This window comes from Akkermansia muciniphila (assembly GCF_002884975.1).
Classification (GTDB): domain Bacteria; phylum Verrucomicrobiota; class Verrucomicrobiia; order Verrucomicrobiales; family Akkermansiaceae; genus Akkermansia; species Akkermansia muciniphila_C.
The window spans coordinates 286,643-517,328 of the sequence record NZ_PJKB01000001.1 but is presented as its reverse complement, the minus strand read 5'-3'; the positions used below and the strand labels follow the sequence as shown (position 1 = coordinate 517,328).

The 230,686-nt window shown below is 58.7% G+C and carries 180 protein-coding genes, 2 tRNA genes, 1 CRISPR repeat array and 1 riboswitch (2 of these 184 cut by a window edge); of the genes, 109 read left to right on the top strand and 73 right to left on the bottom strand.

Going from position 1 to position 230,686, the window contains the following annotated elements; all coding sequences use genetic code 11:
* From CXU21_RS02150 to CXU21_RS02120, 6 genes are all read left to right on the top strand, one after another.
* Positions 1 to 1,377: the 3' portion of an L-fucose isomerase gene (locus CXU21_RS02150; RefSeq protein WP_102711439.1), read on the top strand. Its footprint begins 402 nt before the window's first position; 1,377 of the gene's 1,779 nt are visible here — the last part of the coding sequence; its start codon lies off the left edge, out of view; it ends in the stop codon at positions 1,375 to 1,377.
* A 50-nt stretch (positions 1,378 to 1,427) separates the two neighbouring features.
* Complete coding sequence (locus CXU21_RS02145; RefSeq protein WP_102724882.1) at positions 1,428 to 1,793, top strand: four helix bundle protein; 366 nt, start codon at positions 1,428 to 1,430, stop codon at positions 1,791 to 1,793.
* A 24-nt stretch (positions 1,794 to 1,817) separates the two neighbouring features.
* Positions 1,818 to 3,242 carry an L-fuculokinase gene (gene fucK / locus CXU21_RS02140; RefSeq protein ID WP_102724881.1) on the top strand — a complete coding sequence of 475 codons (1,425 nt, stop codon included), beginning with the start codon at positions 1,818 to 1,820 and terminating at the stop codon, positions 3,240 to 3,242.
* 13 nt (positions 3,243 to 3,255) lie between these two features.
* Positions 3,256 to 4,071: a class II aldolase/adducin family protein gene (locus tag CXU21_RS02135; RefSeq protein WP_102724880.1), complete on the top strand. Its 816-nt coding sequence runs from the start codon at positions 3,256 to 3,258 to the stop codon at positions 4,069 to 4,071.
* A 344-nt stretch (positions 4,072 to 4,415) separates the two neighbouring features.
* Positions 4,416 to 4,673, top strand: coding sequence for a hypothetical protein (locus tag CXU21_RS12285; protein ID WP_102724879.1), 258 nt, complete (start codon positions 4,416 to 4,418; stop codon positions 4,671 to 4,673).
* 878 nt (positions 4,674 to 5,551) lie between these two features.
* Positions 5,552 to 12,145: an autotransporter outer membrane beta-barrel domain-containing protein gene (locus CXU21_RS02120; RefSeq protein ID WP_102724877.1), complete on the top strand. Its 6,594-nt coding sequence runs from the start codon at positions 5,552 to 5,554 to the stop codon at positions 12,143 to 12,145.
* A gap of 230 nt (positions 12,146 to 12,375) precedes the next feature.
* On the opposite strand, the gene CXU21_RS02115 is transcribed toward CXU21_RS02120, so the two are convergent.
* Entirely contained in the window at positions 12,376 to 15,555 is a 3,180-nt protein-coding gene (locus CXU21_RS02115) for an AsmA-like C-terminal region-containing protein (protein ID WP_102724876.1), read from the bottom strand.
* A gap of 192 nt (positions 15,556 to 15,747) precedes the next feature.
* Here CXU21_RS02115 and CXU21_RS02110 point away from each other — a divergent pair, with 192 nt between their 5' ends.
* Entirely contained in the window at positions 15,748 to 16,446 is a 699-nt protein-coding gene (locus tag CXU21_RS02110; protein ID WP_102711425.1) for a pirin family protein, read from the top strand.
* A gap of 75 nt (positions 16,447 to 16,521) precedes the next feature.
* Here CXU21_RS02110 and CXU21_RS02105 read toward each other — a convergent pair whose 3' ends face one another.
* Entirely contained in the window at positions 16,522 to 17,085 is a 564-nt protein-coding gene (locus tag CXU21_RS02105) for a DUF2062 domain-containing protein (RefSeq protein ID WP_102711423.1), read from the bottom strand.
* Between the two features lie 160 nt (positions 17,086 to 17,245).
* Between CXU21_RS02105 and CXU21_RS02100 the strand changes: the two genes are divergently transcribed.
* Complete coding sequence (locus CXU21_RS02100) at positions 17,246 to 17,974, top strand: TlyA family RNA methyltransferase (RefSeq protein ID WP_102711421.1); 729 nt, start codon at positions 17,246 to 17,248, stop codon at positions 17,972 to 17,974.
* Between the two features lie 68 nt (positions 17,975 to 18,042).
* Here CXU21_RS02100 and CXU21_RS02095 read toward each other — a convergent pair whose 3' ends face one another.
* On the bottom strand, positions 18,043 to 18,735 hold the full coding sequence (locus CXU21_RS02095; RefSeq protein WP_102724875.1) for a type 1 glutamine amidotransferase domain-containing protein: 693 nt from the start codon (positions 18,733 to 18,735) through the stop codon (positions 18,043 to 18,045).
* A 604-nt stretch (positions 18,736 to 19,339) separates the two neighbouring features.
* On the bottom strand, positions 19,340 to 20,083 hold the full coding sequence (gene nagB / locus CXU21_RS02090; RefSeq protein ID WP_257996449.1) for a glucosamine-6-phosphate deaminase: 744 nt from the start codon (positions 20,081 to 20,083) through the stop codon (positions 19,340 to 19,342).
* Between the two features lie 189 nt (positions 20,084 to 20,272).
* Between nagB and CXU21_RS02085 the strand changes: the two genes are divergently transcribed.
* Both CXU21_RS02085 and CXU21_RS02080 read left to right on the top strand, forming a co-directional pair.
* Complete coding sequence (locus tag CXU21_RS02085; protein ID WP_102724874.1) at positions 20,273 to 21,457, top strand: class I SAM-dependent rRNA methyltransferase; 1,185 nt, start codon at positions 20,273 to 20,275, stop codon at positions 21,455 to 21,457.
* Between the two features lie 320 nt (positions 21,458 to 21,777).
* Positions 21,778 to 22,059, top strand: coding sequence for a KH domain-containing protein (locus CXU21_RS02080; protein ID WP_102711411.1), 282 nt, complete (start codon positions 21,778 to 21,780; stop codon positions 22,057 to 22,059).
* A gap of 12 nt (positions 22,060 to 22,071) precedes the next feature.
* Here CXU21_RS02080 and CXU21_RS02075 read toward each other — a convergent pair whose 3' ends face one another.
* From CXU21_RS02075 to CXU21_RS02065, 3 genes are all read right to left on the bottom strand, one after another.
* Positions 22,072 to 24,540, bottom strand: a complete 2,469-nt coding sequence (locus CXU21_RS02075) for a hypothetical protein (RefSeq protein WP_102724873.1) — start codon at positions 24,538 to 24,540, stop codon at positions 22,072 to 22,074.
* A 93-nt stretch (positions 24,541 to 24,633) separates the two neighbouring features.
* Positions 24,634 to 25,944: a class I SAM-dependent rRNA methyltransferase gene (locus tag CXU21_RS02070; protein WP_102724872.1), complete on the bottom strand. Its 1,311-nt coding sequence runs from the start codon at positions 25,942 to 25,944 to the stop codon at positions 24,634 to 24,636.
* Positions 25,941 to 26,846 carry an SDR family oxidoreductase gene (locus CXU21_RS02065; protein WP_180972585.1) on the bottom strand — a complete coding sequence of 302 codons (906 nt, stop codon included), beginning with the start codon at positions 26,844 to 26,846 and terminating at the stop codon, positions 25,941 to 25,943. The genes CXU21_RS02070 and CXU21_RS02065 overlap by 4 nt, the downstream gene beginning before the upstream one ends.
* 90 nt (positions 26,847 to 26,936) lie before the next feature.
* Between CXU21_RS02065 and CXU21_RS02060 the strand changes: the two genes are divergently transcribed.
* A complete protein-coding gene (locus CXU21_RS02060) occupies positions 26,937 to 27,887 on the top strand; it encodes an enolase C-terminal domain-like protein (protein WP_146016912.1) in 951 nt (316 codons plus the stop codon).
* Positions 27,888 to 27,994: 107 nt separating this feature from the next.
* Here the strand turns inward: CXU21_RS02060 and CXU21_RS02055 are convergent, their stop codons facing one another.
* Entirely contained in the window at positions 27,995 to 30,172 is a 2,178-nt protein-coding gene (locus tag CXU21_RS02055; protein ID WP_102724869.1) for a family 20 glycosylhydrolase, read from the bottom strand.
* Positions 30,173 to 30,282: 110 nt separating this feature from the next.
* Complete coding sequence (locus CXU21_RS02050; protein WP_146016516.1) at positions 30,283 to 30,726, bottom strand: hypothetical protein; 444 nt, start codon at positions 30,724 to 30,726, stop codon at positions 30,283 to 30,285.
* A gap of 179 nt (positions 30,727 to 30,905) precedes the next feature.
* Here CXU21_RS02050 and CXU21_RS02045 point away from each other — a divergent pair, with 179 nt between their 5' ends.
* Together CXU21_RS02045 and CXU21_RS02040 are read left to right on the top strand one after the other, a co-directional pair.
* Positions 30,906 to 32,291: an MATE family efflux transporter gene (locus CXU21_RS02045; protein ID WP_102724868.1), complete on the top strand. Its 1,386-nt coding sequence runs from the start codon at positions 30,906 to 30,908 to the stop codon at positions 32,289 to 32,291.
* A 270-nt stretch (positions 32,292 to 32,561) separates the two neighbouring features.
* Positions 32,562 to 34,052, top strand: coding sequence for an alpha-amylase (locus CXU21_RS02040; protein WP_102724867.1), 1,491 nt, complete (start codon positions 32,562 to 32,564; stop codon positions 34,050 to 34,052).
* 89 nt (positions 34,053 to 34,141) lie between these two features.
* On the opposite strand, the gene CXU21_RS02035 is transcribed toward CXU21_RS02040, so the two are convergent.
* Positions 34,142 to 34,591: a YhcH/YjgK/YiaL family protein gene (locus CXU21_RS02035; RefSeq protein ID WP_180972584.1), complete on the bottom strand. Its 450-nt coding sequence runs from the start codon at positions 34,589 to 34,591 to the stop codon at positions 34,142 to 34,144.
* Between the two features lie 344 nt (positions 34,592 to 34,935).
* Between CXU21_RS02035 and CXU21_RS02030 the strand changes: the two genes are divergently transcribed.
* Positions 34,936 to 35,421 carry a MerR family transcriptional regulator gene (locus tag CXU21_RS02030; RefSeq protein ID WP_102711393.1) on the top strand — a complete coding sequence of 162 codons (486 nt, stop codon included), beginning with the start codon at positions 34,936 to 34,938 and terminating at the stop codon, positions 35,419 to 35,421.
* A 140-nt stretch (positions 35,422 to 35,561) separates the two neighbouring features.
* Here the strand turns inward: CXU21_RS02030 and CXU21_RS02025 are convergent, their stop codons facing one another.
* From CXU21_RS02025 to CXU21_RS01960, 14 genes are all read right to left on the bottom strand, one after another.
* Positions 35,562 to 36,539, bottom strand: coding sequence for a carboxymuconolactone decarboxylase family protein (locus CXU21_RS02025; RefSeq protein WP_219723146.1), 978 nt, complete (start codon positions 36,537 to 36,539; stop codon positions 35,562 to 35,564).
* Between the two features lie 77 nt (positions 36,540 to 36,616).
* Positions 36,617 to 37,195 (bottom strand): flavodoxin, encoded by a 579-nt coding sequence (locus tag CXU21_RS02020; protein WP_257997344.1) that lies wholly within the window; start codon positions 37,193 to 37,195, stop codon positions 36,617 to 36,619.
* Between the two features lie 93 nt (positions 37,196 to 37,288).
* A complete protein-coding gene (locus CXU21_RS02015) occupies positions 37,289 to 38,428 on the bottom strand; it encodes a metallophosphoesterase (protein ID WP_102724864.1) in 1,140 nt (379 codons plus the stop codon).
* A gap of 140 nt (positions 38,429 to 38,568) precedes the next feature.
* Entirely contained in the window at positions 38,569 to 39,648 is a 1,080-nt protein-coding gene (locus CXU21_RS02010; RefSeq protein ID WP_102724863.1) for an alpha/beta hydrolase, read from the bottom strand.
* 24 nt (positions 39,649 to 39,672) lie between these two features.
* Positions 39,673 to 40,518 (bottom strand): aldo/keto reductase, encoded by an 846-nt coding sequence (locus CXU21_RS02005; RefSeq protein ID WP_102724862.1) that lies wholly within the window; start codon positions 40,516 to 40,518, stop codon positions 39,673 to 39,675.
* Between the two features lie 49 nt (positions 40,519 to 40,567).
* The gene (locus CXU21_RS02000) at positions 40,568 to 41,563 is read right to left on the bottom strand and encodes a DUF362 domain-containing protein (protein ID WP_257997342.1); all 996 of its coding nucleotides are present in this window, start codon (positions 41,561 to 41,563) and stop codon (positions 40,568 to 40,570) included.
* Positions 41,564 to 41,651: 88 nt separating this feature from the next.
* A complete protein-coding gene (locus CXU21_RS01995) occupies positions 41,652 to 42,827 on the bottom strand; it encodes a MalY/PatB family protein (RefSeq protein WP_102724860.1) in 1,176 nt (391 codons plus the stop codon).
* Positions 42,824 to 43,696, bottom strand: coding sequence for a DUF3737 family protein (locus tag CXU21_RS01990; protein WP_102711697.1), 873 nt, complete (start codon positions 43,694 to 43,696; stop codon positions 42,824 to 42,826). Before CXU21_RS01990 ends, CXU21_RS01995 begins: the two co-directional genes overlap by 4 nt.
* A 275-nt stretch (positions 43,697 to 43,971) precedes the next feature.
* On the bottom strand, positions 43,972 to 44,982 hold the full coding sequence (locus CXU21_RS01985) for an EamA family transporter (RefSeq protein WP_102724859.1): 1,011 nt from the start codon (positions 44,980 to 44,982) through the stop codon (positions 43,972 to 43,974).
* Positions 44,983 to 45,003: 21 nt separating this feature from the next.
* Complete coding sequence (locus CXU21_RS01980; protein ID WP_219723145.1) at positions 45,004 to 46,263, bottom strand: DUF418 domain-containing protein; 1,260 nt, start codon at positions 46,261 to 46,263, stop codon at positions 45,004 to 45,006.
* Between the two features lie 244 nt (positions 46,264 to 46,507).
* On the bottom strand, positions 46,508 to 46,861 hold the full coding sequence (locus CXU21_RS01975) for a cyclophilin-like fold protein (RefSeq protein WP_102725414.1): 354 nt from the start codon (positions 46,859 to 46,861) through the stop codon (positions 46,508 to 46,510).
* Positions 46,862 to 47,263: 402 nt separating this feature from the next.
* The gene (locus tag CXU21_RS01970) at positions 47,264 to 47,800 is read right to left on the bottom strand and encodes a flavodoxin family protein (protein WP_102711382.1); all 537 of its coding nucleotides are present in this window, start codon (positions 47,798 to 47,800) and stop codon (positions 47,264 to 47,266) included.
* 17 nt (positions 47,801 to 47,817) lie between these two features.
* Positions 47,818 to 49,005, bottom strand: a complete 1,188-nt coding sequence (locus tag CXU21_RS01965; protein WP_257997341.1) for an iron-containing alcohol dehydrogenase — start codon at positions 49,003 to 49,005, stop codon at positions 47,818 to 47,820.
* A gap of 424 nt (positions 49,006 to 49,429) precedes the next feature.
* On the bottom strand, positions 49,430 to 49,747 hold the full coding sequence (locus CXU21_RS01960; RefSeq protein WP_146016911.1) for a hypothetical protein: 318 nt from the start codon (positions 49,745 to 49,747) through the stop codon (positions 49,430 to 49,432).
* Between the two features lie 112 nt (positions 49,748 to 49,859).
* On the opposite strand from CXU21_RS01960, the gene CXU21_RS01955 reads away from it, so the two are divergent.
* Both CXU21_RS01955 and CXU21_RS01945 read left to right on the top strand, forming a co-directional pair.
* On the top strand, positions 49,860 to 50,657 hold the full coding sequence (locus tag CXU21_RS01955) for a LexA family protein (protein ID WP_102724857.1): 798 nt from the start codon (positions 49,860 to 49,862) through the stop codon (positions 50,655 to 50,657).
* A gap of 361 nt (positions 50,658 to 51,018) precedes the next feature.
* Positions 51,019 to 52,206, top strand: a complete 1,188-nt coding sequence (locus CXU21_RS01945) for an acyltransferase family protein (protein ID WP_102724855.1) — start codon at positions 51,019 to 51,021, stop codon at positions 52,204 to 52,206.
* A gap of 116 nt (positions 52,207 to 52,322) precedes the next feature.
* Here CXU21_RS01945 and CXU21_RS01940 read toward each other — a convergent pair whose 3' ends face one another.
* From CXU21_RS01940 to CXU21_RS12275, 3 genes are all read right to left on the bottom strand, one after another.
* A complete protein-coding gene (locus tag CXU21_RS01940; protein ID WP_146016910.1) occupies positions 52,323 to 53,303 on the bottom strand; it encodes a BACON domain-containing protein in 981 nt (326 codons plus the stop codon).
* Positions 53,288 to 53,545 (bottom strand): hypothetical protein, encoded by a 258-nt coding sequence (locus CXU21_RS12280; RefSeq protein WP_180972583.1) that lies wholly within the window; start codon positions 53,543 to 53,545, stop codon positions 53,288 to 53,290. The genes CXU21_RS01940 and CXU21_RS12280 overlap by 16 nt, the downstream gene beginning before the upstream one ends.
* A gap of 135 nt (positions 53,546 to 53,680) precedes the next feature.
* Positions 53,681 to 53,854, bottom strand: a complete 174-nt coding sequence (locus CXU21_RS12275) for a hypothetical protein (protein WP_180972582.1) — start codon at positions 53,852 to 53,854, stop codon at positions 53,681 to 53,683.
* A gap of 546 nt (positions 53,855 to 54,400) precedes the next feature.
* On the opposite strand from CXU21_RS12275, the gene CXU21_RS01935 reads away from it, so the two are divergent.
* Both CXU21_RS01935 and CXU21_RS01925 read left to right on the top strand, forming a co-directional pair.
* On the top strand, positions 54,401 to 55,252 hold the full coding sequence (locus CXU21_RS01935) for a DNA adenine methylase (RefSeq protein ID WP_102724853.1): 852 nt from the start codon (positions 54,401 to 54,403) through the stop codon (positions 55,250 to 55,252).
* Between the two features lie 4 nt (positions 55,253 to 55,256).
* Positions 55,257 to 57,557, top strand: coding sequence for a DGQHR domain-containing protein (locus tag CXU21_RS01925; protein WP_219723144.1), 2,301 nt, complete (start codon positions 55,257 to 55,259; stop codon positions 57,555 to 57,557).
* A gap of 123 nt (positions 57,558 to 57,680) precedes the next feature.
* Here the strand turns inward: CXU21_RS01925 and CXU21_RS01920 are convergent.
* A tRNA-Gly gene (locus CXU21_RS01920) sits at positions 57,681 to 57,755 on the bottom strand.
* 186 nt (positions 57,756 to 57,941) lie between these two features.
* Here CXU21_RS01920 and CXU21_RS12540 point away from each other — a divergent pair.
* The 3 genes from CXU21_RS12540 to CXU21_RS01910 are packed head-to-tail and all read left to right on the top strand — an operon-like array spanning position 57,942 to position 59,887.
* Entirely contained in the window at positions 57,942 to 58,070 is a 129-nt protein-coding gene (locus tag CXU21_RS12540) for a hypothetical protein (protein WP_257997340.1), read from the top strand.
* A 9-nt stretch (positions 58,071 to 58,079) separates the two neighbouring features.
* Entirely contained in the window at positions 58,080 to 58,829 is a 750-nt protein-coding gene (locus CXU21_RS01915; RefSeq protein WP_102724850.1) for a S1C family serine protease, read from the top strand.
* 20 nt (positions 58,830 to 58,849) lie between these two features.
* Positions 58,850 to 59,887 (top strand): PDZ domain-containing protein, encoded by a 1,038-nt coding sequence (locus CXU21_RS01910; protein ID WP_102724849.1) that lies wholly within the window; start codon positions 58,850 to 58,852, stop codon positions 59,885 to 59,887.
* Positions 59,888 to 59,973: 86 nt separating this feature from the next.
* Here the strand turns inward: CXU21_RS01910 and CXU21_RS01905 are convergent, their stop codons facing one another.
* From CXU21_RS01905 to CXU21_RS01890, 4 genes are read right to left on the bottom strand one after another with little or no spacing between them, the layout of a single operon-like run.
* On the bottom strand, positions 59,974 to 60,819 hold the full coding sequence (locus tag CXU21_RS01905) for a hypothetical protein (protein WP_146016513.1): 846 nt from the start codon (positions 60,817 to 60,819) through the stop codon (positions 59,974 to 59,976).
* Between the two features lie 35 nt (positions 60,820 to 60,854).
* On the bottom strand, positions 60,855 to 62,390 hold the full coding sequence (locus CXU21_RS01900; RefSeq protein ID WP_102724848.1) for an SUMF1/EgtB/PvdO family nonheme iron enzyme: 1,536 nt from the start codon (positions 62,388 to 62,390) through the stop codon (positions 60,855 to 60,857).
* Positions 62,390 to 63,598, bottom strand: a complete 1,209-nt coding sequence (locus CXU21_RS01895; protein WP_102724847.1) for a tetratricopeptide repeat protein — start codon at positions 63,596 to 63,598, stop codon at positions 62,390 to 62,392. Before CXU21_RS01895 ends, CXU21_RS01900 begins: the two co-directional genes overlap by 1 nt.
* On the bottom strand, positions 63,595 to 64,407 hold the full coding sequence (locus CXU21_RS01890; RefSeq protein ID WP_102724846.1) for a hypothetical protein: 813 nt from the start codon (positions 64,405 to 64,407) through the stop codon (positions 63,595 to 63,597). Before CXU21_RS01890 ends, CXU21_RS01895 begins: the two co-directional genes overlap by 4 nt.
* Before the next feature lie 343 nt (positions 64,408 to 64,750).
* Between CXU21_RS01890 and CXU21_RS01885 the strand changes: the two genes are divergently transcribed.
* The 10 genes from CXU21_RS01885 (at position 64,751) to CXU21_RS01840 (ending at position 75,835) form a co-directional block, all read left to right on the top strand.
* Positions 64,751 to 65,368, top strand: coding sequence for a hypothetical protein (locus CXU21_RS01885; protein ID WP_146016511.1), 618 nt, complete (start codon positions 64,751 to 64,753; stop codon positions 65,366 to 65,368).
* A complete protein-coding gene (locus CXU21_RS01880) occupies positions 65,365 to 65,697 on the top strand; it encodes a hypothetical protein (RefSeq protein WP_102711358.1) in 333 nt (110 codons plus the stop codon). The genes CXU21_RS01885 and CXU21_RS01880 overlap by 4 nt, the downstream gene beginning before the upstream one ends.
* Positions 65,698 to 65,742: 45 nt before the next feature.
* Positions 65,743 to 66,036, top strand: coding sequence for an Asp-tRNA(Asn)/Glu-tRNA(Gln) amidotransferase subunit GatC (gene gatC, locus CXU21_RS01875; RefSeq protein ID WP_102724845.1), 294 nt, complete (start codon positions 65,743 to 65,745; stop codon positions 66,034 to 66,036).
* Positions 66,037 to 66,091: 55 nt separating this feature from the next.
* Positions 66,092 to 67,504, top strand: a complete 1,413-nt coding sequence (gene gatA, locus CXU21_RS01870) for an Asp-tRNA(Asn)/Glu-tRNA(Gln) amidotransferase subunit GatA (RefSeq protein ID WP_102724844.1) — start codon at positions 66,092 to 66,094, stop codon at positions 67,502 to 67,504.
* A gap of 55 nt (positions 67,505 to 67,559) precedes the next feature.
* Positions 67,560 to 68,543, top strand: a complete 984-nt coding sequence (locus tag CXU21_RS01865) for an AAA family ATPase (protein WP_102711352.1) — start codon at positions 67,560 to 67,562, stop codon at positions 68,541 to 68,543.
* A 94-nt stretch (positions 68,544 to 68,637) separates the two neighbouring features.
* Positions 68,638 to 69,528, top strand: coding sequence for a DUF58 domain-containing protein (locus CXU21_RS01860; protein ID WP_102724843.1), 891 nt, complete (start codon positions 68,638 to 68,640; stop codon positions 69,526 to 69,528).
* Positions 69,529 to 69,547: 19 nt separating this feature from the next.
* A complete protein-coding gene (locus CXU21_RS01855) occupies positions 69,548 to 70,162 on the top strand; it encodes a hypothetical protein (protein ID WP_102724842.1) in 615 nt (204 codons plus the stop codon).
* A 6-nt stretch (positions 70,163 to 70,168) separates the two neighbouring features.
* Positions 70,169 to 71,155 (top strand): vWA domain-containing protein, encoded by a 987-nt coding sequence (locus CXU21_RS01850; protein WP_102711346.1) that lies wholly within the window; start codon positions 70,169 to 70,171, stop codon positions 71,153 to 71,155.
* Between the two features lie 18 nt (positions 71,156 to 71,173).
* Complete coding sequence (locus CXU21_RS01845; protein WP_102724841.1) at positions 71,174 to 73,372, top strand: vWA domain-containing protein; 2,199 nt, start codon at positions 71,174 to 71,176, stop codon at positions 73,370 to 73,372.
* A 48-nt stretch (positions 73,373 to 73,420) separates the two neighbouring features.
* A complete protein-coding gene (locus tag CXU21_RS01840) occupies positions 73,421 to 75,835 on the top strand; it encodes a tetratricopeptide repeat protein (RefSeq protein WP_102724840.1) in 2,415 nt (804 codons plus the stop codon).
* 341 nt (positions 75,836 to 76,176) lie between these two features.
* On the opposite strand, the gene CXU21_RS01830 is transcribed toward CXU21_RS01840, so the two are convergent.
* From CXU21_RS01830 to CXU21_RS01805, 6 genes are all read right to left on the bottom strand, one after another.
* Positions 76,177 to 77,004, bottom strand: a complete 828-nt coding sequence (locus CXU21_RS01830) for an aldo/keto reductase (protein WP_102713183.1) — start codon at positions 77,002 to 77,004, stop codon at positions 76,177 to 76,179.
* Positions 77,005 to 77,344: 340 nt separating this feature from the next.
* Positions 77,345 to 78,410: direct repeats of the CRISPR family, unit length 31 nt; unit sequence GTTTCAATCCACGCACCCGTGAGGGTGCGAC.
* Positions 78,411 to 78,813: 403 nt separating this feature from the next.
* The gene (locus CXU21_RS01825) at positions 78,814 to 79,968 is read right to left on the bottom strand and encodes an acyltransferase (RefSeq protein WP_102725412.1); all 1,155 of its coding nucleotides are present in this window, start codon (positions 79,966 to 79,968) and stop codon (positions 78,814 to 78,816) included.
* A 289-nt stretch (positions 79,969 to 80,257) separates the two neighbouring features.
* The gene (locus CXU21_RS01820; protein ID WP_180972581.1) at positions 80,258 to 83,839 is read right to left on the bottom strand and encodes a bifunctional proline dehydrogenase/L-glutamate gamma-semialdehyde dehydrogenase; all 3,582 of its coding nucleotides are present in this window, start codon (positions 83,837 to 83,839) and stop codon (positions 80,258 to 80,260) included.
* A gap of 160 nt (positions 83,840 to 83,999) precedes the next feature.
* A complete protein-coding gene (locus CXU21_RS01815) occupies positions 84,000 to 84,989 on the bottom strand; it encodes a hypothetical protein (RefSeq protein ID WP_102724837.1) in 990 nt (329 codons plus the stop codon).
* Between the two features lie 15 nt (positions 84,990 to 85,004).
* On the bottom strand, positions 85,005 to 85,454 hold the full coding sequence (locus CXU21_RS01810; protein ID WP_102724836.1) for a protein jag: 450 nt from the start codon (positions 85,452 to 85,454) through the stop codon (positions 85,005 to 85,007).
* A gap of 166 nt (positions 85,455 to 85,620) precedes the next feature.
* Positions 85,621 to 86,337 carry a hypothetical protein gene (locus tag CXU21_RS01805; RefSeq protein WP_146016908.1) on the bottom strand — a complete coding sequence of 239 codons (717 nt, stop codon included), beginning with the start codon at positions 86,335 to 86,337 and terminating at the stop codon, positions 85,621 to 85,623.
* Between the two features lie 385 nt (positions 86,338 to 86,722).
* Here CXU21_RS01805 and katE point away from each other — a divergent pair, with 385 nt between their 5' ends.
* Positions 86,723 to 88,978, top strand: coding sequence for a catalase HPII (gene katE / locus CXU21_RS01795; protein WP_102724834.1), 2,256 nt, complete (start codon positions 86,723 to 86,725; stop codon positions 88,976 to 88,978).
* Between the two features lie 33 nt (positions 88,979 to 89,011).
* On the opposite strand, the gene CXU21_RS12080 is transcribed toward katE, so the two are convergent.
* Entirely contained in the window at positions 89,012 to 89,416 is a 405-nt protein-coding gene (locus tag CXU21_RS12080; protein ID WP_146016907.1) for a hypothetical protein, read from the bottom strand.
* Between the two features lie 63 nt (positions 89,417 to 89,479).
* On the opposite strand from CXU21_RS12080, the gene CXU21_RS01790 reads away from it, so the two are divergent.
* Positions 89,480 to 90,940: a hypothetical protein gene (locus CXU21_RS01790; RefSeq protein WP_102724833.1), complete on the top strand. Its 1,461-nt coding sequence runs from the start codon at positions 89,480 to 89,482 to the stop codon at positions 90,938 to 90,940.
* 839 nt (positions 90,941 to 91,779) lie between these two features.
* Here CXU21_RS01790 and CXU21_RS01780 read toward each other — a convergent pair.
* The 5 genes from CXU21_RS01780 to CXU21_RS01760 form a co-directional block, all read right to left on the bottom strand.
* Positions 91,780 to 91,854 (bottom strand) — tRNA-Val (locus CXU21_RS01780).
* Between the two features lie 75 nt (positions 91,855 to 91,929).
* On the bottom strand, positions 91,930 to 94,581 hold the full coding sequence (gene ccsA / locus CXU21_RS01775) for a cytochrome c biogenesis protein CcsA (protein WP_102724832.1): 2,652 nt from the start codon (positions 94,579 to 94,581) through the stop codon (positions 91,930 to 91,932).
* Between the two features lie 92 nt (positions 94,582 to 94,673).
* Positions 94,674 to 95,249: a rubrerythrin gene (rbr, locus tag CXU21_RS01770; protein WP_102724831.1), complete on the bottom strand. Its 576-nt coding sequence runs from the start codon at positions 95,247 to 95,249 to the stop codon at positions 94,674 to 94,676.
* An 84-nt stretch (positions 95,250 to 95,333) separates the two neighbouring features.
* Positions 95,334 to 95,960 (bottom strand): hypothetical protein, encoded by a 627-nt coding sequence (locus CXU21_RS01765; RefSeq protein WP_102724830.1) that lies wholly within the window; start codon positions 95,958 to 95,960, stop codon positions 95,334 to 95,336.
* A gap of 23 nt (positions 95,961 to 95,983) precedes the next feature.
* Positions 95,984 to 98,503: an FtsK/SpoIIIE family DNA translocase gene (locus CXU21_RS01760; RefSeq protein ID WP_219723143.1), complete on the bottom strand. Its 2,520-nt coding sequence runs from the start codon at positions 98,501 to 98,503 to the stop codon at positions 95,984 to 95,986.
* A gap of 537 nt (positions 98,504 to 99,040) precedes the next feature.
* Between CXU21_RS01760 and CXU21_RS01755 the strand changes: the two genes are divergently transcribed.
* The 34 genes from CXU21_RS01755 (at position 99,041) to menD (ending at position 137,815) form a co-directional block, all read left to right on the top strand.
* The gene (locus CXU21_RS01755) at positions 99,041 to 99,703 is read left to right on the top strand and encodes a sugar transferase (RefSeq protein WP_102724829.1); all 663 of its coding nucleotides are present in this window, start codon (positions 99,041 to 99,043) and stop codon (positions 99,701 to 99,703) included.
* A gap of 28 nt (positions 99,704 to 99,731) precedes the next feature.
* A complete protein-coding gene (locus tag CXU21_RS01750; protein ID WP_102713212.1) occupies positions 99,732 to 100,514 on the top strand; it encodes a polysaccharide biosynthesis/export family protein in 783 nt (260 codons plus the stop codon).
* Between the two features lie 72 nt (positions 100,515 to 100,586).
* Positions 100,587 to 102,953: a GumC family protein gene (locus CXU21_RS01745; protein ID WP_102724828.1), complete on the top strand. Its 2,367-nt coding sequence runs from the start codon at positions 100,587 to 100,589 to the stop codon at positions 102,951 to 102,953.
* Between the two features lie 9 nt (positions 102,954 to 102,962).
* On the top strand, positions 102,963 to 103,649 hold the full coding sequence (locus tag CXU21_RS01740; protein WP_180972580.1) for a tyrosine-protein phosphatase: 687 nt from the start codon (positions 102,963 to 102,965) through the stop codon (positions 103,647 to 103,649).
* The gene (locus CXU21_RS01735) at positions 103,646 to 104,422 is read left to right on the top strand and encodes a glycosyltransferase family 2 protein (protein ID WP_102724826.1); all 777 of its coding nucleotides are present in this window, start codon (positions 103,646 to 103,648) and stop codon (positions 104,420 to 104,422) included. Before CXU21_RS01740 ends, CXU21_RS01735 begins: the two co-directional genes overlap by 4 nt.
* A 48-nt stretch (positions 104,423 to 104,470) precedes the next feature.
* On the top strand, positions 104,471 to 105,625 hold the full coding sequence (locus tag CXU21_RS01730) for a glycosyltransferase (RefSeq protein WP_102724825.1): 1,155 nt from the start codon (positions 104,471 to 104,473) through the stop codon (positions 105,623 to 105,625).
* Positions 105,622 to 106,809, top strand: coding sequence for a glycosyltransferase (locus CXU21_RS01725; protein ID WP_180972579.1), 1,188 nt, complete (start codon positions 105,622 to 105,624; stop codon positions 106,807 to 106,809). Before CXU21_RS01730 ends, CXU21_RS01725 begins: the two co-directional genes overlap by 4 nt.
* Positions 106,810 to 106,824: 15 nt before the next feature.
* Positions 106,825 to 107,955, top strand: coding sequence for a glycosyltransferase (locus tag CXU21_RS01720; protein ID WP_102724823.1), 1,131 nt, complete (start codon positions 106,825 to 106,827; stop codon positions 107,953 to 107,955).
* Between the two features lie 40 nt (positions 107,956 to 107,995).
* On the top strand, positions 107,996 to 109,168 hold the full coding sequence (locus tag CXU21_RS01715; protein WP_102724822.1) for a glycosyltransferase: 1,173 nt from the start codon (positions 107,996 to 107,998) through the stop codon (positions 109,166 to 109,168).
* Positions 109,165 to 110,127, top strand: coding sequence for a hypothetical protein (locus tag CXU21_RS01710; RefSeq protein ID WP_102713228.1), 963 nt, complete (start codon positions 109,165 to 109,167; stop codon positions 110,125 to 110,127). The genes CXU21_RS01715 and CXU21_RS01710 overlap by 4 nt, the downstream gene beginning before the upstream one ends.
* A 36-nt stretch (positions 110,128 to 110,163) precedes the next feature.
* The gene (locus CXU21_RS01705) at positions 110,164 to 111,375 is read left to right on the top strand and encodes an O-antigen ligase family protein (protein ID WP_146016905.1); all 1,212 of its coding nucleotides are present in this window, start codon (positions 110,164 to 110,166) and stop codon (positions 111,373 to 111,375) included.
* 4 nt (positions 111,376 to 111,379) lie between these two features.
* Positions 111,380 to 112,504: a glycosyltransferase family 4 protein gene (locus CXU21_RS01700; RefSeq protein WP_180972578.1), complete on the top strand. Its 1,125-nt coding sequence runs from the start codon at positions 111,380 to 111,382 to the stop codon at positions 112,502 to 112,504.
* Positions 112,501 to 113,637, top strand: coding sequence for a glycosyltransferase (locus tag CXU21_RS01695; protein ID WP_102724819.1), 1,137 nt, complete (start codon positions 112,501 to 112,503; stop codon positions 113,635 to 113,637). The genes CXU21_RS01700 and CXU21_RS01695 overlap by 4 nt, the downstream gene beginning before the upstream one ends.
* Complete coding sequence (locus CXU21_RS01690) at positions 113,634 to 114,815, top strand: glycosyltransferase (RefSeq protein WP_102724818.1); 1,182 nt, start codon at positions 113,634 to 113,636, stop codon at positions 114,813 to 114,815. The genes CXU21_RS01695 and CXU21_RS01690 overlap by 4 nt, the downstream gene beginning before the upstream one ends.
* A gap of 22 nt (positions 114,816 to 114,837) precedes the next feature.
* The gene (locus tag CXU21_RS01685; protein WP_146016904.1) at positions 114,838 to 116,412 is read left to right on the top strand and encodes a hypothetical protein; all 1,575 of its coding nucleotides are present in this window, start codon (positions 114,838 to 114,840) and stop codon (positions 116,410 to 116,412) included.
* A 32-nt stretch (positions 116,413 to 116,444) separates the two neighbouring features.
* Positions 116,445 to 116,996, top strand: a complete 552-nt coding sequence (locus CXU21_RS01680) for a putative colanic acid biosynthesis acetyltransferase (protein ID WP_102713240.1) — start codon at positions 116,445 to 116,447, stop codon at positions 116,994 to 116,996.
* Between the two features lie 3 nt (positions 116,997 to 116,999).
* Positions 117,000 to 118,055 carry a glycosyltransferase family 2 protein gene (locus CXU21_RS01675; protein WP_102724816.1) on the top strand — a complete coding sequence of 352 codons (1,056 nt, stop codon included), beginning with the start codon at positions 117,000 to 117,002 and terminating at the stop codon, positions 118,053 to 118,055.
* Between the two features lie 145 nt (positions 118,056 to 118,200).
* Positions 118,201 to 119,049, top strand: a complete 849-nt coding sequence (locus CXU21_RS01670) for a glycosyltransferase family 2 protein (protein WP_102724815.1) — start codon at positions 118,201 to 118,203, stop codon at positions 119,047 to 119,049.
* A 24-nt stretch (positions 119,050 to 119,073) separates the two neighbouring features.
* A complete protein-coding gene (locus CXU21_RS01665; protein WP_102724814.1) occupies positions 119,074 to 120,078 on the top strand; it encodes a glycosyltransferase family 2 protein in 1,005 nt (334 codons plus the stop codon).
* 44 nt (positions 120,079 to 120,122) lie between these two features.
* On the top strand, positions 120,123 to 121,160 hold the full coding sequence (locus CXU21_RS01660; protein WP_180972577.1) for an acyltransferase family protein: 1,038 nt from the start codon (positions 120,123 to 120,125) through the stop codon (positions 121,158 to 121,160).
* Complete coding sequence (locus CXU21_RS01655) at positions 121,157 to 121,831, top strand: glycosyltransferase family 2 protein (RefSeq protein ID WP_102724812.1); 675 nt, start codon at positions 121,157 to 121,159, stop codon at positions 121,829 to 121,831. The genes CXU21_RS01660 and CXU21_RS01655 overlap by 4 nt, the downstream gene beginning before the upstream one ends.
* A gap of 210 nt (positions 121,832 to 122,041) precedes the next feature.
* Positions 122,042 to 123,076, top strand: a complete 1,035-nt coding sequence (locus CXU21_RS01650; RefSeq protein ID WP_102724811.1) for a glycosyltransferase family 2 protein — start codon at positions 122,042 to 122,044, stop codon at positions 123,074 to 123,076.
* The gene (locus tag CXU21_RS01645) at positions 123,073 to 124,233 is read left to right on the top strand and encodes a polysaccharide pyruvyl transferase family protein (protein WP_102724810.1); all 1,161 of its coding nucleotides are present in this window, start codon (positions 123,073 to 123,075) and stop codon (positions 124,231 to 124,233) included. Before CXU21_RS01650 ends, CXU21_RS01645 begins: the two co-directional genes overlap by 4 nt.
* On the top strand, positions 124,226 to 125,749 hold the full coding sequence (locus CXU21_RS01640) for a hypothetical protein (RefSeq protein WP_102713256.1): 1,524 nt from the start codon (positions 124,226 to 124,228) through the stop codon (positions 125,747 to 125,749). The genes CXU21_RS01645 and CXU21_RS01640 overlap by 8 nt, the downstream gene beginning before the upstream one ends.
* Before the next feature lie 15 nt (positions 125,750 to 125,764).
* Positions 125,765 to 127,003 carry a Coenzyme F420 hydrogenase/dehydrogenase, beta subunit C-terminal domain gene (locus CXU21_RS01635; protein WP_102724809.1) on the top strand — a complete coding sequence of 413 codons (1,239 nt, stop codon included), beginning with the start codon at positions 125,765 to 125,767 and terminating at the stop codon, positions 127,001 to 127,003.
* Between the two features lie 41 nt (positions 127,004 to 127,044).
* A complete protein-coding gene (locus CXU21_RS01630) occupies positions 127,045 to 128,046 on the top strand; it encodes an acyltransferase family protein (protein ID WP_102724808.1) in 1,002 nt (333 codons plus the stop codon).
* A 427-nt stretch (positions 128,047 to 128,473) separates the two neighbouring features.
* A complete protein-coding gene (locus tag CXU21_RS01625) occupies positions 128,474 to 128,854 on the top strand; it encodes a hypothetical protein (RefSeq protein WP_102713262.1) in 381 nt (126 codons plus the stop codon).
* On the top strand, positions 128,851 to 130,032 hold the full coding sequence (locus tag CXU21_RS01620) for an acyltransferase (RefSeq protein WP_102724807.1): 1,182 nt from the start codon (positions 128,851 to 128,853) through the stop codon (positions 130,030 to 130,032). The genes CXU21_RS01625 and CXU21_RS01620 overlap by 4 nt, the downstream gene beginning before the upstream one ends.
* A gap of 90 nt (positions 130,033 to 130,122) precedes the next feature.
* Complete coding sequence (locus CXU21_RS01615; RefSeq protein WP_146016903.1) at positions 130,123 to 131,040, top strand: hypothetical protein; 918 nt, start codon at positions 130,123 to 130,125, stop codon at positions 131,038 to 131,040.
* Positions 131,041 to 131,116: 76 nt separating this feature from the next.
* Complete coding sequence (locus CXU21_RS01610) at positions 131,117 to 132,265, top strand: phosphotransferase enzyme family protein (RefSeq protein WP_102713910.1); 1,149 nt, start codon at positions 131,117 to 131,119, stop codon at positions 132,263 to 132,265.
* Positions 132,266 to 132,336: 71 nt separating this feature from the next.
* Positions 132,337 to 132,756: an L-fucose mutarotase gene (fucU, locus tag CXU21_RS01605; protein WP_102713268.1), complete on the top strand. Its 420-nt coding sequence runs from the start codon at positions 132,337 to 132,339 to the stop codon at positions 132,754 to 132,756.
* A gap of 27 nt (positions 132,757 to 132,783) precedes the next feature.
* Positions 132,784 to 133,965, top strand: a complete 1,182-nt coding sequence (locus tag CXU21_RS01600; protein ID WP_102725410.1) for a MalY/PatB family protein — start codon at positions 132,784 to 132,786, stop codon at positions 133,963 to 133,965.
* Between the two features lie 641 nt (positions 133,966 to 134,606).
* Positions 134,607 to 136,214, top strand: coding sequence for a class I tRNA ligase family protein (locus tag CXU21_RS01590; RefSeq protein WP_102724804.1), 1,608 nt, complete (start codon positions 134,607 to 134,609; stop codon positions 136,212 to 136,214).
* A gap of 5 nt (positions 136,215 to 136,219) precedes the next feature.
* Positions 136,220 to 137,815 carry a 2-succinyl-5-enolpyruvyl-6-hydroxy-3-cyclohexene-1-carboxylic-acid synthase gene (gene menD / locus CXU21_RS01585; RefSeq protein WP_180972576.1) on the top strand — a complete coding sequence of 532 codons (1,596 nt, stop codon included), beginning with the start codon at positions 136,220 to 136,222 and terminating at the stop codon, positions 137,813 to 137,815.
* A gap of 221 nt (positions 137,816 to 138,036) precedes the next feature.
* On the opposite strand, the gene CXU21_RS01580 is transcribed toward menD, so the two are convergent.
* On the bottom strand, positions 138,037 to 139,110 hold the full coding sequence (locus tag CXU21_RS01580) for a hypothetical protein (protein WP_146016657.1): 1,074 nt from the start codon (positions 139,108 to 139,110) through the stop codon (positions 138,037 to 138,039).
* Positions 139,111 to 139,303: 193 nt separating this feature from the next.
* Positions 139,304 to 140,614 (bottom strand): malic enzyme-like NAD(P)-binding protein, encoded by a 1,311-nt coding sequence (locus tag CXU21_RS01575; RefSeq protein ID WP_102713914.1) that lies wholly within the window; start codon positions 140,612 to 140,614, stop codon positions 139,304 to 139,306.
* Between the two features lie 174 nt (positions 140,615 to 140,788).
* On the opposite strand from CXU21_RS01575, the gene CXU21_RS01570 reads away from it, so the two are divergent.
* The gene (locus CXU21_RS01570) at positions 140,789 to 145,198 is read left to right on the top strand and encodes a DUF6288 domain-containing protein (protein WP_102724802.1); all 4,410 of its coding nucleotides are present in this window, start codon (positions 140,789 to 140,791) and stop codon (positions 145,196 to 145,198) included.
* A 119-nt stretch (positions 145,199 to 145,317) separates the two neighbouring features.
* Here CXU21_RS01570 and nagZ read toward each other — a convergent pair whose 3' ends face one another.
* Complete coding sequence (nagZ, locus tag CXU21_RS01565) at positions 145,318 to 146,382, bottom strand: beta-N-acetylhexosaminidase (protein WP_102724801.1); 1,065 nt, start codon at positions 146,380 to 146,382, stop codon at positions 145,318 to 145,320.
* Between the two features lie 14 nt (positions 146,383 to 146,396).
* The gene (pyrE, locus tag CXU21_RS01560; protein ID WP_102713282.1) at positions 146,397 to 146,966 is read right to left on the bottom strand and encodes an orotate phosphoribosyltransferase; all 570 of its coding nucleotides are present in this window, start codon (positions 146,964 to 146,966) and stop codon (positions 146,397 to 146,399) included.
* A gap of 132 nt (positions 146,967 to 147,098) precedes the next feature.
* On the opposite strand from pyrE, the gene CXU21_RS01555 reads away from it, so the two are divergent.
* The 8 genes from CXU21_RS01555 to CXU21_RS01520 all read left to right on the top strand — a co-directional run bounded on the left by CXU21_RS01555 (position 147,099) and on the right by CXU21_RS01520 (position 156,823).
* Positions 147,099 to 147,746 carry a L,D-transpeptidase gene (locus tag CXU21_RS01555; protein ID WP_102713284.1) on the top strand — a complete coding sequence of 216 codons (648 nt, stop codon included), beginning with the start codon at positions 147,099 to 147,101 and terminating at the stop codon, positions 147,744 to 147,746.
* 188 nt (positions 147,747 to 147,934) lie between these two features.
* Entirely contained in the window at positions 147,935 to 150,862 is a 2,928-nt protein-coding gene (locus tag CXU21_RS01550; RefSeq protein WP_146016902.1) for a hypothetical protein, read from the top strand.
* Positions 150,863 to 150,877: 15 nt separating this feature from the next.
* Positions 150,878 to 151,987 carry a radical SAM family heme chaperone HemW gene (hemW, locus tag CXU21_RS01545; protein WP_102724799.1) on the top strand — a complete coding sequence of 370 codons (1,110 nt, stop codon included), beginning with the start codon at positions 150,878 to 150,880 and terminating at the stop codon, positions 151,985 to 151,987.
* Positions 151,988 to 152,112: 125 nt separating this feature from the next.
* A complete protein-coding gene (locus tag CXU21_RS01540) occupies positions 152,113 to 152,940 on the top strand; it encodes a hypothetical protein (RefSeq protein ID WP_102724798.1) in 828 nt (275 codons plus the stop codon).
* 26 nt (positions 152,941 to 152,966) lie between these two features.
* Positions 152,967 to 154,553 carry a hypothetical protein gene (locus tag CXU21_RS01535; RefSeq protein WP_102724797.1) on the top strand — a complete coding sequence of 529 codons (1,587 nt, stop codon included), beginning with the start codon at positions 152,967 to 152,969 and terminating at the stop codon, positions 154,551 to 154,553.
* Positions 154,554 to 154,564: 11 nt separating this feature from the next.
* Entirely contained in the window at positions 154,565 to 155,182 is a 618-nt protein-coding gene (locus CXU21_RS01530) for a hypothetical protein (protein ID WP_146016901.1), read from the top strand.
* A gap of 114 nt (positions 155,183 to 155,296) precedes the next feature.
* Positions 155,297 to 156,046, top strand: coding sequence for a hypothetical protein (locus CXU21_RS01525; protein ID WP_180972575.1), 750 nt, complete (start codon positions 155,297 to 155,299; stop codon positions 156,044 to 156,046).
* A gap of 453 nt (positions 156,047 to 156,499) precedes the next feature.
* Entirely contained in the window at positions 156,500 to 156,823 is a 324-nt protein-coding gene (locus tag CXU21_RS01520; RefSeq protein ID WP_102713290.1) for an RNA recognition motif domain-containing protein, read from the top strand.
* Between the two features lie 242 nt (positions 156,824 to 157,065).
* Here the strand turns inward: CXU21_RS01520 and CXU21_RS01515 are convergent, their stop codons facing one another.
* Complete coding sequence (locus CXU21_RS01515; protein WP_102724794.1) at positions 157,066 to 157,848, bottom strand: hypothetical protein; 783 nt, start codon at positions 157,846 to 157,848, stop codon at positions 157,066 to 157,068.
* Positions 157,849 to 157,885: 37 nt separating this feature from the next.
* Positions 157,886 to 159,166 (bottom strand): serine--tRNA ligase, encoded by a 1,281-nt coding sequence (gene serS / locus CXU21_RS01510; protein WP_102724793.1) that lies wholly within the window; start codon positions 159,164 to 159,166, stop codon positions 157,886 to 157,888.
* A gap of 355 nt (positions 159,167 to 159,521) precedes the next feature.
* On the opposite strand from serS, the gene CXU21_RS01505 reads away from it, so the two are divergent.
* Positions 159,522 to 160,628: a zinc-dependent alcohol dehydrogenase gene (locus CXU21_RS01505; protein ID WP_102724792.1), complete on the top strand. Its 1,107-nt coding sequence runs from the start codon at positions 159,522 to 159,524 to the stop codon at positions 160,626 to 160,628.
* Between the two features lie 201 nt (positions 160,629 to 160,829).
* On the opposite strand, the gene CXU21_RS01500 is transcribed toward CXU21_RS01505, so the two are convergent.
* Positions 160,830 to 161,687: a carbon-nitrogen hydrolase gene (locus CXU21_RS01500; protein WP_102724791.1), complete on the bottom strand. Its 858-nt coding sequence runs from the start codon at positions 161,685 to 161,687 to the stop codon at positions 160,830 to 160,832.
* 103 nt (positions 161,688 to 161,790) lie between these two features.
* Here CXU21_RS01500 and CXU21_RS01495 point away from each other — a divergent pair, with 103 nt between their 5' ends.
* The 14 genes from CXU21_RS01495 to CXU21_RS01425 all read left to right on the top strand — a co-directional run bounded on the left by CXU21_RS01495 (position 161,791) and on the right by CXU21_RS01425 (position 179,627).
* Positions 161,791 to 162,795, top strand: a complete 1,005-nt coding sequence (locus CXU21_RS01495) for an AAA family ATPase (protein ID WP_102713300.1) — start codon at positions 161,791 to 161,793, stop codon at positions 162,793 to 162,795.
* Positions 162,796 to 162,833: 38 nt separating this feature from the next.
* Positions 162,834 to 163,736, top strand: a complete 903-nt coding sequence (locus tag CXU21_RS01490) for a DUF58 domain-containing protein (protein ID WP_102724790.1) — start codon at positions 162,834 to 162,836, stop codon at positions 163,734 to 163,736.
* A gap of 118 nt (positions 163,737 to 163,854) precedes the next feature.
* Positions 163,855 to 164,430, top strand: coding sequence for an aminoacyl-tRNA hydrolase (gene pth / locus CXU21_RS01485; RefSeq protein ID WP_102724789.1), 576 nt, complete (start codon positions 163,855 to 163,857; stop codon positions 164,428 to 164,430).
* A gap of 273 nt (positions 164,431 to 164,703) precedes the next feature.
* Complete coding sequence (locus CXU21_RS01480) at positions 164,704 to 167,229, top strand: transglycosylase domain-containing protein (RefSeq protein ID WP_180972574.1); 2,526 nt, start codon at positions 164,704 to 164,706, stop codon at positions 167,227 to 167,229.
* 15 nt (positions 167,230 to 167,244) lie between these two features.
* The gene (locus tag CXU21_RS01475; RefSeq protein ID WP_102724787.1) at positions 167,245 to 168,669 is read left to right on the top strand and encodes a hypothetical protein; all 1,425 of its coding nucleotides are present in this window, start codon (positions 167,245 to 167,247) and stop codon (positions 168,667 to 168,669) included.
* A gap of 28 nt (positions 168,670 to 168,697) precedes the next feature.
* The gene (locus CXU21_RS01470) at positions 168,698 to 170,086 is read left to right on the top strand and encodes a nicotinate-nucleotide adenylyltransferase (protein WP_102713310.1); all 1,389 of its coding nucleotides are present in this window, start codon (positions 168,698 to 168,700) and stop codon (positions 170,084 to 170,086) included.
* A gap of 122 nt (positions 170,087 to 170,208) precedes the next feature.
* Entirely contained in the window at positions 170,209 to 171,480 is a 1,272-nt protein-coding gene (locus CXU21_RS01465; RefSeq protein ID WP_102724786.1) for an adenylosuccinate synthase, read from the top strand.
* A gap of 422 nt (positions 171,481 to 171,902) precedes the next feature.
* Positions 171,903 to 173,384, top strand: coding sequence for a carbohydrate porin (locus CXU21_RS01455; RefSeq protein ID WP_102724784.1), 1,482 nt, complete (start codon positions 171,903 to 171,905; stop codon positions 173,382 to 173,384).
* A gap of 85 nt (positions 173,385 to 173,469) precedes the next feature.
* Positions 173,470 to 174,690: a hydrogenase small subunit gene (locus CXU21_RS01450; RefSeq protein ID WP_257997338.1), complete on the top strand. Its 1,221-nt coding sequence runs from the start codon at positions 173,470 to 173,472 to the stop codon at positions 174,688 to 174,690.
* 27 nt (positions 174,691 to 174,717) lie between these two features.
* Positions 174,718 to 176,475, top strand: coding sequence for a nickel-dependent hydrogenase large subunit (locus CXU21_RS01445; RefSeq protein ID WP_102724783.1), 1,758 nt, complete (start codon positions 174,718 to 174,720; stop codon positions 176,473 to 176,475).
* Positions 176,472 to 177,644, top strand: a complete 1,173-nt coding sequence (locus tag CXU21_RS01440) for a cytochrome b/b6 domain-containing protein (protein ID WP_102724782.1) — start codon at positions 176,472 to 176,474, stop codon at positions 177,642 to 177,644. The genes CXU21_RS01445 and CXU21_RS01440 overlap by 4 nt, the downstream gene beginning before the upstream one ends.
* Entirely contained in the window at positions 177,637 to 178,200 is a 564-nt protein-coding gene (locus CXU21_RS01435; protein WP_180972573.1) for a HyaD/HybD family hydrogenase maturation endopeptidase, read from the top strand. The genes CXU21_RS01440 and CXU21_RS01435 overlap by 8 nt, the downstream gene beginning before the upstream one ends.
* The gene (locus CXU21_RS01430; RefSeq protein WP_102724780.1) at positions 178,193 to 178,534 is read left to right on the top strand and encodes a hydrogenase maturation nickel metallochaperone HypA; all 342 of its coding nucleotides are present in this window, start codon (positions 178,193 to 178,195) and stop codon (positions 178,532 to 178,534) included. The genes CXU21_RS01435 and CXU21_RS01430 overlap by 8 nt, the downstream gene beginning before the upstream one ends.
* A 145-nt stretch (positions 178,535 to 178,679) precedes the next feature.
* A complete protein-coding gene (locus CXU21_RS01425) occupies positions 178,680 to 179,627 on the top strand; it encodes a hypothetical protein (protein ID WP_180972572.1) in 948 nt (315 codons plus the stop codon).
* Between the two features lie 90 nt (positions 179,628 to 179,717).
* Here CXU21_RS01425 and CXU21_RS01420 read toward each other — a convergent pair whose 3' ends face one another.
* Positions 179,718 to 180,119, bottom strand: coding sequence for a DUF4870 domain-containing protein (locus CXU21_RS01420; protein ID WP_146016898.1), 402 nt, complete (start codon positions 180,117 to 180,119; stop codon positions 179,718 to 179,720).
* 186 nt (positions 180,120 to 180,305) lie between these two features.
* Here CXU21_RS01420 and CXU21_RS01415 point away from each other — a divergent pair, with 186 nt between their 5' ends.
* Positions 180,306 to 181,091, top strand: a complete 786-nt coding sequence (locus CXU21_RS01415; protein ID WP_146016897.1) for a hypothetical protein — start codon at positions 180,306 to 180,308, stop codon at positions 181,089 to 181,091.
* Between the two features lie 48 nt (positions 181,092 to 181,139).
* Here the strand turns inward: CXU21_RS01415 and CXU21_RS01410 are convergent, their stop codons facing one another.
* The 4 genes from CXU21_RS01410 to CXU21_RS01395 all read right to left on the bottom strand — a co-directional run bounded on the left by CXU21_RS01410 (position 181,140) and on the right by CXU21_RS01395 (position 186,410).
* Entirely contained in the window at positions 181,140 to 183,395 is a 2,256-nt protein-coding gene (locus CXU21_RS01410; RefSeq protein WP_180972571.1) for a beta-hexosaminidase, read from the bottom strand.
* A 282-nt stretch (positions 183,396 to 183,677) separates the two neighbouring features.
* Positions 183,678 to 184,322: an NAD(P)H-dependent oxidoreductase gene (locus CXU21_RS01405; RefSeq protein ID WP_102724775.1), complete on the bottom strand. Its 645-nt coding sequence runs from the start codon at positions 184,320 to 184,322 to the stop codon at positions 183,678 to 183,680.
* Between the two features lie 32 nt (positions 184,323 to 184,354).
* A complete protein-coding gene (gene hisC / locus CXU21_RS01400; RefSeq protein WP_102724774.1) occupies positions 184,355 to 185,446 on the bottom strand; it encodes a histidinol-phosphate transaminase in 1,092 nt (363 codons plus the stop codon).
* A gap of 133 nt (positions 185,447 to 185,579) precedes the next feature.
* Positions 185,580 to 186,410: a GrpB family protein gene (locus CXU21_RS01395; protein ID WP_219723142.1), complete on the bottom strand. Its 831-nt coding sequence runs from the start codon at positions 186,408 to 186,410 to the stop codon at positions 185,580 to 185,582.
* Between the two features lie 365 nt (positions 186,411 to 186,775).
* Between CXU21_RS01395 and CXU21_RS01385 the strand changes: the two genes are divergently transcribed.
* The 3 genes from CXU21_RS01385 to CXU21_RS01375 all read left to right on the top strand — a co-directional run bounded on the left by CXU21_RS01385 (position 186,776) and on the right by CXU21_RS01375 (position 190,840).
* Positions 186,776 to 187,276, top strand: coding sequence for a hypothetical protein (locus tag CXU21_RS01385; protein WP_102724773.1), 501 nt, complete (start codon positions 186,776 to 186,778; stop codon positions 187,274 to 187,276).
* Positions 187,277 to 187,558: 282 nt separating this feature from the next.
* Positions 187,559 to 189,145 (top strand): SecDF P1 head subdomain-containing protein, encoded by a 1,587-nt coding sequence (locus CXU21_RS01380; protein ID WP_102724772.1) that lies wholly within the window; start codon positions 187,559 to 187,561, stop codon positions 189,143 to 189,145.
* A gap of 48 nt (positions 189,146 to 189,193) precedes the next feature.
* Positions 189,194 to 190,840 (top strand): fumarate hydratase, encoded by a 1,647-nt coding sequence (locus CXU21_RS01375; RefSeq protein WP_102724771.1) that lies wholly within the window; start codon positions 189,194 to 189,196, stop codon positions 190,838 to 190,840.
* 745 nt (positions 190,841 to 191,585) lie between these two features.
* Here the strand turns inward: CXU21_RS01375 and CXU21_RS01370 are convergent.
* Positions 191,586 to 192,122 (bottom strand): hypothetical protein, encoded by a 537-nt coding sequence (locus CXU21_RS01370; protein WP_102713344.1) that lies wholly within the window; start codon positions 192,120 to 192,122, stop codon positions 191,586 to 191,588.
* 172 nt (positions 192,123 to 192,294) lie between these two features.
* Here CXU21_RS01370 and CXU21_RS01365 point away from each other — a divergent pair, with 172 nt between their 5' ends.
* A complete protein-coding gene (locus CXU21_RS01365; protein ID WP_102713346.1) occupies positions 192,295 to 192,747 on the top strand; it encodes a 6-pyruvoyl trahydropterin synthase family protein in 453 nt (150 codons plus the stop codon).
* A gap of 61 nt (positions 192,748 to 192,808) precedes the next feature.
* On the opposite strand, the gene CXU21_RS01360 is transcribed toward CXU21_RS01365, so the two are convergent.
* From CXU21_RS01360 to ffh, 4 genes are all read right to left on the bottom strand, one after another.
* Positions 192,809 to 195,640 (bottom strand): Sip1-related alpha-galactosidase, encoded by a 2,832-nt coding sequence (locus tag CXU21_RS01360; protein WP_102724770.1) that lies wholly within the window; start codon positions 195,638 to 195,640, stop codon positions 192,809 to 192,811.
* Positions 195,641 to 195,835: 195 nt separating this feature from the next.
* Positions 195,836 to 196,594, bottom strand: coding sequence for a hypothetical protein (locus tag CXU21_RS01355; protein ID WP_180972570.1), 759 nt, complete (start codon positions 196,592 to 196,594; stop codon positions 195,836 to 195,838).
* 152 nt (positions 196,595 to 196,746) lie between these two features.
* Positions 196,747 to 198,396, bottom strand: coding sequence for a beta-N-acetylhexosaminidase (locus CXU21_RS01350; protein ID WP_180972569.1), 1,650 nt, complete (start codon positions 198,394 to 198,396; stop codon positions 196,747 to 196,749).
* 126 nt (positions 198,397 to 198,522) lie between these two features.
* Positions 198,523 to 199,962 (bottom strand): signal recognition particle protein, encoded by a 1,440-nt coding sequence (gene ffh, locus CXU21_RS01345; protein WP_102713354.1) that lies wholly within the window; start codon positions 199,960 to 199,962, stop codon positions 198,523 to 198,525.
* Positions 199,963 to 200,073: 111 nt separating this feature from the next.
* On the opposite strand from ffh, the gene nadA reads away from it, so the two are divergent.
* The 8 genes from nadA (at position 200,074) to CXU21_RS01305 (ending at position 209,086) form a co-directional block, all read left to right on the top strand.
* Complete coding sequence (gene nadA, locus CXU21_RS01340; protein ID WP_102713921.1) at positions 200,074 to 201,009, top strand: quinolinate synthase NadA; 936 nt, start codon at positions 200,074 to 200,076, stop codon at positions 201,007 to 201,009.
* A gap of 14 nt (positions 201,010 to 201,023) precedes the next feature.
* Positions 201,024 to 202,022, top strand: a complete 999-nt coding sequence (locus tag CXU21_RS01335) for an SAM-dependent methyltransferase (protein WP_102724767.1) — start codon at positions 201,024 to 201,026, stop codon at positions 202,020 to 202,022.
* A gap of 475 nt (positions 202,023 to 202,497) precedes the next feature.
* Positions 202,498 to 203,079, top strand: coding sequence for an NADH-quinone oxidoreductase subunit NuoB (gene nuoB, locus CXU21_RS01330; RefSeq protein ID WP_102713358.1), 582 nt, complete (start codon positions 202,498 to 202,500; stop codon positions 203,077 to 203,079).
* A gap of 54 nt (positions 203,080 to 203,133) precedes the next feature.
* Positions 203,134 to 203,718 carry an NADH-quinone oxidoreductase subunit C gene (locus CXU21_RS01325; protein ID WP_102713360.1) on the top strand — a complete coding sequence of 195 codons (585 nt, stop codon included), beginning with the start codon at positions 203,134 to 203,136 and terminating at the stop codon, positions 203,716 to 203,718.
* A gap of 35 nt (positions 203,719 to 203,753) precedes the next feature.
* The gene (locus CXU21_RS01320; RefSeq protein ID WP_102724766.1) at positions 203,754 to 204,566 is read left to right on the top strand and encodes an RbsD/FucU domain-containing protein; all 813 of its coding nucleotides are present in this window, start codon (positions 203,754 to 203,756) and stop codon (positions 204,564 to 204,566) included.
* Positions 204,563 to 204,877 (top strand): hypothetical protein, encoded by a 315-nt coding sequence (locus tag CXU21_RS01315; protein WP_102713364.1) that lies wholly within the window; start codon positions 204,563 to 204,565, stop codon positions 204,875 to 204,877. Before CXU21_RS01320 ends, CXU21_RS01315 begins: the two co-directional genes overlap by 4 nt.
* A 15-nt stretch (positions 204,878 to 204,892) precedes the next feature.
* On the top strand, positions 204,893 to 206,020 hold the full coding sequence (locus CXU21_RS01310) for an AMP-binding protein (protein WP_102724765.1): 1,128 nt from the start codon (positions 204,893 to 204,895) through the stop codon (positions 206,018 to 206,020).
* 279 nt (positions 206,021 to 206,299) lie between these two features.
* Positions 206,300 to 209,086, top strand: a complete 2,787-nt coding sequence (locus CXU21_RS01305) for a tetratricopeptide repeat protein (RefSeq protein WP_102724764.1) — start codon at positions 206,300 to 206,302, stop codon at positions 209,084 to 209,086.
* Between the two features lie 179 nt (positions 209,087 to 209,265).
* Here the strand turns inward: CXU21_RS01305 and CXU21_RS01300 are convergent, their stop codons facing one another.
* The 11 genes from CXU21_RS01300 to CXU21_RS01255 form a co-directional block, all read right to left on the bottom strand.
* A complete protein-coding gene (locus CXU21_RS01300) occupies positions 209,266 to 212,952 on the bottom strand; it encodes a LamG-like jellyroll fold domain-containing protein (protein ID WP_102724763.1) in 3,687 nt (1,228 codons plus the stop codon).
* A 133-nt stretch (positions 212,953 to 213,085) separates the two neighbouring features.
* Positions 213,086 to 213,895: a PEP-CTERM sorting domain-containing protein gene (locus CXU21_RS01295; protein WP_180972568.1), complete on the bottom strand. Its 810-nt coding sequence runs from the start codon at positions 213,893 to 213,895 to the stop codon at positions 213,086 to 213,088.
* Between the two features lie 544 nt (positions 213,896 to 214,439).
* Positions 214,440 to 215,762, bottom strand: coding sequence for a Gfo/Idh/MocA family protein (locus CXU21_RS01290; protein ID WP_102713376.1), 1,323 nt, complete (start codon positions 215,760 to 215,762; stop codon positions 214,440 to 214,442).
* A 24-nt stretch (positions 215,763 to 215,786) separates the two neighbouring features.
* Complete coding sequence (locus CXU21_RS01285) at positions 215,787 to 217,889, bottom strand: M3 family metallopeptidase (protein WP_102724761.1); 2,103 nt, start codon at positions 217,887 to 217,889, stop codon at positions 215,787 to 215,789.
* A gap of 106 nt (positions 217,890 to 217,995) precedes the next feature.
* A complete protein-coding gene (locus CXU21_RS01280; RefSeq protein WP_102724760.1) occupies positions 217,996 to 219,651 on the bottom strand; it encodes a tetratricopeptide repeat protein in 1,656 nt (551 codons plus the stop codon).
* 12 nt (positions 219,652 to 219,663) lie between these two features.
* Positions 219,664 to 221,421 carry an arginine--tRNA ligase gene (gene argS, locus CXU21_RS01275; protein WP_102724759.1) on the bottom strand — a complete coding sequence of 586 codons (1,758 nt, stop codon included), beginning with the start codon at positions 221,419 to 221,421 and terminating at the stop codon, positions 219,664 to 219,666.
* Positions 221,422 to 221,581: 160 nt separating this feature from the next.
* Entirely contained in the window at positions 221,582 to 222,307 is a 726-nt protein-coding gene (locus CXU21_RS12075; RefSeq protein WP_146016895.1) for a hypothetical protein, read from the bottom strand.
* A complete protein-coding gene (locus CXU21_RS01265; RefSeq protein WP_102724757.1) occupies positions 222,307 to 223,482 on the bottom strand; it encodes an AAA family ATPase in 1,176 nt (391 codons plus the stop codon). Before CXU21_RS01265 ends, CXU21_RS12075 begins: the two co-directional genes overlap by 1 nt.
* Before the next feature lie 270 nt (positions 223,483 to 223,752).
* The gene (locus CXU21_RS12270; RefSeq protein ID WP_180972367.1) at positions 223,753 to 223,896 is read right to left on the bottom strand and encodes a hypothetical protein; all 144 of its coding nucleotides are present in this window, start codon (positions 223,894 to 223,896) and stop codon (positions 223,753 to 223,755) included.
* Between the two features lie 172 nt (positions 223,897 to 224,068).
* Positions 224,069 to 224,593 carry a hypothetical protein gene (locus tag CXU21_RS01260; protein ID WP_102724756.1) on the bottom strand — a complete coding sequence of 175 codons (525 nt, stop codon included), beginning with the start codon at positions 224,591 to 224,593 and terminating at the stop codon, positions 224,069 to 224,071.
* Positions 224,594 to 224,687: 94 nt separating this feature from the next.
* The gene (locus tag CXU21_RS01255; RefSeq protein ID WP_102713386.1) at positions 224,688 to 225,551 is read right to left on the bottom strand and encodes a hypothetical protein; all 864 of its coding nucleotides are present in this window, start codon (positions 225,549 to 225,551) and stop codon (positions 224,688 to 224,690) included.
* A gap of 191 nt (positions 225,552 to 225,742) precedes the next feature.
* Between CXU21_RS01255 and CXU21_RS01250 the strand changes: the two genes are divergently transcribed.
* Both CXU21_RS01250 and CXU21_RS01245 read left to right on the top strand, forming a co-directional pair.
* On the top strand, positions 225,743 to 226,243 hold the full coding sequence (locus CXU21_RS01250; protein ID WP_102713388.1) for a GNAT family N-acetyltransferase: 501 nt from the start codon (positions 225,743 to 225,745) through the stop codon (positions 226,241 to 226,243).
* 95 nt (positions 226,244 to 226,338) lie between these two features.
* Entirely contained in the window at positions 226,339 to 227,352 is a 1,014-nt protein-coding gene (locus CXU21_RS01245) for a TlpA disulfide reductase family protein (protein ID WP_102724755.1), read from the top strand.
* A 42-nt stretch (positions 227,353 to 227,394) separates the two neighbouring features.
* Here the strand turns inward: CXU21_RS01245 and CXU21_RS01240 are convergent, their stop codons facing one another.
* Positions 227,395 to 227,754: a TfoX/Sxy family protein gene (locus CXU21_RS01240; RefSeq protein WP_102724754.1), complete on the bottom strand. Its 360-nt coding sequence runs from the start codon at positions 227,752 to 227,754 to the stop codon at positions 227,395 to 227,397.
* A gap of 185 nt (positions 227,755 to 227,939) precedes the next feature.
* Positions 227,940 to 228,157: riboswitch (cobalamin riboswitch) on the top strand.
* 15 nt (positions 228,158 to 228,172) lie between these two features.
* Between CXU21_RS01240 and CXU21_RS01235 the strand changes: the two genes are divergently transcribed.
* The 3 genes in view from CXU21_RS01235 to CXU21_RS01225 are tightly spaced (at most 1 nt apart) and all read left to right on the top strand, a layout consistent with a single transcriptional unit that may run on beyond the window.
* Positions 228,173 to 229,138 carry a sirohydrochlorin cobaltochelatase gene (locus CXU21_RS01235; protein WP_102724753.1) on the top strand — a complete coding sequence of 322 codons (966 nt, stop codon included), beginning with the start codon at positions 228,173 to 228,175 and terminating at the stop codon, positions 229,136 to 229,138.
* 1 nt (position 229,139) lies between these two features.
* Positions 229,140 to 229,847: a precorrin-2 C(20)-methyltransferase gene (locus CXU21_RS01230; protein WP_102724752.1), complete on the top strand. Its 708-nt coding sequence runs from the start codon at positions 229,140 to 229,142 to the stop codon at positions 229,845 to 229,847.
* Positions 229,844 to 230,686: the 5' portion of a hypothetical protein gene (locus tag CXU21_RS01225; RefSeq protein ID WP_102724751.1), read on the top strand. It continues 399 nt past the right edge of the window; only the first 843 of its 1,242 coding nucleotides appear in the window; its start codon is at positions 229,844 to 229,846; its stop codon lies off the right edge, out of view. The genes CXU21_RS01230 and CXU21_RS01225 overlap by 4 nt, the downstream gene beginning before the upstream one ends.

The window sequence follows — 230,686 nt, the reverse complement described above, 5'->3', positions numbered from 1 at the left end:
TTCTCCATTTACGGAAAAGACGTTCAGGACGCTGGGGATACCTCCATTCCGGAAGACGTGGCTGAAAAAATCCTGCGCTTCTGCCGCGCCGGCCTCGCCGTAGCCACCCTCCGCGGCAAAGGCTACCTCTCCATCGGCGGCTGCTCCATGGGCATCGCCGGCTCCATCGTGGACCAGTCCTTCTGGGAAAACTACCTGGGCATCCGCGTGCAGGCCGTGGACATGACGGAAGTGCGCCGCCGCATGGACCAGAAGATTTACGACGAAGCGGAATTCGACCTCGCCATGCAATGGGCGGACGCCGTCTTCAAATTCGCCGAAGACAAGAACCGCCCGGACCTGAAGCTGGACGAGGCCGGACGCCGCAGAACCTTCAAGGAAAGCGTGCTGATGGCCATGATCTTCCGGGACATGATGCAGGGCAACCCCAAGCTCAAGAAGATCGACCGCGAAGAGGAATCCCTGGGCTACCAGGCCATCGCCGGCGGCTTCCAGGGCCAGCGCCACTGGACGGACTTCTACCCGAACGGAGACATTGCGGAAACCCTGCTCAACTCCACCTTTGACTGGAACGGCCCGCGCGCGCCAATGCCCTTCGCCACGGAAAACGACTCCCTGAACGGGGCCTGCCTCCTCTTCGGCTACCTGCTCACCGGACAAGCCAATGTCTTTGCGGACGTGCGCACCTACTGGAGCCCGGAAGCCGTGAAGCGCGTCACGGGCTACAAGCTGGAAGGCCACGCCAAGGACGGCATCATCCACCTCATCAACTCCGGCTCCGCGGCCCTGGACGGCTGCATGGCCTGCACGGACAAGGACGGCAAGCCCGTCATGAAAAAGCACTGGGACGTGACCCCGGACGACGCGAAAACCATGATGGAACAAGCCGTCTGGTGCCCCGCCAACCGGGAATACTTCCGCGGCGGCGGCTACTCCGTCCACTACGTCACCAAGGGCGGCGCGCCCGTCACCATGATGCGCCTGAACATCGTCAAGGGCCTCGGCCCCGTCCTCATCGTGGCGGAAGGCTGGTCCGTGGACCTGCCCGCCAAGGTGCACAAGACCCTGGACGAACGCACCGATCCGGGCTGGCCGACCACCTGGTTCGCCCCGCGCCTGACCGGCAAGGGAGCCTTCACGGATGTCTACAGCGTCATGGCCAACATGGGCGCCAACCACGGAGCCTTCACCTACGGCCACATCGGTTCCGACATCCTGACGCTGGCCTCCATGCTGCGCATCCCCGTATACGCCCACAACATCCCGGACGACCAAATCTACCGTCCCTCCGCCTGGGGCCTCCACGGCACCGCGGACCCGGAAGGCGCCGACTTCCGCGCCTGCGCCAACTACGGGCCATTGTACGGAAAATACTGAAAACGAAAGGTAACAGTTAATAGGTAATAGTTAACAGCTTCGGATAAAACATGGCAGAAAGTCTCGTTTCCGCTAAAAGCTTTTCTTTCGCGGTCCGCATTATTCAATTATGCAGGCACTTGAAAAAGCAGGACGTCGAGCGGGAATTGCTCAGCCAGCTCATACGTTCCGGTACGAGTATTGCCGCCAATTTATCCGAAGCTGTCTACGGGAGCAGCAGAAGGGACTTCTTTTCCAAAGCCCGCATTGCCTTGAAGGAATGTTCCGAGACGCATACATGGCTTAAACTGCTGCATGCCACCGGAAGCCTGACGGAAACGGAATACTCCTCTATCAACCAGGACTGCACGGAAATCCTTAAAATGCTCATTTCTATTAACAAAACAGCTCAACAAGCTCAACCGGATTCCTATTAACTTTTCACTATTAACTCTTAACTCATGTACTCCCTCTGCTTGGACTGCGGCGCGACGAACGTGCGCGCGATGGTTGTGGATGAACAAGGCGTCATCGCGGGGAAGGCCTCGCAGCCGAACGCCACGCTGCCCGGTGAGGAAAATCCGGAATTCCACGTCTGGGACGCGGACCGGATTTTCAAGCAGCTCTCCGAATGCGCCGTGAAGGCCCTTGAGGGCCTGGATGTGACACAGGTGCGGGCGGTAACCGTCACCACCTTCGGCGTGGACGGCGCGCTGGTGGATACGGAAGGGCGGCAGCTTTACCCGGTCATTTCCTGGAAATGCCCCCGCACGGCGGAGGTTATGAAAAACATCGGCAAGTACATCTCCCAGGAAGAGCTTGACCGTATTTCCGGCGTGGGCGCCTTTGCCTTCAACACCATTTACAAGCTCGTCTGGATCAAGGAAAACCGCCCGGAACTGCTGGAAAAGGCCCATGCGTGGCTCTTCATCTCCAACCTCCTGGCGTACAAGCTCACCGGCGTCATGGCGACGGACCGGACCATGGCCGGAACCTCCCAGCTCACGGACCTGGAAACGGGAGACTTCTCCCCCGTCATTCTGAACCGCCTCGGCCTGCGCCGCGGCCTCTTCCCCCCCACGGTGGACGCGGGGGAGACCATCGGCGTCCTCACGCCGGAAGCGGCGGCAGCCATGGGCATTCCCGCCCTGGCGGGCCTCCCCGTCATTTCCGCGGGGCACGACACCCAGTTCGCCATCTTCGGTTCCGGCGCGGACAGGGACCAGCCGGTCCTTTCCTCCGGCACCTGGGAAATCCTGATGGCGCGCTCCGCGCAGGCCCGGCTGACACCGGAGGACTACGCGGACGGAGCCACGGCGGAATTCGACGCGGAACCGGGCCTTCTGAATCCCGGCCTGCAATGGCTCGGTTCCGGCATCATTGAATGGGTGAAAGCCGCCTGCTTCCGCGGTGAATCCTACGATACCATGGATGCGGAAGCGGCCGCCATCCCCCCCGGCTGCGACGGCGTCACGATGGTTCCGGACTTCCTGGCTTCCGGGGACCGGAAAGGCTCCATCAACGGCCTGGTGCTGGGACGGACGCGCGGCCACATTTACCGCGCCGCCATGGAAGCGCTTACCTGGCGGCTGAAATCCCGCCTGCGCCGCCTGGAATCCGTGGGCGGCTTCAAAAGCGAATTCCTCATCCTGGTGGGCGGAGGCGCCAGAAACAGCGTCTGGACCCAGATGCGGGCGGACATCCTCCGGATCCCCGTGAAGGTCTCTGAAGTATCTGAAAGTACCGTGCTGGGCGCATCCATGTTTGCCTTTGCGGGCGCCGGGGTGTACTCTACGCCGGAGCAGGCCAGGGACGCCTTCGGCATCACTTACCGGACGTATATGCCGGGCCCCCAGGAAACCGCCTACGAAAATCTTAACCACTAACACGCAACTAAATATGTCAGAAGACTGGTCAATCTCCCCTCCCCTCCCGGACAAGGTGTTCCCGTGGGAAAAATACAACCCCGTCACGCGGGAGGAAGTGAACGAATTCTTCCATTCCCCTGAAATCCTGGTTATCAAGGAACGCATGTGCGACATAGGCCGCCGCCTGTGGAACCGCGAATATGTGGACGGCAATGGGGGCAACATCTCCGTGCGCGTGGCGCAGAACCTGCTGCTCTGCTCCCCCACCCTGTGCTCCAAGGGCTTCATGACCGTGGAAGACATCTGCATGGTGGACATGGACGCGCGCCAGAAGGCGGGCATACGCCCCTCCACCAGTGAGGTGAAAACGCACATCGCCATGATGAAATCCGTGGGCGTCAACTCCTGCATCCACGCCCATCCCCCGCACTGCAACGCCTTCCTGTTCGCCGGGCAGGTTCCCCCCTCCGGCATCAATCCGGAAGCGGACATCTTCCTGGGCCACATCCCGCTGGCCCCCTACGGTACGCCCGGTTCTCCGGAAACGGCGCAAGCCGTGGCGGAAGCGGCCAAACAGTCCACTGTGGTCTTCATGGAAAACCACGGCGTGATCGCCGGGGCCCGTGATGTAGAGGAAGCGGAATGGTTCATGGAAAACGCGGACGCCTACTGCCGCATGGTGCTGATGGCCGGACTGCACAAGGCCCCCCTGAACCAGGTGGGACCGGAGGGAGTGGATGACTTCCTGGCTATCCGCAAAGCCATCGGCTATGCCGTTCCGGAAAACCAGCCCCTGTACAATACGGAGACCTACGCCGGGTACAAGCTGGGCAAATCCGGCAAATAGCCTCTCCAGGCATGTTACGATTAAAGCCATGCGGGTTCCCCGCATGGCGGGCGGCATATTCGCCCTGGATAACAATTCCCGCATGTTGTTACTTTACTCCCTGGAAGGGGTCCTGTTAAACATGCACCGGAATGGTATTCCGCCTGAACCGGAAAAAGAGCTGGGGAAAAGAATTCAAGATTAATACTTCCTGAAACAATTTCATGGAAGCTACACCCTTGACGCCTGCCAACACCACCCTCATTCCTGCTGGACGCATTATCCTTCCGTCTGGGTTGCGCTGACGACGGCCGCATGGGGTCAAAAGGTGGAGCGCGGGCGGAACATGGCTGCTCATCTTTTCCATGAGCGGCTTCCTGCACCTTCTTCCGGACTGCGCCACGGGGAATATCCCTCTCCTGGCTCCGTGGTCCATGCGGCTTTACGCCCTAGCCACCGTTCCGGCGCAGCAGCACCTCTGGTGGCTGAACTTCCTGCAGCACTGGTCTTTTTTACTGGAATTGCACCTCATTGCCGCTTCCGCCTGTCTCATGGTTTCCGGGAGAAAGAAGTCGTCATCTCCATGGAAAACTCCGTTTTTCCCAGGAAAACAACACGAATGATGCGCTCCGCTTTTCCTCCTTTCCGGAAAAACGGGCAGGATGACAGCTCCCGCCGCAGACAGTTCCGCCGCCGCTGAACCGTTTAAATATTTTTTCTTCAATGCCTTGCCGTTTAAAAAACCGTCCGTGGAAGAAAACGGCCCTCTCCGCCGCACCACTCCGGTGCCATCCTCCTCCCGGTTTTCCATTCCCCTTGAATTCAGAAAAACAATATTATAAATAATTCAAATTCATCACAATTAACACCAATTTCCAATAGGGGACGGAAAAATATTTTCTGTTCACTTTCAGAAAAATTTCCGGATGGAAAAGAGCCATTCAGATAACCGCAGCAAGCGTGACACGGAAAAGAAACCTCTTTCCTTCCCGGAGGAGCACCGGGCTACATTTTTGCCATTATTGAAGCGTTTCTTCACTTTTGAATCTGCCTTAACTTGCTTCATCATGAATATTTTATGATCATATTCATTTTCATCGGATTCGCAATCCGTTCATATTTTTAACGATATAAAAATTTCCACAAAATAGATTTTTTTATTTCAAACGGTCAAAGCCGTTTAAAGAAATAACGCTTTGTGTATGAGCATCTCACGATTTCCTCTCCTGTCCCGCCGGAAAGAAGAAAAATATCCTCTTTTCCGTGGGCGCCCCCGGGAAGGAGAGGCGATTCCGTTCGCCGTCAAAAAGTTTGTCCGGCATAACTCTTTTTTAATCAAACATGAAGCCTGTCTCCGGATTGCGAATCCGGTACTCCCTATCCATTGAAAAAACAGATTGACACTAACAATCTAATTCTATAGCTTAATTAGAACAAAAGACCAGAAATAACATTATTCATTTATAATCAACAACATATAAAAACACCTATATCCCTTGTCATGAAACTGCATTTACCTATGACACTCTTGGCGGCTCTCCTCGCCAGTTTTTCTCTCACCCCTTCCGCCACGGCCGCCGAGCTGGCCTGGGCCGGAACAGCCGGCAATAACGTCTGGTCCCTGAACGGAACTCCGGATGATTCCCCATGGGCGGACAATGCGGTTTACACGGATGCGGATACCGTTATTTTTGGAACCATTGACGGCCAGGACCTTGTTGAGGTGATCCTTTCCGGAACAGTGACGCCCGCAGGGCTTACCTTCAATTCCGACACCACCAATTACACGCTGAAAGGGGACGGCGCCCTGGCCGGAAACGGTCCCCTCACCAAATCCGGAACTTCCACGCTGAGGCTTGAAACGCTCAATCCCGGCTTCTCCGGAACCATCAACCTTAACGGAGGCTTTCTGGAACTGGGCGCTGACGGCGTGCTGGGAACGGGAAAGATCAGCTGGGGCGGAGGAACCGTCAAATACGGGGAAGGCGTTACCACGGACATTACCAATAACATGAGCAATGCCGCAGCCGGGAAGGATGTCATCCGGGTGGATACCAACGGCAACGACGTAGTGTGGGCTGCCGTCACCCGCAATAACTTTGCGTACGTCAAAAGCGGGGAGGGAACCTTGACGATCAAGCCCACCTCCGGAGGAATTACCTACGGGAAAAATTTCACGATCGAACAGGGAACCCTGGCCTTCGACACTTCCAAAGGCACAAGCACCTTCAACGGCCAGCTTGGAGGAAGCGGAGGCCAATTTGAAAAAACAGGCTCAAACGCCCTCATTGTCAACTCCAGTACGGCCCTTGCCAATTACCAGGGCATCGTGAAGGTCACCTCAGGAACCCTGCAGCTGGGAGCCGCCAACGGCAGCAAGCTGGAATTCACGGGGGCCGACATCGTGGTGGGAGACGCCATGCTGACGCTGAACGGCAACAACGGCAACCATCACTCCGTTACCAACAACATCTGGCTGCACAACGGCGCTGAAATCTACATCAGGGACGCCTCCGACCCGAACGGGGATTCCTACCAGTACACGCTGTCCGGCAATATCCGGATCGGGGAATCCGCCAGCGACGTCGCAGACATTAAAACCCAGTATGCAAAGACAATCGGATTAACCGGGACGCTGAGCGGCGAAGGCACCCTCCAATTCCTTGCCGGAAGCGCCGGAATAGATGATCTGGCCAACAGGCAGCTATTCATCACCAGTGAAAACACAGACTTCACCGGAACAGTGAACATCGGCTCTCCCGACGGGACCGGAGACGCGACCACCAAGAAAAGAGCCCTGGTGCTGGCCCATCAGAACGCCCTGGTCAACGCCACCGTCAACCTGTTCCTTGAAGGCAGCTACCTGTGGGTCAACAATGCGGACAAAACCGCCAACATTGCCGGGCTGAACGGCCAGGGCACCATTGAAGGGAAAAGCTCCGGCGCGGCTGCGGACAATCCGGACACCTTGAACCTGGTCCAGAAGGATGAACTGAATGTCTTTACAGGCACCCTTGCCGACACCGTCAGCCTGGTCAAATCCGGAGCGGGAACCTTCATTTTTGCCGGGACCAACAACGGACGCATCACTTCCACCGGAGGAATGCTGCAGCTGGGTAATGCAGCGGGAGACTACAACGCAGGAAATATCAGCATTACGGGCGGTTCCCTGAACCTGGGCGGCGCCGGAACGATCACCAACGTCAGCGCCTCTTCCCTGGCCTTCGGCGCGGGCGTCAATGTCTTCATGGACATCCAGGGGGCCGAGCACGACCAGCTTACCTACACGGGAACGGCAGCCGTTGAACTGAACGGCCTTACCTTCAACATTGACCTCTCCGCCTCCACGGAGACGGAATACCTCCTCTTCACCACCGCCACGGGCAGCTTCATCAATAGCGGGGATTTCAGCTTCATCGGGCTGAACCGCGGCGCCACTGCCGATGTTTCCCTGTCCAATGACGGAAAATCCGTGGTCCTGAATGTAACGGACAAGGGAGAAAACGGCAATCTGGCCTGGAACGGCGCCGGGGAAGGCATCTGGACCACCAGGGGAGAAACCGGGGCCGGTTCTCCCTGGAGCATTACCGGGAGCGATGACAACAAATTCTACACGGGCGACCACGTCACCTTTGACGGGACCACCGCGGCGGACAAGCGCCATGTCACTATTTCCGGCAATGTCAGCCCCGGTTCCATGACGGTCACGGAGGACGGCTACGTTTTCGGCGGCAGCGGCTCCATCACGGGCGGCGGAAAACTGACGATGAATGCGGACGGCACCCTGACGATCAATACGGCCAACTCCTATACCGGAGGAACGGAGCTCCTTAAAGGCAGCATCGCCCTAAACAACGCCCAGGCTCTGGGCACGGGAGGCGTCACCATGGCTGCTGGAGCCGGACTCATCCTGGGTAATTCCGTCACCCTTGCCAATAACATTTCCATGACGGGCGACGGGCTCTTCACCGTGGCCGGAGACGGCACGGCCACCCTGGCCGGAATTCTGTCAGATACGGCGGACGGCTCCGCAGGCAAACTGGTGAAGGCCGGGACCGGCACCCTTGTACTGGGGAACACTGCCAACACCTACACGGGCGGAACGCAGGTCACCGGGGGCTCCCTGTCCTTCTCCGGAAAAACCACGCTGGGAACAGGAGGCGTCACCGTAGAAGAAAACGGCACCCTGCTGTACGCCATTGACAACAACAGCGGCGGCCAGGACGGCTCCCTGTTCACGAATGCCGTGACGGGCACGGGAACGGTCGTCCTGAACAATACGGGACAGGATGAAACCAACATCAACAATGCCATATTCAGTGGATTTGAAGGAGAACTGGTACTGCGCGGCAACCAGCGCTTCAAAGGGGCTAATGGCAACAACCTGAACGCCAATCTGGACATCACGGTGGAAGCCGGCACCCATCTTTACATGAACGGCGGAACCTGGGCACAGGATTTTACGATTGCCGGGACAGGCACCGGGACGGGAAATGACAGAAACGGTGCACTGCGCATGGACGGCGTCACCATCACGGGCAACGTCACCCTGTCCGCTGACGCCAATATCATTGTATACAGCACCGGAACTTCCACCATCTCCGGTGACATCATCGGCAACGGCCATGTACTGACGTTCCGCACCAACGGCGCCGCAGGACAGAAACTCCAGCTCTCCGGCGCCAGCATAGCGGCCGGTGGAATCAAAAGCACCCAGGCCGGAACGCTCATTCTGGGCGGCGGCGCGGGAGACGGCAGCAAGGACACCGTCGCGGAGCTGGGGGCCGGAGGCTTGAATCTAAACGCGAACACGGTACTGGAGCTTAACAACGTCACCATCCGGGCCACGGAGCAATGGGCCCAGAACGTCGCCTCCAACACCGTTACCCTGAAGTCGGGAACCGCCAATACCATTGACACCAACGGAACGAATATCACCTTCAATGGAAACGTGGGAGGGGAAGGTTCCCTTGTCAAGGAGGGGGACGGTACGCTTTCCATCGGCGTAGGAAGCAATTACACCGGGGACACCACCGTCAGCGGCGGCCTGCTGAATATGAACGGGGCGGCCCTGACCGGAAACATTTTCCTGGGTTACGGCTCCCTGGCGGGAGCGCAGAATGCCAGCGGAAACGTCTCCATCCGGCAGGATACTCCCGGCCAGGAACCCTCCGCCGTTTCCATGGGCGGCATGTCCGGCACCAACCTCAAGTCCTTCCAGGGAGCGGCCAGCCGCACAGGTGACCAGGCCACCCATGTCACGGACATCGGGGGCGGGAATATTTCCCTGTCCGGAAGCACGCTGGGCATCTCTTCAGGCATGGTGGGCAGCGGCAGCGGAGAGATATTCTCCTTCTCCACCGCCGCGGACGGCACCGTCACCCTTTCCGGAGACTTGCTGCTCCAGCTGACGGATGATGCGGCCGCCGCCCTTCTGGCGAACCTGAACGACGCCTCCATCCGCATCACCAACGGCACGCTTAATCTGGAAGAAGGAACCACGGTGGACTTTGATACGCCCTACCATATTTTTGACTCCATCTTCGGCTCCGGCGTCACGTCCCGGGGAGGCTCCCTGGTGCTGTCCCCCCGGGACGGAGCACCCGCCGCCGGCTGGCTGGTGCAGAACGCCGGGGACGCCCCCCTCACCCTTCAGGACAACAGCAAGGACATTGTGGAAGCTCTGGAGGGCATCCACAACAACGGGGTCATCAATATAGACATGACCGGAACGCAGGATCTGCACCTGAATAACCTGGAAGGCGCGCTCTCCACCGCCATGGTCAACACGGGGACCAATACCGGCCTGACCGTCGTCCTGGGCAACACCGGAGACATCACCAATTCCACCTATCAAGGCTCCATTGAAGGAGACGCCGCCATCCGCAAGGAAGGCGCCGGGTATACCATGAACATCGGCGGCAACGTCCGGACAAGCTACCTGGATGTGGCTGAAGGCGCCCTGAACATCGGCGGAAAGCTGACGGCGGCGCATGCCGCAGTGGCGCAGGACGCCGCCCTGAACCTGACCGGTAAAGGCAGCGCCATTGAGACGCTTGACGTGAACGGCTCCCTGGCCCTCGGAGAAAACGCCCAAGCTGCGGCCAACAGCCTGTCCACGGGAGCAGGTTCCTTCATTGACCTGGGGAAAGACTCTGAACTGACTGTTCTTTCCTCCACGGCGCTTGCCGCAGCCGTCACGGGAAGCGGAACATTCACCGTCAGCGGAAACGGCAGCGTCTTCTCCCTGGCGGAGGGCGGCTCCATCAGCAACGATACTACGCTGGCCCTGCGGGACGGAGCTTCCACCACCGTGGACGGCACGCTCAGCCTGGGCGGCCTGGCGGGAGACGGCACCGTGAACCTTAACGGAGGAACGCTTGAGCTGAACAATGCCACGGCGCTCTTCTCCGGAGACTTCCAGGGCGCGGGCGCCATCAGTAAAAACGGAACCGGCACGCAAACCTTCACCGGGCCCGGCTCTGCGGACGTCAACCTCTCCATCAACGGAGGCACCCTGGTGCTCAAGGGGGACGGCCTGACCTACGGACAGGTGCACACGGGGTCCGGAGCCTCCCTGAACCTGGTTTCCGATACGGGAATGCCCCATTTGAAAACCAGCGGAGACTTCAGCATGGGCAATGGCTCCACGCTGAACATTTACATGAATGCGGGCTCCACCTCCGGCCTGGGTACTGCCGTATCCTCCACCGGAACCGTCAGCGTGGGAGATGCCGCCATCAACCTCTACAATACCTCCACCTCCTTCAGTGCAAAAGACCGCAGGCTGGACCTTGTCCTGCTGGAAGGGGCAGACGGCACGGCGGCCACGCTGGGAAGCGGCTACAAGCTCACCGCCGGATTCCTTTCCCTGCTCTACAACCTGCGCCTGGAAGCGGAGGGAAGCGACATCTTCCTGCGGGGAGACGAACGCACGGAAAATCCCTATCTGGATGCCTCCACCACCCATAACTCAACCTCCGGGGGAGCGCTGCTGGATGCAAGCAAGTGGCTCATTGCGGAAGACCAGACTTCCAATCTCTACCTGATTTCCGACTCCATTGCACGGGATATGGAAAACGGAGACATGAACTCCGCCACCCGCAAGCTGGCGGCGGCGGCAGGCAGCACGGTCAACGCGCTGGGCACGGCCCAGAAGGACGCCCTGCGCGACCAGATGGGCTGGATCAGGAACCGCACCACCCTCATGGGCGTCAACCCCGCCTACATCAACGAAGACCTCCCCTACTTCCACATGTGGATGGAAGGCACGGGCTCCTACGCCAAGCTGGACACCAAGGGGGATGAAAGCGGCTACCAGCTCACCACCTGGGGCGGCACCGTGGGCATGGACGTGGACCTCAGCGACCACTTCACCATGGGAGCGGCCTTCACGGCCAACTACGGTGACCTGACGGCCAGCGCGGCGGACACGGCGGACGGCCACCTGGACAGCTACTACGCCAACCTCTTCGGCCGCTACCAGAGCAAGCGGTGGGCCCACACATTGATCCTGACGGGGGGCTGGAACGACGCCAAGCTCAACCGCACGGTGGATTACGGCGCCGGAAGCTATGACGCTAATGGCAACACCAACGGGTGGGGCTTTGGAGCGATGTATGAGCTGACTTACGACGTGTACCTCAATGAAGACAAGAGCAGTGTCTTCCAGCCTCTGTTCAACGCCTCCATCGTCAAAACCAGCATGGACGGCTACACGGAAACGGGAGCGGGGAACGCGGGCCTGAATGTAGGCAAGCAGGACTGGACGACGGGAACGGTGGCGCTGGGCGGCCGCTGGATGGGGCTGGCGGGAAGCAACATCTTTGGCCGTGAGGCTCTGGTGGAGTTCCGCGCCAACGTGGCCCAGGACATGGGCGACCGCCGCGGAGAAACCAATATAGGCTTCCTGTCCAATCCCGGCTACACGCAGACGGTGAGGGGAGCCAAGGTAGGAACGACGGCCCTCCAGATCGGAGCCGGGTTGAGCGTGCCGGTGGGAACGCAGGGAACGGTGTTCGTCAATGGCAATGCTGACTTCCGTGACGGGGCCAACTCGGTGAACGGAAGCGTGGGCTACCGGTATGACTTTTAAGAAGAGTTGAGGTTTGAGAGTTGAGAGTGGAGATTATCCGCTCTCCGCACCGCCAGGGCCGTTCCGGCATTGTCCGGAACGGCCCTGCTGTGTAAGGAAATGGCAGTCTCCGGAGAAGATGGACGTCATGGACCGTGTGGACTGAAAGGACAGAATAGAAGAAAGAAAATGGTGTCCATCCTGTCCATGAAGTCCATTCTGTCCACTAATCCCGCCGCTCACTCTCCACTCTACCTTCTGCGCGCCGGAGCGGCGGCAGGAGGAACAGGGGCCTTCCCGCCGGAGAACGGCGCAAAGCTCCAGGAAACATTGCTCAATGGTCCCGTGCCGCGCACCTGGAACAATCCCCCGGCCAGCAGGAAGACGGGGGAGGTGATCAGCCCCGGCAGGCCGCGAAGCCTGAGCTTGAAATCCGAATTGACCTGTAAATCGGCAAGGCGTATCCAGCCCCCCCCCTCCAGGGACATGTTGCTCCCCCTGGCCACGAAATTACTGGTGCGGATGTAGCCCTTTTCTATGGAGAAATCACAGTCCGCCCTGGTGATCTTGTAATTGATCAGATGGCCCAGCCCCGGAATGTAGTTGGAGAGGGCCTCTCCCAAAAAGCCGAACAGGGGGATTTCCACCAGGTCACCGTGCACCAGCGCAGCTTCCCCCTTCGCCTGGATGGAGTTCATGTTCCCTCCCTGGGATGAAAATTCAATGGCTCCGTGCACAGTGGCTTTCTCCATTTTTTCTCCATAAGACCTCCCGATGGAGGTCAGGTTCATGTCCTGGAGCACAAAGGAGCCGTTCAGGGCGTCCCCCTTGTCAATCTGCGCCAGCACGCGGCCCGTAAAGGAACCGTCCCAGATGGTTCCTTTCAGTTTGTCCACAACCACCCATTCCGGGGAAATCAGTATTTCCCCCGTGGCCCTCCCCAGGTCCAGCGTGGTTCCCAGGAGGGGATAGCGGACGCGCCCAGCGGAGGCGTCAAAACGGATGCGCCCCTTCATCAGCTTCATGTCATCCCCCATGGGGAACATGCCGCCGCCGGAAAGCGTCACGGGACGCGTAAAGACAAACTCCTTCAGCACCTCCGCGGCGCTGTCGGAAAACATGCGCATGGTATAGCCGGGGTAGGCCTGCCCTTCCATGCCCAGCACTTCCACCGTATCCTGCACGAAGCGGAAATCTATGCTCTTGGCCTTGAGCGTGCATTCGGAGGGGCCGCCGGACAGGCCGGCGGAAGACAGGTACCCCCCGTTGGAAACCACCGTCGTCACGTTGGTCAGCACCAGCTGGTCCGTCACCAGGTGGGCATCCGCCCGGGCGGATTTCAGGTCCACGCCCTTGTACCGGGTATTCGTGGCGGAAACCGTGGCCTGGATGTCGTACGCCTTTTCCAGATTGTACAGCCCCAGCGTTCCCTGGAAGGAAAGCTCCAGGCCGGAATCCTTGCGAAACACGAAGCGGCTCATGAAAAAGTCATCATCCTTCATGCCCAGCAGATGGTCAATGGTTTCCAGAGGAACCGTGGACTGTCCCATCACGAACATCTGGCCGTCCAGAAAGCCATTGGCGAACAATTCAAAAACGCCCTTCTCCAACTCTATCCGGCAATTCTGCACAAAGAGCTGGTTGGGTCGGTATTCCACCTCCACGTTCGCCGTCTTGACGGGAATTTTATTCCACGCCAGGTTCTCCGCACTGATGCGCGCACGGACCAGCGTAGGTTCCACGGGCTTTCCTTCCGGCATGTCCAGCCTGCCGTGCACCCTCAGGACCGCTTTTTCCGGCAGCTTCAGCTTCTCCGGCACCGGCACCAGGTTCCCGCCCAGGGCGACCAGCAGCTCAGGCTTCAAGTCTGATTCCAGCGTAAAAACAAGGTCTGTCCCGAGGTAACTGCCTTCCAGCTTCACATGGCCGTCCTCCCTCGCCAGGTCCAGCCCGGTGACGTTGATGGAGCGGCCGATCAGTTCCCCCCTGGCGGAGGCGGTCGCGAACTCCACCCCCTGGTAGGATATGTCCGTCACGGCGGCTTCCACCTGCAGGCGGTCCACCCGGAGCGGCCCCTTCCAGCCCCTGCCCATGTCCACGGTGCCGTACACCTTCAATTCGGGGTCCCCCTTAATCTCCAGCGTGGGGGGCAGCTTCACATCCTCAGGGGCAATGGACCGGGCCATGTCCAGCATCGCATGCATGGGCAGCGTGCTGTGCACGTCCACCTTGATCTCCCCGTCCACGCCCATCACCTTGCCGGAAAAACTGCCGCCGGGATGGCGGATATCCAGATCCGTCACATAAAAGTTGCCGTCCTCGTAGCTGAAATCGCAGGAGGCCCGCTGGAATTTTTCCCCCAGCACGGAAAAGGCCCCCATGGAGCCGGAACCCATCATGTTTACATGCTCCACGCCCTCCCAGTTCTCCGTGAACACGACACGGCCGGAAACCTGCACATGCGGCTCGCTCAGGAACTTCATTTCACGCGGCACCAGGGCTTCATCAACGATGGCCACGGCCCAGGACACCAGGGGAGCCGTGCTGCGCACATCCCAGATCAGGGAGCGTTTTTTCAAGTCGGCCTGGAGGGAAAGATTCACAAAGCCGGCCGTTTCCGCATCCCGCATGGTGAAGCGCTTGGCCATGATAACGGAATCCGCGTAATCCCCGCTGAACTGGAAATCCTTGACCCGGATTTTCCCGTACCTTAGCGAAGGAGCCTGCAAATCCATCCCCACGCGCACCCCTCCCTTGGGATCGTCGCTCAGGATGACGGCCAGAGCGGGCGGGGCCTCTTCCGGCCACTTGACGCGGTCCAGGTATTTCAGCACCTGGTTCAGCTGTTCCCTGACGGCGGCCATGTCCCCGGCCGTCAGCGTAAAATCTCCGGATTCCCCCTGCCCGATGGAAAAAGCCCCCTGGGCAGTCACACGGATGCCCTGCACCACGGCGTCCGCTTTCACAATATCCACCATGTCCGGTCGCCCCAGGTCCAGCTCCGCGTTCAGCCCCGTGGTGGAAAAAACTCTTTCCGGCTTTTCCGCATCCACGGGCAGGCTGATATCCAGCCCCTTCACATTCAGCCGTTCCGGAGACACGTTCCCGTCTATCAGCTCCTTCCAGTTCAGGGCCACATCCGCCTCATGCAGCAGGGCCACGGAACGGCGCGCCTCCGGCGGAGATTCCGGGTCCAGCAGGGACACGTCCTTCAAGGTCACGACGGCGCGGGGCCACAGGGAAATCTTCAGCGTCTCTATATGGACGGGAATGCCTTTTTCCAGAAGGGCCTGCTCTACGCGCTGCACCACGAAGGAGGGAGCCCCCCAGATGGCGACATAACAAATGCAGCCCAGCACCACGGCGCACAGCAAAATAATCACCGTGGGAACCAATCCCTTGATCCATCTCATGAATGTCCGCTGAGCCATACGCCTTGTATTGTTTGTACAGGTACCTCCGTAAGCTACCTTAAAAGAAGAGACATTGCACCACCAATTTGTGTTGCCGATTTATTTTACAACTCCGGAAATGCTGTCATCCGTGTTGAACGGCCCGGCGTTCCGTCCGGTCAAACTACAGACCGGATGAAACCCGGTTTGAATATACCAACCCCATCAATCATGAACATCATTATTGACCGTGCATCTTCCCGTGGACATGCCAATCACGGGTGGCTGAATACGTACCATACCTTCAGCTTCGCCAATTACTTCAATCCGGACCGCATGCAGTTCGGAGCCCTGCGCGTGCTCAACGACGACACGGTTCTCCCGGAAGAAGGCTTCGGCACCCATCCCCACAAGAACATGGAGGTGATTTCCATCCCCCTGAAAGGACAGCTCCGCCACGGGGACAGCCTGAACAACAGCCATACCATCACGCGTGGGGAAATCCAGGTGATGAGCGCCGGAACGGGCATCCAGCACAGCGAATTTAACGGCAGCTCCACGGAACCCCTGGAATTCCTGCAAATATGGGTCATTCCGGACCGGGTGAACACGCCCCCCAAGTACCGGGATTACGACATCAAGCCTCTGTTGAAGCATAATGAGATTTCCACCTTCCTGGCTCCGGAAACGGACATCTCCATCATGCAGCAGGCCTGGTTCTCCTGGGCGGAGCTGGACCGCGGCGTGGAACGGGAATACAAATTCAAGTGCCAGAACACCGGGGTGTACGTCTTCGTAATAGACGGAGAGATCAGGATCGGAGACACGGTGCTGCACCGCCGGGACGGAGCCGGAATCACGGATACGGATTCCATCACCATTGAAGCGGTCCAGAACTCAACCGTTCTGCTGATGGAAGTGGCCGTCTGACCTTCCCGCCGCCGCGCCTAAGGAGCGCGCCGCCTTCCGGCCCCGCCCGCCCTGAAAAGCCGGCGGGTTCCTGCGTTATTCTCCTTCAGCCTTGCTTCTGCCGCGCAGAAAGTGGCCCACACCCCATGCAAGCTGCACCAGCCCGTAGCACAGGAAGCCCAGCACCACGCTGGAAACGATCCAGCCCGTCAGGAACTCCAGGCTGACCATGCCGATGCTCAGCCCGTCAAACGGAGCCCAGGACCATTGCTGCACCGCCGTTTTAAGCATCTGCCAGTTTGCCCCGGATGTGGGAAGGCCCACGCTGGAAAAAAGGAACCACCCCAGCCACCACTGGCCCGGAATGGCAAAAAAGGTGAAGCCGGGGGGGGAAAGCCACGCCATCAGGATGGCTACGGGAATATTCCCCTTGCGCCACAGGCAGGCAAACACGCCCCACAGGCTCTGCATGGGCAGCGGGGCAATCGCCGCCGCGGCGCCCCAGGCGGCGCCCGTAGCCACGGACTGCCTGTTCCAGGACCAGTAAACATGGTCAAAAATCCTGGCGGAAAGGAACTTGCTGGTCCACGATTTTTTACGCACCTCCGTCAGCAGGTAGAGCCTGACCTTGCGCATTAATTGCCTGTAGCGGTGTTCCATTCGCCGGAAAGTCTCGTATAAATCCGCGCTGAATCAATGGTAAAATGCTCCAGCGCGCGCCATGGCGCAAATTTGCAGCCAAATGCCCCCTGCGCGCGGTTTTTCTTGATTCCCCATGCGGTTTCATGAAATACCTGCGTACGCACCTTTCTTCCGAATTATGAGCAAGCAACGACTCGACGTCCTTCTGGTTTCCCGCAATCTCGTAGAATCCCGGGAACTGGCCCAGAGGCTCATCATTGCCGGAGAGGTGAGCGTGGGCGGCCACCCCTCCACCAAGCCGGGCCTCAAGGTCAATGAAGACGCGGAGATCGCCATCAGGAACCGCCCCCGCTATGTCAGCCGCGGCGGCCTGAAGATGGAGGGCGCCCTGAACGCCTTTCCCGTCTCCGCGGAAGGCAAGGTCTGCCTGGACATCGGCGCGTCCACCGGAGGCTTTACGGACTGCCTGCTCCAGCACGGAGCCGCCAGGGTCCACGCGGTCGACGTCGGCACCAACCAGCTCGTCTGGAAACTGCGGCAGGACCCCCGCGTCATCGTGAAGGAGAAATTCAACGCCCGTTACATGACTCCGGAAGACATCGGGGAGCAGGTGGACCTGATCGTCTCCGACGTCTCCTTCATCTCCCTGAAAAAAATCCTGCCCGCGGCCTTCCCCCTGCTGAAGGAAGGCGGGGACGCCCTGGTGCTCATCAAGCCCCAGTTTGAGCTCCAGCCGGAAGACATCGGCCCCGGCGGCATCGTCCGGGACCCGGCCCTGCACCAGCGGGCCGTGGACTCCATACGCGCCTTCGTCACGGAGGAGCTGAGCCGCTCCTGGATGGGCTGCGAACCCTCCCCCATCACCGGAACGGACGGCAACCATGAATTCCTGGCCTGGCTCAAGTAGCCCAGGCCCTGTTCCTGCGAGGCATAACGCGCCCCCGGAACGCCGCAGCAGGCGGTCCCGGCCAATTGCTACTGGTTAAACCGGCTCATGACCGTTTCAGCCATTTTTTCAGAACTGAACGGGTCCTGGCCCGTGATCAGGTTTCCGTCCGTCACTACCTCCGGCATCATCGGAATCAATGACTTCTTGTAATCAGCCCGGCGTTCCTTCAGCGCGGATTCCAGGTCGAAAGGCACCAGCTTTTTCTTTCCGGCCAGGCCTTCCTCAAACCAGCTGAATCCCGTGACCTTTTTATCTTTTACCAGATATTGTCCGTCCGAGAGTTTCACGTTTAATAATCCGCATACGCCATGGCAAATGGCTCCAACTACTTTATTGTTTTCATAGTGGTCTTTAATGAGCGTTTGCAGAACGGCATTATCCGGAAAATCGAACATCGCGCCGTGGCCGCCCGCCAGATAAATGCAGTCAAACAACTCTCCGGAAACTTCATCCAGGCTTTTCGTGTGCCGCAGCACATCCCGGAATTCGGAATCATCCCAGTATTCTTTGGAGATTTTATCCATGTACATCGTTTTCAGGCTCATGGGATCGACGGGGGTGTCACCTCCCCTGGGGCTGGCAACGACAATATCATATCCCCGCTTTTTCGCGCTGTCGTACATGTGGGCAAGCTCACTGAGCCATAATCCCGTTTCCTCTTTTCCGTCCGGAAACATTCCGGTTCCGGTTACAACCATTAATATTTTCATTTGTTTCATCTCTCTGTTTCTCCTGTTCTATATAACAGCCGGCTATCATCTGTAATTTTTGAATGAACTATTAATTACACACTGCCGGGCATATTTTATTTTTCATCTATTGGCAGTTTCAACCATGCACGGAAAATGAAACTCTTGTCAATGCGCCACTTCATCCTAATAAAAAGCCGCTGCCGGTTAAATGGCCAGCCTGCCGTCCCCTTTTTAAAGGAAATTCTTAGCAGGAATTCCGGGAGGCCCTCCGGGCTTCAGAGCCGCTTCCCGAAGCAGGAAAACATGTTGCGCCAAACATCAAAACACTTTTATTTCCAACACAATAAACAAGCACCTCACCCCTTTCATCCTTCCGGTCCAGCCATGGAGGGGGAAAACGGGCTTCCTCCATTTCCCTCCGCCCCGCGAACACCGGAACAGCCACGGCGGTTCCGCGCCTCCCCCAATGACACACAATCTTCATTCACGGAACCGGGCCCCTGCACATGCAGCGCTCCTCCCCGGTAACCACCCGCCGGAAAAAGCAGATTCCGCCTTCCTTCATTCCATCAAAAACGCCGCCTTTCCGCGGAACCGGGAAAGACGGCGTGTCCGTTGCTGAAACGGAGAATTAAAGCTGGGAAGCGGCGCCCTTGTCCAGAAGGAACTTGGCGTTCGGATGCTTCTGCAGGTAAGAGGCGGCCACATCCACCGTCACAGGACCCTGAACGGCTTTCTTCACGATGGAAGCCTTCTTTTCCCCCCAGGCCATCAGGGCCACTTCACGGGCGCCCATGATGGTAGCCACGCCCATGGTGATGGCCGTGGTGGGAACGTTTTCCACACCGCCGAAGGCGGGGCCGGCGTCGGAGCGGGTCAGTTCGTCCAGGTGCACCTGGCGCGTAATGGTGGTATCATCGGAGCCGGGTTCATTGAAACCGATGTGGCCGGTGCGGCCGATGCCGAGAATCTGGAGGTCAATGCCGCCGCAATCCTTGATTTTCTGTTCATAGGCGGCGCAGTGGGCGGCAATTTCATCACCCTTGACGGTTCCGGAGGGCAGATTGATGTTTTCCGGCTTCATGTCAATGTGGTTGAAAAGGTTGGTGTGCATGAAATACCAGTAGGATTCCGGATGGTCGTGGTCCAGGCCGCTGTATTCGTCCAGATTGAAGGAGATGACGTTGCTGAAGGAAAGGCCTTCCTCCTTGTGGAGACGGACCAGTTCCGCATAAAAAGGCAGCGGAGTGGCGCCCGTGGCAAGGCCAAGAACCACGTTCCTGCCTTCAGCGGCGCGCTTGCGGATGAGTTCCGCAACTTCTCCTGCCAAAGACTTGGCAGCATCCTGGGGAGTTTCAAAAGTTTCTACTTTCATAACGCGCCTCATTTTACCGTGCGGGGAATCTTTTTCAATGGAATAGTCCCGGAATCATGCACTTTGATGCGCTTGAGCGGAAAATTCCCGGAAACGGAAGCTTCCCGGTTCCGGGAAAAGAGGCCGGGAGCGTCCCCGCCCGCATTACCCTTGAACTTTCCACCCTGATCATGTATTGCCTTTCCTGACATGGCAGGTTTGATTATTTCTCCAAGGGCACGCCTTTTCCAGGGGCACGACTGGGTTTACGGCACGGAAGTGCGCAAGGTGTTCGGCAATCCCCAGCCAGGGGACGTGGTGGCGCTGAAGGATTTCAAGGACCGCTTCCTGGGGTCCGCCATGTTCAACCCCCATTCCCAGATCGTCGCCAGGCGTTTTTCCCGCCGCAAGCAGGAACTGGACGGGGACTTCTTTTCCCGGCGCATCAGCCAGGCGGTGGAACTGCGCCGCCGGTATCTGCCGGAAGAAACCCTCACGCGCCTCGTCTGGAGCGAGTCGGACGGCCTCCCCGGCCTGATCGTGGACCGTTACGCGGATTACCTGGTCGTGCAGACGCTGACCGTCGCCATGGAACGCCGCCTTCCCATCATCCTGAACGTTCTGGAAGACCTGCTCTCCCCCCGGGGGATCATTGTCAGGAATGATTCCCCCATGCTGGCGGCGGAGGGCATTGAGCCTTCCGTCCGCGTGGCGCGCGGGCAGGAGCCGGAACCCTTTGCCGCACGCAGCGGCAGCGTGCAGTTCATGATTGACCTCCAGACGGGGCAGAAAACCGGACTGTACCTGGACCAGCTGGACAATTACGCCGCCGTGGCCCGTTTCGCCCGCGGACGCCGCGTGCTGGACTGCTTCTGCAACCAGGGCGGCTTTGCCCTGGCCTGCGCCCTGGAGGGAGCCGCGGAAGTCACGGCCGTGGACGTCTCCCAGGACGCCATGGACGCCGTGGCGCGCAACGCAACGCTGAACGGCGTCTCCATCCAGTGCGTTACGGACAACGCGTTTGACTTCCTGAAGAAGGAGGCCGCCCTCGTCCGGGACGGCGGGGAGCACAAGTGGGACCTGATCATCCTGGACCCGCCCTCCTTCACCAGAAACAAGAAATCCGTGCATGACGCCATGCGCGGGTATAAGGAAATCCACCTCCGCGCCATGAAGCTCCTGGCGCCGGGAGGCATCCTTTCCACCTTCTGCTGCTCCCACCACGCCGGGGCGGACCTGTTCCGGGAGAGCGTTCTGGACGCCGCCATTGACGCGCCGGCCACCCTGCGCCTGGTACAGCAACACGGCCAGAGGCCGGACCACCCGGTTTTACTGAACATTCCGGAAACGGAGTACCTTAAGGGCTTCACTTATGAACTGCTTCCCGGCAGATGATTTTGTTGCAATAACAATATCCTTCCGCATGGCCTGATATTGTAAAGAATACGATGTTGTTTTTCCGGAATAAAAACAATCGTTTCAATGAAAAAATACTTGCTTATCCCTTTTTCCTGTCCTATATTGCGTTTCGAGCAGGTGAGCGCTCGTTAAAAAAGCTCTCTGGATCTTAACGGATCCAGTTTCATAGGGTAGTTGGGGCGCCCCGGTCGTTTTACGACCGGGGCGACTTTCTTTTTCAGGGAATGTCTGGAATTGCATCTTTTCAATCAGGCGGTTTTATAGTAGGTTGGTTGAAATAACCCACATTTCCCCTCATGCATCCTGCCGTAGAACAAATCCGCCAGTACCTGCAATTGATCGCCCTGCAATTCGTGCAACACCCGGAACAGGCGGAATTGCGCGTTGCGGAATCCCCGCAGGGAGACGCTGTCCGCTTCCGCCTGATTCTGGAAAAAACAGACGTGGCCCGCATCATCGGCCGCAACGGGATGACGGCCTCGGCCATCCGCTCCCTGGCGAAGGCGGCGGGGGAAAAGCACGGCCTCAAGGTCATCGTGCACATGCTTTCCCATGAAGAAGCGGCGGAACAGCCGTAAGGCCACCCGCCCCTATAATTCCACATCCAGCACCAGGGCCAGCAGATTGAACGGGTCCGGCGTCTCCACCCGGAGGGCAAAGCGGGACTGCTCATCCATGCCGTAGTTGTGGATCATGCGCACGTAGCCGGAATAAGGCTCCGCCACGCCGTACCTGCCGGGCTGGAAATCCCTCCACGCATCCGGGTGGCCCGTTCCGTACCGGAACTTCAGCGTGCTTTCGTGAAGCAGCGCCCTCGCGCCGAGCTGCTTTTTAAACCTGCCCAGCGTCTCAAGCGTTTCCAGGGGCATCGTCCTCACTTCCGCCGGGGCGGCCAGCCCTACAGACACGGCTTCCCCGTCCCTCCTGCCGGGGCAGGCGGCATTCCCCTCCCCGTCAATGCTAATGGGCATACATGCGCCGTCCCCGTCCAGCAGGAGGGCGCCGCATCCCGCCAAATGCTCCAGCCCGGACAAAGCCTCCCCCCGCACCACGGCTTCCGTGCAGGCGTCCAGGCAGGCATGGCCGTCCGCCAGGCGCTCTATGGTGATGCAGGCCCGTTCCCCCTCCCCGCGCGCTACGGCAAACCACACGTCCTCATCCGGAGTATCACGGGAGCCGCGCAAAGCCGCCACGGACAGGATGCGGCCATGTTCCAGGCGGTGGGCGTGCCACGCCGCCACATTCTGCTCCCTGTTCAGCGTCATGCACACGGCGGAGCCGTCCCCCAGCACGCACCAGACATGGAACGCCGTGCTTCTCTGCACCGTCCAGTCCACAATCCCCGCCTTCAGCAGATGGCCGGACAGCAGGCTGACGTCCCGCGTCTGGTAGCCGTCAGCCTCCAGGGAATAAAACAGTTCCCGCACCATCATGCTTCCCTGCTGGACAAAGAGGAGGCTGTTTTCCACCGTCAGGGCGTCCAGGGAGGCGGAACCCACCCCGGAATGGCGCTGGAATTCGGCATTGGCCGCGCTCAGCCCTTCCGAGTTGGAGGCGGACAGCCGCCACTCCCCTTCGCTGGTGCCGATCATCAGCCCCCGCAGGGAGGCAATCCAGGAGATGCGGTTCTGCTGGGAGGCCGCCATCGTCAGAATCATGGCGGAATCCGCCGGAACACCCGGAGTAAACGCGGAAAAATCATCCACCCGGCTGGCCCACAGCGTCTGGGGCTGCCCGGGAGTTCCGCCGAACCACAGCCGCCCCTGATGGAATTCCACCGTGCACGGATACCCGTTCCGGACGCCGAACGCGCCGAAGGACCAGTCATTGGTCTCACAATCCCCCAGCGCGTAGTAGGACAGGTGAAGGGCGTTCGTGAGATACGCGCTGCGGGGGGAAACGTATTCCTCCACCACCATTTCATGGTCAAAGGAGCCTGCCGCCGCCCGGAGCACGGGCGTTCCCGCAGAGGCCCCGTTCCTGTACGCCATCAGGCGGATTTTATAATAGGATAATTCCTCTTCATTGCCGCTCAGGGAAAAATTGTTCCGGAAGCCGTCCTTCTGCTGGAAGCTCTTCACGGAGTGCCAGACCAGGGAGGGCTGGGCGGGGAGGTAATTGGAGCCGTCCGGATACCCCCGGCACACTTCCCACTCCGCATCCCAGGTTCCCGTGGTTTCCAGCGTCCACGCGCCGCTGACGTAAACACGCGCGCTGGCATCGGAGCCCTTTTCAAAAAATGCCGTGTACCTCTCCGGGCGATTCACGCCGGGCTGGTAGTCGGTCTTCCTGCTGAAATCCCGGATGCACGTATAAGCCTGCCGCCAGCCGTCCTCCCGGTCCATGGAGAAAGTCTCCCCCTTGTAAAGGTCCCGGTCCAGGTTCGTCAGATGGTAAAAGGGCATCTGGGTCCCCTCCACTACGGATTCCCCGTATTTCCGGGTAATGCGGAGGAACTCCCTGCCCTCCATTTCCGGCGTGAAAACGTCTTCGTCCGCACTGGCCAGCAATCTGGCGGCACTCCCTTCCCTCACCATCCGGCATTCCAGCCTCACGGCATTGAACAGGGAGCTTTCATAAGGCATGCCGGAAAACTCCAGCGCCTCCAGCCGCCAGTCATCGTCCGCATGGCGGGAAAGCGTCATGGGCGGGGTAGACGGCTCCACGCAGTAAATCACATCATTCAGCTGCTGCAACCGGAGGTTCCTAACCTGTTCGTCCGTCTTCCAGGGAGTGGAGGTTTCCAGCACGCCGCCGTCCGCATCCCGCAGGGGGGAGCCGTCCTTGAAATACCGGATGTAGCCGCGCCCCGCTTCCAGCATGAACTGCACGCCCGTGGAGTATTTGAAGGAAACCAGCCTCACGGCCCCTTCCGCGCATCCCGCGCGGGCAACCAGGCGCGTTCCGGGCCTGCGCCGGAGGCCGCCGAAGGGGCTGACCAGGAAATTCATCAGCCGGGAGGCGCCGCGGGACACAGGGTCCAGGTCGGCGCGCCCGGCCAGCCACGGGGTCAGCTCCCCGGCCGTAAAACTGAGCCGCTGTAATACTTGTTTTGCCATATTCCTCCCCATCAAAGCAGGGAGGAGGAAAAGCCGTCAACACGCCTGAAAGGTTTTCCGTCTTCTTCCGGATGCGTTCCGGGCATGGCCCGGTTACAGGGCAATGGCCCACAGCACCTTCAGGTAACGGCCTTCCGGGTACGTGCTCAGGAAGGGGTGGTCCCAGCCGGGGCCGGTCATCGCCATGATCTGGAGCTTGCGCCCCTGCCGCTGGGCGGCCTTGATGACGGTGTGCTCAAATTCCGCGGGGGAAAGCAGGCCGGAACAGGAACAGGTGACGAACAGGCCGCCGGGCCGCACGCATTGCAGCCCCAGCATGTTGAGGTCATGGTACTTCTTGATGCCTTCCTCATACCCCTCCCTGCCGATGATGAATTTGGGCGGGTCCAGCAGCACGGCGTCAAACAGCCGCCCGTTACGCACCATCTGGCGCGCGTAGACAAAGGCGTCCGCATGCACGAAGTCGATACGCTGCTGGTTGATATTGCCGTTCCTCTTCGCCATGGCGATGGCCTTTTCATCCAGGTCCACGCCCGTGACTTCCGCGGCGCCTCCCAGCATCTTGGCGGCAATGGAAAAGCCGCCGCTGTAGCAGCACAGGTCCAGCACCGTGGCTCCCTTCACCAGGGAGGCGAATTTAAGGCGGTTGTCCCGCTGGTCACAGAAGAAGCCCGTCTTGTGCCCCTGGGCGAAGTCCACTTCATAAGTGATGCCGTTCTCTACAATCTTCACCAGCCGGACGGGAGCCGGGGATTCCGGGGCGTCTTCCGCGCGGATGCCCTCCATGCGGGCAATGCCCTCATCCACCTGCACCACGTGGCGCTTTGTGCCGCACAGGCGGTGCAGCAGGGGCAGCCAGCGGTCCAGCCTCTGCCAGACGGCCAGCGTGCTTACCTCCAGGCTCAGCACGTCCGCGTAACGATCCACCACCAGGCCGCCCAGGCCGTCGGAGTCACCGTGCAGCACGCGGTAAGCGTTGGTGGTTTCATCCAGGCGCAGAATATCCCGGCGCAGCTTCACGGCGCGTTCCAGGGCGGCGTCCAGGTCCCGTTCGGTAAAGGCGTCCTTCCCGTGGTATACCACGCGCAGAGGCGTGCGGCTGGCTTCATTCCAGAAGCCGGAGCCGAAGAGCTCCCCGTTCTTGTCATAGACATGCACCAGGCTTCCCGGGGCTATTTCCCCGCTCACGGAGCCGAGCATGCGGGGGAATACGGCGGGATTGTACGTGAAGTATTTCAGTTCCACCCACGGCGTGAGCCATTGTTCACTGCCTTCCGGTGACTTGTTGACAAAAAGGTTCTTTTTGGGAGCCGTGCGCGGGCGCCCCGGCTGGGAGCGGCGGTCCCGGTAGGCGGGCCTGGGGCGGGAATCGCTAGAATCACGGGAATTGCGGAAATCGTTCATGAGATGCGGGAGAGGAAGGTTGGATCTGAGGCATAGCGGGCCACGGCCAGGTCGATGGCCTCTTCATACGTCCTCACGGGCCGCTCCATCAGGGAAGCGAGCCGTTCGCAGGACATGGCGGTATGCCGGGGCCGAGCATCCCTGAAACCGGCCTGTTCGTCGAGCTTTTGTTCCGCCACGGGCGGCAAAGAAGGCAGTAGCCCGTGCTTCACGGCGCATTTCAGAGCGGCCACGGCATATCCGTGCCAGGAAACGGGCTCCCCGGACTGGCACAGGTGTAGCACGCCGGAAGCATCGCTTTCATACGCCAGGAAGCGCAGCCACCCGCACAGGTCCTCCACCCACGCGGGCATGGACCATTTGTCCGCCACGGCGGAGAGGGGTTCTCCGTTCAGCGCCTTCCGCAGCACCATCTCCGGGAAGGAAGGCCGCTCCGGATTGCCGAACACCCAGGAAACGCGGGCAACCAGCGCCTCCGGCATTTCCTCCCGCACGCGGAGTTCCGCCTCCAGCTTGGATTCTCCGTACACGTTCACGGGGCGGCACTTGTCCGACTCCGTTTTCAGGCCGCCCCTCCTGCCGTCCAGCACGTAGTCCGTGCTCAGGTGGATGAAGCGCATGCCCTCCAGGCGGCAGATGCGGGCCATCATCTCCGGCGCCATGGCGTTCACGCGGTGCGCCGTCTCCGGATCGTCCAGGCAGGCCTCCAGGCCGCTCACGGCGGCGCAGTTCACCACGTGGGTGGCGCCCGAGGAAAGCAGCACGTTTTTCAGGGCTTTTAAATCCTTTAAATCACACGCGTTCCGTCCGCATCCCACCACTTCCATGCCTTCCTTTTCCAGATGCGCCGCCAGCCGGCTTCCCACACGGCCGCCCGCGCCGAACACCAATGTTCTGTACATGACACGGAGCTTAGCCATTCCCCCTCCAAAATCCAATGAAAACCTTTTTTCATCGTGACAAAAGATTGAAAGGCTGTTTGAATTAAAGTTGTGTTTTACCATGAATATTCTTTAACGGCATGCGGTCCGCTGAACGCCAGAGCCGCGGAAGTATGCAGGAAGGGAGCCCTCATTAAAACGGATGAAGGCGGGTACGGCTGCATCCAGCCGTGGCCGGAGCTGGGGGACGCCACCCTGCAGGAGGAACTGGATGCGCTCAGGAAGGGAAACCCGCTGCCCCTGGGCGTCCGCGCCTTGGAGTGCGCCCGGACGGACGGGGAGGCGCGCGCGAAGGGCGTCAGCCTGTTTGACGGCCTCCACATCCCCGCCAGCCACGCCACGCTGCCCTCCTGCGTCAGCCCCGCCACCATCCGCATCATGGAATCCAAGGGGTTCAAGGCCGGAAAAATCAAGGCCAGCCCCAACCTGGCGGCCGCTCTGGAACGGCTGACCATGCTGGCCTCCATGGTCCCAGCCTGGCGCTGGCGGCTGGACTTCAACGGCTGCCTGAATGAAAACGATTCTCTTAAATTCTGGAAATCCCTGCCCCACCACCTGAAAACCCGGATAGACTTCATTGAAGACCCGTGCCCCTTCTCCGTCCAGAGCTGGGAAAGGCTGGTGGACGCCGGCATGCCGCTGGCCCTGGACATGGGCTCGGACTCGGAGCACCAGCCAGCCATCTCTTCCGACCTGCCTATCATCCGCATCGTCAAGCCCGCGCGGGAAGCCACCCCCGCGCACCTTTACGAGCCTCCCGTCTTCACCACCGTCATGGACCATCCCGTGGGCCAGCTCTGGGCCGTCTACCAGGCCGCGGACTACTACCGCAACGCCCTGCCCACGGAAATTCCGCTCTGCGGCCTCTGCACGCACCTCCTGTTTGAGCCGGACCCCTTCATTGACCAGATGGGCGGCATGAACCCGCAGGTAGCCGTTCCCGCCGGAACGGGGCTGGGCTTTGACGGGATGCTTGAGGCCCTGCCCTGGAAAAAACTTTGACGGGGCGCCGCGCTCTCCCGGAACTTCGTCCGGACACAAAGAAGGCATGAAGCGGAACGCGCTTCATGCCTTCGTCATTTACCGGGAATAACAGCTGGAAAAGCCCTTTACTTCGGCTCCGTGGAGAACTTGAGGCCGGGATACTCCTTCACGTTGCAGCCGGGCGTTTTGGGGTTCACCTGCACCGGAACGAACGTGAACATCCACCGGCGCGCGGAATTGTTGCTGGGGCTCTTCACCAGCACGCGGTTCCAGCCCTTCTTCAGGGGAACCATGGAAGGCTCCCGAAAATGGTAGTTTTCATCCACCAGCACGCCGCCGTTGCGCGGCTTCTTCCATTGAGGGGGGGCAATCTCCTGCCCGTTCACAAAGAACCTGGGATTCGCGTGGAACCACTTGCCGGGGACGCTCGCCGGGCCGTTGCGCCAGTCGGACGTGGCCCAGGTATGGCCGCTGATCCAGAAAGGCACCGTCTGCGCCTTCGGGGAATAAATCCAGGTCTGCGCGTAATAGGTGTGGTTCTTGTGGGGATAGGCCCCCATCTTCGCTCCGTTGAACAGCGTCGGGAAATCGCAGTAATGCTTGAAGATGATGGTGGCTCCGGTGTAGGCGTCCTTGGACCACTCGTAGGTAACGCCGTCAATCTCGTAGGAATCCTTCATCTTCCCGGTCTTGTTGTCCGCCTCCGGGGCGAATTCCGTTTCCGTCTTCCCGCCGTTGGGAATGGGGCCAAGCAGCTTCCACGGAATATTGGCCTGCCGCACGTAATTGAACTCCTTGTTCACAAAAAAGCGGTCCCGGATGGCGAGCACGCGGTTTTCATACTCCGCAAATCCTTTCAGCAGGGGGTCCCCCTGCACAGGGAGGTTGGAGAAATACTTCATGTACTCGTCCTGGTTGGGGTCTCCCTGCACCTTTTCATGGGGATTGTTCCACAAGGGCTCGGAAACGAACGCCATCCCTGCGTAAACGGGCGTCTGGAGAACCTGGTTGCGCGGGTCCGTAATTTCCAGGTCCGGGAAGGAGCACAGCATCATGCCCAGGCCGTCCGCATTCTGGAACGGGCACGCCCGGCGGAAATACATGGTCATGGCCGTTTCAAACGGATCGAGGTGGTTCAGGTAGGTCTCCAGGGAATCCACGTATTTGGCCCCGTTGACAGGCCATGCACCGCGGTTCTGGCGGCCGGACCACAACTGCAGGATGGAGCCGTTATAGCCCTTAGGCGTCAGGCCGGGGTGCCACCTCATGGGCGTGCGGCCGCAGGACTCCACCGCATTGATGTATTCCTTCAGAATGTCATTGTTCACCTGCTCGTCCTTGCCGTGGGCCTCGTCCGTGCCGATGTGGATGATAGGCATCTTCTCCTTGGGCACCAGGGCGCACATCTCCTTGATCAGGGCCACCAGGGCCTTGGTGGCCTTTTCATCGCTCATCTTCACGTTGAGCGCCTTCCGGAACGCCTGGCTGTGCCCCGGCATGTCCATCTCCGGAATCAGCAGGATGTTGCGCAGGCGGCAGTACTCCACGAGCTGCTTGAACTCCTTCTGCGTGTAGAATTTGCCCGGCATGCGGGTGAAATTCTTGGGATCATTCAGCTCCGGATAAATCTTGGATTCCAGCCGCCAGCCGGGATGCTCCGTGAAATGGAAGTGGTACACGTTCAGCTTAAGCTGCGCCATGGAATCCAGCTCCTGCGCGATCAGGGGGAGCGGCATGTAATTGCGGCCCACGTCATTCATGAACCCGCGGATTTCAAAATCCGGCCAGTCCACGATGTCGCAGGCGGCGATGGTCGTCGTCCCGCCGCGGCGCAGGAGAAGCTGCTCCAGCGTTTTCATGCCGTAATAAAACCCCCTGGTGTCCGCCGCCGTAATCAGCGCGCCGCCGGGAGTCACGCGGAGGGAATAGGCCTCTTCCTTCAGTTTGGGATTCTCTGTTCCGGCCTTCACCTCCCCCTTCACGAACTTGATGGCGAACGCCCCGTCCGGAGCCACCTTCACCCGGTGGTCCGCCAGAAAGGACTTCAATTCGGAAACGATGAACTTCATCTGTTCCGGATAGGAAGTACTGGACGGAGACGGGGCCAGGATGCGCACGGACTGCACGGGAATGGCCTTGCCGTCCCAGCGGAGCTGCTGGGGCTTGGGGACCAGCGGCGGCTGGTCCGCCGGGAACAACCTGTAATTGGCTCCGTTCGCCGGGAAGGAGGGAGCCGTATCCTGCCCCCACGCCCCGGCGCACGCCATGCACATCCATGCAAACGATAATAAAAGGAACTTCATGCGGGTAATAATACGCCCGCAAAGGCCCCTGCCTGTCAAATCTATCGTGCTCCACAGCCCGGAAAACGGGCTCCTGGCAGCGGTTTTTGCAAAAAGACCAGAACCCGCGCCTACATGACGGAGGGAGGCTGGACAGCCTGCACGGCGGGGTGGTCTTCAATCTCCCCGGTGGTTCCGTTCACGGCCACGCCGCGGCGCACGGCGTAAAGCCCCGCTTCCTCCTCCTTCTTCCCGGCCACAAAGGCCCAGTAGTAACTGTTCCGGTCATGGTAGCAGGCCCACTCTCCGCTTATGCCGGGGCGCGCCTCCATCAGCAGGGAATAGGAATCCGCCGGGGAGACCTTGAACCCCCGGGGCGTCTCCAGCCCGGAGGAGGGGAAGGAGCTGATGTCCCCCCTCCAGACCAGGTCCAGGGGGGAGGTGGACAGCAGGCCGTCCGCAAGATGGCTGCCCGCCAGCATCTGCCCGGTACCGAGCATGGGCAGGCAGGAAGAGCACAAAAAGGCGGTTCCGCAGACGGCGGCGCAAAGAACGGGGCGAAGGGATAGAGACATGGCGTGTTCCTGAAAAAAGGCGGAAAGGAATCAACTACCAAAAACCTCCCCAGTCAATCAAAAACAGGCCTCCCGCCCGCTGCGGCGGAAAAATGCCCGTTCCCCGGACGGGTGGACAGCTTGACAACCCCTCCGCGCATTTCTATAGTTTGCCTCCCGTCTGAAAAGGAGGTCCGTTCATGGCAGCCCAGTCACGCAACATCGCAGAATTGGAAAACGCATCCGTATGGCGTCTGCTGGTCCAGTACTCCCTGCCCTCCATCGCCGGCATGGTGGTGTACTCCCTGTACAACATCATTGACAGCGTCTTCATCGGCCACGGGGTGGGCCCCCTGGCCCTGTCCGGCCTGGCCGTCACCTTCCCCATCATGAACCTGACCTTTGCGCTGGGCACGCTGGTGGGCATCGGCGGGGCGGCCATCAGCTCCATCCGGCTGGGCAAGAAAGACCAGGAGGGAACGGAGCGCACGCTGGGGAACGTCCTCATCATGAGCCTGATCGCCGCCGTGGTGCTTGTCACTCCCACGCTTCTCTTCCTGACGGAAATTCTGACCGCCTTCGGAGCCAGCGGCCAGACGCTCACGTACGCGTACGATTTCATGCTGGTCACCCTGCTGGGGCTGCCCGTCACGTACGTTTTCTTCAACCTCAACCACGTCATGAGGGCCACCGGCTACCCGAAAAAGGCCATGGGCTCCACCCTGCTCTCCGTGGGGGTTAACATCATCCTGGCGCCCATCTTCATCTTCTGGTTCAAATGGGGCATCACCGGGGCCGCCCTGGCCACCCTGCTTGCCCAGGTCACCGGCATGGTGCGCGTGCTGCTCCACTTCTCCGACGCGGCCAGCACGGTCCACTTCCGCCGCGGCATCTGGGAACTGCGGAAGGCCATCGTCACCGGCATCCTGTCCATCGGCATGGCTCCGTGCCTGGTGAACGTCTGCGGCAGCGCGGTCACCATCGCCATCAACAGGCAGCTTGCGGACCACGGGGGGGACCTGGCTATCGGCGCTTACGGCATCATCAACCGCATCCTCATCCTGTTCGCCATGCTCGTCATCGGCCTCACGCAGGGCATGCAGCCCATCATCGGCTACAACCACGGGGCCATGAAGCCGGGACGCGTCCTGCTCACCCTCAAGTACGGCGTGCTGGCTGGAACATCCTTCACCACGCTGGGCTTCCTGGCCTGCGTCCTCTTCCCCCGCGGCATTGCCGGGCTCTTTACGGATGACGCCGCGCTCATCAGCCTGGCGGCCAACGGCCTCACCATCTGCGTGCTGGCCTTCCCGCTCATCGGCAGCCAGATCATCATCGGCAACTTCTTCCAGGCCATCGGGAAGGCCCGGCTGGCCATCTTCCTTTCCCTGACGCGCCAGATGCTCTTCCTGTTGCCGTTCCTGCTGGTGCTGCCCAGGTTCTGGGGCCAGGACGGCGTCTGGGCCTCCCTGCCGCTGGCGGACGTGCTCTCCTTCATCGTCACCCTGCTCTTTATCCGCAGGTTCCTCAAATACTACCGGCTGAAAAACAGGCACTACCTGGACCACAGCCCGGGCGGGGCGTGAAACCATTCCAGAGAACGGGCACGGGGCAGTCCGGCCTTGATGAAAAGCCCTCTTTTCCAGCTTTCCACGCGTTCTCCGCGCCATTTTGCAGGACATAACACCGGCAGTATGCCGAACGCGCCGCGCTTTTAGGACTCTATTTTGTTGACGGCTTCGTGTGAAATCATCATGCGGAGCCCCGCCCGGCAGACGCCAGGGAACCGCCTTCCCCATCAGCCGGCCTCCTGAAGGCGGAACAACCCGAACGACATTTACAAGGAATCTGACAAAATGAAAAACGGAATCATGATGCAATATTTTGAGTGGAACCTGCCCAACGACGGGCAGTTCTGGAACAAGCTGAAGGAAGACGCCCCCCATCTGGAGGAAATAGGCGTCACAGCCGTCTGGATTCCGCCGGCCTACAAGGGCAAGGAACAGAACGACGTGGGCTACGGCACCTACGACCTGTTTGACCTGGGGGAATTCGACCAGAAGAACACGGTCCGCACCAAATACGGCACCAAGCAGGAACTCCAGGACGCCATCAAGGCCCTTCATGAACACCATGTGGACGTCTACCTGGACGCCGTGATGAACCACAAGGCCGGAGCGGACTATACGGAAAAATTCATGGCCAAGGAAGTGGACCAGCAGAACCGGGACAAGGAAATCACGGACGCCTACGAAATCGAAGGCTGGACCGGCTTCAACTTCCCCGGCCGCGGAGACAAGTACTCCGACTTCAAATGGCACTGGTACCATTTCACCGGCACGGACTACGACGCCGCTACGGAGAAGACCGCCATCTTCAAGATCATGGGGGATGGCAAGGACTGGAGCGAGGGCGTGGACGAAGAAAACGGCAACTATGACTACCTCATGTTCGCCAATCTGGACTTCGACCACCCGGAAGTGGTGAAGGAAATGGAAAAATGGGGCGGATGGGTCGCCAGGGAACTGGACCTGGACGGCATGAGGCTGGACGCCATCAAACACATCAATGACGAGTTCATCAAGAAATTCCTGGCCGCCGTCCGCAAGGAGCGGGGAGAGGATTTCTACGCCGTGGGCGAATACTGGAAGCAGGACCTGGACTCCCTGAACGATTATCTCAAGGAGGAACGCTACAAGGTGGACCTGTTTGACGTGCCCCTGCACTACAACATGTACCAGGCCTCCAAGCAGGGCCGTGATTACGACCTTTCCAAGATTCTGGACGGCACCCTGGTCCAGAACCACCCCACGCTGGCCGTCACCTTTGTGGACAACCATGACTCCCAGTGGGGCAGCTCCCTGGAATCAGCCGTGGAAGACTGGTTCAAGCCCTCCGCCTATGCGCTCATCCTGCTCATGAAGGAAGGCTACCCCTGCATCTTCTACGGGGACTATTACGGAGTAAGCGGCAATCCTCCCATGCACCGCGGCATCATCGACAACTTGCTGGAAATCCGCAAAAACCATGCCTTCGGGGAGCAGAACTACTACTTTGACCACCCAAACACCATCGGTTTCACCCGCGTGGGGGATGACGACCACCCGCATTCCGGCGTGGCCGTGCTCATCTCCAACGGAGAGGACGGGGACAAGGTGATGAACGTGGGCAAGCAGCACGCCGGGGAAACCTGGAAGGAAGCCACCGGGAACGTGGAGGAAACCGTCACCATTGACGAGGAAGGCAATGGCCAGTTCCTCGTCCACGGCGGCAACGTGGCCGTCTGGATTCCGGAAAACGCTCCGCAGGACCCCAAGCAGGACGCCAGGGTGGAAGACGAGGAATAAATTGAATGATTGCCCCGCCGGCAGGCAAGCCGGAGCGGGCGTGGAGGAACGGCCTGTCCCGGCACCGGACCATCTTTCCGGAATGCGGGTCAGGCCGTTCTGACTTTAATCACCAGTTTACGGAGAGCCCCTTCCCCGATGCAGCCGGCATGGGCATCCTCCGGGAAAAAGACGGCGAACTGCCCCGGCTTCACGGCAAAAGAGGTATCCGGCGCATCGTCGTAATGCTGCGCGTCCTTCTCCGTGTTGAACGGCTCGGAAGGCTTTTCCAGGGCAGAGCGGTCCTTCCACGCAAACCCTTCCTCCCGGGTGAGGGGCACATGGATGTCTATGAACCTGTCGTGCACTTCCATGCGGGCCTTCTCCGGCTTCTTCATCACGGGTTCATTCACCATCACAACCAGGGCATCTTCCTCCAGGACGTGGGGTCCCGGCTCCAGGGAAGCCGGATCAGCCCCCCTCACAAAATCAAAAGCCCGCTTGAACAGCGGATTCAGTTTCTCGTATCGGGCGGCGTCGGAAAGGGAGGCAATAATCATGGCGGGGGTCTTGTCTGGAACGGTCTTCATTGTAATGCGCCGCCGCCAGCCGTCAAACCCTTTGGCCCTCCCGGCGATCCTGCGCCCTTTCCCCGCAGTCCGGGGAGTACATGAAAAGAGGCGTACTCTTCCGCCGGAAGAAAAACTGCCGCGTTCTTTCCGCCGTTCTTCTCCGGAACAGAGATGAAAAAACGCCCCTCTGTTTATTCACATGTTATCATCATGTTATTCACTGATGGATGTTCACGCGTTTTCAGAACCTTCCCCTCCCTGAATCCCGTCAAAACGCTTGTCTTTCCGCGCCTGGAAGTATATTAGAGTAACTGTAAGCCATCAACTGCACAATGATCACACAAAAGAACCCATCCAGCTCCTACCGGCCTTCCTATGACCGCACTCCCAAATATACCGTGAAACAGGTTGCGGAAATGATGGAGATGTCCGCCTACACCATCCGGTATTATGAAAACGCCGGATTGATTCCGGATGTGGACCGCAGCGGAGGCAATGCCCGCATGTTTTCGGACTACACCCTGGGCTGGCTGCGCCTGGTTCACTGCCTCCGGATGACGGGCCTCCCGATTGAAGGCGTCAAGCACTACATTGACCTGTGCCAGGAAGGGGACACCACCATTCCGGAACGCGCGGAACTGATTTTCAAGCAGGAGAAAAGCCTCCGGGAACAGCTCCGCATCCTGAAAAAACAGATGGAAGTCTTGAAATACAAGAAGAAATTCTACCAGGACCTGCTGGACAACCGCAGGCCGGACAGCTGTAATCCGCTGAACCATGCCAGCGCCAGCGAACCGAACATCGCTCCGGAGGAATAGGCCGCTCCCTCAAAACCGTAAAAAGGAAGGGCCGGGAATTCCGTTGGAATCCCCGGCCCTTCCGTGTTCCCGCTCAGGAAGAAAACGCCCCTTTCCCTCTCCCCGGGAAAAGGAGGGACCGCGGGGCTGCCCCGGCGTTTTTATTTGCTGCCCGTGGCTTCAGCATATTCAGCATCCGTCACGGGGCCTCCCCACGCCGTCCTGTTGGAAGCCGCCCTGGGCGTGATGCCAAGGTGCACGAACCCACTGTCCGGCGCCGCGCCGTGCCAGTGCTCCGTATTGGCCGGGATTTCCACCACGGAACCGGGCGTCAGGCGCCGGGCGGCCTTGCCGCGCTCCTGGTAGTATCCCGTGCCTTCCGTGCAGAACAGCACCTGCCCCACGGAATGGCTGTGCCAGTTGTTCCGCGTGCCGGGGGCAAAGGTGACGTTATAGGCGGACATGTCGTAATCCCTGTTGTCCACCAGCATGGCTACCCAGGCTTTTCCGGTGAAATTGGCCGGAGCCGGCTCCCCTTTGGGGAAGGCGTCCTTCTTCCCGGCAGCGGCGGATACGGCCAGAATGGCCTCCACCTGCCCGTCAGTCAGGCCGTTGTGCTTCCCGATGCGGATGTGGGAGTTCAACTGGCTTTCCGTGCCCGTCATGGCGGACAGGGCCGCAATGGTGGCCAGCTCCCGGGTCTTCCAGTCCATATTGTCGCGGCCGAAAATATCTCCGAACAAATGCGCCTTCAGGAACTCGTCAATGGCCGGGGCGAACAGGAATAGCTCCCCCTTCACCGGAGCGCCGCAAAGCTTCGTCTGGTTGGCCGTGCCGAAGTCAATGCTCTTTCCGGCGGGAGGCGCTCCGGCCTCCCTGCCCACCGTATCATTAATGCCGCGCGAGGCCCGTTCCTTCGCCAGAACCATCAACTCATTAAGGGCATTCAGGCTGCGTGGAAAACCGCAATAGGCATACATCTGGACCAGCACCTCCTTGAGCTCGTTCAGGGTCAGTCCGGCATCCAGCCCCGCCGTTAGGGCGTTCCGCAGGCCGGGCATGTCGCCCCTGGCCGTATGGGCACTGATGGCGGCAATCTGTTGTTCTTTTGGCGACAAGGCGCTTGTATCGTTATTCATGGTTTGGGCTTCTGAAAGGTTCATCAGACAGGCAAGGGAAAAAGCCATTCCCGCAAGGGTTCGTTTCATAAGGAGCATTATTTGTTGATGGTGATCGTGTCATTGACCCACTTGACCAGCGCGGGCCTGGCCGTCCGGATCCCTTCCCCGGCAAAGGCTCCCCCCTTGAGAACGGTGGATTTGGGGCACAGCTTCCGCACCTCGTCCCCGCAGCGCGCCATGCCGCCGCCTCCGTGCGTCACAAACGGAATCACCGTCTTGCCGGAAAGGTCGTGGCTTGCCAGGAAAGAGGCGACCGGAGGCGCAATCGTGCTCCACCAGTTGGGACTGCCGATGAAAATCACGTCGTACTTGCCCATGTCCTCCACCCTGGCGGCCAGCTCCGGCCTGACGCCTTCCTGAATCTCCTTTTTGGCCTGTACCGTACATTCCCGGTACCCGGACGGGTAAGGCTTGACCGGCTTGATTTCAAACAGGGTTCCGCCCGTCGCCTTCTGAATCTGCGCGGCGGCGTACTTCGTATTGCCGCCCCATGAATAATAGGCAATGAGAACCTTGGAGGGTTCAGCGGAAACCTTGGGCTGTTCCTGTCCCGAGCATCCGGCCCCCGTCATCAGGGCGACCGCCAGCGTGCATATCATTGATGTTGTTTTCATAAGTTAGAAGCTATAAGTCAACATGTTTTCCCCCGTCATCTCCGGGACTACGCCCACTCACTCTGAACTCTGAACTCTCCACCCTCAACACTCTTATTCCTCTTTCCGGAGCCGGATCAGCACGATTTCCGAAGGAACGCCGATGCGGATGGGAAAGCCGTTCCAAATCCCCGCCCCGTTGGAGACATACAGCTTCATACCCCCCACCGTGTACAATCCGGACACAAAGCCCTCGTTGAACCGGGCCACCAGCCGGTCAATGCCGGCAATCATGCCGCCGTGCGTATGGCCGGAAACCTGGAGGTCCACGCCGTGCGCGGCCGCTTCCGGGGCCAAGCGCGGCTGGTGGGAGGCCAGGATGCGCACCCCCTTTTCCGGGGCTCCCACCAACGCCTTGCGTATATCCGGCTCCTCCTTCCCCATGATGCCGGCCACAGGATCCGTCACCCCCGCCAGCACCACCGCGCCCCCGCCCGTCTGCACATGTTCATTGTGAAGCATACGGATGCCCAGGGTGGGCAGGAACTCCATCCACTCCTCATAACCGGAATAATACTCATGATTGCCCGGCACGCCGAATACCCCGTACCTGGCCTTCAAATCCGCAAGCGGCCTCAAATCATCCCCGTGCACGGGAACCGTCCCGTCCACGAAGTCCCCGGCAATAATGACGATGTCCGGATTCAGGGCATTCGTGCGTTCCACAATTTTCCTGATGCGGTCCGCCCGCGTGATGCCGTCCACATGAAGGTCCGCCAGCACGGCGACTGCCAGGCCGTCCGCCCCATCCGGCAGATGGTTCACGGAAATCGTTTCCTCCTTCACCCGCGGCACCCCGGTGCCTCCGGCCATCCCCACGGTAGCCAGTACGGCGGCGAAAGCCAGCAGGACAAGGTTCACCCGGTTGCCGATGATGCGGAACCGTTCCATCCTCTTCTTCCGCAGGCAGAACAGAACCAGCAGGTACAGGAGGCGCGCCGCGTCCGCCGCCAGCAGCAGGAAAAAGAACAGGAAAAGCACGGAGAACAGCCATGCGGCCGCCAGCAGGACGCCTTCCGGCAGAACCGGGGAGAAAAACATGGGGCCGCCGAACAAATGCAGCAGATGGAATTTGAACGCCGCCACCGCCAGAAGGACAGAAAGCAGGGCCTTCCAGCCCCATTTCAACCTAAGCGGCAGAATGGCGCGGCAGAAAACGTAAACCGCCAGCAGTGCTCCGAAAATCAGTATCATGTGTCTCTTGCTTAAAATGGCTTGAACCCCGCCGGAACGGGAAGAACGCTGTCCTTCCCCTGTGAACAACCGGCAGACGGCTTATCATGTTGAGTCCCTCACCGTAATCAGCTCCCTTCAAAGTCAGCCGCAGAACCTCCTTATTTCAGATGCTCCTGAAAGAACTGCTCGATTTTGCCGAAAGGAATAACCCCGGCTTGATTGTCATAGAGATCCACATGGCTCGCGCCGGGAATGATCATCAGCTCCTTGTTATCCCCCTTCAATTTCTTGAAGGCATCCTCGCTGAAATAGCGTGAATGGGCTTTTTCTCCGTGAATCATGAGCACGGCGCTGCGGATTTCCCCGCTGTACGCCAGGAGGGGCATATTGATGAACGAGAGCGCGGAGGTGGTATTCCATCCGCCGTTTGAGTTGAGCGAACGCTTGTGGTAGCCGCGGGGCGTCTTATAGTAATTGTAGTAATCCTTCACGAATCCGGGGGCATCGTCGGGCAGGGGATCGGGCACGCCCCCCGCGAGCGCATAAGAACCGTTTTTTGCATCGGCGGTGCGCTGGGCATTCAGTTGTTTGCGAAGCTCATAACGGGCGTCGGCGTCCATCGCGTCGAAATAGCCGTTGGCGTTCACTCGGCTCATATCGTACATCGTGGACGCTACCGCCGCCTTGATGCGGGTGTCGATAGCCGCCGCGTTCACCGCCATGCCGCCCCACCCGCAAATGCCGATGATTCCGATGCGTTCGGGGTCCACGTCGTCGCGTGTGGAGAGGTAGTCGACGGCGGCGGAGAAATCCTCCGTATTGATGTCCGGGGAAGCGACATAACGGGGTTCCCCGCCGCTTTCTCCCGTATACGAGGGATCAAACGCGATCGTTAGAAAACCGCGCTCGGCCATCGTCTGGGCATAGAGCCCGGAAGATTGTTCCTTCACGGCTCCGAAGGGGCCGGAAACGGCGATAGCCGGCAACTTTCCGCCAGCCTTCCGGGGGATATACAAATCCGCGGCCAGCGTAATGCCGTAGCGGTTGCGGAAGCTTACCTTGCGGTGGTCTACCTTGTCGCTCTTCGGAAACACCTTGTCCCATTCCTGCGTTAAATTCAGTTTTTCGTTCATGATCCTGTCCGTGTTGGCGTTATTATTTTCAGCAGATAAGCTCCCTGCACAGCAAATGCAGGCGGAGAAAGCCGCGCAAAACCTTTTAAATGAATGCCCTGTCATCTTTCTAATACTTAAGGTGAATTATTACTTTCCGTAATTGATCAGGTACAGGACTGATTCGGGGTCCTGATGGCACAGGAAAAGGCTCTCTCCGCGGTCCAGCCTGGCGATGGCCCCCATGTCCTCCTGGGAAAGTTCAAAGTCAAAGACGTTGAAATTCTCCTCCATCCTTTCCCGGTGGGTCGTCTTCGGAATGACGATGACGCCGCGCTGGATCAGGAAGCGCAGGGCCGTCTGCGCCGGAGTCTTGCCGTACTTCTCTCCGATGTCCTTCAGCACCGGATTCGTGAAAAATCCATTGCGGCCTTCCGCGAAGGGCCCCCAGGATTCCATCCTGGTACTGTACTTCGCCATCAGCTCCCGGGCCTTCACCTGCTGGTTGAACACGTGCGTTTCCACCTGGTTGACGGCGGGCTTGATCTCGCAGAACTCCGCCAGGTCCACAAAACGGTCCGGATAAAAATTGCTCACGCCGATGGCACGGACCTTTCCGGCCCGGTTAGCCTCTTCCATGGCCCGGTAAGTGCCGTAATAATCGTTGAAGGGCTGGTGGATGAGCAGCAGGTCCACGTAATCCGTGCGCAGCTTGCGCAGGGACTCGTCAATGGAAGCCTTCGCCTTTTCATACCCGCCGTTGGTAATCCACACCTTCGTGGTGAGGAACAATTCCTCGCGCGGCACCCCGCTCTTCTCCGCCGCGCGGCCTACGGCCTCCTCATTGCCGTAAATCTGGGCCGTATCAATGGAACGGTAGCCGGCGCCGATCGCGTCCAGCACGCAGCGCTCGCACTCTGCGGCGTCGGGAATCTGAAAAACTCCAAAGCCCAGGATGGGCATGACAACTCCGTTGTTTAATGTAACTTCTTCCATAACTGTTTCTGTTTTTTATTATTTTTGATATTGAAAGGGAAATACTCCGTTAAACGCCCTGCTGCGGTTCCAGCTCCTTCAGCTCATACTTCCTGGTACCCAGGCCTATCTGTTCGGCGTAATCCACCGTGTGCCGCCCATGGCGGCTTTCAATGCGCTCAATCAGGGGTTTGCTGTTGTCTCCGGCGGAAGGCTTGACGGCGTAAACGAGGTCCAGGCAGGCCTGGTCCAGCGCCACCGGGTCAAGGGAAGCCAGAATGCCGATGTCCTTCATCTCCGGGTCATGGGGGTGGGCATCGCAATCGCAGTCAATGGACAGCTTGTTCATCACGTTGATATACAGAATCCTGTCCCCGAAGTAATCGGCCACCGCCTGAGCGGAGGCGGCCATGGACTCCAGAAAGTCGTCCTGCGCGGCCAGATTGTTCCACACGGCGGCAACGTCCCGCGTTTTTCCGGCGGAATGGATGTACGCCTTGCCGCTTGCGGAAGCCACGCCGATGGACTGGTTCTTGATCACGCCGCCGAAGCCGCCCATGGCGTGCCCCTTGAAGTGGGCCAGGTTGATCATGAAATCATAATTCTTCAAATGGTTCCCTACGATATCGTATTCCAGGTGCTTCCTGTCCTTCACCGGGATGGTGAACTCTCCCTCCGCGTCCATGATATCCACCCTGGCAATGTCGGAAAAACCGTGCTCCTTCGCGGCACGGAGGTGGTCCTCCGTCCAGGACCGCTTGCCGCCGTAAGCCGTATTGCACTCTACGATGGTGCCGTTCACGCGGTGCACCAGGCCCTTGATCAGGGCCGGACTCAGGAAATTGCGGCCGCCCGGCTCCCCGGTGCTGATCTTGACGGCCGCCTTTCCCGTGGCCGGACGCCCCAGGGCCTCGTAAATCCTTACGAGAGCCTCCGGAGAAATCTCCTTTGTCATCCATACCCTGGAAGCTCCGTTCTTCTCCGCGGCCGCGCCCAGCGCATATTCCGGCAAGGCCAGGCACGCCAGGGCCGCGGTGGAAGACTGGAGCCACGCTCTTCTCGTCATATTGTTTCTCATGGCAACTTGATTGTTTGTTCTTGATGATCGTTCTTCGCGCTCTCTCCAGTGAGACCTTTCAGGCCGCCGGACGCGTTCATGTTCCGGAAACGCGGCCGCCCAGCGTACGGCAGATTCTTTCCACCCCCTCAATCAGCAGTTTCCGGGGACAGGCAATGTTCAGGCGGATGAAACAGCCCTCCGATTCCCCGTACATTTCCCCGCCGTTGACGAGCACCCGTCCCTCTTCCTCCAGCAAACGGACAATTTCCGCGGAGGAAAGCCCCAGCGCGGAGCAATCTATCCAGACCAGGTACGTTCCCTCCAGCGGCAGCACGCGGAGCTGCGGCAGGCGTTCGCCCAGCATGTCCCGGAGCGTCTCGTAATTCCCGTAAAGGTAAAGCTTCAGCTCCTCCAGCCAGTCCTCTCCGCCGTTGTAGGCCGCTTCCAGAGCATCCACGGCGAAGGAATTGACATCGCACACCTCGTTGATGTTGATGGCCTTGTCAATCTTCCTCCGAACCTCCTCATCCGCCGCGACGATATTGGCGATCTGGATGCCCGCCAGATTAAAGGCCTTGCTGGGGGAAATGCAGGTGACGGAATGGAGCAGGGCCTCCTCCGAAAGGGAGGCGAACGGCATGTAGGGATGGCCGGGATACGTCAGCTCGCAATGAATCTCATCCGCCACCACCAGCACGCCGTTTCTCCGGCAGATATCCGCGATCTTCTCCAGCTCCGGCCTCATCCAGACGCGCCCGGCGGGATTGTGGGGATTGCACAGGAGCAGGAGCTTGACGGCGGGATCCGCCGCCTTCTGCTCCAGGTCCTCCGCGTCAAGCGCGTACCTCCCGTTCTCGTACTTCAGCGGGCTGGTTTCCGCCACGCACCCGTTATTGCGGATGGAGGAAAAAAAGCAATTGTACACGGGCGTCTGCACCAGCACCTTGTCCCCCGGAGCCGTCAGGGCCCGGATGATGGCGGACAGCGCGGGCACCACCCCCGTGGTGTAAATAATCCACTCCGGACTGATCTTCCAGCCGTGGCGGCGTTCAAACCAGTTCATGACCGCCTCATAATAGGAATCCGGAACCCGCGTGTAGCCGAAAATGCCGTGTTCGGCCCTCTTCCGGATGGCTTCCGTCACCGCCGGAGCCGTGCGGAAATCCATGTCCGCCACCCACATGGGCAGAATGTCCGCCCGGGGCATGGAATCCCACTTGTAGGAATTCGTTCCCCGGCGCGGCACAACGGTGTCAAAATCGTACTTCATGCTGCTTCTCCCGACTGCGTTTTTCCCGTTTCAATGGAGCAGTTGGCCGGAGCCTTGCAATGCTCGTCCAAAATAACCTCCCCGTACTCTTCCGCCACGATGCGTCCGCTGCGCGGGTTCTTGACGCTGTGCACGCGCCCCTTGATTTCCGCCTGCACGGAGGAATATTCAAAACAAAGGTCCGCATCCTCCCCGAACGTGCAGTTTTCCAGCACCAGGTTCTCCGCGTAGCACAATGCCTGCGTGCCGGAAATACGGCAATTCACCAGGCGGAGGTTTTTGGAATGCCAGCCCAGGTATTCCCCGTCCACCACGGAATCGTACACCGTCACGTCCTCCGTATTCCAGAAGGCGTCCTTGGAATGAATCTCCGCATTCCGGATCACCACATTCCTGCAATACTGGAAGGAGTAGTTCCCGTTCAGCCGGAAACCGTCAATGTCCATATTCTCCCCGTGCATGAACAGGTAATCCCCGTGCTCCGCCTGTACGTTGCGCAGCTCCGCGTTCCGGCAGTGCCAGCAGCATTCCAGGGCGTCCGTCAGGACCACGTTCTCCAGAACCATCCCGTCCATGTCCCGGAACATCTTGGGGGCTTCCACCCGCGTATCCTTCATGCGCAGGTTCCGGGAATACCAGATGGCGGCTCGGGCGCCTTCCCTGAACAGGCAATTCTCAATCAGCAAGCCGTCGTTGTGCCAGAAAGGGTACTTCCCCCGGAACTCGCACCGTACGGCTTCAATGTCGGAGCATTCCTTCAGGGCGGACTCTCCCGGATAAATCGTGACGTCTTCCAGCCTCAGATGATGGGAGGCAAACAAGGGGCGCTCCCCCTCGTAGGAAGTATTCTTAATCATTTTCTTGGTCATGGTGATGGGTTGGTAAAATGTTCTTTTGGAATTCATCATATGCGTTTAAGCGGCGGCAATCGGCATCCGGAAAAGGAAGACCGGGAAAAAGACGGGGAGCGGCATTCTCCGCATTCCCGGCCTTCTTCTTTCTTCCTTCAGGCTATTCCTTATAGTAACTGTAATGCAAAGGATTTTTAGCATTTTCTCGTTCATCATTTGTAATGTATTCATAATTAATAAATATTAACTGTCATAAAGATCATTTCATGAACCGTGAAATCATGAAAACAACTTCATTTTTCAGGTTCCCGGCACGATATTCCCTTTCTGTACGCCATGGCGGCCGCAGGGGAAAGCGCGCGCCCTTTCCCGGCGGAATCTTCCGGAGGCGTTCTCCTCACCAGCGCGATGCTCCCCAGGATGATGAACAGCCCGGCCATCCGCGCCCACGTCATCCCTTCCCCTCCCGCCGCGCACCCCAGGACGACGGCCACCAGGGGGTTCACATAGGCGTGCGTGCCTACTTCCGCCGCCGGACGAACCTTCAGCAGCCAGATATAGCTGGTGTACGCCAGGACGGAGCCGAACAGCACCAGATAAAGGAGTGACAGCCACGCGGAAGCAGGAACTTCCTCCCAATCCATGTTCTCCGGCTCCTTCCGGACGAGGGCCCAGCACCAGAACATCACCCCCGCCGCGAGCATTTGCCACGCCGCCCCGCCCACATTGTTGACCGCCTCCTCCGCGCAGGAACGGTACTTGGCGTACAGCGTCCCCAAAGCCCAGGAAACGCAGCCGAAAACCAGCAGCAGGATACCGTGCGCGCCCTGGCCGCCCCCTTCCTCCCGTCCAAGCTGCTCCGCGAACAAAAGGCCTACTCCCAGGAATCCGGCCGCTATCCCCGCCAAAACGGAAATGCTCCGGAAATTCCTGCGCCACATGGGAACATCCAGCGCGATAATCCAGATGGCCGTGGACGATGCGATGATCGCCACCAGGCTGCTGCTCAAATACTGCTGGGCCAGCATGACGACGGCCATATCCACGAAAAGGAGGATAATGCCGCTGACGGCGGACTTCCGGACCAGGGGACCCCGGAAAATATCCTCCCCCCTTGCCCGCCCGGCCAGCAGCAGAAGGAGCCCCGCCGTGCAGAAGCGCATTCCGCCCAGCAGAAACGGAGGGAACCCCTGCAGCGCCGTCCCGATAAAATAATAGGTGGACCCCCACACCACGTAAATCATCAGATACGCGGTGATGACTCCCAGCCGGCCCGGCGGCTCCGTGATTGGATAAACAGCCATTGGAAAACCTCCATGAACTCTTTACTTGTTAAAAGGAGCCGCCTTCCTTCCGGGGAAAACCGGAGTCTTCCGGAACAACCGGAGCCTTTTCCCGTACGTCAGCATGCGCCAGCCCCATTCCAGGGGGCCGAACAGGCAGAACTTCAGCCAGACGCGGCTGAACAGCGCCTGGAACAGGAAGACGGAGGCAGCTACCAGTTCCACCTGCGCCAGCCCCAGCCGGGCCCCCAGGCGGAAGCCTATTCCGTAAAACAGGACGATGCCCAGCACGGACTGCCCGATGTAATTGGTCAGCGCCATCCGCCCGGGAGCCGCCAGCGCCCGGAACAAGGAAGCGTCTTTCCGGCGAAGGAACCACAGGCAGAAAACGGACACATACGCCAGGCTGAGGGGAATAACGCTGACGGCATACAGGAAGGCCCCGGCCACGGGCCCGCCGCCCAGCAGGTGAAGCGCATGGGCGGCGTACAGGAAGGAAAGGGGCAGCCCCGCCAGAAAACCGCAGCGGCATACCCTCTTCAACAGCGTCCGCCGCCTCTCCAGATTCGCATAAATTCCGTTCCTTCCCACATACAGCCCCAGCAGGAACAAGCCCAGCACCTTGAAGACGCGGTTGCTCTCCAGCAGCTCCTGGACGCGGATGAACGCCCCGGACAGGGTGAACTTCAGAACGTCGGAATAATGTTCCCCGTCCACCAGCCATCTGCCGAAATTCGCGTCCGTAATCCCGCTGAGGCCGTTGAAATACCGTACTGCGCCCCCCACCGGGGCGGCGAGGTCAAACCGGTAGCCTGAAAAAACCTTCAGGGCATCCATGAGAACGGGGCAGAAAACAAGCGCGGCGGCAATCGCCAGCAGCTTTCTGTCCGGCACATTCCGGAACAGCGGCAGCAGCAGGCCGGCCAGCGCATACAGAAGCAGGATGTCCCCGCTCCACAGGAGCATCAGGTGCAGCAGCCCGATCAGGGCCAGAAGGCCCATCCTGCGGTAAAAAACGGCGATGCCGTCGCGCCCCTTCTCCATGGAATGGGACATCATGATGGAAAAGCCGATGCCGAACAACAGGGAAAACAGGCTGTAAAACTTGCCGTCAATAAACACGTACTGGAGGAAGCGGACCACCCGGTCGATTCCGGCGGTGGGCATGGCGGAAACAACCTCCGGACTCTGGAACGTGTACAGGGAAAACTCTGGAAAATTCGCCAGGCAGATGCCGAAAAGCGCCAGTCCCCTCAAGGCGTCCAGAATCACGGAACGCTCCCGCGTGCTGACGGGTCCCATCCTGTCAACGGGAGGCATCCGCCCCTCCTTTCCCATCTCCGGGCACTGCAACGCACGTATTCAATAAATATTTTATTTTCATATCATTACAAAAAGCCTCATGTATCTTTAATATCTTTTCTCCCAAAAAAATGAGGCAACAGGCCCCTGCCCGGGAAAAACAGCCTTCTCCCGATTCCTTAAAAAAGGAACGCTGCCCCATCCCGGAGAACCGGGATAAAAACCTGCCGGACAAACCGGAAGGTCAGCGTTTCACGTCAATGGTCACGCGGATCTTTCCGGAAACATCCAGCGCCTTCATCCCTTCCCCGTCCACGCTCCCCAGAATCACCAGGCCGCGGGACGGCTCGAAGGCCTTCCTGAAAATGCACAAATTGCCCCACGGGGCGTAATAGGCGATGGCCCCCCGGAAGGGCTTCCCCATGGCCGGAGCCCCGGCAGTGGACAACTTGCCGGGCAGAGGGCTGATCTTCTCGGTATCGCCGTAATCCTCCAGCGTCAGCGTCAGGGGAAGCCGGGCCACGAAATCCCTGGCGGCGGCATTGTCCTGAAGAGTGGCGGCAATTTCCTTTTCTCCTGCTTTAATCGTAATATTCATGGTGTTCGGGGATGGCTGGGGAGTCTCCGGCTCCGCGGCGCAACAGGGGGCAAGGAAAGCCCCTGCCGCGTACAAATATGGTAATAATTTTTTCATCGTCTATATTTTAATAGGAATGGCTGCCCGGCAGGATTGAACGGGACCGGGAATCCCCGCGAAGAAAGAAAAAACGGCTGCCGGCCTTCTCCGGCAACGGAAGGCGCACCACAGGCAGGGGAGAAGCCGGAAACATTGCCGGAGCTTTTCTTCCCGCGGCGCCCTCATCCCCACCCGGGAAATCGGACGCCGCGGGAAGCTGTCTCACCTATCCTCGCTGGGCGCAAAAAACATTCTATATGAAATCCGGTTGATATTATTCCATGGGCGGTTTTACGGCTGATCTTCTTTAGTGGGGAAAAAGGCTCAAACCCCTATCCCCATGATTCTGGCCTGCTTCATGGCCGGATTGCCCTTGATGCCGCCCATCTTCCAGGCCCCGGTGCCGTAAACCACGCCTTTCTCCACCGCCCCTTCCAGGCAGTCCAGAAAACCGCGGAAGCACTCCACGGTGCGCTCCATATTGGCCCGGTTATCTTCCGCCGCGGCCAGAATGAAATAAAACTCCTTGTCACGGATGTCCAGATAACGGGGAACCGTGCGGTCGATAAACGTCTTCATCTGGCCGCACAGCGTATAAAAATACACGGGAGTGGCCAGCACGATGGCATCCGCTTCCAGCAGCTTGTCCAGCAACTCTTCCATATCGTCCTTCTGGAGGCAGGCGTGGGTGTCATGGCACACGCCGCAGCCGCGGCAATAGCCGATGCGCTTCTCCGCCAGGCGCACCTTCTCCACGTCATGCCCTGCGCCCCGCGCCCCTTTCATGAACTCATCGCACAGGAGGTCGGAATTGCCGCCCTTGCGCGGACTGGAGGAAATGATTAAAATCTTCTTGCTCATGGTACAAGCTCCCCGGCTTACAGATAAGACTTCCGGTAAATGGAAACGCAATCCTCCACGGACAGCTCCGCGCGGTCGCACTGGAACAGGAACCCCATGGTTTCCCGCGCATTGTGAGCCATTTTCCCGAACTCCTCCGGCGCAATGCCGTAATCGCTCATGCGCAGGCCGCTTACGCCGCAATCCCGTTGCAGCCTGTCCAGCATGGTGATGAAATCCATGGGGTCCGCCGCCTCCGGCATTCCCATGGCCTGCGCCATGCGGACAAAGCGTTCATCCGACACATGCCGTTCAATCAGGTGCGTAAAATACGCCTTGCTGATCATGATGAGGCCGGCCCCGTGGGGCAGCCCCTGATGGTAGGCGGACAAGGCATGCTCCAGGGAATGCTCGCTGGTGCAGCGGCCCACGCACATCACGTAGCCGGACAGGGTATTGCCGAAGGCCACATGGGTACGGGCCTTCAGGTCGGAGCCGTCGGCCACCGCCCTGGGCAGGTAGCGGCTGATATGCTTAATGGCCTCCAGGGCGTACATGTCGCTCATCAGGTTCGTGCCGTTGGAAACGTAGCCCTCCACGCTGTGGAACAGGGCGTCAAAGCCCTGGAAGGCCGTGAACAGCGGAGGAACGGTAAGCATCAGCTCCGGGTCCACGATGGAAAGCGCCGGAAACAGGTCCGGATGGACAAAGCCCGTCTTTTCATGCGTTTTCTCGTTCGTGATGACAGTGCCCGCGTCCGCCTCCGATCCGGTGCCGGCGGTGGTGGTAATGGCAACGATCGGCAGGGGCCTGTTGGAAACCGGCTTCCCCTTCCCCGTGCCGGAGGGAATGTAATCCCAGTAATCGCCGTCATTCACTGCGATCAGCGCGATGGACTTGGCGGCGTCCATGCAGCTCCCTCCGCCCAGGGCGATGATGAAATCGCAGCCATGTTCCCGGGCGAACCGGCCTCCGGCATTGACGGTTGAATTCAGGGGATTGGGTTCCACTCGGTCAAAGACGGCGCAGGCGATTCCGGCCTTGTCCAGTTGCCCCGTGAGGCGGTCCAGATAACCGTTGGCCCGGGTGGACTTCCCGTTGGAAATGACGATCATGGCCTTGCGGCCCGGCAATGCTTCCACATGCAGGTTATCCAGTTGCCCGGCCCCGAAAAGAAGCCGGGTGGGCACATGCATGAGAAAGGCGGAATGGGTATGGTTTGACATGATGACAGGTTGGTTTAACGGCCGCTTCCCGGACTCCCGGAACACTCGTCCGGAAACGGGAAGCAACACACTACCTATCATCTAAAAGGTTACACCTGCTCTAATGAAAGAAAAATCTTAAAAATAATTTTATCTTCATTTCAAATAACTTATTACCAAATATTTCCGACACAAAAAAAATAATTAACCCCTGCCGTTTCCTCCTCAAAAAAGAGCCGATTTCTATTCATTCCCCCACCGCCACGGAGAAACTCCGCAACAATGGAAGCTCATCCGGACTCCGGTTCCCCACTGGAACCTTTCATGCTTTCGCAAGCCGTTTCAACCGGGGGAAAACGGACCCGGCTTCATCAAACGCAGTCCCTGTTTATTTCCGGGAGCGGCGCCACAAAAAACCGCTCAGGAACTCCGGCCAGGGTCCGGCTTACGGCCTTATGGAACAGGAAGACTTGGATGCCTGCAAATCGGAATTGTCCATTTCTACGGCCAGCCAGAACACGCCGACGGCCAACAGGCCGAAAGCACAAGCCCCCGCGACGGAAAGAACGGTCATCACCATCTTCTGCCGTTCCGCCTTTGCCCTGCATTGAAGGACCAGCGTTTGCACTGCGCCGCAGACTGCCCCCAGGCGGCCGCGCCATCCTTCTTCCCCGGAGGGCTGTCTTTTGGGATGCAGGTCGGACCTCATCATCACGGAATACGGGAACGGCTCCGGCTTCATCATGGAAATGTCCAAAGGCATGTACTTCATGACTTCTTTTTTAACGATATTCGTTAATCAGTCAACACATTTTTCACGGATTTAATTTACTTCTTTTTATCGACAATTCACGAAAATCGTGTATCATCAAGCCATGACACCGACAAAAGGGGACGTGAAAAACTGGCTGAAAGCCATCGGAAAGGACCGTGACTGGCTCGCCAGGGAATGCGGCACGGAGAAAGGAACGGTCAACAACTGGCTTTCCCCCTCCGGCCCCTTCCCCTCCAACGCCATTTTAAAAATCCACTCCCTGATGTCCCAATACGGGCCGGTTCAGCCGGAAAATGAGGCTATCCAGACCAACCGCCTTGTGCTGGAAATCACGGAGGAACGCATGAGGAACTATGAAAGGGCCGCCTCTGAAAAGGGAGTTCCCCTGCGCCAGTGGCTGACCGAGCTGGCGGATGAAGCGGCGGACGTGCGCCAGCTCCGGCCGGAACGAACTCCCTTCGTTCCGCTGGCGGAACAATTCCCGTCCCCTGGCAGGCGCGAATACAGCACGCAGATTGTCGGCAACATCGCCGCGGGCTCCCTTTCAGAAAGCGATACCGTCCCGTCCACCATTTACATGGAAAGGCCCCTGGGCAAAAACGAATACGTGGTCCGCGTGGAAGGAAAATCCATGGAACCCCTCATCCCGGACGGCGCGCTGGTGGTCATGCGGCGCCATACGGCCCCGCCCGTCCCGAAACCGGGCACTATCGTGGAATACAACGACGGCCGCGGAGTGACCCTGAAAAAACTGATCCGGAGGAAAAATGCGGAAACCGGAAAAACGGAATACCTGCTCCAGCCCCTCAATCCCGCGTTCAAGGATATTGCCCCCATGGAGGGAGGCAGCATCTCTGGAATATACGTGGAAACGCTCGCGAACTACCGCAAGGGGTAGCCTTCTGCCCCATCATACAGGAAAAGGCGCTCCCTGTCCCCCATCCACTCCCGCCTCTAAAGCCGTCTTCCCTCCCTGCCCGGCGGTGATTCCCCCTATTCCCCCTATTCCCCCTATTCCCCCTATTCCCCCTATTCCCCCTATTCCCCCTATTCCCCCTATTCCCCCTATAAAGCCCTATGATAAAGGACAATGGATGAAAGAACTTGCAGGGTGGAATGGTATTTGATTAGGTAACGCGAAAACTGCGCCTCCGGATGATTTCTCCCCTGTACGGGGCTATCCGTAGCGGGGAATGGGCTGATACGGCGGACACTCTCTCAAAACAAAACAAAAACAACATTAAAAAACAGCTTCTCCTATGTCGAACTCACAGAACTCTCCCATCCCACCCGGAAGTGAAAAACATCACTACCACATTCTTGACGGATTGCGCGGGGTGGCCGCCATTGTCGTCGTGTGGTTCCATATCTTTGAAGCATACGCCACCAGCCATGTGGACCAAATCATCAACCACGGCTACCTGGCCGTTGACTTCTTCTTCATGCTGTCCGGGTTCGTCATCGGTTACGCCTACGACAACCGCTGGAAAACGATGACGACCGGGGAATTCATCAAGCGCCGCCTCATACGCCTGCAGCCCATGGTGGCGATAGGAGCGGTCATCGGCGCGCTCATCTTTTATTTCCAGGGCTGTTCCGTATGGGATGTGTCCCAAGTCGCGGTCATCTCCCTGCTGGTCGCCACCTTCGTCAATGTCCTGCTGATTCCGTCGCCTCCCGGCCTTGAAATCCGGGGACTGGGAGAGATGTACCCGCTCAACGGGCCAAGCTGGTCGCTATTCTTTGAATACATCGGCAACCTTCTCTATGCGCTGTTCATCCGGAAACTCTCCACGCGTTCCCTGGCCGTGCTGGTGATCCTGGCCGGATGCGGCCTGGCTTCCTTCAGCTTTTGGGGACCCAATGGTGACATCTGCTCCGGCTTCGCCATGACCGGCACGGAATGGACAGGCGGCTCCCTGCGCCTGCTGTACTCCTTCTCCGCGGGGCTGCTTCTGTTCCGCCTGTTCAAGCCCGTCAACATCAAGGGTTCCTTCTGGCTATGCGGCATTTCCCTCGCCATCCTGCTGGCCGTTCCCCGGCTGGGGGGAGAAGACGCCTTCTGGATGAACAGCCTCTATGAAACCGTGTGCTTCGCGGTCTTCTTCCCCCTTATCCTCCTCTTTGGCGCTTCCGGAAAAATCACTGATCCCTATACGGATAAAATATGCCGGTTCCTGGGCAGAATCTCCTACCCCCTGTACATGGTGCACTACCCGTTCATCTACCTGTACTATGCGTGGGTGAAAAACGGAGACCTCTCCTTCTCTGAATCCCTCCCCGGCGCTCTGGCCGTCGTCATCGGAAGCATCCTGCTGGCTTGGCTCTGCCTGAAGTTCTACGATGAACCCGTCCGGAGCTTCCTGGCGAAGCATTTCCTGAAACGGAAAAATAACCGCAGCCTTGAACCTTCATCTTCCGTACTCCAAAAAAAGACGGACGGCTAAAAGCCGCCCGTCTGAATGCGAACCAATGTTCGCCTCTGTCGGTTGATGCGGACAGCCGCTTCAAGCGTTACTGCCCATCAGCCCAGAGCAGGCCATGACCGTTATTTACATCTGCCTCACGCTTGGACAGTTTGCGTGATGACAACTTTTTCATAGGCTTTAACTCCGGCCGCCGCATGGTTGCCATCCGTCGCAAGGATGAGCGAGCCATGCCGCGTTTCTTCCGCAGCTCCGGCTGATACGGTCACGACAGCGCCGTTCTTCCAATGCTCCGCACCTGCGTCCAGCCAGTCGGGCTTTGAAACCAGCGTCCATGCAGAACCGACGCCGGAATTCAGCGTCAACGAAGAGCTTCCCCCGGCAGAAGGCAGATCAATACCGGATAAAGGAGCATTCGAATTGCGCTCAACCCATTTGGAACGGGAATAGGGAAGCGGCTGCTTGCCGAGCCAGTCCCTCAGCTTGTTATCCTCCACGTGCGCTATGGCGGAATAAATTTCACTGTTGCCATGAAACAGCAATTGAGCCTCAGTGATGGCGTAACCCTGTGAGGCCGGCGTAGCAGCGATAAGCTTCAGTTCTCCCGAGGGCGTCACGTAATACACGTCCAGATACTGGTGACGGTAGGCATAAATGAGGCGTGCCATTTTAACATTGTAAAATTCCTCCGGCATATCCCATTCATAAACGCTCAGCACCCCCGGAGCCACGGCGGAATTCGAGAGCCTGGAATGATATTTCACCCGGAATTTGCGCAGAGCACTGTCGATTTGAAGACTGATATAAATGCCGGCGGCATTGCCTGTTTGCCGTATGGTATGGGCATAGGCATAATGATCTTCCGGAGGAGCGGTAAAATCCGCAAACGTGCATGAGCCCACCTCAAAAACGGCCCGTTCATCCGGAACGAAATTGATTTGTACAACGACCTTGTCCTTGCTCCACCATCCCCACGGGTTTCCGGTGCCTCCCACTTTTACTGGCCTTCCGTCGGCAGGCCTGGAGATATTGAACCCCATAGGCCCCTTCTGCTTAACCGTCGCGTTGAAGGCGCTTATCAGAGGTATGCAGGAACAAGCCGTCACCTTCGCGAGCATGCGCCCGGTTTCCAGTGCGTCGATGTTACGGGGCCGTTCAAAACCACAGCCCCGTTGAATGTTTCCACGCCTGCGTGCGTGTTGTTGCCGGTGTAAGTACCGGATGCGTCAGGAATAGCGGCGGCGGAATTCCAGGCCGTACGCTCTTCTTCCGTAAGATGCATCGTTGTATTCCCGGTATGTCCGGTTACTTCCTCCTGGGATGCCAGGGTGACTCCATTGAGAATATTAATAGTATTCATGGTTTTGTTTATTGTTGTTACTTGTAATGAAGTGGCATGACGACTCTGCTGCCTTCATATTCATGATGGTAACTCCAAAAACATTCTCGCTCGCGAAAAGCCTGCGGTCTTCCCGGATTTTGACAGCTTCAACGGTTAGATAGCTTCTATGGTGGTTTCCACAGGAGCCCCTTTTTCCAGCCGGGGCAACCGGAATCTGATCCAGCCATCCCCTGGTTTAACGTGTCCTCCATTTTCCGAATACACAGCAATCATTGCTGCCACTTCAAAAAAATCCTGTATCTGTTGCAGAAAAATAGCATCCTGCATGAAACGTTAAATCAGGCCCCCCGTCCAGGATTGTATGAACCCGTCCGGTTTGCTTGGATATTAATTATTACCGTCAACCTTCACTGAATTGACGAATTCGCTGAGCTTTCGGAAAAGTACGGTTAAATCTCTAACCGATGTTCCCTTAGACGTCTCTTCGCACTGCTGCAAACTCATGAGCCAGTTATTCAAAATCCCCATATATGATCAAGATTTTCTTAGATTTTCCTAGAATGATTAATGGATAATATATTTTTATAAAATACAAAATAACAAAGAAAAAAAAGCCATTGATACCCTATGATGTCTCTACTCAAAAATCACTAAATAGTCGATGTACTCTGATTCATTCCCTAGGAAAAAGTTGAGAGGTCGATATCGTCAACATATTCGCCCTCAAAAGAATGGACCTGTTTACACTCCCAGTTACCCTAAATTAGTTTTTCCAAAATTCGTTCAGGGCAGATCGTACTCTCAAGCACTACACTGGGGAAATTATATTGTATTGTTGTAAAAAATCTTCTATATTAGAGCAACGCGTTTCCGATGAAAATCCACCAATCTCAACCAAAGGATCATTTTCCTGAAGAAAATGTTGCAAAACCTTTTCTACGTTGGGCTGGAGGGAAAAGCTGGATAGTCAAGTATCTACGCCCTCTTTTGAGCGAATGTTCATTTGTCAACTATCATGAACCCTTCTTAGGAGGAGGTTCCGTATTTTTTTCTCTCACCCACCATGGTCGCATATTTTTATCTGATTCCAACCGAGAGCTTATTGAAACTTATCTCAGCATACGTGATAATGTTGATGAAATAATTTCCTTATTAAGGAAATATCCTAATGAAAAAGATTTTTATTATAATTTACGCGATTCATCTCCGCCCTCTCTGGTAGAAAAATCTGCACGGTTTATATACCTAAATCAAACGTCATTTAATGGTATATATCGTGTCAATCTTAAAGGAAAATATAATGTCCCTTATGGGTATAGGAATAAAATTGTTTTGAATGAAAATGTACTACGAAAAGCCAGCGCTAAATTACAAGGAGCTGAATTAATGTGTTGTGATTTCGAGTCAACACTTTCTCGCATTGAAAAAGGAGATCTTATTTTCATAGATCCTCCGTATACGATCTCACACAATAATAATGGATTTATTAAATACAATCAAAAGATTTTCTCATTAGAAGACCAATATCGTCTTAGTAATTTAATTGATAAAATTAAATTAAAGAAAGCTTTCTACGTGTTAACTAATGCCGCCCACAGTAAAATATCTGAAATATTTAACAAAGGCGATTTATTAATTCAAGTCAACCGAGCTAATTTACTTGGTGGAAAAAACGCTCAACGGGGACATGTAGACGAATTCTTATTTACTAATATTGTTAGATAAAATTATGAAAAGAGAAGAAGAGAATTGTCTCCAAAACAAACTTGTAACAGGCCATGAATTGCGAGCACAAAAGAAAAGACGCCGAAGCGATTATCTTAGTGAAAGCATCCCCCTTTCTGAAATCTCCGAACGTGAAAAAAAAGGATGGTCTGTATGTAAGTACTATAAACAAAGTGCCCGTATAATCAAAAAAAAATCTCAAGACATGGCATTTGAAGATCAAGTCTGGAATATTTTTGCCGATATGGGGTTTCATTACATGAATAAAGATAGAAATTTTGATCTTCCTTATCACAAATCAGATGCTAAATTAACCAAACAAATTGACGTATTCGCAGTAGATGATGAATGCGTATTGTTGATTGAATGTAAATCAGCACCAGAAGGTCCGAAATGTGGCAATTTCAAAAAAGACATTGAGGCTATCAGTGGATTTCAAAAAGGAATAATAACTAATCTTAAAAAGAATTTAAAACTAAATAATCATAAATTCAAATGGATTTTAGCAACTAATAACTACTATTTATCAAAAAATGATCAAGATAGATTGAAAGAATTTAATATCCTACATTTTGATGAAGATGTATTAGAATATTATAGGGAATTAGCAAAACATCTTGGATCATCATCTAAATTCCAATTATTAGCAAATATATTTCGTAGTAGCGACATACCTGGAATAGCGAACAAAATACCGGCTATATCTGGGAAAATGGGTGGGTATAAATATTATTCCTTCTCAATAGAACCTGAAAAATTATTAAAAATTAGTTATGTTCTACATCGAAGTAAAGCAAATGCAGAAATGATGCCTACTTATCAGCGCCTTATTAAAAAGAGTCGCTTACAGTCAATTCGACAATTTATTGATGAAGGCGGCTTCTTCCCTAACTCTATCGTTGTCAATATTGATACACGGAGAGCCCTACAATTTGATCAAGCTACTACTCAGGTAGAAGACACAGAGTCCAAAATCGGCATTCTGCACCTTCCTAAAAAATATGGAAGTGCTTATATTATTGATGGACAGCATCGTTTGTATGGTTATACAGACACCAAATACAGCAAATCAAATACTATACCCGTAGTTTTATTTGTAAACCTGAGTCGTAAAGATCAAGTAAAGTTATTCATGCAAATTAATGAAAATCAGAAATCTGTTTCAAAAAATTTAAGAAATACATTAAATTCTGATCTACTTTGGACTGATGAAAATAAAACAAATCAGGTAGTGGCTTTAAAACTTCACCTTGCGCAAAAATTAGGAGAGACAAAAGATTCTCCTCTATATGATCGTATTTTGGTGGGAGAATCAACCAGCACAGCGACAAAATGCATTAGTATTGATTCCATAAAAATAGGATTAGATTCTAGTAATTTTTTTAATATATACACAGACCAAACACTTCGAAAACATGGGACTTTTGATTTAGGAGATAATGATGAAACAGCTAAATTATTATACTCTTTTTTAGTAGGTTGTTTTAGGCGTGTTCAGAAAAATTTGACTACAGAATGGAACCAAGGCAAAGACAATGCCGGTTATCTTACAATCAATGCAGGGATTATTAGTTTACTCCGTATTTTTAATGACATTGCAGATACTATTATTACAAAAGAGAAGCTAGATCCTAAATCTGTCAATATGTCTACATTTCTAGAGTCCGTTGATTACTACCTAGATCCATTATTGCATTTTTTGCAGGGGCTTACTCCTGAAGAAAAATTAGAATTAAAAGGATGTTACGGTACAGGAGGTCGAACTAAATATTGGAGAATACTACAAAGAGCAATTCGTAATACAAGAGAAGACTTTATTGTTGATGGATTGGATGAATACTGGAAAGATCAATCCAAAACATACAATGTACAATCTCTGGATATTATACATGAAATAAGAGAATGGATGACACTTACATTTAAAGAAGCTCTTATGAACAAATATGGCCCAAATGATTGGTTAAAACTAGGTATACCTAAATCTGTTTTTACAGATTTACATAAAAGAGCTACCGATATTGATTATCAGAAAGCTTCTGACGAACCTAAAACTGACCCTTGGAATTGTCTCCAAATTGGAGATTATCGGAAAATTGCACTTTACGGAGATAATTGGAGTTCCCTATTTGAAAAAATATGTACAATACCTGGAGATGAAAAGCTAATCGGCGGCAAAGATAAAAAAACAGAATGGATAAAGGAACTAGATAAAATTTCAAAACAAGATTTCACTAGTTATAGTGTAACTACAACTGAATATGAATTCTTACAAAAGCTTGAAAAACTTATCTTAGCGACCAGTTAGCGGAGGAAGAATGAGGAAGAATGAAATTGCCAAGCCTCTTCACGACCATAAAAATCCAGTCTATTCTTGAGTGGGCCTCTTTCATTCTAAAATGGAGACTCACAACCACTTCTCTTGGAAAAATGGAGCGGATGATGGGATTCGAACCCACGACATCAACCTTGGCAAGGTTGCGCTCTACCCCTGAGCTACATCCGCTTGGATGGGTCAGCGAACCGGAATTGGCCGCTGGAGGGTTTATACGCGTGCGGCGGAAAAAAGCAATCTTTATTTTGGAATTTTCCCGTCCCGCGGTCCTTCCTTGTCTGCCGAACTGTATCAAAGTGTGGCTTATAAATGAAATTCTCTCGTCAGACGGAGGGACAAATTCTATGCTGTGGCGGCATGAAAGAATTGCTCATTACCCTTATTACGCTGGCAGGCCTGTTCATCGGCATGCATTATCATGATTCCCTGGCAGGAGACGGACAGGCGGACCAGCAGAAGACGGAAGTTCCCGCTTCCGTCCAATAGCTCCAGGCAATGATGAATACGGCCTTCCGGAAACCCTGTTTTTCCGCCATTCTCTGCGGCACAGCCCTGCTGGCGCCTTTTCCGCAGGCTCCGGCGCAGTCTGCGGACGGCGCCGGAATCCTTTCCACCACGCCACAGTCCGTAGAAGATCTCCAGCGCATTGAACACCAGCTTCAGCAGGTGCTACCCAGAGTGCTTCCGGCCCTGGTCTGCATTGAGGTGAATAATGGGAGCGGCTCCGGCATCCTGGTCTCGGAGAAGGGGCTGATTTTTTCAGCGGCCCACGTCGTTGACAAGCAGGGGACCGTGCTCAAGATCATCATGCCGGACGGTACGCGCCTGCTCGGAAAGACCACGGCGCAGAATAGCGAGTCCGACGCCGGCCTGGCCGAAATCACCACCAGGCTGGACAAAGACCTTCCCCGTGTAGAGCGGACGGAGAAACTGCCCCGTGTAGGAGACTGGGTGTTCGCTCTGGGCCACGGCGGCGGACTGGACCAGAAACGCGGCCCGATGGTGCGCCTGGGCCGCGTGGTTTCCCTTAAGAATGGCGTCATCCAGACGGATTGCAAGCTGATCCGCGGGGATTCCGGCGGCCCTCTGTTCAACTTGAACGGAGAGTTGATCGGCATTCATAGCCGGGTTGGTTCCGGCCTGGAGGATAACCTCCACGTTCCCATGAAGGATTTCGACGCCCTGATGGAACCTCCCACCGGAGGAAAAGCGCCCCTTCCCCCGTCACCGGAACAGGACAGTTAAATCATTTATTCCCGCCGGTTATGAAACTCCCCTCCTGCGCATACCTGCTTCCCGTGGCCTGTTCCCTGTTTCCCTCCGCCGTGGCGGAAGGCTATAACGGGAGCCTGGATTTTGAACAGCGCATCAATGGAAAGACGGTTCTGAAGACTATTGAACCCGTCCGCGAACGCCTTCAGGAGTTGAGCGCCGTTTTCTTTTCCGGCCATGACGTGATGGTTTACGGCATTGTCCTGAGTCCGGACGGCTATATAGCCACCAAGGCTTCCGAACTCCACTCCCACCAGAATCCGGTGATCCGGATAGGGGCTGCCAAGTACAGCCATTTCAAGGAGATCGGCACGGATCCGGCCACGGACATCGCCGTGGTGAAGGTGGACGCTTCCGGCCTGGCCGCTCCCGGCCCCGTCAGCAATGAGGCTCACATGGGCATGCTGGTGGTCAGCAACGGTTCCACCACCCGCAGTTCCAGACGGGCCCAGCTCGGCACGCTCAGTGCGGCGCAGCGCCCCATCCCGAACGGTGATACGGCCTACATGGGCGTGATTTTTGCCGCTCCGTGCTCCATTCAGGAGGTCGTCAAGGATGGTCCAGCCGCCAGGGCCGGAGCCATGGACGGGGATGAGATTCTGGCCGTGGACGGCACCCCCGTCACCACGCTGGAAGCCATTTACCCCATTTTGTCAAAGAAGGAGATCGGGGAGAAGGTAACGCTGAAGGTCAACCGCAAGGGCAACAAGGTTTCCTACGCCATCACGCTGGGTTCCCGGCGGAAGGCGCTGGGGGAGGATACGCCCCAGAATTCCAATGACCTGATCAGCGGGGGCTTCAGCAAGCGCCGGGATGATTTCCCCATGGTTCTACAGCATGACACCCCTTCCCGGTATACGCTGATGGGCGGCCCGCTGCTCAACCTGAAGGGAGAGCTTATCGGCATGAACATCGCCAGGGTGAACCGGGCGGAGAATTACGCCCTTCCCATCAGCGTGGTTCAGGAAAGCGTAAAGCGCATTTTGGAGAAAGCGCAGCAGCCGGAGAAGAAGCCCCAGGGAGATTCCTGAACCATTTTCCGCTTTTTCCGGCGCAAAAAAACGCGCGGGAGACAGTTTACCCTCCCCCGCGCGGATTCTGAAAAAAGAAGCCAGGCTTACATGCCCGGCACGTCCGCGGCATCCGGCACCGCCTTGGGCTGCACAGTGGGGTCATAGTGGACGGCTCCGGTCACGCGCACGCTGCCGTCCGGCAGGAAGACCATGGAGGGGGAGCCCATCACCTTCTTGTAGTATTGGAGCTTTTCCATGGTTCCGCGGCAGTTGATGCGGGAATACGCTCCCAGAAGCGGAGTGGTGGGGAAGAAGACGTGCACGTTCGCCTTGCCGTCCACCATGCACTGCGGGCGCGTGGTGCCCAGCCAGTCTCCGATGCAGACGGCATTATACGCCACGCCCGTATCCGGGTCTTTCGTCTGCACGTACAGTTTCTGGATTCCGCGCACGGCAATGGTGCAGATGGAGAAGGTGCACCGCTTGGCGCTGGCCGGAATGGCTACGGTCTGGGACCACATGGGGGTGCCGGTCCGGACGGCGAAGAGGGATTTCTGGGAGGCGAACATGTCCTTCTGGTTGGGCATTTTCACGACAGCCTGCACATGGTAGTTTCCTTCCCGGGAGAGGTCATAGAAGTGGCGCAGGTCAATTTTGCGGGAGACGCTCATGCCGGCGGGAACCTTGAGCGGCGGGAACATGGCAAATCTGGACTGGGGAAGTTCCGCGCCCGCGGTGGAGTGCTCCACATGGATGTCCAGCCAGGAGGAGTATTCCTGGCTCTTCAGTTCCACGGGCACGCCGGAGTTGTTGGTCACGGTCAGCCTCATGTACATGGCCTCCCCGCTGAGGAAGGTTTTCTTTTCCGGAACTACTTTCACGTAAATCTGGGCCAGGGCCCCGGACGCCCCCATCAGGGCCAGCAGCAGCATTGCAAGGATGTGTTTCATGGTATTGGTATGTCGAGTATGTGTTTTTAAACAGGTCAGCGGACGTCCCGCACGATTCTGAAGCCCAGGTTGTCCCGGCTTTCTCCGCGGGAACGCAGGTATTCCACCCGGTTGGTGATGCCGGGGTGCTTCCAGTCCCCGCCGCAGGCCACCGGGCCCGGCGGTTCCTTCACGCGCGCGGGGTCTTTTTCCATGGAGGAGGTCCATTCCATCACGCCGGAGGCCATGCCGCACACGCCCGTTTTTAGATCATAGTCATTGCTGTACCGGTCAATCACCAGGGTTTTATCCCCTTTTTCACCCGTTTCCAGCATGCTTCCCAGGGCCATCCATTCCCGGCGCGCGGGCAGGCGGTAACGGGGCTCTCCGGGGGGCACGGGCTTCCAGCCCGCATACGCCCAGGCATCCCAGAAGGTGACGTTGACGACGGGGGAACGGGGCGTGATTTTCCTGCCCTTCCATTTCCCCCCGGGAGTGTTGGCCGCCGTCCACATGGCTTCCCAGTCTGCGGGAACGTGGGTGGCGGCCTGCTTGTCCGGCTGGTCCGGATGGGAATATTCCTCCCTCAGCTCCGGAGTAAGGCGCGCCCACTGGTCCAGAAACAGGCGGTAGGATTCCATGGTAATTTCATGGGCTCCCACGATCAGTTCGCCGCCGCCGGGAAGGTTCACGCGTACTTCCGTATGGTCGCTGGCGGAGAAATCAGGATAGTGTTTCGGCGCCGGAGGCGGTGCAGGCCCGGAGACTTCCTCCCCGGGGAGTGAAAGGAGCACGGCACCAGCGGCTATTCCCGCGCCCAGCAGGCCCGCTCCGGCCCAGAGCATCCATTTTCCGGTTTTTCCGCGGGGTTCCACGGGAACGGTATAGCGGTGGGTGGTGGCCCGCGGGGAGAGCCCCAGTTGTTCGCGGACCGCGGCAATCAGCTCCATGACCTGGTCCCACTGCATCGGCTTGCCGTTCTGGCCCTCCCGCATCCATTCCAGCAGGGTGCGCATGCGGGTGGTTCCGGGCACGTCCGGCGTCACCAGGGGCAGCAGGTCCGCCCCCAGGCGCTCCATCTGCGCGCGGGATATTTCTTCATGAAAGTCACCGGGCATGGCCGTATTCATCAGCCGCACGGCGGACTTGTCATCCAGGAAGATGTGGCGCGGCTCCATGACGTTGAAGGCGGTTTGCAGGCGTTCATACCTGCCGCACATGCCGCCGACCGTTTCAATCACTTTCAGCAGGTCCTTCATGGACAGGGCCTGGCCGCGGTCCAGCATGCACTGGAGGGAGGAGCCTCCCAGCTGTTCACTGGTGACGAACCAGTACCCCTGGGCCTGGGAGGCCTCATAAACGGTGCCCAGCACCGGGGCGGTGACAGCCGCCCGCGTGCGGGCTTTCATCAGGAATTCCTCCACGCTCACGCCCTCCGCGTTGTCCGGTTCCAGCAGTTCCAGGAACACGGAACGGTCCATGCCCTGCTGGATGGCCTGGTAGAGAATCCCTCCCCGCGTGCGGCCGATGAACGCCACCAGCGTGTAGTCTCCAAAGTTGTGGGGAAGGTCAAACATGGACAGTTCAGGCATCAGGGGGGCAGAAGGGAGTCATAGGTGTCGGAAACCGGAGACGCCTCCACCGGGGGAAGCAGGCCGCCGTCATAAATTTCAGGCATGCCGGAAGGGGAGCTCTGGTTCATCTGTTCCAGCAAGAATAGCACAGGGGGGGAGGCATGGCAATCCATCGGTTCACCCTTGTAGTATAATTTGGCGGTATACCCGTAATATTTGAGGCTTCCGTAGGCGATCGTCTCCTCCTCCGTCAGGGGGGGCATGTAGTAGGTCACCTCCATGATTTCCTCCCCGTCCGCCCAGTCCGCCGGTTCCGTGACGCACCGCGAGGAGGGTTCCGGAGCGTGCGTCTTTTCCACTTTTTTTCCGTTGACCTTGTCAAAGAACTGGACGATGACGCGCAGGTCCTCCGGCCTGACGTTCAGGCCATCCTTCATCAGAATGGGGACAATCAGCTTGACGCGCTCCCCGGCGGGGCATTCCGGGTCCCGGTATTCCAGAATGGTGCCGAAGGACATATCGCCCCGCAGGTCCGCCGGGCTGGAAAAACCGGCCTGGAGGTGCCGGGCAGCGCGCGCGAAGTATTTCCCCGCTTTCTCCCGCTGGGTGTATACCTTCAGGAAAAACTCCCGGGATTTATCCGCATTCCGCAGCCATTCATATGTGAGGCCGTAGTAATAAAGCACCACCGGGCTGTCCGGCTCCAGCCTCATGGCCTGCTCCAGCTTCACCACCGCCACTTTCAGGTCTCCGTCAATCTGGGCATACCGCGCCGCCTTGACGAGTTCCGCCACTTCCTCCGTCATGGGCGGCATGGCTTCTGCCGGGTCCTCCGGCGCCCGGGGGGCCTGGGAGGAAACATCCCCCCCTCCCGGCACGGCAGCCGCCACGGCGGCGGGGTCCGGATCGTCGGCCGGATCAGACAGGTCGGCATCCCGGAGCATTTCCTCCACGGAACGGGGTTTTTCAGAAGATGTTCCCGGTACGGCGGCCACATCCGCGGGGTCCCCGTCTTCAATAGCGGCAGACGGGGCCTGAGGGGCGGCTTCCGCCGCAACGGCCACGGGCATTTCCACCACTTTTTCCACCACCACGGTACGGGCGGACAGGCTGAAGGAGACGCCCACCATCAGGAGCAGGATGAAGGCCAGCGCGCCCAGCGTCCAGCAGGCGATGCCAAACGCACGGTCACGGGCGTTTTTTTCCGGTAGGGAGAACTCGCTCATATGCCATGCTCCGCATGTTCCCCGCCATCCTTCCGGGCAGACGGGGTGTCCGCATCCGGAGCTTCTTCATAATCAACTACCTCTCCCCGGTAAAGGGACAGAAGGGCCTTCATGAAATCTTCCGCGTTGTTGGGGGAGTCCTCCTTGCGGAAGCCTCCGTAGGTCAGCCCGTCCAGCCTGATCCGGGCTCCTCCGCATTCCGGCTTCAGCGTCGCAAGGGCCAGCCCCTTCAGCTTCCACCGGCGCAAATCCAGACGGGCAATATCCTCCACGCGGAAGGTTTTGCCGGCAGCCATCACCTGCCCTTTGTTGAGGGCCATTTTCCTGCCGCGCGTCCTGACCAGGAAGAACAGGGCCACCATGGCCAGCACCATGCAGACGCTTCCGGCCACCCATTGTTCAAAAATCTTGGAGGCGTCATACGGATGGTCCTCCGGCTTGATCGGGTAGCGCATTTCTCCGGAATAAGATTGCCATGCGGCGCTCCACCCCTTCCCCGGAGCGGACATCAGCCCGTAATCCGCCAGCACGGCGGGCCATGCCGTTGCGGTCCTGTCCACGCCTGAGGGTATCTTGTACCCCTCAGGGAATTCCACGGTGCGCGCCATGACGGTACGCTCCCAGTCATCCCGGGACGCGCCGTTTCCGCCCACTTCACGGTCAAAGAGGGCGCCGGCATCCACAAATGCCTTGTGCATGAAAAATTCCAGGTTTTTTTGAGGATACCCGGTGGAGGCATCATAATAAAAGTACACTCCGAACCCCAGGAACATGAGAGCCATGAGAACCGCCCTGCCGGTGAACCACATGGTCGGCTTACATTCTACCGTGTCAGACTGCATGTTCCTTACATACCAACAATGCCATGCCCTTGACCATAAAAAAAGCGCATGCCATCCACCTTTGCGGGAAAGAGGGGCGGATTCCTCCCCGGCAGAGGGTCCGGACATGCGGCGGGGGTGGATAAAACGCCCCTGCATTCCGTTCCGGGGATGTACTTGGAAAATCACTTTTTACCTTCTTCTTGGCTTGATTTATTTTGTGAAAGTTAAATAATAACACGCGCAGGGATTGCCTGACGGGGCCATATTGCCCGGAAACGCCGTAATCCACTGCATTCCCGTATCCCGGCACGCATCATTTTTACCGCATATGAGACCAAGCAATCCCCAATACCGCCGCATGGACGCCGATCCCGGTTTCAATCCCCAGGCAGACGACCAGGTGGATTCCGACATGGAACAGGCCCAGCTGAGGCTGGAACAGCTGCGGAAGGAGAAGGAGGAGGTGGAAAGCTCCCGCCGCCGTTTGGAGGAAAGCCATCTGCGCAAGGCCCGCTTCATGGACCAGCAGAATGAACTGGGAGACCGCATGGTGAATGCCGCGGACCTCATTTCCCGGGAGGTGGAGAGCCTCCGGCAGGAGAGCAATGAACTGGAACAGATTCACATGACCCTGACGCGCAGCCTGAAGATGCTCAGCACCGTGCGCCCGGATGAATGGCCCATTGAAAATACGGACAACCTGATCAGCCAGGGCCAGCAGGTCATTGACCGCTGCGAGGAGGAGTTCGCGGACGCCGTCCAGCAGTGCGCCCGCATGCAGCACACCAAGGTGCTCACGGGCGTGCGCCGTTCCAGCAAGGTGCGCATCAGCTCCCGTGAATTCATGACCCAGTTCCTCCAGGGCCTTTCCTTCCACCTTCCCCTGCTCCTGATCGCCCTCATCATCCTCTTCTTCATCTGGATTTTCAGCCCCTCCGCATCATGATTAAAAGAAAAGCCAAACGCCGTTCCTCAGAACTGGCAGAACTGGACCGCGCTTCCCGGGAAATTGAGAACCGCATCCAGGAATTGGAAGCCTCTCTCAAACGCCCCGCGCAGCAAACGCGCATGCGCCTGGACCGCAATACCATGCCCCCGCCGGACCGCGTGCGGGAAGGCACCCAGAACCGCGCCCTGCGCGCCGTGGTGGCCCGCGACGGCCGCGCCACCAACATGAGGCGGGAGCTGCGTGAAAATTTCATGCTGCTGGGCCTGCTGGTCTGCGCCATCGCCGCCTCCTTCTGCTGGATTGTCCGCCTGCTGGAACAGCAATAGGCCTCACCCTCCCTTTCTCTTATATATTACGCACGTTCCCACATCATGAGCACGCCCCAAATTGACGTAGCCTACATTGCCAAACTGGCGCGCATCGACCTGACGGAGGAAGAAGCCGCCCTCTTTTCCCAGGACCTGGACAAAGTCCTGGCCTATATCACCAAGCTGGAATCCTATGACGTCACGGGCATCGCCCCCATGAACCATCCCCTGCCCACGATGGACGTGATGCGCGAGGACGTTCCGGAACCCGGCCTTTCCCAGGAGGAAGCCCTTTCCAACGCCCCCCAGCAGTCCCAGGGGCAGTTCCGCACGCCCAAGGTGGTGGAATCCGCCTGACCTCCTCCCGGTCCCTCCCTTTTCACGTTTCAACCGTTCTTACCCCTTTCTTTCCATGTCAAGCATTCAAGGCACCCTGGCCCAGTGGCGCGACCGCCTGCGCCGCAAGGAACTTTCCCCCGCCGACCTGGTCAACCTGACCGCGGACGCCATTGAGGCGGACCAGACCACCAACGCCTATATCTCCTTTGACCGTGAGGCCGCCCTCCGGGCCGCAGCCGCGGCGGACACTGCCAGCCCCCTGGCCGGCATCCCCATCGCCGTGAAGGACAATATCAACGTCCTGGGCCAGCCGACGCGCTGCGCCTCCCGCCTCCTGGCTCCCTATGCTTCTCCTTATGACGCCACCTCCATCCGCCTGCTGAAGGCAGCGGGCGGCATCCCCCTGGGCCGGACGAACATGGATGAATTCGCCATGGGCGCCAGCGGTGAAAACTCCGCTTACGGCGTCACGCGCAACCCGAACGCTCCGGACCACATCCCCGGCGGTTCCTCCAGCGGCTCCGCCGCCGCCGTCGCGTCCGCCACCGCCATCGCCGCGCTGGGTTCGGACACGGGCGGTTCCATCCGGCAGCCCGCCGGGCACTGCGGCATCGTGGGCCTCAAGCCTACTTACGGACGCGTCTCCCGCTACGGCCTGGTTGCCTTCGCCTCCTCCCTGGACCAGATAGGCCCCATGACCCGGACGGTGGAAGACGCCGCCATCCTGCTCCAGGCCATCTCCGGGCACGACCCGAAGGACTCCACGTCCGCAGACCAGCCCGTGCCGGATTTTGAGGCCGCATTGGGCCGCGACGTCAAGGGCCTAAAAGTGGGCATCCCCGCGGAATATTTCACCTCCGGCAACCATCCGGGCATTTCCGAGGCCGTGCAGAACACCGTGAAGCAACTGGAAAGCCTGGGCGCGGAACTGGTGGAAATCAGCCTTCCCCACGCGGACGCCGTGGTGGCCGCCTATTATATCATTGCCTGCGCGGAGGCTTCCTCCAACCTCTCCCGCTTTGACGGCGTGCGCTACGGCAAGCGGGCGGAAGACGCCAACGGCCTGGTGGAACTTTTCTCACGCACCCGTGAAGAGGGCTTCGGCCCGGAAGTCAAGCGCCGCATCATCCTGGGAACCTACGTGCTCAGTTCCGGCTACTATGACGCCTACTACTCCCGCGCGCAGAAGGTCCGCTCCCTGGTGGCCAAAGACTTTGCGGAAGCCTTTTCCAGGGCGGACATCATCGTGGGCCCCACCTCCCCCGCGCCCGCGCCTAAAATCGGAGACTCCGCGCTGGACCACCTCCAGACCTACCTGGCGGACATTTACACCATCCCCGCCAACCTGGCCGGGCTGCCCGCCATCTCCATCCCCTGCGGAGCCGTGAAGGAAGGGAACCTGGAACTCCCGGTGGGCTTCCAGATGATCGCCCCCCATTTCCGGGAAGATCTTCTGTTAAAAACCGGATTTGCCCTTGGGAAATAATCGGAATTTTTCAACGCCGGCGCACGGCAGACTGTCTCACCCGCTACTAAGAATCATGGACACCCGAGAATTCAACGAAATTATCGCCGCGAACTCATCGTGGATTTCTGCTCTCAGAACGGAGGTTGGCAAGGTGGTCATCGGCCAGCAGGCGCTGGTGGACAGGTTGATCCTCAGCCTCCTCTGCAAAGGGCACGTTCTTCTGGAAGGCGTGCCCGGCCTTGCCAAGACGCTTTCCGTCAAAGCCATGGCGGGCACGCTGCACGCGCAGTTCGCCCGCATCCAGTTCACGCCGGACCTCCTGCCGGCGGACCTGCTGGGCACCATGATCTATAATCCGGAGGAAAGGCAGTTCACGGCCAAGAAAGGCCCGATCTTCGCCAACCTTATTCTGGCGGATGAAATCAACCGCGCCCCCGCCAAGGTGCAGTCCGCCCTGCTGGAAGCCATGCAGGAACGCCAGGTGACGCTGGGTGAAACCACCTACCGCCTGCCGGACCCCTTCCTGGTGCTGGCTACGCAGAACCCCATTGACCAGGAAGGCACCTACCAGCTTCCGGAAGCCCAGCTTGACCGCTTCCTCTTCAAGGTGCTGGTCACCTATCCCACCCGAGAGGAGGAACTCCAGGTGCTGGACCTCATGGCAAGCTCCGCCAAGCCGCCGGAAACCTCTCCGGTCACCACGCCGGAACAGGTGGCTGCCTCCCGCGACCTGGTGAACCAGATTTACATTGACGACGCCGTGCGCGGCTACATCGTGGACCTGGTGCGCGCCACCCGTTTCCCGGAAACGGTGGACGTGAAGCTGCGCGGCCTCATCCGCGCGGGCGCATCCCCCCGCGCCACCATCAACCTGGCCCTGGCCTCCCGCGCCAACGCCTTCATGCACCACCGTTCCTTCGTCACCCCGCAGGACATCAAGGACCTGGCCCATGACATCCTGCGCCACCGCATCCTGCTCTCCTATGAAGCGGAAGCGGAAAACATCACCACGGACGACGTCATTGACCACATCCTGACGAAGGTCCCCGTGCCGTGACGGCAGAAGGCGGGCGTTCCCCCGCCCTTATCCTTCAGGCCCTGCGGGGCACCTCGTTAAAACCTGATTGAACTCAAACAGGGAGGATTACTTCATGGATAAAGCCTCAGACATTCTCAAGCGCGTGCGCCGCATTGAACTGCGCGCCAGGCATCTGGCCACGGAAAGCTTCGCCGGGCAATACCAGTCCGGCTTCCGCGGCCAGGGGCTGGATTTTGACGACTTCCGGGAATACATGCCGGGAGACGATCCCCGCTTCATTGACTGGAAGGTGACGGCCAGGATGAATTCCCCCTTCGTGCGCCGCTTCCGGGAGGAACGGGAGCAGGCCGTCATTCTGGCGGTGGACGTCAGCGGCTCCATGCACTACGCCTCCTCCGCAGCCCGCGCCTCCAAACTGGACTACGCGGCGGAAGTGGCGGCGGTGCTCGCCTTCAGCGCGGCCCAGAGCGGGGACAAGTGCGGCCTCCTCATTTACGGGAACAGCCACTCCCGGTACATCCCCCCGGCCAAGGGTATCAAGCAGACCCTGCGCATCGTGCGTGAAATCGTAGCCAGCAAAAACGACGGGACCGACCAAAGCATCTCTGACGTGGCCCGCCAGCTTGTCCTTTCCCAGAAAAAGGCGGCCATGGTCATCATGATCAGTGACTTCTGGAGCGAGCACAACAAGGCCGCCCTGGGCCAGCTCAATTTTAAGCATGATTTCATCCCCATCCGTGTGGCGGACCCCATGGAACTTCACCTTCCGGACGCCGGGCGCGTCATCCTGAAAGACCCGGAAACCAGCCGGAGCATGTTCCTGAACCTCTCCCGGCAGGATGTCCGGGAAGCCCACGCCAACGTGGTGCACCTGCACCGCGAAAAATGGACGCAGGACTTCCGCCGCCTGGGGATCGACTTCCTGGACCTCCAGACCACGGACAACTTCATGCCGCCCCTCCAGGCCCTCTTCTCCAGAAGGTCCCGTAAATTCTCACGCTAACCCCCCTTCCCCGCCAGCCATGCCCGCTCCCGCCACCTTCCAGACTCCCCCCACGGCCATTCCGGAACCGCCGGCCTTCCCCACGCTGATGGAAACGCAGTCCCCGGACGCCTACCTGCACGCGGGCTTCTGGGATACGTGGGGCATCTGGATCATGCTCTCGGCCATCCTGCTGGCCGTCGCCATCGCCGTCATCGTGCTCATCCGCAGGAAGGGGCGCACTCCTGCCGTGCCGCTTACCCCGGCGGAAACCGCCATCCGGGACATCACGGCCCTCCGGGAAACCCACCCCACCCTCAGGCAGGCCGCCGTGGAATTCTCCCTGCTCCTCCGCAAGTACCTGGTGGGGGAAACCAAGGACCCGGCGCTGTATGAAACCCAGCAGGAGTTCAACCGCCGGGCGGACGCGCTTACCGCACTCCCCTCTGAACTCCAGACCCCCACGCGCGACCTGCTGGACCGCATGGCCGCCCTGAAATATGAACCGGACACCCCGGAAAACGACTCCCTGGTCAACGAACTGGCGGACGACACAGTCCAACTTATCAATGACATCGAGGACGACGCCCGGCGCACGAAGGAGGAAACGGACCTCGTCGTCAAAAAACCTGCCGCACGCTCCAACCAACGCTAGCACACCATGACGGAACACTTCCAATTCGCACAACCTGAATGGCTTTACGTTCTTCCCTTCATCTTGTGCCTCATCATCCTCCGCCGCAGGCGGGGCGCGGAAGGCTCCATCACCTACCCCACCGTGCGCTTCATCGCCTCCCTGGCGCGCACGCCCCAGTCCCTGGCCGGGAAAATAGGGGCCGTCTGCTTCGTGCTGGCGGCAGCGGCCATCACCATCGGCCTGGCCCGCCCGCAGAAGGTGGAGGACAAAACCTTCCGCACTGTCAACGGCATTGACATCATGATCGCCTTTGACCTCTCCTACTCCATGGAGACGCCGGACATGGTCCTTAACCGCATGCCCATCAACCGCCTGGTGGCGGCCAAGCACGTCATCACCCAGTTTGTGGACAGCCGTCCGGACGACCGCATCGGCGTCGTGGGCTTCGCCGGGAAAACCAAATCCTTCTGCCCCCTCACGCTGGACCACGCCCTGGTCAACAGCATCATCCGTGACTTCCACCTGCGCATGATCCAGGCGGACGGCACGGCCATCGGCTCCGCCATTGCGGCGGCGGCCACCCGGCTGGACGACCGCAAGGACACCAAATCAAAAATCATCATCCTGGTGACGGACGGCGCTTCCAACTCCGGCCAGATATCCCCGCTGGTGGCGGCGGAAAACGCGGCCAAGCTGGGCATCAAGATTTATACCATCGCCGTGGGCACGGAAGACGGCACCCTGGCGAACGGCATGGTGGTGCAGAGTGAATTTGATGAACCCACCCTGCGGAAAATAGCCCAGATTACGGGCGGGGAACACTTCCGGGCCACCAACATGGCCTCCTTCAACAAGGCGTTCACCTCCATCGGCAAGCTGGAAAAAAGCGAGGCCAAGGTGCAGACCGTCCGCCACATTGAGGAATACTTCATGTACTTCCTTGTCACGGGCGCCGCGCTGACGCTTCTGGGCCTCTCCCTGCAAGTGCTCAAACCCGCCCCCGCGCCGTAACACCATCCCTTCCCCGCCATGACCTTCCTTTATCCCTACGTTCTGTACGCGCTTATCCTCCCCGCCCTGCTCGCGGCGGCGGCCTGGTGGCTGTGGCGCCGCCGTTCCAGAAAATGGGAAGTGCTCGTCTCCCCGGAATACCGGCAGGAGCTGGTTCACGCTCCGGCCACCTGGCACCGGGTGCTCCCCGTCATCTTTGCCGTGCTGGCGTCCATCTTCGCCATCCTCTCCGTTGCGCGCCCGGTGGACGGATACACGGAGGTAAGGGAAATTCCCAAATCGCGCAACATCCTGATTGCCATTGACTGCTCCCGCTCCATGCTCAGCAAGGACGCCTCCCCCACCCGCCTGGGAAGGGCTAAAACCGCCGCCTATGACCTGCTGGACGCCCTGCCGGGGGACAACTTCGGCATCATCATCTTCTCCGGGGACGCCGTTCTGCTCATGCCCCTCACCCATGACCACAACGCGCTGAAGGAAACCATTGAACAGCTTCAATTCGGCTGGGTCTCCCAGGGGGGAACCAACCTGGAAAACGTCGTTCGGCTGGCCCTCCAGACCTTCAAGCGGGACAAGGAGGCGGACGCCAGAAATGCCCTGGTCATCCTGAGCGACGGTGAAGACACCGTCAACATCACCTACAAGACGGCGGAAGCCGCCAGGCAGCATGAACTCATCATCGTCACGGCGGGCATCGGCACCACCATCGGTACCACCATTCCGGATGAACAATCCCCCTCCGGCCTTTACCGCGACCGCCGCGGCCAGCACGTCGTTTCCAAGCTCAATCCGGAAAGCCTGCAATACCTGGCCCGGCAGACGGACGGCCAGTATGTGCAGCTCTCCGACGGAGCCGCGCTCAACCGCTTCGTCAAGGACATTGCGGACCGCCTGGACGTCACGGAGGGGCGGGAGGAAGTGCGCCGCGTGCCGAATGACCGTTACGTCATCTTTGCCGTTCCGGCCCTGATCTGCCTGATCCTCACCCTTCTTGCCGGCACCCGCTGGCGCTCCTTCCGCCGTTCCGGGCGCCGCGGCATGGCCGCCCTGGGAGCCATGCTCCTGCTCTCCGCCGGACTGTTGGGCACAGAGGCGCGTGCGGACACGAGCGCCCTGGATAACGTCACGGACCTGCTGCGCACGGGAAAAACGGAGGAGGCAGTCAACGCCATTGACGGAATGCTTTCCGCACCGGACCTGGCGGAAGAAACGCGCCAGGCGCTGGAATTCGCCAAAGGCTGGCTGGAACGGAAGGAGGGCAACGCCAAGGAAGCCGCTGAAGCCTTCTCCCGGGCGCTCCTTTCTCCCAAAGCCAGCCTCCAGGCGGACTCCCACTTCAACCTTGGCAACCTGGAAGCCGCCCAGGCTAGGAAAACCATGACCTTCTCCGGGCCGGAAGAGGAACAACCGAAGCCCCAATCCTCCTCCATTGATGACCAGATCAAGGAAATAGACGCCCGGCTGGCAAAAATTCCCGTGGCAAAAGAACACGTCAAGGAAGCCGTCAAACGTTTTGACGATGCCATTAATGCTTACCGTTCTCATGAAGGAGCCGCTGCCAACAGGGAAGACATGCTGCGTTACGACAAGGCGCTGGACGAATACCGCAAACAGCTTGAGGAATTAAAGAAGAAATTGGAAGAAGAAAAGAAAAAACAACAAGAGCAGCAGGATCAGCAGAACAAGGATCAGCAGAACAAGGATCAGCAGAACAAGGATCAGCAGAACAAGGATCAGCAGAACAAGGATCAGCAGGACAAGGATCAGCAGAACAAGGATCAGCAGAACAAGGATCAGCAGAACAAGGATCAGCAGAACAAGGATCAGCAGAACAAGGATCAGCAGAACAAGGACCAGCAGGACAAGGACCAGCAGGACAAGGACCAGCAAAACAAGGACCAGCAAAACAAGGACCAGCAGGACAAGGACAACGCCCAGGGCCGGGAAAACCAGGGGGACCGGAATGAGATGAAAAACGCCCCGCTGCCCTCCTCTCCGGAAAAAGACAAGCTGCCTGAAACGCCGGGAGCGGAACAGCCGCAGCCCCAGCCGCGCCCGGAAGGGGACAAGCCCGTACCAATAGCCACGCAAAAGGAAAGCAAGGAGGAAAAGGAACGCCGTGAAGCCAGGGCTATCCTGATGGAACGCAGGGATATTGAACCCGGCTGCCCCGTTCCCCAGCGCTCCCCGGAAATCCCCCCGGACAAGGACTATTAACCCTCATTTCCTTCATTATTAAAACCCTTCAAACACCCCCGCAACATCATGAAAAAATTGTTCGCCATTCTTTCACTCTTCTTCTGCATGGCCGTAACGGCCATGGCGCAGCAGGTGGTCACCACCTGGTTGTCTGACGCCGTCGTGCCGGGAGAACAGACCCGCCTGTTCATCATCCTGACGGACGGCAGCATCGCCCGCCAGGACCCGCTCCCCAGGGTGAAGGGGGCCAGCCTGCGCTGGGTCAGCCAGGGCAACTACATCCGCTGGCCCGGGTCCCCCAACCAGTCCGCCTTCCTGATGGCTATTGAAGTCACGCCGGATGAAGTGGGCACCGTGGAAATCCCCTCCCTGACCCTCCAGGCCAACAACGGGCGCACCTATACCACGCTTCCCCAGACGCTGACCGTTTACCCGTACAGCGCCATCCAGTGGAACACGCTGAACATGAACGGAACCACTGTGCCATACGGCATGCTGTGGCATGTGGACAACCAGAAGCCCTACGTGCACCAGCCGGACCGCTGCGAACTGAAAATATACGCTCCGGAATACATCCTGGAATACACCGCCCCAACCATCACCACCTCCAACCTGGCCACCTGGCGCTTTGAACCCACGCTGGTGGAACTGCTCCGCGGGCAGCCCCGCGGCTCCGTGCTCTACAAAGGCGTGAACTGGAATGTCATGACCTTTCAGAGCACCCTGTTCCCGCTGCGCGCAGGACAAGTCACCGCGGCAGGCACCGTCACGGCCCGCGCCACGCTGCCGGAGGCGGATCCCCTCATCGCCAACTTCATCCGCTCGGAAGTACTGGTGGAAATGTCCATTCCGGAAGTAAAAATCACGGCGCAGGAACTCCCGGAGGGAGCTCCCGCCTCCTTCACCAATGCCGTAGGGGAATTCCGCATCTCTTCCAGCACGGATGCACGGGACCTCAGCGCCAATGAACCCATCACCGTCAAGATCAAGGTGACGGGCACGGGCAACATCCACAGCATCGCCTGCCCTTCCCTCACGGACGCCTCCAACTGGAAGCTCTACCCGCCCAACAAACTGGACCCGGGCCAGAACACCCGCACCATCCAGGGAACCGTGGAATTCCAGCAAATGCTGCGCCCCATTGCCCAGACGGATGCCATCCCACCCTTTGAACTCACCTTTTTTGACCCCAGCACTCAACAGTACAAAACCGTAACCACCGCCCCCATTCCCCTGGAATGGAAGGCCTCCGCCATCACCGGAGCGGCGGCCGGAGCCGCTGCGCCCGCCACTCCTCCCCCCGCGGGCACCATTCCGGTAGCGGACATGACGGACATTTACGGCCTCATGCCCGCCTCCGTCATGAATGCCCTGACCGCCCCGGCCCACTGGGGATGGTACTTCCTGGCTTACATCCCCGCCGTCGTCCTGCTGGGCATGGCCCTCATCCGCTACATCCGGAAAGTCCAGAAGGAAAGCTTCACGGCCAGGGAACGCATGCGCTCCTTCAGGAGGCTCGCCTCCACCCCGCGCCACGCCAGCTCCACGGAATTCCTGCGCGCCGCGGGCAACTTCATTGAAAGCTACATTCCGCCCTCCAAACAGAATGAAGAAATGAAAACGATCCTTCAGCTCCGGGATGACAGGGCGTTCAAGCCTTCCGGCTCCGCGGACGAACTGCCCCATGCGGAACGCCAGAACATGCTGCACTCCATTAAAAAAGCCATCGCCAAGCTTCCCGTGCTCATCATGGCTGCCGTCCTGGCCCTGTCCCTGGCCGGAACAGCCGCAAACGCGGAGGAAACGGACAATCTGGGCGTACAGGCCTATGAGCAGGGGGAATACGCAAAAGCCGCGGACTACTTCAGCAGGGAAAGCTCCAACCCGGACCTCTCCAGGGCGGAACGCGCCTATGCCTGCTTCGGCGTCGGCAACGCCTACTACCGCATGAATAAGCCCGGACTGGCGGCCCTCAACTACCGCCGCGCGCTGGAGCTCTCCCCATACTTCACGGAAGCCAGGTACAACCTGAAATTCATTGAACGCAAGGAGGGAGCCATCCTGCCGCCGGACACCACGGAAAACCAGTGGCTCACCTACCTCAGCCATGATGCGCTGGGCCCGGTCTCCATCCTTTCCGGGGCGGTCATGCTCACCTTCCTGGCCCTCCTGACCGTTACCCGCAGGCACGGGGCGCTGCTGACCATCCTGGCCACACTCAGCGGCCTGGTCACCGTGGCGGCCATCATGAACTACATCATGTACCCTGAAACGCCGGAATCCATCCCGGCGGACCGCCTCCTTATCGTCACGCAGAAGACGCCCGGCAGGCACGCGGCGGACCTGGCCAGCCCGGCCATCATCACCCTTCCGGAATCCACTCCGCTTATCCTGCGCGCGGAACGCGGCTCCTGGTACTACGCCAGCACCTTCCAGAACACGCCCGTCTGGATTCCCAGGACGGACGCCCAGCCGCTGTAGCCTCCCGCCCTTCCCCCCTTGCAAAAGGCCGTTCTACCGGACACCAGGCTTTCCGGAAGAACGGCCTTTGTCCATGCCTGAACGGAGTTGTTGCAAGCACACGGCAACGGCGCACTGAAGAACCGGGAGATGCCCTGATGCCCAAAAGCCGCCTTCACGGGAGCTTCCGTCTTTTCTTCTCCCCATTTCCGGGCGGATGGGGGAACCAAGGCGGAAGTATCAGGAGGGGGAAAAATCCGGGAATGCCGGAAATCCAACCGCTTTAAACAAAAAACAGTGAAGGGGAATAGCGGGAAAACCCGCCCATCCCGCTTCACTCACAACCGGACGGCGGCATGGGGTTACCAGGAATCCAGATGAACTTTCCTGCCCGGAGGCGGAAAAGCCTCGTCCAGCAGCTCCAAATCCCCCGCAGTCAACTTAATGGACAGGCTGTGGTAATTCTCCTGCACATGCGTGACGGAACCGGCCTTGGGAATAGCAATCATTCCGGGCATCCGCATAATCCAGGCCAGCGCGATCTGCACCGGGGTGGCCTCATGCTTCAGGGCCAGCTCCACCAGAACGGGATGGGAGCACAAACGCCCTTCATCCGCCGGAGAATAGGCCATTACGGGAATATGGCGTTCCCGGCACCAGGGCAGCAGATCATACTCCACGCCGCGGTGGGATAAATTATAAAGAATCTGGTTGGCCGCGCAGCTCTTTCCGCCCGGCACGGCATAAAACCGTTCCATCTCCGCTACATCCATATTGCTGACGCCCCATGACTTTATTTTACCCTCCTGCTGTAGCTCCAGCATGGAAGCCACCGTATCTTCAATGGGATGGGGGCCGCCCCAGTGAAGCAGGTATAAATCAATAAAATCCGTCTTCAGCTTCTTCAGGCTGCGTTCACAGGCGGCCTTCGTTCCGGTTCTGCTGGCATTGCCCGGAAGCACCTTGGTGACGAGGAAAACACGGTCGCGCAATCCGCGGATCGCCGCGCCCACCAGATCCTCGTTTCCGTACATTTCAGCCGTGTCAACCACGCTCATGCCCAGCTCGATGCCGGCACGCAGCGCCCTGATCTCTTCAGCCTCCCTTAAGGCTGATTTTCCCATCTTCCAGGTTCCCTGCCCCAGGGCGCAAACCTTCCGATGGTCCGGAAAAATCACTGAATGTTCCATTGCCGCTACTCTTTCTACCTGATCGTGCACGTTCATACTGTATAAACCTTTGACAGCATTCGTGGAAAAAAGATCAAGAATGAGGACGTTTCCCTCATTCATCCCGGCTCCCGCTCAGCCAGTTCTCCCGGTCCAGCGTTAAACAACGGATACGTAAATTTTACACAACACGCTCATAATAAAAGAACTTTCATATCAAAAAAGAACCACGCGGAACATGCCGCCGCAATATGGTCCGCGCCGCCGTCCTGTCATACCTGCGCTGCCGGGCATGCATTCTCCGACTGGTAAAGCCTCCCAATGGCATTGGCTTTCCGCACGGTTCCTTGTTCCTGCAGCGTGTTTTACCCACGCACCCGTGAGGGTGCGACTATAGGCAGTTACAATTCTTTTATAAAGTTTTAGTTTCAATCCACGCACCCGTGAGGGTGCGACCCCGCATCAAGGCTGCATTTTCTCGGTTGGTAATGTTTCAATCCACGCACCCGTGAGGGTGCGACGGCCAAGGCGGAGTCATCCGTTTTTCCGACATGGTTTCAATCCACGCACCCGTGAGGGTGCGACCTTTAAGGAGTCAAGTGAGTCTTCCGATTTCAAGTTTCAATCCACGCACCCGTGAGGGTGCGACCCATGCGTGTCAGCAGCTGGTCCATGTTCTCCATGTTTCAATCCACGCACCCGTGAGGGTGCGACTTTTTATTAGTTGTTGTGCCCCTTGCTTAGAGGTTTCAATCCACGCACCCGTGAGGGTGCGACAATGTTCAAAAATCCTTTAACTTTAACGTATAAAGTTTCAATCCACGCACCCGTGAGGGTGCGACATGACCGGGCGCAAGGGGCAAAGCCCATTCCTCTGTTTCAATCCACGCACCCGTGAGGGTGCGACTCAGCGCCAACTGATCCCCGGCCTTGTTACACCAGTTTCAATCCACGCACCCGTGAGGGTGCGACACTGCGTAAACGGCAACGCCTCCCAGCCGTTCCGGTTTCAATCCACGCACCCGTGAGGGTGCGACAAATTCAGAGTCCAAAAGAAGGCAGTGATGGCTGGTTTCAATCCACGCACCCGTGAGGGTGCGACTTTCTGGGTATATCGGTTACGGAAGTGCTACAGTAGTTTCAATCCACGCACCCGTGAGGGTGCGACGGGATGGCTTCTTGCGTGGCGAGATATTCAAGAAGTTTCAATCCACGCACCCGTGAGGGTGCGACAACATTTCATCCACGATTGCCATCCCGGCGGCATGTTTCAATCCACGCACCCGTGAGGGTGCGACCCGCATCACTCCCTTAATGCTGGATGATTTCAAGTTTCAATCCACGCACCCGTGAGGGTGCGACGGGCAGATATGGATGACGGGGAGGGCTTCCCCGTGTTTCAATCCACGCACCCGTGAGGGTGCGACAGCCTGGGGGTTTACAGGTTGATTATCAATAACGCCGTGAGCGTTTTGCGCCAACCTCCCATGCCTATGCATGGATTCCAGGCCGTAAAAAAGAGATCATTGTTGTCAAGATATGATTCCCAACGGATTACAGGAATCGCCGGTGTCCCGGGAATTTCCTGTGAGCTTGGGGTTGGCGCAAGGGAGACCGGACACTATGCTTTTTCTTCTGTAAAAAGCAACCGTCTCCGGCAACCTGGGCCTGTGCACGATGCAGGGGCATCCTAACCCGCGCCTTTTCCTCCGTCCAGAATTTTACACAGTCCTTTTCCCGGGAATACCGTTTTCCCCGCCCCTTCATACAAAAAGCGCTTCAGGAGCATTGCTGCCGTCCTGAAGCGCCTTTGGGAAAACATCCGAACTTTTACATGATGCTCTTGCGCGTCCACTTGTTCAGGCTCAACAGCCATACCAGCACCACGGAGATGGCGGAGGCCATGCAGCCCAGCAGGGGAATCTTCACTGCCACGGGAAGGCCGCCCAGCCCGATGAAGTTCACAAAGTCATAGGAGCACTGGACAAAGAAGAAGTGGCACAGGTACACGCCGAAGGTCAGCGCCGCCAATTTGCCCAGCCACGGACGCGGCTTGATCCTGAGCCTGCTGATGATGGCAAAGATAGTGAAGGTCATCATGAAGACGTTGATGCCGGAGAAGTACCAGATGACTTCCAGCTTGGAGTACTGGCCGGGGAAGTGTTTCTGGGTTTCCAGGAAGCCGAAGAATGTGATGGCAAAACCAGCCAGGAACAGGGGGGCGGTGATGGCGAACATCTTTTTCCAACTCCAGTCAAGGGGGTATTTAACCAGATAATGGGCCAGCACCATGTACCCCAGGAAGCCGGAAAAGTTATAGAACATGCCGTACGGGTTCCAGTCGCAAACGCCCAGGATGCCCATGTTGCCGTAATTGCCTTCATAACCCAGCGCCGGAGCCAGCATCTGGATATAGGGGAGGGTCATGCTGAATATCCAGATTCCCAGGAAGATTTTCACGTCTTTTCTTTTGGCCTGCGTCAGCCAGGCGCTCATGATGGGCATGAAGAGGTACAGGCCTACCAGCATGTACACGTACCACAGGGGGGTGGTGTCATAGTTGAAGTTGAACAGGAAGGTATACAGCTTCTGGACGGTGGCGCTCCAGGTGTAGGTGTCCATCACGATGTTGGGGCTGGCGGTCTGCACGCCTGCGGCAAAGTAGCCGAAGTAGAAGAGGGGAAGCAGCAGGGACCACACGATGAGCGGAATCAGCACCCTTTTAAGGCGCCTGGCATAAAAAGCGCCCATTTCCATGGTGACAGGGAAGAGCAGCACGCCGGAGATCATGGCGAAGAGCGGGACGCAGGGACGCACAAAGCTGCCCCAGAAGACGGCTGATTTGAAGTTGAACGTGCCGTCAAAACTGCCTACGAACGGGTCGCAGCAATGGGCCAGGACAACGAGGAAACAGGCCAGGATGCGCAGGAAGTCAACCCATGCGATGTGGCTGCCGTGTGAGTTCAATGGTTGGTTGGTGCTCATGGAAGTGTGATAGAAAAAGCGCCGCAGCGTTGCAGACGTTCCGGAAAATATACCCGTTTTCCGGAAACGTTCTATCACAAAATGGGGAAAAGAAACAAGAGGCTCCCGGAAACAGGCGTCCGGCAGCGGCGGAAGCAGGGAAAAAGAGAAAAAACAGTGGAAGACGAGCGGGGAAGCTTGCACGTCCTGTTGTTTTAAGAGGTCTTTCCCATCCAACAGGCACAAGGAGCGCCGCAGGGGCCTGCGGCGTTCCCATACGCTTTTCTTTCTTCCCGTCCCCGGCAGTTTTTCACGCCCCGGCCGTCTTGAAACTGCCGGGAGGCGGAATCAGGTTGCCGTAGCGGTGGACGGTTTCAGAGACGGCCTGTTCCCGGAAGTAGCCCAGCAGTTCCAGGCGTCCGTTGGCAAGCACCGGGCGGTCCAGCACTTCCACGTCACGGGCGCGGGCGGCGTTCGCCAGGGTCTCGGAGATGCCCGTTCCGCGCAGGAATTGCACGCCCTGGGCTGCCTCCGGCATCCGGTCGATGAGCTCGGCTTCCGTCTCTACCGTCAGGGAGGCATAGTAGCCGTTCATTTTCTGAATCCAGGGATGGCCTTCCTCCACGCTCAGGTGCAGGGCCGCTCCGCACAGTTTCGCGCCCAGCAGCAGGATGGCGGCATCATCGTCAGACATGTTTTCCACACGGGCCAGTATCCCCTTCACGGGTACGTAACGGAATGTGTTGTTTTCCCCGTAGATATGGGAGGGGTTATGCTCCACGCCGAATTCCTCCATCCACCATTTGGCCTGGGAGCCCGCGGCGGAACGGATGCGCTTGGCGCAGTCCGGCAGTTCGGAGCACAGCTTTTCCACCAGCCCGGTAATGCGTTCCCCCGGCGTGCGCAGTTTCTGCGGGAGCGCCTTTTCCTCCCAGCTTCCCAGCATGGTGAGGTAGTTGGGGCCCCCGGCCTTGGAGCCGGGCCCCATGGAGGAGTGGTTCCACCCGCCGAACGGCTGGCGGCGCACGATGGCTCCGGTAATGACGCGGTTGATGTAGGCATTGCCCACCTGCACCTTGCTTTTCCAGAGGGCGATTTCCCGTTCATCCAGGGACTGGAGGCCTCCGGTGAGGCCAAATTCGGAGTCGTTCTGAATGTCAATGGCTTCTTCCAGGTTTTCCGCGCGGATGATGCCCAGCACCGGGCCGAAGCATTCCGTCTGGTGGAACCAGCTTCCCGGCTTCACGCCCAGCCGGATGCCGGGCGACCACAGGCACGGGTTGTCTTCCGAGGGTTCCGGCTTGAGCAGCCATTCCTCCCCGGGTTCCAGCTGCGTGAGCGCCCGGAGCAGGTTGCCTTCCGGCTCCTTGATGAGCGGGGTCACTACGGAGTTGACCTCCCAGGAGCCGCCCACTTTCAGGCTGGCGGCGGCATCCTTCAACTGGCGCAGAAAGCCCGGGTTGTCATAAACGGATGCTTCCACAATGGCCACGCTGGCGGCGGAGCATTTCTGCCCGGAGTGGCCGAAGGCGCTCTTTACCAGGTCTTTCACGGCTTGGTCCGGGTCCGCCGTGGCGGTAATGACCATGGCGTCTTTTCCACTGGTTTCAGCCAGTACGCGCAGATCAGGCCGCAGGCCGCGCAGCATCTTCCCGGTGCGGTAGGAGCCCGTCATGATGATGCCGTTCAGGCGCGGATCCATCAGGAATTTGTGGGAAATTTCATTGCGCGGCATCGGCATGAACTGAAGCACGTTCCTGGGCACCCCGGCGCGCCAGAAGGCCTGGGCAATCTGCCAGGCCGTGTAAACGGCCAGCTCCGACGGCTTGAACACCACCGTGTTCCCCGCCATCAGCGCGGCGGCGATTCCCCCCGTAGGAATGGCGAAGGGGAAGTTCCAGGGAGACATCACGCAAACGGTGCCCAGCGGGGTCATTTCCACGCCGTCATTCATGCCGTCCCGGTCCAGCCCTTCCGCATAATAGCGGCAGAAGTCAATGGCCTCACTTACTTCCACATCCGCCTCCGTGGGCACCTTTCCAGCGTCCCGTACCATGGCCGCAATGGCCTCACCGCGGATTCTGGACAGTTCCTGCGCCGCCTGGTGCAGGATTTCAGCACGCTCACTGACGCTTTTGGAAGCCCAGGAGGAGCGGGCCTTGTCCGCCGTGTCCAGCGCGCGTTCAATCTGGTCAAAGTCCGCATACGCGAATTTGTAGGAAACTTCATTGTGGCGTGACGGGTCGCGGCCCACGCCCCACAGGTTGGTGGTGATTTCCTCCCCGTTGACAACCAGGGGAATCTCCTCCCCGGATTTTTCTTTTTCCGCGGCAATCAGGCCGTTGATCCATTCCGCATTCTGCCTCAGGGACCAGTCCGTATCCCGTTCATTGGCAAAGGCATCCCGGTAATGCGTGGGCTGTACGGGGTCCGCGGCGCGGTTCTGCGTGCGGTTGGGGCCGTACTTCACCTCGTCCTTTTCCTGGCAGGCCTTTAAAAACCGCTTTTTCTGGGCTTCCCAGCTCCGGGAACCCGGCGTCATGCCAAAGAGGTCATGCAGGAAGTTCTCCTCACTGGTGTTTTCATCCAGCCGCCGCACCAGGTACGCAATCGCGCTGTGAAAGTCTTCCTTCAGGACCACGGGCGCATACAGCAGCAGGCCGTCCGCCGCCTGGCGGATGACGCGCGCCTGGTGGTTCGCCATCCCTTCCAGCATTTCAAATTCCACGTAATCCCGCACGCCTTCCCGCTCACGCAGGAGCATGGCATAGCACAGATCAAAGAGGTTGTGGGAGGCCACGCCGAACTGCACGTATCTGGCATTCTCCGGCATGCAGCCGTAATGGAGCATCCTCTTGTAGTTGGCGTCCACCTGGGCCTTCGTGCCGTACGGGGCCTGCGCCCAGTCATGCATGGAGGCCTCTACCTTCTCCATTGCCAGGTTGGCGCCTTTCACCAGGCGTATCTTGATGCGCGCGCCGCCCTGCTCCACGCGTTCCTTCGCCCAGGCGCACAGCTTCATCTGTTCTTCCCAGGAATCCGGCAGGTAGGCCTGAAGGACGATCCCGGCTTCCAGATGCATGAATTCCTCCTCCATCAGCGTGCGCTTGAACGCTTCCGCCGTGAGGTGAAGGTCCCGGTACTCCTCCATGTCCAGGTTCACGAACTTGGGCTTTCTGGAGCCGTCCGGCAGCGTCACCGCATTCGTAATGGCCGCCCGGTACAGGATGCGCAGGCGCTCCTGAATGAGCTTGACGGTTTCCTCAAAGGCAACCAGATGAATCTGGCTGAAAATGGCTGAAATCTTGACGGAGATGTATTCACAGTCCTTGTCCCCCAGGCGGTCCACGACCTGCTGGAGGCGGTGATGGGCCTCGCTCTCACCCAGAATAGCCTCTCCCAGCTGGTTGATGTTCATCCGGATGCCGGCCTTGCGCCTGCGCCGCAGGTGGGAATGCAGCTTCCCGTCCTCCGCCGGAAGAATGACGTTGGAGCTTTCCTTCCTCAGCTGGCTGGTAATCATGGGCATCACCACGCCCGGAAATTGTGCGGAAAACCTGCCTCCCAGCTTCATGGCCAGGCGGTCCGTGGCGGACAGGTACCTGGGGATGCCGTAGCCGTCCAGCAGGTACCGGAACAGTTCCGCGCCACGGGCAGAGGAGGAGGGGCGGAATACGCGGTCCGCCAGCGCCAGCGTAAATGCCTTGCCCGCCGGATCATTCATCATGCGCTCCATCTGCTGCGCCTGCTTCTTTTCCTTCCTGCGCATCCCGGCATTGGATTGTTTCAGAATGGATTCCGCCAGTTCTACGGCCTTGGCGGCCAATTGCTGGTCAGTCCATTTGTCACGGCTGGCCGCCGCCATCATGTCCGGGATGGATGAATCTGTCATAACGGTCCGAAGACTAGCCCCTGGCATGGGCAAAATCAAGCCAATTTGCCCGGCCCTTCCTGTGGGGCGGAGAATCAGGAAGAAAAAACGCACTCCTTGATTCCGTGGAGGGAGCCGGGCCCCCTTCCTGTCCGGTTCCGGAATTTACGGGAAAACCGGTTCAATCATACCGGGCGGCAGCCAGCCGCGCCCTCCTGAGCTCCTCCCGGAGCTGGTGCGCCCGCCTGCCGCAAACGCTGGAGCGGTCCATGTCCCGCACTTCCTCCAGCACGGCAATCGCCCGGTTGAAGGCCTCCTCACTCTCCGCATTGTGGCCGTCCCGGTACAGGGATTCCTCCAGCCGGACCCAGAGGGGATGCACCATGGACAGCAGAAGCAACTGCCGCTCCTCCACGGCCAAGGAAGGATCAGCCGCCCTGTTCCGCCATGTTTCCAGGCATTTACGGATGGCAGGGGCTTCACTGGCCCGGAAGGATTCACAGAGCAGATCAGCCGTTTCCCGGTTTTTCTCCAGCCGGAGCGCCGCAGCGCGGGCGTTCAGGAAGGCAGGAACTTTACAGTCCAGCTTTTCCAGGCGCTTCATGGTTCCCGGATAGTCCCGGAACCAGGCTTCCGCCGGGACCTGCTCCAGAGCCCGGCAAATGGCGGCGGCTTCCTCCGCGGGCTCTCCGCCCTTCGGAACATCATTCACCACGGTGACGGGGCGCACGCGCTGCGCCTTCTCCGCCAGTTGGGCAATCCTCCCCGGGAGGGAGGCGGCATCCGCCCCGCCTTCCATCACATCAAACACGCGCCCCCGGGTATCAAGAAAAACCACCGTGGGGAGCACCCGAACGCCATGCACCGCAGCGCGGGACAGGCTGCCGCCCTCTTCCCAGTCTTTCAGGGCGGCACGCTTAGGAACCGTGACAAACTGCACGTCACGCACCTTCCCGTCCAGCATGCGGCGTTCTTCCGTGCCCGCACGGAGCGCCTTTACCCAGCGGGCTTCCGCCGCTCCGGGGTCCGCAGAACCGTATACCACCAGCACAGGGGGCGGCGGCAAGGAAGCCGCAGCACAGGGGGCGGGAGCATCCTCCGTTTCCGCACGGCCCGGAACCGCCGTCACCAGCGCCAGACAGGCGGACGCTATTACCGCTGCAGCCCTCATGAACGTAACCGGACTTCAGGCACGCCGGATGGTGATGCGCTTGTAGCGGCCGTCACCTTCCTCAGATTCCGTGGCAATGCCTTCCATGGATTGAAGGGCATTGTGCACCAGGCGGCGGTGGTAGGCATTCAGCGGCTGCATTTTCATGGGCTTGCCGCTCTCCTGCACGCGCTCCGCCAGGGAACGGGCCTTTTCCAAAAGGCGCGCCTCATTGCGTTCCCGGTAATGGTCGCAGTCCACCTTCACGCGGGGGGCCTCCTCCATTTTCCGCTGGACCATGCGGTTGACCAGGTACTGGAGGTCGTCCAGCCTGTCCCCGTCTCCGCCAATGATATACTGGCAATCCGGGGAAGAAATGTTCAGGCAAATAATGCCGTCCGTCTCCGTTATTTCAATATCCGCGGAAAAACCCAGTGAAGCCAGAAGGCTCTTCAAACTCTGTTCAGCTATTTCTTGCACCGTCATAACCTGTTAACAACTAATAAAAAATGTTCCGTACCGGAAAAGCCTGCGCCGCGCAGCAGGAATGACCCCTCCGGTAACCCCATTGACAAAAAAATCATAACCTATTTATTCCCCGCGTCTATGAAAATTTGTGGAAGCTCCGGTTCATTTACGTATGCAGGGGATTTTATCCATTCCCGTGTTCAGGAGAATTCCGGCGCCGCTTTTGAGGCCCCGCGGCTTTCACCTCTTCCGGCCCCTCCGGCTTTATTTCATCCTCCCCCTTGTTCAAACGGTACTTCCGCACCATGAGCCGGCGGCGGGATTCATCCGTATAACACCGGGACACCACGGCGCCGTCCTCCTCCACGGCAACGGTACCCAGTGAAGCGATGATGCACCCGACCTGCTTCAACATGGGGGAGGCCGTGATGCAGCTCCGGGAATCTCCGGCATGCGCCACCTGTGAAATGCGGAACACACGCAAATGAAAGGCCCCGGCTCCGGCCTCATGAACCAGGAGCAGCTCCGGCATGCCGTCCCCATCCAGATCAGACAGCCGCAGGGCCGGATCCTCCCCCACCCTGGAACCGGCGAATATCCCGACAATGTGGGGCTGGTCCTCATCCTCTCCGCGGTAATTCATTTCCGCCACCAGATAGAGGGAATTTTCACCAGACCCATGGGCCTTGTCCACATACAAATGCACCCGGCTGACCAGTCCGGCAGGGGCGTCCGGGTATTGCGGAAGAACCAGGCTTTCCACCGGGTCCAGATGCAGGGAGCGCGGAGGCTTGCCAAACGCCGCCTGAACCTCCACGGCCACATCCCGGTTGTTCCCGGCCTCCTGAGCCGCTCCCATCACAGGCAGGAACACGAGTCCAATGAAACACGCTTTCTTCATAAAGTTCATTTTTTAGCATACTACTCCTTCAAGTCGAGTCCATTCCGGAGAATCTCACCTGGACTTCCGTGGTTAAAAGCAGTCCCTGCCGGAAAAGCGCCCCTGCCCGCGTAAAACCTGAAGAAAAGCCGCAAGACTTGCGGCCAGATAAAAAGGAACCCGGGCGCAGGAAATAAGCTGTGGGCAGGAACGCATGCCAATAAAAACAGGGGTGATCCACGCCTTCCGTTCCCCGCAACTTAAATCATTCCCTTCAAGCGCCTTTTCCGGATTCTCCATCATCTTTTCCGTACCGGACTGACAAAACCGGCCGGAACATCCCGCGGAAAAACAGGGTCCAATCCTCAACCCATGTAAAAATTCAAACACATCAAGGGACAAACCAATGAAAAAAAAGACCCAGCAAATGGAAGAACGCTACGCCCCCTTTCCGGATGGAACGGAAGCGGAACCCCACTATACAGATACTATTGACCCGGAGCTGATCAAGCCCACCCCCAAGCCTACGCCGCCCAACGCGGAACCCTCCGCCCCCGGCTCCATGAAAATGCCGGACAACACTACGGAAAAAACCAAGGACCTGGACACCATGCGCTCCAACGGCATGAACCAGCCCCTTACAAGCAACCTGGGAGTAAAAATAGCCAATGACCAAAATACACTTAAAGCCGGAAGCAGGGGCCCCTCTCTGCTTGAAGACTTCCATTTTCTGGAAAAAATGGCTCATTTTGACCAGGAGCGGATACCGGAACGCGTGGTTCACGCAAGAGGTTCCGGGGCACATGGCTATTTTCAGGTATACAAATCCCTTTCCAAGTACACCAAGGCGGGCTTTCTGCAGGATCCGGGAGAAAAGACTCCGGTCTTTGTGCGTTTTTCCAACGTGCAGGGCTTCAGAGGATCTCCGGATACGGTGAGGGACATCCGCGGCTTCGCCACCAAATTCTATACCAAGGAAGGCAACTATGACCTGGTGGGCAATGACACGCCCGTCTTCTTCATTCAGGACGCCATCAAATTCCCGGACTTCATCCATGCCGTGAAGCCGGAACCCCACAATGAAATGCCGCAGGGGCAGACGGCCCATGATTCCTTCTGGGACTATGTTTCACTCCAGCCGGAAACACTGCACAACGTCATGTGGCTCATGTCCGACCGGGGCATCCCCAGAAGCTACAGAACCATTGAGGGCTTCGGCATCCATACGTACAAGCTGGTCAATGCGGAAGGGAAAAGCACTTTCGTCCGCTTTCACTGGAAGCCGGCGTATGGCAAGAAATCCCTGATCTGGGATGAGGCCCAGGCGTTGACAGGGCGTGATCCGGACTTCCACCGCAAGGACCTCTGGCAATCCATTGAAGGCGGAGACTATCCGGAATTCGAGCTTGGCCTGCAGCTTATCCCGGAAGAGGACGCGGATCAATTCGACTTTGACATTCTGGACGCCACCAAGCTCATTCCGGAAGCGCTTGTCCCCGTGGAAATCGTCGGCAAGATGGTGCTGGACCGCAACCCGGACAACTTCTTTGCGGAAACGGAACAGGTCGCCTTCTGCCCCGCCAATACTGTGCCGGGCATTGATTTTTCCGACGATCCACTGCTCCAGGGCCGCATCTTCTCCTACAGCGACACCCAGCGGCACCGCCTGGGAGGAGCCAACTTTACGGAGATTCCCATCAACCGCCCCGTCTGCCCCTTCCACAATAACCAGAGGGACGGCTTCCACCGCATGCAGATAGACACCGCCCCCGCCAATTATGACCCCAACTCCATCGGAGACAACTGGCCGCGTGAAACGCCGCCGGAAGACGGCGGCTTTGCCACCAGCCCCCAGCCGGTAACGGGAGTCAAGGAGCGCCTCAGGAGCCCCTCCTTTGCGGAATACTATGCCCAGCCCCGCCTGTTCTGGATGAGCCAGACTCCCGTGGAGCAAAGGCACATCATTGACGCCTTCAGCTTTGAAGTAGGCAAGGTGACGCGCCCGTACATCCGGGAACGGGTGGTAGACCTGCTGACGCGCATTGATCCGGACCTGGCCGCCGGGGTAGCCAAGAACCTGGGCATCGAACTCACGAAGGAACAGCTTAACCGGGAACTTCCCAAGCCGGTCTGCGGCCTGGAAAAAGACCCGGCCCTGAGCCTGTATGCCAAGCCGGACGGCAACCTCAAGGGCATGCGCGTTTCCCTGCTCGTAGCGGACGGGGTGAACCTGAAGTCCGTGGATGAAATCTGCGACGCCCTGAACAAGGAGGGAGTGCATCCCCAGGTGCTCGCCCCCCACATGGGCTCCGTCAAGACGGAGGACGGGGAAGACCTCCACGTGGACGGAACCCTGTCCGGCAATCCGTCCGTGCTTTTTGACGCCGTCATCGTCCCGGAAGGAGCGCAGAGCATTCAGACGCTGCTGATGAACGGAGACGCCAAATACCACCTGCGCCAGGCATACCGACACCTGAAGGCCATCGGCCTGCCCGGTGACGCCAGTGAAATGCTGGAAGCAACGGACCTGCCCCAGGACATGGACGATCCCGGCCTGCTTACGCCTAAGGATACCAAGGCGCTGATGAAGCCCTTCATCACGGCCATGAAGCAGCACCGTGTCTGGGCCCGCGAACCCAGGGCGCTGGACTTCGGAGCCTGATTCCTGCCCATTCAGGAACTGATTCAAATATAATCATAAAACAGGGGCTGCCCACCAAAAGGTGAGGCAGCCCTTTTTTATCCGCAACGCCAGGCACCCGAATAATGGTTCAAGTAAATTGAAGCGGAAAGGATAGGCATTAAAAAGAAACCCGGGAAACCAGTCCCGATAAACTGGATCGAAGTAACATTCCTGCGGTCTTAACGTTACACACGGGATGATTTTTCTCCGGACTGGGCATAGATTTTCTCCGAAGTGGTTTTCAACCGTTTTCTTATCCTTGAAAAGTAAATCACTTACGGTAAGCACTCTATGAATCAAAATCCAGAATCCGGAGGAAAGGAAAAAGAATTGAGAGGAGTCTTGACCGTTGAAGAAGTCAATCCGCAGGGAGGGCGCAAGCTTTTCTTGCAAGGATGATCCGGAGTTCACCATCATGGACAAGAAGGCGGCAAAGTTGTTCAACTACCTCACTACAAACGACAACAATAAACAGAAATCATGAATAAAATTACCTCTATCAACGGGATTTTACTAACACCTCAGAATGATTTTTATCAGCATGAGAAAAACAATTCCGCTCACATCACGGAGGACGAACGAACGGCCTGGAACTCCAAGGCTGAAGCATCTGAAGTTAATTCCAAAGTAAGCACGGAAGCATTCGACGCCCACAAAGCGGACGCCACCGTCCACATTACGGAAGAAGAGCGCAGCCAATGGAATGCTGCTCCCAAAGTGGATGAGAGCGGCAACATGACGCTTGCAGGAAGCCTGACGACAACGGGAACCTATAATGCTAACGGCGGCATCAACATTGGGGGGCCTGTAACATTCGGCGCCGTGCAGATACCTGCTGATGTCCTGCCCTCCCTCTACAAGGCAGCTACGCATTATTACGCCTACCAGTATGAGTGGACACGGGAAAATATTATACGAGATTTTTGCGATGGCACAATTATTACCGCCTTGCCAGATGATATGCCGGAGCCAGCAGCCCTGACCGCATTGACAAATGGAACTAATCTTTTCACTCTCTCCAAGCTGACCCGCCTCCCGTCATCATGGAGATTCCCTAATTTAACAATATGCACTGGGATGTTTAGACAATCTGACGTTGATGAGGTGACGATATCGTCAACAAATATTACCTCATGCGATACATTGATTTACGGTGCTGCCAAATGCCGCCGCATTCATATGGACTTTGGCAATGTAATGTTCTTGTCCTACATGGCGGAGGGCGCGGGTCTGGTTGATTTTAAGCACAATCTAAAAAATGTAACTAATGTCAACAACGCGTTTATGTCCAACAAATCTATGGTGGAATTCGGCTCCGCATTACCGAAGGCCATGTACGCCACCAATTTTATGAGTTGGAATTTCAATTTGAAAACATGCCGCTATCCGGTTGATGCAAATGGCCAGAGCATTTATGAGAGTGGCCTGGATCAGGCATTGGATGCCGAAGGAAATGGCCTGTATGCCTATTTGACCCTGCCGGAAATAGTCGCCGGAGGGAATGCGTTTCATGCGACGCAACTGGATCTTCCTACCGCATTGAGTATCATCAATAGCTTGCGGATGTCCGCTGACGGGATAACTGGAGCAACGTGGGAATTGACCATTGGAATCCATGTGGATCATAAATCGGCTCCCGAGCTTCTTGCAGCCATAGAAGGAGCCACGCACCGCGGGTGGACTGTTACGGTTCAATGGAATGGAACGTCTACGTCCAAAGCCAAAATCCGGCAGTTGGAAAAGGTATGGTGTAAAGCCGTACCGGGAGAAACCGGGGATTACGTAGATCAGAACGGAACGCGTTATATTGTTGACTGGGGACATCTGGTAATTAGTAAGACCATGAAGAACGAAGAACTGGGGTACAGTTCCTTTGATTCCCTTGATGACGCCCTTGATCAATGGGGGCTAACGAAGCAGAGAACTGAGTCGTTAATATAATTCTTTCAATGAAAACCGTCTGGTTGATTTTCAATTTGCGAGGCCGCACCTCCCGGATAGGAAAACGATCGCGGAGTTTTTTCACTGCGGAACCGGAGCTTTTTTTACTCCTGTTCATCGGTTGGAATACCGGCACATATATTCCAAATTGTTGTCGGAGGAGGTGTTTAGTATAACACTTCATGAAACCTGGTGTGCCCTGATGATAATCTTTTCCGAGTCCGGTCATGCCACGGAACGGTTTGAATAAAAATTGCAGCAAATTCATTTTTCAACCAGTTGATAAGCGGCTATCTCAATTTTTATTGAGATAGCCGCCAATCATTTGTGGTATAATTTATTTGTCTTTCATGGAAGATTTCTTATTGCCTGAATTAATATTTATATTGAAACTAACATGTTTTATGTTTGATGCCATCAAAAAGAACAGCAATAGAGTAAAACTCCATTCACAATCACTGAAACCAGCCACGGCAAGAAAAACAGCCAACTTTTGCATGAACCTAATTTTATTCATTTTATGTGTTTTTAAATTTCATTCCTCAAGAAAAACATTTCCTGAGAAACTTGCCCTCAAGGTTTTGCAGCTTCCGAAAGCTTCAAAATTTCATAAAGTACTTATAATAAACAAAATATAATAATTCCCAAATTTCAACTGCATATCATTGCATCAGCTTCTGCCAACATAATTCCCACCACTGGCATTAAAAAAATCCTATACCTCCTCCATTACAATTCTTGTCCAGCATTAAATAATTTCTTATATCATGCTTTAATAATAAAAAAGGCCGCACATTCAGAGTGCGGCCTTTTACTTAAATTTTATAAAAGAAAATCTTTGGTACACGGAGAGGGATTCGAACCCCCGACCAACTGCGTGTAAAACAGCCGCTCTACCACTGAGCTATCCGTGCATGAGGTGGCGAGAATATATACCGGGGAACCCGGACCGGCAAGGAGAAAATGAGAAAAATGCGTCCTTCCCTCCCCTACCTGATGTCCACGCGCCGGAGCGCGCGGTAGTGCAGGATGATGAAGAGGACGCACAGAACGGCCTCAGACCAGTAAAAGATGTCCAGAGCGTCCCGCCCGGAGGTGAAGCCGTAGGAGTGCAGCCCCACGCCCAGCATGTTGACCCCCCACCAGGCAAAGGCGATGATGACGCCGCCCACCACGTTGCTGAAGTGGAGCAGCCAGGGGGAGAGCCACCCGGCTTTCCGCGCGTGAAGTACGACCAATTGCCACAGCACGATCATCAGCGCCCCGTTTTCCTTGGGGTCCCAGCCCCAGAAGCGCCCCCAGGATTCATTGCCCCAGATGCCGCCGAAGACCGTTCCCACCAGCGTGAATACCAGGGAGAAGCACAGGATGCCGTAGGCCATGCGGTCCAGGGACAGTTCCGTTTTCCTGCCGATCAGGCGCAGGGGGGAGGCCAGCAGGTACACATGGGAGAGCACCGCCGCCAGCAGTCCCGCCGCGTACCCCAGCACAATGGTGATGACATGGGTGGAGAGCAGGAAGTTGGAGCGCAGGATGGCTACCAGCGGGTCCATGTGGTCCACGGCCTGGGAGGATTCATACAGAATGCCCATCTGGCAGGAGAGGGCCCCCAGCACCAGCCCCGCCGCCAGCACGATGCCTTTTTTGCTGAACAGCTCCGCCACCAGGGCGCAGAGCACGCCCATGCAGGCAATGAAGGCGATGGTTTCATACGTGTTGCCCACCGGGGATCTCATGGTGATCATCACGCGGATGGCCAGGGCCGCCACAAGCACGCCGGTTCCCGCCGCTCCCAGCAGCCACGCCAGGCTGAACCCGCCGGGCCGCAGGCAGTGCCGCCACAGCGGAGCGTTGGCGGAAGGGCGGAAGAGGGCGCAGAGCAGCAGGCACACGAATGCCGCTACAAAGACGGCCAGGGAGACGTAAAGAGGGTCCAGGCGGTAGTAGAAGATTTCCCTTTCCAGGCTGTGCCTCGCCCCGGCGGAGGCGGCTTCATTGGGCTGCGCCAGTTTTTCCAGCAGCAGGCCCTCCGCCTTCATCCGCAGTCCGGACGCATCCTTCCCTTCCATGCCGATGGCCTTGCGCTCCAGCAGGGAGGCCATCGCCAGAAAGGCCCCGGTGGATTTGTCCGGGGCAGCCGTCCACAAGTGTTCCCCATTCCGGCCCGCAGACGGGAACCATTGGGGGAATTCCATCCGTTCCATGGCGGAGGGGTCTTCCAGCATGATCCGGGAGCCGAGCATCCACCCGCGCACCACGTCAAAGTTGCGGGAAAGAGCCAGGATTTCCTTCTGGGCTTCCGTGAGGCTCCCTTCCCCCAGCATCCGGATTTCCCGGACGGCACGGGTGATTTCATGCCAGCGCTCCGCAAGCTGCGCGTAGGAGTATTTTTTCCGCTTGTCCGCCTGGTCAGGCAGGTGCAGCTGACTGACCACCTCTTCCCGGTTGACCAGAAAGACGGGGTACTGCTCCGCCAGTTCCGGACGGAACATGCAGTCCAGCATCCATTCCACCGGGGAGAGCTTCCTTTTCCCCTCCGGCGTATTGATGGAGAAGCTTCTTTTGCCCAGGGTCCGGAGCAAATGAAAACCCGCATACGTAGAGACGGGCTTCAGCCGCCCGCCATCCTGCACGGCCATTCCCCCGGCGCGTTCCACCAGGAAGGAGGACCAGGGCACGTAGTTCTTCACTTCAACCAGATGAGCGGCAGGCCGGGCCGCCAGCATGCCGACTCCGAAGATGGCGGCCACCAGCAGGCAAACGCCTATCAGCCGCAGGCGGCGCCTTCCACCGGGAACCAGCGGTTCCGGCTGTTCCTTGGCCGCCTCCGTTCCTGCGGGAACCTGCCCCGGCTTGCGGCGCAGGTATCTTCCGAAGACGAGGCCGAAGTGCCACAGCAGCCCCGCCGCAATGATGTAGGAGGACCATTTGGGCATTTGCTCCAGGGGATTGTGGGAGGCGCGGAGAATGGAGATGAGCCTGCCGGGGTGCAGGGAGTCCTGCCCCCAGCTCATCTGGTACAGCGTCCAGCCGGAGAGGCGCAGCGGCTCATTCATGCGGATGACGGCGTCATACTGGCCGCCGGATTCCGGAAAGACGGTTACCTGGGATTCATAGGATTTGGGCTTGGAGGTGCCGGGATAGAATTCCGGCACAAAGCGGTTCAGGCGCAGGTCAAACGGCAGGGCCCGCTCATGCACGCGGTCCCCTTGGGGCAGTTCCACCTGGTCCACGGCCACCGTCATTTTATTGCCCAGCATGATGCCCGCCAGCAGCAGCAGAATGCCGCCATGGGCCACCAGGATGCCCGCGTGCTTCCACGTCCACCTGACGCGGAACATGCCGCCTATGAGCAGGTTGATGAACAGAAGGGTGCACGTGATGCCCATGCCGGGCAGCGGGAGGGAGATGAGGGAGTGCTCCCCGCCCAGGGGAATCAGCACATACGGCGCGCCGAAGAAGGATTCTATGGCGGCTTCCGTCCCCATGGAGGAGGACAGCCGCACCTGGTGCAGCGTGCCGGCAAACGTAAGCACCAGCAGTATCAGCATCAGGGCTATGCCCAGACCGTAGCTTCCGGCAAATTTCCAGAGCCGCCGGCCATAGTCCCTCCATCCCGTATTCGTGTGCTTCCTGTCCATCAGTGTAACGCGTCCGTATGTAAAAAAGGCGGGACCGATCACACGATCAGCTCGTGAAACCGGCCCCAATCAAGTTCTTGGAGAAAGGAGGATTAGAAGTTGTCCGCCAGTTCTTCAAAGTGCGCCTGGGGATGCACGCAGGCCGGGCACACCTTGGGGGCGGTGGCTCCGGTGTGCACGTAACCGCAGTTGCGGCACTTCCACTGGATTTCCTTATCCTTGGCAAATACCTTGCCGTCGCGCACGTTTTCAGCCAGCTTCAGGTAGCGGGCTTCATGGTGCTGTTCCACGGTGGCAATCTTGCGGAAGGTTTCCGCAATGGCGGGGAAGCCTTCCCTGTCCGCCACTTCGGCAAACGTGGGGTACATGTCGGACCATTCGTCATGCTCGCCGGCTGCGGCGGCCAGCAGGCATTCCTCCGTGGATTCCAGGGGAGCCGTGCAGACAGTGTGGGTCACTTCAATGCAGGCGTCTTTAAGCAGTTTGAAAAACACCTTGGCGTGTTCCTTTTCATTGTCAGCCGTTTCCAGGAAGATGGCCGCAATCTGCTCATAGCCGGCTTTCTTGGCCACACCGGCAAAGTAGGTGTAACGGTTGCGCGCTTCGGATTCCCCGGCAAACGCCTTGAGGAGATTCTTTTCTGTTTCTGTGCCTTTGATGGATTTCATAAATTAGTCATCTGGTTGCGTAAGCGGGATTATCCTAATGGGGACTTGCCGAAAAACAAGCTTTTATTGAATGAATCTAAAAAATCATTTTCCTGCCGATTTTCCGGAAAAAGCCTCGCGCCACGGGTCATCCAGCCTGCCCGGAATGTTGTCCAGCTCCCGCAGGATTTTTTCCCGTTCCCGGGAAATGCGCTCCTGCTCCGCGGAGTCAGGCACAGGCGCCTCCCCGGGCATGGGAAGCAGGCCGTCCGGCGTCTTGCCGCTGTCCGGGGTAATCGGAGGGGTAATGTCCTTGTTGTCTTCATCCGGTTTGGGGGCCGGATTGTCCGGGTCCTGGTCATCCTTCTTCCCGGAGCTTTCCGGAGCGGCCAGGTTGCGGTACAGGAACACCAGGTCCCCCGCCTCCACGGCGCCGCTGCGTATGTCCGCCGGAATGCGCGCCCGGCCCAGCCGTTCCTCCGTCACGACCAGGTTGGCAACCCTCCGGTTTTCCTCCAGCCCCGGAGACTGGGAGATCAGCACGGTGCCCGGCTCATAAACATTCCCGGCCAGCGCGATCAGCACATAGTTGTGGCTGGGGTACACCTGCTCCACCTTCCCCACGTACACCGGGGGCCGGGGGGCCTTTTTAACAGGCTTCACCTGCTGGGAGCAGGAGGCGCCCAGCAGCGCGCACGCCGCCAGGACCGGCAGGGAAAGGAAGCGTTTCATGGGAGGGAGCAGTTTTTTGTCATTTATTCCACCAGCACCTTGCGTGGACGGTTGGTATTGTCCGCAGGCGCAATGATTCCCCGTGATTCCAGCAGGTCCATCATGCGGGCCGCACGCCCGTACCCGATGCTCAGGCGCCGCTGTAGCAGGGACGTGCTCACCTTGCGCTCAATGAGGGCCACTTCCAGGCATTTGGAGTAGCATTCCTCCTCCGCGTCGTCCAGCGGACTGTCCGCCCCCCCGTGGGAAGGCTCTTCCAGGGATTTCTGAACCTCTTCATGGAATTTCTGCCTAGCCTGGGAGGCGCAGTGGGCCACCAGGGCTTCCACCTCGTCATCAGAGATAAAGGCGCCCTGCGCCCTCTCCACCTGGGCGGAACCCGGCGGCAGATACAGCAGGTCCCCCTTGCCCACCAGTTTTTCCGCGCCCTGCCTGTCCAGAATAACGCGGCTGTCCGTGCCGCTGGCCACCTGGAAGGCGATGCGCGTAGGTATGTTGGCCTTGATGGTCCCCGTGACCACCTGCCTTCTGGGCGTCTGCGTAGCCACTATGAGGTGGATGCCCGCGGCGCGGGCCTTCTGGGTCAGGCGGCCGATGTTCGTTTCAATATCCGCGCCCACCGTCTGCATCAGGTCCGCAAGTTCGTCAATGATGATGACGATGTAGGGGAAGCGTTCAGGGATGACGCCGTCATCATCCAGGTCCAGTTCATCATCATCTTCCGCAGGCCATTCCCCCTGGGATTCAAATTCCCGGGCAACGGCTTCCGCCAGGGCCTCGTCCCCCTCCCCGTTTTCCGGTTCTTCAGGTTCTTCCGCTGGCGCGTCCGGCGGACGCTTGTTGAAGGCTTCAAAGTTGCGCACGCCCACCTTGGCAAAGCAGTGGTAGCGGTGCTCCATTTCATTTACGCACCAGCGCAGGGCATTGGGCACTTTCTTGGGGTCCGTCACCACGGGCACGATCAGGTGCGGCAGCTTGGAATAGGGCTGCATTTCCACCACCTTGGGGTCCACCAGGATGAGCCTCAGTTCATCCGGACGGAATTTCAGGAGCATGGAGGAGATAATGCTGTTGATGCAGACGGATTTGCCGGACCCGGTGGCCCCGGCCACCAGCAGGTGCGGCATGGATGCCAGGTCCCCGATCACGGTGCGGCCATACACGTCCTTCCCCAGAGCCAGCGGTATTTTCTTCTTGGGGGAGCAGAAGCCGGGGTCCTGGAGTAGTTCCCGCAGGGGCACGGCCACCTTCTTCCGGTTGACAATTTCAATGCCCACCGTGTCCTTGCCAGGTATGGGCGCCACGATGTTCACGCTTTCCGCCTTCGTCGCCAGCGCAATGTCCTTGGCATACTGGTCAAAGGTGTTCACGCGCACGCCGCGCGCGGGATAAACTTCATAGCGGGTGATGGTCGGGCCGCGGGTGATATCCCCCGGCGTCACGTCCACGCGGAATGTCGTCAGCGTATCAATAATCTTCTGCTGAATTTCCAGCATTTCATCCTTGTCCTCCTCCGTGGGGCCGTCCGGCTTTTCCTCATAATGCAGCAGTTCAAAGGGGGGAAGCTCATAATTGCGGAATTCCTCCGTGGGCGGGGTGGAGAGCTTGGAGAAGGGCTGTTCTTTGGGCGCGGGCTTGATTTCCGCCGGTTCCGCCACGGTAATCCTGGGCTTGGGCGTCAGGGGAAGATGCCCCTGCGTGCGCGGAGCCCGGGAGGGCGCGGCAGGCTTCGCAGGGGCCGCCGCGGTGACTTCACTGTATAAACCTTCCAGATCGTCCCCGGTACGCTGCAGGCGGGCGGATGAGGAAGCCCTGCTCTTCCGGTCCGGCCTGGGGGCGGACAGGGCAGCGTCTTCCATGCTGGCCCTTACGCGGGCTGCCTCCCTGGCAAGCTGGTCGGACCGCCGCTTCATCTTCTTCTCCTTCCGGTTCATGCGCCACACGCGCCATTCACGCAGCACGGCACGGAACAGCGGGCGGGGGTGCATGCCCGCCGCGTAAATCAGGGCCGCCAGGTAACCCAGGCCGGAAAAAACCAGCACGGCAGAGGTGCCGGTCAGGGGAATCAGCAGGCTGGTTCCCAGCAGATAGCCCGCCAGGCCGCCGGACCCCGCCACCTGGTGGCGCGCCACCCATTCCTCTCCCGGCACATGCCCGGCCGTCAGGAACAGGCACCCGCACAGCAGCAGGAAAAGGCCTCCATATACCATGCCCCGGGGCAGTCTTCCACGGTGCACCAGACGGTAAAAGCCCCACCATTCCAGCAGGATGACCAGCATCCAGGCCATGCCGCCCAGCGCCCAGTAAAGAATTCCCGCGGCATACAGTCCCGGCACGCCCAGCACATTGGATGTTCCGGGAACCACGTGCCCGGACTTGTTTAAATAACTCCAGCCTATTTCCCGCACGTCAAACGTCAGCATGGCCGCCAGCAGCGCCGCGCCGCCCAGCAGGGACACGACGCCCCACACCATTCCTATCCAAACCGGGGGGCGCTCCTCTCCATGCTCAAATGCATGATGCTCCTGCACATCCAATGCCATACCTGTTTTCCATCTTAACAACTCCGCGCGCGCAACTCAAGGCTAAACAAAAGGCGGAAGGCCGGGTGGAGAAGAATTTACTTGGAGGTGACGAAAAACAGAGTTCCATGAGAGAAAAAACCAGGTAAACGCCCGTCCCCTCCTCCCCTTCTGACGGCTCCGTGCATACTCCTTCCATTACCTGTACAAACGCCGCCATCCCCCTTCAAACCAATACAAGCACAGCAATGTCCAATTCCGTCTTCCTATCTTACTGAATAAGTTAATTCAACATTCTTTCTATTATAAAAAGACATGTTATTCAATTCTTCGCCTTCCGGTACAAAATATCCAGCGGATTGCAAATCCTATCAAAATAATAGGGTAGAATAAATTTTATTGTAAACCGCTTTATTTCATTATGTTACATATTAAAAATATTGGTTTGCGTTAAATTTTTTTACTTTTTTAAGACTCGGGGAACTTAAATAAGTAATTTTTCTTTAATGATTACTATTGACATCGGATTTGCAATCCGCTAATTCTGCCGCGGCGCTTATGTACATACATATCTGCAAACCGTTTCTTGGAAGTCTCATTGCCGGAACTGCTCTCATTATCCTTCTTCCGCTGCTACTGACCGTTTCGGGACTTCTTGTACTTTCTACAGGGAAATCCCCGTTTTTTCTGCAAACGCGCGTAGGTTACAGGGGAAGGCTGTTCAAGATCATCAAATTCAAAACGATGACCGACGAGAAGGATGAACACGGCAACCTGCTCCCCGATGAACAGAGGATGTTCCGGCTGGGGAGTTTTCTCCGCCGCTCCTCCCTGGATGAACTTCCCCAGTTAATCAACATCCTGAAAGGAGACATGGCTTTTGTAGGCCCGCGGCCCTGGATTCCCTCCCAGATGGCCGCCTTCCCGCCCAGCTACTGCCAGAGGCGCTGCTCCGTGCGTCCGGGCATCACCGGCATGGCGCAGATCCACGGCCGCAACGGCATCCCCTTCTACCGCCGCCTCTGCTATGACCTGATTTACGTTAACAACATTAATCTGAAGCTGGATCTTGCCCTTATTTTCCAGACGGCCCGCACGGTACTGATCCGTGAAGGAATCCAGCAGTGCAACGAGGCATTCCAGAACAAGCTGGGGAAAACCCTGGTTCATAACGATCTTTCCCTGCCTTCCTCCACCCCCTCTCCCAACCGCTCGTTCTAACTCCCTTCATCCAACCTCTCTCCAACCAATGAATATACACCACCTCATCAGTAAAGCCGCCGTCTGCTCCGCAGTCCTGGCCGCATCCTCTCTCCTTCCTTCCTGCGTCAGCCCCAAGGAAGTCCTCTACATCCAGGACGTCTCCGGACAGACGAATGAACGGATCAAGGGGAATTACCAAACCCTCATCCAGAAGGATGACCAGCTCTCCATCACCGTGAGCAGCAAGCAGCCTGAACTGACCGCCCCCTTCGCCGTCTCGGAGATAGGCTCCAACACCCAGGGCGCCTCTTCCCGGAAGGGCTACCTGGTGGATTCAAACGGCTACATCGTTCTCCCGGTCATCGGCAAGATCAAGGCGGCCGGCAAGACCTGCTCCCAGCTGGGGGATGACATTGCCGCCACCCTGAGGAGCAGGGATTACATCAGCGACGCCTCCGTCAACGTTCAAATCACCAACTTCAAATTCTCCGTCCTGGGCGAGGTGGCCTCCCCCGGCACCTACACGGTGGACGGCCAGCGCCTGACGATTCTGGAAGCCATCAGCCGCGCCGGAGACCTGAATATTGACGGCAACCGGGACATCACCCTGATCCGGGAGACCAACGGCCGCCGCCAGATCGCCACCGTGGACCTCCGCAGCAAGGACCTCTTCCAGTCTCCCTATTACTACATTCAGCAGAATGACACCCTTTACGTCACGCCTGCCGAACGCAAGATCAACACCCGCAGTGATACTGTCCAGTACATCGGCTGGACGGCTTCCGGCCTGGGCCTGATCCTCGGCATCGTCGCCCTGTGCGCCCTGTAACCACACGCTGCCCATTCCTCCGGCTTTCCGTTCGGCGGAAAGCCGGCACCTTTCTTGACCGCTCCCTCTTTTATGCCAGATACTTCTGCTCCCCCCGCCGTCCCGCCCGCCGAGGAATCAGAATCCTCCCTTTCCCTGGATGTCATTACCGGCATTCTTCTCAGACGCTGGTACTGGATCCTGCTCTTTGCCCTGATCGGGGGCGGCGCGGCCTACTACCTGACCGGCAGGCAGAATTACATCTTTGAAAAAACAGCCAGCGTCATCATGAGGGAGTCCAGCAAGGAATCCACTTCCGACCGCATCAAGGTGGACCTGGGCATGGATTCCGGAGCCGCCAACCTGGCTAATGAAAGCTTCATCCTCCGCTCCAGCACGGTGATGCGGAGCACGGTGGAAGACCTGGCGCTGAATATTTCCTACTGGAAGCAGCAGGACCTGCGCCAGATAGACCTGTACAGGGACAGCCCCATCACCGTCACGTTTGACGGCATCGCGGAGAACCGCTTCTGCAACGTTGACATCACCTTGCAGGAGGGCAACACCCTGGTGCTGACGTACCATGACATCAACGGCAATCCCGTTCAGGAGAAAGGGACCTTCCATTCCCCCATCCATCTTCCCTTCGCCACGGTTACGGTTTACCCCACGTCCAACATGACGGAGACCGTCCCCGGCACCACCATCACCGTGCGCCGCACTCCCGTGAACGCAGCCGCGGACCAGCTTCTTGCCAATTTTACGGTCATGCGCCCGGACGCCAAGGAGTCCAGCATCCTGCAAATGACGCTGACTTCCACCAATCCGGTCAAAGCCGCCGATACGCTGAACAAGCTGATTGCGGTTTACAATGACCACTCCACGGCGGAACGCCGCACCACCGCGGTAAAAACAAAGGATTTCATACGGGAACAGCGCGCGCAAGTCGGCGCGGACCTCAAGCAAGTGGACCAGAAAATGGATGATATTAAGATCAAGAATGATATCATCGCAGACACGGAGGCGTCCATTTCCGCAGACTTCAATGCGGCCCAGACCCTGGATAATTCCATCTTTGAGCTCCAGACGCAGATGAAACTGGCGGACGGCCTGAAGGAAAGCCTGAATGCCCTGGGCCAAAAGGCAGGCCTCATTTCCCTGGATACCGGCATTGCGGATTCCGGCGTCTCCCGCCAGATTGAAGCCTATAACACCGCCTATCTGGAATACCAGAAAGTAGCCGGCAGCGCAGGGGGACAGAACCCCATTGTGATCACCCTGACCAAGAAGATGGACGCCACCCGCAGCGCGGCGGCCCGTTCCCTGGACAATCTCCGCAATAACCAGAAACTTCAGCTTCAGGAACTCACCAAGAAGCGTGAAAACATCGGTAAAAGACTGACAGCCACTTCCGGAAAGGCCCGGGAACTGACGCCCCTGGACCGTGAACACCGGGTGAAGGAGGAACTTTACCTCACGTTATTGAGCAAGGAGCTGGAAAATGACCTGACGCTGGCCCTGACGGAATCTTCCGCACGCGTGCTGGAGGCGGCCCACGGCTCGGACTCCCCCATCGCCCCCAACACCAGGAAATCCGTGCTGACCGCGGCGGCGGGAGGCGCCATTGTCTGCATTCTCGGGTTCCTCGGCCTGGCCCTGCTCAACAACAAGGTGAAGAACAAGAAGGACCTGAACGCCATCACCTCCCTTCCCGTGGTAGCGGAGCTCCCGGCCATGACCAAGAAGGAGCAGAGGCAGGTGGCCCGCATGTTCACGGATGAGCATTCCGTCATTTCAGAGTATTTCCAGATCCTGTGCCACAATGCGGACTCCATGCTTCCGGTCACCCGGAACCAGGGGCACGTCATCCTCCTTACCTCCACCATGCAGGGGGAAGGGAAAACCTTCATCTCCGCAAACCTGGCCCTGGCCTTTGCCAACATCGGCAAACGCGTGCTGGTCATTGACGGAGACCTGCGCAAGGCGTCCCTGTCCAAGCAGTTGGACGGCAAGGGACGCAAAGGGCTGAGCACCATCCTACTGCGCAAGGTGGAAGACCCGTTTTCCGTCATCCGCACCCTGCCGGAACACGCCGGGGTGGACATCCTGTACGCCGGGCCGCACGTTCCCAACCCCGTCACCCTTCTCTCCCTGCCGGAGCTGGGAACGCTCATCCAGATGTTCAAGGAACGCTATGACGCCGTCATCATTGACTCCCCCCCGTACGGCATCCTGGCAGATACGGCCATCCTCGCCGGCCATGCGGACATCTCCCTGTACGTCGTCCGCAGCAACAGGATAGACAAGCGGCACATCTCCACCGTCCAGCAGCTTGCGGATTCCGGCCAGCTTCCCAATTTGGGCTTCATTATCAACGCCGTGGATTTCAAAGCCGGCAGCTACAGTTATTACGGTTACGGCTACCACTACGGCAACACCTCCAAGAACGCTCATTCCTGACCTCCAGCCTTGTTCTCCTCCCTCTTTCAACCCAGGCTCAAGACCACTGAACTCTGTCCTGACGGGATGGACATGCACTGCCACCTGCTGTGGGGCGTGGACGACGGGGCGCACACCCTCCAGGACAGCAGGGACATCATTTCCCTGCTGAAAGCCAGGGGCTTTCACGGCGCCTACTGCACCCCGCACATCATCAGCCGCTATCCCTCCAATACTCCGTCCAGCCTGAAGGCCCGCTTCCGGGAGCTTCTGGACTCCCTGCCGGACCGGGATTTCGACCTCAGGCTGTCGGCGGAGTACATGCTTGACGAGAACTTCGAGCGAATGATTACAGAGGAGGAGCCGCTCAGCCATGACGGCACGCACCTGCTCGTGGAGCTTCCGCAGTTCCGCCTGCCGAACGCGTGGATGGATATGCTCCAACTGGTCCTGGACAGAGGGTTCATTCCCGTACTGGCCCATCCGGAGCGGTACGGAAAGATCATGCCTCCGGAGGAACTGGCCGCCCTGGCCACACGGGGCATCCGCTTCCAGGGGAATATAGGCTCCCTGTTCGGCCTTTACGGGAAAACCTGCCAGGCGGTCGCCCGGCAGTTCCGGAAGGAAAATCTGTACCTGTGGTGGGGGACGGACGCCCACAATGCCAGCATGCTGAAAAAACTGCGCCTGTCATCCTGTCCAGGCCCCGCCATATGAAAATCACCGTCGTCACCGTCTGCCGCAATAGCGCCTCCACTCTCCGGGACACCCTGGAGAGCGTGCTCGCGCAGTCCTGGACCGGTTACGAATACCTGGTGGTGGACGGCGGCAGCACGGACGGCACCAGGGAAATGCTCCAGGCCTTTGAAGAACGCTTCCGCGGACGGCTGAAATGGATTTCCGAACCGGACAACGGCATTTACGATGCCATGAACAAGGGTATCCGCATGAGCACCGGGGACGTCATCGGCTTCCTGAACGCAGATGACTATTACCAGGACAACGGCGTTCTGAAGACCATTGCGGAAGCTTTCGCCCGGCACGGGGCGGACGCCGTCCACGGCAACCTCCATTATATTGACGGAGCCCGTAAAATCGTCCGCACGTGGCGCGGCACGGGCTACCGCCCCGGCGCCTTCCAGCGCGGGTGGTGCCCGGCGCACCCCACGTTTTACTGCAAAAAAGAATGCTTCACCCGCTACGGCGGCTTTGACCCCGCCATCGGCAGCGCGGCGGATTTTGAACTGATGCTCCGTTTCATTGAAAAAAACGGCATCTCCACGGCTTACATGGACCGCAACATGGTGTTCATGCGCCCCGGCGGTTCCAGCACGGCGGGCCTGCGCGCCATCCTGCGCAATACGCGGCAGAACAGGGAAGCCTTCCGGAAGAACCGTCTCCCGTGCCCCTGGCATTATGGCGTCACGCGCCTGCTGTCCAAGGCCGCCTCCACACGCAACCCCCTTCATTACTTTTTCAAAGCCCGGTAACCTTCCCTTTCCTCACTTTTTTCCCGTTTGCACCTCCGTTCCGCCGCCATGAACCTGATCTTTTACTTTGACCACCCCATTCTGCCCCATGCAGGGGGAACGGAACGGGCGGCGTACCTTCTGGCGGAGGCCCTGTCACGGCACGGCCACCGGGTTTCCTTCCTGTCCCTACGGCGGGGGGACTCCCTCCCCGCATCCGCGCCTTACCTTTACCTCCCACGGACAGACACGCTCTCCTGCGCGGAAAACAGGGAGTACGTGGAAACCCTGTGCGCCGGGCAAGGGATTGACTGCATCATCAACTGCGGGGCCAACCAGGACGACTCCTTCTTTTTCAGCCATGAACGCCTTTCCGTGCAGGCGTCCATCATCTCCTGGATTTCCTTTGACGTCCGCACCGGGCTGGACTACTTTTCCGCCCTGCTCCGGAAGGATTTCAGCACCTGGGGCAATGCCGTGAAAACCCTGCTGCGCCGGGCCATCCTCCCGTACAGGAAATATCAGGCCGTGAGCGCCAAGAGGAAGAAATACCGGGACATGTTCCGCGGCTCGGACAAGGTGGTCTTCCTTTCCAGCCGTTATGCGCAGGATGCCCTTCAACTGGCTGGAACGCCGGAAAGGGCGCGGCTGTATTCCATCCCCAACCTGCTGACCTATGAGCCTGCGGAAACGGGATCCTGCCGCAAGGAGAACGCCGTCCTCTACGTAGGGCGGCTGGTGGATTCCCCGAAGAAGGTGGACCGCCTGCTGCATGTCTGGAAGAGAGTCCGCCCCCGGCACCCGGACTGGAGCCTGTACCTGCTGGGGGACGGCCCGGAACGCGCCGCCCTGGAACGGCTGGCGGCGCGGCTGAAACTGGAAAACGTCCATTTTGAAGGCGCGCAGGACCCGGCCCCCTATTACAGGAAGGCCAGAATCCTGTGCCTCACCTCCACACATGAAGGAATGCCCATGGTGATTAACGAGGCTCTTTCCCACGGTTGCATTCCTGTCGCCTTCAACAGCTTTCACGCCGCCGCGGAAATGCTGCCGGACCGGGAGACGGGACGGCTCATCCCCCCTTTCAGCCTGCGCCTGTTCGCCCGGGAGCTGGACGAACTGATGAGCGGTCCCCATGTGCCGCCCCGCACGGACGTATTAACCCGTTACCAGCCGGAAAAAGTGATTCCCCAGTGGCTGGAATGCCTGCAAGAACAACCATGAGCAATATCGTCATCTATCTCCCCAACGAGCCTCTGGGCAAGCAGGGCGGCATGGAACGCGCCACTCATGGCCTGGCGGAAATGCTGCGCGGCGCCGGGCACCGCGTCCTGCTGCTTTGCCGTGAGAAAAACAGGCTGGGGGAAACGTATTTCCCGCCCGTTCCCCTGACCTTCCTGCCTCCGGGCCTTTCCCGCAGGGAGGAGCAGGATTACCTGCGGAAATTGCTGTGGGAGGAAAAGACGGACGTCCTCATTGACCAGACGGAGGGCGGCATCACCGGCCGCTGGGGCATCTTCAAAAACCGTATCCAGATGGAGGAGGACTCCCTGAAGCTGGTAGCCGTACAGCACAGCTCCCAGTATTCGTCCCTCCGTTATTACCGTCTTGTCCACAAGCGCCGGGGCGCACGCACGTTCCCGGGGAAACTGCGGAATTTCCTGTTCAACGCCCTGGCGCTTCCCGTCAAGCGGCGGAGGGCGTGGCGCCTGCAAAAGAGCCTGTTCCGGGACCTGGCGGCCAATTATGACCACATTGTCACTCTTTCCAGCGGCGGCATGGAGGAGTTCCGTCTTCTGGCCCCTGGCACCCCCGCGGAAAAACTGGCGGCCATTCCGAATGCGCTTGCCCCCCTTGAAGACGCGCCCGTACCGCAGGAAAAGGAAAAACGCGTCCTCTTCGTCGGCAGGCTGGACAACTCCGTCAAGGGAGTGGACAGGCTCCTGAGGATATGGGCGCGCGCCGGAAAGGCCCTGCCGAACTGGCACCTGGACATTGTGGGAGACGGGCCGGACGCCGCACGCCTGAAGGAGCTGGCGCAGCGCCTGCAACTGTCCAATGTTTCCTTTGAGGGCTTCCGGAATCCGGCCCCCTATTACCGGCGTTCCTCCATCTTCTGCCTGGCCTCCACCTTTGAGGGCTTCGGGCTGGTACTGCCGGAAGCCATGCAGCACGGCTGCGTCCCCATGGCCTTCAATAGTTATGCCGCCGTGCGCGACCTCGTCATTCCGGACCGCACGGGCATCCTGGTCCGGCCCTTTGACGAGGAGGAGTACGCGCGCCAGCTCATCCGCCTCACGCAGGACGCCCCCCTCCGCGCCGCCATGGCGCAGGCCGGCCCGCAGCATGCAGCCCTCTTTTCCCCGGCGTGCGTCGTCCGGGAATGGAACTCCCTGTTTCAACGCTAACCAGCCAATATTCCAATGAAGATTCTCTTTTGTTTCATGGGTACGCTTAACCCCTCCTGCGGCGGGGTGGAACGCACCATGTGCAATCTGATCCATGAATTACAGGACCGCGGGCACGAATGCACGGTCGTGGGCTGGTACCGGAATGCCCCTTACGCGCCTTTTTCAAATATTCAGAAGATACTGCCCACCGGAGCCAGGGAGCAGCGGCAGCAGGGCTTCCGGCAGGTCATGGAGGAACAGGCGCCGGACATCATCATCCATGACGGGGAACTGCTGGGGGCATATGCCCTTTTTCCCGGCCTGGCCGGGAGAAAGCGCCTTCTGAAGGCCTTTCCCGGAAAAGCTCCGGTCATTATCGACATGCACCACTCGGACATCCGGGGACGCCTCCGCGCGCCTTTCCTGAAAAGAATGTACTACGGCCTCACATGGCGCAGGAACTTTTACCTCCGCATCGCGCATGCGAATGCCTTCGTCGTCCTGTCTGATTCCTTCAGGAAGGATTTTTACGGCTTCCTGCCGGGGGTCCGCAGGAAGAAGATCACCGCCATCCCGAACATGAATTCCTTTGAAAACGCGAGCATCCCTTCCGGAAAAGAAAAGGAAGTGCTGTTTGTGGGAAGGCTGGACAATCCCGTGAAGGGCGTAGACCGCCTGCTGAAAATATGGAGTGAGGTCTGCCGCCGGGAACCGGGCTGGTTCCTCCGCATCGTGGGGGACGGCCCGGACCGGGAATATCTGGCCGCACTGGCTCAGGAATGCGGCTGCTCCAATTACTCCTTTGAGGGCAGTTCCGACCATCCGGAGGAATATTACCGCAGGGCTTCCATCCTGTGCATGACGTCCACCTTTGAGGGCTTCGGCATGGTCCTGATTGAAGGCATGCAGCACGGCTGCGTCCCCATGGCTTTTGAATCCTTTACCGCCGTGCGGGATATCATTGACCCGGACCGGACGGGCATCCTGGTCCCTCCCTTTGACCTGGGTCAGTACGCCGCACGGCTCCTGGACCTCATGAGGGACAGCGGGAAGAGGGAGGCCATGTCCGGGGCCAGCTTCCGGAGCAGCCGCAAATTCAGCAAATCCCGCATCACCGGCCTGTGGGAAGGCCTGTTCTCCGCGCTGGCGGAAACGTCCAGATGAACCGCTCCCTTTTCCTTTCCATCATCCTTTCCTTTTATTTATGAAGATTTGTTTCATCGCCTGGGAACGTTTCGGCGTGGGGGGAGTCTCCCGCGTCCTGACGCGCGTCATGAACGCGCTGGCACGGGAACATGAAATCAGCGTGTACTGCCTGAGGCAGCCCCCCCTGGAAAACGCGTACGGGCTGAACCTGGACAGGATACGCTTTTTCCACCATGAAATGAGTCTTTACGAGAAGATAAGGCGCTCCGTGATGGACAGGCTGGTCACCCGCACCCCGCTGTTCTCCTCCGCCGCCGGAGCCCGCGCGTACGCCCTCCTGCGGTACACGCGCGCCTTTAAAAAACGCCTCGCCAATCATATCAACAGCCAGCGGTATGACGCCGTCGTCTTCGGCTCCGGGTTTGAAGACTCCCTCCTGCTCGCCCTGGTCCAGCCGCGCCTTTCCCCCGGCACCAGGACCATTTCCTGGTCCCATGCGGCGTATGAAGACTACTTCGGGTTCAAGGGACCGCATTTCGCCCGTTACTTCCGCCACGCGCTCCAGCGGTTCTACCGCCGTTTTGACCAAATCATCGTCCTGTCAGACCACGACAGGGAGAACTTTGAAAAGCGGCACTGGCTGAAGACGCGCCGCATTTACAATCCGGCCAGCTTCACGGCCGCGGAACATTCCGCGCTGACGTCAAAGACGTTCGTCTTTGCGGGCTCCCTCTCCTCCCACAAGGGGGCGGACCTGGCCCTGGAGGCGTTTGAGGAGTTCTCCCGCCGGAACGGGGAATGGAACCTGCACGTGTACGGAGAAGGCCCGCTGCGCCCGTGGATGGAGGGCTTCATTCGGGAGCACGGCCTGCAATCCCGCGTGCGCCTGCACGGCAGCCACGGAGCCATGGAGCGGGAATACCCCAAACATGCCGTTCTGCTGTTCCCCTCCCGGTGCGAGGGCTTCGGCCTCGTCCAGATTGAGGCCATGAGCTGCGGCCTTCCGGTCCTCGCCGCGGACATCCCCATCTGCCGGGAACTCATCCGGGACAGCGGGACGGGACGCCTGTTCCCCGCCGGAGACAGCCACGCCCTGTGCGCGGCCATGCTCACCATGGCCGCGGAGGACCTGGCCCCGTACGCCCGGAAAGCGCGCGAACAGGAACCGCGCTTTACGCTGGAACGGATCATCCGTGAATGGAACGAAATACTCAGGGGGGAAAACTCATGAAAAAGCTTCTTCTGCTGGAACCTGTCAGGAAAAAGGGGAACCACCAGTTCTTCATGGACTGGTTTGCCCGGGCGTGGCAGGGGGCCGGCGGCGGCGTGAAACGCAGGCGCGCCATGCCGTGGCCCGCGCTCCTGATGATTGCCCGGCTGAAGCTGTCCGCAAACCTGCCCCCGCTTTCCTCTCGCCGGAATGCCCTGCTGGTTCCCGGCGCGGGCTATCCGGACTCCTTTGCGTGGCCGTACGCCTACACGCATGAAATCGTCCCCATGCTGTGGGACGTGTGGCCCCGGTACTGGCCGCGCCTCATCTCCTCCCTGAAACGCCACCGCGTCCGCACTTTCCTGTGCACCTCTTCCCAGGTCTGCGAATATGTCCGGAAGGAACTGCCCCATGTCCGGGCCGTTCATGTTCCGGAAGGCATTGACCCGGCGGGCTACCTGCCCGGAAAGGACCTCCGGGAAAGGCCCGTGGATATTCTGGAGCTCGGCAGGCAGATGCCCTTCTTCCACCGCGCCGCCGTCCGGGCCTGCCGGGAGCATCCGGAATGGGTCCATCTGTCCCCCGCCGCGGAGGGGCCGCTCCTGTTCCCGGATTTCCGCTCCCTCTGCGAAGGGCTGGCCTCCGCAAAAATCACCGTCTCCTACCCCCGGTGCGACACACACCCGGCCATGGCCGGAGAGGTGGAAACCCTGACCCAGCGCTACTGGGAGTGCATGCTGTCACGCACGCTTCCGGCAGGCAGGGCACCGCAGGAGCTGATTGACCTGCTGGGGTATAATCCCGTTATGGAAGTGAGCGAACGGAACGCCCATGAACAGATCACCCGCCTTTTAACGAATATCTCCTCCTGCCAGGACCTGGTGGATAAGAACTACCGGGCAGCGCTCCGGCACGCCCCGTGGGAGGCGCGCCTGTCCGCCCTGCTGCCGCAGCTGGCCCTGCTGGGCTACCAGCCATGAATTCCCGCTCCGCATGATTTCCCATTCCTGAACCACATGGCACCCCTTCTCCAATACATCAGAAAACACGGAACATGGTCATTCGCGGCCATGGTGGCGGTTGCCGCCACCATGACGGGGTCCATCTCCTTTCTTTCCCCCCTGTATCCGGTGATGCTGGCGGTGTGCGCCGCCGTGTGCGTGACAAAGGCGAAGAAGACCAGCCTGGCCCTGATTCTCATGGCGGCGGCCTGCGTCCTGAGCCTGGTGTTCAACCAGCCGCCCGCCGTTTTCAAGCCCTGGTACCGCCTGGGTTATTTCCTCATCCTCCTGCTGGCGCTCACCCCGCTGACTTCCTCCCGCTCCTTGAACGTCTTCCGCCTGAATCTGTTTCTCTGGCTCATGCGTTTCTGCGTCTTCATCGGCGCAGGGTCCTTCATCGGCTACTTTCTGGGGATCAACTACATGCGCCACAACGCCAGCGGAATGATCAATGTGGCGGGCCTCTTCGGGGGGCTGGTCTGGCAATCCATCACGCTGGGGCTGCTCGCGGGGCTGGGGCTGGTTTACCTGACCGTTGTTCACATGGAAAACCGGAATCCCGGCAAAAAGGAACTTTATATCCGCCTGGGCCTGATGGTCGCCTGCCTGGGCTCCATCCTGCTCTCCGCCTCCCGCTCCGCCCTGGTAGCCACCCTGATGGGGGTGGGCTACGTCTTCTTCATGTACTTCAGGCATTCCCCCAAAAAACTGTTCAGGACGCTGCTGGCCCTGTTCTTCCTGGGAATCATCCTGGCGCCTTTCGTCCAGCACTTCGGCGCCAATACGCTTGCCAAGCAGCAAGCCAACGTAAACATGGGCAGCGCCATATCCTCCCGCTCCCACCTGTGGGAGGACCGGGAGAACGAATTCCTCTCCTCCCCCCTGTACGGCGTGGGATTCGCCTCCCAGAAAATCATTTCATTCAAGCAGTCCCTGGTCACCGGCATCATTGAGCCGGGCACGTCCTACGGGGCCGTCTTCGCCATGACGGGCCTGCTGGGCGGCGCCCCCTTCCTCTTCATCCTGTTCGGCAACCTGCTCAAGCGCCCGTTCCGCACGCCCGGCGCCCCGCCCGTTTCACCGGCGCAGGCGGCGCTGGCCCTCTTCTCCGTCCACATGGTCGCGGAGGGGTACGTCTTTGCCGCCGGCTCCGGACTGTCCGCCGTCTTCTGGGCCACCATCGGCGGGGCCTATGCCTTCCGCAACCTTCCCAATGGAGGAAAATAACACCATGGAATTCGTCTTCTGGCAAAACATGCTCAGCATCCACCAGTCAGCCCTGATCAAGGCACTGGCGCGGAAACATGACGTCCTGCTGGCGGTTCAAACGGATTTTGAAGGGGAGCGGCGCGCCAGCGGCTGGACGGTGCCGGACATGGGGAATGCCCGCATCCTCCTTTCTCCCTCCCCCCGGGAGGCGGAGGAAACCGTGCGCGCCCATCCCGCCGCCATCCATGTATTTTCCGGCATCAGCACTTACCCCATGGTTTACGCCGCCTTTAAACAGGCCGTCCGCAGCGGGCTGACCACCATGGTTTACGCGGAGCCCTACCGCCGCCAGGGGTGGCGCGGCGCGCTGAGAACCTTCAAGTACCGCCTTCTCCACGCCCGGTACGGGAAGAAAATAACGGCCCTGCTGGCTACGGGCAGGCTGGGCGTGGAATGCTACCGCCGCGCCGGATTCCCGGAGAATTCCATTTTTGAATGGGGCTATTTTACGGAATCCGCAGAGCCCGCGGGTACTTCCTCCGCCCCGGCCCCTGCTCCGGGGGAAAAACCGGACCTTCTATTCGTGGGCCAGCTCATTCCGCGCAAAAACGTTCTTCCCTTCCTCCGCGCCGCGCGGCAGTGCGGCGGAGCCTTCCGCCGCTGCCATGTGGTGGGGAACGGTCCCCTGAGGGAGCAGGCCGCCCTGGAGGCGCAGGGCTGCGCGCAGATTTCCCTGCTGGGCACGCAGGGGAATGAAGAAACGCGTAAGCTGATGCGCCGGTGTGACCTGCTCGTCCTCCCCAGCCTGTTTGACGGGTGGGGAGCCGTGGTGAATGAGGCCCTCCAAGCCGGAATGAGGGTGTTATGCTCCACCGCGTGCGGAGCCGCCAGCCTGCTGGACGGCCATCTGCGCGGCGGCACGTTTGACCCGGACCGTCCGGAGAACCTGCCCCGCGCCCTTCAGGAGTGGCTGGGCAAAGGCCCCCTTTCCCCCGCGGAACGGAACGCTATTTCCGCCTGGGCGGAACAACACGCCGGAGGAGCCGCCGCGGCCCGTTATCTGGAACAAATCGCCGCCTGGACGGAGGGCCGGGAACGGAACCGCCCCGTGGCTCCCTGGGCACAGATCAAAGGAACGGAATCATGAAGATACTGCATACCATCGCCTCCATGTCCTCCCGGTCCGGGGGAACCACGGCCTGCACCCGCGAGCTGGTCCGGGCCCTGAACGATGCAGGCTGCCCTACGGACGTCCTCACTGTGGAGGACAGCGCCGGGAGCGCCCCGGAGGAGGAAAGTGCCTTCATCCACGCCGTCCCCAACGACCTGCGCACCCCGCTGGGCATCTCCCGCAACCTGCGCTGCCGGCTGAAAAACTGGCAGGATTATGACCTTTACCACACCAACGGCCTGTGGCTGGACGTGAACCACGCCACCTGCGCGGAGGCCAGAAAGGCGGGCAAGCCCTGCGTGGTCTCCCCCCACGGGATGCTTTACCCCCAGGCCCTGGCCATCAAGCCCGGGAGAAAAAAACTCATGCTGGCGCTGGGCCACCGCCGGGACCTGTCCCATGCGGACTGCATCCACGCCACCTGCCGGGAAGAGGTGGTGCACCTGCGCGGGCTGGGCTTTACCAACCCCGTGGCGGTCATCCCCAATCCGGTGGCCGTGCCTCCATGGATTGACCAGATCCGGCGGAGCACGGGCGGGCGCTTCCGCGCCGGGTTCCTGGGCCGCTTCCACCCCATTAAAAATCTGGAAAGCCTTATCCGCGCGTGGGGCTCCCTCCACCTCCGGAACGGGGAACTCCTCCTCATCGGCGACGGCCCCGCGGATTACGTGGCGCACCTGAAGCGGCTGGCCGCGGAGGAGGGCGGGGAAAGCATCCGCTTCGCGGGCTTCGCCTCAGGGAGGGAAAAATATGAACTGCTTGCCTCCCTCAACGTCCTCTGCGCCCCCAGCCATCAGGAAAACTTCGGCATGGGCATTGCGGAAGGGCTGCTGGCGGGCACCCCCGTCATCGCAAGCACGGGCACCCCGTGGGAGGAACTCCGCACGCGCCGGTGCGGCTGGTGGTGCGGCAGCGGGACCGCATCCCTGGCCGCCGCGCTGGAAGAGGCCCTCAGCCTCACGCCGGAGGAAAGCCGCGCCATGGGGGAACGGGGCCGCTCCCTCATCATGGAAACGTACGCCTCCCACCATGTGGCCGCCAGCATGAAGAGCCTGTACGGCTACCTGCTGGGGCGGGAACCCAAACCGGACTTCCTTGACTTGTCATGAACATCCTCTTCCTGCTTGGGAAATTCCCCTCCATCGGCGGCGTGGAGACCGTCACCACCATCCTGGCGAATGAATTTTCCGCCCGGGGGCATGAGGTGCACGTGGTCTCCTTTGAACAGGCGGCGGAAACGCCCGCCCCCGCGCTGGACAGCCGGGTCACCCTGCACCGCTTAAGCTACCCCGTCTCCGGCCGGGCCAATATTTCCACCCTCCGGGACATCCTTTCCTCCCGCCGCATTGACGTCATCATCAACCAGTGGTGCCTGCCCTTCCACGTCACCCGCCTGTGCCGGAAGGCCATGCGGGGCCTCCCCTGCCTTCTGCTGGCCGTGCACCATAACGCGCCGGACTGCAACAAGAGGCTGGAAGGCCTCCGGATGCGGCTGGCCCGGACGGGGAACCCGGTAACAAGGGTCTTCCTGCGCCTCCTGCTGAAAGGCTGCGCCATGGCTACCGGGGCCAGCCTGCGTTACGTTTATGCCCATAGCGACCGTTACATCCTCCTTTCCGACAGCTTCCACCGGGCCTTCCGGAACATCACCGGACTGAAGAATACCGGAAAGCTCCTGACAATTCCCAACCCCGTCACCGTGGAAAACCGGGAATTCCGCTATGATCCGTCCTTCAAGAAGAAAGAGGTTCTCTTTGTGGGGCGGCTGGAACCCAACCAGAAAAGAGTCTCCCGCGTGCTGGAGACGTGGGCGCTGCTGGAACCCCGCTTCCCGGACTGGACCCTCCGCCTGGTGGGGGACGGCCCGGAAAAGGAGGCCCTTCAGGCATTCTGCGCGGAACACCGTCTGGAACACGTCTCCTTTGAGGGTTTCAGGAACCCTGCCCCGTATTACGAACAGGCTTCCCTGCTTTTTTTAACCTCGGAATATGAGGGATTCGGCCTGGTCATTGTGGAGGGCATGTCCTTCGGCGTCACCCCCATCGTTTACGGAAGTTTTTCCGCCGCCTATGACCTGGTGGACCACGGGAAGAACGGCTGCATCCTGCCGGCGTCCGGCGGGTTCCAGGCGCGGCAGATGGCTGACATGGCCGCCGGGCTGATGCAGTCCCCCTCCGCCCTGCACGCCATGGCGCGGGAAGCCGCCGCCAAAAGCCGGAAATTCACGCGCGAACACGTCGTCCGCCAGTGGGAGGAAGTCTTCCGCAATAACACGCCCACCCCCTAGCAGAACTTCATTCAGCCACCTCATGGAACAAATACGGAAAAAAACAGACATTGTGTTCACCATCAGCGGCAAGCTCCTGGCTTCCTGCGCCGTGGCCTATATGGCGCTGCCTACCATCCTCTTCCTGCTGGGCTGGGTCAGGCCCCTGTTCTCCGTTCCGGCGGCCATGGCCGTGGCGGCGGCTTCCGTCCTGCTGTGCGTAAAGCTCCCGGTCCCCTCGCTTCATTTCACCAGGCGGCAACTGGCCGTTTACCTCTGCGCCCTTCTTCTTTCCCTCCTGTGGCTGCTGGCGGGGGGCATTACGGGCGTGGTGCTCCAGCACGCGGACTTTGTCGTCCGCAACCCCATTTATGACACTCTCATCCGGTGTGACTGGCCCCTGGTGAACGCGGAAGGCAGGCACTTCATTTACTACCATGCCTTCTGGCTGCCTCCGGCCCTGATATGCAAATGCTTCTCCTGCTCGGACGTCTTCACTGTCAACTACGTTCTGACCGCCTGGATTGAACTGGGCCTGGCGCTGGCGCTCACGGTCCTTTGGGGCAAATTCCGCATGGCTACCCTGCTCTTCCTGGTCCTGCTCATCTTCCAGGGCCCGCTGGACGGAATAGTCAGATGGAGCGTGCATTTATTCAACCCGCAGGGGCAGACTGCCCATGAACTCTACCTGACGGTGCTGGCCTTCTTCGGCGGCGTGGCCTCCACCATGCAATTGCACTACACCTTCCACCATACCACGCTGCTGTGGCTGTTCGTCGCCATGGCCTTTGCCTGGAACATTCCGCCCCGCTACCAGCTCTTCCTGGCCTCCCTGTGCCTGCTCGCCTCCCCCATCGGTTCGCTGGGCCTGCTGGTCTTCATCGCCGTCCGCGCACTGGTCCGCCACACTCCCGCCAGGCAGTATTTTTCCTCCTGGACGGTGCTGGCGGGCGGCGCGCTTGTCCTGCTGGCGGGAATCTACTTCACGAGCAGCAACGGGAACAACCGCATCCGCCTGACGTGGGAGGATTCCCCCTTTGACCTGCTCCGGCACGGCGGCTGGAAATTCTGGGGCGCGCTGGCCGGGTCCTGGCTGCTGACAGTCGGCGCTCCGGCAGTCCTGCTGTTCCGCCGCTTTAAAAAAGACGCCCTCTTCTGGACCGCGCTGACCGTTCTGACCCTCACCTACTTCATTTACATAGGGTCCGTGGGCGGCTACAATGAATTCTGCTACAAGGCCTCAAGCGTCAGCTTCTTCTGCCTGGCTCTCCTTTTCACCCGCATCTTTGCGGAGCCGGTGGGTACCCGCCCGTGGCGCGCCTGGTGCGTCTGCTACCTGGCGCTGGCGTCCCTGCCCAGCCTCTCCGTCTTCGCCAAGGCCGCGCCCACGCTCGCCTTCACGGAGCCCGCGCGGCTTGCCAACATGCAGCGGCTGTGGGAGGGCCACCTCCACCATCCGGAGCATCCCTGGAACGCCCCGCTGTGGGGCAACGGAGAGGGAGCCGCCTTCCGGGCCGTCTATTTCCAGAAGGCGGGCCAGTCCGCGGACGGCCCGCTGAGCCCATTTTCCACCGGAATAAGAACGGACATGGAGCCTGCTACCGCCCCGCGGCCATAATCACCTTTCACCATTTACTCCCATCCTCCGCCATGGATCTTTCCCGTTACCAGGAACACTACTCCCTCAGCCACCGCCTCAAACGGTACGGCTGGTACATTGTCAACCGGACCCTCTTCCGGATCATGGTCACCAACACCATGAAAGTCCCCCGGAATCTTCTGCTGCGCCTGTTCGGGGCAAAAATACCGCTCGTCTCCCTCGTGTATCCCAGCAGCAGGATCTGGGCGCCGTGGAACCTCTCCATGGGGGAATACGCCTGCATCGGCCCCGACACGGAAATCTACAACAAGGCCCCCATCACCATCGGGAACCATGCCGTCATCTCCCAGGGGGCTTTCCTTTGCACGGCCTCCCATGATATCTCGGACCCCCGCCACCCCCTCATCTGCGCCCCCATTACCGTGGAAGACCAGGCATGGGTGGCGGCCCAGGCCTTCGTGGGCATGGGGGTGACAATAAGCAATGGAGCGGTGGTGGGAGCAAGATCTGCCGTGTTCAAAGATGTAGAACCATGGACGGTTGTCGGGGGAAATCCTGCCAAATTCATTAAGAAAAGGGAACTCTCAAACAATAAGGATTAGAATATGCCTGCCATCTGTTTATCTATCATCATTCCTGTTTATAATGCGGAAGCTTTCTTAAAACGGTGCCTTGACAGCATCTTATCACAAAATATTGATAACATTGAAATTATATGTATCAATGATGGCTCTACTGACAATAGTAGGGAGGTCCTGGATCAATATCAAGTTGCATACGGCCCGGTTATAACTGTCATCAATCAGCCAAATAAAGGAGTTAGTGCCGCGAGGAATGCAGGGATAGATAAGGCGACAGGCCAATATATTATGTTTGTAGATGCTGATGACTACTTACTTCCAAACACATTAAAAACCGGGTTATCCGAAGTACAGGAATTTGATTCTGATTTGACGATATTTAGTACGCAGCATTCCACAAGAAATGGAAAATTGCATACAAATGTGACAGCAAAGAAACAATATAATTCGCCGCTGGCATGTTTTAAAGTCCTTCTTGATTTAGATGATCTGACTTTTGGTTCTCTATGGTCTAAAGTATACAAAAAGGAGATTATCAAACAACATAACCTGAAGCTTGATCCCCAGTTAAGGTTGCATGAAGATGCATGTTTCAACTATTGTTATTTAAAAAAATGTACATGCGTACAAACACTGCCATTAGTCCTCTATTGCTATGATATAAGTTTTTCAAATACCACTTGCAAATTTTATGGAGATGTATTTTTTAGCTGTGAAAAAATACATCTTGATGCTATAAGGGATGTCTGTAATTTTTATGCAAAACAGTATTGCAGCGAAAATTTTACAACTATTCTTCTAGAAAGAAAATTGCAAGTTTTCTCATATAATATCGTATTTCAGATCTATAACCTGTTCCGTTCAAGGGAAAATAAAAAGTATTATCATCTGACACGCCTGTCTCAATTTGCAAATGAGCAATTTCCAAATTGGAGTTACAATCTTGAATCCGGAATACCAAAAATTGTTGGCATTCTTTCTCGTCATCATCTATTTATATTATACTTATTCCTATCACTCGTCTTCTTTGTAGAAAGAAATAAGAAACAAAAGAAAATAAAAAATAATTATTTTCTTTAGCCTTGCCGAGACCGACCTCTCCGATTCTTCCATTTTAGATCATTGATAAACAACATCAGAATTTTATCGTTATCATCTGAATACCGTTGATAGAGAATAAAAATAGCGTGACAAGGCTACTCTATATAAAATCTCGAAATAAAATATGCTCGACCTCTCCGTCATCATCCTTGCCAAGAATGAGGAACTTCACATCCGCCGCTGCCTGGAGAACATCCTCCCTGCGGCCAAAGAGGTTTTCGTCATCGACTGCTTTTCCACGGACAACACCGCCGCCATCTGCCGGGAATACCCCCGGGTGCAGGTCATCCAGCACGAATGGCCCGGCCTCTACGCCCCGCAGTTCAACTGGGCGCTGGACAACTGCCCCATCACCACCGCCTGGGTTCTGCGCCTGGATGCGGACGAGTGGTTCATGCCGGAAGCCCTGGAGGAACTGAAGGAAAAACTCCCCTCCCTGCCGGAAGACGTCACCGGAGTCATCCACAAGCGCAGGCACATCTTCCTGGGCCGGTGGATGAAGCACGGCGTTTACCCCGTCAAGCTGCTGCGCCTGTTCCGGTATGGCGCGGCCAGATGCGAACAGCGCTATATGGACGAACACATGGAACTCTGCCGCGGGCGCGCCGTGGAGTTCGAGCACGACTTCGTGGACGAGAACCTGAACGGCCTGGGCTGGTGGGCGCACAAGCACGTGGACTACTCCGCCCGGGAGCTGGCGGACCTGGAAGACATCCTCTCCGCCGCCGCCGCGGACTCCGGCATCAACGGGCAGGCGGAAAGGAAGCGCGCCATGAAGGAACGCTACGCCCGGCAGCCGCTCTTCTGGCGCTCCTTCGCCTACTTCTGCTACCGCTACTTCCTCAAACTGGGTTTTCTGGACGGCCGGGAAGGATTTTTGTGGCATTTCATGCAGGGATGGTGGTACAGGACCCTCGTGGACGCCCGGCAATTTGAGAAACAGAAAAAAGACTCCGGCAAGACGGCGCGCTGACCTCCCATTCCTTCCCGCTTTTCCATGAACCCCTTCTTTTCCATCATCATTCCCGTTTACCGTTCCGGCCCCTTTCTCCGGGACTGCCTGGATTCCGTCAGGAACCAGACCATGACGGACTGGGAATGCATCTGCATCAATGACGGCTCCCCGGACGGGAGCGGCGCCATCCTGGACGAATACGCCCGGAAGGACGCGCGCTTCACCGCCATCCACCAGGACAACCGGGGCGTGAGCGCCGCCCGCAATGCGGGCCTTTCCCGGGCGCGGGGAACCTGGACCGCCTTCGTGGACGGGGACGACTCCGTGGAGCCGGACATGCTGGCCTGCCTTCATGACGCCGCCCTCCGCACGCCGGAAGCCGCGCTCCACTGCTACGGAATCAGCAAGGACTTCCACACGGGCAGCCGCCTCATCCGCACGGAAACCACGCTGCCCAGCCGGGACCAGTACATTCCCGCGGAGGAAACGGGCGCCTTCCTGCGCTACCTGCTCACCAGCCTGGACATGGAATCCGCCTGCAACAAATTGTTCCGCACGGAGCTTCTGAAAAAAAACGGCCTCCGGTTCAACGCCTCCGCGGTGGTGTTTGAAGACTTCCAGTTCGTCCTGGACTACTTCTCCGCCTGCGCTCCGGGCATCAACCTGGTGAAAAGGGCCTTCTACCACTACCAAGCGCGGGAGGAGGAAAACGGAGCGGCCAAGCGCAGCCGCTTTAACCTCGTGCAGGACATAGACACTCTGGTAGCCAAGTTCCTGGCGTGGACGGACGCCCTTGCCATCCCGCGGGAAGACGCTTCCGCAGTCAGGAGCTACATCCTGCAAAAGACCAACGTGATCTTCCACGCCCTCCGGCAGCAGCCCTACGCCTCCCGCAAACAGGTTTTCAGGGATTTTCTTTCCAGCGGGCTTGCGGCCCGCAAGGCTGAACTGCGCCTGTGCGGCCCGTACTTCCACCTGGTTTGCCGCCTGCTGGCCGCGCGCAGGTACCGCATGGCCCATCTCCTGCTGAAAACAAGGCATCTTTAATGCCGTGCCCTCTCAACCTTCCACTCTCCTTCCCTTTTCCAGCCATGCAAGCCGCCATTGACAGCGCCCTTCCCCCGCACGCAGCCGCGCCCGGCAAGCAACGGATTCCTCAAGTGGACTACCTCAAGGGCATTCTGATCACCCTGATGGTCCTTTTCCACCTGTCCTGGTTTTCCACGTACTACCTGGACGTCACGCGGTACGTGTACGTCTTCCACATGTCCGGTTTCATCATCCTTTCCGGCTTCTTTGCCAATACGGACAAGACCCCGGGCCAGTTCCTGAAAACATGGCTGGGCATTCTGGTTCCGTACCTGGTCTTTGAATCGCTGTACTACCTGGCCCTGGCCCATCTGCCCGCCTCCATTCCCGCCAGCAACCGCCTGGAACCCGCGTTCACGGCCTTCTGGAAAACGCTGCTGCTGGCCCCGGCGGGAACGTACTGGTACCTCTATCTCCTGGTGGTGTGCCTGGGCGTTTATTATCTCGTCTCCCGCATTCCGCGGCTCTCCCCTCCGGCCCGGCTGGCCGTAACCGCCGCTATCCTGGCGGCGGTTTCCTGGCTTAACCCGGCGTTCCAGATGATTCACGTCGCTTACTTTCTCCTGGGGGCCTTCTTCCGGACGACCGGGCTTCCCATCCTGAAATGCTTCTTCCCCACCCTGTGGGCGGCTGTCCCCGCCGCCGCGCTCTGCCTCCTTTTCCCCCTCCCCGCCCGGGACGGCATGCTGGGGCTGTGCCTGTGCATGCTGACGCTCAGTTTTCTGGTAAAAACGCATGACTTCGCGGGAGAAGCCGTCCGGCGGCTGTTCACCTACCTGGGAAGGAATTCCCTGTCCATCGTAATCTTTTCCCCAGCCTTCACGCTCCTGTGCAAGCCGCTGGCCCCGGTGCTGGCCTTTGATTCCAGCAGAATCTGCTTTGCCGTCCTGTCCGTGACGCTGGTGCTGGCGGCCTGCCTGGGAGCCACCGGACTATGCGACGCCCTGGGCTGGAGCAAGTTCCTGTTCTTCAAAAAGAAGATGTACTCTCCCGTTGCCCTTTCCGTTGAACCGGCCGCCCCCCTGACTTACCCTTCATGACCCTGGACGCACACACCCCCCTGTTCAGCATCATCATCCCGGTGTACCGGAATGAAAAGCAGCTTGCGGCCTGCCTGGATTCCATCCGGAGCCAGACCCTGGAGGATTGGGAGTGCATCTGCATTAATGGCGGCTCTACGGACGGGAGAGCGGATATTCTGGACGGCTATTCCCTGCGGGACAAGCTCCCTTCAGGCATTCCACTTGCGGCAAACAATAATGTTCCGGCCTGCCGGGGCAGGATATATAAAAAAGAATTTCCGGTAAAAAATAAGATAAAATTCCCGGAAAGATTCAAATTTGCGGAAGATCTTTATCTTACGGCCCAATATTTCTGCATTTGCACCTCCGCAACCGTCATCAGCAAGCCTTTTTATCAATATTCCACCAACGGGGAAACCGGAGCTACAAGCGGCTTCTTCAACCGGAGGAAACCTCCGGAGGATTTCCGCACCGCCCTTCAACCCGTCCTGGATTTGAGCAAATGCCTGAACGGGCGTTCCCCGTACAGCAGGAACTACTTTCTCCGGAACAAAAGCCTGCTCGCCCTGTTCACGCTCTCCTATTCAGACTATAAATTCATTTCAGACAGAATAAAAACCCTCTATCCGGAGCATGAAAAAATACGCAACACTTGCAAACCAGCCTCTGATACTTTACTTTTTTCTTAAATCAAATTACGGGCGCACCTTTAAAAACTGGCTGGCCGGCAAAAAGCACATTTCCACATGAATAACATCAAGAAGGAAACCCGGATGACGAACCCTCTCTCAAGCGGCGGCGCGGCAAATGCCTCCGGCCTATGCGCCTCCGCCGGCCCCTGTTCCTGCGCCCGGCAGGTGCGGAACGGATAAAACCCGCCCGCATTCCTTTCCAGCCCTATGCTCCAGCCCCTCGTCAGCATCATCATTCCCGTCTTCAAGGTGGAGGAGCACCTGCGCCAATGCCTGGATTCCGTCCTCAGCCAGACGGTGGAAGAATGGGAGTGCATCTGCATTGACGACGGCTCCCCGGACGGGAGCGGCGCCATTCTGGATGAATACGGCGCCAGGGACGTGCGGTTCCGCATCATCCACAAGCGGAATGAAGGCGTATCCGCCGCACGCAACCAGGGCATGGAACTGGCCTCCGCGCCCTGGCTGACGTTCGTGGATTCCGACGACTGGATGGAACCTGACGCGCTGGAATGCCTGCTGGCCTCCATGAAGGAAAGCCGCGCCGACATGGCGGTGTGCTCCATCTTCATTCACCAGTCAAACCGGGAAGACGCCTATACGGAAATTCCCCACCGCCCTCTTGGAAATCTTCCGGAATGCCCGGTTACCAATGAGGCCTTTTCCGGCTCCTCCCTGGTGGACGTATCCGTTTGGGCCAAGCTCTTCAAAACGGAAACCGTCAGACGTAACGGGATTCATTTCATCCCGGACCTCAAGGTTTCAGAAGACATGGAATTCTCCACCCGGCTGCTCTGCCACTGCAACCGCATCTCCATCATTCCGCGCCCCCTGTACCATTACCGGACGGGCCATGAAAGCAGCATCATGAACAATCTCATGAACGGAAGGATGAGCACGGCGGATTTCATCAACTCCATCAGGGCCATTTACCACCTGTACCAGTGCGTTCCCCGGGGCCTGCCCGGGAAGGAACGCCGGGAACGCGTCACGGGCACGCTGCGCAGGGCCCTGGCGGGGAAGAACTTTTACGGGCAGGTGCTCCGGCGGCTTGCGCGGGAAGACCGCGCGGCCATCCTTGGCAGCACCGCCTTTCCTTATTCAACCTATCTGCGGAAGGGGAAAAAAATGACGTCACTGCGCCTGATGTTCCGGCATTGGAGAATGCAGGCGGGCATCGGAACGCGGCTCCTTTCCCTGCTGAATAGAATCAGAACCCCTTTCCAGAGCGGACGCCCATGAAGATAGGCATCATCACCATTCATTACTCATTCATCACCAGCAATTACGGCTCCCTGCTGCAATTGTACGCCATGCAGCGCGTGCTGGGCGGCATGTCCATTCAATCCGCGCTGATCAAGCAACTTCCGGCTTTGCCCCCCGTCCCCGCTCCCCCCACCTCCCGGCAAAAGCTGGCCTACTATCTTCACCATCCCCTCCGCTTCCTGGCTCGCTGCGCGCGTTCTCTCGCCCCCCGGAGAAAAACACCCCTTCCTCCCCCGCCGTTCGACGCCTTTCTGGAGAAGGAAATCCACAGCCTGCCCCCGGTCTTCCGTCCGGGAGAGCTTCACGCGGAAAAATTGGGCTTTGACCTGTACCTGGCGGGAAGCGACCAGATATGGACTTCCTGCGAACCGGAAAAACTCCTGGACTTCGCCCCTCCCGGCAAGCGCATTGCGTACGCCGCCAGCGCCGCGTGGGGAAAACAGACTCCGGAATGGTTCGCACATGCGCGGAGGGAATTCCCCGGATTTGCCGCCATTTCCGTGCGTGAAAAAAACGGAGTGGATATCTGCCGGAAAGCCGGAGCGGAAAAGGTGGACGTGGTACTGGACCCCACCCTCCTGCCGGACCGCCGCGAGTATACAAGGCTGCTGGAAGGCCGCCCCCCCTACCTGGCCGCCCCTTATGTGCTGGGGTACTTTCTCAACATAAGCAGCCTTTCCCAATTGCCGTGGAAACAGGTAAAAGCCGTGAGCAGGAGGATGCACGCCCCTCTTCATGTGGTTCCCCTCCAGGGGGCGGAACACTGCATTCCGGAAAAATACGCCATCACCCCGGACCCCTACCAATTTTTGCAGGCTTTTCAGGAAGCCTCCTGCGTCATCACCAATTCATTCCACGGGACGGTATTTGCCATCATCATGCAAAAGCCTTTCCTGACCATCCTCCAGAACGGACACACGGCCACCCAGAACGCCCGCGTCCTTTCCCTTCTGGAAGCCTTGGGCCTGGAGGACAGGATATACTGCCCGGAACAGGGCTCCATGAACGCGCAACTGGAGCGCCCCGTCAACTGGGAAGCCACGGAACGGAACCTGGAAGCCCTGCGCCGCCATTCCATGGACTTCCTGGGGAATGCCATTCAACAATGCACCCCCTGTCCCCGCCATGACTGAAGAAAACAGCAACAGGCGCATTGCGCGCAATACCATGCTGCTCTATTCCCGCTCGCTGATCAATCTGCTCATCGGGCTGTACACCTCGCGCCTTACGCTTGACGCCCTGGGCATAGCGGATTATGGGATTTACAACGTGGTGGGCAGCCTGGTGGCCCTTTTCGGCCTGTTCAACGGAAGCCTGAATACGGCCATCAGCCGGTTCATCACCTATGAGCTGGGAAAGAACAACCACGAGAAGCTGAACAAGGTTTTTTCCTCCTCCCTGAGCATCCTGTTCCTCTTTGCCCTTGTCATTTTCATTCTGGGGGAAACGGTGGGGCTTTGGGCGGTCAATTACCACATGGTTTTTCCCGCGGACCGCATGACGGCCGTCAACTGGGTTTACCAGCTCTCCCTGATGACCTTCCTGGTCAGCGTGCTCAACGTAGCTTACTCCGCCACGCTGGCGGCCCATGAGAATTTCCGCATTATGGCGTCCGTGGACATCACGCTGACCGTGGTCAAGGTCGTCTGCGTGATCCTGCTGTACTACGTCCCCATGGACCGGCTGATTTACTTTGCCGGGTACTGTTTCCTGTTCACCCTGGCTTCAAGCGGCTTTTACATCTTTTACTGCAAGAGGCATTACCCGAGCTGCCGCTACCGCCTTATTCTGGACAAGCCCTTCCTTAAAGAAATGGGAGCGTTTTACTCCTGGAACCTGTTCGGTTCCGTGGCATGGTTGCTGAAAGGGTCCGGCATCAACGTCGTCATCAACCTCTTCTTCGGGGTTCTCATCAATGCCGCCCAGGCTGTGGCTTCCCAGGTATCCATGGGGGTGACGGCCCTGATGGGGAGCTTTTCCAGCGCCGTGCAGCCCCAAATCATCAAGAGCTATGCCTCCGGCGACTATGGGCATATGTGGAAACTCGTCTTCAACGGAACGCGCTACAGTTTCTTCCTGCTGGCCGTGTTCATCATCCCGCTGTGCTTCAACATTGATTTCATCCTGTCCCTCTGGCTCAAGGAAATCCCCACGTACACCAATATCTTCATTATCCTTTTCCTGACGAACGTCCTGATGGAAAGCTACTCCTCCTATTTGATCACCGTGATGCTGGCTACGGGTAAAATTGCGTTTTACCAGGTCAGCGTAGGCACCATCCTCCTGCTCAATATTCCCTTGAGCTATCTGGCCTTCAAATGGGGATACGGCCCCACAAGCTTCCTGGTGGTATCCATCCTGCTGACGCTCGCGGCGTCCGGCCTTCGGCTTTTCCTGTTAAAGAAAATGTTCTCCCTCTCCATCACGTTCTTCGTCCGCTCCGTTTTTCTTAAAACGCTTTCCGTCGTCCTTCTGATCTGCGCCTTGAATTCCGTTCTTCTCTTCCTCTTCCCTGATATTCCCTACGGCAACATCATCATACTTCTCCTGTCCTGCTGCATTTCCATGGCGGGCATTTACTTCCTGGGCCTGACCTCCACGGAACGCCGTATTGTCCTCCAGCAGGCAAGAAAATATCTTCATTGTTAATCTTCATCCACGAACATGATCACTCTGGAAAGCAAACAGGACTGCTGCGGCTGCCATGCCTGCGTGACCATCTGCCCCCGGAAATGCATTTCCATGCATGCAGATGAAGAAGGTTTCCTGTACCCCTCAACGGATTTGAATCTCTGCGTGGACTGCCATTTGTGCGAACGCGCCTGCCCGATGATCTCCCCTCCCGTCCCGCCATCTACCGTGCCGGATGGAGGGGACTCCTCCATCAAGGCCTATGCGGCGCGGTGCAGGGATGAACGGCTCAAAAGCAACAGCGCCTCGGGAGGTATCTTCCCTGTTCTGGCTGAACAGGTGCTGAAGGAAGGCGGCGTTGTCTTCGGCGCCAGGTGGGATGAGGATTTCATGGCCGTGCGCCATGATTTCATCACAGACATGAAAGATTTGCACCTCCTTCAGGGCAGCAAGTATATTCAATCCTCCATGGGAAATGCGTTTCTCCTGGTCCAGGACTTTCTGAAACAAGGCCGTAAGGTCTTATTTTCCGGAACTCCATGCCAGATTTCGGGTTTAAGAAAGGTCATCCGGAAGCATTCCGATCGGCTGATCACCGTAGATGTTGCCTGCCACAGCGTGCCTTCCCCCAAAGTCTGGCAGGCCTTTTTCCGCGACCTGATGTCCAGAAACAAGATTTCCGGGGCAACAGGCGTTTTCATGAGAAAAAGGACCTTTGATCCACAGCGCGGCTGGAGATGTGATTCCTTTCTGGTGGAATCAGGCCATTCCGGCAAACCTGCATTCCAGGATTCCATTTACCAGACTTCCTACGGACTCGGTTTTCTGGAAGGACTCTTTTCCCGCCCATCATGTGAACGATGCCCCGCCAAAAACATGGCAAGCGGCAGTGACATCACCTTGGGAGACTTCTGGGGGGTGGAAAATTATTTTCCGGACTTGTCCATGCAGGAAGGCCTTTCCATCATAATCTGCAAATCGCCGAAAGCTCATGCATTGCTGGACTTGGTACGTGATGCCTTTTCCATTTTACGGTCCGCGGAATATGAACAGGCCGCAACTCATAACGAAGGCCTGCGTTTTGACCCCAGAAAAAATCCCGGTCGGGATTCTTTTTTCCGGCGATTGGTTAAATGCCGGTCTGACCGGGCCGCAGTCAGGCTCATGGACTCCTATTTCAAGCCCACTCTTTTCACAAAAGTGAAAACAAAGCTGAAATCCATCTTGAAACGCATCATTTTAATGAGCTCCTTCCGGAACCTTATCCACTAATTCAATATTTATTTCCGACCCCGTTGAAAAACTCTCTCAACATGGAAATACCGAAAAAGCGCGTCGTATGGATTGACGTATCAAGAGTGCTTGCAGCGCTCCTGATCATGTACGTCCACCTGTCCTCCCCCCTGCTCAAGACAACGGGAATCCATCTCTTCTACAATGGCAGGGTTCCCTTCTTCCTGGTACTGGCAGGGTACTTCCTGGGCAGAAACATCACCTGGAACAAGGCTTTTGACCGGGCTTTATGGCTATTTATCCCGTACATGCTCTGGAACGTGCTGTACCTGTTCCTTCTTTCCCGCCACGGCGGCAGTTCCTTCCAGTTGGCGGACCTGGCAGGCATCCGGGACGTCTTTCTGCCCGGCATGGACATCTTCTCCTTCGGGAGCGAGCCTCATGACGTTCCCCCCATCGGCCCCTCCTGGTTCCTGCGGGACATCATCATTCTTACCCTGCTGACGCCGCTGCTGGCCCGCATTAAAATACTGCTGCTGCCCGCGTTGCTCCTCTTTTTCTCCTTCTGCAACATGGCTCCCGATCCTCTCGTGACGCTCTCCGTAGGGTCCTGCGCCTTCTACCTGCTGGGCGTCGTGCTCAGCTCCCGCCGGATTGACGACATCCACCTGGTGTTGAACAAAAAATTCGGCATCGTCTTCTGCGCAAGCATTCTCGTTTCCTCCGCGATGGTTCTGCTGCACTCCGCCGGAATCCTCTCCCTGTGGACGGAAACGGTCGCGGGCATGCTGCTGGGAGTCATGCTGGTTATGTACGCGGGCATCTGGATGGAAAAGCGCCTTCCCGGCGTGGCCGCCAGAATAGCCCTGCTGGCTCCCGCCTGCTTTCTGACGTTCATGCTGCACATGCCCATTTACAAATGCCTTCCTCCCTCCATGAAATTCGGCGCGTTCGCCCTGTTCACGCCGTTGCTGACATTCACGGCCATTGTGCTGTTTTACGTTGCCTTGAAACGTTTCGCCCCGTTCCTGCTGCCGTATCTGGCCCATGTTAAACGGCCGTCAGGAAAGCCGTCGGCTTAAACCCATTAAAAACAAGCGGCACGGCCATTTCCGCCCGGAGGAGCCTTGTTATCCCATGGCCGCTTTCCCCGGATACGTCCGCCAGGGTCCCTGCCCTCTCTGCAAACATAGCGGGGCGGGACCTGAACGTGCACGGAGACTTTAATTCCAGCAATAAAATTGCGGGGAACCGGGAACGCCCTAACGTGGCAAACAAGGACTGCGAGCCGCAGCAAAAACACTGCCCACGGTTTTTTATTCATTTCTGATAACGGATAAAGTCCCCAGAAAAGAACGGAAGCCAAATGGCTCTGTCCAAAAAAACAGCGGCCTCTTCGTGAAACAGCCGCATTCATTGACGGCATTCATCCTTTATTGTGTTCAATAAGGACATTCATTGAGCGATTATCAATCATACTCAGCTCAAAATCTTTGATTCACCATTACAATGAGCAAAGTTCCCCACATGGAAGAACCTCTTGTGGATATTCTGCAGCTGGGGCGTTGGATGGCTGAAAATCATATCAGCCGCTCCGCGCTGGCTTCAGCCATTGGCATGAACAGAAGCGCCATTGACAATTATTTTGTCAGAAAAAAACTCTCCCGCCACGCTCAAATCCTCATCAAGCGGTTTATGGAAGGCCAGGAGGCCGTGGGCGGCGCCCCTCATGAGATTTCCTCCCTCATCACGGTTCCCCTGAGCAACAGGGTACTCAACCTTGCCATGAAGGCGGCCGTCCGGCAAAACCTCACGATGGAGGAATTCCTGTCACGGGCTGTGGAAGCGGCCGCGAAGAACCTCACAGACGGAGAGGACGGAGCCCAATGAACCGCCGGAAAGAAGTGACCGCAGACGCGGCAGGCTCCGGCATGGACAACTCCGCGCCCCTGGTACTGCCCATGGGTGGGCCGGTCCATTCCAGAAACTACGGCATTGATTTTCTCAGATGCCTGTCCATGTTCTTCGTGGTTCTTCTGCACGTGCTCAAATGGGGGGAGGCCGGCAATCTGGCCAACAACACCCTGGGAACTCCCAATTACGCCGTTTCATGGTTTCTTGAGCTCAGCGCCTTCTGCGCGGTCAACAGTTTTGCGCTTATTACAGGTTATGTGGGCGTCAGGGTGCCGCACCGCATTTCCCGTTTTATCAATTTATGGTTTCAGGTTTTCTTTTACACCGTTGGAATAACCTTTTTATTTAAATGGCTCATGCCGGGAAGCGTAAACCTTAAGGGAATGTTCCAGGCCTTCTTTCCCGTTTTGCGCATGGCCTATTGGTACTTTACGGCTTATGCCGTCCTTTTTTTCTTTATTCCCTTCCTGAATACGCTCATCCGTTCCCTTGGCAGGGAATCCGCCAAATGGCTTTGCCTGCTGATCTTCATTATTTTCTCCCTCCTGGCCACCATCTCCGGAAATGAAGACTGGCTCAGCCACGGCGGATACAGCGCCATCTGGCTGGGCTGCCTGTATGTTGCGGGAGGCTGCATCAGCCATTTCCAGTTATGGAGCACGTTAAAGCGGCCCGCGTTTTATTACCTCCTTTGCTGCCTTCTGGCTACGGCGGGCATGCTGGCATGGGATTATCTTCCCTTCCGGCAGGGCATTTCGGAAAAACTCTTTGCCGTTTATACGGCGCCGTTCTGCTGCCTGTCCTCCTTCTTCCTGCTCCAGGCCTGCGCGCGCATGCGCATCACCAGCAGGGCGGCCATCCGCCTGATTTCCCTCCTTGCCCCGTTTTCCTTTGCCGTTTACCTGATTCACTCCAATCCCCTTGTGTGGCATCATGTCATGAAGGGACGGTTTGCCGTGCTGCAGGATTCCCCCTGGTACATCATGGCCGCGGGAGCGCTGGGAATCAGCCTGGGCATCTACCTGGCATGCAGCATGATCGACTCCGTCCGGAGCGTCCTGTTCCGCCTGCTCCATATCCGGGAACTCTCCGTTAAACTGGAGGCTGTCCTGTCAAAATTGAAGCAATGGATTCTCCGGAGCATTCCATCATAACTTCCGGGCCTAAATTTAACTGTAAATTCTTTCAATTTCCTAAAGAATGTCTTGCGGAATTGAACGGCATCATTATTATGGCCGCAAAACATGCAATATACAACTATTACCTCTGCCGTGTGCGCGGCGGCCTTCTCTCTCTCCGGCATGGCCTCCGCAGATATTCATGTCCCCCTGCGGGCGCTGAATGCATCCTATGACGCCTCCCGCCCGTTTTCCGCCATGCTGGCGACGGGCTATGCTACAGAATACATCAGCCGCGGCCTTTCCTTTGAGTTTTCCGGCACCAACCACGTGATTCCCGTGGCGGCCGTCGGCTCCTATGACCTCAATGACAAATACGCCCTGCTTGCGGGGTTGAAATACGAGTGGCTGACCCAGAACAACCTGACCCACAGCCACATCGGCATCTCTGATGAATCTACGGCCCTGCTGGGCGTCACCCGCAAGCTCAGCGACTATACCATGGTTTCCCTGGGCTACCAGTTCGTCAACGGCGGCCTGCCCGGCCTGATGAACGGCCACCTGGGCCAGACCTCCGGCTTCCCGGCGTTTGACCACGCCCGCGCGGAAGAGCACAGCTTCGTCATGGACCTCCATCACGACTTCGGCAAGGGGCTTGAAAACTTCTTCTGGGACTGCCGCGTCCAGTACACCTTCCGCTGGATGTCCGGCTGGTGGTTCACCAACACCCTGGGTTACAAATATGACTTTAACCAGGCCGTCTCCCTGATCGTAGCGGGAACGTGGAATGCCACCGTCGGCTATTTTGACCGGACTTCCATCAATGACAACGGAACGCAGGGCATCGGCGTGACCGTGGCCGTCCCCTTCAAAACCGTAGACCGCCTGGTCCTCACCCCGTTCATCAGCACCGTCTGGCTGGGCAACGGCGGCAGAACGGCCAACCACCGCATCTATACCGAACGTTATTCCCTGGGAGCCCCCATCCAGATCTACCATAACTTCACGTTTGTGGCGGGCCTGGGGGTTACCTACTCCTTCTAAGCCTCCATTCATCCATACCCCTGCGGCCCCCGGCGCTTCCAAGCAACGCGCCGGGGGCCTGCTTCTCTCCCCTGCCATGCCCCTGTCCGCCGTTTTCCATACTGATTCCCTCCAGGAACAGGTTGCCGCCCTGGGCGACGCCTTCGCCATTGCCGGGGAATTCCTCCATTGCGATACCATCAACAGCGGCCATATCAACCTGACCTTCCGGGCCACCTACCGGAAAATGGACGGCACCACGGACCGCTACATCTTCCAGCGCGTCAATGACGCCGTCTTCCAATGCCCCCGGGACGTGATGCACAATGTGGAAAAGGTGACCAACCACATCCGGTGGAAAATGCTCCGGGTGCTGAAAACGCCCTTCCGCCAGACGCTTAACCTGTATTCCGCCCGCGGAGGCCGCAAGTACCTGGAAATTCCCGGCTCCGGCTTCTGGCGCTGCTACAACTGCATTGAAAGCACCCACACGTTTGACGTGGCGGAACATCCCCGCCAGGCTTATGAAGCGGCCCGCGCTTTCGGCGCCTTCCAGCAGCTCCTGTGCGACATGAATCCGGAGGATATTCATGAGACCATCCCGTTTTTCCACCACACCCGCAGGCGCTTTGACCGCCTGGAAAAAGCGGCAGCCCGTGATTCCCGCGGAAGGCTGGACTCCTGCCGGAGGGAGCTGGAGTTCATCCGCCGCCGTGAACGGTACGTGGACGTTCTGCTGGACCTTCAGGAACAGGGGGAGCTCCCCGTCAGAATCGTGCACAATGATACCAAGATCAACAACGTGATGCTGGACAAGGAAACGGACAAGGCCGTCTGCGTCATTGACCTGGACACGGTGATGCCCGGCAGCGTGCTGTATGACTTTGGAGACATGGTGCGCACCATGACCTCCCCCGCGGCGGAAGATGAGGAAGACCTGGATAAGACCTTCCTGCGCATGCCCATGTTTGAAGCTGTGGTCAGGGGATACCTGGACGCCGCCAGGAACTTCATCACGCCGCTGGAAGTCTCCAAACTGGCCTTTTCCGGAGTGCTCATCACGCTGGAAACCGGAATCCGCTTCCTGACGGACTACCTGGAGGGGGACGTTTACTTTAAAACGGAGCGGGACCGCCACAACCTGCACCGGGCGCGCACCCAGCTCAAGCTGGTGGAAAGCATGGAAGAGCAAATGCCGGAAATGGAAGAATGCATCCGGCGCTGTTTTCATGCGGCCTCCCACTGACGGAAACCTAATTAACGGACGCCTGATTTTGTGATCGTCTCAGAACGCGGGTGTTTGGTATACTCCCGCGCATGTTAAAAAATATTTCTCCCCTCATCAGCCCCTCCCTGCTGAAAATCCTGGCGGAAATGGGGCATGGCGATGAAATCGTCTTTTCAGACGCCCATTTTCCCGGCCATACCTTCAACCCCACGGTACTGAGGGCGGACGGGCTGGGAGCGGACGCCCTGCTGGCCGCCGTCATCCCCCTCCTTGAACTGGACGCGTACGCCACTCCCGTCATCATGATGGCTCCGGTTCCGGGAGACTCCCTGGACCCCGCGGTGGAGGCCAAGTACCGCAAGGCCCTGAACTATGAAGGAGACATTGAACAAATGGAGCGCTACGCCTTTTATGAACGGGCCAGAAAGGCCTATGCCGTGGTCATCACCGGAGAAACCGCCAAATACGGCAATATCATCCTGAAAAAGGGCGTTACCCCCATCTCCTGACACTTGCCTACGCAGACAGACAAATCCATGCAGTACGACTTTGACGAAGTGATCGACCGCCGCGGCACCGGCGCCCTGAAATATGAAGCCCTGCTGCCCCGCTGGGGCCGGGATGACCTGCTCCCCCTGTGGGTGGCGGACATGGACTTTAAAACGCCCCCGTTCATCATGGAGGCCATCCGGCGCCGCTGTGAGCATGAGATCCTGGGGTATACCGTCAAGCCGCGCGCCTTCTTTGAAGCCATCCGGGACTGGGTGGGGCGCCGCCACGGCTGGAAGGTGCGCGCCTCGGAAATCGGCTTCGCGCCTGGCATCGTTCCCGGCATATCCAGCGCCATCCAGTGCTTCACGGAACCGGGGGACAAGATCATGATCCAGCCCCCGGTGTACCATCCCTTTGCCATGATTATCCGGGAAAACGGACGGGAAATCGTGAACAACCCCCTTATTCTGGAAGAAGGGCGCTACCGCATGGACTTTGACCGCATGCAGGAGGCCGTCCGCGGCTGCCGCATGTTCATCCTGTGCAATCCCCACAACCCCGGAGGCCGCGTGTGGAGCCGGGAGGAACTGCGCCGCGTGGCGGAAATCTGCGCGGAAAGCGGCACGCTGGTTGTCTCTGACGAGATTCACGCGGACCTGGCCCTCCCCGGCCACACGCACACCGTGTTCGCCACCGTCTCCGGGCAGGCGCGCATGAACTCCATCACCTACATGGCGCCCAGCAAGGCCTTCAACGTGCCCGGCCTGGGCAGTTCCTACCTGGTTTGCCAGAATCCGGCCCTCTTCGGGAAATACCAGAGCTTTGTCAGCGGCAGGGAGCTGGCGGAAGGCCACGTCTTTGCGTATGAGGGGCTCATCAGCGCCTACTCCGGCCCGGAAGGGGAGGAATGGCTCCAGCAGGCGCTGGACTACATTCAGGAAAACATCCGCTTCATTGACCGGGAACTGCGCCGCCGCATGCCCAAAATCAAGGCCATGATTCCGGACGCCTCCTACCTGGTTTTCCTGGACTGCCGGGAACTGGACCTCTCGCAGAAGGAGCTGGTGGAATTCTTCGTAGACGGAGCGCATCTGGCCCTGAATGACGGCTCCATCTTCGGCAAAGAGGGAGAAGGCTTCATGCGCCTGAACGCGGGCTGCCCGCGCTCCATCCTGGAACGCGCGCTCAACCAGCTGGAAGAAGCGTACCGGAACCGCGGCTTCTGACGAGAGAAGCTTCAAGGCCGTCCGGCACGGTTGACGCCAGCAGAGGGAACGCCTGGTTTCCGACCGGTCACAGCCGGAGCCCGGGAAAAGAGTTGGAAAACCCATTTACACGGGAAAACCATCACTAAATGGTTGTTCCCAGGGAAAAATGGATTACGATGGCGGATGATATGAATAGAATTGCCTTTTCCGTTATTTTTGGGTTTTCTCTGATAACTACCGCACTGACAATAGGTTCAACTGGTGGAGATGAAAAAATGGTTGCCTTTTTCTCCCTCCTGCTTGCTGTTGTTTCATTCATCTTTTTCATCATTTCCTACGCGAAGCAGAATTAACCCTGTTCACATCAGGCACAGGCACGGTCAAGCGCTCTTTTCCGCGCCATTCAGGGGTTGTCCGGAAAAAACTGAGGGGAACGCCGCAGCCTTTTGTAGTATTAAAAAATACACGGTTAAAGGCTACGCTCAGGAGAATTCCCCCCTTGTTCATCTTCGTTCTCCTGCGCTCATTTTCTTTTCAGTTGCAGCAAGGGCCTTCCACGCTCCTGACGGCTTGCATTCAAACACGGCCTTTCGCTTCCCAAACACTGGCAGGGAGTGACTTTACTTGCAAAATAAAAGGAAAGGAGTATCGTTCCCCGCATGTACTACATCACCACGGCCATTGATTACACCAACGGACCGCCCCACATCGGGCACGCCTATGAAAAAGTCCTTGCGGACGTTCTTGCGCGCTGGCACCGGATGAAGGGGGAGGAAGTCTATTTCCTGACCGGGGTGGACCAGCACGGGCAGAAAGTACAGCAGACGGCGGAAAAACTGGGCATTACGCCGCAGGAACACGTGAACAACATCACGGCCAAATTCCTGGCCCTGTGGGAGCGCCTGGGCATCAGCAATGACGGGTGGGCCTCCACCACGGACCCGCGCCACAAGGCCTGCGTGCAGAAAATCCTGACGAACCTGAAGGACAAGGGGCAGCTTTACAAAAAATCCTACAAGGGATTCTACTCCGTGCGGCAGGAACAATTCCTGACGGACAAGGAACGGGACGCGGAAGGCAACTTTGGCCCGGAATGGGGTGAAGTGGTGGAACTGGAGGAAGAAAACTGGTACTTCCGCCTCACGGACCATGTGGAGTGGATGAAGCAGTTTATGGAAAAGAGCAGCAGCTTCGTTCTTCCGGCCTTCCGGAAGGCGGAAGTGCTCAACGCCATTGACTTTGACTCGGACCTCTGCATTTCCCGCCCCAAGAGCCGCCTTTCCTGGGGAATCGAACTCCCGTTTGACCCGGAATTCGTCACCTACGTCTGGTTTGACGCCCTGATCAACTACGTCTCCTTCGCCGGTTATCTGGCGGAACCGGACAGCGGGCTACCGGAATTCTCCAAACTCTGGCCTGCGGACTGCGAAGTGATAGGCAAGGACATCCTGGTGCCCGCCCACGGCGTGTACTGGCCCGCCATGCTGCACGCCATGGGCTTCTCCGATGAGGAAATGCCCACCCTGCTTGTGCACGGATGGTGGAACATCAACGGGGAAAAAATGTCCAAGTCCATCGGCAACGTGGTGGACCCCAACCTGCTGGCGGAACAGTTCGGCCCGGAACCCGTGCGCTATTACCTGGTGCGGGACATCACCACCGGGAAGGACGCCAACTTTGACGCGGACCGCCTGGTCATGCTGTACAATACGGAGCTGGCCAACGACCTGGGCAACCTGTGCAACCGCTCCATCAACATGACGCGCCGCTACTGCGACTCCGTCATCTCCGGAGAAGAGGAGTATGATGACGAGGCCTCCAAGGCCCTGCGCGTCACCATGGACCAAGCCGTCACCCTGTTCTCCAAATCCATGGATGACAACATGGTCTCAGACGCCCTGGCGGCCCTGAACGCCCAGGTTTCCGCCTGCAACGCGTACATTGAACAGCAGCAGCCCTGGCAGCTTGCCAAGGATGAGGCCGCCGCGCCGCGCCTCCGCTGCGTGCTGCGCCACCTGCTGGAATGCTGCGCCCAGACGGGCTACCTCATCGGCTGCGTCCTGCCGGACGCTTCCGCCCGCATCCTGGACCAGTTGAACGCCGCGGACCTGTTCCGGGACCGCACGCCGTCCTCCCTGGCCTGGGGAATCCTTCCCTCCGGGCACCGCATCAATGACCCGGCCCCCGTCTTCCCCCGCATTCTCTCGGAAGAGGAAAAGGCCAAACTGGCTGAAAAAGCGGCCAAGGCGGCCAAAAAACAAGGCTGATTCCCGTGAGTTCCTCCGCTTCCTTCGTCAAATCCCTGCTGGCCCAGTGCTGCCTGGGCGGCATCTGTGAATGGGTGGTCTGCCCCGGCGCGCGCAACATGGCGCTGCTCCAGGTACTGGCCGCCGCGGAGGACCTGGTGAAATGGACCCACTTTGACGAACGGTCCGCCGCCTTCTTCGCGCTGGGCCGCATTCAGGACATGGGGTTGCCCGTGGCCGTGGTCACCACCTCCGGAACGGCGGCGGCGGAACTGCTCCCGGCCGTAGTGGAGGCATACTATGAGCGCCGCCCCCTGCTCCTGCTCACGGCGGACCGCCCGGCGGACTACCGCGGCTCCGCCGCTCCGCAGGCCATTGAACAGGCGGACATCTTCGGCGTTTACGCGCCCACGATTGACCTGGAAACGACGGACAGCCTGCCGGAAGACATTCTGGAAGACTGGGATTACGCCTCCCCCCTGCACATCAACGTCTGCCTGCCGGACCCGGACCCCGCCTGGAACCCCGGCGACTGCGACCTTTACCCGGCGGAACCGCCGGAAGACAGCGGCTTCCGCGGCTCCCTGGCGGAACTGGCCCGGGCCCTGCGCTTCAAATCGCGCGACGGGCTGGTGGTCATGCTCGGCGGACTGGACCCCACGGAACAGGCTCCTGCCCTGTGGCTGGTGAATGAACTGAAAGCCCCTGTGGTGGCGGACGCCACCTCCGGCCTGCGGGAGGAACTGGCGCACCTGGCCCTGACGGACGCGGACGCCCTGCTGCGGGAAAACCCGCCCGCCGTCCTGCTCAGAATAGGGGACGTGCCCGTGGCCCGCTTCTGGCGTGACCTGGAGGACATCCCCTCCACGGAAGTTTTTTCCATCACCCGCACCGGTTTTTCCGGACTGGCCCGCCCCTCCACCGTCGTCACCGGAGGCCTGGAAGACATTCTGCACGCGCTGGGGGATGTGGACACCGTGGGGGACGTCAACGGCCTGCGCGCCATGAACAAGCGCAAAAAAGCCCTGATGGAGGAACTGCTCATCACCTGCCCGGACAGCGAGCAGGCCATGGTGCGCGCCTTCTCCTGCTTTGCCGCGGACGGCGACTGTATTTACCTGGGCAACTCCATGCCCGTGCGGTACTGGAACAGCTTTGCCCAGACGGCCATCCCCACGGAAAACGTACGCGCCAACCGGGGGGCCAACGGCATCGACGGGCAAATCGCCTCCTTTCTGGGCGTCTCCGCCCGGTGCTCCCGCTCCTGGGGACTCGTGGGAGACCTGACTGCCATGTACGACTCCAACGCGCTGGCCCTCCTACCCCAGCTGGACAAGGGAACCCGCGTTCTCGGCGTCATCAACAACGGCGGCGGCGGCATCTTCCGCGCCCTGCCCGGAGCGGCCAGCCATACGGAAGCCATGCGGAAGCTGCTCGTGCAGCCCCACGCCCATTCCTTCAAGGCTATTGCGGAACAATGGGGCATGCGTTACCTGGCGGTCCGCACGGCGGAGGACTTCGACCAGCTTGACTCCCTGGCTGAAAACAGCCAGACGCTTGTGGAGCTCATCCCGGACACGGAGCAAACGGAACACGTCAGAACCGCGCTGGCGGGAAGTTGAAGATACGGTTTGCTTGCCGGCGTGGTTGCTAAATTCCTCCGTTGCGCTCCGCATGGAATTCAGGTATGAAGAGCGGGCAACCGGGATATCCCGGTTGCCTGGAATGCGCCGAATGAAGCCCGTCCCTGTCTACAGACGCATGGAGCGTTGCAAGCCATAACCGCTTTTCCGTATTGATGCGGGCAGCAGCTTCACAGCCTCTCCTGTTACCCTCCGTCAACTCAACCTGCCCATCCCGGCGGCGCGGGCTTTTCCCGCTGCCTTTCCGCATACGGTGCAAAACGGTACAGGAGTTTCAGCATCCGCCGCTCTTCCCCATTCCGCGCTTTCCTCTCTCTTGCCGCCATGGCGGCGGCATCCATGCGCGGCTGGAAAAACCAGGATTGCTTTCTGTCCAGCACTCCATCCCGGTAGACCAGCAGGGCCGTACCGTGACCGGAAGCGTCGTAAAACAGGCACCGGGATTCCTTCTTCTCCACATTCTCATTAATTTGCAGGGAAGGATGCGGGCCGCCCTTTTCCGGAAAGTACATGACGGAAACGTAAACAGCCTGCTGCCGCCCCTGTTCCCGGTGGTCCGGGAGCTCCTTGTCCGGCAAGGGAATCTCCTCTATTCTCCACCAGAGTAGACGCCCGTCTTTCATGCCCCAGGTATGGCGGGTATACGACCGGAGGCCGGAGAGGGCCCAGGATTCATCCCTGCATGCAAAAAGCCCCTCAGGTTTGTGGGAAAAGGTCCACTCATTGAAGTTCCGTCCGTCCGGGAAGGAGACGTCGCAAATTTCCCCCATCCTCTTCCCTTTCGGGTCAAAGCAATAGGACGTGCGGTACAGCGCCTTGGCCCTGCCCGCCTTCCACGCGCCGTATCCCAGCCTGACCACCGTGGAGGAACGGTGATCCACCGTCACCCGGCACAGCCCCGGAAAGAATGGCTCCGGAATGCCCACCTCATCAAAAAGAATGAAGGACACGGTGCCGTCCAGGTGAACCTGCACCGCTTTCCAGCCTTCCTCCTCCTTCCAGGCGGCATCCGGCACCAGGCCCAGGCCGTCCTTCTTCGCCTTCAGGGCGCAAGGATCATTCGCCAGCCGTCCCGCCGCCAGATAACGGTCACAATCCTCCCAAGTCCGGGGAACAGCCTCTTCCCACTTCTCCGCCAGCATTTCCGCCATCGGCAGGCAGTCGGAAGACGGGAGCACGGGAGCAGGTTCCGCCGGAGCGGCGGAAAGCGCCCAGGCGGATGAGGCACAGACAGCTAAAATAACATTCAACAAGGCAGCACCATGAACAGACATGTCTGCCCATTTCATACGGCAGGAAGCCCCGGTCCGCAATCCTCTTTTCCGCCTCCGGGCATATTTGAAGCGAAGCGGTATCCCTGCCATTAAAAAACCTCCCTGCCCGGCAAAAAAAACCGGGCGGAACATGACGTTCCCCCGGTTCCGTGCAGCCAGCGGCATGCGTTTTCCGGCCCTGCGCCGGAGACGGTTAAAGGTAGCTGCGCACCACGCCGGAGACGCGCTCCCGGGCGGCGGCAATGCGCTTGCGCAGTTCAAGCGTATAGGCCTCCATGTCCCGGATGGGGGACTGGGCCACTCCGGAGATCATGGCCGCCTGGGCCACTGCCGGGCATTCCCATTCAATGATGCGGGGATCAATGGGCTTGGGAATCACGTAGTCAATGCCAAAGCTGAGGGGAGCGCCCCCGTAGAGGTCAACCACCTCCTGCGGGACAGGCTCCTTCGCCAGATCAGCCAGGGCGCGCGCGGCCGCAATCTTCATCTGTTCATTAATGACGGTAGCGTGCACATCCAGCGCGGCGCGGAAAATGAATGGGAAGCAGGAGACGTTGTTCACCTGGTTGGGCCAGTCGGAACGGCCGGAACCCATGATGCAGTCCGGACGGGCCTTCTTGGCGTCCTGGTACGTGATTTCCGGGTCCGGATTCGCGCAGGCGAAGATGATGGGGGAAGGAGCCATGAGCTTCACCATGTCCTGCGTGAGCAGCCCCTTGGTGGAAAGCCCCAGGAACACGTCCGCCCCGGTCAGAGCTTCATCCAGCGAGCAGTCCTCCGACTGGGAGAACTGGGCCTTGGTGGCGTGCAGGTCAATGCGTCCGGTATGAATCAACCCCTTGGAGTCAAACATGTAAATGTGTTCACGGCGAACGCCCAGCGTCATATAGAACCTGGCGCAGGAGATGCCGGCAGCCCCGGCTCCGACGACCACCACCTTCATATCTTCCAGCTTGCGGCCCGTCAGTTCCGCGGCGTTCAGGAGGGCCGCGCCGGAGATCACGGCCGTGCCGTGCTGGTCGTCATGAAAGACGGGGATGTTCATTTCTTCCCGCAGGCGGTCCTCCACCATGAAGCATTCCGGGGCCTTGATGTCTTCCAGGTTGATGGCGCCGAAGGTGGGCTCCATCGTCTTGATAACCTCAATCAGCTTTTCCGGCTCCTTCACGTTCAGCTCAATGTCAAAAACGTCAATGTCCGCGAACACCTTGAACAGGACCCCCTTGCCTTCCATCACAGGCTTGGCGGCGTCCGGCCCGATGTTGCCCAGGCCCAGCACGGCGGTGCCGTTGGTCACCACGCCCACCAGGTTGGAGCGGCCCGTGTACAGGGCGCTCTGGGAGGGGTCCTCCTTAATGCGGAGGCAGGGTTCGGCCACGCCCGGGGAATAGGCGAGCGTCAAATCCCGCTGCGAAAAGCAGGGCTTGCAGGGCAGCGTCTCCACCTTGCCGGGGCGGGGCTGGGAATGGTACTGCAAGGCATCTAATCTGATATCGGAACTCATGATCGTAATGAAAAAACGGAAAATCGAGCCTTGCTTGCACCACATAATCACCATGGGTTCAAGCAAATAATCATTTAATCGCGTCACACGCCGGGATTGAAAAACGGCTTTTTACATTGAAAGAGGCCTCCGGGTGTGGTAATAACTAGCCGGATTATCAATTGCCTCGTGACCATGGAAACTACGCCTCCACTGCCTTCCGGATTTAACATCAACGGCTATCTTATTCAGTCCCTGAAGCAGACGGATTCCCTCTGCCACGTTTACTACGCATCGGACGCCAACCACGTCCAGTACCTGGTCCGCGAGTTCTGCCCGCAGGGTCTCGCCGTGCGCGACCCTGAAAGCGGAAAACTGCGTTATCCGGAAACCACGGACATTGAACAGGAAGTCCTCCCCCTGAAAAACGATTTTGAAGCCCAGTTCCGCACCGGCTCCCTGGGAGAAATTCCCGCCCTGGGCACCCTGTACCTGGTTTATGCCCTGCCCGGCGTCCATCCTGGCGCGGAACAGCCCGCGGCTCCGGCTGGACCGGTGGAACCCCTCCAGCGCGACCAGAGAACCTTGGCCACTCCCGGTCCGTCGGCAGCCCCGGCACACGCCATCCCTCTTCCCCAGGCCCGGAAAAAGAAAAGCTCCGCCGGGCTATGGATTCTCCTCCTGATTCTGCTGGGAGCCGCCTACGGCCTTTACCATTACACGCAGACCCCGGCAGAAGACCCCGCCGCTCCGCAGGAGTCCGCCAAGCCCCAGCACAGGAAGGAAAAGAAGGAAGCCCCCAAGGCGGAAAAGAAAGCCGCCCAGCCCGCCGTGGAGGCGGAAGACCCCTTTGAACAGGAAACCGCCGCCGCGGAAAACAATGCGCCCGCTGCGGAAGAACAGCCGCAAGAAGCCCCGCCCGCAGATGCCCCTGCGGAGGAGGACGGAAACGATTCCGCCGTTTCAGCCGATGAACCTGCTCCGGAACCTGAAGAAGCAGCGGAAGATTCCGAAGCGCCCGCTGCGGATGCCGCCGCGGAAGAAAAACCGGAACCCGCCGTTCCCGCCAAACAGAAGGAAACTCCCTCCGCCGCCCCGGCGGCACACGCCGCCGCCAAGCCTGCACCCGCTGCGCGCCCGCGCGGAAAAGCCGTAAAGCAGACCACCAACATGGGGGACGTGAACGCCTACGTGAAGAAATTCGCCAAGGCGATGACGCTCAACCAATGGAGAAAGCAGTACGCCAACATGTACACCAGCTGGTTCGGCGGCAATGAAGAAGTAGCCAAGGGCTGGATCACCACCTTCGGCCCGCTGGGCTTCCGCGCCCGCGGACTGGACTCCTCCTGGCCGGACGCCAATTTCCGGAGCTTCGTCCCCAAGCCCCTTCAGGATCCCAACGGAGAACCGATCGCCAACATGTACGTGGTCACCCAGGTGATTGAAGGCTCCCCCGCAGAAAAATACGTGAAGGAAGGCGACGTCATCCTGGGGATTGACGGCCAGCCCTTCAAGACGTCCCTCAGCCTGGACGTGCCGTACGGCCCCTACCAGCACCAGGACAGGCGCGGCCTGGACATGCACGCGGGCCTTCTGGTGGACAAGGCTGAAGGCGCCGGAAAAATCACCCTCAATGTCATCCCCGCGGAAAACGTGGAAAAAATCCAGGGCGTTCCCCCGCTCTGGAAGGAAGTCTTCCGGGAGGAACGGGCCAAAAAGCCCATTGCCCTTTCCATTCCGGTAAAGGGCGGGCAGCAGCTCCGCCTCCATGTGGATGACGGAGGCAACGGCATCGGCAGTGACGGCTTTGAATGGTCGGACCTGAGGCTGGAAGGCTCCGGCGCGCCCATTCCGCTGACCAAGCTTAAGCCGCTGCAATACAGCGTGGGTTACGGGGCGGCCAAATACGATCCCGAACGCAAGGTGTGGCTGGCCCACGCCGTCTCCTCCCTGGTCTTTGACATCCCCAAGGGGGACTGGAAGCTGAAAGGCACTGGAACGCCCGGCGGCGCGGCTTCCGTAGGCGTCACGGTGCAGGTGGGCGGCTCCTCATCCCTGCCGGATGAAGTGAAAAAATACGTGAAGAATGTCACGTTCAAGATCCCCCAGCTGGGCACGTACGCGCCCGGTTTCCCCAAAAACTGCGCCAAGAGCAAGGCCGTGGTCCACATGATGAGTGAATGGCTGGCCGCCCAGCAGCGGGAGGACGGCTCCTGGGAGCGCCCGGGCGGCTATTGCGGCAACCATTATGATACGGGCTGGGCCGGACTGGCCCTGATGGCCACGGGCAACCCGAAGTATGACCCTGTCATCAAAAAAGCCGCGCAGTACATCGCCTTCTCCGGCTCCCAGTGCTGGTGGGCGGTCCCCCAGGCCTCCGCGGGCATCTTCCTGTGCGAATACTGGCTGCGCTACCGGGACAACTCCGTGCTCCCGGCCATCCGCAACGGCGTGCAGCGCATGAAGAATGAAGTCCTTTACGGAGACTTCGTCACCGGGCACGGCATCCATCCCGGCTACGCGGGTACGGGCGTCAGCATCGGCGGCTCCCACATGTGCCTGTTTCTGGCGCTGGCCAGCAAAACCCCGGCACGGACGGAAGACGACGTGCTGGACAAGATGATGGACCATGCCCAGTCCATCTGCCCCACCGGCATGGGCCCCTACGGCCGCATGACGGAGGCCTTCACCTTTGAGCCCAACCGCCAGTGCGGGGGCACCTACTCCGGCCGCCACGGTCCGTACTACATTGCCTCCCTCATCTGCGGGGGGCCCGAGCTGTACACCAAGAACAGCCGCATCATGTATGGGGAAGGCCCCATCGGCGGGTGCGACCAGGGCCACTCCTCCGAGACGCTCTCCATCATGTGGGCCCTCCCCGCCTACTGGCGCACGAGCCCGGAAGTGTACTACAAAAACATGGAGGCCTTCCGCTGGAAGCTCACGCTCCTGCGCCCGTTTGACGGCGGCATGATGCAAAACCCCAACCGCCTGGAACTGATGACGGCGGACCCCGTCATAGGTACCTACATCCGCACCAGCGTCTGGATCACGGCGCTATGCGCGGAACGCCAGAACCTGGCGATCACGGGCAAGCCGGAATTCCAGGCCAAGAGCTTCCGTAAGGTCCCCCCCATCATTGACACGGAATCCCGCTTCCTGAATACCTACGTCCGCAACTGGTCCATGGTGAACGCCGCGCTGGGCGCCAAGGCGCCCGGTTCCCTGAAATCCGCCATCCGGGAGCTGAAAAACGTTCCGGTGGAACAGGGCAGCCGCTTCAAGCTCATGAGCATCGTCAACTCCCGGGCCCTCCCCATCGCCAAGGCCATCATGGGCATCCCCGGCCTGGACCAGCTGACCAAGGCTACCTGTGCGGAAATGATCCTGGGCATGGACGTGCGTATCTTCTTTGAACCCAAGCGGAAGGACGACAAGCTCCAGCCGGGGGAATACTCCCTGAACGTGGACGTCCAGCAGCCGCTGGGAGGCCGCGCTCTGGGGCTCCAGCGTGACAAGGAGCTGGAAGGCAAGGCCAACTCCGCCTACAAGTACGACTTTGCCGGCACGGTGCAGTTCAGTGATACAACCACCTTCTCCCCCATGGAGACCATCTCCTGGACTCCCGGTTCCAAATTCGGCGGCCAGTGGAACGTATACTCCTACAAGAAGGACCTCAGCGGCCCCACCCAGCCGGGCGTACAGAAAATGAGCGCTAAAATCAAATGGCGCGTGAATGATCTGGACGTGGAATATGACCGCCCCATCGCCGTGGGCGGCTTTGAAGTGGGATGCGGTGAAAAAGCCCATCCGGTCACCAACTGCAACCACCTGTGGGTGCCGGGCATCCTGATCCGCGACCACGGCAACTGGGGCTGCTCCTTCCACCTGCCGGACGGCACGTACATCTCCGCCGCCTCCCAGGGCAACCAGATTGAGGTGTATGATGAAACGGAGAAGAAGAAGGAAAAAACCTGGGTCTCCCCGAACGATTCCTGCCTGACGCAGGGCTCCCGCTGCCTGTTCCGCGTTTCCACGGACTGGCACGGCCTGGAATGCCGCGTGCGCGAACTGAAGCTGCTGGGGAGCGCCACGGAGGAAGTCACGGATTACAAGCTGAAAGCCTCCACCGGAGGCCATGTGGACACCGCCAAACTGCTGGACCGGGACGCCACCACCATTGAGGAACTGGACGCCTCCCCCACGGAAGACGAGCCCCTGGTGCTGGAACTCACCTTGAAATCCCCCGCCTCCCTGCGCGCCGTGGACATCAAGATTGAAAAAGGCTACAACCGCCTCGTCATTGAAGCCAACAAGGGCGGCAAGTGGATTCCCATTCACTGGGGTTCCCTGGGAGCCGCCACCGCCGGCGTCAGTGATGCGCAGAAAGCCATGTACGCCAATGAGCCGGAGGTGCTGCGCATGCTCCAGCTTCCGGGCAACGGATTCATCAAGTGCATGAGGACGTTTGAACCCGTTACCACCAACAGGCTGCGCGTCAAGCTCTTCCAAAAGGGCGGCAAGGTCCGCCTGGCGGAACTGCACGTGTACAAGGCGGACACCGCCAAACCGGCCGCTTCCAGGCAAATAGCCACAGCCAACTGAAGCAGGACCCCCTTCCCCTCCAGGCGCCGCCGCACCCATGGTGAGGCGGCGCCTTTTAATGGGAATCCGGGAAAATGCCGCATGCCATGCGGAACTCCCGGCACGTTTTTTCCGGAATATCAGTACCTCTGCACGGGGGAGGAAGGCAAGCCGTTCTCCGCGCCGTCATCCGCCAGCCGGCACAGAGCCTCCGCACGGCGCAGGCAGGAATCCCACAGGGAGGAATTTTCCGGGAATGGGAAGCACAGGGCGTCGCTCAGCTTCTCCACCCGTTTGGAGGAATCCTCCCGGTCGTAGGCGTTTATATCCTCCAGGCGGGCGGCCAGACCGTCCAGCCAGGGGAGGGGTTCATGGCAGATCAGGGGGAGGTCGCACCCGGCCCTGAGGGAAAGCAGGGCGGCTTCATCCGGAGCATGCTGCGCCGTAATGGCCCCCATGCACAGGTCATCCGTAAACACTACGCCCTTGAAACCGAGCCGGTCCCGCAGTAGAGTCCCGATTACCCGCCCGGAAAGGGTGGCCGGATAATCCGGATCAATCTGCGGCAGCATGATATGGGCGGACATGATGGCGGGCAGTTCCGGACACAGCGCCAGGAAAGGCAGCAGGTCCGTCTCAAACAACTCCCGTTCATTCAGGTCAACCACGGGAAGACCGAAATGGGGGTCCGCCTGGGCGCGCCCCATGCCGGGAAAATGCTTGCCGCAGCTCTCCACGCCGCCCCGGCGCAGATTGGCGGAGTAAACGCCTCCGCGTGAAATCACGTCCTGGGCGTTATCCCCCCAGCAGCGGCCCGGCAGCGCGTTGGGGGCGGAAGGATCATGGCAGATGTCCAGCACCGGGGCAAAGTTCAGGTTCACTCCCAGGCAGCGGAGCGCCAGGGCCGTCACGGCGCCCAGCTCCACGATGCCGTTAAAACCGCTCCGCCGCGCCAGAGAAGCCGGGGAAGGAAGATTCAGGCCCAGGGCTGCGGTGCGCACCACCCGGCCCCCCTCCTGGTCAATGGCAATGACGGGATGGTGGCGGCAAAGCTTCCGCAGCGTTTCCGTCAGCCTCCGCACCTGCTCCACGGAAGCCACGTTCCGGGAAAACAGGACGAAGCCGGCCGGCTGCAAACGCAGGATGCCCGCCTCCTCTTCCGCGCCCACTTCATGGCCGCTAATGCCGATCAGGGCGGGGAGCATGAACGGAAAAAAGATTATTTGCCCAGGAGGGACGTCCGGGTGTACAGGGTATACACGGGAATACCGCGTTCCTCAATCGCCTGGCGGCCGCCTTCCTCACGGTCCAGCAGCACCAGAGCGGCGGCAACCCTGCCCCCCTCCGCCTCAATGGCGTCAATCGCCTTCAGGGTGGAACCGCCCGTGGTAATAACGTCGTCCACGACGATGACGGTATCCCCCGCCTGGAAATTGCCTTCAATGCGGCGGCCGCGGCCATGGTCCTTCGGCTCCTTGCGCACGGTGAATACCTGGAGCTTCCTTTCTGCCCCCTCCAGGGCGCTGGTCATGCCGACGGCCAGGGAAATGGGGTCAGCACCCATGGTCATGCCGCCGATGGCCGCAACCTCCGGAAAACGGGGAAGAATTTCCTCCTTTGCCAGCTTCCAGCCCAGCGCGCCCACCAGCGTGGCCCCCACAGGGTCCAGGGCGGTCATGCGGCAGTCCACATACAGGTCGGAAACCTTGCCGGAGGCTAGCGTGAAAGTTCCCGTGCGCACGGATTTTTCCAGAAGAATGCTTTTCAGAAGGTCGTATTGTTCGCTCATGAAGATAGGGATGGATGAAATGGCTCCGCCGTGTATAGCAGATGCCCCCGGAATAAGCAACGGATAACAGCATGCAAATCTTGACAAAAAGGCGGAGAGGCTCCATAACCTGCCTGTCATTCCCCCGTTCCCATGAAATCCGGCATACTGGCATTAGTTTCTATCAGTTCCATTCTCGTTTCCTGCAATCCGTACGGAAGGCCCCCGCTCTTTGATAAAATAGCCGGGAAAATTCAGGGCGCGTCCGGACAGGACAGCTACCTGTCCGGCGTGGGGACCACCTCCGGCGTCAACACGGAGCTTCCGCCGGAAGCCCGCCTGGGCCAGGGATACTGGGACCTGCCGTCAGGCATCCAGGGGGAAAAGCACATCATCATTGACCTCAAGCAGCAGAAAGTCTTCTACTACGTAGGCGCCACGCTGGTGGGCGTATCCCCCATGTCCTCCGGCAAGGAAGGCTACGGCACCCCCAGGGGCACCTACAAGATCATCCAGAAAGACGCCAACTACAAGTCCGGCACTTACGGCGTTCTGCGCAGCAGGGCCACCGGAGCCGTGGTAAACGGGGACTATAACGCCCGGTCCAGCGGCGCGCCCGCGGGAACATACTTTGACCCGGCGCCCATGCCCTACTGGATGCGGATTACGGGCGGCTACGGCATGCACGTGGGCTTCGTCACCGGGTACCCGGTCAGCCACGGTTGCGTGCGGCTCCCGGCAGACATGGCCAAGACGTTCTTTGAACACACTCCCCTGGGCACCAAAGTCACCATCCGGTAGCCCACGTCTGCGCCCTCCCGCCGCAGGGATGGCAAAGGCCCCCTTCCAGCTTCCGTAAAACGGGACGTTCCGCGTCCCGGAGGCGTTCCGTTTCATCCTCCGGCTTATGGCACAGCTTCCGCACTCCGGAATTGACAAACGGTTCAGTATCTTTTTAAATACATGAGTCTTTGATCTTTTGATTCGTCATGACAATCCCTCAAACCCCAGCCCTCCCGTCCCACTTCAACATAGGCGGTTATAGAATCACGGCGCTTGTGGAAAGCGGTCCGGATTACAACCTGTACCAGGCCCTTTCCCCGGAAGGCCAGGCCGTGCTGGTGCGTGAATTCTGCCCCCAGGGCCTCGTCACCCGTGACCTGGCCAGCGGGGAACTTTCCCCCGCTCCGGGAAATGAAGCTCAATTCGCCCAGGCGCAGGAAACCTTTGAAGCCCAGTACTCCGCCAATGCGGAAGGCAAGCTGAGGGGCTTCGGCACCGTACTTTTCCTCTACCCGCTGGCACAGCCGCAGGTTCAGGCTGCGGCACAGCCCCAGCCGGCTGTAGCGCACGCCCAGGCCTTGCGCCCGGCCAAAAAGCCGCAGCAGCCCCAGCTCCGGAAACCCGTGGCCGGGCCGATCACTCCCGGCGCGCCGCTGCCCAAGGTAAAGCGCTCCGGCGGCTTCCCCGTTATCACGGTCATCGTTACCGGGATGCTCGTCCTCTTCGGCTTCCTGGGCTACCAGATACTCAAGGACAAAAAGGAACCCGTCGCCAAAACCGTCGCGCCCCCGGTAGTGGCTCCGCCCAAGCCCAAACCCAAGCCCGCTCCGCCCAAGCCGGAACCCGTGGTGGTTGCCCCGGAACCGGAACCCATCGTCGTGGCTCCTGAACCGGAACCTGAGCCCGAGCCGGAACCGGTCGCGCCCGATCTTTCCCCCTCTCCGCAAGTCATCGCCATGGAAAAGGCGCTGCGGGACGAAGCCATGGCCTCCAAGGGCAAATTTTCTGAAAAACTTCTGGCTAAATACCCCCTTTATGCAGAAGCCTACGTGCGCGACTACGTGAAAAAGCGCGGCGGCGCCTTCTCCCCGGACTTTGAAAAATGGCTGAAAAACACGAAGAACAACCGTGAAGTCTTCGCCATGTTTTTCCCGCCGGACCCCAGCGTCGCCACCAATGTGGCCTTCATGATTGATGAACTGGGCCTGGAAACAACGGAAAAATACAACCAGCTCGTGCTGGCCTTTGCGGTGGGCCGCCGCGAATTCGGCATGGGCGCGTTCGACCTTACCCAGCAGGGCCGCTATATTGACGCCTTGGGCAAACTGAACGGCCTGAGGTCCTCCGGCGCCATGCCTCCGCCTGCGGACCTGTACTGCGCCGGAAAACCCCCCGTGAACTGGTACGGGAACGCTCCGCGCACGGTGGATGAAGAATGCTACAAGAAGGTGGAAGCCTACCTGGACCGCAAGAAAATCACGCCCAAGCAGGCTTGGATCAACAAATACCCCACCGTCTCGGAAATCGGGGACACTGCCATCACGGAAGGCAACCTGGCCGGGTTCCTGCATGAATACCTGTACCGCCACGGCCAGCTGAGGCGCAAGAGGGACCCGTTCCCCACCCCGGTGGAATTTTTCACCTACCTGGTGGACAAATATGAAAACTGCAGCAAGCTGCGGGACGTGGACCACAAGCGCGTGGAATGGACCGGCGTCTCCCTGGAAGGGACGCCCTGGCCAGCCATGATGGCCCTTTCCGAAACGCGCCCCCTGCGGGAATGCGACAGCGTATGGGAACGCTACATGGGCCAGCGCGGCCCCACGCGCCTGTGGCTGTACGGCCCCTACCGCATGGATGACGACAAGGAGCCCCCCATCCTCTTCAGCTTTGACCCGGACCCGGAATGGTCCCGTGAATCCAATGAACGCAAGCTCCATGAAGGCGGCGTGTGCGGCACCATGTCCCTCATCTCCCGCAACTCCCAGATTGCCCGCGGCATTCCCGCCGCCCCCGCCGGACAACCCGGCCACGGCAACCTGATGACCACCAATTTCAACGGCAACGGCTGCTGGCTGAGCGTAGGCCAGAGCGTGGACACCCTGAAAGCCACCACGGGATTCTGGTACTTCCGGGACTCCAAGGCGCCGCGCACCGGCAACGCGGAATACCAGTCCGGGCTGGCCCTGTCCATGAACATCGACTACGAGAAATTCATCGACAGCCGCTTCGCCATGAACATCTACAAGCTGGCAGGCAAAAGCTCCTCCACGGAAGAAGCGGAAGACGCCTCCGCCGCCCTTCCCAAGGAATTTACCCAGACCGCCATGAGAACCATCCTCAAGGCCAACCCGTTCTATACGGAAGCCTGGTACACCCTCTTCAAGCAGGCTCCCCAGGACCTCATGGGGGCTACCAAGATGGTGGATGAAGTACGTGAGGCCCTTCCGGACGGCATGGGCATCAGAAAGCTCTGGAAAACGCGCAAATACGTCTCTTCCGTAGGCCGCGGGGACAAAAACGGCAAGGAAATGCTGGCCAACCACGCCAAGGAATACGTCAATGTGCTCTGCTCCGTGATTCTGGAAAACGCCCTGAAGCAGGAACATGACTACAAGACCTTCCAGTGGGCGGACCTCATGTCCTGGCTCAAATCCGAGTCCAAGCGCAACTCCTACCCGGAACCCCAGGCCGCCTACCAGATAGCCTATGCCAAGGCCCAGGGCACGGACAGGCTCAAGAGGACCGTGGACAGGGGCTTCAAGAAAGTCCTCAACTTCTACCGGGATGAAAACAACGTTCTGAACGCTCCCAAGGACGTGGATCAGGAGGAAATGTCCTTCTCCCTGGACGCCCTGTGCCTGGCCCTGCCCAAGGAGGAACTGATACCCTGGATGAAAAACATGGTGGACACCTGCCCGGACGGGTTCAGGTACAAGCCCAAGAACAAGAAGGAAACGAAAATTCACCCCTTCTACAGTGCCCTGACGAAGAACTACATGTCCCTGGCCGACGGTACGGAAAAATCCCGCGTCAAGAAGGAGATGAAGGACTCTTCCGACAGGATTCTGGAACTCTCCCAGAAAAAGAAGGGCGAGGGGGAAGAAAACTCCGGACGCCGCCGGAGACGCTGATTTCCTCCGTCCCCCGTGCATCTTTACGTTCACATCCCCTTCTGCCACCGCATCTGCCCGTACTGCGCCTTCTTCAAGCACACGCCGGCCTCCACGGACATGAAGCTCTTCATCCGTGCGCTGGCGCGGGAGGCTGAATCCCGCGCCGCGGCCCTGTCCATGGACCGCGGGGGGGAAACGGCCACACTCTACTTCGGCGGCGGAACGCCCTCCATGCTCTCGGACACCCATCTGGGGCGCCTGATGGAAACCCTGGACCGGCTGATTCCCGTGGACAGGCTGGACGAATTCTCCTTTGAGGCCAACCCCGCCACCTTTACGGAAAAAAAAGTGCGTTTCTGGCGCAGCCTGGGCATGAACCGTATCTCCCTGGGCGTGCAATCCCTGGATGCGCGCATCCTGCGCCTGCTGGGGCGAGAGCACACGCCGGAACAAGCCCTCCACTCCGTGGAAATGCTGAAAAACGCGGGCATGCCCCAGGTCAACATGGACCTCATGTTCGCCATTCCAGGGCAGACGCTCTCCACCTGGAAGGCCACCCTGCGTGGAGCCGTCCGCGCCGGAACGGACCACATCTCCGCCTACAACCTCACCTATGAGGAAGACACGGAATTCTTCCGGAGCCTGCTCAGCGGGGAAAAAAAGCAGGATCCGGACGAAGACGCGGCCTACTTTGAACTGGCGGAAACCATCCTGGAAACGGCGGGCATGCGCCATTATGAAACCTCCAACTACGCACGGGAAGGCTGCCGCTCCCCCCATAACATGGCTTATTGGAAAGGCGAGGACTACGTGGGCATAGGCCCCGGCGCGGTCAGCACCATCAACGGCATGCGGTACTCCAACACGCGGGATACGGACGCCTACATACGCAGCACGCTGGAAACCGGCCTTCCCCTCTCCGACCAGGAACCCGTCACCGCGGAAGACTACCGCCTGGAACGCATCGCCCTGATGCTCCGGACGGATGAAGGGCTTCCGCTGAAATACATCCTCCCGGAATACCTCCCCCTGCTGGAACAATACCGGGAACTGGGCTTGGCGGATATTTCCCCGGAACAACGGCTCATCCTGAAAGGCCGCGGCCGCCTGCTGGTGGACGCCATTGCCGCGGAGCTGTGCTGAATGGCATTATTTTTCCAACTTAATATCAATAAGTTGGAAATAAATTAAAAAATGTTTAAAATTGATTTCTTGACATTTTTCAATTTTTTATCTTCCATTATACCATAAATAGACAGATATGTTCCATGCATCCGCTGTTCAGCATTTCCTCTATTTCTTTTCTGGCAGGACTTGTTCTCCTGTTGCAGGCCTCCTTTAACCACGCATGGGGAAGTAGTAAGCCGTCGGCATCACCACAGGAGCCCCAAACGTTCATCCTGCCCCTTTACCTGGAATCCGCGCCTCTTTCTGAAAAAAGGCAGGTCTTCCGGAAATCCCTATCCGCCTTTCCTTTTGCTAAAAAGAACCCGAAAATCCATCAATTTGTCCGGGAATATCCGGCTTTGACCTTTGACGAAGGCGTATCTCTTTTCGTTCAACGGACCGCCATGGGACAAACGCCTGGTGATGTTTGTGCCCGCCTCAATGAATTGACAGCCCTGATGCAGCATAAAAATATGCAATCAAGGCAACGCCGCTCCTGCCTTACCGGATTTTTGGAAAATGCCTTTCTCCGGACGTACTCCGCCCGGTACTCCCCCATGGACATGGAAGCTTTATCGCTTTGCGCCCTGATGGAACTGGAAATGGAGGAAGGATGCCCATTGATCCTTCGCTCCCGCATTTTAAAAATTTGGGAAAGCGCGGGGATATCCATGGAAAAAGGAACCGGCCTGCAAAGAAAACTGGCGGCTCTTTTATTTATAAGGACACTGCGGTACGGAAAAGAAGATCCTTATTTAATGGCCCGTTGCGGATACCGGTTAGCCAATCTTTATATACGCATGAAAGAACCTCAAAAAGCCCAGTGGGCAGCATCCTTTATTCCGCCTATTCGGGGCATGGAAGGCTCCCGTGCTTTAATCCGGAAATGGACAACACCCGCTTCCAACAAAAAAAAGCGTAAAAAATAATCTCATTCAACCTGCCTGATCATCATATGGACAAAGCATTCATCTCCCGATGTTTTTTTCAAATGCCGGTTTTGCTTGCAGTTGCCGGCATTGCTGCACTATCTGTCCTCCACGCAAAAGGACAACAAGTTTATGAAGGGAAGACAACATTGGAATATTCCCTTTCTCCGGTTGAAGTGGTAACCAATCTTTCCCAGCTTGCAGATAAATTGAAACAATGCTGCGCCGGAGAACTGAAAATCCCCAATACGACGGAAGTAACCGATCCCAAATCACCCTCCACGATCCCATATAACGGAAAAATTTCTCTCAAGGATTTTAAGGATGAACGTATTTCCCAACCTACCACGGTTGCCTGGCTTTCCCTGATTTCCGATGACGGCTGCGACATCACTTATACTACGGAACAAGGAGAAAAAACAGATTGGCTGAAGGAACATGGACAAGGACATGACATTTCCAAAGGACGCCGGGACTGCCCGCATGTCCTGAAAGCGGGATCTTATCAATTCCAAATCAAATATTCGCAAACCTATTACAATCCCAAACCGGGCACAAGTGACCTGGACGGCATCAGCCTTGTAGTCGCTCCCATTGTCGTTGATGTGTGCCTAGGGGAAAAAACGGCGCCCGCCCGCAAAAGCCATCTCTTTTTGGAGAAAAAAACCCAGCTCCGGCTTGCTATTAATAAAACTTACCTGGCGAATGGCCCTTCTGAAGATTCCGGAGGCGTCCCCATCAAATGGGAAGCTCAAACTTACTCCAAATGCCCTCAGCGATTTAATGGAGTCATTCTGGCACGCAACCATACGTTCCAACCCAACAATGGCGCCTGGAAAACCATCGGCAAAGGGCCATGCATCACCTATACTCCGGCAGAAGTAGAACTAATCCGTGTAACAATTGGTGACAAAATCTTTTATTATGAAGGGATTCCCAATCGACTGGGTGAAATTTACTGGGCCATCCGGCCCTGCCAGGGCTTGCCCATGGCAAACCATCATTTTCTTCTCTTCGTTCCCGACGACCCGGAGAAATTAGATCTCCCGAACCCCGGACTTGCCAACTGCACCGCCATCCCCAGAATGAAAATCATCACTATTGGCGGGGATGCAGGGCCGGAAATCAGGTATAAAAAGACGCTTCAGCCGTATTCTTCCCACGGAATAACTAGATACAAAACCGTGTACACTCCGCTGTCCTCCCCGTTTAAGCAAGCTAGTGCATACAGTAAATATGCTTCATGTCTAACTAATATGGTCTATCATAAAAACGACCAGCCAGACATACTAGCTGTAGAAAATTGGTACAAAAATCAGCACAAACAACATTTTACTAACTTCACAGATATTATTGGCGTGAAAAATAAAGAATACTTCCAGAAGGTTCTTCATTTCGCTCAAAGTTACGATGAACAAGAACGGTATTTTACAAATCCCCTGACCAATCATGACCCCAAAAATACAGATAATGGTTCAAATTGTGCATCGCTCGTCGCCTCTATTTTACAATATACCGGAGCCACTTGGGAACAAATACGCCAAGCTGCCGATACAGACGGAATTGATGTAGGAGACCAGCATCTTATTCCAGCCAACCATTTCACCCCATAAATTGATCTTTTATGATACATTTAAAAATTACAACATTTGTACTCCTTGCTCTTGTTTACTCCTCAATTTGCCATGGAGATACATGCCATATCAACGGAGTAAGCCAGGAAGACCTGAAAAACCTTTCTTACGACCCTCCGAGCAACGAATTGCTCTCCAGAGAACAAGACAAAAAGGCATGGCAGACTTTCACTGAAAACTATGAAATCCCCATCCGCAAGGTGCAGAATTGGTACAATTCCATTGTCGATAAAGAATCCGCTGATGCCGCAGCTGATTCTTTCAACAAGGATGTTCTGCCTATTCTTAAAAAACTCACAGGGCGTTCTGCAGATATGAAAAAGCAGGCACTTGCTATTCCAGCTTCTCCTGAAATGCAGAAGTTCATATTTTTACGTATCTCCCAGCTGCAGGGACGACTGTTAATTATTTTTCTGCCTATGCAAAATGAAGAAAAAGTGAGCCCTGAGACATGCTACCACGGAAGCAGCAAACTTTTTGAAACTATTCTAGGTTTAACATCCCCCTCCATGATAGATATCTCAAAGTTTATTGAATCACAGAACGAATCCCAAGAAAGTTTTGAAGCTGCTTTCGAAGGACCATGGGCTGATATTCCATCTTCTTAAAGAAGCAGTTTCCTGAATTGTGCTGATTGCTATTTCCTGCCCCCCTCCCCTGTCAAGTTGGTAAGGAAGAAATTCGTGTACTTGCTATTCAATTTTTCTCTTTCTTTTATTCTTTTGCCTCACTTACGTGCTCGCATCCTGGAAACGCCACAGATCAATAACTTAGCTGTTACGCAGGGAAAAGTTGCAGAAGAAAATGTTTATTCTCCTTCATTCAGGAACCCTGCCATCCTTCAATATTTGACGATTATGAAATACTCCATCATCCTTACATTTGCATCTCCCCTCCTTATTTATTGTTCAGCATGCCATGGAGACGAATGCCAAATTAACGGACTGGAACCGGAAGTATTGAAAAACCTTTCCTATGAACCGCCCGGCAAGGAATTGCTTGCCAATGAACAGAATCAAAAAGCATGGCAGACATTCGTTGAAACCTATGAAACGCCTGTGGGCAAGGTACAGGATTGGCACAATTCTATTGTTGATAAAAATTCTGCCGATGATGCAGCTAAATCTTTCAATACAAAAGTTTCGCCCATCCTTAAAAAACTTACAGGGCCTACCGCCAAGATGAAAAAGCAGATTCTGTCCATTCCTTCATCAGCGGAAATGCAGAAATTCATCCTGCTGCGTATCCTACAACTTCAAAGTCGGCTGCTCGTCATTTTCCTCCCTATGCAGGCTGAAAGAGAAACAGATGAAAATACTTGCTATCGAGGCAGTACATTGCTTTTTGAAACAATTCTTGGACCTAATACTAAATCTGCTCAGGACATTGCCCAATTTATTGATTCCCAGTATGAATCCCAAGAACACATAGAAGCTTCATTCAAAGAGCCTTGGTCCACGCCCTCCGAATAAACTCATTAACAGGGTAGCTATTCCAACCTTTATTCCGCGCAAAATGTGAAAAATACGGGAGGTTTCGCTTTTGGAGGATAGCAAGCTAACACGGAAATACATCCTACCGGAATTCCATCCGCTGTTGGAACAATACCGGGAACTGGATATGGCGGACATTTCCCTGGAAGAAAGGCTCCCCCTGAAGGGCCGCGGCCGCCTGCTGGTGGACGCCATTGCCGCGGAGCTGTGCTGACGGAAGGGATTTTTCCCTGTAAAAAACGGCGAACCCCGGAATTCATGAAAAGCTGTCATGGAAATATTCAGGCCGTACAATATTATTCTTGGCATTTTATGATTCAGAGGCTATCTTTCTTACAGACAACGGTGTCTGCGTATTCGAATTTTGCCTTCTAATCCCGGCTCTTCGGGAATGCATTCAGGAGTAATCAGAGCACATTGTCTTTTGATCATATGAACACAAAAATGTACGTAGGGAATTTGTCCTTCAATGCCACCGAACAGGACCTGATGGATTTGTTTGGTTCCCATGGCGAAGTGACGGAAGTATTCATTCCGACCGACCGTGAATCCGGTAGACCCCGGGGTTTCGCATTCGTGACCATGGAATCCGCGGATGCCATGAACAGCGCCATTGAGGCCCTGAACGGCAATGAATTTCAGGGACGCCCCCTGGTTGTCAATGAAGCCAAGCCCCAGTCAAACACGGGCGGCGGTTTCCGCGGCAACGGCGGCGGCAGACGCGACAATAACGGCTACGGCCGCAATCGCCGCTAAGGGAAATTGAGGGAAGGGCATTTGCCTCTCCCTGATCACCACACTTCCAGTAAGGCCCGGTGCTTTCATGCTCCTGGCCTTATTATTTTTTATAGCCATCCACGGCACATATCTTTTCTTCCGGACTTCCCTGCTGCATGGTCCGGAAGATACTCCCGGCGCCATTTAATGGATGGAATCTCCGGCTAAGCCGCTGCATTCCGGAGGACTGTTTTCCTCCCAACAGGGATTTCCCGCCGCGTTTAATCTATCCGGAACTGGCGCGCCATCTTCTTCAGCCACCAGTCCCGGTGCCGCATTTCATCCCTGCTGCGTTCCAGTTCCCGCAGCTCACTGCCGCGCAGGCCGCCCCTCATGTACCGTTCATCCAGCTTGCGCGCTTCCGCGCGCGTATCCTTCCGCAGGGCTTTGTAAAACTGTGCTCCCGTCACCAGACCGGTGGCTGCTCCGCCCTGGCCCACCAAGTTCATGTAAAGCTTCCTCAGCCTGTTGTAATCCTCCACCACCCGGTTGTATTTCAGCGCGGCGTACTGGTAGCGCTCTTTCCAGTCCTCCGGACCGGGATTGACTAGGCGGTCCTCCACGGAGCCGGGTTCCGGCACGGGAGCCGGGGGGACCTGCCCGCCGGAGGGCATAGGCGTGAGAGGGGGAGGCTGGGGAACGGGGCGGCGGCTTGTCCCGGGAATGCCGCTACCCGTCATGGAAAGGGGGGAGCGTTCCGTCAGCAGGCTGTCCATGCGCACCTGCTCCAGCGTTTCCAGCAGATGGGCACGCTCCTTTTGCAGGGAGGCATTGGAATCACGCTCTTCTGAAAGAGATTTTTTCAGCGTCCCCATGCTGCCGGACATTTCCGAATAGATCAGCGCGTACGCCCCCACGCACCCCAGCAGAAAGCCCAGGCCCAGCATGACGCCCCTTTCCCGCCAGGGTCCGGGACTGCCCCCCGGAGCCGGTTCCGGAACGTCCGGCTCCGGCTCATCATGGGAAACAGTCAGGTAGTGTTCCAGCGGTCCCTCGTCAGGCATGGGCTTGATTCAGGGTTGGGACGTGAAAAACGCCGGTTCAGGCCTGTTCCGGGCGGATGCTGTCCGCGCCGAAGTACGGCACGAGCGCTTCCGGAATGCGGATGGAGCCGTCCGGCTGCTGGCAGGATTCCAGCAGGGCCACGTACAGGCGCGGCAGAGCCGTGCCGGAACCGTTCAGCGTGTGGCAGAACTGGTTCTTGCCGTCCGCGTCCTTGTAGCGCAGGCGCATGCGGCGCGCCTGGTAGTCCGTAAAGCAGGAGCAGGAGGAAACCTCCAGGTACTGCCCCTGGCCCGGAGCCCATACTTCAATGTCATACGTCTTGGCGGAGGAAAAGCCGAGGTCGCCCGTGCAAAGTTCAATCACACGGTAGTGAAGCCCCAGCTTCTGAAGAATGGATTCCGCATGGCTGCGAAGCACTTCCAGCTCCCGGAAGGAGTCTTCCGGCTTCAGTATCTGCACCAGCTCCACCTTGTCAAACTGGTGGATACGGATCATGCCGCGGTTGATGCGCCCGGCGCTCCCGGCTTCCCGGCGGAAGCAGGGCGTGTACGCCGCCATTTTGACGGGCAGCTCGCTTTCCTGTAAAATGGTGTCCCGGTACAGGTTGGTCACGGGCACTTCCGCGGTGGGAATCAGGAACATCTGCTGGTCTTCCGTGCCGTACATGTCTTCCTCAAATTTGGGGAGCTGTCCGGTGCCTTCCATGCACTCCCGCTTGACCACAAAGGGAACGCCCACTTCCTGATAGCCGTTCTCCCCGGTCTGCGTGTCCAGCAGGAAGTTGATCAGGGCCCGTTCCAGGCGCGCGCCCGCTCCGCGGTATACCACAAAGCCGGAGCCTGTGATCCGTGCGCCGTCTTCAAAGGAAATCATGCCCAGGTTCGCGGCCAGCTCCACATGGTCCTTCGGGTTTTCAATGGCGGGTTTCTCTCCCCACAGCTTGACTTCCGGGTTGGCCGTTTCATCCGCGCCCACGGGGCATTCCAGGTGCGGCAGGTTGGGGATGTTCATCAGCAGGGAGGTGAGCTGGGCGGCGTTTTCCTCCGCCATGCGGTCCAGCTCCCGGATGCGGTCCCCGATCTCGCGCACGCGCGCTTCAATGGAGGAGGTGTCCTCCCCTTTCTTCTTGAGCATGCCGATCTGCTTGGAGGTGGCATTCCGCTCGGACTGCAAAGCCTGCTTTTCCGTCTCGGCATTGCGGCGCGCTTCATCGCACGCCAGAACGTCATCAACAAGCTTCCACGCTTCCCCGCTGCGGGGCTTCAGGCGCGCTTTCACTTCTTCCGGATTTTCTCGTATTACACGGATATCAAGCATAACGCGCACAGCTTGCACTCCATCCCTCCGCCACGCAAGCCAAATGAACGGACTTTCATGGAAAAACTTCACGCGCAACAACCTGCCTTGCACCCCGGCGCGCCACGGTTATTCTGAAAACGCGCAAGGCGCGCCGCATGCCCATGCGGCAACACCATTAACCGGGCGCAAGAGGGCTGTTTTCCTGAGAACGGGGAAAGGGGCATCCTGCGGATTTGCCGCAGGGCATGCGGCGCCTCTGACGGCCTTTTGATGATCGTACGGGAATGCTTTTCCGTTCTCAGCAGGTTAATTCATCCCCCATCCTCATTTGTTCTTGAAGAGTTCGAACGGCAGAGGGTAGTGTAGGAACACTATGCAACAAACCGCACGCGCCGCTGTCCTGACAGCTCCCAAGACATTTGAAATCCGTGAGTACCCCATTCCCGCCATCGGGGATGATGAAATGCTGATCAAGGTGGAAGCCTGCGGCGTTTGCGGTACGGACGGCCACGAGTACAACCGGGACCCCTTCGGCCTCTGCCCCGTGGTGCTGGGCCATGAAGGCACGGGTGAAATCGTGGCCATGGGCAAGAATATCACGAAGGACACGGCGGGCAATCCGCTGGCCCTGGGGGACAAGATCGTCACCTGCATCATTCCCTGCGGCACCTGTGACGCCTGCCTGAATACCCCGGCCCGCACCAACCTGTGCGAGAACGTGGGCGTGTACGGCCTGATGCCTGACGATGACGTGCATTTGAACGGCTACTTCGGGGAGTACCTGGTCATCCGCAAGGGCTCCACGTTCTTCAACGTTTCCGGCATGACGCTGGACCAGCGCATTCTGGTGGAACCCGCCGCCGTGGTGGTCCATTCCCTGGAACGCGCCAAGTCCACCGGACTGCTCAAGTTCAATTCCGTGGTGCTCGTGCAGGGCTGCGGCCCCATCGGCCTGCTCCAGATCGCCGCGCTGCGCACGCTGGGCATTGAAACCATCATCGCCGTGGACGGCAATGATTCCCGCCTGGAACTGGCCAGGGAAATGGGCGCCTCCCGAACCTACAATTTCACGCATTACGCGGACCTGGACGGCCTCCTTGACGCGGTGAAGAAGGACAACGGCGGCCGCCTGGCGGATTTTGTCTTCCAGTGCACGGGCGTAGGCAAGGCCGGGGCAAACGCGTGGAAGTTCGTGAAGCGCGGCGGCGGCCTGTGTGAAGTGGGCTTTTTCATGGACGGCGGAGAGAGCGTCATCAACCACCATTACGACCTCTGCAACAAGGAAGTGACCGCCGTGGGCTCCTGGGTGTACTCCCCGCAGGATTACCCGACTACGTTTGACTTCCTGAAGCGCGCCTACGGCATCGGCCTGCCGCTGACCAAGCTGATTTCCCACCGCTTCAAGCTGGATGAAATCACGGAGGCCCTGGAAACGAACGTCCAGATGAAGGGCATCAAGATTGCCGTCATCTGCGGCTAAGCGCAGATTCATCTCCTTTTACCACACCGCCGTTCCTCCGGGAGCGGCGGTTTTTTACGCCATTTTCTCCAGTGGGGAGCGTCACTCATCCACCCGGAGGCAGCTACCCTCCCGGCATGCCCCGGAGAAAATCGAGGCCCCATTCACAGCACTGCCTTTCCACGGGATACCCGGAATACATGACTCCGGGTTCCCACAGGGTCACTTTCCCCACCGTTCCGTGATGCCGCCATAGGAGTCTATGCGGCGGTCTCGGAAGAAGGGCCAGATGCGGCGGTGGTCTTCCAGAGCGACCAGGTCCAGGTCCGCATACAGGATGGCTTCATCGCTGACGGGGGCCTTGGCGACGATTTGGCCGTAATAGTCCGCCACGAAGGACTGCCCCCAGAATTCGCTTTCCCCTTCCGTCCCCACGCGGTTGACAGCACAGACGTAGCAGCCGTTGGCCACGGCGTGGCCGCGCTGCACGGTTTCCCACGCGCAGTGCTGCTGTTCCCCCAGAAGGGGTTTTTCCTCCGGTAGCCAGCCGATGGCCGTGGGGTAAAAGATGATTTCCGCCCCCTGCATGGCCGTCAGGCGCGCGGCTTCCGGGTACCACTGGTCCCAGCAGATGAGCACGCCGATGCGCCCGAATTTGGTCTCAAACGCCTTGTAGCCCAGGTCGCCGGGGGTGAAGTAGAATTTTTCCTCAAAGCCCGGGTCCTGCGGTATGTGCATCTTGCGGTACATGCCCAGGAACGTTCCGTCCGCGTCCACCACCCAGGCGGTATTGTGGTACAGCCCGGTGGCGCGCTTTTCAAAGCCGGAGGCCACAATCACCACACCCAGCTCCGCGGCCAGCTTGCAGTGGGCTTCCGTCAGTTCGCCGGGGATGGGTTCCGCCAGGTTGAACAAGTCGCATTCCTCCGTCCTGCAGAAGTATTCCGTGGTAAAGAGTTCCTGGGTGCAGACGATCTGCGCGCCGCTGGCGGCGGCTTCCCGGATGGCGGCTTCCGTCTTTTCCTTGTTCACGGAGGGCCGGGCGTCTGCGGACAGTTGAATGAGTGCGATTTTCGGCATGCCCTTTCCTTACCCCGTTTCCCCTCCCATTCCAAGCAGGGAAAATGAATGCGGCGTGATTATTTGATGGAAAAGGGCATGAAAAGTGTTATGTACATGCAATATGGAACCCACCACCCCATCTCTGCCTGACGACGACGTAGCCGCCATTGACCGGCTCGGCGCCATTTACAAGGAGCTTTCCGCGGAATTGAGCAAGATCATCATCGGCCAGCAGCGCGTCGTGGAGCTGCTGAGCATCGCCCTGTTTTCCCGCGGGCACGCGCTCCTGATGGGTGTTCCCGGACTGGCGAAGACGCTGCTGATCAGCTCCGTGGCAAAAACGCTGGACCTCAGTTTCAACCGCATCCAGTTCACGCCGGACCTGATGCCTGCGGACATCACCGGAACGGACATTATCCAGGATGATTCCGCAGGAGGAAAGCGCCAGTTTGAGTTCATCAAGGGCCCCGTGTTCGCCAACATCGTGCTGGCGGATGAAATCAACCGAGCCCCCGCAAAAACCCAGTCCGCCCTGCTGGAAGCCATGCAGGAGCGCCGCGTCACCGTCATGGGTCGCACCTTCACCCTTCTGCCCCCCTTCTTCGTGCTCGCCACCCAGAACCCCATTGAGCAGGAAGGCACGTACCCCCTGCCGGAAGCCCAGCTTGACCGCTTCATGTTCCTGATTGAAGTGGATTATCCCACGGAGGAGGAGGAAATGCGCATCGCCCGTGAGACCACCGGAAACCGCAGCGAAGAGCTCAAGCACGTCCTTTCCGGGGAGGAGATCATCTTTTACCAGGACCTGGTGCGCCGCGTGCCCGTTCCGGAACATATTTACGAGTACGCCGTGAAGCTGGTGCGCTCCACCCGCCCCTCCCTGGAGACTTCTCCGGAATGGGTGAAGCAGTACGTGGCCTGGGGCGCAGGCCCCCGCGCCGTCCAGTTCCTCATTCTGGGGGCCAAGACGCGCGCCGCCCTCCAGGGCAGCTACATCGTCCGCAAGGAGGACATTGACGCCATTGTGGAACCCGTGCTGATGCACCGCGTGGTCACCAACTTCGCCGCGGAGTCCCAGGGCATCACGCCCCGCAAGGCCGTGGCGCGCCTGGCGGCGGAGGTCTGACCGCCCCCGCGTTACCTACTCCCTTGCCCTGCCCACCCATGAAATACCTGAACCACGACCTGCTCAGCCGCCTGGGGAATCTTCCCCTGGAAGCGCGCCACAGCATGACGGGGAACGTATCCGGCCGCCACAGGAGCGCCAACCGCGGCTCCTCCGTGGAGTTTGCGGAGTACCGCAAGTATGTGTCCGGGGATGATACGCGCCGCCTGGACTGGAAGGCGTACGCCCGGTCAGACAGGTATTACATCAAGGAGTTTGAGGCGGATACCAACCTGCGCGCCTACATCGTCATGGACCTTTCCGGCTCCATGAATTACCACCCGGAGCAGGTGGAGTCCAAGTACATGCGCGCGTGCAGGCTGGCGGCCAACCTGGCTTACATCGCCATCCGGCAGGGGGACGCCGTGGGGCTGAGTTTTTCCCGGCAGACGAAGGACGGCGCCACGCTGCACATTCCGGCCTCCCGCCGCCCCGCCCACCTGAACGTGCTCATCAGCCAGATGGATACGCAGTACCCCAAAGGGGAAACCGTGCTGGCAGAGACCCTCCATGAGCTGGCGGAGCGCGTCAGCCGCCGCGCCCTGGTGCTGATTTTTTCCGACCTGTTCACGGATACGGAGGAGCTTAAAAACGCCCTCCGCCACCTCCACTTCCGCAAGCATGACGTGGCCGTGTTCCATCTGGTGGACCAGTTGGAAATTGATTTTGACTTTGACCGCCCCATCCGCTTTGTGGACATGGAGGGCGGCGGCTCCCTGATTACGGAGCCGGACCTGATTGCGGACGAGTACCGCGCCATCGTGGCCAGTTACCTGGAAGAAACGCGCCGCATCTGCACGGACATTAACGCGGACTACCGCCTGGTCAGGACCGGAGACGCCCTGGAGGACGTGCTGACCGGGTTCCTGATGGGCAGGCAGAAGAAGAAAGCGGGGAGATAACCTCCCGGCTGTCTCACGGAACGGTTGATCCCTCCGCGGAACGGGTGCAGGATTCCTGTGCGCTTTCCGCAGCCGGAGAGCGGCGGCTTCCATCCCTTTTTCCCATTTTTTTCATCTCGTGGACGCACCCGTTAAAATGATCGTGGGCCTGGGCAATCCGGGCAAGACTTATGAAGACACCCGCCATAACGCGGGCTTCATGGTGCTGGACCGCCTGGCCGCCGGGTGGGGCTGCGTGTTCAAGACGGACAAGCAGCGCAAGTGCGAGCTGGCGGCAGGTCCCGGCGTCCTGCTGGTGAAGCCCGCCACCTTCATGAATGAATCCGGCCTGTGCGTGGGGCCCATGATGCGCTTCTTCAAGCTGGACCCGCGCAGCGTGTTCGTCATCCATGATGAGGTGGATTTTCCGCTGGGCGTCATGAAACTGCGGGAAAAAGGCTCCGCCGGAGGCCACAACGGCCTCAAGTCGCTCATCGCCCACATGGGCACCCAGGAATTCCCGCGCCTGCGCTTCGGCATCGGCCTGCCGCGCGGCAAGGGGGAAATGATCGGCCACGTGCTGGGCAAATTCCGCCCTGAGGAACGCGAGCTTCTGGACGTGATGCTGGGCAAGGCGGCGGACGCCGTGCTGTATACCATGGAGCACGGCCTTACCAAAGCAGGCAACATCTTTAACGCCGCACAGGAACAGTAAGCCGTCCGGCACGCCGCAAGCCCCTTGCGGCAGTTAACATATGCACATGGGGGGAGCGCACGCTTTTTTCCTTAAAGCCGGCGCACCCTGCCGCCGCATGATGATTCCGTTGCCGCAGGGCCCTGCGGCATTCCGCCGGCGTTCAGGAAGATTACGGGGAGCATGCCTTCTTTTTTCTCTCGTCAACAGTGTACGGTATTGCTAAACAAACGGAAATCCGTTAAGGTTCTTGCACGTTTTTCTCTCTCCCGGGACACATCCTGTTTCATCTTCATGGCTGAATTAAGTTCACAAGCTCCGCGCAGGCACATGCAGGCCAACAAAAGGCGCCAACCCAAGGCGAAGCCCCGGAAACGCTTCTGGAGCTTTGTCAAGAAGCTGATCCTGTGGTGCCTGGTCATGGCGGTCATCGGCGGGGCCGTAGGCTACTTCGGCTTCATGATGGCCTGGAAGCGCTATGACAACTGGGCGGCGGAGTTTGACCTGGAACGCATCAACGACCTGGAAAAACCTAGCATCATTTATGACCGGAACGGGGAGGAGATAGGCCGCATTTATGTGGAAAACCGCAGTTATGTCACGCTGGAAAAGATTTCTCCGGCCATGGTTAACGCACTGATCGCCCAGGAAGATTCCCGCTTCCGGGAACATCCGGGCTACGACTTCCTGGGGATTCTGCGCGCGGCGAAGGAATACCTCCATAACAGCGGGGACGCCAACCAGGGCGCCTCCTCCATTACCCAGCAGCTGGCCAGAAACGCGTATGACCTGAAAAACCGGGCCAAGGCCAGGAATGAAGGCAGCTTTGGCCGCAAGTTTGTGGAAATAGCCCTGGCGCGCCGCATTACGGAGCGGTACAGCAAGGACCAGGTGCTGGAGTTTTACCTGAACCGCGTCTACTTCGGCAGCGGGTTCTACGGCATCCGCGCCGCTTCCCTGGGCTACTTCGGCAAGGAGCCGGCGGACCTGACCACGCGGGAGGCAGCCTCCATCGCCGCCCTGATCAAGAACCCGAACGGCCTTTCCCCCCTCAATAATCCGGAAAGCAACCTGAAATGGCGCAACCATGTGCTCAACCGCATGGCCAAGGAAAAATACATCACGGCGGATGAAGCGGAACGCCTTTCCGCCATGGACCTGGGGCTGGACTCCAAACCGCTGAAACGCGGCGTTTCCCACATTTACGACCGCATATCCGCGGAGATCACCGCCTACCTGGGGGAGGAGCGCGTGAATGCCGCCGGGCTCAAGATTTACACCACCATTGACAGGAAGCTTCAGGAGGCCACCGGAAAAGCCCTGGAACAGGCACTGGAACATATTGAACAGCGCCCCGGCTACCGCCACCAGAAGGCCGCGGATTACCACAGCGCCTCCGGAGACAAGCCGCGCTATCTGGAAGGAGCCGTCCTGGTGGTGGACAACCAGTCCGGCGCCGTTCTGGCGTACCACGGCGGGCGCGACTACACCAAGCGGCAATATGACGCCATCAAGGACGGCGCCCGCCCCACCGGCACCGCCGTGCTTCCTTTCCTGTACGCCACGGCCTTTGACACGGGCAAAAGCCCCGTCACCCACATTCTGGATGACGCCATTGACAACCGCCTGACGGGCATCGGCGGGTCGGAGGGTATTCTGGGAGAATGGGGAGCGGAAAGCTCCAAAAACCGTTATGAGGGCATGATTACAGCCCACCGCGGCCTGTCCGCCTCCAAGATTGCCGCCTCCCTGCGCATGGGCATGGACATGGGAACGCCGCCCTTCGTGAAAAAGCTGACGGATTTCGGCATCCGCAAGCCCGTGCGGGAAGCGGGGAGCACGGAAGTGAATCCCGTTTACCGCCCCAAGATCTTCGTGGGAACGGAACCCGCCTCCCTGAAGGAGATGACCCTGGCCTACACCGCCATCCCGAACGGCGGCTCCCGCCCGCAGGATATTTATTACCTGGACAGGATTGAGGATGAGAACGGCCAGCTTATCTGGGAGTCCACCCAGGCCATTGAAACCCGGAACAATTCCCAGGTGCGGAAAGGGGCCACCTCCACCGCTACGGCCTTCCAGCTTCACAACATCCTGCATTCCTCCCTGAAAAGCGGCTCCGCCCAGCGCGTAGCCCCGCACCTGCCGAAGGATTTCAAGGGCGGCGTGAAGACGGGCACCACGTACGATTTTGCGGACAACTGGCTGTTCGGCTATGACAGCCGCATCACCTGTGGCATCTGGGTGGGCTTCCTGGAAGGGAAAAAGCCCATTTACAACGGAGCCTTCTCTTCGGATACCTGCGCCCCGGTGCTGGGTACGGCCATCACCACGGCGGAACAATTGTTCCCCGCCGGGGAACTGGCCCCGCCCCCCAGCGTGGAGAGGGTGGAAATCTGCCTGACCACCGGGAAGAGGGCCACCCACAGCTGCTATGACATTGACCCGGTAGACAAGAAGTACCGCCGCCACACCATGTTTGAATACCTCCGCAAGGGGGATTCCAGCCTTCCCTTCTGCGACCTTCACGGGGAGGACATTTCCGCCCCCGTCTCCCCCTTCACGGCGCAGAACCGCATTCTCCCCCTGCCGCCCATCCTGCCCACCAAGGCCATCCTCCAGGGGGACGACCCCTACCACACGGAGGTGAACCAGGCGCCTGCCAACCGCAACTTTGAATTGCTGAGCGCGGGAGAAAACGTGCCGGAGGCTCAAGCTCTTTCCGCGGACCCCGTTTCCCAGGACCACGCGGATACGAACATCACGCTGCCCGCGCCCAAACCCATCAACATTCCCGTTCCGGAATTCATCCACCTGTAACTCCTTTTCTCACTCATGCCCTCCCCATCCCAGGATACGGTAGCCTGCACCTGCCCTTCATGCGGCAACCTCTTTGCCGTGGAAACGTCTTTTCTGGGACGCCAGGTCACCTGTCCCATCTGTTCCGCCCCGGTCACGGCCCGGAAGGAAGGGGAGGCCGCAGCTCCGGCACCGGAGGAAAAGCCCTCCCGGGCAACGGAAGAACAGGCGCCCGCCACCCCGGCACGGAAGCCGGAACCTGAACACTCCCTTCCGCAGAACAACGCGCAGCCGGAGGAAAAAAGCCCCTCTGCCGCATCCTCCCCTGTCCTGGCCCCTCAAAAAAAGGCGGACAGGCGCAGCATCACCGTTCCCGGCGCTCCCGCTCCCGCGGAGCACACCACAAAAATCCGTAAACGCAAGGAACAGGGAAACGCCGCGCCCGCCATCACCACCGCCCGCAACGCCTCCCTGGCGCAGGCGGAGCCGGAATACAAGCCCACCGCCATGGAGGCCGCCCGCACCGAGCGCCGCCCCACCTGGCACATCTGGCTGTTTATCACAGGCCTGGTTCTGGCCTCCCTGGGCGTGTTCATGTTCCTGCGCGGCAGGGACATGGAAGCGGAAAGCTCCAAGATTCTGAACATTTCAGACCGGTTTGTGGACCATGAAGCGGATTTCTCCCCGGAGGTGAACAAGGACCTGCTGAGAGAACTCCAGCAGAAGGAACAGCAGTACCGCCTGGCCGTCCGCTCCCGCAGCGGGGATGACCGGGAGGCGGAAGCCGTATCCGCCCACATCACGGCGGCCATGAATGAGCTGGCCCTGTACTGCATGGCCAAATCAGATGAAGAGAGGCTCAATTACGTGATGGACCCCGCCGCCACGCGGCCCAAAATGAAAAAGTGGGCCGCTTACGGGCAGTATAAGGATTACCTGCCCCAGGAAGCGGGCAAGAGCTCCAAGAACGGAGACCTGCTTCAAATCTCCGTGCTGATGGATGACAATACCATGCATCCCGCCGTCTTCCTGTATGACCGGGATTCCGCCAAGTGGAAGCTGGACTGGGAGGCCTGGGAGGGCTATTCCCCCATGGTCCCGGCGGAACTGGAAGCCAAACGGCCCTCCGCGCCCGTTCCCGTCAGGATAGCCCTCAGCATGTCCGGCCTTTACCAGGCGCCCTTCCTGGAGGAGTCCTCCGCGGAAAGCTACCGCAACACGGCCTACGTCAGCTTCAGCCTTGAATTCCCCAACGGCGAACGCCTGAACGCGTACGTGGACAGGTATTCCCCCCTGGCCCTGGAGCTGACCAAGCTGCTTTACAACGGCCCCGTGCGCGCCTGCGTGCTCATCCGCTATCCGGCGGACCTGCCCGGCAACCAGTCCGTCATTATTGACAGGCTGCTGTACTCCGGGTGGATGAGTGACGCCACCCGCAGCCTTCTTCCCACCGCCAACTGACAAATCCAGAACCGGTCCCCCGTCTTTCATGAGTTCCAAAGCACTAGCGCAAACACAGGACAAAGCCCTCCAGCTCAATCTGGCCACCACCATTTACGGCACCTTTGCGGAAATCGGCGCCGGGCAGGAAACGGCCAACTGGTTTTTCCGTGCCTCCGGGGCCGCCGGCACGGTGGCCAAGACCATCTCCGCCTATGACATGACCGTCAGCGACACGCTGTACGGCCCCGTCAAGCGCTACGTCTCTGAAGAGCGCCTGAAAGGCATGCTGGATTACGAGTTCACCCAGCTCGTCAACCGCCTGGGGCCGCAGCGCGGGAAGGACACCCGTTTTTTCGCCTTCTGCAACACGGTGAAGGTGAAGGGCTACCGGGATAACGGACCGTGGCACGGGTGGATAGGCGTGCGCTTCCAACTGAAGCCGGGGGCGGAACCTTCCGACCTGATCATCCACGTGCGCCTGAATGATCCGGACCACGACAGCCAGATGAAGGACCTGGGCATCCTGGGCGTCAACATCCTGCACGCCGTCTTTTTCAAAAGGGACCGGCTGGAGGAATTCATTGAATCCCTGATAGACAATCTGGACCCCAGGCTGGTGGAAATAGACGTCGTCCGTTTTGAGGGCCACGGCTTCTCCATGGTGGACAACCGCCTCTTTGCCCTCCAGCTGGTTCAGTCCGGCCTGACCCCCGCTACCCTGTTCCTGGCAAACGGCCAGGTGGCCCAGGCGGCGGACGTGCTGTACAAGCGCCCCATCGTGCTGATGAGGGGCAGTTTCAACCCCGTCTGCAACCTGCATCTGGAGGTGATGTCGCAGGTGAAGAAGACCTTCCTCACCCACATTAATGAAACCCAGGCGGACCGTTGCCTGGAGATCTGTGAAATATCCATGAACAACCTGCTCCGCGGAGACGATGTGGACCACCTGGAGTTCCTGGACCGCGCAGACAGCCTGAAGGCCCTGGGCAAAAACGTGCTGATCACCAAGATGGCCCGGTTCGACAACCTGTCGGAACTCCTCGCGCGCTACACGAATGAGCCCATCGCTATCGCCCTCTCCATCGGCCTGCTGAATGAACTGTTCAAGGAAAAATGGACGGAGGACATCCCCGGCGGCATCCTGGAATCCTTCGGCCGCACCTTCCAGAACAAGACGCGCCTGTACGTCTCCCCCTGGCTCAACCGCAAATCCGGGGAATTCGTCACGGCCCGCACCTTCCGCGCCCCGGAGCAGTACGTGCACCTGTACCAGCACTTCCTGGCCAACGGCCTGGTGGTGGACGTCCCCTTCTTTAACGAATTCCTGCTGCGCCACACGCCGCGGGACATCCAGCGCATGATTGCCGCGGATGAAGACGTCTGGAAAACGCTGGTCCCGCAGGAGGCGCACCGCTCCGCCCTGCACTTCCGCTGACGCCCCGGCCTCCGCGCCGCCCGGAAGGTTTGCCTGTAATATCAGGAAAACTTAATAACTTGGTAAGATTGTCTTGCCATAAGGCGGGAATATCATTAAGGTCTTCGAGTTCCATTTTTATCATGAATACCATTATTATCGGCTCCCAATGGGGCGACGAAGGCAAAGGCAAAATGATCGACTTCCTGACGGAATCTGCCGACGTGGTTGCACGCGGCCAGGGCGGCAACAACGCCGGCCATACCGTAATCGCCAACGGGAAGAAGTATATCCTGCACCTGGTCCCCTCCGGTATCCTGTGGCCCGGCAAGCTTTGCGTCATTGGTAATGGTGTGGTGCTGGACCCCATCGGCCTGGTGGAGGAAATCAATGAACTCCGCGGCCAGGGCGTCTCCATCACGAAGGACAATCTTCTCATTTCCGACCGCGCCCATGTGGTCCTTCCCTTCCACAAGGAAATGGACGCCGCCCAGGAATCCTCCCTCGGCAAAAAGGCCATCGGCACTACCAAGCGCGGCATCGGCCCCACGTACGCGGACAAGGCCCGCCGCATCGGCGTGCGCATGGCGGACATGAGGGACCCCCAGATTTTTGACGAAGTGCTGCGCCGCCGCATCAAGATGGCGAACGCGGAAATGGAGCGCATGGGCCTTCCCGCCATGGATGAAGAAAAGATGGTGAAGGAAGTGACCGCCGCCGCGGACGTGCTGCGCCCCCACATCACCAACACCATCCCGGTCATGCATGAAGCCGTGACCTCCGGAAAGAGCATCCTCTTTGAAGGCGCGCAGGGCGCGTACCTGGACGTGGACTTCGGCACCTACCCGTTCGTCACCTCCTCCAACACCTCTTCCGCCGGCGCCTGCACCGGCACGGGCGTGCCGCCGCACAAGATTGACCGCATCATTGGCGTGTGCAAGGCTTACACCACCCGCGTGGGTTCCGGTCCCTTCGTCACGGAGGATGAAGAAATCTCCAACCACCTGCACAGCATGGGCCGCGAATTCGGCGCCACCACGGGCCGCCCCCGCCGCTGCGGCTGGGCTGACGGCGTGCTGCTCCGCTTCTCCGCCATGTTCAACGGTTTTGATGAAATGGCCATGACCAACCTGGACGGCTATGACAAGTGCCCGGAAATCAAGATCTGCACGGGCTATGACCTGGACGGTGAAATCCAGGCCTATCCGCCCGCCACGGTGGATGAATGGGAACGCTGCAAGCCCGTGTATGAGACCATGCCCGGCTGGATGCAGGACATCTCCGCCTGCCGCTCCTGGGAAGAGATTCCGGAAAACGCCAAGAAGTTCGTCAAGCGCATGAGCGAGCTCATCGGCTGCCCCGTCACCACGGTGGGCGTGGGCCCCGACCGCGAACAGACGATCGCCGTGAAATAACCCGGGGTTCCAAAACCTCCTTTAACCTTCAGGGCCGTTCCGTCACAACCGGAACGGCCTTTTCATATTCGGGAAACCGCCGGAGTCTTCAAGATACAACCAGCCGGGCACAAGGACCTCCGGTCCTTGAAAAACCCTGTCACCGAAAAAGAATTCCCCTTCACCGCGCTCCGGATTTTATATGATACGCAAAAGCCGGAAGGCCGCCGTTCCCGGCTGGATGCCCCTGGACCACCAATTTTTTTCTTCCCAATCCCTTTTCCCTCAAGCCCGGAACGTGACGGCGGATTTAGAAATTCACACGGATGTACGGAGTAAAGCGGTTTTCCCTTTTTCCGGAAAGACGGGAAAAAACAGGTATTCGTGTCAGCATTTCAACTGAGTTATGACACTTCCGGGCGCGGCCTTGTCTGATTGTCTATATGAAACATGTCATGCTCCCCACCTTGTGCGCCGCCGCCGTCGTCACCTCCTGCAATCCCGTCCTGGCCCAGCAGGTCCCTCCGGTGACGACCACGCCTCCCTACCTGAACACGGAACGCGGCCTGCGCGTGAAAGCGCTGGAAGGCCGGGAGATAAGCCCGAGCCTGTTGAAGGGCATGCGCCCGGAAGAACAAATCACCAAGAGGACGCCCGGCGTCCCCACCAGGCCCAGCGTGCTGCTCCAGCATGAGGGCAGGCCCTCCACCCCCGGCATTGAATGGTTTGCGGCCAAGCCGCTCAAGATGATGCCGTATTTGGACAGTTCCTACGTCTTCGGCAATACCTGCGCGGAACCGAACGCCTGGATACGTGAAGACATGATCTCCACCGGGGCGCAGAAGATTAAGACCGCCCTGTCCAGGTACGGCATCACCTATTCCGCCCAGTTCGGCTTCAATTACACGGGCCTGACGGGCGGCGGCCTGAACGGGAAGACGGATTTCCCCTCCTATAACGGCTCCCTGCTGACCAATATCACCATTTTCCGCAATAACTCCACGGGCAGCGGCCTGTACCTGGCCTCCGAGTTCGACTTCGGCAACGGCTTTGATTTCAATGAAGGGAGCAAGGGCCCCGCCACCACCCTGGGCTCCCTCCAGAATCCCACCAGCTCCTTCCAGGGACCGGACCCCCACCTCAGCAACCTGAGCCTGGCGTGGGTGGGCGCGGGCGGCAAGCTCCTGCTGATGGCGGGCCAGCTGGACACCACCAACTACATGGACCACAACGCCTACGCCAACTCCCACAATAACAACCTGACCAACAGCGTCTTCGGCAACAACCCCATGCTGCCCCTGACGGATAATTCCCTGGGGTTCCATTTTGCGTGGCAGCCCACTTCTTCCTTTTATGTAATGGGGGCCACCGCCGCCAACAACATGACCCAGAACCATAATCCGTTCAAGAACCTGAACTCCGACAACTGGACGAACGTGCTTGAATTCGGCTACGTGGCGGAGGACTTCTGCGGCATGGGTTCCGGCGTGTACCGCCTCCAGCCTTTCTTCACCACCAGCGGCGGGGATAACGGCGGCGGGGTGGCCGTGAACTTCCAGCAGCAACTGGGCCGCGCCAGCCACCTGGGCTGGTTCTTCCGCGGCGGCTGGGCCAGCGATGACGCCGCCACCCTGACCGGCGTGCGCGTGGCGGCCACCACCGGACTGGTTCTTCTCTCCCCCTTCCGGGGCAAGGGAGCTTCCAATGACGGGTACCTGGGCCTGGGCTTCCTCTGGCAGCAGGGCGCCAAAAAGAACGGGCCGTACGTGAACAAGAATGAATACGGCATTGAACTGACGTACGTGGCGCAGGTAACGCCCACCATGACGCTCCAGCCTGACATTCAGCTGGTCAAGAATCCCGTGAACGGCCGCAGGGGCCAGACGGCCATGGTTTTCCAAATCCAGAACGTCTGGTCCTGGTAAGGAGGCGCCCGGAAAAATTGGAAAATATTGATCGCATTTCCTGAAAATCGTGTCTAAATGGAAACGATTTACTTGGACCACGCACATGAAGCGCACTCAGCAACCTTCCATGCAGGAGGCGGAGCAGGCCTCCCTGAACCATGAGATATTAACCACCTGGCGCCCGGGGGAGACCCTGGGGGAACACATGGAGCGGCGCGGAGTCAGCCGGCGTGAGTTCAACAAGTGGTGCCTGAAGATGATCGCCCTGATGGGTGTGGCCACCGTGACGGGAGGCGTTTCCAACGCCCAGGAGATTGCGGACAAGATGGCCGCCCTGAAACGCCCGGTGGTCATCTGGCTCCAGCTCCAGGAGTGCACCGGGTGCCTGGAAAGCACCATCCGCAGTTATAACGAGGAGATCGGGGACATGGTGCTTTCCGCCGTCTCCATGCCTTACGTGGAGCTGCTGATGGCCCCCTCCGGGGACGCGGCCAACGCCGCGCTGGAAGAGGCCATCAAGGAACCCCATATCCTCGTCATCAACGGTTCCGTCCCGGTCAATGACGGCGGGGTGTACTGCACCGTGGCCGGGGATACGGTGGAGCACATGCTGCGCCACTGCGCGGAAAACGCCTCCTACATCCTGGCGGTGGGCTCCTGCGCGTATTTCGGCTCCATCCAGGCCGCCCGCCCCAACCCCACCGGGGCCGTGGGCATCCGGGACATCCTGACGGACCGCACGGTGATCAACGTGCCGGGCTGCCCCCCCATCGGGGATGTGATTACCGCCGTCATCATGTACATCCTCACCTTTGACCGCGCCCCGGAATGCGACCTGGAGACGCGCCCCCTGATGGCGTACGGCACCCGCATCCATAACAACTGCCCGCGCCGCGCCCACTTTGACGCCGGCCAGTTCGTCAACGTGTTTGACGACGAGAACGCGCGGGAATGCTTCTGCCTGTACAAGGTGGGCTGCAAGGGGCCGGATACGTTTTCCCCCTGCCCCATCGTGAAATGGAACGGAGGCGTCAGCTTCCCCATCCAGTCCGGCCACCCCTGCATCGGCTGCACGGAGCTGTACTTCTTTGACCGCATGACTCCCTTCTACAAGACGCTGCCCAACGTGAACGGCTTCGGCGTGGAGGCGTCCGCCAACGTGATAGGGGCGGTGGGCGTAGCGGGCGCCGGCGCGGCCATCGCCGCCCATGCCGTGGGCTCCGCCATCCATTACAAGCGGCAGCACATGAAGGAGGAGGCGAACGTGTCCCTCCCCGCCTTCGGTGACGCGCCCGGCTCCCCGGACAAGGAAACGGAAGAATAAAACAGAAGCCCTTACCACCAGATTACCATGAGCAATTACACATCAGCGGACGTTCCGGAATCCAGCCGCGTAGTCATTGACCCCGTGACGCGCATTGAAGGCCACCTGCGCGTGGAGATGGAGGCCGGAGACGGCGTGATCAAGAACGCCTGGACCTCCACCACGCAGTACCGCGGCATTGAGGTGATCGCCTGCAAGCGGGACCCGCGGGACGTATGGGCCTTTGTGGAACGCATCTGCGGCGTATGCACAGGCACGCACGCCATTGCGGCCCTGGCCGCGGTGGAGGACGCCCTGCAATATCCCGTGCCCGTCCAGGTGCGCCTCATGCGGGACCTGGTCAGCGGCGCGCTGGGCATCCAGGACCACGTCATCCACTTTTACCAGCTCCAGGCCATGGACTGGGTGGACGTGATGTCCGCCCTGAAGGCGGACCCCAAGGAGACCGCCGCCATCGCCAAATCCCTTTCAGACTGGCCCCTGTCCTCCGCCACGTATTTTGCGGGCGTGCAGCAGAAGCTGAAGGATTCCATCGCCCACGGCCAGTATTCCATTTTCACGAACGGCTACTGGGGCCACCCGGCCTACAAGCTGCCGCCGGAGGTGAACCTGCTGGGCGTGGCGCACTACCTCCAGGCCCTGGTCTGGCAGCGGGACATGATTAAGATCCATACCATCCTGGGCGGCAAGAACCCGCACCCGAACTTCCTGGTGGGCGGCATGGCCTGCGCCATCAACATGAACAATGACCAGGCCATCAACCAGTTTTCCCTGAGCTACCTGAAACAGCTCGTCCAGACCTGCCATGACTTCATCCACAAGGTGTATTATCCGGACATCGTGGCCATTGCCGGATTTTACAAGGATTACGCCCACATCGGCGCGTCCAACCCCAACTTTTTCTGTACCGGGGACCCGTCCGAAATCAATACCGGAGCCCCCGCCGGCAAGGGAACGATCAAGCCCGGCGTGCTGCTGAACGGGGATTATAAAAACGTGCTTCCCTTTGACCAGGACAAGATCAAGGAATTCGTCACCAGCGCCTGGTACAAGTACACGGAAGGCCGGGACGCGGGCCTGGCCCCGTACGACGGGGAGACGAACGCGGATTACAACGGCCCCCGGCCGCCCTACAAGTGGCTTTCCGACCACCCGCAGTACACCTGGGTGAAGGCCCCGCGCTATGACGGCCACGCCATGGCCGTGGGCCCGAACGCCCGCATGATGATCGGCTACGCCCAGGGGGTGCCCGCCATCGTGGAGCGGGTGGACGCCGCCTGCGACAAGCTGGGCATTCCCCGTGACAACGCCTTCCTGAACTCCACGCTGGGCCGCGTGTACGGCCGCTCCCTGGACGCCCTGATCAACGTGGACATGATGGTGGACCAGCTCCAGGAAATGACGGACCGCATCAAGAATGGAGAGACCGCCACCTTCAACCCGGAAAAATGGGAGCCGGAAACCTGGCCCTCCTCCTGCAAGGGCGTGGGCTGGGTGGAAGCGCCCCGCGGCAGCCTGAGCCACTGGGTGCGGATTGAAAACGGCCAGACGGTGAATTACCAGGCCGTGGTGCCCAGCACCTGGAACAGCTCCGGCCGCGACGCGGAGGGGCAGATGGGGCCGTACGAGTATTCCCTGGCCCATACCGGAAAACACCCGCTGGTGGACCCCACCCGCCCGGTGGAGCCCCTGCGCACCGTTCACAGCTATGATCCGTGCCAATCCTGCGCCGTCCATTTGTTTGACGAGGAAGGGGAGGCCATTCTGACCAGACAGGACCCGTGAAAACGATTCTCATAGACAATGACCTCACCCTGGTGGTGGAGGACGCCATTCCGGCCACCCCGGCGGATACGCCGCAGAAGGTCCTGGCCCTGGCCGTCTGCGCCTCTCCGGACGGCAGCGCGGACCCCGGGGACCTGGCCCTGCTCCACGCCGCCAAGGAGCGGAACGTGGCGCTCCCATATGCCCAGCAGAAGGACTCCTGGGAGGCCCCCTCCCGGGAAAGGCCGTACAGCACGGTCATGCTGAAAGCCACGGACAGGGAGGACGCCGCCCCCTTCATGGTGGCGCGCGGCAGCCTGAGGGCCCTGGAAAAATTGTGTGAGGCGGGCCACCAGGAAAGGGAGCGCATCGGGAAGGCTTTTGAGGAGTTTTCCTCCTCCGGCTTTGAACCCGTAGCCATCGCCGTGCACCGCCCCGGCGCTCCGTGGCAGCTGCTGGGCGTGGTGCCCATGCACGCCATGCGGGACGTGCGCAGCCTGGCCAAGGCCAAGGCGAACTTCCGCTACTTCCACGTATGGGACTGGCCGCTGCGCGTGCTGCACTGGACCTGGGTTTTCTGCATCATCGGCTTGGCGGCTACCGGCATCTGCATTGCGGAAGGGTGGTTCCTGAAAATGGGGGACCTGCACGGGGCCTTCCAGTTCGGCACGCTCCGCTTCGTGCACTACGCGCTGGGGTGGACCCTGGTGGTGGTGATGATGCTCCGCTTTTCCTGCTTCTTCATGGCGTCCAACAAGTACCAGAGCTTCCGCGCCCTTTTCCCCATTTCCAGGCAGCAGTGGAAGGACCTGTTCGCCACGGCGTGGGACTACGTGTGCGCCCGGAGCGCCCTGGCCCCCCGGTACATCGGCCATAATCCCCTGCAGCAGTGGACGTACACGGGCGTTTACGTCCTGTTCACCACCATGGTGGTGACCGGGCTGGCCCTGTATGCGCTGTACGAGCCGCGCCACTGGTTTTACCACTGGTTCATGCCGCTGAACGACCTGATAGGCATTCCGTACGTGCGCCTGGTGCACCTGATCGGCATGTGGTGCTTCATCATCTTTGCCATGATCCATGTGTACCTTTCCGTCCTCTCCGGGAACGTGGACCGGGACGGCACCATCTCCTCCATGTTCAGTGGCGGCCGCTGGCTGCGCAAGGGCGTCAAATTCCGGGATGAATAACTACCTTTCCCCCGCACTTTCCATGGAATCCGAGGAATATACGGAAGAACTCCGGGGCTGCCCCGTGAAGGGAAACGCCTATCCCGTGCTCGTGCTGGGCGTGGGCAACCCGCTGATGGGGGATGACGGCATAGGCGTGGAACTGGCGCACCGCCTCCAGGAGCGGGATTACGGCCCCCTGGTCCATGTGGAGGAAGGCGGCACGCTGGGCATGACCCTGCTGCCCCTGCTGGAAGACGCGGATACGGTCATCCTGCTGGACGCCGTCAGGACGGGAGCCCCTCCGGGGAGCGTGGTCACCCGGAGCAGGGATGAAATCCCGCGCCATTTTTCCCATGTCATTTCACCACACCAGATCGGCATGAAGGAGGTGCTGGGCGCGGCCCAGCTGTGCGGCACCCTGCCACGCGCCATCACGCTGGTGGGAGTGGAGGCGGGGCATACGGACTTTTGCCAGCCCATGTCCGCAGAGGTGCGTGGTGCCGTGCCGCAGGCGCTGGAGCTGGTGGAAACCCTTATTTCCCGTGCGCTGGCGGAACAGGACGCGCATGCATGAGGTAGGCATCATGGAAGGGGCGCTGGACATGGCCCGGCAGCTCATGGAAAAGAACGGGGGAACCCGGCTGATGCGCGTGCACATGACCATCGGCAGCCTGAGCGGCGTGGTGCCGGAGGCCCTTCAATCCGCCTTCCTGGCCCTGAGAGACGCTTATGCGGCGCAAGACGCCGCCCTGGACGTCACCTGGGTGGAAGCCCTGTGCCATTGCGACGCGTGCCGCGCGGATTTTTTCTTCACGGAACACGGCTACATCTGCCCCGGCTGCGGGGACCCCGCCCTGGCCATCCTGCGCGGGCGGGAGCTGGAGCTGACCCGCGTGGAGTGGGAGTAATCCGCCATGCGGAAAACTGCGTTTTCCCCCGCCCGGAAGAAAATAAGGTAAATTTACCCGAACATTTCTCCCTTCCGGACGGTCTAATACCATTGGCGCGCATCCACCGCGCCGCGAACGCCAACCCAGCTATAGGACCAACGCCATGAGCAATATCAACCCATTCATTCTAACAGGGATGATGCCGCTTTCAGCCTCATCCATGAACCGCGTCTCCTACATGTGCCCGGTCACCATCAGCAATGACGTGGTGCAGGGCCAGACAGACATTCAGGATTCCCTCACCGTTGATTCCGGCGGAAATCTTTACATCATTAACGCCCCCGTTTACGTGGGCGGCCCCAACCAGCCGGACCACGGGCACGGCACGGCGCACCTGATCATCCGGAACGGAGGCACCCTGACCCTCCTGGGCAACCTGCCGGACCACATGACCGTGTTTCTGGGCAGCAAGGCCAAGGGAAGCCTGGAGATCAACGGAGGGCGCCTGCTGATGGGCCAGGGGCGCATCCAGGGCTCCAGGGAGCACGAAGGCAGGATCGTGATGACGGACGGCTGGCTGTTCGCTTCAGAGGTGGACCTGCCCGCCGAAAACTCGGAACTTGTCATTAAGCACGGCCTGATGCGCATCAGGAAGTTCTCCGGGAACGTCTCCACCCACATTTACGGCGGCGTGCTGCACGTGAAAGAGGAGGCCCATGCCAGCCGCATCCACCTGGTTGACGACGGGGTGCTGCTGCTGGGCAGCGTCACCAGCCAGCCTTCCGCGGACGTGATGGCGGGCGCGGGCATCAATTTCCGCGGGGACGGCGGCGCGCTGGTTATCCGGGTGCCCCATCCGGAAAACGCTCTGACGCGCACGCGGGAGGCGGAGCACGTGTTTGACGAATTGCTCAGAAGGGGCAAGCTCTTCCATGACAGCGAACCCATGACCAGCTTCCTGGGGTTCAACATGCGGGAATTCACCGGGCATGACAGCCTGACGTATGCCGCGCTGCGCCCCGCCGCCCAGTTGCGGGCGGAACAGAACCAGGTCACGCGCCTGCTGCACTCCTTCATGTACGGCGGCAGTGAAAAGGAACTTCCCATCTGAACCGCGCCGGGACGAAAGCCCCCTGTACAAAAAAGCCGCCGGCAAAAAACGCCGGCGGCTTTTCCATGTAGTTAAAACAGGAGGTACCCGTTATTTCAGGAACTTGATCGTGAGGGGCATCACGTAATCGTAATCCCCGTTAGCCACCTTGACGGCATTGATGATGGAGAGGACGAGCCAGGCAATCACCACGATAATCAGCAGGGGAATGCCAATCAGCACCATGCACAGGAGGAGGCACACAAGCGTATAAATCGTCCAGGAAATCTGGGCGTTCAGAACATTCTTGCCCAGACGGTCCACCAGAGGATTTTCATTCTTCCAAATCAGCCAGCAGATCAGCGGGGCAATAATGTTCACGCCTACTGATGATCCAAAAAGGAGAGACACCAGCGGGGAAACGCCCGTAATGACCGCCTGGGTGGCATCAGGCTTTTTTTCAGGAGCGGGCTCCTGAACCGGTTCCGGCATTATTTGTTGTTCTTCGTCCATAAAATTCAAGGCGGTGGAGAAGCGGGGAGGGAACGGAACCCTTTTCCATTCATTTCCGCTTCAGTCCATTTCTTTTTCCCACATTCCGCCCCGTAGTCAAGCTCCCAGACCGTTTCCCGGGTATAAAAAGCCTGTCCGAGCAATCATCCTTGCCTCCACGGCGCCAAGGAGCTACACATGCAGGCCATGACCAACGCCCTGATGCCGCTCACCCTTTCCGTCTGCCTGGCGGCCTGTTCCCCCTGCGTGCCGGAGATTCTGCCTCCCGCCTCCTCCGTCACCCGCCGTGAAGCCCTTGAAATCAGCAGGGCTTACACCGCCATGGCCTGGAAGGGCTCCTCCCGGAACATCCGCCATGGAAAGGACCCGGACGGCATCCGCATTGACACGCCGGACGCGGATGCTCCCGGCGGCCATGCCGGCGCGTGGTGGCGGCCCGGCAAATGTTCCACGGGCATGCCGTACAAATGGGGCGGCTTTGACACTCCGCGCCAGTTCGCCGCCCGTTTGAAGGCGGACGCCGCCAGCGGAGGCGCGCCTGCCGCCGCCGGAGACATGGGAACGGCGGAAAAACAGGCGGCGGGGGATGCAGCCGTCAGCCGCTTTGCCGCCGGGGTGGACTGCTCCGGCTTCGTCTCCCGCTGCTGGCGCCTGGACAGGCCCTTTTCCACGCGGGAGCTTCCGGCTCTTTCCGTACCCATTCCCTGGGAGGAACTCCGCACGGGGGACATCCTGATAGCGCCGGGATGCCATGTGCTCCTGTTCATCCAGTGGGAGGGAACGGAAAAAGGCAGGTTTCTGGGAAGCGAGGCAGGCCCCCTGCCCGTCTGGAAATGCGGGGAGCACGTTTTCAGCCGCCCCAGCCTGGAAAAGAACGGCTATCTTCCCATGAGATACAAGGGCATGCTGCCGGCCCGCGGCCCTTCCAATGCCTGTTCCGGAAGCAAAGAGCGCCCCGCCATCCGGAGATGACGGGGCGCTGTAAAAGCCACGGCGCAGGCCGCTGCATGGAACAGGCAGTTACTGCGGCTGCACGTTCACGTTAAACACCTTTCCCTGGAAGGAAGAACCCAGTTCCTTCAGCGGGAGCACAAAGGTGGAGCGCACCCCCTTGGTGCGGGGTTCAAAGTTTTCGTTAGGGTTGCGGAAGCTCTTGAGGGTCATGGTCCCCGCGGGCTGCCCGTCAATGAGCAGGCTGGTTTTCTCCGGTTCACCCACAATCTCAACCTTCACCTTCTTGCCGACGGGCAGCTTGGTTCCGAAGGAGAATTCCAGGGAATCATCACGGCGGAAGCCCATGGTGCCATCCTTCATGACGGCGAACAACTCCCCTTCAGGGCCGGAAAGCAGCACCTGTTCCTTCCCTTCCGGAGCGGCGGAAAGCTCAAGCTCCATGGTGAGGCGGTAGTTGGGCCCCAGGGCGGGCTGGTTCAGCTGCTGGGGCAGTTTGCCCGGAACCACGGAGAAGGGCTTGGAGTCCTTCCACTTGTGGAGGGGGTTGGTGCGGGGGGCTTCCCCGATGGTCTTCACCAGTTCACGGTGCTCTTCAAAAGAATCCGGAGCCTTGGCCTTGCCCCACATCTTCTGGGACAGCACGTCCATGGAGCCGGAAATAACGCCCCAAATGTCATAGGGAGCATAGCCGGAATGCTTGAGGTCCGTTTCATCATTCCAGACGGCAAAGGTCGCGCCGATGAGCTGGGGATGGCCGGAAGGCAGGGTTTCATTCCCGACGCGGTTGGGAATCCAGTTGTTATAAAGTCCCTTGTGGTTCCTGTCCATGCGGTAATAATTGGCGTAGGGCACCACGTACAGGGCGCTGTCATTGGTATTGATGACGTCGTAACCCAGGTTCACGGCTTCCCAGGCCCTCATCCATCCCGTACTCCAGAGGTTCATCTGAACGCCCTTGCTCACCACGGGGGTTTTGCCGGGCTTGGTGCTCAGGCTGCCCCAGATGCGGGGGGTATAGCCGCGCTTCAGGGCGTGCTTCAGCACGGCGTCCGCAAAGTGGCGGTAATCTTCCTTGTCCCCGTAAAACTCGTCCGCGCCCACATGCACCACCTTGCTGCCGAACACCGGGCGTCCCAGCTTGGGGTCTTTCAGCAAATACTCGTCAAATACCTTGCCCACCAGATTGATGGTTTCCGGGTTGGCGGCGTCCAGCATCTCGCTGCGGCGCTTTTCATGGTTCATGGGTCCCTTGTAAATAAGGTCCGGGCGCAGGCGGGTAAAGGAAAGCGCGTGCCCTGGAGTGTCAATCTCCGGAACGATGCTGATGCCGCGGCGCGCGGCGTAATCCACCAGTTCAACAAACTCCTTCTTGGTGTAGAAAAGGTCCTTGGCCGTAAGGGGAACGCCGTCCTTGCCCTTCATGTTGGACTCCAGGCGGAAGGCGGCATAGAGCTCCTTGAACGGGTCACGGCCCTTGTCCACATACATTTCATGGAAAATGAAGTTGTTGTTAATGACCAGGTGCAGATCGTTCATCTTGTACCAGGCCATGGTGCGGATCACGTCCTTCAGGTAGCTGAGGGGATACGGCGTGCGCGCAACGTCCAGCATGAAGCCGCGCAGCTGGAAGCGGGGGAAGTCCACCGCCGTGCCGCAGGGAACGCTGCCGGGCGTCTGGCGGAGCATCTGCAGCAGGGTGCGCGTACCCCAGAACAGGCCGGTAGGGGTGGCCGCGCCAATGCGGATTCCGTCCCTGGTCACCTGGAGCCGGTAGCCTTCCCCGCCCAGATTGCCGCCCTTGAGCACGGAAAAGGAAATATCCGCCTTGGCGCCGGGAGCCACAAACTTGACCTTGCGCCCCAGCACGTCTTCCATATCCGCCGCAAACGTTTGCGCCAGCTCCTTTTCCGGGCACGCTACGGTAACGGTATTCCCCAGCTTGTATTCACCCTGGCCGCCCTTCCATTGCAGGATTTCCGGGATAATCCTGGGCTTCGGGTTGCCCTGGGAGGCGTTCGGAGCCTTGAGCATGATTTCATAATCCTTGCTGACGGCTTCCTTGCCGTCCTTGGTCACCTTGAAGCTGACGTTGACCGGAGTGTCTGAAATGACGGGAGCTATTTTCCCCTTGCTGTTGATGAGCTCTTCGTAATCGGCCCCCAGCAGCTTGATCTGGGCTCCGGAAGCGCTGGGCATCGGCAGCTGCCTTGCGCCCGCTTTCACCTCAGGGATGGAAAGGGAGTTCGCAATCTGCTGAGCATCCTGCCCCATCAGCGGAGACGCCGCAAAGGCGGCAAGCATCAGGAATATGTTCTTCTTCATTATGTTGGTTTGTTCCGGGGAAAAGGTAAGTCCGGGGTTTGTGCTAAGAAATACGCGGCTTTCCTTCATTTCTTGCACGGAAGCAGGAAAAAAGGCCGAGCGCCCCTTTCATATAACACAGGCGCTCCCCCATGTCTATTTTGAAAGAGCCGCGCTGCCCGGGAACGGTTGCCGCAGGGGACCGCGCCGCTCCTTCACGTGCGGGGATTAAAAAGGGAGATGCCGCTTGCACGGCATCTCCCGGAAAGTTGGCCTGTCCCCGTCTTCCGGCGGGAAAACGGATCAGGCGCGGATGTCAATCACCTCACTGGCGGGGAAGCGCACCTTGGCCTCCCGGGCGTAATCGTCATCCTGCGCGCGGTAGCCCAGGGCCACGCTCACCACGGAGCGGTACGGCGTGCCGTCCAGCCCCAGGATCTCATCATACTTTTCACGGTCCATGCCGCCGATGGTGCAGGAATCCACCCGCAGGGCGGCCGCCGCGCTGAGCAGGAAGCCCACGGCAATGTATACCTGGCAGTCCAGCCAAGTGTGCATTTTTTCCGGCGTCAGGGATTTTACGTAGCCAGTATAGAAATCAGCGGAGGAAGCCAGCTTTTCCGCGGACGGGTGGCGCGTGAACTCAATCTGGGTCAGGTAGCGGTCCACATCCCGCTGGGTGGCCGTCCTGCGGGCGCACAGCACCACGTAATGGGAGCAGTCCTCCACCTGGGACTGGTTCCAGGAGACTTCCCGCAGGCGCGCCTTTAATTCCTTGTTCGTCACCACCACAAATTTCCAGAGCTGGAGGCCCAGGGAAGACGGGCTGAGGCGCAGGCTTTCCGCCAGCGCGTGCCACGTGGGTTTCTCAATACGGGCATCAGGGTCAAACTTCTTGCAGGCGTAGCGCCATTCAAGACCGTCAATGTATTGTTCAGGGGAGATCATAACAGGTGAGACAGGATGAACGCTTAAAATGTTTAAAGAACTTCCCTTAAAACTTCAATGCAGCGGGCATTTTCCGCGGGAGTGCCTATGCTGATGCGGATCCACTCCGGCAGGCCGTAGCCGTCCTGCGCGCGGACGATCACGCCCTTGGCCAGCATGTCGCTGAACACCTTCCGGCCCTGCCCCACCTTCACCAGGATGAAGTTGCCCTGGCTGGGAATCCATTCCAGGCCCATTTCCCTGAAGGACTCTTCATAAAAACGCATGCCCGCGGCGTTGTTTTCCACCGTGCGGCGCACGTGCTCCGCGTCCGCCAGGGCGGCCAGGGCGGCCTCCTGCGCCAGCACATGCAGGTTGAACGGCGCGCGCGCCTTATGCAGCATGACGGTGACGTGTTCCGGTGCCACGCCGTAGCCCACGCGCAGCCCCGCCAGCCCGTAGGCCTTGGAGAAGGTGCGCAGCACGATTACGTTGCGGCCCTCCCGCACGAACTTCAGCGTGTCCGGAGGGTTGTCAGAAAACTCCCGGTACGCTTCGTCAAAGCACACCAGCACATGTTCCGGCACCTTGTCCATGAACTCGTCAATCTCCTGCTGGGTCACGACGGTGCCCACGGGGTTGGTGGGATTCGTGATGAAAATGATGCGCGTCCTGTCCGTAACGGCGTCCAGAAAGCCGTTCAGGTCATGCGTCCAGTCCGGCTTGTTGGGTACCTCCACGTACGTGGAACCGAACAGCTGGCTCATGACCGGGTACATGGAAAAGGCGTGCCTGGCGGCCACCACCTCCGCCTGGGGGTTCAGCAGGGCATGGCACATCAGTTCAATCACCTCGCTGCTGCCCGTTCCCACCACGGTCTGGCCAAACTCCACGCCGCAGAACTCCGCAATGGCGGAACGCAGCCGGAAAGCCGCGCCGTCCGGATAAATATTAACGCCGGCAGCCGCGCGGGCAACGGCCTCCACCGCCTTGGGGGACGGCCCCAGCGGATTTTCATTGGACGCCAGTTTCACAATATCATGAGGGTCCAGGCCCAGTTCCCGGGCCGTCTCCTCAATCGGCTTGCCCGGCTGATAAGCCACCAATTCCAGCACATGCTGATTTGCGAAACTTTCAATACTCATAGCGGCGGAATGTTACCGCCATTCCCCCCTTCTGGCAATACGGATTTCCAGCCGGGAAATTCCCCTATCCCCGTGAACCAAAGGGAGCCGGCTCCCCTGCCCGCCCGGGGCGCTCCGGCGCTCAAAGACCGCCTTACGGAACGTACCTGCCCGGCATTTCCTCCCGCGCCCGGCGGGTCATGGCCGTGATGAGCTCCGTTTTCCCTTCCGTATAAGCGTCACGGTTGAACTCAAACTTCTCTTTTAAAGAGCGTTTGAGCGCGGCGTATTTCCGCGCCTCTTCCGGGTGGGCGGCCAGGTAGTCCCGGAAGTAGAGTTCATCCCAATCCCGCCAGGGGCGCACATGCAGGTGGAAGGCCTGCCCCCGGAAGCCTTTCTCCGTATACCCCTTCACCAGCACCAGGCGCATCTGCTCCTGGTCACGGTGCATCTCCCGGTAACCGCACTTCTCCACCAGGGAAGGAATTTCAAAAACCAAGGAATCCGGCCCCACCTCCAGCAGAATGTCAATGGTGGGTTTGGCCGCCAGGCCGGGAACGGATGTACTGCCGAAGTGGGAAAGGCGCCGGATGCAATGGCCCGGCACGGCGGATTCCAGGGCATCCTTTTCCCTCCGGTAGATTTCCGCCCATTCCGGCCTGGGATCACTTAATATAACAGGGAACAGCCGCCAAAGCTCTTCAAGGTTCATGGAGGGCAAAGCGGATTCATCCGGAAGACGGCTGGACATTCCCGGAAGATACGGGAGACGGGGGGAGAAGTCAATTTCCCCGGCGCCCCTGCCCGGCAGCCGCCGGGGAAGCGCATCCCTTCTTCCCGGATTCCCCCGCCTGCCCTGCCCGTTCCCGCACCGGGGGCGGCACCGCAGCGCCTGGTATCCCGCCACGACAAAGGCGAAGGCGGTCACCGCCAGGAAGGAGCGGAACAGCCAGGCCAGCAGTTCCCAATAAATCTCTTGAGTCATGCGGAAGGTTTTTTACCGGAGGACGATCCGTTGCCCACATCTTCCCGGAGACGTTTGACAGCAGAGGCAATCAGGGTAGCTTTATCCAGCAGGCAACGGTCCACCTGGAGAGCTTCGGCTTCCGCATCCCGGAAAAAATGGACGGATAACGGCATTTTCCCCTTGATTTGAATTTTTTTCTGACTCTTTTTTTTATTTCCCGCCTTCATAAAAATCCTTCTTTTGGTGCAATAATGGCCTCAACAGCCCTCTTACGCTGCCATAATGCACCTGAAATGGTATTTCAGTCAACGAAAATATACCATTAAAGTTACCTTTTACAAAAAAGGTTGAAAAATCGCACCATTCCCGTTATAAATTATTACATGAGTGAGAATCAGGATGAACTCAAGGTGCAGATCAAGGCTTGGCTGAAAGCCCAGAACATCCCGCGCAATGAATTTGCGGCGGCATGCTTCGTCTCCCCCAACACGCTCCGCAACTGGCTTGCCAAGGTGGCCATTCCCAAGGACAAGGAAGCTCTCATCCGGCTCATGATGGAAAAGACGGAAGGGGAGAAAAAACTGAAGGAGGCGGCAAGAGCCAATTGGAAACCCTTTGCCGTTCTGCTGAGCGCAGAGGATTACAAGCTCATTGAAGAAGCCGCCAAAAGAGACAACATGACGGTGGAGGAATGGGCAGAGGCCACCCTGATTAAAGATGCCCAGAAGAGGATGAAGAATTATTACGACGACGAGAGCAGCATCCTGAACGATACGCCCATGGCCGCGGAAATTCCGGAGGAATACGGAGCTCCCAAATCTTCTTCCCCTTCCAGTTCTTCGTCCTCCGCCCCCTCTTCTCCCCGCCGCAAACCGCGGCGGTAAACTGCAGGGGATATGAAACGCCCTTCCGGAACAGGAAGGGCCTCCCTCTGACGGTTCCCTTGACTCAAATCCCCCGGCGCCCTGCGGTTCCGGGGGATTTTTATTCCGGCACCCGGCGTGCCGCAAGGGTTTGCGGCAACTGAACCGGGAATGGGCATGAGCGGACGGTCTTAATTTAAAAGGCGCGGCCTGCGGGCCATGTTGGGGAAATTACCGCAAAGGGTTGCTGTGCCTCAGTTTGTTTTTTCTTGCCTGGCATGTCCAGGGAGTTCTATCATATTAATGATGAGACAACTACTCTGCCTGCTGCTCCTTTCCGCCTTCTGGCTCCCGCTTTCCGCCCTGGCGGAAACGGTCCAGCCCCCTCCGTCCATTGCCGTCAGGATAGTGCATCCGGACAGCCTGACGCTGGCCCGGGAAGGGAAACCGGCCCCGGAAGGGTACACGCCTTATGTGTATGAATTCCTCACCCGCGACGGAAAAATGCAGCGGGAACGGCTGTTTCTGAAAGACGAACCTGTCATTACGGAGAGGGAGGTGGAACGGGCAGACGCCGACCTGAGCACACCGGGACAGATCAACATCACCCTGAACACACGGGGCGGAAGGGAGATGAAAAAGACGACCTCCGCCATGAAACTGGGGCGTGACCGTCTGGCGGTTCTGGTCCATGGAAGGGTAACCATGGCTCCCGTCGTGCAGGCCATTCTTTCCAATACCTTCGTCATCTCCGGACTGGACAAGGCAAATGAAGCTGAAAACCTGGCTGAACTGCTCAACCGCAGGGCTGCCGCCGGAAAGGCTGCTTCCTTTACTCCCCGTGACCTGGCACTGTATGCCGTTCATCCGGACAGCGACCGGCTGGTGAAGGAAGGAACGCTCTCCGTACCGGGCTACCGGCTTTGGAGCCGCCCCGGCACGGAGGAAGGAAAGAACGCGGAGAAGGAATACCTGTTTCTGGGGAACGTCCCCATCGTCACCGGGGATTACGCCCAGTCCGCACGCCCCAATCCGGATTATCCGGGGCATCTGGACATCGTCTGGAATGAAGATGCGTACAGGAAGCTGGAACAGGCCTGCGCCGCCCTCCGGCCCGGCAAGGACAGAATAGCCGTGGTCCTGCGCGGAGACATCCTGTCCACGCCCGTGCTCCATGGAATGCCCTCCCACAACACCCTCATTTCCGTACCGGGGGATGACCGCCGGCTGGATGACCTCTGCACGGCCATCAATACCCAGCTTCCGCCGCTCACGGAACAGCAGCAGAGGAAAGCGAAAGAGGAGCTGGCCGTTTATCCCGTGCATCCCCGCAGCGCGGAGCTGGAACAGCGGTTCCTCCCGGAACTCCGGCAGGGGAAAACCATTCATCTGAAAAGCGGGTTCCGCTCCGTCCCTTACACCCGCCCTGATTTCCCGGAGCCTGTTCCATCCTGGGCCTTCATCCGGCAGGAATCCCTGATCGGCCCGGAGGATGTCCGGTACGCGGCACGGGAACAGGACGGAACCATCATGTACAGCCTGCTGCCCCAGGCGTGGAAGAAGCTGCGTTCCTTCATGGACGGAAGTCCAGCGGGAACCGTGGCCGTGGCGATTGTCTTCCAGGGGAAAATACACCAGGTATTCAACATCAAAAACAACTTGTGGCAGATGTGGGGAATCCCCCTGATCACTTCCATTCAGCCCATTTCCGTCATTTGCATTCTCACTCCGGAAGAGGAACGGCGCATGCACCGGGAATTCCTGTATCACGTCTTCAGGGATATGCTGTTTCCCGTCAGCCCGTGGTTCTTTAAAAACTGCGTTCCGTTCCGTACGCTGGGTGAACAGAAGCCTTTTTTAATGATTGATTCCGGCCTGGACCGTCCCTGATTTTTTTGCTCGAACCGGGGGCGGGGCTCCGCTATATTGCCCCCCGTTATGGCAACACCGGATTTTCATTACCAGGATCCTTTTCCCATTGAAAAGGATGACACCCAGTACCGCCTCATCACGTCCGACTACGTGAGCGTGGGGGACTTTGAAGGGCACCCCATGCTCAAGGTACAGCCGGAGGGCCTGCGCCTGCTGGCCGCGGAAGCCTTCCATGACGTGGCCTTTTTCCTGCGCCCCGCCCACCTGAAGCAGGTGGCCGCCATTCTGGATGATCCGGAAGCCAGCGCCAATGACAAAAGCGTGGCCCTGACGATGCTCCGCAACGCGGAGGTGGCCTCCGCCGGAATCCTGCCCTTCTGCCAGGACACGGGCACCGCCACCATCGTGGGCAAGAAGGGCCAGCAGGTCTGGACCGGCTGCGATGACTGCGAACAGCTTTCCCACGGCGTTTACGACGCTTACACCCAGAACAACCTGCGCTATTCCCAGACGGTGGCGCTGGACATGTACACGGAAAAGAACACCGGGACCAACCTGCCCGCCCAGATTGACATTGAAGCCGTGGAAGGCATGAAGTACTCCTTCCTCTTCGTTGCCAAGGGCGGCGGCTCCGCCAACAAGACCTACCTTTACCAGGAAACGAAGGCCCTGCTGAATCCGGCCACGCTGAAGAAGTTCCTGGTGGAGAAGATGAGCACGCTGGGCACGGCGGCCTGCCCGCCCTACCACATCGCCTTCGTCATCGGCGGCACGTCCGCGGAAAAGTGCCTGAAGACGGTGAAGATGGCTTCCACCAAGTATTATGACAACCTGCCCACCACGGGCAACGAGTACGGCCGCGCCTTCCGCGACCTGGAGCTGGAAAAGGAACTGCATGAAGAAGCCTGCAAGCTGGGCCTGGGCGCCCAGTTCGGCGGCAAGTGGTATGCGCTGGACGTGCGCGTCATCCGCCTGCCCCGCCACGGAGCCTCCTGCCCGGTGGGCCTGGGCGTCTCCTGCTCCGCGGACCGCAACGCGAAGGCCAAGATCACGCCGGAAGGCATCTTCATTGAGCAGCTGGAAACCAACCCCGGACAGTACATTCCGGAAGCGCTGCGCATGACCTCCAGCGAGTCCGTCTCCATTGACCTGAACCGCCCGATGAAGGAAGTGCTGGCGGAACTGAGCAAGTACCCCGTCACCACGCGCCTGAGCCTGAACGGCACCATCATCGTGGCGCGCGACATCGCCCACGCCAAGCTGAAGGAACGCCTGGAAAAGGGTGAAGGCATGCCCCAGTACATGAAGGACCATCCCGTGTACTACGCCGGCCCGGCCAAGACCCCGGAAGGGTATCCCTCCGGCTCCTTCGGCCCCACCACCGCGGGCCGCATGGATTCCTACGTGGACCTGTTCCAAGAAAACGGCGGCTCCATGATCATGATCGCCAAGGGCAACCGCAGCCAGCAGGTGACGGACGCCTGCCAGAAGCACGGCGGCTTTTACCTGGGCTCCATCGGCGGTCCCGCCGCCATCCTGGCCAAGGACAACATCAAGAAGGTGGAACTGCTGGAATACCCGGAACTGGGCATGGAAGCCATCTGGAAGATTGAGGTGGAGGATTTCCCCGCCTTCATTCTGGTGGACGACAAGGGCAACGATTTCTTCGCGAAGATCCGCGAAGGCTGGGCCTGCGCCGGCTGCGCCCATTAAGCCGCGCCTGATTTTTTCTCCCTGTTCCGCCATGCCGCGCGGAACAGGGATTTTTTATGGCCCCTTTACGGGAAAACTCGTTTCATCCCCCTCCTTTTTCCTTTAAGCTTTTGGGTAGATTCTCCCGAACATCCCCGGCCTGCCGTTTCAAGCATTCATTAAATCCGGAAGGAGGAAGAAGCGCAGATATGAATAGGTGGAATCCTCCACCCGTTACAGGGAGAATCTCCAGCCTTCAAAAAACCGTTTGCAAGACATTGCCGGAAGTTTTTCCCGCTTGACTATTTATGGAAATTTTTCATAGTGGTTCCGGTTAGTATCATACAAATCACATTTACCTCTAATAAATCGCCCCGTCCTGCTGCTACAGGACGGGGCCTTTCGTTAGCTGAACATTACAATGAGTAACTCAATCAGCCTGGTTAGTATGATACAGTAATTCACATGGTACACCTCCTTTTTAATCCGGGATCAACCCGGCGCGGAGATTTTACAGAAAAACAATATTATTTCAAGATTTTCAATTTCAGCAAATTTCCCCGTCCCGGAGAGTATTCCTGTCTTTCCGCGCCATTCTCCCATGCCCGGGGCAGGCGTTTCAGGGAAAGAACGGCAATAGAACCCGTCCATTCCAACAACTCCGGAGATGGCCGCCAGGCTGGCAGGGCAAGGCGTTTACCCATTGCAGCAGATGCCCGGAAAGCCCCCAGGCCGGGGAACACGCCGGATACACAGTGCATCCGCTTCACGCAAGCAGGGAATAAAGCAGCATCAGCGCCAGATTGGCCGCGGCGGCCAGCAGCAGCCTGCCCGGCTTCAAATACCGTGCCTTTCCCAGGAAAACCGTCAGCACCGTGAAGACGGCATACAGGGAGATCCACATCAGGAAGAATTCCGTCAGATTCCTTCCATTCCCGGGATTGTCCAGGGGCATTTTCCAACCGGAAAACAGGAGGGGCAACGCCGGAAGCACGGCATAAACGGCATATACCCAGTTCCTCACCACCGGCCTGAAGACGACTGTCAGCGGGTCCCTGCCAAACAGGATATTCCTGGAATGGACGCTCTGCACCTTCTCCTTCCGCAGGGCGAAGGGAAGGTAGAGGAGGAGAAGCATCGGCAGCAGAACAGGCCAGGCGTACCAGACCGTGGCCGCCCCCAGCATGAAGACGAAGAAGGCGGTAAAAATGATGGGAATGCCCGCCATGAGCAGGAAAAGGAGGCTTGTCCCGCGATCCGATTTTTCTCCCATTTTCAGGAAGGACCATGAAAGATAGGCCATAGGGTAAACGGCTGGTTTTTCAAAGGTTGACAGAATTCACACCCGCACGCAAGGAAAAGCCGCCCACCGCCGGCCATATCCATAACGAACTCCTTCCGCATACGGAAAACGGGTACGCAGACAGACTCTGATTGGGATTGCCCGCCGCCCCTTCCCACGCTATCCTGCCTTCATGGCCTACCGAATCTGCAAATCCATTGAACTGGAAAGCGGGCACCTCCTGTCCAAACACCCCGGCAATTGCAAATTCCCCCACGGCCATACGCGCTCCGTGGAGATGGTGTTCCGGGCGGATACGCTGGACGCCAATGACATGGTGCTGGATTTCAAGGCCGTCAAGCAGATGGTGGGGGATTTTCTCCAGCAGTTTGACCATTCCCTGTGCGTGAATACGGAAGACCCCAATTACGCCGCCTTTGTGGCCGCGTACGGGGAGCGCATCATTCCGTTTGACCGGGAAGACCCCACCAGCGAGGTGATGGCGCGCACCATTTTCAATTTTGCCCGGCATGCGCTGGAAAAAGCCAAGGAAGGCTGCGGCGAATACCCCGTGCGGGACTGCGTCACCCTGGAGCGCGTGCGCGTTTGGGAAACCAGCAGTTCCTGGGCGGAATACGGAGAATAGCAGGGACAAGCCCCTTCCCGCCGGTCACACGATCCGCCGGAAATGCCGTTCCAGCCGCGTTTCACGGCTTGCCTTTCAGGACGGTTACCCGGCGCGCTGGCAGTTCCCCGGGAAATTCGACCAGATAAAAATCCTCGCTTCCGGGCAGGCTGCGCACGGCGGCTCCCTCCACGACGGGCCTGCCTCCCTCCCGGTAGATCAGGACGCTGGCCGAATCCTTCAAGGTAAAGGTCATTTTCCCGTCCGTACGGATGATTCCCTCTTCTATGCAGGCGGGGGAAAGGTATTTGTCCGGATTGCCCAGGACCGCCCACCCCTTTTCAATAGGGGCCAGAAGGTAGAAGATGTCCTGCATGACGCCGTTCCGGAGGCTGGGCAGGCTCAGGGGAATTCCCCCGTCCGGCAGTTTGACGCCCTTCCGGTTTCTCCAATCATAAGCGGCCAGCCCCTCCGCGGGAACGCTCCAGGAGGAAGCCGCTCCCGGCCCCTGCATCATGGAGGGGGCCCATTCATATACGGAAGGCAGCAGCCGCCCGCTGCGGGTGGTAGGTTCCGTGTTCAGGTTATAGTACGCCACGGCCGCGCATTTGTTGTGGAGCGGGGCAATGGCGCCGTACAGGGAGGCGCTCTCCAGGGGATGGATGAAGCAGGATTCCGGCAGGGCCACGGCCGGAGCCAGGGGGCGCAGGATTTTCCCCTCCCTGTTGACCAGGGGCCAGATTCTGCGCGGCTGGAAGTCCTCCGGCTTGTCGGACAAATAGACGGGGGCGCCGGAGAGCGCCTTGGAGAGGGCCATCACATCCCCGCAGACGGGATCGGAGGAATGGAACATGTCGTGGTCCGGCCACACCGTCTGCCCCAGAAGAAGAGTGTTGGTATAAGACTGGAAAAGGTGGCTGCGGGAGGCGTCCAGGTTGTTCAGGGAGTAGTCTATGCTGCACCGGGTGACGGGGCTGGTTCCCGTGTTGAAGATATGAAGCGTTCCCTGCGCCATGCAGTTGATCATGCCCAGCAGCCCGGAAGAGTCCACCGCCCGGTTCAGGGACCGGGAACACCAGACCGACTGCCTGGCAGGGTTTCCGGTGCCTTTCACCCTCTTGAGGTATTCCGTCTGATAGTCCACCTTGACAAAGTCAAAGCCCTTCCCGTCCCGCCCGCGGACGGAGTTCATGAAGTCCATGTAGAATTCCTGCGTGTCTTTCATGCTTTTTCCGGGAAAATACGTACCGCCTTTCCGGATGAACCTGGAGTCCGTCCCCAGATCATTGTTCACGTCAATGCCGCCCTTGTCTCCATAAAAGCAGTGCCACAGGCCCATCCACCGGATTTTGCCGGGGCGGGAAGAATCACGCTGTTTCAGGAGGGGGGCCCATCCCTGCGGGAATTTTTTCCCGTCAGGCAGGAAGGAGCGCAACTGGAATTGCCTGCTGGTATTCTGGAACCCCGCGTCCACCAGCAGCCAGCGTACAGGGAGGGGGGAGGTATCAATGGCGCGGGAGGCGCGCAGAAGCAGGTCCGCATTAATGTTCCGGCGGTACTGTTCCCAACTGCACCATCCCAGGTAACGGAAAGGCTCCGGATACCGGGCATCCTTGGCGCATCTCCAGAGGGACTGCCCCTTCAACCGCGGATGGGAGGCGGCTTTTCCCCAGGCCACGCGCATGGCTTCATACAGGTTGCGGGAAAGAGCGAAGCAGAGCAAGGGCTCCTTTTTATCCTCCATGGCTTCAGTGCCCAGGGTCCCGCTTTTCACCTTCAGCGCGTTTCCCTCCGCCTCCAGCCAGGAGACGGACCCGCTGCCGCACAGGGGCAGCATGACGAGGTAATGGCCGTTTTCCAGCCGGAACAGGGCCAGCATGCCGTGGGGGTCCGGACTGCCTCCGGCAGCCGGGTTCCGCAAGTTCAGCGCACGTTCCAGTGAAGCCGCGCTCCATGGCAGCACCCTGTTGCATCCGGACGGCCAGCGTCCGGCTTCCGCCGCAAACCATGTAACGCTTTCATAGGGAGGAAGATTAATCCGGAGTTCATATTCTTCCCCCTCCACGGCGGGAGTAATTTTCCCGGCGGCGGAGACTTCCAGAAGAACGGGAACCTTCTCCGTCCCCCGGATGTCCAGGGAACGCCCCGTTCCCCCCGCCGGACCCGGAACGGGGGTCAAGACCACGCCATTCAGGGAGCCGAAGCCGCCTTCCGCCTTTACCGTGAAAGCCAGGGAACGGGAATCAGGAGAGACCGTGACCGTCCTGTTGAAATAAAGACCGCGTTCATTTTCCTCCGTCCCGGCGGCACAGCTTCCGCTGACGGACAGTCCCGGAACGCCGTCCACGGCAATCGTCATGCGCCCCGCTCCTTCAGCAAAACGTCCCGCAAAGATTTCAAGCTTGTAGGCGCCCGGCTTCAGGTTGGAAAAAGTCCATGTCAGGGAGCCGTCTTTCAGAAAGATTCCATCCCCCGCGGCGGAGGCAGGCCACTCCGCCACTGCCGTTCCGCCCAGGGCCATGCCGGGAACGTCCTCCGCCACCCGGGCATATTTTTTCTGGGCCAGTCCGGGCGTGCCGTACATGCCGCCCTTCCCGGTGACTGCCAGGGAAAGGGGAGCCGTGCCCGGACCAGCTCCCAGAGAAGAAGCGGCAAAAATGGCAGTCTGCCCGGCTTCTCCGGAAGCGGGATTGTCCAGGTACAGGAGAATCTTTTTCCCGGCAGCTCCGTCCTGGTCCTTCAAGGCGACCTGGTGCCAGCCTTCCCGTTCCGTGCGTCCCGCATAACGGCCCAGATCAAGCCGCAGGGATTCCGCTCCGGCGGCGCTTGAAGCCAGAACGCAGCAAACCGCACAAAGTAAATTAAATATATTCCTTGAAAGAGCCTCTTGCCAATTGGTCCGGAACAGCATCATTTTTTTACTTACTTGCCGGCAATACGTTTTCTTTCATTGAGCCATGCATTTCTGCAATTATGCCCCGAACCGTACAGAACCGCCAAAAGAGCGTTTTTCGGCGGCTACAGGATTTCATCCCTTACCCGCATTCCTTTTTGAAAAATCCGGCGGCAAAGCAGCCTCCGCCGGGCGGGGCTTCCGCCCGCCCATTCTTTAAAAGGGATTGATGGAGATCATGCGTTTAGGCGTCTTGTGCCCGTAGGTGGAGGAATACACATCCGTAATTTCCCGGGACCATTCGTCAATGGTGCGCTGATGGTGGGCGTATTTTTTAAAGTCCTTGGCATCCACGCCCAGCAGGGAGCTGTGGTCTTCCTCGTAATCCGCAAATTCAGAAACGATGCGGCCGTTTTCATCACGCAGGCGCCCCGCCATGGCAATGTGGCCTTTCTTGATAAATCTCTTGACCAGGCCGCCCCCCTTGATGCCGCTCAACGCCGTGACAAAGATGCCGGCCTTGGCGTTCGTGGGCGTGATGGAGATGATGGCGAGCTCCAACGTGTAGGCACCCCTGGTGCCTACGGGGACCATGTCAAAGTTCGGGTTTTTGGCAACTTCCTTCTCCATGCTGTCCGTCACGCTCTTCTGGAAGTACGCCGCCAAATTGCGCAGGGCGTCAAACCCTTCACTACTCTCCGGCCTCACATCCATGTGAACCGTATCCACCGGAACGACGGCCATCATCACTTTTTTGCCATTCACACCGTTTACCCTGTCATTCCATATCTTGTCATCCGGGGCGTTCCAGTATGCATCAAAGGGGATGTGGGAGTCCTCATTCTTCACATGATGCTCCACAAATCCCGTTTGGGGCACATGCTTGAAATTGTTGGAGCAGGCCACTACGGCCATGCCGCCGAGCAGGACGAGCGTTATCAGGGAAGCCAGAAACAGAAACCGGTATTTTTTCATAAACAGGCAATCAGCTAGAGTCATTTCATACATGACCCGGCATCTTCTGTCAATAAAACCCCAGGAAACGGGACTCCCATGAGCGGAAACAGGCGGAGAGGCGCGGAATATTCCGGAAACCAGATTAAAAGAACGTCCGTTCCGGGGAGGCCTTAATCGTCTTCATCCATGGGGCGGTATTTCACGGCCAGTTTTTCCAGGAGCTTCAGGGCCAGGGCCGCGCGGCTGCGGAAGGATTTGTAGTCCCGCGGGTCGCAGTCGCTCCAGGCGCGTTCGGCCAGCGCCAGGGCGCGGGGCCACGCCATGTATTCCACCAGCCCCATATTGTACAGGTATTCCGTCCAGATGTTGGCCTGGAGGCCGCGCACCCTGGCGGCCTCCTCCGGGGAGAGTTCCGGCAGTTCATAGCCGTACACCTGCCTGAGCGGTATCAGCCCCCCGATGGCCTTCGGCTCCGTGGGCGCGGCGGACTGGTAGTAGTCAAAGTAGAAGTGGGAACAGGGGGCCAGGATGACCGGGTGCCCCTTTCTGGCCGCCGCCGCGGCAAAGTCATTGCCGCGCCATGCCATGACGAAGATGTGCTTGTCCGCCTCCAGTTCCCCGGCCTCATCCCAGACGATGGCGTCATAACCGTCCTTCCGCACGTAGTCCGCAATTTGCTGCAGGAAGTCCCGGCTCAGCGCCTTGAGATCCGTCTCATTCAGATTCTTCAAACGGTTCTGGCAGTACCGGCATTTTTTCCATGCTTCCGCGGATACCTCGTCATGGCCCAGATGGATGGGGGAGCCGGGCGGGAAGACGGCCTTGAGTTCATCTACCACGTCTTTCACAAAGCGGAGCGTTTCCGGACGCCCCATGCAGACGGCGTCCCGGCCTTTTTTGCCTTCCACGGGAAAGTCCACTCCGTCGCAAATCAAATCCCCGTAGGCATGCATGGCCGCGTAGGAATGGCCGGGAAGGTCTATTTCCGGCACAATGGCGACCTGGCGGCTGCGGGCGTAAGCGATGATTTCCCTCATCTGCTCCTGGGTGTAAAAACCGCCGTAGGTGGCCTCCGGGTCATGCTCCTGGATGGCCAGCTTCACTTCCTGCCAGTTCCATTCCCCGTTGGCCAGCGGCACGCGCCACGCGCTCATGGAAGTGAGGAGGGGGTATTTTTTAATTTCCATCCGCCAGCCGGGGCCGTCCGTCAGGTGCAGGTGAAGCCGGTTGAGCTTGAACAGGGACATGGTGTCAATCATGCGCTTGACCTCCGCCATGGTGAAGAAGTGGCGGGAGACGTCCAGCATGATGCCCCGCCATTCAAAGCGGGGCACGTCCCTGATGGAGAAAACGGGCACGGAGAAGCCTTCCTCCATCCGGTTGGCGTTCAGTACCTGCACCATGCTCTGCCACGCGTAGAAGAGGCCCCGCGGAGACGCCGCTTTCAGGTGCAGCACGCCCCGGCCTTCCTTCCCGGCATCCAGGCGCGCCTCATACCCTTCCCCCGTTCCCGCAGGGGTTCCTTCCACGGAACACACCACGTCTGCAGATTCCCTGTCCCCGGTCATGGAAAGACCGGACAAAACGCCCTGGGCGTTGAGCACATTAAGGAGAGCCTCCACCGCCGGAACATCCTTTTCCGGCGCATAGACCGCCAGCCGCAGCGGGAGACGCGCCACAGCGGACCGGTCAGACCTGCATGCGGAGGGCGCGGGGAGCAGCACCTCCTCCGCCGGGACGGCATTACCTCTTTCCGCATTCAGCAAGCCGGCGAGAACCAGCACAGCCGCCACCCGGTAAAACCGCCTTTTATCCGTCATTCCCGGAGTACGGGAACGCCCCGGCCGTTCTTTCATCTAAAGGAGAGCCGCCGGGGGCTGCCACGCGCCACGCAGACAAATAAAAAGGCGCGGCTGACTGCACAGCCGCGCCTCTGGCCATAACCGTTATTTGCGGCCGCCGAAGAGGCCGCCCAAACCTCCGCCGAGTCCGCCAAGACCTTTCAGGGCGCCCAGTCCGCCACCCATGCCGGGAAGGCCGGGCATCTTGCCGCCCTTACCCTTCATGGAGGCCATCTGCTTCATCATGGCGCCCATCTTGCCCTTGCCGGACATCATCTTGCGCATCTCGGAAAAGTTCTTGATGAGCTTGTTCACCTCCATCAGGGAGCGGCCGCAGCCGGCGGCAATGCGGCGGCGCCGGGACGGGTTCAGCAGGTTGGGATTGCTCCTTTCCTTCGCCGTCATGGAGAGCACGATGGCTTCCATGTGTTTCATCCTCTTAGGGTCCAGCGCGCCGTCCGGAAGCTGCTTTTTGATTTTGCCGAAGCCGGGGAGCAGGCCCAGCAGGCCTTCCAGCGGCCCCAGGTTCTGCATCATCTTCATCTGGTCCAGGAAGTCGTTGAAGTCAAATTTGCCGGACATCATGCGGTCCATGGATTTGGCCGCCTGTTCCTCGTCAATGCGGGCGGCGGCATGCTCCACCAGACCCACGATGTCACCCATGCCCAGGATGCGGTCCGCCATGCGGCCGGGGACGAAGGGGCCGAACTGGTCCAGCTTTTCCCCCTCGCCGGAGAATTTGATGGGCTTGCCCGTCACGGAACGCATGGAGAGGGCAGCGCCCCCGCGGGCGTCCCCGTCCAGCTTGGTCAGGACGATGCCCGTGACGTTCACGGCCCGGTCAAAGGTCTGGGCCACGTTCACGGCCTGCTGGCCCGTGGCGGCGTCCACCACCAGGAGTGTTTCACGCGGGGAGAGGAAGGCGTGCAGGTGGCGCAGCTCGTCAATCAGGGCTTCGTCCACTTCCTGGCGGCCCGCCGTGTCAAAAATCATCACGGTCCCGTTCTGGGTCCGGGCCCATTCCAGGGCCTCACGCGCCACGGCCACCACGTCCCGGCTGCCGGGAGCGGGCTTGTACACGGGCACTTCTATTTGTGCCGCCAGCGTAGCCAGCTGGTCCACGGCGGCGGGGCGCACCAGGTCACAGGCCACCAGCAGGGGGCGGCGCCCCTCGTTTTTCAGGCGCAGGGCCAGCTTCGCGCTGGTAGTGGTCTTGCCCGCGCCGTTCAGGCCCACCACCATGATTCTGGCGGGGTCCGTCAGGTCCAGCCCCACGGCGTCGCCACCCAGCAGGGCGGCGATTTCATCACGGAAGATTTTGACGATCTGTTCCCCGGGCTTGATGGATTTGAGCACTTCCTGCCCCATGGCCCGCTCCTTCACGCGGCCGATGAATTCCCGGGCCACGCCAAACTCCACGTCCGCTTCCAGCAACGCCAGCCGGATGTCCCGCAGGGCGTCCGCAATGTTCTTCTCTGAAATCTTGCCCAGGCCCCGCAGCTTCCGGAACGTGTTATCCAGTTTATCAGCTAAAAGTGAAAACATAATCGTATGATGCGCCAGACTGTGCCACATTTCCCGCCCCCCGTCAACAAGTGCGCCCTGCATGGGACATGATGCTTGACTTGCCGGGGGCTTCCCCCCATCTTTTCCCGCATGGCACCCTTTGACCTGAAAGAGGAAATTTTACGCCTGAAAAAAGAACGCAACGCCATCATTCTGGCGCACAGCTACCAGACCGGGGACATCCAGGACATGGCCGACTACGTGGGCGATTCCCTGGGGCTGGCCTACAAGGCGCAGAATACGGATTGCGACGTGATCGCCTTCTGCGGCGTCCATTTCATGGCGGAGACCGCCAAGATCCTCAATCCGGACAAAACCGTCATCCTGCCGGACGCGGACGCCGGCTGCTCCCTGGAAGCTTCCTGCGACGCCGGGGACCTGGAAGCTTTCCTGAAGGCAAACGCCCACAAGAATTATTACGTGGTGGCGTACGTGAACTGCTCCATCGGCGTGAAGGCGCTGGCGGACGTGATCGTCACCTCCGGGAACGCCGTGAAGATTGTCTCCCAGGCTCCGGAGGACCGCCCCATCCTGTTCGTGCCGGACCAGAACCTGGGCGCCTGGGTAGGCCGCCAGCTGGGCCGCCCCATGGAGTTGTGGAACGGGGCCTGCCACGTGCACATGGAGTTTACGCGGGACCAGATCCTGGCCCTGAAGGAGAAGCACCCCGGCGCGCTGGTGGTGGCCCACCCGGAATGCACGGAGGCCGTGCGCCTGCTGGCGGACCACATCTGCTCCACGGAGAAGATGATTCCCTACTGCACGGAAAGCCCGGCTTCCTCCTTCATCATCGTCACGGAATCCGGCATCCTGCACCGCCTGCGCAAGCTGGTGCCGGGCAAGGAGTTCATTCCCGCCCCCACGGAGCAGTGCTCCTGCAGCACCTGCCCGTACATGAAGATGAACACGCTGGAAAAACTGTACCTGGCTCTCCGGGACCTTTCCCCGGCCGTGGAACTGCCGGAAGACCTGCGCAAGAGGGCGGAAGCCCCGCTGCTGCGCATGCTGGAGCAGTCCAAATCCTGACCTGTTTTCCCCGCATGATACGCCTTTCCGACCACATCGCGGCCGCCGGCGGCTGGCTTTCCCTGGAAGCCTTCATGCAGCTGGCCCTGCACCACCCGCAGGAGGGGTATTACTCCGCCGCCATTGAGAACATCGGGAGCCGCGGGGATTTTTCCACCACTCCCACGCTGTCCCCCATTCTGGCAAAGGCCGTCGCCGCGCGCTGGAAGGAGGCCTGCGCCCGCTGCGGCAAGCGGCTGCCCCTGCTGGAGATAGGCGCCGGCTCCGGAGCCCTGGCCGTCAAGGTTCTGGAACAACTGGGGTTCTGGAACCGCCTGAATACGGATTACGTGATTGTGGAGTCCTCCCCCCGGCTGCGCGAATTCCAGCACCTTCTGCTGGGAAGCCAGGCCAAGATTTACTCCACCATGGAAAAGGCGCTGAAGCACTGCGGCGGCAAAGCCTTCATTTTCTCCAACGAGCTGGTGGACGCCTTCCCGGCCCGCGTGTTTGAGTACACGGAACAGGGCTGGCGGGAAGTGGGGCTTACCGTGAAGGACGGAGCCGTGCGGGAGGAGTTGCGCCCCGTCCGCCAACAGCCGCTTTTCTCCCACATGCTGGAATATGATTCCCAGCCGGGGCAGCGTCTGGAGATTCATGATTCCTACGCACGCTGGTTCACCGGGTGGCTGCCCCTGTGGAGCATGGGGGTCATGACGGTGATTGACTACGGGGATGAAATGGAGCGGCTGTACTACCGCCGCCCCCAGGGCTCCCTGCGCGGGTATAAAAGCCACCAGGTGCTGACCGGGGAGGAATTGTACCGGCACCCCGGCCTGACGGACCTGACGTGCGACGTGAATTTTACGGACCTGCTGGAGCTTTCCCGGAATTGCCTGGGAGACACGGCCACCCTGATGACCCAGAGGGATTACCTGCTCCCCTACGCGGAGAACACGCCGCAGGACGCCTTCCTGACGAATGAGGATGGCGCGGGCGGCCATTTCCACGTGCTGATTCAGGAACGGCTGTAGGATTGCCGCTGCGGCGCTCCGGACAAGTCCAGGCGCACCCCTCCCGGAAACCGGGCTTGCCTGGCTGAACGCAATGCCAGGCATGAAGAACTGCTCCCGGTCCCTTCAGGTAATGGAATTCCTCAAAACATTCATCTTCAATGAATCATAAATCCGTTCCCGCTCCTCTGTCATAAATTTTCCCGCTTTTTGAACACCATGCCGCCACCGGGACTCTAACCTGCATCAGTAACAAACCGGGCGGCGGGAGGTAGAGAGACCGCCACCCATAATGGGGAGTTCTGAGTTTCATAGGTAATATAGTTGGATAAAAACCCGCACGGGGGAAACCCTGTGCGGGTTTATTCATCCCCGCTCCGGACCGCCCGGAAAACAAGGCCGGAACAGGCCGCAGAAAATCATGGCTGAACCAAATTAAGGCTTGAGAGTTGAAGGCATCTCGTTAATCTGGCTCCAGCAAGAATCATCTGTTATCATGGCCACCACGAACGAACCGAATATTTACGAAACAGGAGTATTGGACTCCAACGCGGAAGGCAGTTTTGTCTATACCACCCTGGACGCCGCCATCAACTGGATTCGTAAAAATTCCCTCTGGCCCATGCCGATGGGGCTTTCCTGCTGCGCCATTGAGTTCATGGCCGTGGCGTGCTCCCGGTATGACCTTTCCCGCTTCGGTTCCGAAGTGACGCGCTTTTCCCCCCGCCAGGCCGACGTGATGATCGTGGCCGGCACCGTTACCTACAAGATGGCCCTGGCCGTCCGGCGCATCTGGGACCAGATGCCGGAGCCCAAGTGGTGCATCGCCATGGGCGCCTGCGCCTCCACCGGCGGCATGTTCCGCTCCTATTCCGTGCTTCAGGGCGTGGACAAGATCATTCCCGTGGACGTTTACATTTCCGGCTGCCCTCCCCGCCCGGAAGCCATCCTGGAAGCGCTGCTTACCCTGCGCAAGAAGCTGGATACCCAGCAGCCCGCACGCACCTTCTTCAAGAAGGAGGAACCGCGCGAAGCGAATGCCCCCGTTCCGGTAGAAACGGAAATGCCTCTTGAATAATCCGCCAGCACCGACTGTTTTCATACTGTTCCACCTTTTACCATTCCTTTTTTCATGCCTTCTCTAGAATCACAGATCAAGACCGCCGCAGACAACGCCCAGAAACGCTTTGGGAAAGATGTCATCACGGACCGCTATGAGTTCCGCGGAGACGTTACGCTGACCGTCGCACGCCATGCCGTGGCGGACGTCGTACGCTGGCTGCGGGATTCCGCCGGATTTGACATGATCGTGAACCTTTGCTCCGTGGACAATATGGGGGAAAGCCCCCGCTTTGAAGTCAACTACACGCTGACGCAGGCGGAAACGGGCGTGAACCTGAGCCTCAAGACGAAGGTGGACGACGGGGAGGAAGTGCCCTCCGTCAGTGAACTCTTCCAGTCCGCCAACTGGCACGAGCGCGAAGTGTGGGACCTGATGGGCATTAAATTCTCCGGCCACCCGGATTTACGCCGGATTCTGATGTGGGAAGGCTATCCTTATTTCCCCCTGCGAAAGGATTTCCCGGTTCAGGGCGTACCTACTGAGTTGCCCGGCGTCGCCTTCACGGAGGCAGCCCCCACGCAGGGAGCGCCATTCGCCACGGAACAGGGCCGCTGCCCCAGCGCGTGCCGCGAACCCCGGTCCCATAAATTCTAGCCCATTTTCCAGCTCCGCAAGGCGGGGCCCATCCCATGATCCGACTCCCCCTCATTCTGCCCGTGTGTATCATCAGCCTGCTCAGCGGCTGCCAGGAAGCAAATCCGGCAGAGCAGGAATGGAGGGACCAGTTGTATAAAAATCTGGCGATCGTGGGAGCCAGAAACTGGATTGTCATTGCGGAATCCTCCTTCCCCGCCTATACGGGCGCGGGCATCAAGACCATGGTTTCCGACAAGACGTCCGATGAAGTGCTCATGGACGTGCTGAACATGCTGGAGGAGGAGGCCCATGTGGTTCCCCGCATCATGGTCAGCTCCGAACTGCGCAGCGTTACGGAGGATTACGCCCCCGGCGTCAAGCGCTACCGTAATAATATCAATAAGATGCTTCCGGGACGCCAGCATTTTGAATTGATGAGCCGCACGATCAATTCCCTGATCGAAGACGCCGCCAAGCAGTTCAACGTGCTGGTCATCAAGACAAGGACGTCCCTGCCTTATTCCAACATCTACATTGAACTGGATTCCGGGTACTGGAATTCGGAATCGGAGACGGCTCTCCGCAAGTCCCTGGAGGCCAAGGACGCAGTCAACCGCCGCGCGGCACAGGACAGGGTGCTGGACGTACCCCTCACTCCGGGAGCGGCCCCCGCGCCCGCGCCGCAGGCCCCCAAGGCAGGCACGCAGACGCCGGGCACGCCCGCCGCCCCCATGGACAACCTGCCGGAGCTGCCCCGGGAAAACGGCCAGCCGGCCTCCCCCGCCGGGGACAAGGCTCCGGGAATTGCCCCTCCCCCCATGAAGGACCCGCTGGGCGGCAAGACCTCCATGGCAAGACTTTCATGAACCATCATCATATGGACAAGGCCACAGAAGAGCGCCTCCGCGTAGAGGCATGGGTAGGGGACGCCATTCTGGCGCTGTACGTCAGGGAATGGATTCTGGCGGAGGAAGGAGCGATCAATGGAAAGCTTTTCATCGAATTCACCAGTAATGATTTCCTGCGCCGCACCGGCAACGCCACAGGCGTGGAAGCGGAAATAGGCCGCACCTTCAAGACGGGCGGCCTGGAGGCGGCTTATGCGTGGATTGAGCACCATCTGAAACCCCGCATGGAGGAGCGCTGGCATACCCTGCGCAGAAACGCCTCCCGGTAACCCGCAGCCCCCGCCATGTCCGCCTCCGGAACATCCCTGCCCTGGGACCGGGACAACGGCCCCTGCGTGATGGCGCCGCCCCATTTGAGGGACTGGAGGGAACATGCCGCCGCCTTTCTTTCCCGCCAGGGGCTGGACAAGGCCGTTGCCTTTGCCACCTCCGGTTCTTCCGGTTCCCCGCCCAAAGCCATTTTATTCACCCGCCGCGCCCTGGACGCCTGCGCCCGCGGCGCGCTGGACCACCTGCACGCGGAACGCGGGGACTGGTGCTGCCCGCTGCCCGTCTGGCACGTGGGAGGCGCCATGATCCACCTGCGCGCCGCCCTGGCCGGGACCGCCGTCCACACGCTTCACGGCAGGTGGAATCCGCATGCCTATGCGGACCTGATGAAAAGTTCCGGTGCCTGCTGGTCCTCCCTGGTCCCCACGCAGGTTGTTGACCTGGTCAGCCACCGTCTCCAGGCTCCGGCCACCGCCGGATGCATCATTGTGGGCGGGGGCGCCCTGGACCTGGAAACGGGGCGGAAGGCACGCGCCCTGGGCTGGCCCGTGGTGCAGAGCTACGGCATGACGGAGTCCGGCTCCCAGCTGGCTACGGCCCTTCCCGGTGATCCCTACCACACGGACCGCCTTTCCCTTTTGCCGCACTGGGAGGCGGCAACAGATGAAGGAGGGCTCCTGCGCTTCCAGGGGGAAGGCAAGCTGTGCGGCCGCCTGCTGACGCAGCCCAACGGAGAATTTCTGCTGGAACGGGTGGACCCGCGGGAATGGTGGCAAACCCGCGACCTGGTGCGCCTGGAAGGCCGCCTGCTGACCTTCCTGCGCCGGGCGGACAGGCTCGTCAAAGTCCTGGGGGAACTGGTGGACCCGGACGCCGTCCAGGACGCCCTGCGCCGCAGTGTCCCGGAGGCCGTCGTGGAGGCCGTCCCGCATCCGCGCGCGGGAACCGAACTGGTCGCCTGCGGGCCTTCCGCGGCATTGCTGGAACAGGCCTGCCGTGAATGGAATGCGGCGGCTCCCGGCCCCCAGCGCATCCGTTCCATCATGGAGCTACCTATTCCCCTGACGGTGATGGGGAAACTGGACCGCAGCCGGCTGCAAGCCCTGCTGCGGGAACAGACGGAAAAACGCCGGGAGGTTTAGTGCGGCTACCGCCGCCAAAGGTTTTTCTCTAAAAAATCCGGACTTCATGGACCGAGTGAACACAGTAGAATTACTTTGTCCATTCCGTCACTCCTGCCCATGAATTCCGCCTCTGTTTCCCTCCACCTTGCGGGCTGCCGTACCCGTGCTTGGAGCCTCCCGGAGCCGTTTCATGAGCCTGCTTTAATAAAGAACGTGACATAATAAATAGTTAAACATTCAGTCACGTGAAAAACGCTTGTAGGGCAGAGGTTTTTCCTGCTAGAAAAGAGCTGACCCATGCGTGCCCGTCTTCTGCTTATTCCCTTTATTTTTTCCCTCCCGGTCTACGCCCAGGACGCTTCATCCCAGGCGGCGGCAAATCCCCCCGGGCAGACGGAGTCCGCCCCGGTCCGGGACCTTTCCCAACTGCCCATGGACGGCGGCTGGACGTATGGGGAATTGCTTGACAAGGCCGCCACGGGAGATTTCCGGGCCAACATGCTGGCCGGGGAGTACTGGATGGGGCTTTATTACCTGAACCGCGGGGACCTGCCGCTGGCCTGCCTGGAACACATGCAGCATTTTTTCCGTGACGCGGCGACCGCATCCGGGCATCCGGCTCCCAGGCTCATGATGACGGACCCCTACGGGATTTTCGGCATTTTCAAGGCGCAACCCATGCAGCCGGAGCACGCGGAATGGCTGGAGGCCTGCCGCAAGCTGGCCGGGAAAGGGGACATGGACGCCGTCACCGCACTGTACACCGTTACAGACCTGCCGGAGGCGGAGTTGAGACGCTACCTGGCCCCGCTGGAGAAGAAGGCCGCCTCCGGCGACCAGGACGCGCTGGCCCAGCTCGCCTTCATCAAGGTGGACTGGCTGAAGGAGGACCCGGCCGCCGTTCTGGATTCCCTGATGAAGCACCGGAAAAACGCCAGACCGGTTCTTCTGGCCCGGATGGGGGAACTGGCCCATTCTCTGGCAAAGACGGCTGCCCCGGACCATCCGCGCCGGAAGGAGTGGCAGGAACTGGCCTTTGCGACGCTTTCCAAAGCGGCAGAGGCGGGGCACGCCACGGCCATGACCATGCTTCCCACGCTGCCTGAAGAAATCCGCGGCAAGCTCAGCCATGAATACTTCACGGAACTTCTGGAGAGGGGGGATCTTCCAACCATGCTGGCCCTGATTTCCCGGAGCGCCAATGGACTCCCCAAGCTGGAGAACGGCCAGGTAAAGCTCGTCTGTGACAAAGCCCGGAAGCTGGGGAGCAATAATGCCTGTGCCTGGTACGCGCAGTGGATTTCCGAACAGAAGCCCCCGCAGGAGCAGGAGCTGCGCAAGGCCGCCCTGGACCTGCTGGCCCTTCATGACGAACGGGGCATGCCCTTCCTGAAGGAACCGCTTACCCTGCCCCAGAAAAAGCTCAACCAGCTCCCGCCCTACGCCAAGACGCACAAGGAGCTGGAACTGGCCTCCCAGCTGGGAGACGCGGATTCAAGCGTCCAGCTGGGCGAGCTGTGGAAAGAGGAACTTGCCAACACCATGGATTCCGTGGGGAAGGCCCATGAAGCGCGGGAAAACATGCGCACATGGTACAAGCAGGCGGCAGAAGAAGGCCATCCCCTGGCCAGGCTGCGCCTGGCCCAGATGGAGGACCCGGAGTTGATGGACAGGCCTGCCATGGAACCGGCCAAAACCCTGCTGAATGACTGCCTGGCTAAAGCCGCCTCCGGGGATTTCATCACGCTGAGAGGCATTTCCGAATACGTCACTCCGGAACAGTGGGAAGACCTGACCGCCGTTCTCCGCAAAAAAGCGCAGGAAGGGGACGCCCGCAGCCAGGCGGACCTGGCCTACCTGATGTTGTTCAGCTACAGGAGCGAGGAATCCGGCTACCCGGAAGCCCTGGCCTGGGCCCGGCTTTCCGCCGGACAGGGGGACCCCTGCGGCATGTACGTGCTCGGCCGCGCCCTCATCTATGAATTCGGTCTGGAGAAACGCATGGCGGAGGGGGATTCCTGGATGTTCCGGGGAGCCCTGAAAGGCCATGTGGATGCGGCGGACATGTGGAGTTCCAATAATGAAAACCTCCAGCCTTACAGCGCCATGATGCACGGCCTGGCGGCGCGCGGGCATATTCCCTCCCTGCTTTTCCTGGCCAACCAGGCAGCCTATCCCCAGAATCTGGAGGAAGCGGCGGCGCAGGGCATCCGGCAGAATCCCGCCGGCTCCCCCTACCAGCAGGTGAAGCTGACCCTGAACGGGGCGGATGAAGATACTCCCCCGTGGCTCAAAAAGCCGGGCGCAAAGGATAAGGCGGAAGATACCCTGACGGACGCCGGAGCCGTCCCGCCCTGGATGACGCCGTCCGGCAAGGAACGCCAGGCCCCCGCGCCGCAGGCCATCAACCCGGAGGCCGTGAAGCTCTGGGAACAGGCCGTGGAGCTGGGCAGCCTTACCGCCCTGGACGAGCTGGCCAATTATTATGAAACCGTGGCCGGGAACATGAAAGACCCTGCGGAACGGCAGCAGCTCCTGGCTTCCGCCATGACGGCAGCCACCGCGCTGGTGAAGAAGGAGGATGTGCGCGGCCTCAAGAGGCTGGCCCGGTATTACGAGCAGGGAATCGGCGTGCAGCCGAACAAGGAATTGCACAAGGATTACGTGCTGAAGGCCGCGGAGACCAAGGACCCGGAAGCCCTGGTGGAAAAGGCGCGCCTGCTCATCAAGGGAGAGGACATGGAGCCGGACCCCAAGGCGGCGCTGGATATTCTGACCAAGCTGGAGCAGAACCAGACGCATGCCGTTCCGGGCATGTATTTCCTGCTGGGCTACCTGCATGAGGAAGGCCTGGGAATACCGCAGGATACGGCCCTGGCCTACCAGTTTTACATCAAGGGCGCGGAACAGGATGACGCCAAGTCCATGAATAACCTGGGTTCCATGTATGAACGCGGAACGGGCGTGGCCAAGGATCTGGCCGAAGCCCAGAAGTGGTACGAACAGGCGGCGGAACTGGGGAATGAAGACGCCCGCGCCAATGTGGAGCGGGTGAAGGAAAAGATTAAGAAGAAGGGGAAGTAGCCTGCGTTATCCCGCAACGGGCCTGAAGGGTTCCGGAAGCGCCGCAGTCCTGCGGGGGCGGCCTTAAGAATAAACGCGGGCGCAGAGAATGCGCTTTTCCAGAACATCAGCGCATTTTTACGGATGCGCTGATTGTCCAGCCTGCCGTTCTGCGGGGAAGAGGTGTCAAAGTCCCGGAGCTATTCCCGCGTCACCTTCAAGCGCAGGAAGCGGCGTTTCATTCCACTCTCCTGCACGGGTTCCGCGTCCCGGAATTCCGCAGATGTTTTTCCGGCGGTCTCCACTTCCCCCAGGGATATCCAGCTGACCAGGTCCGGGGAGACTTCCACTTCATGCTTTACCTCCGCCGCCTGCGGATTTACGGGCCACCGCAGCACCAGATGCCTGTTCCCGTCTGCGCCTTCTTCCACGGATACTTTCGTCACGCTTCCGCAGGGTTTCAGCGGGTCCAGGCCCGTGGCGTATTTCATCAGGTTGGTGACGCCGTCCCCGGCGGGGGAGGCATCCGCCGCCGTCCGGTCCGCCGTGGCGTCCGGCGGGAAGGTGTCCTGCACCCACTTGTCATAGCCCGCCAGGTCTGCCCCGGCCTGCGTCACGGTGACGGCGCATTCCTGCTTGTCGGAAGCGCGGAATACCACCGTTCCGGACCGTCCGGCGGCGGATTTGTTTTCCGACGCCGTCAGGATGACCGTGGTCCGGCCCATGCCGGAAGAGGCGGAAACGGAAATCCATTCCGGGGATTCCGCCACCACCCAGCCCAGGGCTTCCTCTTCCATCTGCACTTCCACATCCACCGGCCCTCCGGCGGCGGGAACGGATGCCCCCACCCGGGACAAGCCGAACGGGGAAGCCGTAACGGGGAACGACGTGGAAGACACGTAGCGGTTGGCGGCGCGCAGCAGGGAACGCTGGTCAAAGTAGTTGCTTTCATTCCGGGAGTCGGAGATGTCGCCACCCAAATCCCAGTACATGAAGCCAGCCAGTTTTTGATCACTGATGTATTTGTTTTTCTTCCGCGTCGTGTCTACTCCATTGTAATAGTATTTTTTACCATTGCTGTTCAGGGTGAGCTGGTCCAGTGCGGGATCGTTAAGTTCCTCCTCTCCCTTCAGGTCACGGTACAGCATGGCATCTGTGGCGCCGGAGGCACCAGTTACTCCGTAAAAAGGACCGCTGAGCTGGATTTTGGAATCCGGATACCCCCAGGATCTAAATAAATTACAGGCGGAAACCATGGTGTTATAGGTGCCAGCGCTGCTGCTGGGCCCATAATTCTGGAACGGGAAGAAATCCACAAATTGAATCTTGTCCTTGGGGAACCAGTAGGCCACCGTGTGCAGCGTGATGGTAAAAACAGGCCCGGAGCCGATTTTCTGCCTGATGGCTTCAGCCAGCGCCCCATAGCCGTTCCACAGGGAATCCCCCTGGTAAAGCCATTCAAAGTCCAGGTCCACGCCATCCAGCAAATCGCCGTATTCGTTCAGCATTTCTGCAATTTGTGTGGCGAATTTGTTTCTGGCCGCTTCATTGCCCAACATCTTTTTCCAATCGGAACCGCCTGAAACACAGAGACGGATGTTTATTCCTTCCACTTCTGCCGTGAGTTCGCGCAGATAGCGCAGGTCGCTCACCCAGGAAGCGGTGTCATAGTCTTCTACGTCACTGTCTCCCCAGTAGGCGACAATCTGGCGGTCCGCCCAGGCGTGCTGGACGGCCTTTCCCAGTTTTCCGGCGGCACGGGCTTCCACCCAGATGCGCATCTCGTCAATGTTGCCGACCAGATTGCTTCCAACGACTGCATTGGCCGTCTGGCTGTCCAGATCATTTCCGGCGGCGGCGGCCACGGTTTCTACGGCCGTGTTGTTCAGATAGAAGGTTCCCGTATCGTTATTGCGCACAAAGGCGATCCAGAAATATTCGTTGAGGAGTATGTCGGGCAAGTCGGCTTCCCAGGCCTTGGAGGTTCCCACCTGGATGCGCGCGCGGTAATGGTCAGCCGCCCAAGAGATTGTCAGAGAGACGTTGTCGTTGCCAAACAGAATGAAATTTTCCCGTTCGGCGGAAAGGAGCATGTCAGCCTCAATGGTGAAGGCGGCAGGATCGCCGCCCAGCAGGCCGCCCCCTACACGCATGGAGGCATTCGGTCCGGTAAAGCGGTAGATGCTGGTCCGGGTTCCTTCCCGGGGGAGAAACGTAACGCCGTTTTTTTCCTTTACGTCATTATCCGGCCGCCAGTGAGTGATGGTTCCATCTGCGGTGAGGCCTGTTACGCCGATGTAGATGAGGTCATTGTTGTTAATGATATGGGAGCGGGAAAGCCAGTGGTAGCGCAGGTGGCTATCCCGTACATAAGCTGTCATGAGCATGTACCGGAAGGTATTGTTGTCCGTGACGATGGAGAATTCCGTGCCGGACGGCGTCACCGCCTGGTACGGGCGGGTGAAGGAGCTGCCCGTTTTATCCGCGAATTCCGTCCACTTGGCGTCCCGGAAGTCTCCGTCCAGCCGCCACAGCCCCACCAGGCGGCCATACCTGGGGTGGGCCATGGGCAGCGGCCCCGTCAGGAAAAAGTCGTCCGCCCCGGTCCCCAGCTCCGCATTCCAGAACCGCAGTTCGTCCCGGGCGCCCTTGAACTGCGCAGCCAGCACCAGGCCTGTCCAGCCGTTTTTCATGGAGGCCAGGTAAGGCGCGGCAGGAGCGGTTCCCGCCAATGTTCCGTCCACATACAGGCTGACGTTTTCCGTTCCCAGGGCCACGGCCACATGGTGCCAGGTTCCGGCGGCGAAGGGCTGGCCGGAAGCCTCCACGGAGGCGGGAGCTTCCGCATTCCCGGATTCCAGATGCAGACGGCCTGCGTTCAGGGAGAGCGTGGAAGCCCCCAGGGAAAGAATAGCGCCGGAGGCGGCGTCCCCATCCGGCCTGACCCAAAGTTCACAAGTCATTTCCCCCGTTCCGGTCCAGGCATCCGCAGGAACGGGAAGCGCCACCGGGGAGGGAAGAACGGTCAGCGCCCTGTTGTGGAGCACGCTGACGGGCTTCGGCTCCGGAGCGGGAGGGGCCGGGGTATCATCCGTGCGGACAGTCAGCGCATTCAGATTCAGGGCTCCGGTTCCGGCGGAGTTGCCTTCCTTCACCACGTCAAAAACGAGCGTCCCGGCTTCATCCGCTGCCGCGGTCCATTCCACCGCCATGTAGGTATCCGCGTCCGCCGTGTTGACGCCCCCTTTCCACATCTCTTCCGTGCGGGAACCGGTGGAGGTCTGAAGCGCCTTTACGTCCACATGAGCGCCGGATACCAGGTAAACGGACTGGTACGCGGGCTTGCCGCTGCCCAGGAAAAAAGAAACGGAATATTCCTTGCCGGGCTGCAGTCCGGAGAGGGAAACGCGCACCGTGCCGGCCCGGACCGCCATGCCGTTGGTAAATAGCTGCAAACTCGTATTCAGGGCTTCCCCATGATTCGGAAAGGAGAAGGCGCTTTCCGCCTGCAGCACGCCGCCCGGTTGCCCTCCGCGGGTTTCCCCCTTTTCCCGCCACGTTGAATTGGCGTTGTTATAGCACATGTTTCCCACGCTCGCTTCCGACTTGGCCGTTACCGCCAGATAAACGGAGCGGCCAAACAGCGTTCCGGCCAGCACGGGGGAGGAAGAGGCTTCCAGGTTATTCCTCCGCAGGGGCACGCTTTTCAGCGTGGAAGACGGCGTGACGGTCACCACCCCCATATTCGTCCAGCCCGGCTGTGCCGCAGAAGCCGCATTGCCGAAGTCCACGCCGAAGGATTCCACCGTTCCCGCACCCTGCCCCGGATTCCCCAGAGCGGAGAGAGCCACCGCCACAAGGACGCCGAAGAGAGATTTCTTTTTCATAGATATAAGATTATTAAATAATCTAACAGATAGGCTTCTGCAAATAAAAAATGCCGGAAAGAAGGGATGAAAAACATGGGCGGTTCCATCCCTTCTCTCCAGACATCTCGTCAAAGATAATGCTGAATGCTCCCTAGTTTTTGCGCCGCCGCAACAGCAGCGCCGCCAGTCCGAGCAATCCCAGGGATGCCGTGGCCGGTTCGGGAATGGGCTCGGTTGCCAGCATGAACCCGTTCAAATTAATATCCCCGCTTAAAACATCCGCGGCCACACCGGCGGAGCGTTCATAAGTAAGCGTCACCCGGCCCGAACTGTCTGTGGTGAACGTCCATTCCATCCCCACGCCGGAAGAATCCGTCGTCCCCTGGAAGGTTGAACCGGCCATCGTCCCCGCTCCTTCATAGCCGTCCATCAGGCTGCCGGTGACATCGCTGACACCGCCCGAGAGGGCCATGCTGGTTTTATTGGTTGAAAAGCCGCTGTTGCCCAGAACGTAGAGATAATAGGTGGTATTGGCCGCCAGGCCGTTCAGCGTGAATTGAAGGCCGACGGTCTGCCCTTTCACCCCGTTGCACTTGCCGGAGATGGAAGACTGCGCCATGCTGTCCGGAAACAGGGAGTTCAGGGAGGGTGACGTGCCTGCCGCGTCCAGGTAACCCGCATTCACGGCGGCGGTGCTTTTGTACGCCATGGTGAGCGTGACGTCCTGACCGTCCAGATTGCCGAGAACCACGGACGAGGAAACATTTCCCCCGTTTTTGCTCAAGGAAGCAATGGAGGCGTAGGAGGTGGCTTTTCCTCCCGTAACGGAGGAAGCCTGGGTAGCCACACTGATCCAATCCGAATCCCCGACGGAGGAAGAACCCAGATTAATTTTCAGGGAAGCCGCAGAAGCCGCGGAAACGGCGCCTGCCAATAATAGCAGAATGAATGATTTCTTCATGGTTTTAGCCAATTCACAAGATATATGCCGGATTTGGAATCCGGTATGGATGTTACAGCCGTGAAAAATTGTTCTTCCTGATGCTCTGCAACATTTCCCCATCCCCTTTCCACAGCCTTATACCGCCAGCCCTGACGGCTACCGCCGCCAAAATGTAAAGACAGTTAGTAATGATTGCCGGAACAAAAAGAAAGCCTGTTACATCAGGAACTCCCTACGGCAATTTCCAGGATATTGCCAAGCCCAATTTCCTTAAAACGTTTTTCTTTCAATTTTGTAGGCTTGACTCCGGATTCCAAATCCGTCCGTTTTATAAGCCTATACTGACCAATAAGTTATTTTTTATCATTTAAAACCGGAATATTTATGATTTCCAGACTTGACCAAATATTCCTTTTCTGCATCTCCATGAATTCCATCAATTATTTCGTTTTTCATGGAGGAAGATGGTTGCAGCCACCTCCGGTTCCACATCCGGAACCAGCAATAAAAAACGGACGGTTTCCCGTCCGTTTTCTGGAAATTGAAGTGTTGAACTACCGGATCAGTAGTCCAGTTCACCTCTCATGACCCGGCGCTCGAATTCGGCCACATCCACCACCTGGCCGGTCAGCCGGGCGTGTTCCGTGGCAAAGGCCATTACATGGGAGTGGGCGGATTCTTCAATGGAGGTGGTCATGTCCGCCGGGGAGGGAACCGTCAGCATGTCATCGTAAAGGGCTTCCACCAGCCCCCAGTCACCGCCGCCGTGGCCCTGGTAGCCGCCGGCCAGTTCCTCCAGCTCCACCACGCGGGTTTTACCGCCAAAGTGGGGCGTCACGGTGATTTCACCGGGGCCGTTTTCCTTGTAGAAGGCTCCGGCGCGGATTTTGCCTTTGGTGCCGTATACTTCAATATGGCGCCCCTGCTCAAAGGCCGTCATCGTGAAGGTGCCGGTCAGGCCGCCTTCAAAGCGCATGATGGAAACCTGGTGGTCCGGCTGGTCATTGTCGCACTGGAGGTAGTCCCTGCCCCACGGGGAGGTTTCAAGCCATTCACAGATTTCCTCCGCGGTGGCTTCCTGCGCGCGGTCATAGACCATGCCCAGCCAGCGCTTGCATTCGTCGTCCGTGGCGTATTTGCGGGCGTCCCAGGGGTCTTCCCCCACCGGGGTGGTCCAGTCCGTGCAGCGTTCCGGACGGGGGGAGGAGAGCGTTTTTTTCGTGAAGAAGGTGAGCTCCCCGAAGCTGGCTACGGAGAGGCATTTGCGCCTGCCCATGAGCCAGTAAAGGATGTCCATGTCATGGCAGCATTTGGCCACGATCATGGGGGTGGAGGTCTTGCTGTTGCCCCAGTGCCCGCGCACGAAGGAGTGGGCGAAGTGCCACGCCCCCACGCCTTCGTTGGCGTTGAAGGTGATGACGTCCCCGATTTCCCCGCTGCTGATGATTTTTTTCAGGGTGCGGTAGAACTGGGTGTAGCGCAGCACGTGGCACACGGCCACGCGGCGTTTCAGCAGGCGCGCCAGGTCGCGCAGTTCCAGCGCTTCCTTCAGCGTCTTGGCGATGGGTTTTTCCAGCAGGACGTGGTAGCCCAGCTCCATGGCCTTTTTGCACGGGGCGTAGTGGTAGTCGTCCTGCGTGCCGATGATGGCTACGTCCGCCAGGCGCGGTTCCTCCAGCAGGGAGGCGGCGTCCTTGAACAGGCGGATGGAGTCCCGCTCCTCCTCCGGGGCAAAGTCACGCACGGCTTCCGTGCGCTGCTTTACGGGGTCCGCCGCGGCGGCGATGCGGTAGCGGTTTTTTTGTTCCATGGCCAGCTTCATGTAGGTGCGCGTGCGGGAGCCGCACCCGATTCCGGCGAGAGAGAGTCTTTTTTGTTCAGGCATGAGGATTGTATTAGAGAGATTGATTTAAAGGACGCCGGATTTGACAAGCAGCGCTTCCGCGTCCGGATCACGGCCCATGAAGTCGCGGTAGAGTTCCGCGGCAGGCTTGCTGTTGCCCTTGCTGAGGATGCAGCGGCGGAAGTCGCGCCCGGTCTGCGGATTGAGCACCCCTTCCTTCAGGAAGCGGCTGAAGGCGTCCGCTTCCAGCACTTCCGCCCATTTGTAGGAGTAGTAGCCGGAGGCATAACCCGTGGGGTCCGCGAAGATGTGGGTCAGGCGGCGCGCCACGGAGGGGCCGCGGTGGGTCATGGGCACCCGGTAGTCCGCCAGGATGCGTTCATCCGTTTCCTCCAGCGGAGCGCCCTTGTACCGCGGCCAGTTCACGTGAAGCTCCAGGTCCAGCTTGCCGAAGCAGAGCTGGCGCATGAAGTCCGTGCCGCTCATGTAGTTGCGGGCGGCGCGCATTTTGGAGAACAGTTCGTCCGGGATTTTTTCACCCGTTTCATAGTGCGCGGCGAAGAGGTCCACGGATTCCCGCTCCCAGCACCAGTTTTCATTGATCTGGGAGGGCAGTTCCACAAAGTCCCAGGCCACGTTGGTGCCCGCCAGGGATTTGACCTCCACATCAGAGAGGAGCTGGTGCAGCAGGTGGCCGAATTCATGGAAGATGGTTTCCACCTCCCGGTGGGAAAGCAGCGCGGGCTTGTCCCCCACGGGCTTGGTCATGTTGCCGACCATGAGGCCCAGATGCGGCACGCGGGGCTTGCCGCCGTGCGGGGGTTCCCCCACGCTGAGGTAGTTCATCCACGCCCCGGCGCGCTTGGAGTCCCGCGGATGCCAGTCCGCATAAAAGGAGCCCAGGTGTTCCCCGCTTTCCGCATCATGCAGCTCATAGAACAGCACGTCCGGGTGCCATACCTCCACCGCGCCTTCCGGCACTTCCCCGGGTTCCCCCGGCTTGAAGGCTACTGTGGGGCGCGGCGTGACCGTGATGCCGTACAGGCCGGAGTAGATGGAGAAGAGGCCGTCCATCACCTTTTCCACGGAGTAGTACGGGCGCAGGTCTTCCTCATCAAAGGAGTACAGCTCGCGGCGGCGTTTTTCAGACCAGTATCCGGTTTCCCACGGGGAGAGTTTTTCCACGGGTTTTCCGGTCTTTTCCTCCTTATACCCGCGGACGGCTTCCATGTCTTTCAGGAAGGAGGGTTTCACCTTGTCATGCAGGTCATTAATGAAGTCCAGGGCGTTGGCTCCGCTCCCGGCCATGCGGCGGGAGGTGGCGTAGTCCGCAAAGCAGCCATATCCCAGCAGGCGGGCCTTTTTATCCCGCAGTTCCAGGATTTCCGCAATGAGGGCCTCGTTGTCATATTCCCCGTCCTTACCTATGGAGCAGGAGCCTTCCCACATTTTACGGCGCAGTCCATCCGAGTCCGCAAACTGCATGACGGGCTGCAGGGAGGTGAATTTCTGCGTGAAACGCCAGCGGGGGGCTTCTTCCGTGCCGTGCCCATTGGCCAAGGCGTCCAGCCGGGCGGCCTCCTTCGCGGAGTCCGGCAGGCCGGAGAGTTCCGCTTCATCTTCCACAATGAGCTCCCAGGCGTTGGTGGAGTCCAGCACGTTTTCCGCGAATTTCTTGGTCTTCATGGAGAGCTGGGCTTCTATTTCCGCATATTCCGGCTTCACCTCGTCCGGCAGGTCCGCCCCGCTTTCACGGAAGTCCGCCAGCGTTTCCTGAATGAAGCGCTGCTTGACGGGGGAGAGGTCTTTCACCCAGTCACAGGCTGCGGCGGCTTTCAGGACCGTCCACAGGCACGGGTTCAGCGGCACGGAGGAGGAGAAGGCCACCACCTCCGGCAGCATTTCACCGATGGCTTCCCGCTGGGCGGGTTCATCATTCACGGAGTCCAGGTGCATGGCGCGGCCCCAGCCGAGGTGCAGGTCCTCAGAGGCTTTTTCCAGAGCGCCGAAGGTGTTTTCATAAGTCAGGGAGTCCAGCGGCTGGCCGCAGATGGCCTGAATGTTGGCCCTGGCGCGGGAGATGGCTTCCGTAATGTCAGGCTTGATGGCGTCCGGCGTGAGCCGTGACCAGGAAACCAGGAAGGAGGGGTCCAGATAGGGATGGTTCATATTTGATTGATGTATGTGGTTATTGAAAATGAATGCTTGCCGGAATGTGCAGCGTCAGGAGCCAAGGCGCCCGTCAGGGAAATTCAGTGTTTCACAGGTCTCCATGTTATTTGATCCGGTTCTTTTTCCGAGCTTGCGCAGCGGGAGCGGCATTTTCTTTGCCGCGGGCCTGTTTCATGGTGGCCAGCACCCCGGCGTGGTTGGGGAAGCGTTTCAGCGCCTCTCCGCACATGTCCGCGCACTCCCGGTATTTGCCGCCCCGCAGGTAGGCCTGGGCCAGTTTCCATTCCGCGGGATACGGCACCACGGGGGGCAGCAGCAGGGAGGAATAACGCTGGCTCCGGATGGCTTCCGACATCCAGACATTGGCGGAGTCCGGGAACATCAGGGCACGGATTTCCGAGGAGTAAAGGCTCCCCATCTGAAGACAGCGCGCCCAGTAGGAGACGCTCATCTGGCGCCGGGCCACTTCCGCACCCTCCATGAACAGGCGCAGGATGCCGGACAGTTTGTCAAAGCCGGCCGCTACGGCGCCCGGCCTGCCCTGCCCGGCCGCGCAACAGGCGCCCATGTACTGGGTGACCACCGCCGTCATGCCGTTGCTCAAGTCCGGAAATCCCTTGGGGAGCGGCCCCGGAGACGCTTTCAGCAGATATGCCTGCGCGGGAAGGGAGGGCCGGGCCAGCATCAGGCGCACGGGCAATGTCCTGGCCTCCCATAGTTGAAGGAGCGTTCCGGGAGCCAGCGGGTGTTTCCCGTCCAACGGGACGGAGGCGGCCCTGGAGGCGATGGCCTCCGCCTTTTTGTAATGGCCCGCGCAGAATTCAGAGACGGCACGGTAAAGGATGGAACGGAAGTAGGCGTCATTCAGCGCCCGGGGAACGTTTTCCGTTTTTTCCCACGCCAGGCACAGGTTTTCAGAGGACTGGAAGGCGGCGGAAGCTCCTTCATAATCCCCCGTGCGGAACAGGCAGTGCCCCAGCAGGTGCTGGGCGGAAGCGGAGAGGGGGTTGGCCGCGGCGGCCTTGCGGGCGGTTTCCACCGTTTCCGGAGAGATGACCGGGGCCACCTCCTCCAGCAGGACGCGCATGAACAGGGCCGCCTGGGAGTCCGGGCGTTCTTTCAGGACGGCATCCACCACGCGGACGGCCTCCTTCTGCCCTTCCCCGGGGTTGCCGTTCCCGTCAAAGCCGTCCCGCAGGAGCATGGCGTAAAAGAGGGGGGCGTAGGGATCGCGCTTCCAGGTGGTACAGATGTTTTTCCATGATTCCCGTGCCTTTTCCGGACCGTTCATCAGCAGCACGGCCAGGGCGTCCGCATAGGCGCGCTCCTGTTCCGGGCAGTCCGGGCGCAGCGCCAGCTCCTTCATGCGCTTCATGGATTGGACGCGCTGGGCCTGGAACTCGGGGCCCGCGCCCATCAGGCTCATGCACCGTCCCCAGTGGGCCATCAGGCAGTCCGGGTCCAGGCGGAGGGCGTCATCAAATTTCAGGGAGGCGCGCATGTCCCCGAAGGTGAGCAGATGCGTCATTCCCTCCAGCACCAGAATCTGCACGGCCGGAGAGGAGGAGCCTATCATCATCATCTCCACGCCGGGCGGCAGTACCGCAGGCTGGGCCGGAACGCCGGCGCGGAAGACGGCCTCCCGCCAGCCGTTCAGGGACGGACTGCTCATCCAGTACCCGTGTTCCCCGTCCGGAGCGGCGGAACAGCAGCCCGCCATGGCGGCGGACAGGAGAACATGACGGAAGGAGGCTTTCATACCGGGAAAAGGCTACATTCTGTCCGGAAGCTGGATGCCCAGCAGGCCCAGGCCGTGCTTGAGGGTGCGGGCCGTCAGCTCGCACAGGGCCAGGCGGGAGTGCCGCACTGCCCCTTCCGATTTCAGGACCGGGCAGGCCTCATAGAAGGAGTGGAAAGCGCGGGCCAGGTCAAACAGGTAGGCGGCCAGCACATTCGGGCGGCAGTCATCCAGCACCTGCGGCACCACTTCCCCGTAGCGGGCCAGGAGACGGGCCAGGTGGATTTCCGCATCTTCTGAAAGCTGAATGGGGGCGGACCAGTCCAGCGGGGCGCCGTCCAGCTTGCGGAAGATGGAGCGGACGCGCACATAGGAGTTCTGGAGGTAGGGAGCCGTGTCCCCCTGGAGGGCCAGCATTTTGTCCCAGTTGAAGACGTAATCCGTCATGCGGTTCTGGGAGAGCTCCGCGAACTTTACGGCGCCTATGCCCACGACTTCCGCCACGCGCTTCTTTTCCTCCTCCGGCATGTCCGGACTCTTTTCCTCCACCACCCGGGCGGCGCGTTCAATGGCTTCATCCAGCACGTCCTGGAGGGAGACAGTGTCCCCGGAACGCGTTTTAAAAGGCTTGCGGTCGTCCCCCAGGATGGAGCCGAAGGCGATGTGACGGTAATCCCCGTCCATGCCGCGGCGGCGCTGCGTGGAGAAAATCTGCCGGAAATGCAGGGCCTGGGGAGCGCCCACCACGTACCAGATGGAATCCGCCCCCCACGTCTTGATGCGGTGGTCCAGCGTCGCGAGGTCCGTAGTGGCGTACAGGAAGCCGCCGTCCGCCTTGCGGATGATGCAGGGGTTGGCGCGCCATTCCCCCTTGTCCTGCACCAGGAAGGGGTCTTCATTGGGCGGCACGGAGCCGTCGGAAAACACGCAGATGGCGCCGTCGCTCTCACGGGCCATTCCGGCGGCGATCATGCCGTCCACCAGCGGAGCCAGGGCATCGTTGTAAAAGCTTTCCCCCAGCCAGTAGTCAAAGTGGATGTCAAGCTGGCCGTAGATTTTGGAAAGGCCGGATTTGGAGACTTCCACGCAGCGCTTCCAGATCGCCAGGTTTTCCCCGTCCCCGGCCTGGAGCTTCACCAGCTCCGCCTTGCAGGTATCCAGCAGTTCCGGCTTTTCCTTGCACATCAGGTTCACGTCCTTGTACACCCGCAGCAGCTCGTCAATGGGGTTGGCGGCCAGGGCCTGTTCATCCAGAATGTTCTTCCAGCCCCACAGGATCATGCCGAACTGGGTGCCCCAGTCACCGATGTGGTTGTCCGTAATGACGTTGTGCCCCACAAAACGGGCCACGCGGGAGAGGGCGTCCCCGATAATGGTGGAACGGATATGGCCCACGTGCATCGGCTTGGCGACGTTGGGCGCGGAAAAGTCAATGACGATGGTTTTGGGGTCCTGCACCTTCTCCACCCCCAGACGGTCGTCCGCCAGCATGGCCAGCAGGCGCGCGGCGTAAAATTCAGGTTTGATGCGGAAGTTGATAAACCCGGGCCCGGCGATTTCCAGGGAACAAACGCCGTCCTGCCCCATCCCGTCCACCACCTGCTGGGCCAGAGCGCGGGGATTCGTGCGGCACCGCTTGGCAAGCACCATGGCGGCGTTGCTCTGGTAGTCCCCGAACCGCAAATCCGCGGACGGCGTCACACTGGCGCAAAAATCAGCGGGAAGCTCCTCCCCCAACACCGCTTTCAACGCGGCGGACAACTTTTCTTCAAGAATTCCGGGTATGGTCATGTCTGCTCAGATGAACGGACATTCCACCGCCGTAGTCAAGGCGCAACTGTCATGAAGACATACCTTAATATTAATTTTATCAAAAAATTTCAAATATTTTCATGAAAATCTAAAACACAATAGATTTTATAATTCTCGTATTCAGTCATTCCTTCAGTTTCTAAGAACAACTATTGCTGGAAAATGGACATTGAGACAAAGCTTTTCTCATCTTTACAAGAAATAAACTATGACTTTCTAAATCCATCTTATCAGGATCATAAGATGTACATACCAATGAGCATCTCTTTTCACACGAACAAAATCCATAGTCATCTAAAATTTTTTTTGCTCCACAAGGAGCTTTATCATTACCAGGGAGATTTTCCAATCTATGCGCAGAAAACCCACTACCAGGAACAAGCTTAATTAACCAAGCTTCTGTTCTAGGCATAGGAACAAGAGGAACTCCTCTTTCAGAAATTCCAGATTTAAAAAAACCATTTTCTATCTCTTTTATTATCGTGTCTCTCGCTTCTCTTTTTTTCCGTTCTAAAAGAGTAGAGTTTCTAGTTCTTAAATCTTTATTTGTAAAATCCACATCTGAATGTAATACGGCAATATGACCACCACGTTCTTGAGTAAACAACCCAAGAGTTTCTGCCATTATAGAGATCTTAGGGGGCTTTGCTAGCCGCATCGTAGATTTCCGTTTTTCAGATCGTTTTACCTTACGATAATTTTGAAGATCACTTTTACTAACAATTTGAATATAATTATGCTCTATTATTTCATCAGGATAATAACGAGCCAATATTTTCCATATAATATAGTACAATGGCCCTACTTGAGAACAGTTTCCAAAATCGGAAACTCCCTCTCCATGAACAAAGATAACAGGAATCATTACTTCTCCATGTCATTTACTTGTTCTGCCATTTCAGCCACTTCATCCATATTAAATTGTAACATAGCCTCCCCAGCTCCCAACATTCCAAGTAAATCTCCTACTTTAGGGATACTAAAAAACGGAACTGATTTCGTAATTCCTAATCCATCTTTATAAATGAACTGTACTATCTTCTCAGCATCATCATCTGGGAGAAAATTGAGCAGAAGGGGACTATGTGTAGTTAAAATAACCTGGCAAGGGCAATCATTTAAAAGATAAGAAACTAGTTTTTCAAGAAGATCAGGATTAATACCATCCTCAATTTCATCAATTAATACAGTTCCTTTAGTAAATAAGGTTTCGGCAATAATTGCCAGAACACGGAGCATGCCATCATTTAAATGACGAGATTCCGTCGAAATAAAAGTATCACTTTCATAATGCTCAATCACTTTGAGTTTAATCCCCCCTCCCCGCATAGACTGCGTTTGAAAGCTCATAAAATGAGGATAAAAATTTTCCATCACTTCTGCTATTTGAACCTTCTGTTCATTCGTAAGGCGATGCAAAAAAATAGATAATTGCTCACCTCCAAGCCCTACACCTCTTTTAGGCATTAATCTTGACCGTCTCCTCATTTGCTCGGGAGACAATAAATCTATCGAAAGAATATTGGAAACTTCATTCCACACTAATGAATATGGATCTTGTTCAGAAAACAAACTAATAATAGAACCTCTATAACCTATTTTTCTAAAATCCACATCTTTAGGCCAAATAAGATCAGAATCATGAAGGATTCCTTCTTTAAGTTCCATTAATTTTTCCTGATCTTCCTTTCTATCAACCCATTTAATTTCTTCTTTGGTACATTTTCCAATATTACCGTTATAGGCTCCACTCCATTTGTAATACTCTTCACCTACATCAAATAATAAGCTATATGAAATTAATGGAGACCATGGCTTTCCTAAAAATTTCGTATATAATTCATTTTTTTCCCAGCCTCTCAAATCAAGAAATTTTGAAATCCCCTCTATCTGTGCCAGATTTGCTAAAAAATCCAATCCCTGCAAAACAGTTGATTTTCCCGCACCATTCAATCCAATCAGAACAGTCAATTTTGATGAAAATCGAATGCTGAAATTTTGTAAAGATTTAAAGTTATTTATTTCGAATACAGTCAGCATATTAAAAGGGGGGGCATGATTTAAACAAAATCAATCAACTATCAAATAACAATAGACGCACACTTTGTAAACTATACTCCTTCATAAATCAAGAGAAACAATCTCAATGTGAGACATGCCCATCTAAATTGCCATTTAGTTCCATGATAATGTCAAATCCAAGACATATCTTTTCCGGTAAAAACAACAGGACGGAGATTCCATCCCCGTCCCTCCCGGCGAACCGGGCGTCCAGCGCCCGAATCCGCCTTTTCCGTCAGCGTGCCTTTCCTAGAAGGACCGCATTCTGGAAGCCTTCAGCCAGTCTTCCAGTTTCCTGGAGGCCTTCACCTCTTTTTCACGCTTCTTTTCCGGCACGGACTTTCCGGAGAAAGCCTTCGCCAGAACCAATGCCAGTTTTCTTTTCATTTTCATTCTATTTTTCTATAGGGTTTGCTCCCCCCGGAGCGGAGGCATTCAGGAAGAATCCCTGCCGTCCCCTCGGGGAACGCCGCCTACTTACTGTATAAAGGAAGTTTAGTCCAATAGAAAAAAAACGCTTCCTTGTCATACCAAATACAATAAGTAATTCAGGCCGTACAAGCCTTTAATCAAGAGACTTTTCCAGCAGGTCCGCATCCTTGGCCGCAGAGGGGTCAAAGGGGCGATCTATTTTTTTCATCTCCATTTCCACCCGCTGGTGTGACGAATTGTCCTCCATCATAACGTCCAGAGAACGTTTCAGGGAGGCCAGATTGGAGGTGTACAACTTCTGCCGCGCCGCCGAGCGGGAGGCCAGCACGCCCTGCCGGTCAAACAGGGCCAGCACCGTATAGACGTCTCCGTTTTTGCCGCCGGCGATCAGATTGACGCCAAAGAGGGGGATGTTCCCCAGGAAGTTGTTTTTAGCCTTGCGGTAGCGGTAAGTCCACAGCGTCCCGTTTTTCATGGTGACCGCGTCGGAGGGCTGCCCCAGGACGTCGTAAACGTTCGCCTTGGAGGATTTTCCCGGAACCAGGGCGCCGTAGGCCGCCGGGGACGCCACGGATTTGTTGCCGTAGGTGACGGAACAGGCGGACAGCGCCAGACAAAAGGCGGCCATGGAGGCAAACAGGACGTAACGCATCTGCATGGTGAAAAGGTACGTTGCCGGGGCTTCAAGTCAATCCCTCAGCCCACCATTCCCCTCATGCGCCGGAAATATCCGGACCGGAGGTAAGCGCTCTTCAGGCCTTCCCTTTTCCGCCAAAGTCATATTTTTCCGTTTTCCAGAGGAACATGCGGCGGTAGAGATGGTATTCCGTCACGCAGAGGATGGGCATGCCGATGGTTCCGATGAAGGGCAGTAGGCGGAAGAGGTGGCGGCACAGGTAAAGCACCACCATCAGGAAGCTTTCCCTGAATACGGTCATGTACAGGGAGTACGGGTTGACGAGCGTTCTCTTGTACAGGGAGGAGGCCAGCAGGGGGCCGAGAATGGGGATGATGCCCAGCACCACCACGGCCGCAAAGGTCCACCCCCTGCGCCGGGCAATGTAATCATCATAACGGTCCACGGATTGCTCCCCCTGGAGCACCGCTTTTCCGCAGGCAGGGCAGTTCTGTTCCAGCGTAGGTTCATGGAGCGGCTGCCCGCAGTAAAAACACCGCCGGTAGCTGCGGAGCACTTCCTCATGCCTTTTCCATCCGGTGGCCGGGATCACAGTGCGCAGCCTGGAATAACCAATCCAGTTCAGGGCGCGGGGTTTGGGATTGGGCGTGCCGCACTTGGGGCAGTGCAGGCCGCACGGGTACATCATGGTGCCGCATTTGGAGCAGAAAATGCGGTGGTCGTATTCCCGGCGGCGGCAAAAAAGGTAGTAGGCTCCCAGGGCCAGGCCGCCCAGCAGCCCCAGGGCGATCACCACCCACGGGTACAGCAGGCAGTAGGCCACCAGGTATTCCGTCCAGGAATGGTCGGAGTGATGAATGAAGGATTCCGGGCTGATGGGGTTCTGCGCCACATCCGGAAGCTGGCTTACGTATTTTTCCCCCATGTCCCTGAGCGGCCCGGCAGGGAGCCATTGTTGTATGGGAATGGGTTCTTTCATGGTCTGGCGCGCATGCGGGGTACACCATACAGACAGGTTCCACCCCGGGTTCCGTTAAAAAAGCCTGTGCCATCCAGCATAAAACGCCCCCGCCGGAATAGGGAGGGGAAAGTAGGCCATGCCCGGAAATTCCACAGGGAACCGGGAAGAGGCCCTTTTCATCCGGCCTTTTTCCGTGTAGTATTTTCGCCATGCCTACACTCCGCCAAGCCACCAAAGACGACATCATGCTTATTCATGAACTGGCCGGGCAGGCTTTCCCCGCCACCTACCGGGACCTCCTTTCCCCGGAGCAGATGGAGTTCATGATGGACTGGATGTATTCCCCCGCCAACCTGGAGCAGCAGATGGAGGAGGGGCATGTGTATTTCATCGCCTCCCATGACGGGAAGCACTGCGGCTATCTGTCCGTCCAGCCGGAAGGCCCCGGCGTTTTCCACTTGCAGAAGATTTACGTTCTGCCGGGTTTCCAGGGTCTGCACATCGGCAGCTACCTGTTCCGCCAGGCTGTCAGCTACATCAGGAGCATTCATCCGGAACCGTGCCTGATGCGCCTGAACGTCAACCGCTACAACACCCGGGCGGTGGAGTTTTACCAGCGCATGGGCATGCGGGAACTGGAACGCGGGGATTTCCACATCGGCCACGGCTATTACATGACGGATTACATCATGGGGCTGGATATTGCCTGAAACGCTTTTCCCACAGGAACGGGCAGCCGGGGAGTCCAAGCGGGGAGCGGTCTTCCTTCTTGACACTCAATGCGGGATTCTGCATCATCCATCCTATGAAAACCTTTACTGCCCTCCTTCTGTCCGGGAGCATCGCCGCCATGACGGCCCCGGCTTTCATCCATGCGGCGGATAATGGCGCCGGAGCCAAAGTCACCTACCCTTCCTTTGACGACAGCAGCCACCTCCACGGACCTAAAATCAAGGCTTCCGACCTAAAGGGGAAGGTGGTGTTTTTTGAGTACTGGGGCATCAACTGCCCGCCCTGCATCGCCAGCATGCCGCATTTGCAGGAATTGCAGGATAAGTTCCAGTCCAAGGGCTTTACCGTGGTAGGCAGCCACCGCCAGGGGCCAAGCCCCAGGATCAAACAGTTCCTGGAGGAAAAGAAGATTACCTTTCCCGTTTACCAGGGGCTGGATATTCCGGCGGCCTCCTGCCCGGGCGGCCTGCCGCATGCCGTGCTGATCGGAGCCAACGGCAAAGTGGTTGCCAAGGGGCACCCCACCCAGCTTTACGATCTGGTGAAGAAGGAGGTGATGAAGGCGGAACGCGGCCTTCCCATCCTGGAAGGCGTGGAGCTGGACAAGTACAAATCCCTGGCCAAGACAGTCGTTTCCAACGGCAGCAACATCGAGTCCAAGATTACGCCCCTGCGGAAGAAAACGGACGACGAGGAGGCTCAGGCCGTCTGCGCCGCTTTTGACGAATGGCTGGGAGACGCCAAGGACATGGTGCAGGCCCAGATCCAGTCCAACCCGCTGGAAGCGGTGACGGCCATCACGCGCCTGAAGACGGCGGTGCCCTCCGTCAAGGAGTTTGACGAACCGCTGGCGGCTCTGAAAGCCAACAAGGACCTGCCGAAGCTGGCCGACCTCAACAAGAAGATTTCCGCCCTGGAGCAGCGCAAGGCGAAAGGCCGCAAGGTTTCGGAAGCCGACCTTAAGTCCCTGGCGCAGGCCGTGGACAAATTCGCGGAGTCTGACAATGAAGCCACGCAGACCGTGGCGGGCAACCTGAAAAGGAGCCTGTCTTCACTGGCCGTGCAGGAGTCTCCGGAAGATAAATAAGCCTTTCAGACGAACGGCATTTCATCCGGCACTAACAGGCGTTTACGGACGCCTGTTTCTTTTTTCTCCGGAAGCTTTTTTCTTCTTCCCGGATAAGACATCCGGAGCGGAGAGGACGGAACAGGTTTCCCGGACAAAGGAGGAGAGAGCCCGGTCATCATCCAGCTCCGTCATCAGGAAATGCGGCCTGGCGCCGGGATAGGGGCTGCCCTGCTCCTGCTGCGGGAGCATGTTCAGGCCCGGCTCCGTGATTTTGACGAACAATTGGTTGTCACATACCAGGCCAAAAAACTTCCGGTCACAGTACAGGCCGTATTCTCCAAACATTTTTTTGAAGGAAATGTCCCCGGCATGCCGGAGCTGGAAACAAATATATTCTACTACATCCGGGGAAGAGGCCATATCCCCATGTTCTCACACCGGCCCCGCCCACGGCAAGCAGCAAACGCCTGCCTGCGGACTGCCGGGCTGGAAATCCGCAGTCCAGCAGCCGGAGCCGCGCGCCTTTTTCCGGGGCGGCTGAGCAGGCGGCTTTTACCCGTTCATGCACCTTTTCCACTGCTCGCCGGAAATCCGGCGGCGTTCTAATAAACATTGACACTGACGGCTAAAAACGCCATTAAACACGCCGAAGCAACGGGGAATTCCGTGAGAACCGGAAACAGTCGCGCTGCGGTATCGGGTTACAAACCCTCAGGGAACGTTTTTCACCAGGCGTTCTATCAGCCAGTCCTCCCATTCCGGAGGGTGAAGGCGAGGGGGAGGTTGGAGACCCGGAGTCCGAATATCCTTGCTTCGGTTCACCATACCTCATCAACGCATGATTGAAACATCCTCTTACCTTCCGGGGGCGTTCCTGCCCTTTTCCTCCGTTTTTCTTGCCGGGCTCACCCTGTTTTCCCTGCCCGCGCTTTCCACCGCCCCATGCAGGGCGGAGGCGTCCCCCGCCCCGGCGGAACAGGCGGCAGTACCGCAACAGGAAGGGCTGCTTCTCGTCGCCTTCGGGACCAGCCACCAGGACGCCACCGTCTCCTACAGGGAGCTGGAAAAGGACATGCTGCCCCATTATGCTCCGGACCGCCTGAAGTGGAGCTACACCTCAAGCATCATCCGCAAGAAGCTTGCCGGACGCGGAACCCCCGTTCCCTCCGTGGAGGAGAATCTGGACCGCATGGCCCGCGAAGGCATCCGCACGCTGCGCGTCCAGTCCCTCCACATCGCCCCCGGAGAGGAATTTTCCCGGATGGAGAGGCAGATCGTCAGCTTCCTGGCGCGTCACCCGGACAGCTTTGACCACGTGTTCATCGGCCGCCCCCTGCTGGAAAGCGAGCGGGACAGGGACGAGGCGGTCACGGCCTTTTTACGGCATTTTCCCGCGGAACGGAAGAAGGATGAAGCCATCCTGCTCATGGGGCACGGCCAGCAGGAGGGACGCTGCGACATGGTGCTTTCCGATTTTGCCCGCGAGCTGAATGACCGCGACAACCTTGCGTTTTTCGCCACCGTGGAAGGCACGCGCGGCGTGGCCCCCATCCTGGAACAGCTTAAAAAGTCCGGCGCAAAAACCGTCTGGCTGGCCCCCTTCATGCTGGTGGCCGGAGACCACGCCAAGAATGACCTGGGCGGGGATGAGGAAGATTCCTGGGCCTCCATGCTCAGGAAGGAGGGGTTCACCGTTAAAACCCACCTGAAGGGCCTGGGGGAAAACCCGGGCATCCGCGCCGTTTTCTCCCGCCATGCCCGGACCACGGCGGACGACCTCATGACTCCCAAACAAGCGCATTGACATGTCCTCCCCCGGAAAATTTTATGGAGTGGGCATAGGCCCCGGCAATCCGGAATACCTCACGCTCAGGGCCGTCAACGTGTTCCGGTCCGTGGACATGGTGTTTACCGTGACGGGCCCCAACAGCGATTTCAGCATTTCCGAAGCAGTGGTGCGGTCCGTGGGCGGCGTGAAGGCCCGATTCCACAAGCTGGTTTTCAGCATGTCCCGCGACGCCAGAACCCGGCAGGAGCAGATTGAAAGGAATACGGCCGTTATTGAGGAGGCCCTTTCCCGCGGCCTTGACTGCGCCTTTGCCACGCTGGGAGACGCCATGACGTACAGCACCTTAGGCTATATCCTGAGCCTCCTGCTCAGCCGGAATCCGGACCTGCACACGGAAGTGGTGCCGGGGATCACCTCATACTGCACCCTGGCGGCCCACAGCCGCCAGATCCTGGTGGAAAACGGGGAACGGCTGCGGGTTATTCCCGCCTTCAGGCCGGAGATGGCGGATTCCCTGGAGTTCCCGCCCGGAACCACCACCGTTCTCATGAAGACCTACCGCAGCCGCGCGCGCCTGATGGAGCGCATCCGGCGGGAGAAGGATATCCGCGTTATTTACGGGGAAAGACTGGGCATGCCCGACGAGTTTATTACGGACGATATTGACGTCATCGCCGCCAGGCCGGAAGAATACCTTTCCCTGATGTTCGTCAAGAAGGCATGAACGGCACCAGGCACTCCCGCACCTATCCCTGGAGCCAGCCTTTCCGCTGGCTCTGGCTGGTGCTGGCCCTGGCGGCCTCCGGAGTCATGATTGTGAAGATGCCCGCGGGCATGGACGCCTCCGCATCCGGAAAGCCCCGCATGGCCATGAAGCCCGCGGAAGAAGCCCCGGCGGGAACACGCGGGGAAGGAAAAGGAAAGGAAGAAGCGCCCGTTGCCAGCCCAGCCCCGGCGCCCAAAAAACGCCATCATTCCCGGAGCGCACAGGCTCCGGAAACAGGCGCGGGAAAAATTCTGGCGCGCCTGCCCCAAATAGGCAGCCTGATCGGCCTGGTGGCCCTGGCGGCCTTCATCGGCGGTATTGCAGAAATCTTCCGCTTTCATTTTGCCCTGGGCAAGCTGTTCGGCGGACTGGCGCGCTGGGCACACCTGCCGGAAATCATCAGCCTGTCCATCCCAACGGCCCTTTACTCCAACGCCGCGGCCAACGGCATGCTGGTGAGCAGCCATGCAGAAGGAAAAATCACCCATTCCAACCTGATTGCAGGGGGCATGATGAACAGCTACCTGTCTTTCGTCTCCCATTCCCTGCGGGTGGCGTATCCCGTCATCGGCGCGGTGGGTTTGCCCGCCATCTGCTACTTCGGCTGGCAGATGGGCTTCGGCTTCCTGTTCATTGCGGGCGTGCTGTTCCTCCACCGCAGGAAAAGCCCCCCTGCCGTTCCGGAGGCGGCGGCTTCCGGGGAGGCTCCCGCCGCCGGGCGCCCCTCCCCGGAATGGCGCAAATCCCTGCGGCAGACGTGCCTGCGGGTGCTCGCGCTCGTTTTCCGCATGCTCTGC

Coding starts and splice junctions, on each gene's coding strand:
- CXU21_RS02145 (WP_102724882.1), top strand. CDS start 1,428: ATGGCAGAAAGTCTCGTTTCCGCTAAAAGCTTTTCTTTCGCGGTCCGC.
- fucK (WP_102724881.1), top strand. CDS start 1,818: ATGTACTCCCTCTGCTTGGACTGCGGCGCGACGAACGTGCGCGCGATG.
- CXU21_RS02135 (WP_102724880.1), top strand. CDS start 3,256: ATGTCAGAAGACTGGTCAATCTCCCCTCCCCTCCCGGACAAGGTGTTC.
- CXU21_RS12285 (WP_102724879.1), top strand. CDS start 4,416: ATGAGCGGCTTCCTGCACCTTCTTCCGGACTGCGCCACGGGGAATATC.
- CXU21_RS02120 (WP_102724877.1), top strand. CDS start 5,552: ATGAAACTGCATTTACCTATGACACTCTTGGCGGCTCTCCTCGCCAGT.
- CXU21_RS02115 (WP_102724876.1), bottom strand. CDS start 15,555: ATGGCTCAGCGGACATTCATGAGATGGATCAAGGGATTGGTTCCCACG.
- CXU21_RS02110 (WP_102711425.1), top strand. CDS start 15,748: ATGAACATCATTATTGACCGTGCATCTTCCCGTGGACATGCCAATCAC.
- CXU21_RS02105 (WP_102711423.1), bottom strand. CDS start 17,085: ATGGAACACCGCTACAGGCAATTAATGCGCAAGGTCAGGCTCTACCTG.
- CXU21_RS02100 (WP_102711421.1), top strand. CDS start 17,246: ATGAGCAAGCAACGACTCGACGTCCTTCTGGTTTCCCGCAATCTCGTA.
- CXU21_RS02095 (WP_102724875.1), bottom strand. CDS start 18,735: ATGAAACAAATGAAAATATTAATGGTTGTAACCGGAACCGGAATGTTT.
- nagB (WP_257996449.1), bottom strand. CDS start 20,083: ATGAAAGTAGAAACTTTTGAAACTCCCCAGGATGCTGCCAAGTCTTTG.
- CXU21_RS02085 (WP_102724874.1), top strand. CDS start 20,273: ATGGCAGGTTTGATTATTTCTCCAAGGGCACGCCTTTTCCAGGGGCAC.
- CXU21_RS02080 (WP_102711411.1), top strand. CDS start 21,778: ATGCATCCTGCCGTAGAACAAATCCGCCAGTACCTGCAATTGATCGCC.
- CXU21_RS02075 (WP_102724873.1), bottom strand. CDS start 24,540: ATGGCAAAACAAGTATTACAGCGGCTCAGTTTTACGGCCGGGGAGCTG.
- CXU21_RS02070 (WP_102724872.1), bottom strand. CDS start 25,944: ATGAACGATTTCCGCAATTCCCGTGATTCTAGCGATTCCCGCCCCAGG.
- CXU21_RS02065 (WP_180972585.1), bottom strand. CDS start 26,846: ATGTACAGAACATTGGTGTTCGGCGCGGGCGGCCGTGTGGGAAGCCGG.
- CXU21_RS02055 (WP_102724869.1), bottom strand. CDS start 30,172: ATGAAGTTCCTTTTATTATCGTTTGCATGGATGTGCATGGCGTGCGCC.
- CXU21_RS02050 (WP_146016516.1), bottom strand. CDS start 30,726: ATGTCTCTATCCCTTCGCCCCGTTCTTTGCGCCGCCGTCTGCGGAACC.
- CXU21_RS02045 (WP_102724868.1), top strand. CDS start 30,906: ATGGCAGCCCAGTCACGCAACATCGCAGAATTGGAAAACGCATCCGTA.
- CXU21_RS02040 (WP_102724867.1), top strand. CDS start 32,562: ATGAAAAACGGAATCATGATGCAATATTTTGAGTGGAACCTGCCCAAC.
- CXU21_RS02035 (WP_180972584.1), bottom strand. CDS start 34,591: ATGATTATTGCCTCCCTTTCCGACGCCGCCCGATACGAGAAACTGAAT.
- CXU21_RS02030 (WP_102711393.1), top strand. CDS start 34,936: ATGATCACACAAAAGAACCCATCCAGCTCCTACCGGCCTTCCTATGAC.
- CXU21_RS02025 (WP_219723146.1), bottom strand. CDS start 36,539: ATGAATAACGATACAAGCGCCTTGTCGCCAAAAGAACAACAGATTGCC.
- CXU21_RS02020 (WP_257997344.1), bottom strand. CDS start 37,195: ATGAAAACAACATCAATGATATGCACGCTGGCGGTCGCCCTGATGACG.
- CXU21_RS02015 (WP_102724864.1), bottom strand. CDS start 38,428: ATGATACTGATTTTCGGAGCACTGCTGGCGGTTTACGTTTTCTGCCGC.
- CXU21_RS02010 (WP_102724863.1), bottom strand. CDS start 39,648: ATGACAGGGCATTCATTTAAAAGGTTTTGCGCGGCTTTCTCCGCCTGC.
- CXU21_RS02005 (WP_102724862.1), bottom strand. CDS start 40,518: ATGGAAGAAGTTACATTAAACAACGGAGTTGTCATGCCCATCCTGGGC.
- CXU21_RS02000 (WP_257997342.1), bottom strand. CDS start 41,563: ATGACGAGAAGAGCGTGGCTCCAGTCTTCCACCGCGGCCCTGGCGTGC.
- CXU21_RS01995 (WP_102724860.1), bottom strand. CDS start 42,827: ATGAAGTACGATTTTGACACCGTTGTGCCGCGCCGGGGAACGAATTCC.
- CXU21_RS01990 (WP_102711697.1), bottom strand. CDS start 43,696: ATGACCAAGAAAATGATTAAGAATACTTCCTACGAGGGGGAGCGCCCC.
- CXU21_RS01985 (WP_102724859.1), bottom strand. CDS start 44,982: ATGGCTGTTTATCCAATCACGGAGCCGCCGGGCCGGCTGGGAGTCATC.
- CXU21_RS01980 (WP_219723145.1), bottom strand. CDS start 46,263: ATGGGACCCGTCAGCACGCGGGAGCGTTCCGTGATTCTGGACGCCTTG.
- CXU21_RS01975 (WP_102725414.1), bottom strand. CDS start 46,861: ATGAATATTACGATTAAAGCAGGAGAAAAGGAAATTGCCGCCACTCTT.
- CXU21_RS01970 (WP_102711382.1), bottom strand. CDS start 47,800: ATGAGCAAGAAGATTTTAATCATTTCCTCCAGTCCGCGCAAGGGCGGC.
- CXU21_RS01965 (WP_257997341.1), bottom strand. CDS start 49,005: ATGTCAAACCATACCCATTCCGCCTTTCTCATGCATGTGCCCACCCGG.
- CXU21_RS01960 (WP_146016911.1), bottom strand. CDS start 49,747: ATGCCTTTGGACATTTCCATGATGAAGCCGGAGCCGTTCCCGTATTCC.
- CXU21_RS01955 (WP_102724857.1), top strand. CDS start 49,860: ATGACACCGACAAAAGGGGACGTGAAAAACTGGCTGAAAGCCATCGGA.
- CXU21_RS01945 (WP_102724855.1), top strand. CDS start 51,019: ATGTCGAACTCACAGAACTCTCCCATCCCACCCGGAAGTGAAAAACAT.
- CXU21_RS01940 (WP_146016910.1), bottom strand. CDS start 53,303: ATGCTCGCGAAGGTGACGGCTTGTTCCTGCATACCTCTGATAAGCGCC.
- CXU21_RS12280 (WP_180972583.1), bottom strand. CDS start 53,545: ATGAATACTATTAATATTCTCAATGGAGTCACCCTGGCATCCCAGGAG.
- CXU21_RS12275 (WP_180972582.1), bottom strand. CDS start 53,854: ATGCAGGATGCTATTTTTCTGCAACAGATACAGGATTTTTTTGAAGTG.
- CXU21_RS01935 (WP_102724853.1), top strand. CDS start 54,401: ATGAAAATCCACCAATCTCAACCAAAGGATCATTTTCCTGAAGAAAAT.
- CXU21_RS01925 (WP_219723144.1), top strand. CDS start 55,257: ATGAAAAGAGAAGAAGAGAATTGTCTCCAAAACAAACTTGTAACAGGC.
- CXU21_RS12540 (WP_257997340.1), top strand. CDS start 57,942: ATGAAAGAATTGCTCATTACCCTTATTACGCTGGCAGGCCTGTTCATC.
- CXU21_RS01915 (WP_102724850.1), top strand. CDS start 58,080: ATGATGAATACGGCCTTCCGGAAACCCTGTTTTTCCGCCATTCTCTGC.
- CXU21_RS01910 (WP_102724849.1), top strand. CDS start 58,850: ATGAAACTCCCCTCCTGCGCATACCTGCTTCCCGTGGCCTGTTCCCTG.
- CXU21_RS01905 (WP_146016513.1), bottom strand. CDS start 60,819: ATGAAACACATCCTTGCAATGCTGCTGCTGGCCCTGATGGGGGCGTCC.
- CXU21_RS01900 (WP_102724848.1), bottom strand. CDS start 62,390: ATGCCTGAACTGTCCATGTTTGACCTTCCCCACAACTTTGGAGACTAC.
- CXU21_RS01895 (WP_102724847.1), bottom strand. CDS start 63,598: ATGAGCGAGTTCTCCCTACCGGAAAAAAACGCCCGTGACCGTGCGTTT.
- CXU21_RS01890 (WP_102724846.1), bottom strand. CDS start 64,407: ATGTGGTTCACCGGCAGGGCGGTTCTCATGGCTCTCATGTTCCTGGGG.
- CXU21_RS01885 (WP_146016511.1), top strand. CDS start 64,751: ATGAGACCAAGCAATCCCCAATACCGCCGCATGGACGCCGATCCCGGT.
- CXU21_RS01880 (WP_102711358.1), top strand. CDS start 65,365: ATGATTAAAAGAAAAGCCAAACGCCGTTCCTCAGAACTGGCAGAACTG.
- gatC (WP_102724845.1), top strand. CDS start 65,743: ATGAGCACGCCCCAAATTGACGTAGCCTACATTGCCAAACTGGCGCGC.
- gatA (WP_102724844.1), top strand. CDS start 66,092: ATGTCAAGCATTCAAGGCACCCTGGCCCAGTGGCGCGACCGCCTGCGC.
- CXU21_RS01865 (WP_102711352.1), top strand. CDS start 67,560: ATGGACACCCGAGAATTCAACGAAATTATCGCCGCGAACTCATCGTGG.
- CXU21_RS01860 (WP_102724843.1), top strand. CDS start 68,638: ATGGATAAAGCCTCAGACATTCTCAAGCGCGTGCGCCGCATTGAACTG.
- CXU21_RS01855 (WP_102724842.1), top strand. CDS start 69,548: ATGCCCGCTCCCGCCACCTTCCAGACTCCCCCCACGGCCATTCCGGAA.
- CXU21_RS01850 (WP_102711346.1), top strand. CDS start 70,169: ATGACGGAACACTTCCAATTCGCACAACCTGAATGGCTTTACGTTCTT.
- CXU21_RS01845 (WP_102724841.1), top strand. CDS start 71,174: ATGACCTTCCTTTATCCCTACGTTCTGTACGCGCTTATCCTCCCCGCC.
- CXU21_RS01840 (WP_102724840.1), top strand. CDS start 73,421: ATGAAAAAATTGTTCGCCATTCTTTCACTCTTCTTCTGCATGGCCGTA.
- CXU21_RS01830 (WP_102713183.1), bottom strand. CDS start 77,004: ATGGAACATTCAGTGATTTTTCCGGACCATCGGAAGGTTTGCGCCCTG.
- CXU21_RS01825 (WP_102725412.1), bottom strand. CDS start 79,968: ATGAGCACCAACCAACCATTGAACTCACACGGCAGCCACATCGCATGG.
- CXU21_RS01820 (WP_180972581.1), bottom strand. CDS start 83,839: ATGACAGATTCATCCATCCCGGACATGATGGCGGCGGCCAGCCGTGAC.
- CXU21_RS01815 (WP_102724837.1), bottom strand. CDS start 84,989: ATGAGGGCTGCAGCGGTAATAGCGTCCGCCTGTCTGGCGCTGGTGACG.
- CXU21_RS01810 (WP_102724836.1), bottom strand. CDS start 85,454: ATGACGGTGCAAGAAATAGCTGAACAGAGTTTGAAGAGCCTTCTGGCT.
- CXU21_RS01805 (WP_146016908.1), bottom strand. CDS start 86,337: ATGAAGAAAGCGTGTTTCATTGGACTCGTGTTCCTGCCTGTGATGGGA.
- katE (WP_102724834.1), top strand. CDS start 86,723: ATGAAAAAAAAGACCCAGCAAATGGAAGAACGCTACGCCCCCTTTCCG.
- CXU21_RS12080 (WP_146016907.1), bottom strand. CDS start 89,416: ATGATGGTGAACTCCGGATCATCCTTGCAAGAAAAGCTTGCGCCCTCC.
- CXU21_RS01790 (WP_102724833.1), top strand. CDS start 89,480: ATGAATAAAATTACCTCTATCAACGGGATTTTACTAACACCTCAGAAT.
- ccsA (WP_102724832.1), bottom strand. CDS start 94,581: ATGGACAGGAAGCACACGAATACGGGATGGAGGGACTATGGCCGGCGG.
- rbr (WP_102724831.1), bottom strand. CDS start 95,249: ATGAAATCCATCAAAGGCACAGAAACAGAAAAGAATCTCCTCAAGGCG.
- CXU21_RS01765 (WP_102724830.1), bottom strand. CDS start 95,960: ATGAAACGCTTCCTTTCCCTGCCGGTCCTGGCGGCGTGCGCGCTGCTG.
- CXU21_RS01760 (WP_219723143.1), bottom strand. CDS start 98,503: ATGGCATTGGATGTGCAGGAGCATCATGCATTTGAGCATGGAGAGGAG.
- CXU21_RS01755 (WP_102724829.1), top strand. CDS start 99,041: ATGTACATACATATCTGCAAACCGTTTCTTGGAAGTCTCATTGCCGGA.
- CXU21_RS01750 (WP_102713212.1), top strand. CDS start 99,732: ATGAATATACACCACCTCATCAGTAAAGCCGCCGTCTGCTCCGCAGTC.
- CXU21_RS01745 (WP_102724828.1), top strand. CDS start 100,587: ATGCCAGATACTTCTGCTCCCCCCGCCGTCCCGCCCGCCGAGGAATCA.
- CXU21_RS01735 (WP_102724826.1), top strand. CDS start 103,646: ATGAAAATCACCGTCGTCACCGTCTGCCGCAATAGCGCCTCCACTCTC.
- CXU21_RS01730 (WP_102724825.1), top strand. CDS start 104,471: ATGAACCTGATCTTTTACTTTGACCACCCCATTCTGCCCCATGCAGGG.
- CXU21_RS01725 (WP_180972579.1), top strand. CDS start 105,622: ATGAGCAATATCGTCATCTATCTCCCCAACGAGCCTCTGGGCAAGCAG.
- CXU21_RS01720 (WP_102724823.1), top strand. CDS start 106,825: ATGAAGATTCTCTTTTGTTTCATGGGTACGCTTAACCCCTCCTGCGGC.
- CXU21_RS01715 (WP_102724822.1), top strand. CDS start 107,996: ATGAAGATTTGTTTCATCGCCTGGGAACGTTTCGGCGTGGGGGGAGTC.
- CXU21_RS01710 (WP_102713228.1), top strand. CDS start 109,165: ATGAAAAAGCTTCTTCTGCTGGAACCTGTCAGGAAAAAGGGGAACCAC.
- CXU21_RS01705 (WP_146016905.1), top strand. CDS start 110,164: ATGGCACCCCTTCTCCAATACATCAGAAAACACGGAACATGGTCATTC.
- CXU21_RS01700 (WP_180972578.1), top strand. CDS start 111,380: ATGGAATTCGTCTTCTGGCAAAACATGCTCAGCATCCACCAGTCAGCC.
- CXU21_RS01695 (WP_102724819.1), top strand. CDS start 112,501: ATGAAGATACTGCATACCATCGCCTCCATGTCCTCCCGGTCCGGGGGA.
- CXU21_RS01690 (WP_102724818.1), top strand. CDS start 113,634: ATGAACATCCTCTTCCTGCTTGGGAAATTCCCCTCCATCGGCGGCGTG.
- CXU21_RS01685 (WP_146016904.1), top strand. CDS start 114,838: ATGGAACAAATACGGAAAAAAACAGACATTGTGTTCACCATCAGCGGC.
- CXU21_RS01680 (WP_102713240.1), top strand. CDS start 116,445: ATGGATCTTTCCCGTTACCAGGAACACTACTCCCTCAGCCACCGCCTC.
- CXU21_RS01675 (WP_102724816.1), top strand. CDS start 117,000: ATGCCTGCCATCTGTTTATCTATCATCATTCCTGTTTATAATGCGGAA.
- CXU21_RS01670 (WP_102724815.1), top strand. CDS start 118,201: ATGCTCGACCTCTCCGTCATCATCCTTGCCAAGAATGAGGAACTTCAC.
- CXU21_RS01665 (WP_102724814.1), top strand. CDS start 119,074: ATGAACCCCTTCTTTTCCATCATCATTCCCGTTTACCGTTCCGGCCCC.
- CXU21_RS01660 (WP_180972577.1), top strand. CDS start 120,123: ATGCAAGCCGCCATTGACAGCGCCCTTCCCCCGCACGCAGCCGCGCCC.
- CXU21_RS01655 (WP_102724812.1), top strand. CDS start 121,157: ATGACCCTGGACGCACACACCCCCCTGTTCAGCATCATCATCCCGGTG.
- CXU21_RS01650 (WP_102724811.1), top strand. CDS start 122,042: ATGCTCCAGCCCCTCGTCAGCATCATCATTCCCGTCTTCAAGGTGGAG.
- CXU21_RS01645 (WP_102724810.1), top strand. CDS start 123,073: ATGAAGATAGGCATCATCACCATTCATTACTCATTCATCACCAGCAAT.
- CXU21_RS01640 (WP_102713256.1), top strand. CDS start 124,226: ATGACTGAAGAAAACAGCAACAGGCGCATTGCGCGCAATACCATGCTG.
- CXU21_RS01635 (WP_102724809.1), top strand. CDS start 125,765: ATGATCACTCTGGAAAGCAAACAGGACTGCTGCGGCTGCCATGCCTGC.
- CXU21_RS01630 (WP_102724808.1), top strand. CDS start 127,045: ATGGAAATACCGAAAAAGCGCGTCGTATGGATTGACGTATCAAGAGTG.
- CXU21_RS01625 (WP_102713262.1), top strand. CDS start 128,474: ATGAGCAAAGTTCCCCACATGGAAGAACCTCTTGTGGATATTCTGCAG.
- CXU21_RS01620 (WP_102724807.1), top strand. CDS start 128,851: ATGAACCGCCGGAAAGAAGTGACCGCAGACGCGGCAGGCTCCGGCATG.
- CXU21_RS01615 (WP_146016903.1), top strand. CDS start 130,123: ATGCAATATACAACTATTACCTCTGCCGTGTGCGCGGCGGCCTTCTCT.
- CXU21_RS01610 (WP_102713910.1), top strand. CDS start 131,117: ATGCCCCTGTCCGCCGTTTTCCATACTGATTCCCTCCAGGAACAGGTT.
- fucU (WP_102713268.1), top strand. CDS start 132,337: ATGTTAAAAAATATTTCTCCCCTCATCAGCCCCTCCCTGCTGAAAATC.
- CXU21_RS01600 (WP_102725410.1), top strand. CDS start 132,784: ATGCAGTACGACTTTGACGAAGTGATCGACCGCCGCGGCACCGGCGCC.
- CXU21_RS01590 (WP_102724804.1), top strand. CDS start 134,607: ATGTACTACATCACCACGGCCATTGATTACACCAACGGACCGCCCCAC.
- CXU21_RS01580 (WP_146016657.1), bottom strand. CDS start 139,110: ATGTCTGTTCATGGTGCTGCCTTGTTGAATGTTATTTTAGCTGTCTGT.
- CXU21_RS01575 (WP_102713914.1), bottom strand. CDS start 140,614: ATGAGTTCCGATATCAGATTAGATGCCTTGCAGTACCATTCCCAGCCC.
- CXU21_RS01570 (WP_102724802.1), top strand. CDS start 140,789: ATGGAAACTACGCCTCCACTGCCTTCCGGATTTAACATCAACGGCTAT.
- nagZ (WP_102724801.1), bottom strand. CDS start 146,382: ATGCTCCCCGCCCTGATCGGCATTAGCGGCCATGAAGTGGGCGCGGAA.
- pyrE (WP_102713282.1), bottom strand. CDS start 146,966: ATGAGCGAACAATACGACCTTCTGAAAAGCATTCTTCTGGAAAAATCC.
- CXU21_RS01555 (WP_102713284.1), top strand. CDS start 147,099: ATGAAATCCGGCATACTGGCATTAGTTTCTATCAGTTCCATTCTCGTT.
- CXU21_RS01550 (WP_146016902.1), top strand. CDS start 147,935: ATGACAATCCCTCAAACCCCAGCCCTCCCGTCCCACTTCAACATAGGC.
- CXU21_RS01540 (WP_102724798.1), top strand. CDS start 152,113: ATGCATCCGCTGTTCAGCATTTCCTCTATTTCTTTTCTGGCAGGACTT.
- CXU21_RS01535 (WP_102724797.1), top strand. CDS start 152,967: ATGGACAAAGCATTCATCTCCCGATGTTTTTTTCAAATGCCGGTTTTG.
- CXU21_RS01530 (WP_146016901.1), top strand. CDS start 154,565: ATGATACATTTAAAAATTACAACATTTGTACTCCTTGCTCTTGTTTAC.
- CXU21_RS01520 (WP_102713290.1), top strand. CDS start 156,500: ATGAACACAAAAATGTACGTAGGGAATTTGTCCTTCAATGCCACCGAA.
- CXU21_RS01515 (WP_102724794.1), bottom strand. CDS start 157,848: ATGCCTGACGAGGGACCGCTGGAACACTACCTGACTGTTTCCCATGAT.
- serS (WP_102724793.1), bottom strand. CDS start 159,166: ATGCTTGATATCCGTGTAATACGAGAAAATCCGGAAGAAGTGAAAGCG.
- CXU21_RS01505 (WP_102724792.1), top strand. CDS start 159,522: ATGCAACAAACCGCACGCGCCGCTGTCCTGACAGCTCCCAAGACATTT.
- CXU21_RS01500 (WP_102724791.1), bottom strand. CDS start 161,687: ATGCCGAAAATCGCACTCATTCAACTGTCCGCAGACGCCCGGCCCTCC.
- CXU21_RS01495 (WP_102713300.1), top strand. CDS start 161,791: ATGGAACCCACCACCCCATCTCTGCCTGACGACGACGTAGCCGCCATT.
- CXU21_RS01490 (WP_102724790.1), top strand. CDS start 162,834: ATGAAATACCTGAACCACGACCTGCTCAGCCGCCTGGGGAATCTTCCC.
- CXU21_RS01480 (WP_180972574.1), top strand. CDS start 164,704: ATGGCTGAATTAAGTTCACAAGCTCCGCGCAGGCACATGCAGGCCAAC.
- CXU21_RS01475 (WP_102724787.1), top strand. CDS start 167,245: ATGCCCTCCCCATCCCAGGATACGGTAGCCTGCACCTGCCCTTCATGC.
- CXU21_RS01470 (WP_102713310.1), top strand. CDS start 168,698: ATGAGTTCCAAAGCACTAGCGCAAACACAGGACAAAGCCCTCCAGCTC.
- CXU21_RS01465 (WP_102724786.1), top strand. CDS start 170,209: ATGAATACCATTATTATCGGCTCCCAATGGGGCGACGAAGGCAAAGGC.
- CXU21_RS01455 (WP_102724784.1), top strand. CDS start 171,903: ATGAAACATGTCATGCTCCCCACCTTGTGCGCCGCCGCCGTCGTCACC.
- CXU21_RS01450 (WP_257997338.1), top strand. CDS start 173,470: ATGAAGCGCACTCAGCAACCTTCCATGCAGGAGGCGGAGCAGGCCTCC.
- CXU21_RS01445 (WP_102724783.1), top strand. CDS start 174,718: ATGAGCAATTACACATCAGCGGACGTTCCGGAATCCAGCCGCGTAGTC.
- CXU21_RS01435 (WP_180972573.1), top strand. CDS start 177,637: ATGAATAACTACCTTTCCCCCGCACTTTCCATGGAATCCGAGGAATAT.
- CXU21_RS01430 (WP_102724780.1), top strand. CDS start 178,193: ATGCATGAGGTAGGCATCATGGAAGGGGCGCTGGACATGGCCCGGCAG.
- CXU21_RS01425 (WP_180972572.1), top strand. CDS start 178,680: ATGAGCAATATCAACCCATTCATTCTAACAGGGATGATGCCGCTTTCA.
- CXU21_RS01420 (WP_146016898.1), bottom strand. CDS start 180,119: ATGGACGAAGAACAACAAATAATGCCGGAACCGGTTCAGGAGCCCGCT.
- CXU21_RS01415 (WP_146016897.1), top strand. CDS start 180,306: ATGACCAACGCCCTGATGCCGCTCACCCTTTCCGTCTGCCTGGCGGCC.
- CXU21_RS01410 (WP_180972571.1), bottom strand. CDS start 183,395: ATGAAGAAGAACATATTCCTGATGCTTGCCGCCTTTGCGGCGTCTCCG.
- CXU21_RS01405 (WP_102724775.1), bottom strand. CDS start 184,322: ATGATCTCCCCTGAACAATACATTGACGGTCTTGAATGGCGCTACGCC.
- hisC (WP_102724774.1), bottom strand. CDS start 185,446: ATGAGTATTGAAAGTTTCGCAAATCAGCATGTGCTGGAATTGGTGGCT.
- CXU21_RS01395 (WP_219723142.1), bottom strand. CDS start 186,410: ATGACTCAAGAGATTTATTGGGAACTGCTGGCCTGGCTGTTCCGCTCC.
- CXU21_RS01385 (WP_102724773.1), top strand. CDS start 186,776: ATGAGTGAGAATCAGGATGAACTCAAGGTGCAGATCAAGGCTTGGCTG.
- CXU21_RS01380 (WP_102724772.1), top strand. CDS start 187,559: ATGATGAGACAACTACTCTGCCTGCTGCTCCTTTCCGCCTTCTGGCTC.
- CXU21_RS01375 (WP_102724771.1), top strand. CDS start 189,194: ATGGCAACACCGGATTTTCATTACCAGGATCCTTTTCCCATTGAAAAG.
- CXU21_RS01370 (WP_102713344.1), bottom strand. CDS start 192,122: ATGGCCTATCTTTCATGGTCCTTCCTGAAAATGGGAGAAAAATCGGAT.
- CXU21_RS01365 (WP_102713346.1), top strand. CDS start 192,295: ATGGCCTACCGAATCTGCAAATCCATTGAACTGGAAAGCGGGCACCTC.
- CXU21_RS01360 (WP_102724770.1), bottom strand. CDS start 195,640: ATGATGCTGTTCCGGACCAATTGGCAAGAGGCTCTTTCAAGGAATATA.
- CXU21_RS01355 (WP_180972570.1), bottom strand. CDS start 196,594: ATGAAAAAATACCGGTTTCTGTTTCTGGCTTCCCTGATAACGCTCGTC.
- CXU21_RS01350 (WP_180972569.1), bottom strand. CDS start 198,396: ATGACGGATAAAAGGCGGTTTTACCGGGTGGCGGCTGTGCTGGTTCTC.
- ffh (WP_102713354.1), bottom strand. CDS start 199,962: ATGTTTTCACTTTTAGCTGATAAACTGGATAACACGTTCCGGAAGCTG.
- nadA (WP_102713921.1), top strand. CDS start 200,074: ATGGCACCCTTTGACCTGAAAGAGGAAATTTTACGCCTGAAAAAAGAA.
- CXU21_RS01335 (WP_102724767.1), top strand. CDS start 201,024: ATGATACGCCTTTCCGACCACATCGCGGCCGCCGGCGGCTGGCTTTCC.
- nuoB (WP_102713358.1), top strand. CDS start 202,498: ATGGCCACCACGAACGAACCGAATATTTACGAAACAGGAGTATTGGAC.
- CXU21_RS01325 (WP_102713360.1), top strand. CDS start 203,134: ATGCCTTCTCTAGAATCACAGATCAAGACCGCCGCAGACAACGCCCAG.
- CXU21_RS01320 (WP_102724766.1), top strand. CDS start 203,754: ATGATCCGACTCCCCCTCATTCTGCCCGTGTGTATCATCAGCCTGCTC.
- CXU21_RS01315 (WP_102713364.1), top strand. CDS start 204,563: ATGAACCATCATCATATGGACAAGGCCACAGAAGAGCGCCTCCGCGTA.
- CXU21_RS01310 (WP_102724765.1), top strand. CDS start 204,893: ATGTCCGCCTCCGGAACATCCCTGCCCTGGGACCGGGACAACGGCCCC.
- CXU21_RS01305 (WP_102724764.1), top strand. CDS start 206,300: ATGCGTGCCCGTCTTCTGCTTATTCCCTTTATTTTTTCCCTCCCGGTC.
- CXU21_RS01300 (WP_102724763.1), bottom strand. CDS start 212,952: ATGAAAAAGAAATCTCTCTTCGGCGTCCTTGTGGCGGTGGCTCTCTCC.
- CXU21_RS01295 (WP_180972568.1), bottom strand. CDS start 213,895: ATGAAGAAATCATTCATTCTGCTATTATTGGCAGGCGCCGTTTCCGCG.
- CXU21_RS01290 (WP_102713376.1), bottom strand. CDS start 215,762: ATGCCTGAACAAAAAAGACTCTCTCTCGCCGGAATCGGGTGCGGCTCC.
- CXU21_RS01285 (WP_102724761.1), bottom strand. CDS start 217,889: ATGAACCATCCCTATCTGGACCCCTCCTTCCTGGTTTCCTGGTCACGG.
- CXU21_RS01280 (WP_102724760.1), bottom strand. CDS start 219,651: ATGAAAGCCTCCTTCCGTCATGTTCTCCTGTCCGCCGCCATGGCGGGC.
- argS (WP_102724759.1), bottom strand. CDS start 221,421: ATGACCATACCCGGAATTCTTGAAGAAAAGTTGTCCGCCGCGTTGAAA.
- CXU21_RS12075 (WP_146016895.1), bottom strand. CDS start 222,307: ATGATTCCTGTTATCTTTGTTCATGGAGAGGGAGTTTCCGATTTTGGA.
- CXU21_RS01265 (WP_102724757.1), bottom strand. CDS start 223,482: ATGCTGACTGTATTCGAAATAAATAACTTTAAATCTTTACAAAATTTC.
- CXU21_RS12270 (WP_180972367.1), bottom strand. CDS start 223,896: ATGAAAATGAAAAGAAAACTGGCATTGGTTCTGGCGAAGGCTTTCTCC.
- CXU21_RS01260 (WP_102724756.1), bottom strand. CDS start 224,593: ATGCAGATGCGTTACGTCCTGTTTGCCTCCATGGCCGCCTTTTGTCTG.
- CXU21_RS01255 (WP_102713386.1), bottom strand. CDS start 225,551: ATGAAAGAACCCATTCCCATACAACAATGGCTCCCTGCCGGGCCGCTC.
- CXU21_RS01250 (WP_102713388.1), top strand. CDS start 225,743: ATGCCTACACTCCGCCAAGCCACCAAAGACGACATCATGCTTATTCAT.
- CXU21_RS01245 (WP_102724755.1), top strand. CDS start 226,339: ATGAAAACCTTTACTGCCCTCCTTCTGTCCGGGAGCATCGCCGCCATG.
- CXU21_RS01240 (WP_102724754.1), bottom strand. CDS start 227,754: ATGGCCTCTTCCCCGGATGTAGTAGAATATATTTGTTTCCAGCTCCGG.
- CXU21_RS01235 (WP_102724753.1), top strand. CDS start 228,173: ATGATTGAAACATCCTCTTACCTTCCGGGGGCGTTCCTGCCCTTTTCC.
- CXU21_RS01230 (WP_102724752.1), top strand. CDS start 229,140: ATGTCCTCCCCCGGAAAATTTTATGGAGTGGGCATAGGCCCCGGCAAT.